General features: G+C 69.7%; 200 protein-coding genes, 5 tRNA genes, 1 other RNA gene and 5 pseudogenes (2 of these 211 only partly in view). 91 read left to right on the top strand and 120 right to left on the bottom strand.

Annotated features, from left to right (window positions below):
* The 3 genes from GDI_RS15965 to GDI_RS15955 all read right to left on the bottom strand — a co-directional run.
* Positions 1–2,436, bottom strand: the 5' portion of a protein-coding gene (locus GDI_RS15965; RefSeq protein WP_012227895.1) for an efflux RND transporter permease subunit. Its footprint begins 870 nt before the window's first position; only the first 2,436 of its 3,306 coding nucleotides appear in the window; it begins with the start codon at positions 2,434–2,436; its stop codon lies beyond the left edge, outside the window.
* Positions 2,433–5,597, bottom strand: a complete 3,165-nt coding sequence (locus GDI_RS15960) for an efflux RND transporter permease subunit (protein ID WP_012227893.1) — start codon at positions 5,595–5,597, stop codon at positions 2,433–2,435. Before GDI_RS15960 ends, GDI_RS15965 begins: the two co-directional genes overlap by 4 nt.
* Before the next feature lie 61 nt (positions 5,598–5,658).
* Positions 5,659–6,966 (bottom strand): MdtA/MuxA family multidrug efflux RND transporter periplasmic adaptor subunit, encoded by a 1,308-nt coding sequence (locus tag GDI_RS15955; protein WP_012227891.1) that lies wholly within the window; start codon positions 6,964–6,966, stop codon positions 5,659–5,661.
* Positions 6,967–7,329: 363 nt separating this feature from the next.
* Here GDI_RS15955 and GDI_RS15950 point away from each other — a divergent pair, with 363 nt between their 5' ends.
* From GDI_RS15950 to GDI_RS15940, 3 genes are all read left to right on the top strand, one after another.
* The gene (locus GDI_RS15950; RefSeq protein WP_012227889.1) at positions 7,330–7,638 is read left to right on the top strand and encodes a CsbD family protein; all 309 of its coding nucleotides are present in this window, start codon (positions 7,330–7,332) and stop codon (positions 7,636–7,638) included.
* A 172-nt stretch (positions 7,639–7,810) separates the two neighbouring features.
* The gene (locus tag GDI_RS15945; RefSeq protein ID WP_012227887.1) at positions 7,811–8,485 is read left to right on the top strand and encodes a ribonuclease HII; all 675 of its coding nucleotides are present in this window, start codon (positions 7,811–7,813) and stop codon (positions 8,483–8,485) included.
* Positions 8,482–9,594 (top strand): site-specific DNA-methyltransferase, encoded by a 1,113-nt coding sequence (locus tag GDI_RS15940; protein ID WP_012227884.1) that lies wholly within the window; start codon positions 8,482–8,484, stop codon positions 9,592–9,594. The genes GDI_RS15945 and GDI_RS15940 overlap by 4 nt, the downstream gene beginning before the upstream one ends.
* A gap of 222 nt (positions 9,595–9,816) precedes the next feature.
* Here the strand turns inward: GDI_RS15940 and GDI_RS15935 are convergent, their stop codons facing one another.
* From GDI_RS15935 to GDI_RS15915, 5 genes are all read right to left on the bottom strand, one after another.
* On the bottom strand, positions 9,817–10,404 hold the full coding sequence (locus tag GDI_RS15935) for an ankyrin repeat domain-containing protein (RefSeq protein ID WP_012554701.1): 588 nt from the start codon (positions 10,402–10,404) through the stop codon (positions 9,817–9,819).
* 146 nt (positions 10,405–10,550) lie between these two features.
* On the bottom strand, positions 10,551–12,698 hold the full coding sequence (locus GDI_RS15930; protein WP_012227880.1) for a hypothetical protein: 2,148 nt from the start codon (positions 12,696–12,698) through the stop codon (positions 10,551–10,553).
* 3 nt (positions 12,699–12,701) lie between these two features.
* Positions 12,702–15,524 carry a DUF4159 domain-containing protein gene (locus tag GDI_RS15925; RefSeq protein WP_012227878.1) on the bottom strand — a complete coding sequence of 941 codons (2,823 nt, stop codon included), beginning with the start codon at positions 15,522–15,524 and terminating at the stop codon, positions 12,702–12,704.
* Positions 15,521–16,591, bottom strand: coding sequence for a DUF58 domain-containing protein (locus tag GDI_RS15920; protein ID WP_041249532.1), 1,071 nt, complete (start codon positions 16,589–16,591; stop codon positions 15,521–15,523). The genes GDI_RS15925 and GDI_RS15920 overlap by 4 nt, the downstream gene beginning before the upstream one ends.
* A gap of 9 nt (positions 16,592–16,600) precedes the next feature.
* Positions 16,601–17,653, bottom strand: coding sequence for an AAA family ATPase (locus GDI_RS15915; protein WP_012227874.1), 1,053 nt, complete (start codon positions 17,651–17,653; stop codon positions 16,601–16,603).
* 126 nt (positions 17,654–17,779) lie between these two features.
* Between GDI_RS15915 and GDI_RS15910 the strand changes: the two are divergent.
* From GDI_RS15910 to GDI_RS15885, 6 genes and pseudogenes are all read left to right on the top strand, one after another.
* Positions 17,780–18,444, top strand: a pseudogene (locus tag GDI_RS15910) (DUF1285 domain-containing protein).
* A gap of 40 nt (positions 18,445–18,484) precedes the next feature.
* On the top strand, positions 18,485–19,747 hold the full coding sequence (locus tag GDI_RS15905; RefSeq protein WP_012554706.1) for a CCA tRNA nucleotidyltransferase: 1,263 nt from the start codon (positions 18,485–18,487) through the stop codon (positions 19,745–19,747).
* A 67-nt stretch (positions 19,748–19,814) separates the two neighbouring features.
* Positions 19,815–21,629, top strand: a pseudogene (locus tag GDI_RS15900) (ABC transporter ATP-binding protein).
* Positions 21,630–21,838: 209 nt separating this feature from the next.
* Positions 21,839–22,930, top strand: a complete 1,092-nt coding sequence (locus GDI_RS15895) for an HlyD family secretion protein (protein WP_012227859.1) — start codon at positions 21,839–21,841, stop codon at positions 22,928–22,930.
* Positions 22,927–24,525: a DHA2 family efflux MFS transporter permease subunit gene (locus GDI_RS15890; protein ID WP_012227857.1), complete on the top strand. Its 1,599-nt coding sequence runs from the start codon at positions 22,927–22,929 to the stop codon at positions 24,523–24,525. Before GDI_RS15895 ends, GDI_RS15890 begins: the two co-directional genes overlap by 4 nt.
* A complete protein-coding gene (locus GDI_RS15885) occupies positions 24,522–24,941 on the top strand; it encodes an NUDIX hydrolase (RefSeq protein ID WP_012227856.1) in 420 nt (139 codons plus the stop codon). Before GDI_RS15890 ends, GDI_RS15885 begins: the two co-directional genes overlap by 4 nt.
* Here GDI_RS15885 and GDI_RS15880 read toward each other — a convergent pair.
* The 5 genes from GDI_RS15880 to gpmI form a co-directional block, all read right to left on the bottom strand.
* A complete protein-coding gene (locus tag GDI_RS15880; protein WP_012227855.1) occupies positions 24,925–25,428 on the bottom strand; it encodes an RNA pyrophosphohydrolase in 504 nt (167 codons plus the stop codon). The genes GDI_RS15885 and GDI_RS15880 overlap by 17 nt on opposite strands.
* Positions 25,421–26,839, bottom strand: a complete 1,419-nt coding sequence (locus GDI_RS15875) for a S41 family peptidase (protein ID WP_012227854.1) — start codon at positions 26,837–26,839, stop codon at positions 25,421–25,423. Before GDI_RS15875 ends, GDI_RS15880 begins: the two co-directional genes overlap by 8 nt.
* 134 nt (positions 26,840–26,973) lie before the next feature.
* Positions 26,974–27,438: a murein hydrolase activator EnvC family protein gene (locus GDI_RS20355; RefSeq protein ID WP_231854362.1), complete on the bottom strand. Its 465-nt coding sequence runs from the start codon at positions 27,436–27,438 to the stop codon at positions 26,974–26,976.
* A 179-nt stretch (positions 27,439–27,617) separates the two neighbouring features.
* Positions 27,618–28,322, bottom strand: coding sequence for a hypothetical protein (locus GDI_RS20350; protein WP_231854140.1), 705 nt, complete (start codon positions 28,320–28,322; stop codon positions 27,618–27,620).
* 1 nt (position 28,323) lies between these two features.
* Positions 28,324–29,874, bottom strand: coding sequence for a 2,3-bisphosphoglycerate-independent phosphoglycerate mutase (gene gpmI, locus GDI_RS15865; protein WP_012227846.1), 1,551 nt, complete (start codon positions 29,872–29,874; stop codon positions 28,324–28,326).
* 102 nt (positions 29,875–29,976) lie between these two features.
* Between gpmI and msrB the strand changes: the two genes are divergently transcribed.
* From msrB to GDI_RS15850, 3 genes are read left to right on the top strand one after another with little or no spacing between them, the layout of a single operon-like run.
* The gene (gene msrB, locus GDI_RS15860; protein ID WP_012554711.1) at positions 29,977–30,360 is read left to right on the top strand and encodes a peptide-methionine (R)-S-oxide reductase MsrB; all 384 of its coding nucleotides are present in this window, start codon (positions 29,977–29,979) and stop codon (positions 30,358–30,360) included.
* Positions 30,357–31,007, top strand: coding sequence for a uracil phosphoribosyltransferase (upp, locus tag GDI_RS15855; protein WP_012227842.1), 651 nt, complete (start codon positions 30,357–30,359; stop codon positions 31,005–31,007). The genes msrB and upp overlap by 4 nt, the downstream gene beginning before the upstream one ends.
* 52 nt (positions 31,008–31,059) lie before the next feature.
* Positions 31,060–31,272, top strand: a complete 213-nt coding sequence (locus GDI_RS15850; RefSeq protein WP_012227840.1) for a dodecin — start codon at positions 31,060–31,062, stop codon at positions 31,270–31,272.
* A 55-nt stretch (positions 31,273–31,327) separates the two neighbouring features.
* On the opposite strand, the gene GDI_RS15845 is transcribed toward GDI_RS15850, so the two are convergent.
* From GDI_RS15845 to carA, 6 genes are all read right to left on the bottom strand, one after another.
* Complete coding sequence (locus GDI_RS15845; protein WP_012227838.1) at positions 31,328–31,750, bottom strand: type II toxin-antitoxin system VapC family toxin; 423 nt, start codon at positions 31,748–31,750, stop codon at positions 31,328–31,330.
* Positions 31,747–32,001, bottom strand: a complete 255-nt coding sequence (locus tag GDI_RS15840; protein ID WP_012227836.1) for a FitA-like ribbon-helix-helix domain-containing protein — start codon at positions 31,999–32,001, stop codon at positions 31,747–31,749. Before GDI_RS15840 ends, GDI_RS15845 begins: the two co-directional genes overlap by 4 nt.
* 91 nt (positions 32,002–32,092) lie before the next feature.
* Positions 32,093–33,289 (bottom strand): threonine ammonia-lyase, encoded by a 1,197-nt coding sequence (locus tag GDI_RS15835; protein WP_012227835.1) that lies wholly within the window; start codon positions 33,287–33,289, stop codon positions 32,093–32,095.
* A 10-nt stretch (positions 33,290–33,299) separates the two neighbouring features.
* On the bottom strand, positions 33,300–33,773 hold the full coding sequence (gene greA / locus GDI_RS15830) for a transcription elongation factor GreA (RefSeq protein WP_012227833.1): 474 nt from the start codon (positions 33,771–33,773) through the stop codon (positions 33,300–33,302).
* A gap of 132 nt (positions 33,774–33,905) precedes the next feature.
* Positions 33,906–37,160, bottom strand: a complete 3,255-nt coding sequence (gene carB, locus GDI_RS15825) for a carbamoyl-phosphate synthase large subunit (RefSeq protein WP_012227832.1) — start codon at positions 37,158–37,160, stop codon at positions 33,906–33,908.
* A gap of 12 nt (positions 37,161–37,172) precedes the next feature.
* On the bottom strand, positions 37,173–38,576 hold the full coding sequence (gene carA / locus GDI_RS15820; RefSeq protein WP_012227830.1) for a glutamine-hydrolyzing carbamoyl-phosphate synthase small subunit: 1,404 nt from the start codon (positions 38,574–38,576) through the stop codon (positions 37,173–37,175).
* A 144-nt stretch (positions 38,577–38,720) separates the two neighbouring features.
* On the opposite strand from carA, the gene GDI_RS15815 reads away from it, so the two are divergent.
* From GDI_RS15815 to GDI_RS15780, 8 genes are all read left to right on the top strand, one after another.
* Complete coding sequence (locus tag GDI_RS15815; RefSeq protein WP_012227823.1) at positions 38,721–39,176, top strand: GatB/YqeY domain-containing protein; 456 nt, start codon at positions 38,721–38,723, stop codon at positions 39,174–39,176.
* Between the two features lie 4 nt (positions 39,177–39,180).
* The gene (gene dnaG, locus GDI_RS15810) at positions 39,181–41,040 is read left to right on the top strand and encodes a DNA primase (protein WP_012227820.1); all 1,860 of its coding nucleotides are present in this window, start codon (positions 39,181–39,183) and stop codon (positions 41,038–41,040) included.
* Between the two features lie 216 nt (positions 41,041–41,256).
* On the top strand, positions 41,257–43,209 hold the full coding sequence (rpoD, locus tag GDI_RS15805; RefSeq protein WP_012554715.1) for an RNA polymerase sigma factor RpoD: 1,953 nt from the start codon (positions 41,257–41,259) through the stop codon (positions 43,207–43,209).
* 11 nt (positions 43,210–43,220) lie between these two features.
* A complete protein-coding gene (locus tag GDI_RS15800) occupies positions 43,221–43,811 on the top strand; it encodes a GNAT family N-acetyltransferase (protein WP_012227817.1) in 591 nt (196 codons plus the stop codon).
* Positions 43,812–43,997: 186 nt separating this feature from the next.
* Positions 43,998–44,483 (top strand): 30S ribosomal protein S6, encoded by a 486-nt coding sequence (gene rpsF / locus GDI_RS15795; RefSeq protein ID WP_012227816.1) that lies wholly within the window; start codon positions 43,998–44,000, stop codon positions 44,481–44,483.
* A 6-nt stretch (positions 44,484–44,489) separates the two neighbouring features.
* Positions 44,490–44,765 (top strand): 30S ribosomal protein S18, encoded by a 276-nt coding sequence (rpsR, locus tag GDI_RS15790; RefSeq protein ID WP_012227815.1) that lies wholly within the window; start codon positions 44,490–44,492, stop codon positions 44,763–44,765.
* A 12-nt stretch (positions 44,766–44,777) separates the two neighbouring features.
* Positions 44,778–45,344: a 50S ribosomal protein L9 gene (gene rplI, locus GDI_RS15785; protein WP_012227813.1), complete on the top strand. Its 567-nt coding sequence runs from the start codon at positions 44,778–44,780 to the stop codon at positions 45,342–45,344.
* A gap of 156 nt (positions 45,345–45,500) precedes the next feature.
* Positions 45,501–46,754: an SAM-dependent methyltransferase gene (locus tag GDI_RS15780; protein WP_012227812.1), complete on the top strand. Its 1,254-nt coding sequence runs from the start codon at positions 45,501–45,503 to the stop codon at positions 46,752–46,754.
* A 45-nt stretch (positions 46,755–46,799) separates the two neighbouring features.
* Here GDI_RS15780 and rsmA read toward each other — a convergent pair whose 3' ends face one another.
* The 9 genes from rsmA to cysQ form a co-directional block, all read right to left on the bottom strand.
* Entirely contained in the window at positions 46,800–47,627 is an 828-nt protein-coding gene (rsmA, locus tag GDI_RS15775; protein ID WP_012227811.1) for a 16S rRNA (adenine(1518)-N(6)/adenine(1519)-N(6))-dimethyltransferase RsmA, read from the bottom strand.
* Positions 47,628–47,670: 43 nt separating this feature from the next.
* On the bottom strand, positions 47,671–49,029 hold the full coding sequence (locus tag GDI_RS15770) for a peptidylprolyl isomerase (protein ID WP_012554716.1): 1,359 nt from the start codon (positions 49,027–49,029) through the stop codon (positions 47,671–47,673).
* A 25-nt stretch (positions 49,030–49,054) separates the two neighbouring features.
* A complete protein-coding gene (locus GDI_RS15765; RefSeq protein WP_012227809.1) occupies positions 49,055–51,409 on the bottom strand; it encodes an LPS-assembly protein LptD in 2,355 nt (784 codons plus the stop codon).
* Positions 51,406–52,515, bottom strand: a complete 1,110-nt coding sequence (gene lptG, locus GDI_RS15760) for an LPS export ABC transporter permease LptG (RefSeq protein WP_012227808.1) — start codon at positions 52,513–52,515, stop codon at positions 51,406–51,408. The genes GDI_RS15765 and lptG overlap by 4 nt, the downstream gene beginning before the upstream one ends.
* Complete coding sequence (gene lptF, locus GDI_RS15755) at positions 52,512–53,708, bottom strand: LPS export ABC transporter permease LptF (protein WP_012227807.1); 1,197 nt, start codon at positions 53,706–53,708, stop codon at positions 52,512–52,514. The genes lptG and lptF overlap by 4 nt, the downstream gene beginning before the upstream one ends.
* A gap of 79 nt (positions 53,709–53,787) precedes the next feature.
* Positions 53,788–55,257, bottom strand: coding sequence for an FAD-binding oxidoreductase (locus tag GDI_RS15750; protein ID WP_012227806.1), 1,470 nt, complete (start codon positions 55,255–55,257; stop codon positions 53,788–53,790).
* A gap of 28 nt (positions 55,258–55,285) precedes the next feature.
* A complete protein-coding gene (locus GDI_RS15745; RefSeq protein WP_012554717.1) occupies positions 55,286–55,840 on the bottom strand; it encodes a hypothetical protein in 555 nt (184 codons plus the stop codon).
* Between the two features lie 47 nt (positions 55,841–55,887).
* Entirely contained in the window at positions 55,888–56,859 is a 972-nt protein-coding gene (locus tag GDI_RS15740) for an L-threonylcarbamoyladenylate synthase (protein WP_012554718.1), read from the bottom strand.
* A 57-nt stretch (positions 56,860–56,916) separates the two neighbouring features.
* Entirely contained in the window at positions 56,917–57,714 is a 798-nt protein-coding gene (gene cysQ / locus GDI_RS15735; RefSeq protein ID WP_012227803.1) for a 3'(2'),5'-bisphosphate nucleotidase CysQ, read from the bottom strand.
* A 157-nt stretch (positions 57,715–57,871) separates the two neighbouring features.
* Between cysQ and GDI_RS15730 the strand changes: the two genes are divergently transcribed.
* From GDI_RS15730 to GDI_RS15685, 11 genes are all read left to right on the top strand, one after another.
* Positions 57,872–59,335: a leucyl aminopeptidase gene (locus GDI_RS15730; RefSeq protein ID WP_012554719.1), complete on the top strand. Its 1,464-nt coding sequence runs from the start codon at positions 57,872–57,874 to the stop codon at positions 59,333–59,335.
* Positions 59,336–59,518: 183 nt separating this feature from the next.
* A complete protein-coding gene (locus GDI_RS15725; RefSeq protein ID WP_012223140.1) occupies positions 59,519–60,862 on the top strand; it encodes an IS1182-like element ISGdi13 family transposase in 1,344 nt (447 codons plus the stop codon).
* Between the two features lie 90 nt (positions 60,863–60,952).
* Entirely contained in the window at positions 60,953–61,399 is a 447-nt protein-coding gene (locus tag GDI_RS15720) for a DNA polymerase III subunit chi (protein WP_012227801.1), read from the top strand.
* 34 nt (positions 61,400–61,433) lie between these two features.
* The gene (locus GDI_RS15715; protein ID WP_012227800.1) at positions 61,434–62,288 is read left to right on the top strand and encodes an aldo/keto reductase; all 855 of its coding nucleotides are present in this window, start codon (positions 61,434–61,436) and stop codon (positions 62,286–62,288) included.
* Positions 62,289–62,314: 26 nt separating this feature from the next.
* Complete coding sequence (locus tag GDI_RS15710) at positions 62,315–64,633, top strand: hypothetical protein (protein ID WP_012227799.1); 2,319 nt, start codon at positions 62,315–62,317, stop codon at positions 64,631–64,633.
* A gap of 31 nt (positions 64,634–64,664) precedes the next feature.
* A complete protein-coding gene (locus tag GDI_RS15705) occupies positions 64,665–65,048 on the top strand; it encodes a hypothetical protein (RefSeq protein ID WP_012227798.1) in 384 nt (127 codons plus the stop codon).
* Positions 65,045–65,602 (top strand): hypothetical protein, encoded by a 558-nt coding sequence (locus GDI_RS15700; protein WP_012227797.1) that lies wholly within the window; start codon positions 65,045–65,047, stop codon positions 65,600–65,602. The genes GDI_RS15705 and GDI_RS15700 overlap by 4 nt, the downstream gene beginning before the upstream one ends.
* Positions 65,599–66,756, top strand: a complete 1,158-nt coding sequence (locus tag GDI_RS15695) for a hypothetical protein (RefSeq protein ID WP_012227796.1) — start codon at positions 65,599–65,601, stop codon at positions 66,754–66,756. Before GDI_RS15700 ends, GDI_RS15695 begins: the two co-directional genes overlap by 4 nt.
* Positions 66,753–68,132 carry a hypothetical protein gene (locus GDI_RS15690; RefSeq protein ID WP_012227795.1) on the top strand — a complete coding sequence of 460 codons (1,380 nt, stop codon included), beginning with the start codon at positions 66,753–66,755 and terminating at the stop codon, positions 68,130–68,132. The genes GDI_RS15695 and GDI_RS15690 overlap by 4 nt, the downstream gene beginning before the upstream one ends.
* Complete coding sequence (locus GDI_RS20000) at positions 68,129–68,287, top strand: hypothetical protein (protein WP_162098036.1); 159 nt, start codon at positions 68,129–68,131, stop codon at positions 68,285–68,287. The genes GDI_RS15690 and GDI_RS20000 overlap by 4 nt, the downstream gene beginning before the upstream one ends.
* A 10-nt stretch (positions 68,288–68,297) precedes the next feature.
* Entirely contained in the window at positions 68,298–68,798 is a 501-nt protein-coding gene (locus tag GDI_RS15685) for an NADH-quinone oxidoreductase subunit B family protein (RefSeq protein ID WP_012227793.1), read from the top strand.
* Here GDI_RS15685 and GDI_RS15680 read toward each other — a convergent pair.
* The 3 genes from GDI_RS15680 to GDI_RS15670 all read right to left on the bottom strand — a co-directional run bounded on the left by GDI_RS15680 (position 68,756) and on the right by GDI_RS15670 (position 71,249).
* Positions 68,756–69,670, bottom strand: coding sequence for a CDP-alcohol phosphatidyltransferase family protein (locus GDI_RS15680; protein WP_012227792.1), 915 nt, complete (start codon positions 69,668–69,670; stop codon positions 68,756–68,758). The two genes, GDI_RS15685 and GDI_RS15680, sit on opposite strands and share 43 nt — an antisense overlap.
* Before the next feature lie 5 nt (positions 69,671–69,675).
* Positions 69,676–70,353, bottom strand: a complete 678-nt coding sequence (locus GDI_RS15675) for a phosphatidylserine decarboxylase (protein ID WP_012227791.1) — start codon at positions 70,351–70,353, stop codon at positions 69,676–69,678.
* 110 nt (positions 70,354–70,463) lie between these two features.
* Positions 70,464–71,249, bottom strand: a complete 786-nt coding sequence (locus tag GDI_RS15670) for a methyltransferase domain-containing protein (protein ID WP_012227790.1) — start codon at positions 71,247–71,249, stop codon at positions 70,464–70,466.
* 89 nt (positions 71,250–71,338) lie between these two features.
* On the opposite strand from GDI_RS15670, the gene gloB reads away from it, so the two are divergent.
* The gene (gene gloB / locus GDI_RS15665) at positions 71,339–72,067 is read left to right on the top strand and encodes a hydroxyacylglutathione hydrolase (protein WP_012554729.1); all 729 of its coding nucleotides are present in this window, start codon (positions 71,339–71,341) and stop codon (positions 72,065–72,067) included.
* A 27-nt stretch (positions 72,068–72,094) separates the two neighbouring features.
* On the opposite strand, the gene GDI_RS15660 is transcribed toward gloB, so the two are convergent.
* Complete coding sequence (locus GDI_RS15660) at positions 72,095–72,838, bottom strand: 3-oxoacyl-ACP reductase (protein ID WP_012554730.1); 744 nt, start codon at positions 72,836–72,838, stop codon at positions 72,095–72,097.
* A 63-nt stretch (positions 72,839–72,901) separates the two neighbouring features.
* Positions 72,902–74,071: an alpha/beta fold hydrolase gene (locus GDI_RS15655; protein ID WP_050935072.1), complete on the bottom strand. Its 1,170-nt coding sequence runs from the start codon at positions 74,069–74,071 to the stop codon at positions 72,902–72,904.
* A 556-nt stretch (positions 74,072–74,627) separates the two neighbouring features.
* Here GDI_RS15655 and phaR point away from each other — a divergent pair.
* A complete protein-coding gene (gene phaR, locus GDI_RS15650; RefSeq protein WP_012554732.1) occupies positions 74,628–75,284 on the top strand; it encodes a polyhydroxyalkanoate synthesis repressor PhaR in 657 nt (218 codons plus the stop codon).
* Between the two features lie 23 nt (positions 75,285–75,307).
* Here the strand turns inward: phaR and GDI_RS15645 are convergent, their stop codons facing one another.
* The 6 genes from GDI_RS15645 to GDI_RS15620 form a co-directional block, all read right to left on the bottom strand.
* Positions 75,308–76,429, bottom strand: coding sequence for a DUF2125 domain-containing protein (locus GDI_RS15645; RefSeq protein WP_012554733.1), 1,122 nt, complete (start codon positions 76,427–76,429; stop codon positions 75,308–75,310).
* Positions 76,430–76,726: 297 nt separating this feature from the next.
* On the bottom strand, positions 76,727–77,512 hold the full coding sequence (locus GDI_RS15640; protein ID WP_012227781.1) for a lysophospholipid acyltransferase family protein: 786 nt from the start codon (positions 77,510–77,512) through the stop codon (positions 76,727–76,729).
* 53 nt (positions 77,513–77,565) lie between these two features.
* Entirely contained in the window at positions 77,566–78,207 is a 642-nt protein-coding gene (locus tag GDI_RS15635) for a YdcF family protein (RefSeq protein ID WP_012554734.1), read from the bottom strand.
* Positions 78,186–79,223, bottom strand: a complete 1,038-nt coding sequence (locus GDI_RS15630; RefSeq protein ID WP_231854139.1) for a cell division protein FtsX — start codon at positions 79,221–79,223, stop codon at positions 78,186–78,188. Before GDI_RS15630 ends, GDI_RS15635 begins: the two co-directional genes overlap by 22 nt.
* Positions 79,216–79,905 carry a cell division ATP-binding protein FtsE gene (locus GDI_RS15625; protein WP_012227777.1) on the bottom strand — a complete coding sequence of 230 codons (690 nt, stop codon included), beginning with the start codon at positions 79,903–79,905 and terminating at the stop codon, positions 79,216–79,218. Before GDI_RS15625 ends, GDI_RS15630 begins: the two co-directional genes overlap by 8 nt.
* Before the next feature lie 35 nt (positions 79,906–79,940).
* Complete coding sequence (locus GDI_RS15620) at positions 79,941–80,396, bottom strand: hypothetical protein (RefSeq protein ID WP_012554736.1); 456 nt, start codon at positions 80,394–80,396, stop codon at positions 79,941–79,943.
* A gap of 176 nt (positions 80,397–80,572) precedes the next feature.
* Here GDI_RS15620 and GDI_RS15615 point away from each other — a divergent pair, with 176 nt between their 5' ends.
* The 11 genes from GDI_RS15615 (at position 80,573) to GDI_RS15565 (ending at position 94,371) form a co-directional block, all read left to right on the top strand.
* A complete protein-coding gene (locus GDI_RS15615; protein WP_012227775.1) occupies positions 80,573–81,112 on the top strand; it encodes a chemotaxis protein CheW in 540 nt (179 codons plus the stop codon).
* A complete protein-coding gene (locus tag GDI_RS15610) occupies positions 81,105–82,532 on the top strand; it encodes a CheR family methyltransferase (RefSeq protein ID WP_012554737.1) in 1,428 nt (475 codons plus the stop codon). Before GDI_RS15615 ends, GDI_RS15610 begins: the two co-directional genes overlap by 8 nt.
* 14 nt (positions 82,533–82,546) lie before the next feature.
* Entirely contained in the window at positions 82,547–83,113 is a 567-nt protein-coding gene (locus GDI_RS15605; RefSeq protein ID WP_012227773.1) for a chemotaxis protein CheW, read from the top strand.
* Positions 83,114–83,119: 6 nt separating this feature from the next.
* Entirely contained in the window at positions 83,120–84,802 is a 1,683-nt protein-coding gene (locus tag GDI_RS15600; RefSeq protein ID WP_012227772.1) for a methyl-accepting chemotaxis protein, read from the top strand.
* 9 nt (positions 84,803–84,811) lie between these two features.
* Positions 84,812–86,971: a hybrid sensor histidine kinase/response regulator gene (locus tag GDI_RS15595; protein ID WP_012227771.1), complete on the top strand. Its 2,160-nt coding sequence runs from the start codon at positions 84,812–84,814 to the stop codon at positions 86,969–86,971.
* Complete coding sequence (locus GDI_RS15590) at positions 86,968–88,071, top strand: chemotaxis protein CheB (RefSeq protein WP_012227770.1); 1,104 nt, start codon at positions 86,968–86,970, stop codon at positions 88,069–88,071. The genes GDI_RS15595 and GDI_RS15590 overlap by 4 nt, the downstream gene beginning before the upstream one ends.
* Entirely contained in the window at positions 88,068–89,978 is a 1,911-nt protein-coding gene (locus tag GDI_RS15585; protein ID WP_012227769.1) for a response regulator, read from the top strand. The genes GDI_RS15590 and GDI_RS15585 overlap by 4 nt, the downstream gene beginning before the upstream one ends.
* Complete coding sequence (locus GDI_RS15580) at positions 89,975–91,891, top strand: response regulator (protein ID WP_041249530.1); 1,917 nt, start codon at positions 89,975–89,977, stop codon at positions 91,889–91,891. Before GDI_RS15585 ends, GDI_RS15580 begins: the two co-directional genes overlap by 4 nt.
* A gap of 89 nt (positions 91,892–91,980) precedes the next feature.
* Positions 91,981–92,580: an ATP-dependent protease subunit HslV gene (gene hslV, locus GDI_RS15575; RefSeq protein WP_012554741.1), complete on the top strand. Its 600-nt coding sequence runs from the start codon at positions 91,981–91,983 to the stop codon at positions 92,578–92,580.
* On the top strand, positions 92,580–93,896 hold the full coding sequence (hslU, locus tag GDI_RS15570) for an ATP-dependent protease ATPase subunit HslU (RefSeq protein WP_012227766.1): 1,317 nt from the start codon (positions 92,580–92,582) through the stop codon (positions 93,894–93,896). Before hslV ends, hslU begins: the two co-directional genes overlap by 1 nt.
* 22 nt (positions 93,897–93,918) lie before the next feature.
* The gene (locus tag GDI_RS15565; protein ID WP_012227765.1) at positions 93,919–94,371 is read left to right on the top strand and encodes a SufE family protein; all 453 of its coding nucleotides are present in this window, start codon (positions 93,919–93,921) and stop codon (positions 94,369–94,371) included.
* On the opposite strand, the gene GDI_RS15560 is transcribed toward GDI_RS15565, so the two are convergent.
* The 6 genes from GDI_RS15560 to GDI_RS15535 all read right to left on the bottom strand — a co-directional run bounded on the left by GDI_RS15560 (position 94,354) and on the right by GDI_RS15535 (position 104,274).
* Positions 94,354–95,736, bottom strand: a complete 1,383-nt coding sequence (locus GDI_RS15560) for an MFS transporter (RefSeq protein ID WP_012227764.1) — start codon at positions 95,734–95,736, stop codon at positions 94,354–94,356. The two genes, GDI_RS15565 and GDI_RS15560, sit on opposite strands and share 18 nt — an antisense overlap.
* Positions 95,737–95,749: 13 nt before the next feature.
* Positions 95,750–98,074, bottom strand: a complete 2,325-nt coding sequence (locus GDI_RS15555) for a xanthine dehydrogenase family protein molybdopterin-binding subunit (protein ID WP_041249529.1) — start codon at positions 98,072–98,074, stop codon at positions 95,750–95,752.
* Entirely contained in the window at positions 98,067–98,540 is a 474-nt protein-coding gene (locus tag GDI_RS15550) for a (2Fe-2S)-binding protein (protein ID WP_012227762.1), read from the bottom strand. The genes GDI_RS15555 and GDI_RS15550 overlap by 8 nt, the downstream gene beginning before the upstream one ends.
* Positions 98,541–98,561: 21 nt before the next feature.
* Entirely contained in the window at positions 98,562–99,890 is a 1,329-nt protein-coding gene (locus tag GDI_RS15545; protein WP_012227761.1) for a cytochrome c, read from the bottom strand.
* Between the two features lie 182 nt (positions 99,891–100,072).
* Positions 100,073–102,490 carry a glucose/quinate/shikimate family membrane-bound PQQ-dependent dehydrogenase gene (locus tag GDI_RS15540; protein WP_012227759.1) on the bottom strand — a complete coding sequence of 806 codons (2,418 nt, stop codon included), beginning with the start codon at positions 102,488–102,490 and terminating at the stop codon, positions 100,073–100,075.
* Between the two features lie 263 nt (positions 102,491–102,753).
* Complete coding sequence (locus GDI_RS15535; protein WP_050935070.1) at positions 102,754–104,274, bottom strand: mannitol dehydrogenase family protein; 1,521 nt, start codon at positions 104,272–104,274, stop codon at positions 102,754–102,756.
* A gap of 263 nt (positions 104,275–104,537) precedes the next feature.
* On the opposite strand from GDI_RS15535, the gene rpmI reads away from it, so the two are divergent.
* From rpmI to lpxB, 5 genes are all read left to right on the top strand, one after another.
* On the top strand, positions 104,538–104,741 hold the full coding sequence (gene rpmI, locus GDI_RS15530) for a 50S ribosomal protein L35 (protein WP_012554749.1): 204 nt from the start codon (positions 104,538–104,540) through the stop codon (positions 104,739–104,741).
* Positions 104,742–104,755: 14 nt separating this feature from the next.
* Positions 104,756–105,115, top strand: coding sequence for a 50S ribosomal protein L20 (rplT, locus tag GDI_RS15525; RefSeq protein WP_012227752.1), 360 nt, complete (start codon positions 104,756–104,758; stop codon positions 105,113–105,115).
* 129 nt (positions 105,116–105,244) lie between these two features.
* Complete coding sequence (gene pheS, locus GDI_RS15520) at positions 105,245–106,315, top strand: phenylalanine--tRNA ligase subunit alpha (RefSeq protein WP_012227750.1); 1,071 nt, start codon at positions 105,245–105,247, stop codon at positions 106,313–106,315.
* A gap of 3 nt (positions 106,316–106,318) precedes the next feature.
* Positions 106,319–108,781 carry a phenylalanine--tRNA ligase subunit beta gene (gene pheT, locus GDI_RS15515; RefSeq protein ID WP_012227748.1) on the top strand — a complete coding sequence of 821 codons (2,463 nt, stop codon included), beginning with the start codon at positions 106,319–106,321 and terminating at the stop codon, positions 108,779–108,781.
* Positions 108,778–109,944 (top strand): lipid-A-disaccharide synthase, encoded by a 1,167-nt coding sequence (gene lpxB / locus GDI_RS15510; RefSeq protein ID WP_012227746.1) that lies wholly within the window; start codon positions 108,778–108,780, stop codon positions 109,942–109,944. Before pheT ends, lpxB begins: the two co-directional genes overlap by 4 nt.
* Here lpxB and GDI_RS15505 read toward each other — a convergent pair.
* The 4 genes from GDI_RS15505 to ygfZ all read right to left on the bottom strand — a co-directional run bounded on the left by GDI_RS15505 (position 109,941) and on the right by ygfZ (position 112,318).
* Positions 109,941–110,741 (bottom strand): SDR family NAD(P)-dependent oxidoreductase, encoded by an 801-nt coding sequence (locus GDI_RS15505; RefSeq protein ID WP_012227744.1) that lies wholly within the window; start codon positions 110,739–110,741, stop codon positions 109,941–109,943. The genes lpxB and GDI_RS15505 overlap by 4 nt on opposite strands.
* A gap of 108 nt (positions 110,742–110,849) precedes the next feature.
* Positions 110,850–111,017 (bottom strand): hypothetical protein, encoded by a 168-nt coding sequence (locus GDI_RS20080; protein WP_012227743.1) that lies wholly within the window; start codon positions 111,015–111,017, stop codon positions 110,850–110,852.
* A 14-nt stretch (positions 111,018–111,031) separates the two neighbouring features.
* On the bottom strand, positions 111,032–111,448 hold the full coding sequence (gene hisI / locus GDI_RS15500; RefSeq protein ID WP_012554752.1) for a phosphoribosyl-AMP cyclohydrolase: 417 nt from the start codon (positions 111,446–111,448) through the stop codon (positions 111,032–111,034).
* A 45-nt stretch (positions 111,449–111,493) separates the two neighbouring features.
* Entirely contained in the window at positions 111,494–112,318 is an 825-nt protein-coding gene (ygfZ, locus tag GDI_RS15495) for a CAF17-like 4Fe-4S cluster assembly/insertion protein YgfZ (protein ID WP_049763043.1), read from the bottom strand.
* 142 nt (positions 112,319–112,460) lie between these two features.
* On the opposite strand from ygfZ, the gene GDI_RS15490 reads away from it, so the two are divergent.
* From GDI_RS15490 to der, 7 genes are all read left to right on the top strand, one after another.
* Complete coding sequence (locus GDI_RS15490) at positions 112,461–113,435, top strand: glycosyltransferase family 9 protein (protein WP_041249528.1); 975 nt, start codon at positions 112,461–112,463, stop codon at positions 113,433–113,435.
* Positions 113,432–114,541: a glycosyltransferase gene (locus tag GDI_RS15485; RefSeq protein ID WP_012227735.1), complete on the top strand. Its 1,110-nt coding sequence runs from the start codon at positions 113,432–113,434 to the stop codon at positions 114,539–114,541. The genes GDI_RS15490 and GDI_RS15485 overlap by 4 nt, the downstream gene beginning before the upstream one ends.
* Before the next feature lie 85 nt (positions 114,542–114,626).
* Positions 114,627–115,946, top strand: coding sequence for a dihydroorotase (locus tag GDI_RS15480; RefSeq protein WP_012554755.1), 1,320 nt, complete (start codon positions 114,627–114,629; stop codon positions 115,944–115,946).
* A 67-nt stretch (positions 115,947–116,013) separates the two neighbouring features.
* Positions 116,014–116,433, top strand: a complete 420-nt coding sequence (locus GDI_RS15475) for a hypothetical protein (protein ID WP_012227731.1) — start codon at positions 116,014–116,016, stop codon at positions 116,431–116,433.
* 110 nt (positions 116,434–116,543) lie between these two features.
* A complete protein-coding gene (locus GDI_RS15470) occupies positions 116,544–117,233 on the top strand; it encodes a tetratricopeptide repeat protein (RefSeq protein ID WP_012227729.1) in 690 nt (229 codons plus the stop codon).
* 61 nt (positions 117,234–117,294) lie between these two features.
* Positions 117,295–118,656 carry a PQQ-binding-like beta-propeller repeat protein gene (locus tag GDI_RS15465; protein ID WP_012227724.1) on the top strand — a complete coding sequence of 454 codons (1,362 nt, stop codon included), beginning with the start codon at positions 117,295–117,297 and terminating at the stop codon, positions 118,654–118,656.
* 15 nt (positions 118,657–118,671) lie between these two features.
* On the top strand, positions 118,672–120,111 hold the full coding sequence (gene der / locus GDI_RS15460) for a ribosome biogenesis GTPase Der (RefSeq protein ID WP_012227716.1): 1,440 nt from the start codon (positions 118,672–118,674) through the stop codon (positions 120,109–120,111).
* Between the two features lie 31 nt (positions 120,112–120,142).
* Here der and GDI_RS15455 read toward each other — a convergent pair whose 3' ends face one another.
* Positions 120,143–121,486, bottom strand: a complete 1,344-nt coding sequence (locus GDI_RS15455; RefSeq protein ID WP_012227714.1) for a GntT/GntP/DsdX family permease — start codon at positions 121,484–121,486, stop codon at positions 120,143–120,145.
* A 313-nt stretch (positions 121,487–121,799) separates the two neighbouring features.
* Between GDI_RS15455 and GDI_RS15450 the strand changes: the two genes are divergently transcribed.
* From GDI_RS15450 to GDI_RS15440, 3 genes are read left to right on the top strand one after another with little or no spacing between them, the layout of a single operon-like run.
* Positions 121,800–123,242, top strand: a complete 1,443-nt coding sequence (locus GDI_RS15450) for a sugar porter family MFS transporter (protein WP_012227710.1) — start codon at positions 121,800–121,802, stop codon at positions 123,240–123,242.
* The gene (locus GDI_RS15445) at positions 123,239–123,985 is read left to right on the top strand and encodes a dienelactone hydrolase family protein (RefSeq protein WP_012227708.1); all 747 of its coding nucleotides are present in this window, start codon (positions 123,239–123,241) and stop codon (positions 123,983–123,985) included. Before GDI_RS15450 ends, GDI_RS15445 begins: the two co-directional genes overlap by 4 nt.
* A gap of 6 nt (positions 123,986–123,991) precedes the next feature.
* Complete coding sequence (locus GDI_RS15440) at positions 123,992–125,401, top strand: MFS transporter (RefSeq protein ID WP_012227706.1); 1,410 nt, start codon at positions 123,992–123,994, stop codon at positions 125,399–125,401.
* Between the two features lie 43 nt (positions 125,402–125,444).
* Here the strand turns inward: GDI_RS15440 and GDI_RS15435 are convergent, their stop codons facing one another.
* A complete protein-coding gene (locus GDI_RS15435; RefSeq protein ID WP_012227704.1) occupies positions 125,445–126,092 on the bottom strand; it encodes a class I SAM-dependent methyltransferase in 648 nt (215 codons plus the stop codon).
* Positions 126,089–127,006, bottom strand: a complete 918-nt coding sequence (gene ubiA, locus GDI_RS15430; protein WP_041249527.1) for a 4-hydroxybenzoate octaprenyltransferase — start codon at positions 127,004–127,006, stop codon at positions 126,089–126,091. Before ubiA ends, GDI_RS15435 begins: the two co-directional genes overlap by 4 nt.
* 147 nt (positions 127,007–127,153) lie before the next feature.
* Between ubiA and GDI_RS15425 the strand changes: the two genes are divergently transcribed.
* The 4 genes from GDI_RS15425 (at position 127,154) to GDI_RS15410 (ending at position 131,210) form a co-directional block, all read left to right on the top strand.
* The gene (locus tag GDI_RS15425; RefSeq protein ID WP_012227700.1) at positions 127,154–127,906 is read left to right on the top strand and encodes a 16S rRNA (uracil(1498)-N(3))-methyltransferase; all 753 of its coding nucleotides are present in this window, start codon (positions 127,154–127,156) and stop codon (positions 127,904–127,906) included.
* 85 nt (positions 127,907–127,991) lie between these two features.
* Positions 127,992–129,404 (top strand): glutamate--cysteine ligase, encoded by a 1,413-nt coding sequence (locus GDI_RS15420; RefSeq protein WP_012227698.1) that lies wholly within the window; start codon positions 127,992–127,994, stop codon positions 129,402–129,404.
* Between the two features lie 99 nt (positions 129,405–129,503).
* On the top strand, positions 129,504–130,463 hold the full coding sequence (gene mbfA, locus GDI_RS15415; RefSeq protein WP_012227695.1) for an iron exporter MbfA: 960 nt from the start codon (positions 129,504–129,506) through the stop codon (positions 130,461–130,463).
* A gap of 75 nt (positions 130,464–130,538) precedes the next feature.
* Positions 130,539–131,210, top strand: coding sequence for a LolA family protein (locus tag GDI_RS15410; protein ID WP_012227693.1), 672 nt, complete (start codon positions 130,539–130,541; stop codon positions 131,208–131,210).
* A gap of 7 nt (positions 131,211–131,217) precedes the next feature.
* On the opposite strand, the gene rsmI is transcribed toward GDI_RS15410, so the two are convergent.
* Positions 131,218–132,120: a 16S rRNA (cytidine(1402)-2'-O)-methyltransferase gene (rsmI, locus tag GDI_RS15405; protein ID WP_012227691.1), complete on the bottom strand. Its 903-nt coding sequence runs from the start codon at positions 132,118–132,120 to the stop codon at positions 131,218–131,220.
* A gap of 173 nt (positions 132,121–132,293) precedes the next feature.
* Between rsmI and GDI_RS15400 the strand changes: the two genes are divergently transcribed.
* On the top strand, positions 132,294–133,778 hold the full coding sequence (locus GDI_RS15400) for a type 1 periplasmic-binding domain-containing protein (protein ID WP_012227689.1): 1,485 nt from the start codon (positions 132,294–132,296) through the stop codon (positions 133,776–133,778).
* Between the two features lie 19 nt (positions 133,779–133,797).
* On the opposite strand, the gene GDI_RS15395 is transcribed toward GDI_RS15400, so the two are convergent.
* The 13 genes from GDI_RS15395 to pdxH all read right to left on the bottom strand — a co-directional run bounded on the left by GDI_RS15395 (position 133,798) and on the right by pdxH (position 146,342).
* Positions 133,798–134,166, bottom strand: coding sequence for a hypothetical protein (locus GDI_RS15395; RefSeq protein WP_012554764.1), 369 nt, complete (start codon positions 134,164–134,166; stop codon positions 133,798–133,800).
* Between the two features lie 302 nt (positions 134,167–134,468).
* On the bottom strand, positions 134,469–135,389 hold the full coding sequence (locus GDI_RS15390) for a lysophospholipid acyltransferase family protein (protein WP_012227685.1): 921 nt from the start codon (positions 135,387–135,389) through the stop codon (positions 134,469–134,471).
* Complete coding sequence (gene lpxK, locus GDI_RS15385) at positions 135,386–136,369, bottom strand: tetraacyldisaccharide 4'-kinase (RefSeq protein ID WP_012227683.1); 984 nt, start codon at positions 136,367–136,369, stop codon at positions 135,386–135,388. Before lpxK ends, GDI_RS15390 begins: the two co-directional genes overlap by 4 nt.
* On the bottom strand, positions 136,369–137,727 hold the full coding sequence (locus GDI_RS18645; RefSeq protein ID WP_231854138.1) for a 3-deoxy-D-manno-octulosonic acid transferase: 1,359 nt from the start codon (positions 137,725–137,727) through the stop codon (positions 136,369–136,371). The genes lpxK and GDI_RS18645 overlap by 1 nt, the downstream gene beginning before the upstream one ends.
* Complete coding sequence (locus GDI_RS20345; RefSeq protein ID WP_012227679.1) at positions 137,717–138,337, bottom strand: lysophospholipid acyltransferase family protein; 621 nt, start codon at positions 138,335–138,337, stop codon at positions 137,717–137,719. Before GDI_RS20345 ends, GDI_RS18645 begins: the two co-directional genes overlap by 11 nt.
* A gap of 98 nt (positions 138,338–138,435) precedes the next feature.
* Positions 138,436–138,930 (bottom strand): DUF934 domain-containing protein, encoded by a 495-nt coding sequence (locus tag GDI_RS15370; RefSeq protein WP_012227677.1) that lies wholly within the window; start codon positions 138,928–138,930, stop codon positions 138,436–138,438.
* Entirely contained in the window at positions 138,917–140,611 is a 1,695-nt protein-coding gene (locus tag GDI_RS15365) for a nitrite/sulfite reductase (protein ID WP_012227675.1), read from the bottom strand. Before GDI_RS15365 ends, GDI_RS15370 begins: the two co-directional genes overlap by 14 nt.
* Positions 140,601–140,939 carry a DUF2849 domain-containing protein gene (locus GDI_RS15360; protein ID WP_012227673.1) on the bottom strand — a complete coding sequence of 113 codons (339 nt, stop codon included), beginning with the start codon at positions 140,937–140,939 and terminating at the stop codon, positions 140,601–140,603. Before GDI_RS15360 ends, GDI_RS15365 begins: the two co-directional genes overlap by 11 nt.
* 194 nt (positions 140,940–141,133) lie before the next feature.
* The gene (cysC, locus tag GDI_RS15355; RefSeq protein WP_012554769.1) at positions 141,134–143,014 is read right to left on the bottom strand and encodes an adenylyl-sulfate kinase; all 1,881 of its coding nucleotides are present in this window, start codon (positions 143,012–143,014) and stop codon (positions 141,134–141,136) included.
* Between the two features lie 23 nt (positions 143,015–143,037).
* Positions 143,038–143,832: a sulfate adenylyltransferase subunit CysD gene (gene cysD / locus GDI_RS15350; RefSeq protein ID WP_012227671.1), complete on the bottom strand. Its 795-nt coding sequence runs from the start codon at positions 143,830–143,832 to the stop codon at positions 143,038–143,040.
* A 45-nt stretch (positions 143,833–143,877) separates the two neighbouring features.
* A complete protein-coding gene (locus GDI_RS15345) occupies positions 143,878–144,561 on the bottom strand; it encodes a phosphoadenylyl-sulfate reductase (RefSeq protein ID WP_041249525.1) in 684 nt (227 codons plus the stop codon).
* A gap of 150 nt (positions 144,562–144,711) precedes the next feature.
* Positions 144,712–145,596 carry a universal stress protein gene (locus GDI_RS15340; RefSeq protein ID WP_012227668.1) on the bottom strand — a complete coding sequence of 295 codons (885 nt, stop codon included), beginning with the start codon at positions 145,594–145,596 and terminating at the stop codon, positions 144,712–144,714.
* 89 nt (positions 145,597–145,685) lie between these two features.
* On the bottom strand, positions 145,686–146,342 hold the full coding sequence (pdxH, locus tag GDI_RS15335) for a pyridoxamine 5'-phosphate oxidase (RefSeq protein ID WP_012554771.1): 657 nt from the start codon (positions 146,340–146,342) through the stop codon (positions 145,686–145,688).
* A 147-nt stretch (positions 146,343–146,489) separates the two neighbouring features.
* Here pdxH and fabI point away from each other — a divergent pair, with 147 nt between their 5' ends.
* Positions 146,490–147,329 (top strand): enoyl-ACP reductase FabI, encoded by an 840-nt coding sequence (fabI, locus tag GDI_RS15330; protein WP_012554772.1) that lies wholly within the window; start codon positions 146,490–146,492, stop codon positions 147,327–147,329.
* A gap of 43 nt (positions 147,330–147,372) precedes the next feature.
* The gene (gene aroC / locus GDI_RS15325) at positions 147,373–148,446 is read left to right on the top strand and encodes a chorismate synthase (RefSeq protein WP_012227664.1); all 1,074 of its coding nucleotides are present in this window, start codon (positions 147,373–147,375) and stop codon (positions 148,444–148,446) included.
* 34 nt (positions 148,447–148,480) lie between these two features.
* Here aroC and GDI_RS15320 read toward each other — a convergent pair whose 3' ends face one another.
* Complete coding sequence (locus GDI_RS15320) at positions 148,481–148,912, bottom strand: OsmC family peroxiredoxin (protein WP_012227662.1); 432 nt, start codon at positions 148,910–148,912, stop codon at positions 148,481–148,483.
* A gap of 237 nt (positions 148,913–149,149) precedes the next feature.
* Between GDI_RS15320 and metX the strand changes: the two genes are divergently transcribed.
* The 4 genes from metX to GDI_RS15300 all read left to right on the top strand — a co-directional run bounded on the left by metX (position 149,150) and on the right by GDI_RS15300 (position 153,383).
* Positions 149,150–150,313 carry a homoserine O-acetyltransferase MetX gene (gene metX, locus GDI_RS15315; RefSeq protein WP_012554774.1) on the top strand — a complete coding sequence of 388 codons (1,164 nt, stop codon included), beginning with the start codon at positions 149,150–149,152 and terminating at the stop codon, positions 150,311–150,313.
* A gap of 3 nt (positions 150,314–150,316) precedes the next feature.
* Positions 150,317–150,922, top strand: coding sequence for a methionine biosynthesis protein MetW (gene metW, locus GDI_RS15310; protein ID WP_012227659.1), 606 nt, complete (start codon positions 150,317–150,319; stop codon positions 150,920–150,922).
* A gap of 4 nt (positions 150,923–150,926) precedes the next feature.
* The gene (locus GDI_RS15305) at positions 150,927–151,853 is read left to right on the top strand and encodes a BadF/BadG/BcrA/BcrD ATPase family protein (protein WP_012227657.1); all 927 of its coding nucleotides are present in this window, start codon (positions 150,927–150,929) and stop codon (positions 151,851–151,853) included.
* Between the two features lie 258 nt (positions 151,854–152,111).
* Positions 152,112–153,383 carry a DEAD/DEAH box helicase gene (locus GDI_RS15300; RefSeq protein WP_012227652.1) on the top strand — a complete coding sequence of 424 codons (1,272 nt, stop codon included), beginning with the start codon at positions 152,112–152,114 and terminating at the stop codon, positions 153,381–153,383.
* A gap of 42 nt (positions 153,384–153,425) precedes the next feature.
* On the opposite strand, the gene GDI_RS15295 is transcribed toward GDI_RS15300, so the two are convergent.
* The 10 genes from GDI_RS15295 to GDI_RS15250 all read right to left on the bottom strand — a co-directional run bounded on the left by GDI_RS15295 (position 153,426) and on the right by GDI_RS15250 (position 159,747).
* Positions 153,426–154,172: an ABC transporter ATP-binding protein gene (locus GDI_RS15295; RefSeq protein WP_012227650.1), complete on the bottom strand. Its 747-nt coding sequence runs from the start codon at positions 154,170–154,172 to the stop codon at positions 153,426–153,428.
* Positions 154,173–154,181: 9 nt separating this feature from the next.
* Positions 154,182–154,982: an ABC transporter permease gene (locus GDI_RS15290; RefSeq protein WP_012227649.1), complete on the bottom strand. Its 801-nt coding sequence runs from the start codon at positions 154,980–154,982 to the stop codon at positions 154,182–154,184.
* Between the two features lie 60 nt (positions 154,983–155,042).
* Positions 155,043–155,132, bottom strand: a tRNA-Ser gene (locus tag GDI_RS15285).
* 121 nt (positions 155,133–155,253) lie between these two features.
* Positions 155,254–156,609, bottom strand: a complete 1,356-nt coding sequence (locus GDI_RS15280; RefSeq protein ID WP_050935067.1) for an MFS transporter — start codon at positions 156,607–156,609, stop codon at positions 155,254–155,256.
* 733 nt (positions 156,610–157,342) lie between these two features.
* Positions 157,343–157,419 (bottom strand) — tRNA-Arg (locus GDI_RS15275).
* Positions 157,420–157,480: 61 nt separating this feature from the next.
* A complete protein-coding gene (locus GDI_RS15270) occupies positions 157,481–157,786 on the bottom strand; it encodes an ETC complex I subunit (RefSeq protein WP_012227644.1) in 306 nt (101 codons plus the stop codon).
* A gap of 26 nt (positions 157,787–157,812) precedes the next feature.
* A tRNA-Pro gene (locus tag GDI_RS15265) sits at positions 157,813–157,889 on the bottom strand.
* Between the two features lie 14 nt (positions 157,890–157,903).
* Entirely contained in the window at positions 157,904–158,854 is a 951-nt protein-coding gene (locus GDI_RS15260) for an N-acetylmuramic acid 6-phosphate etherase (protein WP_012227642.1), read from the bottom strand.
* A gap of 8 nt (positions 158,855–158,862) precedes the next feature.
* Positions 158,863–159,369: a xanthine phosphoribosyltransferase gene (gene gpt, locus GDI_RS15255; RefSeq protein WP_012227640.1), complete on the bottom strand. Its 507-nt coding sequence runs from the start codon at positions 159,367–159,369 to the stop codon at positions 158,863–158,865.
* Positions 159,370–159,381: 12 nt separating this feature from the next.
* Positions 159,382–159,747 carry a tRNA-binding protein gene (locus tag GDI_RS15250; RefSeq protein ID WP_012227639.1) on the bottom strand — a complete coding sequence of 122 codons (366 nt, stop codon included), beginning with the start codon at positions 159,745–159,747 and terminating at the stop codon, positions 159,382–159,384.
* Between the two features lie 117 nt (positions 159,748–159,864).
* Between GDI_RS15250 and GDI_RS15245 the strand changes: the two genes are divergently transcribed.
* Both GDI_RS15245 and GDI_RS15240 read left to right on the top strand, forming a co-directional pair.
* The gene (locus tag GDI_RS15245) at positions 159,865–161,145 is read left to right on the top strand and encodes an MFS transporter (protein ID WP_012227638.1); all 1,281 of its coding nucleotides are present in this window, start codon (positions 159,865–159,867) and stop codon (positions 161,143–161,145) included.
* 129 nt (positions 161,146–161,274) lie between these two features.
* The gene (locus GDI_RS15240; RefSeq protein WP_012227637.1) at positions 161,275–162,681 is read left to right on the top strand and encodes a glycosyltransferase family 87 protein; all 1,407 of its coding nucleotides are present in this window, start codon (positions 161,275–161,277) and stop codon (positions 162,679–162,681) included.
* 205 nt (positions 162,682–162,886) lie between these two features.
* Here the strand turns inward: GDI_RS15240 and GDI_RS15235 are convergent.
* Positions 162,887–162,962: transfer RNA gene (locus GDI_RS15235), tRNA-Asn, on the bottom strand.
* A gap of 142 nt (positions 162,963–163,104) precedes the next feature.
* On the opposite strand from GDI_RS15235, the gene GDI_RS15230 reads away from it, so the two are divergent.
* Entirely contained in the window at positions 163,105–164,199 is a 1,095-nt protein-coding gene (locus GDI_RS15230) for an ABC transporter substrate-binding protein (RefSeq protein WP_041249867.1), read from the top strand.
* Between the two features lie 9 nt (positions 164,200–164,208).
* Here the strand turns inward: GDI_RS15230 and GDI_RS15225 are convergent, their stop codons facing one another.
* The 6 genes and pseudogenes from GDI_RS15225 to pncA all read right to left on the bottom strand — a co-directional run bounded on the left by GDI_RS15225 (position 164,209) and on the right by pncA (position 170,533).
* The gene (locus GDI_RS15225; RefSeq protein ID WP_050935065.1) at positions 164,209–165,075 is read right to left on the bottom strand and encodes an aromatic ring-hydroxylating oxygenase subunit alpha; all 867 of its coding nucleotides are present in this window, start codon (positions 165,073–165,075) and stop codon (positions 164,209–164,211) included.
* Positions 165,076–165,086: 11 nt separating this feature from the next.
* On the bottom strand, positions 165,087–166,025 hold the full coding sequence (locus GDI_RS15220) for an ABC transporter permease (protein WP_012227634.1): 939 nt from the start codon (positions 166,023–166,025) through the stop codon (positions 165,087–165,089).
* Entirely contained in the window at positions 166,022–167,107 is a 1,086-nt protein-coding gene (locus GDI_RS15215; protein WP_012227633.1) for an ABC transporter permease, read from the bottom strand. Before GDI_RS15215 ends, GDI_RS15220 begins: the two co-directional genes overlap by 4 nt.
* Positions 167,107–168,708 (bottom strand): annotated as a pseudogene (locus GDI_RS15210) (ABC transporter ATP-binding protein). The gene GDI_RS15215 and the pseudogene GDI_RS15210 overlap by 1 nt, the downstream one beginning before the upstream one ends.
* A complete protein-coding gene (locus tag GDI_RS15205) occupies positions 168,701–169,843 on the bottom strand; it encodes a BMP family ABC transporter substrate-binding protein (RefSeq protein ID WP_012227631.1) in 1,143 nt (380 codons plus the stop codon). The pseudogene GDI_RS15210 and the gene GDI_RS15205 overlap by 8 nt, the downstream one beginning before the upstream one ends.
* Positions 169,844–169,942: 99 nt before the next feature.
* Positions 169,943–170,533, bottom strand: coding sequence for a bifunctional nicotinamidase/pyrazinamidase (gene pncA, locus GDI_RS15200; protein WP_041249524.1), 591 nt, complete (start codon positions 170,531–170,533; stop codon positions 169,943–169,945).
* Positions 170,534–170,629: 96 nt separating this feature from the next.
* Here pncA and GDI_RS15195 point away from each other — a divergent pair, with 96 nt between their 5' ends.
* From GDI_RS15195 to GDI_RS15175, 5 genes are all read left to right on the top strand, one after another.
* Positions 170,630–171,295, top strand: coding sequence for a Rieske (2Fe-2S) protein (locus tag GDI_RS15195; protein ID WP_012554785.1), 666 nt, complete (start codon positions 170,630–170,632; stop codon positions 171,293–171,295).
* Positions 171,292–171,915, top strand: coding sequence for a glutathione S-transferase family protein (locus tag GDI_RS15190; RefSeq protein WP_012227621.1), 624 nt, complete (start codon positions 171,292–171,294; stop codon positions 171,913–171,915). The genes GDI_RS15195 and GDI_RS15190 overlap by 4 nt, the downstream gene beginning before the upstream one ends.
* Before the next feature lie 154 nt (positions 171,916–172,069).
* Positions 172,070–172,612 (top strand): RrF2 family transcriptional regulator, encoded by a 543-nt coding sequence (locus tag GDI_RS15185; RefSeq protein ID WP_012227620.1) that lies wholly within the window; start codon positions 172,070–172,072, stop codon positions 172,610–172,612.
* A 35-nt stretch (positions 172,613–172,647) separates the two neighbouring features.
* Positions 172,648–173,037: a cupin domain-containing protein gene (locus tag GDI_RS15180; RefSeq protein WP_012227619.1), complete on the top strand. Its 390-nt coding sequence runs from the start codon at positions 172,648–172,650 to the stop codon at positions 173,035–173,037.
* A gap of 18 nt (positions 173,038–173,055) precedes the next feature.
* Positions 173,056–173,964 carry an NAD-dependent epimerase/dehydratase family protein gene (locus GDI_RS15175; RefSeq protein ID WP_041249523.1) on the top strand — a complete coding sequence of 303 codons (909 nt, stop codon included), beginning with the start codon at positions 173,056–173,058 and terminating at the stop codon, positions 173,962–173,964.
* Positions 173,965–174,072: 108 nt separating this feature from the next.
* Here the strand turns inward: GDI_RS15175 and GDI_RS15170 are convergent, their stop codons facing one another.
* From GDI_RS15170 to rnpB, 22 genes and pseudogenes are all read right to left on the bottom strand, one after another.
* A complete protein-coding gene (locus GDI_RS15170) occupies positions 174,073–175,410 on the bottom strand; it encodes a hemolysin family protein (RefSeq protein ID WP_012227616.1) in 1,338 nt (445 codons plus the stop codon).
* 331 nt (positions 175,411–175,741) lie between these two features.
* Positions 175,742–177,868, bottom strand: coding sequence for an NAD-dependent DNA ligase LigA (gene ligA / locus GDI_RS15165; protein WP_050935063.1), 2,127 nt, complete (start codon positions 177,866–177,868; stop codon positions 175,742–175,744).
* Positions 177,869–177,875: 7 nt separating this feature from the next.
* Entirely contained in the window at positions 177,876–179,591 is a 1,716-nt protein-coding gene (gene recN, locus GDI_RS15160; protein WP_012227612.1) for a DNA repair protein RecN, read from the bottom strand.
* A gap of 257 nt (positions 179,592–179,848) precedes the next feature.
* Entirely contained in the window at positions 179,849–180,808 is a 960-nt protein-coding gene (locus tag GDI_RS15155) for an outer membrane protein assembly factor BamD (RefSeq protein ID WP_012227611.1), read from the bottom strand.
* Between the two features lie 255 nt (positions 180,809–181,063).
* Positions 181,064–182,089, bottom strand: a complete 1,026-nt coding sequence (gene lpxC, locus GDI_RS15150) for a UDP-3-O-acyl-N-acetylglucosamine deacetylase (protein ID WP_012227610.1) — start codon at positions 182,087–182,089, stop codon at positions 181,064–181,066.
* A gap of 197 nt (positions 182,090–182,286) precedes the next feature.
* Positions 182,287–183,726: a cell division protein FtsZ gene (gene ftsZ / locus GDI_RS15145; protein ID WP_012227608.1), complete on the bottom strand. Its 1,440-nt coding sequence runs from the start codon at positions 183,724–183,726 to the stop codon at positions 182,287–182,289.
* Between the two features lie 80 nt (positions 183,727–183,806).
* Positions 183,807–185,201: a cell division protein FtsA gene (gene ftsA / locus GDI_RS15140; RefSeq protein WP_012554794.1), complete on the bottom strand. Its 1,395-nt coding sequence runs from the start codon at positions 185,199–185,201 to the stop codon at positions 183,807–183,809.
* Entirely contained in the window at positions 185,198–186,343 is a 1,146-nt protein-coding gene (locus GDI_RS15135; RefSeq protein WP_012227606.1) for a cell division protein FtsQ/DivIB, read from the bottom strand. The genes ftsA and GDI_RS15135 overlap by 4 nt, the downstream gene beginning before the upstream one ends.
* The gene (locus GDI_RS15130) at positions 186,344–187,291 is read right to left on the bottom strand and encodes a D-alanine--D-alanine ligase (protein WP_012554796.1); all 948 of its coding nucleotides are present in this window, start codon (positions 187,289–187,291) and stop codon (positions 186,344–186,346) included.
* A pseudogene (gene murB / locus GDI_RS19315) lies at positions 187,288–188,281 on the bottom strand (UDP-N-acetylmuramate dehydrogenase). The gene GDI_RS15130 and the pseudogene murB overlap by 4 nt, the downstream one beginning before the upstream one ends.
* Entirely contained in the window at positions 188,278–189,720 is a 1,443-nt protein-coding gene (gene murC, locus GDI_RS15125; RefSeq protein ID WP_012227602.1) for a UDP-N-acetylmuramate--L-alanine ligase, read from the bottom strand. Before murC ends, murB begins: the two are co-directional and overlap by 4 nt.
* Positions 189,717–190,898: an undecaprenyldiphospho-muramoylpentapeptide beta-N-acetylglucosaminyltransferase gene (murG, locus tag GDI_RS15120; RefSeq protein ID WP_012227601.1), complete on the bottom strand. Its 1,182-nt coding sequence runs from the start codon at positions 190,896–190,898 to the stop codon at positions 189,717–189,719. The genes murC and murG overlap by 4 nt, the downstream gene beginning before the upstream one ends.
* Positions 190,895–192,058 (bottom strand): FtsW/RodA/SpoVE family cell cycle protein, encoded by a 1,164-nt coding sequence (locus GDI_RS15115; RefSeq protein WP_012227600.1) that lies wholly within the window; start codon positions 192,056–192,058, stop codon positions 190,895–190,897. Before GDI_RS15115 ends, murG begins: the two co-directional genes overlap by 4 nt.
* Positions 192,058–193,455, bottom strand: coding sequence for a UDP-N-acetylmuramoyl-L-alanine--D-glutamate ligase (murD, locus tag GDI_RS15110; protein WP_012227599.1), 1,398 nt, complete (start codon positions 193,453–193,455; stop codon positions 192,058–192,060). The genes GDI_RS15115 and murD overlap by 1 nt, the downstream gene beginning before the upstream one ends.
* On the bottom strand, positions 193,452–194,543 hold the full coding sequence (mraY, locus tag GDI_RS15105) for a phospho-N-acetylmuramoyl-pentapeptide-transferase (protein WP_012227597.1): 1,092 nt from the start codon (positions 194,541–194,543) through the stop codon (positions 193,452–193,454). Before mraY ends, murD begins: the two co-directional genes overlap by 4 nt.
* The gene (locus GDI_RS15100) at positions 194,543–195,952 is read right to left on the bottom strand and encodes a UDP-N-acetylmuramoyl-tripeptide--D-alanyl-D-alanine ligase (RefSeq protein WP_012227596.1); all 1,410 of its coding nucleotides are present in this window, start codon (positions 195,950–195,952) and stop codon (positions 194,543–194,545) included. The genes mraY and GDI_RS15100 overlap by 1 nt, the downstream gene beginning before the upstream one ends.
* Entirely contained in the window at positions 195,949–197,412 is a 1,464-nt protein-coding gene (locus GDI_RS15095; protein WP_012227595.1) for a UDP-N-acetylmuramoyl-L-alanyl-D-glutamate--2,6-diaminopimelate ligase, read from the bottom strand. Before GDI_RS15095 ends, GDI_RS15100 begins: the two co-directional genes overlap by 4 nt.
* Positions 197,409–199,457 carry a peptidoglycan D,D-transpeptidase FtsI family protein gene (locus GDI_RS15090; protein WP_012227591.1) on the bottom strand — a complete coding sequence of 683 codons (2,049 nt, stop codon included), beginning with the start codon at positions 199,455–199,457 and terminating at the stop codon, positions 197,409–197,411. The genes GDI_RS15095 and GDI_RS15090 overlap by 4 nt, the downstream gene beginning before the upstream one ends.
* A gap of 33 nt (positions 199,458–199,490) precedes the next feature.
* Positions 199,491–200,378 carry a cell division protein FtsL gene (gene ftsL, locus GDI_RS15085; protein WP_041249522.1) on the bottom strand — a complete coding sequence of 296 codons (888 nt, stop codon included), beginning with the start codon at positions 200,376–200,378 and terminating at the stop codon, positions 199,491–199,493.
* The gene (rsmH, locus tag GDI_RS15080) at positions 200,375–201,391 is read right to left on the bottom strand and encodes a 16S rRNA (cytosine(1402)-N(4))-methyltransferase RsmH (RefSeq protein ID WP_012227587.1); all 1,017 of its coding nucleotides are present in this window, start codon (positions 201,389–201,391) and stop codon (positions 200,375–200,377) included. The genes ftsL and rsmH overlap by 4 nt, the downstream gene beginning before the upstream one ends.
* Positions 201,388–201,864, bottom strand: coding sequence for a division/cell wall cluster transcriptional repressor MraZ (gene mraZ, locus GDI_RS15075; protein WP_012227584.1), 477 nt, complete (start codon positions 201,862–201,864; stop codon positions 201,388–201,390). Before mraZ ends, rsmH begins: the two co-directional genes overlap by 4 nt.
* Before the next feature lie 304 nt (positions 201,865–202,168).
* Positions 202,169–202,584, bottom strand: an RNA gene (gene rnpB, locus GDI_RS18690) — RNase P RNA component class A.
* Between the two features lie 81 nt (positions 202,585–202,665).
* On the opposite strand from rnpB, the gene GDI_RS15070 reads away from it, so the two are divergent.
* On the top strand, positions 202,666–203,640 hold the full coding sequence (locus tag GDI_RS15070) for an alpha/beta hydrolase (protein ID WP_012554802.1): 975 nt from the start codon (positions 202,666–202,668) through the stop codon (positions 203,638–203,640).
* Here GDI_RS15070 and petA read toward each other — a convergent pair.
* The 3 genes from petA to zwf are packed head-to-tail and all read right to left on the bottom strand — an operon-like array spanning position 203,624 to position 206,280.
* Positions 203,624–204,289 carry a ubiquinol-cytochrome c reductase iron-sulfur subunit gene (gene petA, locus GDI_RS15065; RefSeq protein WP_012554803.1) on the bottom strand — a complete coding sequence of 222 codons (666 nt, stop codon included), beginning with the start codon at positions 204,287–204,289 and terminating at the stop codon, positions 203,624–203,626. The genes GDI_RS15070 and petA overlap by 17 nt on opposite strands.
* Positions 204,290–204,333: 44 nt before the next feature.
* Positions 204,334–204,786, bottom strand: a complete 453-nt coding sequence (locus GDI_RS15060) for a hypothetical protein (protein ID WP_012227579.1) — start codon at positions 204,784–204,786, stop codon at positions 204,334–204,336.
* A gap of 15 nt (positions 204,787–204,801) precedes the next feature.
* Entirely contained in the window at positions 204,802–206,280 is a 1,479-nt protein-coding gene (gene zwf, locus GDI_RS15055; RefSeq protein ID WP_012227577.1) for a glucose-6-phosphate dehydrogenase, read from the bottom strand.
* A gap of 276 nt (positions 206,281–206,556) precedes the next feature.
* On the opposite strand from zwf, the gene GDI_RS15050 reads away from it, so the two are divergent.
* Both GDI_RS15050 and GDI_RS20340 read left to right on the top strand, forming a co-directional pair.
* Positions 206,557–206,829, top strand: a complete 273-nt coding sequence (locus GDI_RS15050; RefSeq protein ID WP_012227575.1) for a DUF2312 domain-containing protein — start codon at positions 206,557–206,559, stop codon at positions 206,827–206,829.
* Between the two features lie 81 nt (positions 206,830–206,910).
* Entirely contained in the window at positions 206,911–207,507 is a 597-nt protein-coding gene (locus GDI_RS20340; RefSeq protein WP_012227569.1) for a hypothetical protein, read from the top strand.
* Positions 207,508–207,614: 107 nt separating this feature from the next.
* Here GDI_RS20340 and proB read toward each other — a convergent pair whose 3' ends face one another.
* The 4 genes from proB to rplU form a co-directional block, all read right to left on the bottom strand.
* Complete coding sequence (gene proB / locus GDI_RS15040) at positions 207,615–208,763, bottom strand: glutamate 5-kinase (RefSeq protein ID WP_012227568.1); 1,149 nt, start codon at positions 208,761–208,763, stop codon at positions 207,615–207,617.
* A complete protein-coding gene (obgE, locus tag GDI_RS15035; protein ID WP_012554807.1) occupies positions 208,760–209,812 on the bottom strand; it encodes a GTPase ObgE in 1,053 nt (350 codons plus the stop codon). Before obgE ends, proB begins: the two co-directional genes overlap by 4 nt.
* A gap of 172 nt (positions 209,813–209,984) precedes the next feature.
* Positions 209,985–210,254: a 50S ribosomal protein L27 gene (rpmA, locus tag GDI_RS15030; protein WP_012227566.1), complete on the bottom strand. Its 270-nt coding sequence runs from the start codon at positions 210,252–210,254 to the stop codon at positions 209,985–209,987.
* A 68-nt stretch (positions 210,255–210,322) separates the two neighbouring features.
* Positions 210,323–210,637 carry a 50S ribosomal protein L21 gene (gene rplU / locus GDI_RS15025; RefSeq protein WP_012227565.1) on the bottom strand — a complete coding sequence of 105 codons (315 nt, stop codon included), beginning with the start codon at positions 210,635–210,637 and terminating at the stop codon, positions 210,323–210,325.
* Between the two features lie 307 nt (positions 210,638–210,944).
* On the opposite strand from rplU, the gene GDI_RS15020 reads away from it, so the two are divergent.
* The 3 genes from GDI_RS15020 (at position 210,945) to GDI_RS15010 (ending at position 213,459) form a co-directional block, all read left to right on the top strand.
* A tRNA-Ser gene (locus GDI_RS15020) sits at positions 210,945–211,034 on the top strand.
* Between the two features lie 98 nt (positions 211,035–211,132).
* Positions 211,133–211,834: an aldo/keto reductase gene (locus tag GDI_RS15015; RefSeq protein WP_157871099.1), complete on the top strand. Its 702-nt coding sequence runs from the start codon at positions 211,133–211,135 to the stop codon at positions 211,832–211,834.
* Between the two features lie 125 nt (positions 211,835–211,959).
* Positions 211,960–213,459 (top strand): diguanylate cyclase, encoded by a 1,500-nt coding sequence (locus GDI_RS15010; protein ID WP_041249521.1) that lies wholly within the window; start codon positions 211,960–211,962, stop codon positions 213,457–213,459.
* A gap of 22 nt (positions 213,460–213,481) precedes the next feature.
* On the opposite strand, the gene guaD is transcribed toward GDI_RS15010, so the two are convergent.
* From guaD to rbsK, 5 genes are all read right to left on the bottom strand, one after another.
* Positions 213,482–214,831 (bottom strand): guanine deaminase, encoded by a 1,350-nt coding sequence (guaD, locus tag GDI_RS15005; protein ID WP_012227556.1) that lies wholly within the window; start codon positions 214,829–214,831, stop codon positions 213,482–213,484.
* 67 nt (positions 214,832–214,898) lie between these two features.
* Positions 214,899–217,058, bottom strand: coding sequence for an FUSC family protein (locus GDI_RS15000; RefSeq protein ID WP_041249520.1), 2,160 nt, complete (start codon positions 217,056–217,058; stop codon positions 214,899–214,901).
* A gap of 138 nt (positions 217,059–217,196) precedes the next feature.
* Positions 217,197–218,483 (bottom strand): UdgX family uracil-DNA binding protein, encoded by a 1,287-nt coding sequence (locus GDI_RS14995; RefSeq protein ID WP_041249863.1) that lies wholly within the window; start codon positions 218,481–218,483, stop codon positions 217,197–217,199.
* An 11-nt stretch (positions 218,484–218,494) separates the two neighbouring features.
* Positions 218,495–219,196: a glutathione S-transferase N-terminal domain-containing protein gene (locus tag GDI_RS14990; protein WP_012554813.1), complete on the bottom strand. Its 702-nt coding sequence runs from the start codon at positions 219,194–219,196 to the stop codon at positions 218,495–218,497.
* A gap of 86 nt (positions 219,197–219,282) precedes the next feature.
* Positions 219,283–220,233 carry a ribokinase gene (rbsK, locus tag GDI_RS14985; RefSeq protein ID WP_012227548.1) on the bottom strand — a complete coding sequence of 317 codons (951 nt, stop codon included), beginning with the start codon at positions 220,231–220,233 and terminating at the stop codon, positions 219,283–219,285.
* Positions 220,234–220,368: 135 nt separating this feature from the next.
* Between rbsK and GDI_RS14980 the strand changes: the two genes are divergently transcribed.
* The 4 genes from GDI_RS14980 to GDI_RS19310 are packed head-to-tail and all read left to right on the top strand — an operon-like array spanning position 220,369 to position 222,545.
* The gene (locus GDI_RS14980; RefSeq protein WP_012227543.1) at positions 220,369–220,845 is read left to right on the top strand and encodes a MucR family transcriptional regulator; all 477 of its coding nucleotides are present in this window, start codon (positions 220,369–220,371) and stop codon (positions 220,843–220,845) included.
* Positions 220,846–220,887: 42 nt separating this feature from the next.
* Positions 220,888–221,829: a signal peptide peptidase SppA gene (gene sppA, locus GDI_RS14975; RefSeq protein WP_012227542.1), complete on the top strand. Its 942-nt coding sequence runs from the start codon at positions 220,888–220,890 to the stop codon at positions 221,827–221,829.
* 22 nt (positions 221,830–221,851) lie between these two features.
* The gene (gene ihfB / locus GDI_RS14970; RefSeq protein WP_012227540.1) at positions 221,852–222,148 is read left to right on the top strand and encodes an integration host factor subunit beta; all 297 of its coding nucleotides are present in this window, start codon (positions 221,852–221,854) and stop codon (positions 222,146–222,148) included.
* 25 nt (positions 222,149–222,173) lie between these two features.
* Positions 222,174–222,545, top strand: coding sequence for a hypothetical protein (locus tag GDI_RS19310; protein ID WP_012227538.1), 372 nt, complete (start codon positions 222,174–222,176; stop codon positions 222,543–222,545).
* Between the two features lie 340 nt (positions 222,546–222,885).
* Here GDI_RS19310 and GDI_RS14960 read toward each other — a convergent pair whose 3' ends face one another.
* Both GDI_RS14960 and trxB read right to left on the bottom strand, forming a co-directional pair.
* Positions 222,886–223,770 (bottom strand): LysR family transcriptional regulator, encoded by an 885-nt coding sequence (locus tag GDI_RS14960; RefSeq protein ID WP_012227534.1) that lies wholly within the window; start codon positions 223,768–223,770, stop codon positions 222,886–222,888.
* An 89-nt stretch (positions 223,771–223,859) separates the two neighbouring features.
* Entirely contained in the window at positions 223,860–224,822 is a 963-nt protein-coding gene (gene trxB, locus GDI_RS14955; protein ID WP_041249518.1) for a thioredoxin-disulfide reductase, read from the bottom strand.
* 139 nt (positions 224,823–224,961) lie between these two features.
* Here trxB and GDI_RS14950 point away from each other — a divergent pair, with 139 nt between their 5' ends.
* The 3 genes and pseudogenes from GDI_RS14950 to GDI_RS14940 form a co-directional block, all read left to right on the top strand.
* Entirely contained in the window at positions 224,962–225,474 is a 513-nt protein-coding gene (locus tag GDI_RS14950) for an Lrp/AsnC family transcriptional regulator (protein ID WP_012227530.1), read from the top strand.
* A pseudogene (locus GDI_RS14945) lies at positions 225,471–226,621 on the top strand (glycosyltransferase). The gene GDI_RS14950 and the pseudogene GDI_RS14945 overlap by 4 nt, the downstream one beginning before the upstream one ends.
* Positions 226,618–226,949 carry the 5' end (the start) of a glycosyltransferase family 39 protein gene (locus tag GDI_RS14940; protein WP_012227516.1) on the top strand. It continues 1,135 nt past the right edge of the window, so the window shows 332 of its 1,467 coding nt (coding positions 1–332); its start codon is at positions 226,618–226,620; the stop codon falls past the right edge of the window. Before GDI_RS14945 ends, GDI_RS14940 begins: the two are co-directional and overlap by 4 nt.

The following is a 226,949-nucleotide window of genomic DNA, read 5'->3' as shown; positions in this document are numbered from 1 at the left end:
GAAGGACTGGCTGCTGAGGCCGGCGGCGGTGCTGGCGCTGGCCGCGCTGGAGACGCGGATGGTATTCGACTGCGTGCCGCCGCTCGCGGTTCCGCCGGCGGTGCTGACCCAGACCTGCTTCAGGCTGTCGGGATTTTCCCAGAAGCGGGGTTCGACCTCCATCACCACGCGATACTGGTTCAGCGCGTTGAAGATGACCGATGCCGCGCGCTGGCCGTACGCGTCATAGAGCGTGTTGGACACGAGCTGCGGCGTGATCAGGGTCCGCGCCGAGGTTTCGCGGTCCAGCGCGACGTTCAGGGCCGAGCCGCCCTGCTGGATGTCCGACGAGATGTCGGCCAGTTGCGGATGCTTCTGCAGCGCCGCCACCAGCTTCGGCGTCCATTCGTACAGCTCGCCCGGCGAATCGGATTCCAGCGTGTACTGATAGGCCGCGTTGCTCTGGCGCGCGCCCATGCGCAGCGTGCCCGGCGCCATGGCGTAGAAATGCGCGCCGACCATGTTGCGCAGGCGCCGGCCGATGCGCGCGATCGTGGTGCTGGGCGGGTCGCTGCGCTGGGACTTGTCCTTCAGCACCACGAACAGGTTGGCCTGGTTGGCCGAACCGCGCCCGCCCATGAAGCCGGTCACGCTGACGACGTCGCGGTCCTTCATGATCGCGCGCTGGGTCTCGTCGATCTTCTGGGTCATGGCCTGGAAGGAAATCGACTGGTCCCCCATCAGGCGCCCCATCAGCAGGCCGGTGTCGCTGTCGGGAAAGAAGCCCTTGGGCATGTGGATGAACAGCGCGACCATCAGCGCGATGGTGCAGGGCAGGGACAGCAGCACCAGGCGCGGATAGGCCAGCGCGCCGTCCAGCGTGCGGGCATATCCGTTCTGCAGCGCGTGGAGCATGCGTTCCAGCACCATGGCGACGCGGGCCCATAGTCCGGTCGCCGGTTCCGCGGGCGCGGTCGTGTCGCCGCCCAGCACCTGCGCCGCCATCATCGGGGTCAGGGTCAGCGACAGCACCATGGAGACGAGGATCGTGATCGACACCGTCATCGCGAATTCATGGAACAGCCGCCCCGCCACGCCGCCCATCAGCAGGATGGGCAGGAAGACCGCGACCAGCGACATCGAGATCGAGAAGACGGTGAACGCCACTTCCTGCGCGCCCTGCAGGGTGGCCTGCCGCCGGTCCATGCCGGATTCCAGGTGGCGGCTGATGTTCTCGATCACCACGATGGCGTCGTCGACCACGAAGCCGGTGGAGACCGTGAGCGCCATCAGCGACAGGTTGTCCAGCGAATAGCCCAGCAGCTTCATCGCCCCGAAGGTGGCGATGATCGATGTCGGCACCACGATGGCGGGGATCAGCGTGGTGCGGCCCGACCGCAGGAACACCAGCACCACCAGCACCACCAGCACGACCGAGATCACGAGCGTGTACTGCGTGTCGGCCAGGGCGGCGCGGATGGTGATGGAGCGGTCCAGGATGCTGTGAAGCTGGACGCTGGGCGGCAGGGCGGCGCGCAGGGCCGGGATTTCCGCGTTGATCTGGTCGATCGTGTGGATCACGTTCGCGCCGGACTGGGCGAAGATGATCGCCAGCACCGCCTGCTGGCGGTTGTAATAGCCGGCATTGCGCACGTCCTCGACCCCGTCATTGACCTGGGCGATGTCGGCCAGGCGGACCGGCCGGCTGTTGTGATAGGCGATGATCAGGTCGCGATAGGCCTGGGCGCTGCGGGCCTGGTCGTTGGTATCCAGCGTGTAGCGCACGCCGTTCTGGTCGATGAAGCCCTTGGGCGTATGGGCGTTGGCCGACGCCAGGGCGGCGCGCACGTCCTCGAACCCGATGCCGAACTTATAGAGCGGCAGGGGATTCATCTCGACCCGCACCGCGGGCAGGGAACTGCCCCCGACCTCGACCTCGCCCACGCCGCGGATCTGCGACAGGTGCTGCTGCAGGACGTTGGTCGTCATGTCGTACAATTGCGGCATCGTGGCCGTGCGGGACGTCAGCGCCAGGATCATGATCGGCGCGCCGTTGGGGTTCGCCTTGAAATAGCTGGGATTCTGGCGCAGCGACGATGGCAGGTCGGCGCGCGCGGCCTGCAATGCGGCCTCGACATCGCGGGCGGCGCCGTTGATGTCGCGGTCCAGCGAGAATTGCAGCGTGATCCGCACCTGGTTCTGCGTGGACTGGGACGTCATCTCGGTCAGGTCGGCGATCGCGCCCAGCCGGCGTTCCAGCGGGGCCGCCACCGAACTGGCGATTTCCTCGGGCGATCCGCCGGCCTGTCGGGCCTGGACCTGGATCACCGGGAAATCGACGTTCGGCAGGTCCGCGACCGGCAGCGCCTGGTAGCCGATGACGCCCGCCAGCAGCAGCGCCACGGTCAGGAGCGTGGTCGCCACCGGTCGCAGGACGAAGAGGCGGACTGGGTTCATGTCGCCGTCCGGGGCGGGGCGACATCGGCGTCAGTGCGGCCGAAGCGGCGGCGCAGGCGCAGGCTGATCCGGTCCATCAGCAGGTAGATGACCGGCGTGGTGAACAGGGTCAGCAACTGGCTGACCATCAGCCCGCCGACGATGGCGATGCCCAGCGGACGGCGCAGTTCCGAACCGGTGCCGGTGCCGATCATCATCGGCAGCGCGCCCAGCATGGCGGCCAGCGTCGTCATCAGGATCGGGCGGAAGCGCAGCAGGGCGGCGTGATGGATGGCGTGCATGGGCTCCATCCCCTCGACCCGTTCGGCTTCCAGCGCGAAGTCGATCATCATGATCGCGTTCTTCTTCACGATGCCGATCAGCAGCACCAGGCCGATGATGCCCATCACGTCCAGTCCCGCGCCGCTGAGCTGCAGGGCCAGCAGCGCGCCGATGCCCGCCGACGGCAGGGTCGAGAGGATGGTGATCGGGTGGATGAAGCTCTCGTACAGGATGCCCAGCACGATATAGACCGCGACCAGCGCCGCCAGGACCAGCCACAATTCGTTGCCCAGGCTGTTGCGGAAGGCCGCCGCCGTGCCCTGGAACGAGGTCTGGAAGCTGGCGGGCAGGTGCAGCGACTGTTCCACCCGTTCGATTGCGTTCGTCGCCTCGCCCAGCGAATAGCCGGGCGACACGTTGAACGAGATGGTGGTGGCCGGGAACTGGCCGACATGCGTGATCAGCAGCGGCGCCGTGCCCCGCGTCACCGTCGTGACCGAGCGCAGCGGCACCAGGCCCGAGGTGGGTGCGCGGGTCGGGCCCGAGGTGCTGCTGCCCGAATTGCCGCTGATGCCGGGCAGGTACAGCTTGTCCAGCGAGGTCAGGCTTTTCTGGAAGGCGGGATCGGCCTCCATGATCACGCGATACTGGTTGGATTGCGTGTAGATGGTCGAGATCTGGCGCTGGCCGAACGAATCATACAGCACGTTGTCGATCGTCTGCGGCGTGATCGAGTACCGGGCGCCGGTCGTGCGGTCCAGGGTCACGTGGGCGATCAGCCCTTCGGCCTGCAGGTCGGACGTGACGTCGGCCAGGGCGGGTTCCTTCTGCAGGGCGGCGACGACGGTGGGCACCCAGGTGCGGAACTGGTCGTAGTCCGGGTTTTCCAGCAGGAACTGGTACTGGGTCGCGGCCACGGTGGTGTCCAGCGACAGGTCCTGCACCGGCTGCAGGTACAGGCTGGCGCCGGGGATGTCCGCGACCTCCTGCTGGATGCGGGCGGAGATCTGGCTGGCGGTTTCCGACCGGTCGTCGTGCGGGCGCAGGTTGATCAGGAACCGGCCCTGGTTCAGCGTCATGTTCTGGCCGTCGACGCCGATGAAGGACGACATGCTGACGACGTCGGGGTCCTGGAGGATGCGGTCGCCCAATGCCTGCTGGTGGGTCGACATGGCATCGAAGGACGTCGACTGCGCCATGACCGAGATGCCCTGGACCACGCCCGTGTCCTGCACCGGAAAGAAGCCCTTGGGGATGAACCAGGCCAGCACGCCGGTCAGCACCAGGGTGCAGACGAAGACCAGCAGGGTCAGCGGCTGGTGGCGCAGCACCACGGTCAGCGCGCGGCCATAGGCCGCGATCACCGATTCGGTCCAGCGTTCGACCGTGGCCGACCACCCCTTGGCGTCCGGCCCGTGCGGCCGTTCACTGAGCAGCCGCGCGCACATCATCGGCACCAGCGTCAGCGACACGACGGCGGACAGGATGATCGTCACCGACAGGGTGATGGCGAATTCATGGAACAGCCGCCCCACGACGTCGCCCATGAACAGGAGCGGGATCAGCACCGCGATCAGCGACACGGTCAGTGAGATGATGGTGAAGCCGATTTCGCCGGAACCCTTGAGGGATGCGGTCATGCGGTCGTCGCCGGCCTCGATGTAGCGGGAGATGTTCTCGATCATGACGATGGCGTCGTCCACGACGAAGCCGGTCGCGATCGTCAGCGACATCAGCGACAAATTGTCCAGCGAGAACCCCAGCAGGTACATCGCGGCCAGCGTGCCGACCAGCGACAGCGGAACCGACAGGCTGGGGATGATCGTCGCGGGGACGTTGCGCAGGAAGACGAAGATAACCGCGACCACCAGCGCCATCGCCAGCACCAGTTCGAATTCCACGTCGGCGACCGAAGCGCGGATGGTCGTCGTCCGGTCGGTCAGGGGGGTGATCGAGATTCCGGGCGGCAGCGCCTGCTGCAGTTGCGGCAGGGCGTACTTGATGTTGTCCACCACGGCGATGACGTTGGCGCCGGGCTGGCGCTGGACGTTCAGCACCAGGGCCGGGGTGCGGTTGGACCACGCGGCAAGCTGGGTGTTTTCCGGCCCCTGGACGACGGTGGCGACGTCGCGGATGCGCACCGGCCCGCTGTCCTGGTAGGCGATGACCTGATTCAGGAGCTGGTCCACGCCGGAAATCTGGCCGTCCACCCGCAGGGTGGAGGCGCGCTGCGCGCCGTCGAACGTGCCGGTGGGCGAGTTGACGTTGACGTTGCCGATCGTGGTGCGCAGCGTATCCATGTCCACGCCGAACGAGGTCAGCTTCGGCACGTTGACCCGTACGCGGATCGCCTTGCGGTTGCCGCCCGACAGCGTCACCAGCCCGACGCCGGAAATCTGGCTGATCTTCTGTGCCAGGCGGGTATAGACGTAATCCTCGACCTCGGTCAGCGGCAGGGTCTTCGAGGTGATGCCCAGCGTGAGCACGGGCGTGTCGGCCGGATTGACCTTGGCGTAGATCGGGGGCGCCGGCAGGTCGGTCGGCAGCAGCATCTGCGCCTCGTTGATCGCGGCCTGCACCTCCTGCTCCGCCACGTCCATCGACATCGACAGCCCGAAGCGCAGGGTGACGACCGAGGCGCCCCCCGACGATTGCGACGTCATCTGGTCCAGGCCCGGCATCTGCCCGAACTGGGTTTCCAGCGGCGCGGTCACCGACGTGGCCATGACGTCGGGCCCGGCCCCCGGATAGAAGGTCTGGACCGTGATGGTCGGATATTCGACCTGCGGCAGGGCCGAGACCGGCAGGAAGTGATAGCCCAGCAGCCCCGCCAGCATGATGGCCAGCATCAGCAGCGTGGTCGCGACCGGGCGTTCGATGAACAGGCGGGAGGGATTCACGCACGGCTCTCCGGCAGGGGAAGACGGATCGGGGGATTGGCCGGGTTCATGGCCGAGGGGGTCATTGCCGACCCTGGGCGCCCGAACGGGACCCGTTGTCCGTGCCCGCCTTGGTATCGGCGCCCGTCTTGGTGTCGGTACCCGTCCTGGCGTCGGCCGCCGCCGGGATGGTGACCTTCGACCCCGCATGCAGGCGGTCGGTGCCGTCGGTCACGACCACGTCGCCATCCTTCAGGCCCGAGGCCGCGACCACCACGTCGCCGTGGGTGGCGCCGGTCTTGATGTCGCGGACCTCGACCGTTTTGTCGGGCTTGACGACATAGGTGAACGGTCCGTTGGGCCCGGTCTGGACCGCGTTGGTCGGCACCAGCAGCACGTTATGCTGGGTGTTGACCAGCAGGTGGGCGTTGACGAACTGGTTCGGGAACAGGGTTTCGTCCTGGTTTGTGAAGATCGAGCGCAGGCGCACCGTGCCGGTCGAGGTGTCGATCTGGCTGTCCAGCACGCTGACCGTGCCGTCGGCGATCTTGCGCGTGTTGGTGCTGTCCCAGGCCGCGACCGGCAGGGCGATGCCGGTGCGCAGCCGCTCGGCCACCGCGCCCAGTTCGGTTTCGGGCAGGGTGAAGATGACCGAAATCGGCTGCATCTGCGTCAGGATGACCAGCCCGTTGGTCTGCCCGGCGGTCACGTAGTTGCCCATGTCCACCTGGCGGATGCCGACGCGCCCGTCCACGGGGGCGATGACGTGGCAGTACACGAGCTGCAGTTTTTCGTTGTCGACCATGGCCTGGTCGACCTTCACGGTGCCTTCGAGCTGCGCGACCTTGTATTGCTGGTCCTGGGCGGTCTGGGTCGCGATACTGTTCTGGCGGACCAGGCGCTGGTAGCGGTCGTTGTCCACCCGCGCCTGCTGGAGCTGCGCGATGTCCGAGGCCAGCTGGCCCTGGTACTGCGCCAGCGCCACCTCGTACGGCCGGGTGTCGATCAGCGCCAGCAGGTCGCCCTTCTTCACGTGCTGGCCCTCGGTGAACAGGACCTGCATCAGGTAGCCGTCGACGCGGGGCTGTACCGTGACGTTCGTGATCGGCACCACGGTGCCCAGTTCGGTCAGTTCGATCGGCATGTCGCCGGGATGGACCGTCGCCACGGCGACGGGCTGCGCGTCCCCGACCGCCTGGTGGCCGTGGCGGCCGCTGCCGCCGGTGGTGTGGGTATGCGGCCGCAGGAACGCCGCCGCGATCACCGCCGCGCCGACCAGCGCCGTTCCCCAGAGAAGCAGACGGCGACGTGATCCGCCCCGGGGCCCGCCCTGCCGTCCGGCTGCCTCATGCGCGGGCGCTTCGGAAGGGTCGCGTGTCGGTTTGTCCATGGTCGTCGGGTCTTCCTCAATCCAGTTGGCGTCGGGCGCGTCGTGCCGCGTGAGCGGCTTCGGGGGCAGTGTTAGCATCTGCGTCGGGAATTGACGTTAAATCCTGCTTATAATCGGTGTAAAAATGTAACAGTCCTGCCGCCCGCCGCCAGCGGGGGACCGGGCTGGGATGCGGCCCGGGGCCATCCTTTTTCCCGTTCCGCGTGGTATCGTCCTGCCTCGGGGGACGTGCGGCGGCGCCTGGCTCCGGAACCCGGGGCGCGTCCCGTTCGTTCTGCCCCCGAAGGCGTGGGATGGCCCTAAGGCTGCCATCATTACAGTGGCATCCTGCCTGGCAGCGCTATCCCGATTAAGGAGGAAGATATGACCGAATCCACCAGCGATACCTTCGTCGAAAAGGCCAAGGGCGTGGTCGAGGAAGGCACGGGGCGGGTGAAGGACGCGGCCGGCGGCCTGACCGGCGACGTGGGAATGCAGGCCGAAGGCAAGGCCGACCAGCTGGCCGGCATGGCCCGGCAGGAATTCGCCGAACTGTATGAGGAAGGCGAGGGCAAGCTGGAACAGGCGGTGCTGTTCGTCCAGGACCGGCCGCTGGTGTCGATCGGCATCGCGGCGGCGGTGGGCCTGCTGATGGGACTGATCTTCGCCCCGCGCCGCAAGGCGAAGGGCTGATTTCGGCCGGTCGAGTCGCATGACGGGCAAGATTTTTCCGTTTGAAAGGACTCGGCGTGGAATCAGCATCTTGCGCAACATGGCGTAAAGGTGGTTTCCATCCTTACTGGACGTGATTCGGCGTGCGAATCGGGCGGTGGCGCCCGATCCGCCCCGGTTCAGGATGGGGTGGATGCCGGATTACACGCGCGAGATGCAGCATGGCGGCCGGGTCGCCGGGGTGGACGAAGTCGGTCGCGGGCCGCTGGCGGGGCCGGTGGTGGCCGCCGCGGTGATGTTCGATTCGGGCGTGCCCCGGCGCCTTGTCACCCAGCTTGACGATTCGAAGAAGCTGACCGAAGCGGCACGGCTGCGGGCCTATGCCGCGCTGCATGCGGCGCGGGGGGTGCATATCGCGGTCGCCGCGGCCTCGGTTTCCGAAATCGCGCGGCTGAATATCCTGCGTGCCGCCTTCCTGGCGATGCGCCGCGCCGTGGCGCGGCTGCCGCACCAGCCCGACATGGTGCTGGTGGACGGCAATGCCGCGCCCGATTTCGGCTGTCCCGCGCAGTGCGTCGTCGGCGGCGACGGCGAAAGCCTGTCCATCGCCGCGGCCTCGATCGTGGCCAAGGTGGTGCGCGACCGGCTGATGGCGCGGCTGTCCTGCCGCTGGCCGGGCTACGGGTGGGAGCGCAATGCCGGATACGGCACCGCCGAGCATCGTGCGGCGCTGTGCCGCGCGGGCACGACCCCCCATCATCGCGAAGCGTTCGGGCTGGTTCGGCAACTGACGCTGGGGCTGGTGCCCGCGGCGGCGCCCGGGATGGCGCCGGGACTGGTCCCCGCCGTCCTGGAAGACGTGTCATGAGCGGCGCGGTGATGATGGAATTGCCCCTGGACCAGATCCTGCGCGGCGACTGCGTCGAACTGATGCAGACCCTGCCGACGGGGTCGATCGACTGCATCTTTGCCGACCCGCCCTATAATCTGCAGTTGCGCGGCGAATTGCGGCGGCCCGACGACAGTGTCGTCGATGGGGTCGATGACGATTGGGACAAGTTCAGCGACCTGGCGGAATATGACCGCTTCACCCGGGCATGGCTGGGCGAGGCACGTCGCCTGCTGCGCAAGGACGGGACGATCTGGGTGATCGGGTCCTATCACAATATCTTCCGGATCGGCGCGATCCTGCAGGATCTGGGATTCTGGATCCTGAACGACGTGATCTGGCGCAAATCCAACCCGATGCCGAATTTCCGCGGGCGGCGGTTCACCAATGCCCATGAAACCCTGATCTGGGCGGCACGGGGGGCGGACAGCCGCTATCGCTTCAATTACCAGGCGATGAAGGCGCTGAATGACGACGTGCAGATGCGGTCGGACTGGTACCTGCCGCTGTGCACGGGGGGCGAGCGGCTGCGCAATTCCCACGGGCTGAAGCTGCATCCGACGCAGAAGCCGGAAAGCCTGCTGCACCGGGTGCTGGTGGCCTCGACCAACGTCGATGACATCGTGCTGGACCCGTTCGCTGGGACGGGCACGACGACGGCGATGGCCCGGCGCCTGCGCCGCCGCTTCATCGGCATCGAACGTCACCCCGATTATGCCGAGGCCGCGATCGGCCGCGCCCGGCGCGAGCGCCCGGTGCCGCTGGACAGCGTGCTGACGACCCCCGCGAAGCGCGAGACCCCGCGTGTGCCCTTCGGCAGCCTGGTCGAACGTGGATTGCTGCCGGTCGGCACGGTGATGTACGATCGCCATCAGCGCGTGTCCGCCACCGTGGCGCCGGACGGCACGCTGGTCAGCGGCACGCAGCGCGGGTCGATCCACAAGCTGGGGGCGCTGCTGACGAACGCGCCGTCCTGCAATGGCTGGACGTTCTGGCACCTTCAGCGCGACGGGCAGATGATCCCGCTGGATACGCTGCGCAACGAGGCGCTGTCCCTGGATGCCACCACCGAATCGCCGAAGGGCTAGGCCCTTTGGCGGTCCCGGGCCAGGGTCAGGGCCCTGGCCGTCCGATCGGGTGACGCCTTAGAGGCTATGTCAAAAGCCCTGCTGCTGGCGATCCGACGTGCGTTTCCTGCGCTCCGATGCTCTCGGCCCATAAGGCCGCTCCGCTTCGGTGCTCGGAAACACACGCCGGGCGCGGCCCTTCTGGCCGCTCTCGCTCAGCAGCAGGGCTTTTGACACAGCCTCTTAGCTTCCCCCGAAGCCCAGGAACCCGATCGAAGGCTGCGGCGTGCCGCCGCTTCCCGCCACCACGACGCGCTTGCCATGGCTGCTGCCGTTGATGCTGAGATGCCCGGCACCGTTCTGGATCGAGACGCCCGAATGGGTGGTCGAGGCCGCGATGACGTGGTCGTCGTTCAGCGTGCGCAGCGACAGCAGCAGGAAGGTGATGTCGTTGCGGTTCAGGTCGATGGCCATGTCCAGCGGCGTCTGGCCCAGCACATTGTGCCCTTCGGTGTCCGCGCCGCGATTCAGGGCTTCCTTCGCCGCGCCGAGGCTGCCGCGATTGATCGCGTCGAACAGGGCGGCGGTGGGATTGAGGTCGCCGTTGGCGTGGCCGCCGATGTCCTCGGACGAGACCGCGCCCGGCAGCGCGGCCGGCGGCGCGGCGGCGCGGGCGGCGCGGCGGGCCTCGGCCTGCTTCGCGGCGTCGGCGGCCTCGGCGTCCGATTCCTCGTCATCCTGGGCGTAGGCGAAATGCATCGGAGCGATCAGCACCGCACTGCCGGCCAGCAGCGCGATGAAGAGGATGCGGATACCGGATCTGACAATCATCGTTGGTCTCAGTGACACTCGTCTCGATAACAGGCGCGACCTGTTCGGGGCGGATGCGGGCCGGCGGGTGACGGGGCGGGCCGGCCTGCCGGACGCGGAACCGGCAGCCATTTCATAATCCAGATCAGGGTCCAATGCGACGGAAATCATCTTCCTTCCCGCCACCAGCCGGCCAGCAGCAGCCCGCCCGCCAGCAGCAGGACGATCCAGCCCGCCAGCAGGGGGCGGGCGGTGCGGCCGGTGACCAGCCTGGCGTCGCGCTGCGGAAAGCCGATCCAGTCCGGGCCTGACGCGGCGCCCGAGCCGGGTGCGTGCAGGGCCGGCAGGCGCGGCTGCGCCGCGTCGTCGCCCAGCCAGTAGACCCCGCCGCCGGTCCGGTCCGCCATGGGGGACAGGATCGTGGCGGTGGCGCGCAGGTCGGAAAATTCCACCGGATCGCCGGGCGCGGGGGCGGCGAAGGCACGATGGGTGCCGTCGTCGGCCATCCAGATTCCGGGCTGGGTGGCGGGCACGGCGGCCTCCGACAGGCCGATGCCGATGGGGCGCAGGGGGACCTGCCGGGTGATGCCGTCCGGCGCGGTGATGGTCACGGCCGTGGGACCGGTCTCGGCGGCGGTGCGGTGCGTCACCACCATCCGCCCGTCCGCGATGGCGGCGGTCAGTTGTTCCTCCTCCAGCTCCGGCTCCTTCATCAGCCAGTGCGAGATCCGGCGCAGCAGTTCCGATTGCGGGCCGCCGCCGCCCTCGCCATGCGACCACAGCCAGATCTGGTCCGACAGCAGGAAGGCGACGCGGCCGCGATCCACCCGGTCCAGGATCAGCAGCGGCGTGTGGTCCGGCCCGTCCATCAGCGCCTGGCCGTGGGAAGTGTCCGCCCGCAGCGCGCGGTACCAGGGCCCCCAGTCGGCGTCATGGCCGGTATCATGGCCGTCCGGGGCAGTGCCGGCACCCGGCAGGTCGGCAGTGACGGGGTGGCGCTGGCCGGCGGCGGTCAGCGCGGGCTTGAAGCGCTGTTCCACCATTCCGCCGTCCACCGGCACGTGGGCCGGCAGGATGTCGCCCAGCGGCGTGTCCTGCAGCGATCCGGGGCCGAGGAATTCCGGGCCGCCGATCAGCAGCAGGCCGCCCCCGTTGCGCACGTAGTCGGCGATGTTTTCCAGATAGGCCCGCGGCAGGATGGCGCGGTTCTCGAACCCGTCCAGGATGATCAGGTCGAACTGGCCGATCTTCTGCTGGAACAGTTCGCGCACCGGGAAGGCGATCAGCGCCAGGTCCGACAGCGGCGTGCCGTCATCCTTGTCCGGCGGGCGCAGGATGGTGAAATGCACCAGGTCGACCGACGGATCGGCCTTCAGCAGCCGGCGCCAGACCCGTTCGCCCTGGTTGGGGGTGCCCGAGACCAGCAGCACCCGCAACCGGTCGCGCACGCCGTTGATGCGCACCACGTCCTGGTTGTTGGCGGTCGAGACCTCGCCCGCCAGGGGCGAGACCGACAGGCCGACCAGCATCGGGCCCGGATGGGTGACGGGCAGGGTGATGTCCTGCGGCGTGCCGACGTGCACCATCTGGTGCAGGGGGGGCTCGCCGCCCCGGCTGAGGGTCAGTTCGGCCCGGCCGTCGGCGGCCGGATGGGGACCCAGATCGTCGATTTGCACCCGCAGGGTCGCGGTCTGGCCGACGATGGCGTAGGGCGGCGCCTGCAGGATGCGCAGGCGCCGGTCGGTTTCCTCGCCCCGCGCCGTCAGCAGCACGTGCAGCGGCAGGTTCGTACGGTGGCCGGCGGCGTCCGTGGGGCGCAGATGGTCGGGCACGGATGCGGGGACGTCGTGGTCCTGGCCGTCGGTCAGCATGATGGCGCCGGCCAGCCGGCCGGGGGGAATGTCCGCCGCCGCCTGGTCCAGCGCGGCGAAGAGCTGCGTGCCCTGGTCGTGGCCGCCGCGCACGGTGACGGTGCGCAGGGTCAGTCCGGGCAGGCGCGCGGCCTGGGCCTGGATCTGTTCCGCCGCGCGGCGCGCGATCGCGGCGCGCTGGCCGATGCCCATCGACGGCGACTGGTCCACGATCAGCAGGCCGGTTTCGGGCAGCACCTGCCCGACCTCGCGAATCCGCTCTGGCCCCGCCAGCCACAGCAGCAGCACGCCGGCCGCCGCCGCGCGCCACAGCGTGCCGCGCGCGCGGCGCAGCAGCCCGGCCAGGGCGGCCGCGACGGCCAGGCCGGCCAGGACGAACAGCACCCAGGACGGAACCAGGGGCGCGAACCCCGTCATGTGGCGCAAGGTGTGCAGGTCGGGCATCGGTTATTCCCCCAGCCGCCGCAGCAGGGCCGGGACGTGGACCTGGTCCGCCTTGTAATTGCCGGTCAGGGCGTAGAGCACGGCATTGACCCCGAACCGGTAGGCCGCCACGCGCTGGGTATTGCCGTCCGGCATGGTGGCGTAGGGCGTATCGCCCTGGGCATCCACGGCCCAGGCATGGGCCCAGTCGCTGGCGCCCACGATCACCGGGCTGACGCCGTCATTGGCGCTGTCGCCCTCGCGCGCCACCCAGACCGGCAATCCGTCATAGCGGCCGGGGAAGCCGTGCAGCAGGTAGAAGGTGTGGGCCAGCACGTGATGGTCGGTCAGCCGGGTCAGCGGCGGGATGTCCAGCCCCTGCGTCATGCGCCGCAGTGCCGCCGCCGTGCCGGGCGCCGGGGCGGCGAAGCTGTCATGCCCGCCGCCGGGGGCGGCCGGATCGACGCCCTGGCTGTCGATCATCAGGATTCCGCCGTGGCGCATATAGGCATTCAGCGCCGCCGCGCGGGCCGGATCGGCGGTCGCGTCCGCCGTGACCGGCCAGTACAGCATCGGGTAATAGGACAGGTCGTCGCGGCCCGGCACCACGCCGTCCGGATGGCCCAGCACGGCGGAGGTGCGGGCGTTGGCGTAATCCGACAGGCCCTGCAGCCCCTGGCGCGACACGGTGTCGATATCGTCGTGCCCGGTCAGGATATAGCCCAGCCGGGTTTCCAGCGCGGCGCCCGGCACGCCGGCCGGCGGCGGATCGGCCAGGGCGGGGCGCGCGGGCGCGTGGGCGGCCAGCAGCCCGGCCACGACCAGGGCGGCGGCCCTGCGCCCGCCCGCCAGCCGCCCGGCGCGCAGCATCTGCGTCAGCAGCGCGTCCAGCACCAGCAGCAGCACCGCCGCCGCGACCAGCCACGGGCCGGGCACCAGGTCGCGGCGCTGGCCGTCCAGGCTGGCGGCCTGTCCGATCGGCTGCTGGGGGGAAAGGGGAGGCATCGCGTCGCCCAGGTTCAGGGCCCGGCGGGCGGTGCGCGGGCCGTACAGGCCCGGCGGGTGGGCGGACGAGGCCGCCTGCGTGCCGAACGCGTCCGCCGGCAGGGCGCGGGCGCCCGGCGGGGGCGGGCCAAGGATGGCGTCGGAATCCAGCGTCATGTACGGCGCGAGCAGGCTGTGGTCGGCGGGCGCTTCCACGCCGGCCGGGCGTTCGGCCAGCCGGCGCAACATCGCGACGAACAGGCCGGACAGCGGCAGGTTGGACCAGTCCGCCGTGCTGGTGACGTGGAACAGCACGACCTCGCCCGCGCCCAGCGCGGCATGGGTGACCAGCGGCGTGCCGTCGGACAGGCGCGCCCAGCTATGATCCGCCAGGTCGGCGGCCGGGCGGGCGAGGACCTGGCGCGACACCGTCACCTCGGGCGGGATCGGCAGTCCGTGAAACGGCGAGGCGTCGGGGAAGGGGGCCAGTTGTTCCGGCTTGCCCCACGACATGGCGCCGCCCAGTTGCCGCTCGCCCTGCATCAGCGGCACCGGGAGCAGCGTGTCGGCGGGGGGGAGATGCGCGGCGTCGTCCTGGGGGGCTTCCATAGGGGCGGCGGGCATGTCGGGCGAGGCCATGTCGCGGTCCGGGCTGCCGTTCAGCAGCGGTCCGGCGAAGCGGACCAGCATGCCGCCCTTGCGCACCCAGGCGGCGACGGCGCGGCGGGTCTGCGGGCTGTCCAGCGCGCCGTCCGGGGCGACCAGCACGGAGAGCGGGCGGGCCAGCAGGGTCGCGGCCGAGCCCTCGCGCAGTTCGGCGGTGGGGGCCAGCGCGCGCCGCAGGTAGAACAGCGGCCCGACCAGCGGGGTATCGGTGCCGGCGACGCCGATCAGCCCGACCGGCCGCCGCCGGTCGCCTTCGTCCAGCAGGCGCATGCCGGCCGGGCCGGGCATGTCGTCCAGTACCAGCCGGTCGATGCGGTTGCGCAGTTCGGCGGGCAGCGCTACGCCGGCCGTGGCGCGGTCCGCCCCGGCGGCCAGCGAGAGCGGGACCAGCGCCAGCACCCCGCCGTCGGCGGCCTCGGCCCGCACGGTCAGGTGGCGTGGGTGGGGCTGGGGCAGGGCGGCCAGCGCGACCCGCAGCGTGTCGCCGGCCGCGCCGGGATCGTCCTTCGCAGGGGGAACCAGGGACGCGACCGTCAGGTCCGGCGCCGTCAGAGTGCGTACCGGGCCGATAGCGGCCAGCGCCGCAGCAAATGCCGGATCGTCCGGGCCGGCCAACCCGTCGGAGACATAGACCACCGGCCCCCGCCATCCGCCGGCGGCCAGCGCGCGCAGGGCCCGCGCGGCGGCGGCGCGATCGGTCGGCCAGGGCATGGCGCGGGTGGAATCCAGCGCGCCGCGCAGCAGGGACGGCGTCATCGCCGCGCCGATGGCCGGGGTCTCGCCCGCCGGGCCGGGCGCGGTCGTCAGCAGCCGGGCGTGGCGTCCGGCGCGGCCGGCGCGGTCCAGCACGGTGTCCAGCGCGGCCAGCCGGTGGGTCCAGCCCGGCACGGCGGCCCAGCCGTTATCCAGCACCAGCAGCGGATCGCCGGAGCCCTCGGCCCGCGGACCCGTCGCCTGGTCGCGTGGCACCACCGGCCCCGCCAGCCCCACGATCAGGCCGGCCAGCGCCAGGCAGCGCAGCAGCAGCAGCCAGGGCGGCGCGGTCGCCGCGTCCGTGACCCGGGCGTGCAGTCCGCGCAGCAGCATGATGGCGGGAAAGGACTGCCGCCGGGGTGCCGGCGGCAGGGCGCGCAGCAGCAGCCAGATGACGGGCAGGACCGCCAGGGCCGCCAGCAGCCAGGGAAACTGGAAGATCATCGGCCGCGCCCCCCCCGAGCTGCCCGTCCGGCCGCGCCGCCCCGATCCATCAGGGCGGCGTGCAGGGCCAGCAGCGCCGTTTCCGGCCGCTGGTCGGTGACATGGCGGATCAGGTCCAGGCCGGTGGCGCGGCACACGGATGCCAGATCGTCCTGATGGCGGGCATAGGCATCGCGATAGGCGGCGCGCAGGCCTTCGACGCCCGACAGGGTCATCGCGGCCTCGTCCTCCAGCCCCGCGAAGCGGACGCGCCCGGCATAGGGCAGGCTGGCCTCCGCCGGGTCGTTGACCAGCAGCAGGTGCGCCCGCGCCGGGCGCGCGGCCAGGCCGCGCAGCAGGGCGTCGAGCGGCGCGATCTCGCCCAGCCCGTCGCCCAGCAGCACGACCCTTGCACCAGGGGAACCATGGTGCGGATTGGGCAGGCCGGGATTGTCCGGTCCGCCCTCCATGATCCGCAGCAGCGCCACGGCCAGCCGGTCCAGGGCCGCCCGTCCGCCGGGGGGGATGTCGATGGGGCCGTCCGGGGCCAGCACCCGCACCCGTTCCCCCTGGCGCAGCGCCAGCGTGCCCACCGCCAGGGCCAGCAGCACCGCGCGGTCCGATTTCAGCGGCAGCGCCGCGCCCGAGCGCCAGCGCATCGACGCGCTGGGGTCGCACCACAGGCACAGCGTCTGGGCGGCCTCGGCCTCGGTCTCGCGCACATAGGCGCGGAGGCTGCGCGCGGATTGCCGCCAGTCGATCCGGGTCACCGGCTCGCCGGGCTGGGCGGGGCGGAACTGCCAGAAATCCTCGCCCGGGCCGGATTGCCGCCTGCCATGGTGGCCCACCGCCACGGTCGCGGCGATGCGCTGGGCCGCGAGGATCAGGGCCGGCATGCGGGCGGCCAGCGTTTCCGCCGCCAGGGGCAGGGGAACGGCCGCGCCGGGCGTATCGAGGGCCGCGTCCCCGCCCGCCGTGGCGCGGCCGTTCGGGGGCGGCCGGCGCAGCAGGCGGCGCAGCAGCCGGGCCGCGCGGCCCGGCCGGTCGTCAGGCCCGTGGTCAGGGAGGGAGGGAGAGGATCGCGTCACCGCCGGCGGTCAGTCCAGGGTCTGGAGCAGGCCGTCGATCAGTTGCGGCAGGCTCCTGTTCTCGGCCCGGGCGGTGAAGGTCAGGGACATGCGGTGGGCCAGCACCGGCTCCGCCAGGGCCGCGATGTCGTCGATGCTGGGCGACAGGCGCCCGTCCATCAGCGCCCGCGCGCGGGTGGCCAGCATCAGGGCCTGCGCGGCGCGGGGGCCGGGCCCCCAGGCGACGGAGTCGCGGATGGTCGCGTCCTGCGTGGTTTCCGGCCGGGCGGCGCGGACCAGGCGCACGATGGCATCGACCACCTTGTCGCCGACCGGCAGGGCGCGGACCAGGCGCTGGGCGTCGATCAGTTCGCGGTCGGTCAGGACGGGGCGCGGGGTGGCGTCCTGGGTTCCGGTCGTGGCCAGCAGCATGGCGCGTTCGGCCGCGGCGTCGGGGAAGCCCAGCGGGACCTGCAGCATGAACCGGTCGAGCTGCGCCTCGGGCAGCGGGTAGGTGCCTTCCTGCTCGATCGGGTTCTGGGTGGCCAGGACGTGGAACGGATGGGGCAGCGCGTGCTCGGTCCCGGCGATGGCCACCCGGTGTTCCTGCATAGCCTGCAGCAGGGCCGACTGGGTGCGGGGGCTGGCGCGGTTGATCTCGTCGGCCATCAGCAACTGGCAGAAGACCGGGCCGCGCACGAAGCGGAAGCTGCGGCGGCCATGCTCGTCTTCGTCCAGGATCTCGCTGCCCGTGATGTCGGAGGGCATCAGGTCGGGCGTGAACTGCACGCGCCGCGCCTCCAGCCCCAGCACGGTGCCCAGCGTCGTGACCAGCAGCGTCTTGCCCAGCCCCGGCGCGCCCACCAGCAGCGTATGGCCGCCGGCCAGGATGCTGACGAGGGTTTGATCGATGACGTCGCGCTGGCCGTGGATGATGCGCCCGATCTCGGCGCGCGCGGCCTGCAGCTTGCCGCCCAGGCGGTCCGCCAGGCCCAGGTCGGCGGCGGCTGCGTCGGGCATGGAGGTGCGCGCGGTGTCCGGTACGGTTCCGGTGGCGGAGGGCAGGGCGTCCGATATCGTCATACCCTTAATCTGACAGGTCCTGGGGTTTCATCAAGGTCCGGGTTCATCAAGTCCCGGGTTTGGTTGGGGGGTTTATCGGGGGTTGGGGGTTTCATCACGTCGGGTCTGATCCCTATATCGGGGAGCATGGTTCAACAGGCGCGGGTAACGCAGTTGGCTGACGATCAGAATACGCACGCCGCCTTCGATCTGGCCGGCGCGGAATGCTCCTCCCTGGCTGCCGCCGGCCCCCACGCGTCCCCTCCGGAGCGGCCGCGGGGGGCGGGGCGGTCCTGCGGGGCGTTGCCGTTCCTGGTGCAGCGCGACGGGACGTGGCTCTATCGCGGCACGCCGATCCGCCGCAAGCCGATGGTCTGCCTGTTCGCCTCGGTCCTGACGCGGGATGCCGAGGGGGCGTACTGGATGCAGACCCCGACCGAGCGTGGGACGATCACCGTCGAGGATGCGCCCTTCGTTGCCGTGGAACTGCATTGGGCCGGGTGCGGGCGCAGCCAGGTACTGTCCTTCCGCACCAATGTGGATCTGGTGGTCTGTGCCGGGCCGGAGCATCCGATCCAGGCCGACTGGAACGTGCCCTGCGCGGAATGCGGCAGCGGCCCCGTTCCCTACCTGCATGTGCGCGACGGCGACGGGGCCTTTCCCATCCAGGCCCGGATTGCCCGTGCCGTCTATTACGAACTGGCGGCCTGGCGGTCCCCGGGGTCTGTTGCGGCGTGCCCTGCCTGGGGGTGTGGAGCCGCAACGTCTTCTTCCCGCTGTCGCGCCTGCCGACGCCCGACGCATCCGAATGAATGGCATGCCCGGTAAAGGGTGCCGCGTGATCGGCCCGGCATGACGTACGGGTGCGCCGTGGCGGCGGACGACCTGCCGTGCCGTCTGGCGACAGTGCTGCCGGACGGGCGGGCGGGGCTGGACCGCCTGTGGGCCGTGCTGCCGCGGGCGCGGTTGGTGGGCGGCGTGGTGCGCGACCTGCTGGCGGGCCGTCCGGTCTCGGACCTCGATCTCGCCACGCCGGAGCCGCCGGACCAGGTGCTGGCGGCGCTGGAGGCGGCGGGGATCAAGGTCGTGGCCACCGGGCTGGCCCATGGAACGGTGACGGCGGTGATCGCGGGCCGCCCCTACGAGATCACGACCCTGCGCCGGGACGAACGTACCGACGGGCGCCACGCCGTCGTCGCCTGGACCGACGACTGGGCCGAGGACGCGGCCCGGCGCGATTTCACCATCAACGCGATGTCCTGCGGCCGGGACGGGGTGGTGCATGATGCGTTCGGCGGCCGGGCGGACCTGGAAGCCGGGCATGTGCGCTTCGTCGGCGATCCGGCGACCCGCATCCGCGAGGACGCGCTGCGCGTGCTGCGCTTCTTCCGCTTCCACGCCCGCTATGGCCAAGGGACACCGGATGCGGCGGCGATGGCGGCGATCGCGGATGCGGCGGCGGCCGGGGCCCTGTCGCGCCTGTCGGCCGAACGCGTCTGGTCCGAATTGCGGCGCATCCTCTCCGGCCCCGCCGTGATGGAGAGCCTGGGGCTGATGGAGCGGACGGGCGTGCTGGCGCGGCTGCTGCCTGAGGGGTACGACCTGCCGGCGCTGGCCCGGCTGGTCGCCGCCGGGGCGCCGCCCGACGCCATCCTGTTCCTCGGCGTCCTGGCCCGGGCGACGCCCGGCCTTCTGGCGGCGCGGTTGCGCCTGTCGCGGGCCGAAGCCGCGTCCCTGGCCTCCCTGGGCGTGACGGCCGATTCGGCGGCGCCCGACCCGGAGGTGCCCGAACCGGGGGCGGACGACGACGCGCGGCGCCGGATGCTGGCGAACGAGGCGGCCGAGATCCTGGTCCGGCGAAGCTGGCGGGTGCAGGCGGAGCGGGTAGGCGCGCCCTCGGCGGCATGGGACGGGCTGCGGGCCGACCTGCTGGCCCGGGCGCGGCCGGTCTTCCCCCTGGCCGGGCGCGACGTGGTGGCGGCCGGCGTGGCGGCCGGGCCGCGTGTGGGCGCAGTGCTGGAGCGGGTTCGCGACTGGTGGATGGCAGGGGGATGCCGCGCCGGGCGGCGGGCCTGCATGGCCCAGCTTGAGCGCATGGTCGCCGATACCGCCTGACCGGGTGGGCAACCGGCGGGCGGCCCGTCGCTTTCCTTTGTTGCGAACTCCTTGTTTAAAGAGCCCCATGAACGTCGTCCCGCCTCGAACCCCGTCCCCTGCCGCCGCGTCGCTGGTGCCCCCCGGGGGCGGCCCGCAGAATTCCGAGCGCAGTACCGTCCTGCTGCGCCGGCTGTGGCGGTCGGAAGTGCGCCTGCATCGCGGGCGCATCGCATCGGTGATCGGGCTGACCGTCGTGATGGCGTCGCTGACCGGCCTGTACCCGCTGGTGATCCAGCGGGCGCTGGACATGTTCGCCGCCCATGATCCGCGCATCCTCTACCAGGTGCCGGCGCTGGTGATCCTGATCACCGCCGCCAAGGCGCTGTCCCAGTACGGCCAGACCGTGGCGGTGCAGAACCTGGTCCTGATCGTGATACGCGGGCTGCAGGCGCGCATGTTCCGGCATCTGCTGCACACCGATATCTCGCGCATCGAGCGCGAGGCCCCGGCGCAGCTTTCGGCGCGCTTCACCACCGATGCCGTGTCGATCCGCGAGGCGATGATCCGCGCGGTCAATTCGATCGGCGACGTGGTCACGGTCGCGGGCCTGGTCGTGTCCATGTTCTACATGGATTGGGAACTCAGCCTGATCGCCGCCGTGCTGTATCCGGTCGCGGCGGTGCCGATCCAGCGCCTGGGCAAGAAGGTCCGCCGTGCCTCGGGCGGCATGCAGGAACGCATGGGCGAGACCTCGGCCCTGCTGACCGAAAGCTTCGCGCAGGCCCGCACGGTGCGCGTCTACCGGCTGGAACAGAACGAGGAGGCCCGCGTCAGCCACACGTTCGACCAGTTGCACATGGCCCTGCAGCGCATCGCCCGGGGGCGGGCCCGCGTCGATCCGGTGCTGGAGGTGCTGGGTGGCTCGGCGGTCGCCGCCGTGCTGGGGTTCGCCGGCTGGCGCGCCGCGCGGGGCGGCGCGACGCTGGGCGATTTTTCCGGCTTCGTGGCGGCCCTGCTGCTGGCCGCGCGCCCGCTGCGGGCGCTGGGATCGCTGAACGCGGCGTTGCAGGAAGGGGCGGCCGGGCTGGAACGCATCTTCGCCGTGATCGACGAGCCCGCCGACATCGTCGAATCCCCCGATGCCCGTCCGCTGCCCGCCGGCAACGGCCATCTGCGCTTCGAGACGTGTCCTTCTTCTATCCGGACGGACGGCGGGCTGGACGGGCTGAGCTTCGAGGCCCGGCCCGGGCTGACCGTGGCGCTGGTCGGCCCGTCCGGGGCCGGGAAATCCACCGCCCTGTCGCTGATCCCCCGCCTGCATGACGTCGGCGCCGGGCGCATCGTGCTGGACGGGGTCGACCTGCGGGCGCTCCGGCTGGGCGACCTGCGCGACGCCATCGCCTATGTCAGCCAGGACACGCTGCTGTTCGACCTGTCGGTGGCCGACAACATCCGCATCGGCCGCCCGGGCGCCACGGATGCCGAAATCCGCACGGCGGCGCGCGCCGCCGCGGCGGAGTCCTTCATCGACGCGCTGCCCGAGGGCTTCGCCACCCGGGTGGGGCCGGGCGGGCAGCGCCTGTCGGGCGGCCAGCGCCAGCGCGTGGCCCTGGCCCGCGCGCTGCTGCGCGACCCGCGCGTGCTGCTGCTGGACGAGGCCACCAGCGCCCTGGACAGCGAGAGCGAGGCCCTGGTCCAGCAGGCGCTGGGCCAGTTGCGCCAGGGGCGGACCACCATCGTCGTGGCCCATCGGCTGTCGACCGTACGCTCGGCCGACCTGGTGGTCGCGATGGCGGGCGGGCAGGGGGTCGAATGCGGTACCCACGCGGCCCTGATGGAAGCCGACGGGTTGTACGCCCGGATGGTCCGGACACAGGCATTCGGCGAAGTCGGCCCGTAAACGCGGGCTGGTGGCGCGTCCTTTACGATTGCTTTAAAAAACGATTTCAAAACAACCTGATGGCCGTGAAGCGCCGCGCGGTATCGTGGCGCGTGGGTTTTTCACCTGCGGGGGCGGTTGATGGATCGGGCGCTTCGTGCCATGGATTGACCGACCGGTTCGGTCAATATGTCCGCGCTGGCGGCAGGGCTGGAAACAAGAGGAACCGTATGGCCGAGCAAGACGGCGCTACGCCGGGCAAGACGCCGGACGACACGCGCAGGAAAAAATCCAATCCGATGGTGCGGATCGGCCTGATCGCCTTCGTCGCGGTCGTCGCCGTGGGGGCGGGGGTGTACTGGTTCCTGACCCGCAACGATATCGAGACCGACGATGCCTTCACCGCCGGGCGCGCGGTGACGATCGCCCCGCATGTGCGCGGCTACGTCACCGCCCTGCTGGTGAACGACAACCAGTTCGTGCATGCCGGCGACCTGCTGGCGAAGATCGATGACCGCGATTATCGCGCCGCGCGCGACAACGCGGCCGCGACGCTGGACATCGCCCGTGCCCAGGCGGCCGGCGCGCAGTTCGGCCTGCTGGTCGCGCAGAAGGATTTCCCCGGCCGCCTGATCGCGGCGCAGGGACAGTTGCTGTCCGCCCAGGCGCAGGAATTCAGGGCCGAGACCGATTATCGCCGCCAGCACGCGGTGGCCCGCGCGGCCACCACGCAGCAGGATATCGACTACGCCACCGCCGCGCTGCAGGCCGCCAAGGCCCAGGTGCTGCAGGCCCAGGGCAACCTGCAGGTGGCCGAGCCGGTGAAGGCCAATATCTCGAACACGCAGACGCGGGTCGGCCAGTTCGACGCGCAGGTGACGCAGGCGCAGGCGCAACTGACCCAGGCGGAACTGAACCTGGGCTGGACCGAAATCCGGGCGCCGCATGACGGCTGGATTTCCCAGCGCAATATCGAACGCGGCAGCTTCGTCAGCGAAGGCCAGTCGATCTTCTCGATCGTCGAGCCCGAGGTCTGGGTGATCGCGAACTACAAGGAAACGCAGGTCACCCACATGCGGCCGGGGCAGAAGGTCGATATCGCGGTCGATGCCTATCCGTTCCTGAACCTGCGGGGCCATGTGGATTCGATCCAGCTCGGCACGGGTGCCACCTTCAGCGCCTTCCCGCCGGAAAACGCCACCGGCAATTACGTGAAGATCGTCCAGCGCGTGCCGGTGAAGATCCTGATCGACGAGGGGCTGCGCGCCGACGTGCCGCTGTCGCTGGGCCTGTCGGTCGAGCCGACGGTCTACACGAAGTGAGCGGCGCGCCGCCGGGGGATGCGGGGGCGGCGGCGGATGCGCCGCAGCCCTGGAAGCCGCGGGCCAACCCGTGGCTGATCGCGGTCATCGTGACCGTGGCGGCGTTCATGGAAATCCTGGACACGACCATCGTCAACGTCTCGCTGCCGCATATCGCCGGCAGCCTGTCCTCGACCTATGACGATGCGACCTGGACCCTGACATCGTACCTGGTGGCGAACGGCATCGTCCTGACCATTTCCGGGTGGCTGGGAAAGCTGCTGGGGCGCAAGCGCTATTTCATCATCTGCATCTTCATGTTCTCGGTCTCGTCCTTCCTGTGCGGGATCTCGCACAGCCTGCCGCAACTGATCATGTTCCGCCTGATGCAGGGCTTCTTCGGCGGCGGGCTGCAGCCGAACCAGCAATCGATCATTCTGGACACGTTCCCGCCCGAACGGCGGGCGGCGGCGTTCGGCCTGACGGCGATCGCGACCATCGTGGCGCCGGTGATCGGGCCGTCGCTGGGCGGGTGGATCACCGACAATTATTCCTGGCGCTGGATCTTCTTCATCAACGTGCCGGTGGGCCTGCTGGCGACCTTCGCGGTGTCGATGGTCGTGGACGACCCGCCCTGGGCGCAGAAGCAGAAGGCGCCGCTCGATATCGTCGGCATCGGCCTGATCGCCATCGGCTTCGGCTGCCTGGAGGTCGCGGTCGACCGGGGCGAGGACGAGGACTGGTTCGGGTCGGGGATGATCCGCACCATGGCGGTACTGGCCGTCCTGGGCATCGGCGGGGCGGTCGCCTGGCTGCTGACCACCAAGCGGCCGGCGGTGGACCTGCGCGTGTTCAAGGACCGCAATTTCGCGACCGGCACGGCGCTGATCGGGGCGGTGGGCGCGCTGCTCTATGCCTCGGCGATCATCGTGCCGCAGTTCGCGCAGCAGGTGATGGGCTATACCGCGACGCTGTCCGGCCTGATCCTCTCGCCCGGCGGCATCGCGGTCATCATCCTGATCCCGCTGGTCGGGCGGGCGATGAAATATGTCAGCCTGCGGGTGCTGATCGCGTTCGGCTTCTTCTTCATGGGCGTGTCGCTGTTCTGGTCCGCGCATCTGGTGCCGGCGCTGGATTTCCGCCACCTGGTGTGGTTCCGCATGGGCCAGACCGCCAGCCTGGCGTTCCTGTTCGTGCCGATTTCCACCATCACCTATGCGACCCTGCCGCGCGAGTTGAACGCCGATGCGTCCGCCCTGTTCAGCATGGCGCGCAACGTGCTGGGCTCGATCGCGATCTCCGGGTCCACCGCCCTGCTGACGGAAATCCGGCAGGCGCACCAGACGCAGATGGTCCATTGGATGACGCCGTTCAGCCAGCCCTATGTCGATTACCTGGCGCATGCGCGCCAGGCGGCGGCGGGGCGCGGGGTGGCCTCGGCGGCGGTCAACGCCGTGGCGCAGCATCGGCTGTTCCTGGAATTCACCCGCCAGATCGCGATCCTGGCCTATAACGAGGTCTTCATGATCCTGGGCATAGGGGCGTTCATGGTGGTGCCGTTCTGCTTCCTGCTGTCGCCCATCCGTGGCGGCGGCAAGCCGGGAGCGGCGCATTGAGCCTGTCGCAGGACCTGGGGCCCGTCATTCGCGTCGTCTCGGCGGCGATCGTGCGCGAAGGGGCGTTGCTGCTGGTGCGCAAGCGCGGCACCGATGCCTTCATGCTGCCCGGCGGCAAGGCCGAGCCGGGCGAGGACGAGGCCGCCACCCTGCGGCGCGAACTGGACGAGGAACTGGGCTGCGGCCTGCATCCGGAATCGGTCGCGCTGCTGGGCCGCTTCGCGGCGCCCGCGGCGAACGAGCCGGGATTCACCGTGCAGTCGGCGGTGTATCGCGGCCGGCTGGAGGGCCGGCCAGCCATCCGCGCGGAAATCGCGCAGATGCTGTGGTTCGACCTGCGCGCATCCCATGGGGAGGCCGTGCTGGCGCCGCTGCTGCGCCTGCACGTGCTGCCCGCCCTCAGGCAGGCTGGCTGAAGCGGGCGAAGTCGCGGACCAGGGTCCGGTAGATGTCGCGCTTGAAGCCGACATTGCGCTCCGGCAGGCTGGGCAGGTCGATCCACTGCCAGGCATCGAATTCCGGCGGCTGCTGGTCGTCCAGGCGGATATCCGAATCCTGCCCGGTGAAGCGCAGGGCGAACCATTTCTGCGTCTGGCCGCGATAGCGCCCGCCCAGCGCCCGGCCGATCAGCGCGGCGGGCAGGTCGTAGGTCAGCCAGTCCGGCCGCGCGCCCATGATGACGGCCCGGTCGGTGCCGATTTCCTCGCGCAGTTCGCGCAGCACCGCCTCTTCCGGGTCCTCGTCGGCGTCGATGCCGCCCTGCGGGCACTGCCAGACGCCGCCATCCAGCGGGCCGCCGGCGCCCGGCTGGTCGGTGCGGCGGCCGATCAGGATCCTGCCCTGGGCGTTGAACAGCATGGCACCGACATTGCGGCGATAGGGCAGGTCCGCCGCGTCAGTCATGACGCGGCGCCGCGGGGACGGCGGCGGCGGCCGAACGCGGCCCCGTTCCCATCGCGCGGACGATCTTCAGCCCTTCCTGCAACTGGAAGTCGGTGGCCGGCTTGGTCGGGTCGAAGGACGGCCAGTTCGCCGGCGGCTCGTCGGGGATGGACGACACGATGGCGGGCAGGTCGGTGCGGGCCGGCGGCTTGGCGGTATTGCCGCCCTGGTTCTTGATGATGTGGCTGAGGTCGGCCTCGCGGATGCTGTAGGCCGGGTCCTCGCGCGTTTCGCGCACTGTCACGTCGGGCACGATGCCCAGCCCCTGGATGGACCGGCCCGAGGGCGTGTAGTAGCGCGCCGTCGTCAGCCGCAGCGCGCCGTCGCCCGGGATGGGCAGGATGGTCTGCACCGAGCCCTTGCCGAAGGATTTTTCGCCCACCACCACCGCGCGCTGGTGGTCCTGCAGCGCGCCGGCGACGATTTCGCTGGCCGAGGCCGAACCGCCATTGATCAGCACCACCATCGGCAGGTCGTCGGTGATGTCGGTGCCGTGCGCGTCCCACCGCTGGCTTTCCTGCGGATGGCGGGCGCGGGTCGAAACGATCTCGCCATTGCGGATGAAATCGGACCCGACCTGGATCGCCTGGTTCAGCAGCCCGCCCGGGTCGGACCGCAGGTCCAGCACCAGCCCGGTCAGGTGGCCGTGGGCTTCGTCCTTCAGCTTGCGGAACGCGGCTTCCAATCCCGGGCCGGTCTCCTCGTTGAACTGCGAGACGCGGATGTAGCCCACCGTGTCGTACAGCGCCGATCGGATGACCTGGATATGGATGATCGCGCGGGTCATGGTCACGACGATCGGCTTGGGCGTCTTTTCCCGGATCAGGGTCAGGGTGATCTTGGTATCCGGCTTGCCGCGCATGCGCCCCACGGCCTCGTCCAGCGGCAGGCCGTCGATGTTCTTGCCGTCGATCGCGACGATGTAGTCGCCCGGCTTGATCCCGGCGCGCGCCGCCGGCGTGTCGTCGACCGGCGAGACGACGCGGATATGGCTGTCCTCGCCCTGCACCTCCAGCCCCAGCCCGCCGAATTCGCCCTTGGTCTGGACCTGCAGGTCGCCGTACTGCTTTTCGGTCATGTACGAGCTGTGCGGGTCCAGGCCGCTCAGCATGCCGTTCAGCGCGTTGATGATCAGGTCGCGATTCGAGACCGGATCGACATAGTTCGCCTTCACCTGTTCCAGCACGTGGCCGAACAGCGACAGCAGGCGGAAATTCTCGGCCGGTGAATCGCTGTCCTTCGACAGGCTGGCGGCCAGGGCGTTGGACGTCAGGTTGCCACCCCCCAGGCCGGGAAGGTGGGTGATCTGCGGACCCGCGGCGATACCTGCCAGAAAGGCGCAACCAAGCAGCAGGCCGGTGCGGAACGTCATGCCGTACGTCTCCTGAATGAAGCCGCCCGCCGCCCCTGGCGTGGGGCCGTGGACGGCGGTACGTGCCAAAGGGCACGTGGGGAGTCATTTTCGGCAATCTTATACCGAACTCCCACGCGGCGGAAACTGCCTACTCACAGGAACGGGGCGGGATCGATCGCGGTGCCGCCCCGGCGTAGCTGCACGAACAGGGTGGGCCGGCCGCCCTGGCCCGACCAGCCGGGCATGCTGCCGACGGGCGCGCCCCGGGCCAGCGCCTGGCCGGTGGAAACCGCCAGCGACCCCAGTCCCGCCAGCACGAAGCGGTAATGCCGCCCGCAATCCAGGATGGTCATCTGGCCGTACGACCGGAACGCGCCGGCGAAATCCACCTGCCCCGCGCAGGGCGCGCGGACCGTGGCGCCGGGCGGGGGGGCGTAGGTGATGCCGGTGGCGGGACCGGCCTCGGTCCCCGCGCCCCAGCCAGTGACGATGGTGCCCGGTACCGGCGCGCCGCGCCCGGCCGCCGGCCCGGGGCCCGGACCGGGCCCGGGACCCTGGGCTATGGCCTGGGCGCGGGCGTGGGCGGCGGCGGCCTCGTCGGCGTGGTGCGCGCGCATCGCCGCCTGCGCCGCGCGTTCCAGCCGGTCCTCGGCGGCCTGTTCCAGCGCCTCGATTCGCGCGACGGCGTCCTGCAGGCTGGTGGCCTGCCGCGTCGCGTCCTCGACCTGGCGCGCGGCCAGCGCCGCCGCGCCGGTCGACCGGCGCTGGGCCAGGCGCGCGGCCTGCGCGGCGCGGGCTACCTCGTCGCGTTGCGTCGCCTGCCGGCGTTGCAGATCGTCCAGCCGCGCGCCCTCGCGCGCCAGGTCGTCGTCCAGCCGGGCCAGTTCGGCGCGGCGGGTGCGGATGGCGTCGGCCCGCTGTTCCAGTTGCGCGGACAGGCCCCTGATGACCAGCAGGCCGGTGACGGCGTCGTCGGGCGGCACGGGGGCGGCCAGCAGCGTGTCGGCCGGATAGCGCGCCAGCCGTGCCGCCAGGGGCAGCATGGGCGCCATGGCGGCCGAATCCCGGTCCAGTTCGGCGCGCAGGCGTGCCTGTTCCGCTCGCAGGGCGTCACGCGGCCGGCCAGGTCGGCGGTCTGCTGTTCGGTCTGCTGAAGCTGGGCGGTGGCGTCGACCGTCGCGGCCGACAGGGCGGCGGCGCGGGCGGTGTCCTGGCGGGCCTGCGCCTGCGCCGCGTTGCGTGCCTGGGTGCGGGCGGCCAGGTCGCTGGCCTGGCGCTGCTGCCGGGCGATCAGGGCCTGCCGCGCCAGGCGGGCCTGTTCCACCGCGCGGCGGGCCGCCGCCGCCGCGTCATCGGTCCCCCGGCCGGAATGAAGCGCATGGTGGCGGGGGGCACGGGGCGGGGCGGCATCGGCCGATCCCCCAATGGCCGGGACCCCCCAGGGGGCCGGGACCCAGGTGGCCAGCCCGGCGAGCAGGCCGGCCACCAGCGCGCGTTTCAAGTTAAAAACGGTGTTTTTCGACCAGCAGCGACGTCCCGGTCATGGCGGCGGGCTGCGGCAGGCCCATCAGGGCCAGCAGGGTGGGCGCCAGGTCGGACAGGCGGCCGTCATGCAGCGTCATCTCGCGCACGCCGGTCAGCACCACCGGCACGACGTTCAGCGTGTGGGCGGTGTGCGGGCCGCCGGTCTTGGCGTCGAACATGGTTTCGGCATTGCCGTGATCGGCCGTGACCAGCAGTGCGCCGCGCTGGCGGTGCACCGCTTCCACCAGGCGTTTCAGGCCGCGATCCACCGCCTCGATCGCCTTGACGGCGGCACCGAACACGCCGGTATGGCCCACCATGTCGGCGTTGGCGTAATTCAGGACGATCAGGTCGTACTTGCCGCTTTCGATCGCCGCCACCGCCTTGTCGGTCAGTTCGGGGGCGGACATTTCCGGCTGCAGGTCATAGGTCGCGACCTTGGGCGAGGGCACCATGATCCGGTCCTCGCCCGGAAGCTGGGCTTCCTTGCCGCCGTTGAGGAAGTAGGTGACGTGGGGGTATTTCTCGGTCTCGGCCATGCGCAACTGGTGCAGGCCGGCCTTCGACACCACCTCGCCCAGCAGGTCGTCCAGCGTCTCGGGCGGGAACAGCACCCCGATCAGCTCCGCCAGCCGGTCGCTGTAGCGCGTCATGCCGACGGCGGCGGAGAACCGGATGACGCGCGAGCGGGCGAAGCCCTCGAAATTCTTCTCCAGCAGCGCGTCGAAAAGCTGGCGGATGCGATCGGCGCGGAAATTGAAGGACAGGATGGCGTCGCCGTCCTTCATCCCCCCATAGGTGCCCAGCACGGTCGGGGGCAGGAATTCGTCCGTGGTTCCGGCCTTGTAGGCCGCATCCAGCACCGCGAGCGGGTCCTCGCCATGCGGCCCCTGGGCCGAAACGATGGCGTCATAGGCCTTTTCCACCCGGTCCCAGCGGCGGTCGCGGTCCATGGCGTAGTAACGGCCGGACATCGTGGCGATGGACACGGCGTCCGGCAGGGCGGCGCGCAGGCTGGCCACGTACTCGCGGCCGGAATGCGGCGGCGTGTCGCGCCCGTCGGTGAAGGCATGGAAGGCGACCGGAACCCCCTGGTCGGCCAGGATCTTCGCCAGCGCCACGGCATGGTCCTGGTGGGAATGCACGCCGCCCGGCGAGACCAGGCCCATCAGGTGGCAGGTGCCGCCGCTCTGCTTCAGGGTTGCGACCAGGCCCATCAGGACCGGATTGGCGGCCAGGCTGCCGTCACGGATGGCGGCGAAGATGCGCGGCAGTTCCTGCATGACCACGCGGCCGGCGCCGATATTCAGGTGCCCGACCTCGGAATTTCCCATCTGCCCTTCCGGCAGGCCGACATCCTCGCCACATGTCTTCAGGAAGGCGTGCGGGCCTTCCTGCCACAGGCGGTCGAAGGCAGGGGTATGGGCCGCGCGGACGGCGTTGTCCGTCGGGTCGTCGCGCCAGCCGAACCCGTCGAGGATGACGAGCATGACCGGGCGTCGGGGATGCAGGTGCGTCTGGGTGGTCATGGGTATTCTCTCCCGTAATTTTGTCGTTCATGATGGCATCAAATTTCGGGATTGCGAATGTCCCGGCGACGGAAAGACGCCCGCCCGAATGGAGAATGCGGCATGACCCAGGTAAAAACCCCCACCGTCTGCGGCGTGCTGACGCCCGAGCAGGTCCGCGTGATGCGCGAGCATGGGACCGAGCGGCCGGGGTCCAGCCCGCTGAACCATGAAAAACGCACCGGCCTGTATCGCTGCGCGGCCTGCGGCACGCCGCTGTTCCGGTCCGATACCAAATATGACAGCGGCAGCGGCTGGCCGTCCTATTATGACGCGCTGCCCGGCGCGGTGGAAGAACAGGTCGATACCAGCCACGGCATGGTGCGGGTGGAAATCCATTGCGCGTCCTGCAAGGGGCATCTGGGCCATCTGTTTCCCGACGGGCCGCCGCCCACCGGCCAGCGCTACTGCATCAACGGCGTGGCGCTGGAGTTCGTGCCCGCATGAGCGGCGAGCAGACTCCGCCCGCCCCGGTGGTGGTGCTGGACCATCCGCTGGTCCAGCACAAGCTGACGCGCCTGCGCCAGGCGACGACCTCCACCGCCGGGTTCCGCCGCCTGACGCGCGAAATCAGCCTGCTGATGGCCTACGAGGCCACGCGCGACCTGAAGCTGGAAGCGGTGGAGATCGAAACGCCGCTGGAGCGCATGGAAGGGCACCTGCTGTCGGGCAAGAAACTGTGCCTGGTGTCGATCCTGCGGGCCGGCAACGGCATCCTGGACGGGATGCTGGACCTGCTGCCGGCGGCGCGGGTGGGGCATATCGGCCTGTTCCGCGACCATGCGACGCTGGAGCCGGTCGAATATTACATGAAGCTGCCCGACGATATCGGCGAGCGTGTCTGCATCGTCGTCGATCCGATGCTGGCCACCGGCCACAGCGCGGCGGCGGCCATCGACCGGCTGAAGGGGGCGGGGGCGCGGCACGTCGTGTTCGTCTGCCTGCTGGCGGCGCCCGAGGGCGTGGCCTTCCTGTCCCGGGCGCATCCCGACGTGAAGATCATCACCTGCGCGATCGATCGCGGGCTGGACGATCACGGCTATATCCGTCCCGGTCTGGGCGACGCCGGCGACCGGCTGTTCGGGACCAAATAGCAACCAAGGCGTCCGGGCATCGTTTTCCCCCTACAGGACAGGGAGGAAGACGATGTCCGGACATGTCTACAAGATCGTCGAACTGGTCGGTTCATCCCCCGATTCGATCGAGGGTGCCATCGCGGGCGCGCTGGCCCGCGCGTCCGACAGCCTGCATTCCATCCGCTGGTTCGAGGTCGTGGGCACGCGCGGCCACGTCGTGGACGGCAAGGTCAGCCACTATCAGGTGATGCTGAAGGTCGGCTTCACCATCGACGACACATAGGCCGGCGTCGAAGGCCATGCCGTGGACGCCACGGACTGCCGGATCTGTCCGGCCATCAGGCGCCCTGCCACGGATTCAGGATCTTCACACCGGCCGCCTCGAACGGCGACACATCCCGACTGGCCACCGCGTAACCGCGGGATGCGGCAATTGCGGCAATATAGCCGTCCGCCTGGCCGATCGCCCGTCCATCGGACCTGGCCCGCATCATCAGATCTGCATAAGCCTGGGACGCCGCCAGATCGAAGGGCAGGACACGCCCGTCGAACAGGGGCAGAACGTCCTGTTCCAGACTCTGATGCAGGATCGAACGCCGCCGGCCTGCCGGCATGGCGGCAATTCCGAATCGCAATTCCGCCACCGTGACGGCCGACAGCCACAGCGTCTCGATCGCCTGGGCGTCGATCCATTCCAGGACACGCGGTTCAGGAACAGGCTTCCATGGCTCCGAGACCACATTGGTATCAAGAAGGATCATTCGAATGTCATCGGCTCGGCTGGGGTCTGATCCCGAACCTGCTGCAAGGCCGCGACATCCTGCTCGGTCACGTCGGCTTCACGACCTATGGACGCCAGAAGCGACCCCAGCCTGACGCGCTTCGGCGGCCGGACGACGGCTTCCAGAATGGCGCGGATTTCCGCTTCCGTGCTGTGTCCATGCAGGGCGGCCCGCGCTTTCAGCGCCCGATGCGTCTCTTCGGGAAGATTGCGGATGACGACAGAGGACATGATGAAAGCCCCTTCTTCATAAGGACCGATATCATATTTTATTTTTGATATCGATCCAGCAAAATCCTGCCGGCGGGCAGGATATGAGGGGCTACACCCGGCGGACGATGTAGGTCTTGGCCAGTTGCCCCATGATCTCCATCGCGTGGGTGGGGTCGCGGGCTTCGATCATCACTTCCAGTTCGGCCGCCTGCACGCTGGCGGCGGTGAACAGGCGCTGGTGCGAGACCTCGATGATGTTTCCGCCGGCCTCGCCGATCATGCGCGAGATGTCGGCCAGCACGCCCGGCCGGTCCGGGATTTCCATCTTCAGGCACAGCAGCCGCCCGTCGCGCAGCAGCGAGCGCAGCAGCGTGTTGGCCAGGATGCGGCTGTCGATATTGCCGCCCGTCACCGGCAGCGCCACCCGCTTGCCCCGGAACAGTTCGGGATAGGTCAGGACCGCCGCCAGGGCGCTGGCGCCCGCGCCCTCGCTGACCTGCTTGGCGCCCTCGGCCATCAGGGTGATCGCATCCTCGACCGCGCGTTCCGGCACCACCAGCACGCGTGAGACATGGTCGCGAATGACCGACAGCGGCTGCCGCCCGATCTGCAGCACCGCGATGCCCTCGGCGATCGTGGCGCCGCCGGGGGGCATGATCTCGTCCCCCGGGACAGCGGACACCGAGGAATAGCTTTCGACCTGCACGCCCATGATGTCCATGCCGGGACGCAGCGCGCGGCCCACCACGGCGCAGCCCGACAGCAGGCCGCCGCCGCCGATCGGACCGACGAAGATGTCGAGCGGGCCCGCATCCTCGAACAGTTCCAGGCCGAAGGTGCCCTGGCCGGCCATGACCTCGGGGTCGTCGTAAGGATGGACGAAGACCCGGCCTTCCCGCGCGCACAGGGCGTTGGCATGGGCCGTGGCCTCGGCGAAATTGTCGCCTTCCAGCACCACGCGCGCGCCCCAGGCGGCGGTGCGGGTGACCTTGGCGGCCGGGGTGAAGCGCGGCATGACGATGACCGCGTCGATTTCCAGCAGCGCGGCATGGCGGGCCACGCCCTGGGCGTGGTTGCCGGCCGATACGGTGATCACTCCGCGCGCGCGTTCCTCGGGCGTCAGCAGCGCCAGCTTGTTGGCGGCCCCGCGTTCCTTGAACGAGCCCACGGCCTGGAGATTGTCCAGCTTCAGGACGATGTCCGCCCCCGTCGCCCTGGAAAGCGCGTGCGAGGGAACGGTGGGCGTGCGCAGGACACGCCCCTCGATCCGCGCGGCGGCGGCGCGAACGTCGTTGAGGGTGATCATCGCATCCCGCCTAGCCGTAGGTGACGGCCAGGATCTCGTACGTCCGGTCGCCGCCCGGGGCGGGGACCGAGACGGAATCGCCGATCCGCTTGCCGATCAGGGACTTGGCCAGCGGCGAGGACACCGACAGCAGCCCCTGCTTGATGTCGGCCTCGTGCACGCCGACGATCTGGTAGGTGGCTTCCTTGTCGGTTTCCTCGTCCACCAGGCTGACCTGGGCGCCGAATTTCACCTGGTCGCCCGACAGGCTCGCCGGATCGATCACCTCGGCCGACGAGATGATGTCCTCAAGTTCAAGAATCCGGCCCTCGATGAAGGACTGGCGGTCCCGCGCCGCGTGGTATTCGGCGTTTTCCGAAAGGTCGCCGTGGCTGCGGGCCTCGGCGATGGCACGTATGACGGCCGGGCGTTCTTCACTCTTGAGCTTGCGAAGTTCTTCTTCCAGCCGCTGCAGGCCCTTGCCTGTCATCGGAAATTTCTGCAAGGCGCGTCCCCGGAATGAAGGTCAGTCGCGCGACTGACATCAAAGGTTGAAGAAGAGCATCCCACAAGACCGAATGCGCCGGGTGCGGGGCCGGCAGGAACCGGTCCCGCACCCGGCGTCGGTGCGGTATGCTCAGAACGATCCGCTAAAGTAGGATTGAAGGGGCGCGACTTCAAGCGGTCCTTCCCGCATTGCCGCGATTGCGTGGGTCGCGGCCCGCGCGCCCGCGATGGTGGTGAAGTGCGGAATGCCGGTTGTCAGCGCCGAACGGCGGATGTCGAAGCTGTCCGTCACCGACTGGGCGCCCTGCGCGGTGTTGATGATCATCTGCACGTCGCCCGATCGGATGGCATCGACGCAGTTGGGCCGTCCCTCCAGCACCTTGTTCACCACTTCGACCGCGATCCCGGCGTCGCGCAGGTGCTGCGCGGTGCCCCGGGTGGCCAGGATGGTGAAGCCCATGTCCACCAGCCGGCGGGCCAGCGCCGGGATGGCGGCCTTGTCGCTGCGGCGCACCGACAGGAACACCACACCCGACAGCGGCAGCCGCACCCCGGCGGCAAGCTGCGACTTGGCGAAGGCCCGCTCGAACGACGCGTCCAGGCCCATCACCTCGCCGGTGGAGCGCATTTCCGGGCCCAGGATCGTGTCCACGTTGGGGAAGCGGTTGAAGGGGAACACCGCTTCCTTCACCGCGACGTGCGGCGCCACGGCGCGGTCGTCCAGCCGGAATTCCGACAGCCGTGCCCCGGCCATGACCCGCGCGCCGATCTTGGCCACCGGCACGCCGGTCGCCTTGGCGACGAAGGGCACGGTGCGCGAGGCGCGGGGATTGACCTCCAGGACGAAGATGTCCTGGTCCTTGATGGCGTACTGGACGTTCATCAGCCCGACGATGCCCAGTTCGCGGGCCATCGCCTCGGTCTGTTCCTTCAGTTCGGTGACGATGGCGGGCGAGAGGGTGTAGGGCGGCAGCGAGCAGGCGCTGTCGCCGGAATGGATGCCCGCTTCCTCGATATGTTCCATGACGCCGGCGACATAGACGGTGTGGCCGTCGGAAATGCAGTCCACATCGGCCTCGATCGCGTCGTTCAGGTAGCGGTCGATCAGCACCGGGCCCGAGGCGATGTCGTGCCCGGCCAGTTGCAGCGCCACGCGCATGTAGCGCTGCAGGCTGGCGCGGTCATGGACGATTTCCATCGCCCGGCCGCCCAGCACGTAGGACGGGCGGATCACGACGGGGTAGCCGATGCGCTCGGCCACGTCCTCGGCCTCGGCCGCCGTGCGGGCGATGCCGTTGTCCGGCTGGCGCAGGCCCAGCTTGTGCAGCATGGCCTGGAACCGCTCGCGGTCCTCGGCGCGGTCGATGGCGTCGGCCGGCGTGCCCAGCAGCGGAATGCCGGCGGCCTCCAGCGCGCGGGACAGCTTCAGCGGCGTCTGGCCGCCATACTGCACGATGCAGCCCAGCACGGTGCCGCTGGCCTGCTCGCGCCGGATCAGCGCGATCACGTCCTCTTCGGTCAGCGGCTCGAAATACAGGCGGTCCGAGGTGTCGTAGTCGGTCGAGACGGTCTCGGGGTTGCAGTTGACCATGATGGTCTCGAACCCGGCCTCGCGCAGCGCATAGGCGGCGTGGACGCAGCAATAGTCGAATTCGATCCCCTGGCCGATGCGGTTGGGACCGCCGCCCAGGATCACGATCTTGCGCCGGTCGGTCGGGTGGCTTTCGCAATCCGGCACGCCGAACCCGCCCTCGTAGGTCGAATACATATAGGGCGTGGCCGAGGCGAATTCGCCGGCGCAGGTGTCGATCCGCTTGTAGACGGGCGCGACCGCCAGCCGCGCGCGCAGGGACGCGACCTCGTGCGCGCCGGTGCCCGACAGGCGGCCGAGCTGCACGTCCGAGAAGCCCAGCGCCTTCAGCCGGCGCAGCGCCAGCGCGTCCTGGGGCAGGCCGTCGCGGACCACGGCATGTTCCGCCGCCACGATCTTCTGCAACTCGCGCAGGAACCAGGGCTCGAACCGGCAGGCGGCGTGGATTTCATCCACGCCCAGGCCGGCGCGCAACGCCTGGGCGGCCATCAGGATCCGTTCCGGCCGGGGCTGGGACAGGGCGGCGCGGAACGCGTCCTCGCCGCCGTCGCCCGGGGCCTCGACCGGGTCCAGCCCGGCCAGCCCGGTTTCCATCGAGCGCAGGCCCTTCTGCAGCGCCTCGGGGAACGAGCGGCCGATGGCCATCGCCTCGCCGACCGATTTCATGCTGGTGGACAGCAGGGCGGGGGTGCCGGGGAATTTCTCGAAGGTGAAGCGCGGGATCTTGACCACCACATAGTCGATGGTCGGCTCGAACGACGCCGGGGTCGAGCCCGTGATGTCGTTGGCCAGTTCGTCCAGCGTGTAGCCCACGGCCAGCTTGGCCGCGACCTTGGCGATGGGAAAGCCCGTGGCCTTGGACGCCAGCGCGGAGGAGCGCGAGACGCGGGGATTCATCTCGATGACCACCATGCGGCCGTCGGCGGGGTTGACGCCGAACTGCACGTTCGACCCGCCGGTATCGACGCCGATGGCGCGCAGGCACGCCAGCGAGGCGTCGCGCATGCGCTGGTATTCCTTGTCGGTCAGGGTCAGCGCCGGCGCGACGGTGATGGAATCGCCGGTATGCACGCCCATCGGATCGATGTTCTCGATCGAGCACACGATGATGCAGTTGTCCGCGCTGTCGCGGACGACCTCCATCTCGAACTCCTTCCAGCCCAGCACCGATTCCTCGATCAGCACCTCGGTGGTCGGGGACGCGTCGAGGCCCGAGGCCACGATCTGGTCGAATTCCTCGCGGTTATAGGCGATGCCGCCGCCCGAGCCGCCCATGGTGAACGAGGGACGGATGACCGCGGGCAGGCCGACCTGCTCCAGCGCCGCGCGGGCCTCGTCCAGCGTATGGGCGATCACGCTGCGCGGGCTTTCGATGCCGATCGCGTCCATCGCCTCGCGGAATTTCTGCCGGTCCTCGGCACGGTCGATGACTTCGGCGTCAGCGCCGATCAACTCCACCCCGTGTTCCTTCAGGAAGCCGGACTTGTCCAGCGCCATGGCGGTGTTCAGCGCCGTCTGGCCGCCCATGGTCGGCAGGATGGCGTCCGGCTTTTCGCGCAGGATGATCCGCTCGACGAATTCCGGGGTGATCGGCTCGACATAGGTCGCGTCCGCCAGTCCGGGATCGGTCATGATCGTGGCCGGGTTGGAATTGACCAGGATGACCCGGTACCCTTCCTCGCGCAGGGCCTTGCAGGCCTGGGCGCCGGAATAGTCGAATTCGCACGCCTGGCCGATGACGATCGGACCAGCGCCGATGATCAGGATGGAGCGGATATCTGTCCGTTTGGGCATGGTGTGCTGCTTTCAGACGGGTGCGTTGACGCGGTCGATCAGGGCGACGAAGCGGTCGAACAGATAATGGCTGTCCGACGGGCCGGGGCTGGCCTCGGGATGGTACTGGACCGAGAAGGCCGGATAGCGGTCGGAGGCGATGCCCTCGTTCGAGCCGTCGAACAGGCTGGTATGGGTCACGCGCACGTCGGCGGGCAGGCTGGATTCGTCCACCGCGAAGCCGTGATTCTGGCTCGTGATCTCGACCCGCCCGGTTCCCAGGTCCTTGACCGGCTGGTTGGCGCCGCGATGGCCGCGCGCCAGCTTGTAGGTGCGCGCGCCCAGCGCCTGCGCCAGCAACTGGTGGCCCAGGCAGATGCCGAAGACCGGCTTGCCGGCCTCCAGCACGCCGCGGATCGCCGGCACGGCATATTCGGCGGTCGCGGCCGGGTCGCCCGGGCCGTTGGACAGGAACACGCCGTCCGGCGCGTGGGCCAGGATCTGGTCCGCCGTGGCCGTGGCCGGCACGACCGTCACGTCGCAGCCCGCGCTGGCCAGGCAGCGCAGGATGTTGCGCTTGGCGCCGTAATCGACCGCGACCACGCGGCGGCGGCGCTCGGGCAGCGGGCAGGTGCCCGCGGGCCAGGTCCAGACGCCCTTGTCCCAGGAATAGGGGGCGGCGCAGGTCACGTCGCGGGCCAGGTCCATGCCTTCCAGCCCCGGCCATGCGGCGGCCTGGGCACGCAGGGCGTCCAGGTCGAACACGCCGTCGGCGGGGTAGGCCAGGATGGCGGTCTGCGGGCCGCCGTCGCGCACCCGCAGCGTGATGGCGCGGGTATCGACGCCGCAGATGCCCGGCACGCCCTGGCCGGCCAGCCAGGCGTCCAGCCCCTGCGTCGCGCGCCAGTTGGCGGGCTCGGTCAGGTCCTGCTTGACCGCCAGCCCGCGCGCGGCCACGCGGGGGGCTTCGTCGTCATCCGCGTTGGTGCCGACATTGCCGATATGGGGAAAGGTGAAGGTGATGATCTGCCCGGCGAAGGAGGGATCGGTCAGGGTTTCCTGATAGCCGGTCATGCCGGTGGAAAAGCACAGTTCGCCGATGGCGCTGCCGGCGGCCGGCGTATGCGCGCCGAAGCCGCGCCCCCACGCGACCGTGCCGTCGGCCAGGACCAGCGCGGCGGTGGCGCCTTCGGGGGGCTGGGTGGCGGGGGGTAACGGGGTCTCCGGCATCTGGGTCTCCGCTCGGTCGGACGCGCTGTCGGGTTGCAGGTCGGAAAGGCTGAGGCCGGTGTGGCGCAGGATGACCGTCCAATGCTTGGGCGGGATCGCGCGGGCCTGCCGCCATTTGCGGATGGCCTCGGTCCCGACGCCGGTCAGCCGGGCGGCATGATCCGCGCCGCCCAGACGCTCGATGATGGTCTCGATCGATATCGGCATGGCGAATTCTTCCTTCCGGGATTATCTCCTACCAGCGTCCCGATCGGCTGGGAAGAAAATTCCCACCCGGATCGACGGCAAATCGGTGGGAAAAATGTTCCGGCCCCTCGCCGGCGCCCGCCACTGGATCAGGAGAACGGGATCATGTCCCTGCGCGCGCGTTTCATGGAAGACCTCAAGGCGGCGATGAAGGCCGGGCAGTCCGGGCGCGTCGGCACCCTGCGCATGGTGAACGCCAGGCTGAAGGACGTCGACATCGGCGCCCGGGCCAAGGGTGGCGAGGTGGCGGAGGACGAGATCGTGTCCATGCTGCGCGGCATGATCAAGTCGCGCACCGAATCGGCGGCGATGTACCGCCAGGGCGGCCGCCCCGAACTGGCCGAGAAGGAAGAAGCCGAGATCGAGACGATTCGCGGCTACCTGCCCGCCGAGCTGGACGCCGCCACGCTGGAGGCGGCGACGCGCGAGGCGATCGCGGAACTGGGGGCGGCGTCGATGAAGGACATGGGCCGCGTCATGGCCGCGCTGAAGGCGCGCTTCGGCGCGGCACTGGATGCCGGCCGCGCCAGCGCCACCGTCAAGACGCTGCTGTCCGCCTGACGCGGTGGCGCTCGATCCCGCCTTTCTGGAGGAATTGCGTGCCCGCACGCCGATCGCCTCGGTGATCGGCCGCCGGACCAAGCTGGTCCGGTCGGGGAGGAACTGGAAGGCCTGCTGCCCCTTCCATGGCGAGAAGACGCCGTCATTCTACGTCTATGACGATCATTTCCACTGCTTCGGCTGTGGCGCGCATGGAGACGTCATTTCCTTCGTGATGCAGAGCGAGGGACGCTCCTTTCCCGAAGCGGTCGCCGAACTGGCGGGCGAGGCGGGGCTGGAGGTGCCGCGCGCCAGCCCGCGGGAGCGCGAGGCCGAGCAGCGCGCCCGGGGCCTGTCCGACGTGCTGGACCTGGTGCAGGCCGCCTGGGTGCGCCGGCTGCATGCGCCCGAGGGCCGGGCGGGCCTGGCCTACCTGCGCGGGCGGGGCCTGTCGGACGAGACGATCGCCGGCTTCGGGCTGGGCTGGTCCGGCGACGGGCGGGGCGGATTGCTGAACGAGTTGGCGCCGCACGGGGTCACGCCCGAGATGCTGGCGCAGGCCGGGCTGATGCGCGTGGACGAGGACGGGCGCCCGAAGGGGGAACTGTTCTTCAACCGCGTGACCTTCCCGATCCGCGACCGGCGGGGCAGCCTGGTCTCGTTCGGCGGGCGCATCCTGGGGGATGGGCAGCCGAAATACCTCAACGGGCCCGAGACCGCGCTGTTTTCCAAGCGGCGGACCCTGTTCGGCATGGATCGCGCCCGGGCCGCGCTGCGCACCGCGCGGCCGCGCGGGGCGCCGCCGGTCGAACTGGTGGTGGTCGAAGGCTACATGGACGTCATCGCCCTGCACCAGGCGGGGTTCCCCGGCGCGGTCGCGCCATTGGGCACCGCCCTGACGTCGGAACAGATGGAGGCGCTGTGGCAGATGGCGGCGGCCCCGATCCTGTGCTTCGACGGCGACGGGGCAGGGCAGCGCGCGGCGGTCAAGGCGGCGGAAACGGCGCTGCCGCTGCTGGATATCAACCGCACCCTGCGCTTCTGCGCCCTGCCGGAGGGCGAGGACCCCGACAGCCTGCTGCGCGGGCAGGGAAGCGGCGCGGTGGCGGCACTGCTGGAGGGCGCGCGGCCGATCGGCCACGTGCTGTTCGACCTGCTGACCCAGGGGGTACGCGACCCCGGGCCCGAGCAGCGCGCCGCGGTGCGCCGGCGCCTGGTCGAGGCGGCGGCGCTGATCGCGGACAAGGGGCTGGCGGCGGAATATCGCAGCACGCTGCTGGACCGCTTCTTCGAGACCTATCGCCGCCGTCCGGGCCAGGGGAAGCGTGCGGGCCAGGGCGGCCAGCGCGGGGACGGCAGGCAGGCGGGCGTGTCGTGGCCGGCCGGGTCCGCCCCGGCGCCGTTCGACGAAGCGGCCGCGGCGCAGGAGCGCATGCGCATCCTGACCGCGATCCTGCTGCGCCACCCCCATATCCTGCCCGAGGTCGAGGACGCCTATTGCCGCCTGGACCTGCCGCCCGCCCTGGCGCGGGTGCGGGCCGCGGTGATGGACCTGGCCGCGTCGGGCGACCTGACGGATGCGAAGGCGCTGGACCGGCGCCTGGACGAGGGCGGCCTGGCGGAGGAACGGATGGCGGTGGTGGCCGCCCGGCCGCTGCCGATGTCGCTGAGCGCGCCCGACGACCTGATGGCGGTCGACGTGGTGCAGGAATGGTGGCATTTTTTTGCCTTGCTGAATGTCCGGCAGTTCGGCGAAGATATCCGCCTGGACACCGAAAGCCTGTGCGCCGGCACGCTGGACGCGCGGTCGTGGGCCAGTTTGCGGACCCGGCTTCTGGCCTGGGAGGCGTTGCGGCGCGGGGATCTCACGCCCGGCGAAGGGTAAGGTTGCGCGTCGGCGCGCCATGCCGGGCCTTGACTTCCGCGAGTGAATCGACCACCTGCACCACACTGTAATTTGTCAGATGCGACAAAGTGGTCATTTCGTATCCGGTGGTTTACGCGCCCTGCGCGGCAACGCGACCGGACCGCGAAACAGGGCCGGCGACGCCGTTGCATGACACAGGCGAGGGCGCTTTAGCGGTTGAGGATAGGGCAGGCGATGGCGACAAAGACAGCCGCGGGTTCGGAAGCGACTGCTGGCGATCAGGACAACGACACCACTCTGCTGGATACCCAATCCGGAGCCGTCAAGAGACTGATCGCACGGGGCAAGGAACGGGGGTACATCACCTTCGACGAGCTGAACGCCGTCCTGCCCCAGGATCAGATGTCGTCGGAGCAGATCGAGGATGTGATGGCGGTCCTGTCCGAAATGGGCATCCAGGTCGTCGAGAACGAGGATAACGACGACAGCGAGGCCAATCGCGAGGAGAAGGCCGAGGAGGCCGACACCGAGGGCGAGGAAGCCGGGGGTGCCGCGGGCAACGTCGATACCGAGAGCCTGGGCCGTACCGACGACCCGGTGCGCATGTACCTGCGCGAGATGGGGTCCGTCGAACTGCTGTCGCGCGAGGGCGAAATCGCCATCGCCAAGCGGATCGAGGCCGGCCGCGACGAGATGATCGGCGGCCTGTGCGAAAGCCCGCTGACCTTCCGCGCCATCATTTCGTGGCACGAGCGCCTGAAGGCGGGCGAGATGCTGCTGCGCGACATCGTGGACCTGGAGGCCATGCAGTCCGGCGGCGCCGAAGCCGAGGCCGGCGCCGAGGGCGGCGAGCAGGAAGACGGCAGCTTCGACGCGGCCCCCGAGAGCGAGGACGGCGAGGAAGGCGACAGCGCCGGCCTGTCGCTGTCCGCGCTGGAAGAAAAGCTGAAGCCCGAGATCCTGGCGCAGTTCGAGGAAATCGAGGAACTGTATTCCCGGCTGCAGAAGCTGCAGTCGAAGCGGCTGGAGACCCTGACCTCGGGCGCCGAGATGTCGGACAAGTCCGAGAAATCGTACGAGAAGCTGCGCGAGGAACTGGTGGGCAAGGTGCAGCAGGTCCACCTGCACAACACCCGCATCGAGGTGCTGGTGCAGCACCTGAAGGAAATCTTCCAGCGGCTGAACGGGCTGGAAGGGCGCATGCTGCGCCTGGCCGAGAGCACCAAGGTCTCGCGCGAGGACTTCCTGATCAAGTATCGCGGCAGCGAGCTGGACCCGGGCTGGATGGACATGGTGTCCGCCCTGCCGGGCAAGGCGTGGAAGAATTTCGTCGCCAAGCATTCGGCGTCGGTGCTGGACCTGCGCGGCCAGGTCGCATCCCTGTCGCAGGAAACCGGCCTGCCGGTCGGCGAATTCCGCCGCGTCTACGCCACCGTGTCGCGCGGCGAGCGCGATTCGGCCCGCGCGAAGAAGGAGATGATCGAGGCGAACCTGCGCCTGGTGATCTCGATCGCCAAGAAATATACCAATCGCGGGTTGCAGTTCCTGGACCTGATCCAGGAGGGCAATATCGGCCTGATGAAGGCGGTGGATAAGTTCGAATATCGCCGGGGCTACAAGTTCTCGACCTATGCCACGTGGTGGATCCGCCAGGCGATCACCCGGTCGATCGCCGACCAGGCCCGCACGATCCGCATCCCGGTCCATATGATCGAGACCATCAACAAGCTGGTCCGCACGTCGCGCCAGATGCTGCATGAGATCGGACGCGAGCCCGCGCCCGAGGAACTGGCCGAAAAGCTGGGCATGCCGCTGGAGAAGGTGCGCAAGGTCCTGAAGATCGCCAAGGAACCGATCTCGCTGGAAACGCCGATCGGTGACGAGGAAGACAGCCACCTGGGCGATTTCATCGAGGACAAGACGGCGGTCATCCCGCTGGACGCCGCGATCCAGACCAACCTGCGCGAAGCCACGACGCGGGTCCTGTCCTCGCTGACCCCGCGTGAGGAACGCGTGCTGCGCATGCGCTTCGGCATCGGCATGAACACCGACCACACCCTGGAAGAGGTGGGCCAGCAGTTCAACGTGACGCGCGAGCGCATCCGCCAGATCGAGGCGAAGGCGTTGCGCAAGCTGAAGCACCCGAGCCGCAGCCGCAAGCTGCGCTCGTTCCTGGACGACAACTGATTCGCCGGGCCATGGTCGCGTCCGTCGGAGACGCGCGGGCGGACTCCGGGCCGGCGACCCGGGCCGTTGTCGACGTGACCTTCCTGTGCATGGACGCCCCGCCATCCGGTCCGGCGCCTGCCCTGCCGGAAGGCTACCGCATCGTGCATCAGCCGGCGCCGGGCGTTGCGTTCTATCGCCGCCTGTATGACGGGGTGGGCAAGGATTATTGCTGGTGGCTGCGCCGCGTCGTGCCCGACCGGGAACTGGCGGCGCTGCTGCGCGACCCGGGCGTGCTGGTCCACGTCCTGTGGCGCGGCGAGCAGGTCTGCGGCTTCTTCGAACTGGACCGGACCCAGCCGGATGAGGTCAACCTGGCCTATTTCGGCCTGATGCCCGGCCAGATCGGGCATGGGATCGGCCATGCCTTCCTGCGGGCCGCCCTGGACGCGGCCTGGGCCTTCCACCCCGACAGCGTGCGGGTGAATACCTGCACCGCCGACCATCCCAGGGCGATGGAGACCTATCTGCGGGCCGGATTCCGGCCCGTGCGCACGGTGCGCGAGGTCTGGGACATTCCCGACCGGCTGGGGCTGACGGTTCCCCGGGCCCTGCGCCCCTGATCCACCGGCCGCCCGAATTCGGCTTTTCGGCAGTTTCCCCTTGTGGTCGGCCGGGGTTTGTGCTTCACACCGCACCTTCCCTGCCGGGACGCGGCATCGCCCCGGCTATACCCATGCCCCGCGGGAGGGGCGCCGTCCGGACCGGGTCCGGAACGGTCGGGTTGACCTTATCCGAAGGGAGTTCCCATGCCGTTATATGAGACCGTGTTCATCGCACGTAACGATGTATCGCAGCAGCAGGTCGAGGCCGTCGCCGACGGGATCGCCGCGCTGCTGGAAACCGATGGCGGCGCTGTGAAGAAGCGCGAATATTGGGGCCTGCGCAGCCTGGCCTACCGCATCAAGAAGAACCGCAAGGGGCACTACATGCTCCTGGGTCTGGATGCGAAGCCGGAGACGATCAAGGAAATCGAGCGCCAGCTCGGCCTGAACGAGGACGTGATGCGCGTCCTGACCCTGCGCGTCGACGAGATCGACGAGGCGCCGTCCGTGATCCTGTCCCGCAAGGGCGACGAGCGCGAGCGCGGCTTCCGTGGTCCGAAGCCGGCCGGCCGCTTTGAAAGCGGACGTGGCGGTGCCGGCGGTGCCCGTCGCGGCTACGACGATCGCGAGGAGTTCCGGGCACGCAACGAGCGTGAAGACGGGCGCGACACCGACGGCGAAGCGGAGTAAGAATCCATGTCCGAGACCACTGAAATCAACCCCGCCGCCCGTCGCACGGCCGTGGGTGCGCGCCGGCCGTTCTATCGTCGCCGCAAGTCCTGCCCGTTCTCCGGCCCCAACGCGCCGAAGATCGACTACAAGGACGTTCGCCTGCTCAGCCGCTTCCTGTCCGAGCGCGGCAAGATCGTCCCCAGCCGCATCACCGCGGTGTCCGCGAAGAAGCAGCGCGAGCTGGCCCAGGCGATCAAGCGGGCCCGTTTCATGGCGCTTCTGCCCTACATTGTCGGCTGAGGGAGGCAGATCATGTCCGCAGTAGAACTGATCCTGCTCCAGCGCGTCGAAAACCTGGGGCAGATGGGCGACGTCGTGAAGGTGAAGCCGGGCTATGCCCGTAACTTCCTGCTGCCGCAGGGCAAGGCGATCCGTGCCAACGCCCTGAACCGCGAGCGCTTCGAGCGCGAGCGCGTGCAGCTCGAGGCGCTGAACCTGAAGCGCCGCGAGGAGGCCGAGCGCCTGTCCGAGCGCATGCACGGCCTGTCCGTCGTGCTGATCCGCCAGGCCGGCGACAGCGGCAGCCTGTACGGCTCGGTCACGACCCGCGACATCGCCGAGGCGGCGACGGCGGCCGGCCTGACGGTCGCCCGCACGCAGGTGATCCTGGAAAACCCGATCAAGCAACTGGGCCTGTACGACGTCCGCGTCGCGCTGCATCCGGAAGTTTCGATCCCCGTCACGGTGAACGTGGCCCGTTCGGAAGAAGAAGCCGAGCGCCAGGCCCGTGGCGAAGAGATCGGCGTCGAGAAGGAGGAGCCCTCGGGCTTCGTCGAGGAAGCGCTCGAGGAAACGGTGGAAGCTCCGGCGGAAGCCTGATCCTTTCCGTTTCCGTTCTGTCGCAAAGGCCCGGAAGAGCATGCTCTTCCGGGCCTTTGTCTTTGAAAAGGCACGCAAAGCGTCATCACCGGTTCTTTACGGATCGATCCGGACCCTTCATGCTTCGGGCCCGGCCGAAAGAAGAGAGGTGAGTCCATGACGCCCTTGATAGACAGGATCTTTCGCAGTTTCATCTCGCTGGGGCGGCTGGACGTCGTCTATTCCGACGGCACGCGGCGGACCTATGTCGGCACGCCTGGGCCAGTCGCGGCGATGCGCATTCTCTCCCCGTCGGTCGAGCGGCGCCTGATCGTCAATCCCGGCCTGGCGTTCGGCGAAGCCTATATGGACGGTCTGGTCGTGCCCACGGGCTGCACGCTGTACGACCTGCTGGACGTCCTGATGGCCAACAGCATGCAGGCCGGCCATATCGGCGAATCGGTGGCGGCGGTGATCCGCTACGGCAAGCGGACCTGGACGCAGTTCAATCCGGCGTCCCGCGCACGGCGCAATGTCGCGCACCATTACGACCTGAACGGTGCGCTGTACGACCTGTTCCTGGACAGCGACCGCCAATATTCCTGTGCCTATTTTCCGCGTGGGGACGAGACGCTGGAAGAGGCGCAGGTGGCGAAGAAGCGCCATATCGCCGCCAAGCTGCGGCTGGACCGCCCGGGCCTGGAAGTGCTGGATATCGGATGCGGCTGGGGTGGCATGGCGCTGACGCTGGCGCGGGAGTACGGCGCACGGGTCACCGGCATCACCCTGTCCGAGGAACAGCTTGGCGTGGCGCGGCAGCGGGCACGGGACGAGGGGTTGGCGGACCGGGTGCGGTTCGAACTGGTGGATTACCGGGCCGTGACGCGGCGTTTCGACCGCATCGTATCGGTCGGCATGTTCGAGCATGTGGGGATCGGCCATTATCGCCAGTTCTTCGACCTCGTGGCGAATATCCTGGCTCCGGACGGGGTCATGCTGCTGCATTCCATCGGGCGGCATGACGGGCCGGGTTCGACCAATCCCTGGATCGATCGCTACATCTTTCCCGGCGGCTATTCGCCCGCGCTGAGCGAAACCTTCGCGGCGATCGAAAAATCCGGCCTGTGGGTGACGGATTGCGAGATCCTGCGCCTGCATTACGCCAAGACCATCGCGCTGTGGCGCGACCGCTTCGCCGCCAATCGCGAGCGGGTCGCCGCGATGTACGATGAACGGTTCTGCCGGATGTTCGAATTCTATCTGGCTGCGGCGGAACTGTCCTTCCGCGTGCAGGGGCACATGAATTTCCAGCTCCAGATCACACGGTCGATCGACGCCGTGCCGCTGACGCGCGACTATATGGTCGATGTGGAACGCGACGCGGCGGCGACGCGCCGCCCGCGCGTGCGTAGCCGGGCCAGGGCAGGGTAGGAAGAAAAACGACCGGGTTTCCAAAGGGCCGAGCCCTTTGGCGGGTCAGGGGGGGAGCCCCTGCCTTTCCGCGTGGCACCGCGCCAGAAGGTCGAACTCCGCGATATCCAGCGTTTCCGCCCGGCGGGCGCCGTCGATGCCGGCGGCGGCCAGCAGGGCTTCGCCGCCGATCGGGCGCAGGGAGCCGCGCAGCATCTTGCGCCGCTGGCCGAACGCCGCCGCCGTGACCTGTTCCATGGCGCGGAACAGGGCGGGGTCGGGCTGGGTCGCGTGGGGGATCAGGCTGACGACGGCGGAATAGACCTTGGGCGGCGGCGAAAACGCGCCGGGGGGGATGCGCATGACCAGGGCGCACCGGCAGGTCCATTGCGCCAGCACGGCCAGGCGGCCGTACTGGGCGCTGTCGGGGGCGGCGCAGATCCGCTCGGCGACTTCCATCTGGAACATCAGGGTCAGCCGTTCCCAGGCCGATGCCTGGCGCAGCCAGCCGACCAGCAGCGGCGTGCCGACATTATAGGGCAGGTTGGCGACGACCTGGCGCGGGGCGGGGCAGAGCCGCGTCAGGTCCTGGCGCGTCGCGTCGGCCTCGACCAGGTGCAGGCGGCCCGGGAACAGGGTGGCCAGTTCGGCGATGATCGCGACCGCGCGCGCATCGACTTCCACCGCCGTGACCGTCTCGGCCGGGCTGTCCAGCAGGGCACGGGTCAGGCCGCCGGGGCCGGGGCCGACCTCGACGACATGCCGGCCCGTCAGGTCCCCGGCCAGGGCGGCGATGCGTGCGGTGATGCCGGGGTCCAGCAGGAAGTGCTGGCCCAGGGCCTTGCGCGCATCCAGCCCGTGGCGGGCGATCACGTCGCGCAGCGGTTCCAGCAACGGCTGGCTACCGGGCAGGGGTGGAGTGGTCAGAGCGGCTGCCTCATACCTTCGAGCGCATTTCGATGATGGCGCGGCGATGCAGGTCGCGATCCAGCTGGCGCGACGTCTGTTCCGCCCGTTCGTTCATCAGCTGGTCGGCGATGTCGCTGGGGGTCTGCTGGGCGAAGTTCTTCTGCTGGCGGGAGCAGACCATCAGCACCGCGATACCGTCGGGGGCCACCAGCGGATGGCTGGCCTGGCCCGGGGTCAGGCCGGTCAGGACCTTCTGCATCTGCTCGTTGACGCGTTCGAGCTGCACGTCGCCCGGATTGGACGGGTGCTTGTCGCCGAATTTGTGGTTGATCGCCTCAAGCTCCGGGCACGAATGCACGGTCGTGGAAATCTGCTGCGCCTGCTTCAGCGCATCGCGCTGCTGCTCGCTCGGCGCCTGCGGGTCCAGGGGCGTGGTGAAGGGAATGAACGCCTCGCGCAGCGACACCAGCGTGCCCATCTGGTGACCGATCACGCGGCGGCCGTTCAGCGTCGCGATGACATAGCCGCCCGCGACGCGGATCGGGTTGGAAATGGCGCCGGGCGGCATGGCCTTGGCGATTTCGACGACCTGCGGGTCCAGGCTGTCCTCCTGCACCCAGCCCATCAATCCGCCTTCGAGCGCCGCCTGGTTCTGCGAGAACTGGGCCGCCACGATGGGGAACGGCGCGCCGTTGCGCAGTTCCTGGATGATGGTCTGGGTGAATTTCAGCTCGTCCTCGGAATGGCGGGGATCGTCGACCGGGATGAAGATTTCGCTGATCAGGTATTGCGGCTTGCCGTCCTCGTGCCGCAGGGCCTCCTCGCGCTGGGAGATCTCGGCCGCGGTGATGCGGCCGCGGGTTCCCATTTCCTCGCGCAGCACCTGCGACCAGCCCAGTTGCACGCGGATCTGGTCGATCATGGTGGTCAGCGAAATTCCGTCCTGGGCCAGCCGGTCGCGCAGGGCGTTCTTCGGCATGCCGTTCCGGCGTTCGATGTCGGCGATCGAGGCGGCGATCTGGTCGGGCGACACGTTGATGTGGCGCGAGAGCATCTCGTTCTGCCGCAGGCGCTCGTCGATCAGCTGCCGGAGGATCTGCGGCCGCAGCCGGGCCATGACGTCGTCGCTGAGCGTCAGGCCCGCCGACAGCGCGAACAGCCGTCCGCGATTGTCCACGTCCCGGCGGGTCAGCAGCGTGCCGTCGATGATGGCGATGATCGCATCCTGGCTCGTCGCGTCCGACTGGTCGGATGAATGGGCGGAAGCGGGGGGGGGCGCATGGCGGGCGGCCAGCGCCGGGCCGCCGGCGACGGCCGCCAGCCCGGCCGCCAGCAGGCATGCCATGACATTCGAGGAAAAACCGGTCTTGGTGGGGCGGCGTCGCATTCTGCTCGGTCTCTCACGCATCGGATCAGCCACGAATACCAAAGGCACCGATGGTCTTGAAGGTCAGGGTGAACATGATGGTCGAATTGCGCTGTTGGCCGCCGATCGACGTATATTGCTTGATATACATCAGGTTGAAGCCGAAACAGTCATTGTTGTAGCCGGCGTTGCCGCCCATGCTGACGAATTGCTGGCGCGACAGGCTGCGGCGGACGAAGGCCGACAGGCTGTAGTTCTGCCAGTTGGTGTTGGCACCGACCGTCACCTCGTTCGTGCGCACATAATAGGCCGCGTTGGGGCTCGCCGTCTGGATGTTGGTGGCATAATAATAATACGGCGTCACCGGTTCGTAGACATAGCCGCTGGTCAGGTGGAAATGCTTTACCCCGGTGCTGACCAGCGCGTCGCCGAAATCGATCCGGCCGGCATACGGGTCGATCCGGGTGCGGCCGGTGAAGTCGATATACTGGTTCGGCGCGAAGCGCGCGCGCGCCACCACGTCGGAAAAATGGTGGTTCAGCCCGGAATAGGGAATGCGGTTGTGGTCGATATGCTCCTGGAGGCTTTCGCCGACCAGCGTATCGATTTCATGCCCGTTCCACGTCCAGTTGCCATGCACGCCGAAATTGCCGCGCAGGCCGCCGTCCAGCCGGTCGGTCCCCGGGTAGCGGTTGATCGCGAACAGCGTCGAATCGGTGAATTCGTAGGACAGGCTGTCTTCGTTCGGCAGGTTGCTGTTGCGGCTGTTGCCGGTGTTGGGCGCCGCGATGACCTGGGCGATGGGTTCTAGGATCTGGGTGCCCTTGCCGTTCATGAAGCCCCGCAGGAACGGCCAGTTCATCTTCAGCGCGACCGTCGGCAGGACCTGGCCCGTGATCTGCTGGCGGGTCGTGGTCGGGGCGTAGATCGGCTGCTGGTTCAGGCTGGTCGCCCGGTGGATGGCCGATTCCAGGTGCAGGGTCAGCTTCCAGAGCTGGCCCAGATGGTTGCGGAACGGCCGGTCCCAGTTCAGCGAGAGCTGCCCGCGCTGGTCCGAGACGCCGGATGCGCGATAGACGTAGAAATCGGTGGTATCCACCGCCAGCCGGCCGCCCCACGCGTCGGGCTGGCCGAAATAGCTGTAGGTGTAGCGCGGCAGCACCCACGGCAGTTCGTTGTCGCGGATGACGCCCTGGTTCAGGCCCTGGTAGGCCTGGGCGTCGACGCGCGAATAGGACCCGGTTCCGAACCCTTCGAGATAGACGTTCGAGGTCAGCATTTCCTGGCCGTAGCCGGACACGCGATAGTCGCGCATGTAGTCGGCCGACGTGGCCAGGTTGATGTTCGCCCCCGCGCGCCAGGCGCGCGTGATCGACGCCTGCGCCTGGGCGAAGATGTAGCCCTGTATGCCGTGCTCGTCGGACGTGCCCGTGGTGTTGCCGAAGGTGTTCACGTACGACCCCTGGCGGTTGGTGTCGTAGGCCAGGCCGGCCAGGATGTTCAGCGTGCCGAAATTCAGCGCGTTGCGGTACTGGGTGCTGACCTGGGGGCCCGTCCGGGTGGACAGCAGACCCTGGATCGTCATGTCGGACTGTTTGTCGATCACCCAGTAATAGGGGATGGTGACATAGGCGCCCAGATAGCGGTCATGCGGCGTGATCCCCGGCGTCAGGAAGCCGCTCTGCCGCTTGACCGACGGGTCGGACATCGAAAAGGCGGGCATGTACATGACCGGAATGCCGAACATGTCCAGATAGGCGTCACGGAAGTCGATGCGCTTGTGTTCGGTATCGTCGATCGCGTCATAGGCCCGCAACTGCCAGAAGGGCGGCCGTTCGGGATGCTGGGCGCAGATGTTGCAGGCCGTGTAGACGGCGCGCGCCATGTCGTTGACCTTGGCCCCGGTGCGCCGCATGCCGTTGGCCGCCAGCTTGGCGTTTTCGGTCATCAGCATATGCAGGCGGGTCATGATGCCGTCGCGCATGCCGTTGCTGAGTTCGGCGTAGTCGCTGAAGATGACCGTGCCGTCGGGTTCCACCATCGCGACGTGGCCGTGGGCGGCGGCGATGCCGGTATTGCGGTCGTACGTCACCGTATCGGCGCGCAGGACGTGGTCTTCCTGCCAGATCTGGACGTTGCCGGTCCAGGTCACGATGCCCCGCGCGTTGTCGTAGGTGACGGTGTCCGCCTGGAACGTGACGGGGGCCGACTGCGACATGGGGCTGCCGGTCGTGATCTTGATCGGCTTGGCCTGGACCTGCGCATGGGCGCGGTGAACCTGGATGACCGCGCCCAGGAACGTGCTGCCCAGCAGGCCGGCAGCCAGCAATGTGCCACGCGCCTGCGAACGCTGGCCCCGGGCAGGGCGAAACAGGCGACGGGACATCAGGATCGGCATCATCCGTCTTCTAGATGAAGCAGCAGAGAAACTGCAAGGCAGAGTCCTGCTCCGGTCGGGGCCCAGGCGGCCAGCAGCGGCGGCATCGCCCCGGATTCGCCGAATTGCGCGGCCACCTTCGAGATCGTGAACAGGGCGAACCCCGCGGCGACGCCGCTGCCGATCATGCGCGCGACGCCGCCGCGCCGCGTCGGCCGCATCGAAAAGCCCGCCGCCACCAGCGCCATGGTGCCGGCCAGGATGGGCAATGTCAGCAGGGTCTGGAAATGCAGCCGGTGGCGGATGGACGAAAAGCCCGAACGTTCCAGCAGGGCGATGAAGCCGGGCAGCGCCCAGACCGACAGCGTGTCGGGCGAGGCGAAGCTTTCCTGCACGCGGGGAACGGTCAGGTCGGTCGGCATGACGAACCGGCCCGCCGGGACGGGCAGGCGGTCGGGGCGGATCGTCCTGGCATCCTGGAAAATCCAGACCTTCCGGCCGAGATAGCCCTCGGGGGCTTCGATCCGGACGATCAGATGGTCGGTATCGTCCAGCCGGAACAGGCTGATGCCGCCGATCCGCAGGACCCCGCCCTGCAGGTGGACGCTGCGGGCATGCAGGATCGCGACCCCGTGGGGAACCAGGCCGGAATCGGCCTGGCGCAGCCACAGCGCGCCGTCCGACAGGTTCAGCGGGCCGCCGCTGCGCAGATAGACGTGGTCCAGCGTTTCCGCCTGGCGATACATGATGGACGACAGCGGCGACAGGGCCCCGGTGGCCAGGATGCCGATCAGCAGCGCGCAGGACAGCGGGCCGGTCAGGAACTGCCAGGCCGAAATCCCGGCCGCGCGCGCCACGATCAGCTCGGACGACCGGGTCAGCCGCCAGAAGCACACGATCCCGCCCAGCAGCACGCCGAAGGGCAGGATCTCGATCATGAAATAGGGGACGTGCAGCAGCGCGATCTCGCTGGCCAGGCTGGTCGGCACGTCGGGCCGGGTGGCCACGCGGCGCAGCAGGTCGATGAAATCGAACAGCGAGACCAGCCCCGTCAGCGACAGGATCATCGCCATGACCGCCAGCGTGAACTGCCGGGCGATATAGAAGGACAGGGTGACGGAAACCGTCATGACCGGCCCGTTTCCGTCATGGCCGGCGCGTCGAGGCCGGGCTGGGCGCCGGCATCGCGCCATTTCAGTTCCGGCAGGAACAGCATCAGCGCGCAGGCGATCCCGGGCAGGATCGCCTCGACCCACATCAGGGGGATCAGGCTGGTATTGCGGCTGGCCAGGTTCTGCACCATCAGGCTGAGCGCCAGCAGGCTGACGACGCTGAGGATCGCGACCGCCGGGCGGATGATGTTGCCATGGCGGGAGAAGGCGCCCCGCAGCACGGCGACCAGCCCGACCATGGCGAAGGAGAACGCGGTGAACGGCGCGGTCAGCCGGCGCCAGGCCTCGACCGCGAACTTGCCGCGGTCGCGGGGGGCGACCTCCTGCGGGTCGGGGTGCAGCAGTTCATGCAGCGACATTTCCGTCGCGTCGCGAAAGCGCGCCTGGTCCCCGCGGGAGGATGTCAGGTCGATCGTGTTGCGGCTGAAGGTCAGGACGTTCAGCCGTCCGCTCTTGCGGTCGATCTCCTGCCGCGAGCCGTCATACAGGACCACGCGCGGCTGGTTGTCGACGACCAGCATCGTGCCGCGCTGGGCCAGGACGGTCGACGGATTGTCGGGCTGGCGGTCGTCCTCGACCACGATGCCGTGCAGCGTACCGTCGCGATCGCGGGAGCGGACATAGACGGTCATGGTGGGCGATACGGGGGTGAACACGCCCTCCTGCAGCATGAAGGCCGCCATTCGGTTGCGGATCTGGAATTCGTACTGCTTGAAGGCATGGAAGGACAGCGGCACGATCCAGATGTTCAGGATCATGCACGACACCACCGAGATGGTGGCGCAGAGCAGCCCCGCCCGCGCGATGAAGAAGGGCGACAGGCCGGCGGCGCGCATGACCGTCAGTTCCCTGTCCCCGGCCAGCCGCTGATAGACGAACTGCACGACGATGAAGGTCGTGATCGGCAGGATGACGGCGACGAAGGAGGGGACCAGCAGGCTGGTCAGCCCGATGAAGACCCGCAGCGACAGCCCGCGCTCGACCACCAGCGAGACGAAATGCAGCGACTGGGTCAGCCAGATCAGCGCCGACAGGCCGCCCGTCGTGGCCAGCAGGGCCACGAGCAATTGCCGCAGGACATAGCGGTCGAGCATCGGCAGGCGCGATCTCGGCTGCAGTCGGGTGACGGATCGGGCGAACGACATACGCATGTGTAGCCCCGCCGGGGGCCCGGCGAAAGCCCCGCGGCATAGGTGCTATACGACTGTTATGCAGCCGGATCGTCCGGGGTCATGCGTCCGGGGTCACGCGGGCCGGATTCCCCGTATCGGGGGGAAATATGGCGCCGGGGTTCAGCAGGCCGCGCGGGTCGATCGCGTCCTTGATCCGGCGCATCGTGGCCAGTTCGGCGCCGCCGCGCCAGTCCGGCATCATGTAGGGCTTCAGCCGCCCCACCCCGTGTTCGGCGGAGAAGGAGCCGTCCAGGTCGCGCACGATGGCCCCCACCGTATCCATGATCCGGTGGTCCAGTGCCAGGAAGGCGGCCGGGTCCATGCCTTCGGGCTGGACCAGGTTGAAATGGATGTTCCCGTCGCCGATATGGCCGAACGGCGCCGGGCGGATGCCCGGGATCAGGGCCGCGCAGGCGGCGGTGGCCCGGTCGATCAGTTCCGGCACGTGCGAGACCGGGACCGAGACGTCGTTCTTCACGCTGGCGCCGGCGCGGCGCTGGGCCTCGGCATGTTCCTCGCGCAGCTTCCACAGGGCCATGCGCTGGCCCTCGCTCTCGGCGATCACCGCATCGGTGACCGTGCCGTCCTCCAGCGCCGCGCCCAGCACGTCCTCCAGCGCCCCGCGCAGGTCGGCATTGGCGCGCGGGGTGGCCAGTTCGACCAGCACGTAGGCCGGTGCCGGTTCGGCCAGCGGCAGGCTGGCGCCCGGGACCAGTCGCGTGACCAGGTCCATGCCGGCGCCGGACATGTATTCGAACGCCTGGATCAGCGCCGGGTCCTGCGCGCGGAAGGCCGCGAACAGCGCCAGCGCGCCCTTGGCGTCGGCGACCGCGCACAGGGCGGCCTCGGTCGCGCGCGGCTGCGGCTGAAGCTGCAGGATGGCGGCGGTGATGAAGCCCAGCGTGCCCTCGGACCCCACGAACAGCTGGCGCAGGGCGTATCCGGTGTTGTCCTTGCGCAGGCGGCGCAGCCCGTGGAACACGCTGCCGTCCGGCAGCACGACCTCCAGCCCCAGGACCAGTTCCCGCGCGTTGCCGTAGCGCACGGTGTTGTTGCCGCCGGCATTGGTGGCCAGCACGCCGCCGATCTGGGCCGAGCCTTCCGATGAAATCGACAGCGGCAGCATCAGCCCGGCCTCGCGCGCGGCGTCCTGCGCGGCCTTCAGCGTCACCCCGGCCTCGACTTCCATCGTGTGGTCCAGCGGATCGATCCGGCGCACGCGGTTCATGCGCGACAGGCAGATCACGACCTCGCGCCCGCTGTCGTCCGGGGTGGCGCCCCCCACCATGCTTGTGTTGCCCCCCTGCGGCACCATCGCCACCCCCGCCTGGGCGCACAGCGTGACCGCCTGGGCCAGTTCGGCGGTGTCGGCGGGGCGCAGCACGGCGGCGGTGCGGCCGTGATAGAGCGCCCGCCAGTCCGTGCAGTACGGATCGGTGTCCGACGGGGCGGTCAGGATGCCCGAGGGACCCAGCAGATGTGCCAGACGGTCCAGCAGGTCGGCGGTCGGGGCGGGGCAGGCGGTCATGCAATGATTCCGGGAAAAGTAATGAGGCCTATTTCAGCGCGGTGGCGCTGTAGGGCGCGGTCGGGGTATCCAGGGCGTGCAGGAATTCCATGCCGGCCATGCCGGCGATCCCGGCCAGGGCGCCCACGGCGAAGGCCAGGACGACGATCGACCGGCGTCGGGGCATGGGCCGTGCCTGCATGACCGACAGGGCGGCCTGGGTTTCCGCCCGCGCCTGCTGGGTCAGGTAGAGCTGCGAGCGCAGTTCCTCGGCCCGGGCGCGGGCATGGCGCAGGTCGATGTCGAGCCGGTTGAGGCTTTCGGTCAGTTGGGAAATCCGGACCCGGGCGGCCTGCATTTCCGTCGCGCTTGCGGCGGCCCCCGCGCCGCGCGGCGCGCGGGGACGGGGCTGCGCGCGGGGCGGCGGGCTGGGCGCGATGGCCGTGAACAGGTTCTTCAGCGCGCCGCCCGTGGTGCCGTTCCGCCGCGCGCGGTTGCGCAGCGCGTCGAGCGCGTTCGCGGACTGTCCCGGATGTTCCTCCAGCACCAGGGCCAGGATATCCGACAGGATCTTCAGTTCCTTGGGGTCGAACTTGTCGCTCATGGCCACGGATCAGCGGGAAGGGGAACGGTCGTCATGCGGGTGTCCCGTCATGCCGGCCGGGGAGAGGCCGCGCGGCGCAGCCGGTCGCGGATGGCCATGCCCAGCCCGACGCGCGGGATCGGCATCGCGGCGATGCGGACCAGGCCGCGCCGCGCGCCCTCGCTGTCCAGGAAGCGCAGGCCGGCGAACAGGCGGGCGGCGGCCTCGTCCAGCCGTCCGGCGGGGCTGAGGTTCCACACCAGGCCGGCGCCGGGCAGTTCCGGCCCGAAGGCCAGCAGGGCCTCGTCCGCCGCCACGTCATGGGCGTCCAGCCGCACCGGCAGGCCCGGGGCGTAGTGCGAGGCCAGGCGGCCGGGCGACAGCGGCAGCGTGTCGGCATAATCGTCGGGGTGCGAGATCGGGCCGCAGACCTCGCTCAACGCCTCGACCGTCACGCCGCCGGGACGCAGCAGCATCGGCGCGGTGCCCGTCAGGTCCAGCACCGTGCTTTCGACCCCGACCGGACAGGGGCCGGAATCCAGGACCGCATCGATGCGGCCGGACAGGCCCCGCAGCACGTGATAGGCGTCCGAGGGGCTGACCCGGCCCGACAGGTTGGCCGAAGGCGCCGCCACCGGCCGGCCCACGGCGCGCAGCAGGGCGGTGGTGATGGCGCCGCGCGGCACGCGCACCGCCACCGACGGCAGGCCGGCGGCGGCGAGGTCCGAAATGGTGCTGCCTGGCTGGCGCGGCAGCACCATCGTCAGCGGCCCGGGCCAGAACCGTTCGGCCAGGCGCCGCGCCACGTCGTTGGGCGCGGCCTGGGCGAAGGCCGCCTCGGCATCGGGGAAATGGCTGATCAGCGGGTTGAAGCGCGGGCGTTCCTTGGCGGCGAAGATGCGTGCCACGGCGGTGTCGTTGGTGGCGTCCGCGCCCAGGCCGTAGACGGTCTCGGTCCCGAATGCCACCAATCCCCCCGCCCGCAGCAGATCGGCCGCCCGGGCGATGCCGGCGTCGTTTGCCTCCAGACGCTCTGTCATGACTCCTCTGCCCGTCCGCTCAAGCCGTTGGTTCGGTTGGATCATAACGCGGTGCGCTCATGAATGCTCCCGCTTTCCCGCACATATAAAATGCGGGTTGCGCCAGTCGGGCTTCCCGTAGCGCAGGGGCGTGCCGTCCAGCAGGGCGACGCTGCCGCCCGCGGCCTCGACCACGGCCTGCGGGGCGGCGGTGTCCCATTCCATGGTCGTGCCCAGCCGGGGGTAGAGATCGGCCGCGCCTTCCGCCACGCGGATGAACTTCGCGGCGGACCCGATATTGCCCAGATGCGCGATCCGGTGCCCCCCCAGGAACGATGCCAGGCGCGGATCGTCGGCGTAATGGCGCGACGCCAGCACCGTCAGCCCTTCCCCGGGTGCCGGGCGGGCATGGATCGCGTGGGTGCCGTCCGCGTCGATGCGCATGGCGCCGGTGGCGACATGGGCGGCATAGAGCTGGTGATAGGCCGGAAGGGCGACCGCGCCCAGCACGGCGCGGCCGTTGCGGACCAGCCCGATATTGACGGTGAAATCGTCGCGGCCCGCGGCGAATTCCCTCGTGCCGTCCAGCGGATCGACCAGCCAGAACGTCTTGCCGCCCGCGACGCGGATACCGGCGGCGGCCTCTTCCTCGGCAATGACCGGGATGTGCGGGAACGCGGCGCGCAGCCCGGCCAGGATGTGAGCCTCGGCGGCGTGGTCGGCTTCGGTCACCGGGGACGAATCCGACTTCGTGACGGTTTCGAACCCGCGCGCGCGGATGGCGCGGATCAGGGCGGCGGCCTCGTCGGCCAGTCGGGTCGCCAGGTCCAGCAGCGCCTGGTCGCCAGCCTGCAGGAGAGAGGATGAATGCGTCATGCCTTGGCATTAGCTTACTCCCCGCCGCGCGTCATGCGCCTTTCGCGCGCGCGGGCAGTGTCGGCGCATGTTTTGGACAGACGGCCGCGCATGGGGCATTCTGCCCGGCAAAATCGAGGGACCCGCCGTCCCCCGCAACCCCACCCGGAGCGCCCTCATGCTGCAGACAGGTTTTTCATCCGCCGCCCTTCCGGCCGACGGCACCCTGGCCCTTCTGGTGTCCGAGGACGGCCCGCGTCCGGCCTCCTTCACCGCCGCCGATTCGGCGACCGGCGGCGCGCTGACCCGCGCGGTCGAGGCCTCGTCGTTCCGCTTCACCAGGGGGCGGACCTGCATGCTGCTGGCGCCCGGGGGCGGGTTCGACCGGATCGTGCTGGTCGGGCTGGGCAAGGCGGCGGAGATCGGCGTGCGGGTCGTCGAGACCGCATCGGCCGCCGCGGTGAAGGCACTGGGCACCCTGGCCGAGGCGGCGTGGGTCGCGGCCGATGCCGTCCCGTCCGAACTGCTGGCCCATGTGGCCCATGGCGCGGCGCTGGAGGCCTATCGCTTCGACCGCTACCAGACCCGCCCGGCCGAGGAGTCGCGCTGGCGGCTGGAGGAGATCACGATCCTGGCACCGGACGCCGGGCAGGCGGCGGCGTGGACCGACCTCTCGGCGGTGACGCGGGGCATCTGCCTGGCCCGCGACCTGGTCAGCGAACCGGCGAACGTGCTGCGTCCCCCCGAATTCGCGGCCCGGATCGAGGATCTGCGCGACCTGGGCGTGGAGGTCGAGATCCTGGACCGCGACGCGATGGCGGATCTGGGCTTCGGCGCGCTGCTGGGCGTCGCCCAGGCCAGCGACGCGCCGCCGCGCACCGTCATCATGCGCTGGAACGGCGGCGAGGCGGACGCCGCGCCTCTGGCCTTCATCGGCAAGGGTGTGACCTTCGATTCCGGCGGCATCTCGATCAAGCCCGCCGCCGGGATGGAGGAGATGAAGACCGACATGGCCGGCGCGGCCGCCGTGGTGGGGCTGATGGCGGCCCTGGCGGGACGGGGCGCGCGCGTCAATGTCGTGGGCGCGGTCGGGCTGGTCGAGAACATGCTGGCCGGCAACGCCCAGCGGCCCGGCGATGTGGTGCGGACCCTGTCCGGCCAGACGGTCGAGGTCATCAACACCGATGCCGAGGGGCGCCTGGTCCTGGCGGATGTGCTCTGGTACGTGCAGGGCCGCTTCAAGCCGCGCCTGATGGTCGACCTGGCGACCCTGACCGGGGCGATCGTCGTCAGCCTGGGGCATGGGCACGCGGGGCTGTTCTCGAACGACGACGCGCTGGCGGGGCATCTGCTGGCGGCGGGCGAGGAAACCGGCGAGCTTCTGTGGCGCATGCCGCTGTCCGATTCCTATCGCGAGCAGATCAAGTCCGATATCGCGGACCTGAAGAATGTCGGCGGCCGGCCGGCGGGGGCAATCACCGCCGCCAAGTTCCTGGAATACTTCGTCAACGACGTGCCCTGGGCCCATCTGGACATCGCCGGGACCGCCTGGGCGAAGAAGGGCGTGCCCTGCACCCCGAAGGGCGCATCGGGCTTCGGCGTGCGGCTGCTGGACCAGTTCGTCCGCGAGTACCATGAGTAGCGTGTCCGGAAACGCGCGCTGGTGGCGATCCGGCGCGCGTCTGTTGCGCTCCGGTGCTCGCAGACACACGCCGGGCGCGGCCTTGCGGGCCGTTCTCGCTCACCAGCCTACGTTCCCGGACACGCTTTAGCAGGCTGTCGGGTTGGGGTACCTGGCTCTGGCGATCTGCGGTAAGCTTTCAGGATGAGCAGCTTCATTCCGTTTGATCGATCGCAGCCGTATCTTCTGCCGCCGGATCTGAAGTCATGGCTGCCGTCGGACGATGTGGCGCATTTCATCGTGGCGGCGGTAGAGCGGGTGCCGTTGAGGGCATTTTCCGTTCCTGTGCGGACTGGCGGCAAGGCGCAGTATCATCCGCGCCTGATGCTGGCGCTGCTGATTTACGCCTATGCGAACGGCGTGTTCTCATCGCGTCGGATCGAACGGGCGACATATCGTGATATCGGTATGCGCTTTGTGGCGGCGAACCTGCATCCTGACCATGACACGATCGCGACGTTCCGGCGCGGCAACCGCACGGCGATCGAGGCAGCGTTCATGCATGTACTCCTGCTGGCACGCGAGACGGGACTGGTGCGGCTTGGCACGGTGTCGATCGACGGCACGAAGATCGATGCCAATGCCTCGAAATACCGTTCCATTCGTTATGATCGCGCGAAAGAGCTGCGCGAGAAACTGGCCACCGATATCTCCACCCTGATGGAACGGGCAGAGGCGGCGGATACAACCGATGTGGATCATCAGGCGTTGCCGGAGGAACTGGCCCGGCGGGAGGCTCTGAAGGCAAAGCTGGATGAAGCCTGTGCGCGACTGGAGGCGGAAGCCCGCGAGCAGGCCAAGACCGCCCGACCAGAATATGAGCGCAAGAAGGCAGCTTTTGATGCGAAGCGGGGACGGCGCGGTCGGCCGCCGAAAGAACCGGACGATGAACCGCCACCAGACCGGCAGATCAACCTGACCGATCCGGACAGCAAGCTGATGCGCCGCTCCGACGCGCATGAATACCGGCAAGCCTACAATGCCCAGGCCGTGGTTTGTGCCGAGGGCAGCCAGTTGATCTTGGAAAATGGCGTCGTTGCGACGACGGCGGACGCGCCCAGCTTCGCCGCCACCATCCTGGGTATGGAGGAGAGGATCGGCCTGCCACGAACCGTCCTCGCCGACACGGGTTTCGCCAGCGGCAAAGCCGTCGAAACGTTGCAGGCCAGCGGCGTGGACCCGCTGGTCGCCATCGGACGCCCTGTGAATCGGCGCCCTTATGACTTCCGGCCAGAACCGCCACCCAGGGAGCCGCGCCGGATCACCGAGCCCTGGCGCCTGGAAATGAAGGCCAGGCTGCAACAGAACCCGGCAAAAGCCCTTTACGCCTTACGCAAGCAGACCGTCGAACCGGTCTTCGGTATCATCAAGAGCGCCATGGGCTTCACCCGTTTCCATCTCCGTGGCCTCCCCAACGTCGCAACAGAATGGACGCTCGTCGCCCTCGCATATAATTGCCGTAGGATCACGCGACTGACGGCCGCATAAACGCCGTCGTCGCCATCACTCATCACTACGGCAGCGCCCAATCCGACAGCCTGTTAGGGAATGCGGACACACTCCAGGGGAAAGGGAAGCATGGCGGAAATCGGCTTCTATCATCTGACGCGGACCCCGGTGGAACAGGCGCTGCCGGCCCTGCTGGGGCGCACGCTGGATGCCGGGCGGCGTGCCGTCCTGCGGTGCGGCGACGCGGCGCGGGTGAAGGCGATGGACGAGGCGCTGTGGCAGTCCGCCGATCCGGTCTGGCTGCCGCATGGCAGCGCCGCCATGGGCCATGGTGCGCTGCAGCCGATCTGGCTGACCGACGGCCCGGACGTGCCCAATGGCGCGACCTATCTTTTTGCGATCGACGGCGTTGTCTGTCCGGATGCCGGGACGTTCGAACGGGTGTTCGACCTGTTCGACGGCAGCGACGCGGATGCGGTGGCAGCCGCGCGCCGGCGATGGGTGACATGCCGCGAGGCCGGGCATACGCTCGTCTACTGGCAGCAGCAGGCAAAAGGCTGGGCCCGCAAGGCTTGATGGGCGGGCCGGCACAGGCAGGAGGAGATCCGGCATGATGGGTTCCGTCACATTGGCCGACGGCACGCGGCTTCCCGCCCTGGGCATGGGCACCTGGGCGCTCGGCGACCGTGCCGACCGGCGCGCGCAGGAGATCGAGAGCCTGCGAGGCGGGCTGGATCAGGGGCTGCGGCTGATCGATACCGCGGAGATGTATGGCAGCGGGCGATCCGAAAGCCTGGTCGGCGAGGCGATCGCCGGACGCCGGGACGAGGTCTACCTGGTCACGAAGATCGTGCCCTCCAACGCCTCGCGCCGGCAGGTGCCGGAACATTGCCGGGCCTCGCTGCGGCGGCTGGGGACGGACCGGATCGACCTGTACCTGCTGCACTGGCAGGGCGCCGTGCCGCTGGAGGAGACGGTCGAGGCGTTCGAGCGGCTGAAGGACGAGGGGCTGATCGGGGCCTGGGGCGTATCGAACTTCGATGCCGGCGACATGGACACGCTGGCCCACGTCACGGGGGGCGTGCACTGCGCCGCCAACCAGGTTCTCTACAGCCTGGATTATCGCGGGGTGGAATTCGACCTGCTGGAGGCCGACCGGCGCCGGCATGTCCTGACCATGGCCTATTCCCCGCTGGGGCAGGGGGGCGACCTGCTGCGCGCGCCGGTGCTGGCGCGGATCGCGGCGCGGCACGAAACCACGCTGGGTCCGGCGACCCCGGCGCAGGTGGCGCTGGCCTGGGTGCTGCGCCAGCCCAATCTGGTGGCGATTCCCAAGGCCGGCAGCCCGGCGCATCAGCGTGAAAACATCGCGGCGGCCGAACTGGCGCTGAATGCCGAGGACCTGGCCGCGATCGACCGCTCGATCCCGCCGCCGGCACGCAAGGTTCCCCTCGCCATGATCTGAGCGGCGTGGTTTGATCGTGCCGTGATTTGGCCCGTGATTCGGGGATTGGGCGCATCCTTCCGCTTTTTCTGACTCTTGTCCTGTCGGGGTTGCTGCTCGCCAGCCTGACGACGCTGCCCGTGGGCCGTCATGCGCTGCGGGCCGGATGGGGGCTGGCCCTGCTGGCGGGGCTGGCGCTGGCGTGCTTTCCGGCCAGCGGGGACGCGCGGTTCGGCGCGGCCATCCTGCATGTCGATGCCATGTCCCTGCCGTTCCTGCTGGTCCTGACGCTGTTCGGCCTGATGTCCGGCGCGCGGGATGCCGGGCTGGCCTGCGCCGCCCTGACGGTCGCGACCGGCAATCCGGTCCTGTTCTGCGTCGGTGCCGCCGCGCTGGTGGTTCTGCCGCGCGACCCCGGGGGCGGCCCCAGAGGGGCCCCCGCAAGCGGATCATGGGGCGTGGCGGCGGTGGCGCTGGGGACGGCCCTGCTGTCGGGCGGGGACGCGTGGCGCCTGTCGGTTCTGCCCGGGCCCGTGCTGGTCGCGGCCGCGGCGCTGATGGGCCTGTCGCCGCGTCCGCTGTCGGGCGCGCGGCATGTCGCGCCCGCGTCGGTCCGGGACCTGGCGGGGCTGGTCGCGGGGTGCTGCCTGGCGGTGCGGATGCTGGTGGACTGGCCCGCCGCCCCGGTCGGGGCGGCGTGGGGCGGGGGTGTCGCGGCCGTGGGGCTGCTGGCGGCGCTGGCGGGGGGATCACGGGCCCTGACGGCGCCCGATGCCGCGCGGGTGCTGTCCGGGCTGCTGGCCGCATGGGGCGGGCTGGGGCTGCTGCTGGTCGGGCTGGTGGTGGTGGGGCGCGCGGATGACCTGCCGCTGCTGGCGCTGGGGGCGTTTCGCGCGTTGGTGCTGCTGCTGGGCGGGGTCGGCATGGCGATGCTGGCGGTGCTGCTGGTCCTGCGGGACATCGCGGCGGCGGCGGGGCCGCTGGCCCTGGCCCGGGCGGGCGGGCTGGCCGCGCTGATGCCGCGCGCGTCCGGGGTGCTGGTCCTGGCGCTGGCGGTGGGGTGCGGCCTGCCGCCGCTGGCCGGCTTCGCCGTCCTCTGGCTGGTGGTGCACTCCCTGCTGGCCCTGCCGCGGGCGGAGGGACTGGCGGGGGAAATCGCGCCCCTGCTGGTGCTGAGCGGGGTGGGGCTGGTGTCCGGGCTGATGATGCTGGCCACGCTGCGGCTGGTGGCCTGCGTGGTGCTGGGCCGGCCGCGCACGCCGCGTGCCGCCGGCGCGGTGGATTGCACCGCCGCCGCGCTACGCGCGCCCCTGGCCTGCCTGGGGGTTGCGGGGGCACTGTCCCTGCTGCCGGGGCTGTGGCTGTGGCTGACGCGCGCGGCGGGGTGGCAGGCGGCCGGACTGGTGCGCATGGTTCCGTCGGGTGCGCAACCGCCCTGGCTGGGCCTGGCCGCGCCGGGCGGGGATGGCGTGTTCTATCCGGCCGGGATCGTGCTGCTTCTGCTGCTGGCGGGGGGGCTGGTCCTGGCGGCGGCGCGTCTGGCCGGCATCCCGGCATCCCGTCCGGTCGCGGCCTGGACTGAGGGTGCGCCCCCTTCGCCGCCCTGGATGCCGTTCGGCGATGCCGCGACGCAGGCGGGGCCGGCGCTGTTCGTCAGCCAGATCGACGCGATCCTGGACGCCACGCGGCCGGCGCGGGGCGTGGTGCGGCGGGGCATGCAGGCCGGGCGCTGGTGCCGCCGATTGGGGCCGGGTGCTGACGGAATGGGCGGCGGCGCAGGCGGCGCGCCATGCGATGATCCTGGTCCTGCTGTGGATCGCGGTCGCGGCGCTGGCGCGGCTGTGGGGCCGGCCATGATCGGGCTGCTGCTGGGGTGCGTGCTGCTGGCCGTGCATGTGACGATGATGGTGGCGCTGGCGCCGGTCGTGCGCGGTGTGGTGGCGGCGGGCGTGGCGCAGCTGGGCGGCGATCGGCCCATGCCGGTGCGGATGCGCTGGCGCCGGCTTCTGGCGCTGGCGCGGCAGCGGGGACTGCGCGCGGCCGGCATGGCGGACGTCATGCCGGCCCTGGCACTGGCGGCTTCCGTGGCGGCGTGCGTGCTGGTGCCGTCCTTCGCGCTGGGGCTGCCGGGTTCCGGCCTGTCGGACCTGCTGCTGGTCGCGGGCCTGCTGGTGCTGGTCCGGCTGGCGTTGCTGGGGCCGGCCCTGGCGGCGGGCCAGGCGCGGTCCGGCCGTGCGGCGGCGGGCACCGGCGCCGCGCTGGCGGTGATGCAGGCGGTCTTTCCCCTGGTGGTGGCGGGGGCGGTGCTGGCGACGGGCCATGGCGGAATCGATGCCATCCTGACCCGCATGCATACCCGGACATGACGGGGCACGGACGCCGCTGATCCTGGCCGCCGTGGCGCTGCTGCTGGCGGGCCCGGATATCGGGCCGGGCGACGATGCCCGGGCGGCGGACCTGCTGGCCGATCTGGGCGGCCGGGACCGGGCGGCACTGGAACTGGCGCGGGACATGGCGCTGCTGGCCTGGATCACGCTGGCGGGGGACCTTGCCTGGCCCGGCGGCCTGGTGCCCGTGGACGGCGGGGCGGCCACCCCGCTGTCCCTGCTGGGGGCGGTGGCGGCGTGGCTGGCGCGGGTCGGGGTGGCGTGTGCCGGCATCGTGGCCGTGCGGGTGGTGGTGCTGGCTCCGGTCCGGGCACAGCGGGCCCGGCTGGTCCTGTCGGTGCTGTTCGCGCTGCTGGCGGTGGTGGTCCTGTTCGCGGGGCGGGAGTTCGGATGATGCTGTCGCTGCTGCTGGGGGTGCTGATCGTGGCGTCGGTCGTCCTGTCCGGGGGGCGCGGGGCGGCGTTGCTGTGGCAGGGGGGGCTGGTGGCCATGGCGCTGCTGGCCGCGGCATCGGGCACGGCGGCACCGCTGCTTCCCTGCCTGGCGGCCGTGTGCGTGCTGGCGGTGGTGCTGCCCCTGGCCTGGGGCCTGGCGCGGCTGGAGGACGATCCGCCCACCGCGCGGGAGCGCGCGGTGGGTGTCGGCGCGGGGCTGATGCTGACGGTCCTGGCGGTTGTCGCGGTGCCGCGCGGGCTGGTCGACATGGCGACGCGACCGGGTTTGATCGCCGCGCTGACGGTCATTCTGTGCGGCGTGCTGGCGGCCGCCGTGCGCCGGTCGGTGGTGGGACAATGCGCGGGTCTGGCGGCGGCGGTGAACGGGCTGATGCTGCTGGCGGGCCTGTCCGGGCGGGGGGGCATGCTGGCCGGTGTGGTGGTGCTGCAGGCGGCGCTGATGCTGGTGGCGTTCGTCTGCCTGCGCCGGATCGCGTGGAGGAACGTGGGATGAATGCCGCGCCGCTGCTGATGCCGCTGGCGCTGTGCTGGCCCTTCCTGTCGATGGCGATGCTGGCGGCCTGTCCGCGACCCTCGGTCCGCGCCGCTTCGATCGGCCTGGCGGCGGCCGGGCTGGTGCTGGCCGTCCTGGCCGCCTGTTTGGGCGGGGCATGGCCGGCGACGCCCTTCGCCGTGCCGTCCGGGCTGCTGCGCGTGCTGCTGCCCCTGCCGCTGCTGGCGCTGGTCCTGGTCATGCTGTCGCCGTCGCCAGGGGCGTTCATGGGGGTGTCCCCAGGGACGGTCACGGGGGCGTCGCGGGGGACGATGGCGCTGATGCACGGGCTGGCCGGCGGGTCGGCCGTGGCGACGGCGTGCGCGGACCCGCTATCCGGCGCGGTGGCGGTCGGCGGGGTGGCGATGCTGGCGGCGCTGGCCACCGCCACCACACGCGGCGCGGCGCGGTTGGGCTGGGACGCGTTCCGCCTCAACCTGTCCGGGATTCTGCTGGCGGTGCCGGGGGCGGTGCTGCTGGTCGCGACGCCGGACGCGGCGGGGCGGCTGGACGGCCTGGGCGGTGTGCTGCTGACCGTGGGGCTGGGCACGGTGGCGGGGCTGGGGCCCGCGGCACCGGTCGTCATGGTGGCCGGGGACGCCCCGGCCGCCATGGCGCTGGCACCGGTCATGACCGCCATTCCCGTGCTGCGGCACCTGGTGGCGGGGCCGGACGGGACAGGGACGATGCTGCTGGGCATCGTGACCCTCTGGCTGATGGTCCTGCCGATGCGGGACGCGTCCCCCGCGCGGGCGGCCCGGCTGGCGCTGGGGGGCATGATCGGCCTGGCGGCGGTGGCAGCGGGGGCCGGCGGCCGGGCCGGGATGGCGGGAATGGTGGCGTTGCTGGCATCGGCCGCCCTGTCGGCGCCGCTGGGCGAGCGCGGTGCGGCGTGGTCGCTGCGTCCGCCCTTCCTGCCCTTCGGGGGCCTGGTGCTGACCCTGGTCGCGGTGTGTGACGCGGCCCCCCTGCTTCTGGTGCCGCTGGTTGCGGCCGTGGTGGCGGGGCGCGGGTCCATCCGTGCCGCGCCCCCGGGCGAGGAGCCGGTGGCATGGCTGGTGACCGGGTTGCTGCTGGCCGGCATGGCGGTGCTGGTCGGGCTGGTGGTGCGATGACGCCGAACGGACCCTTCGCGTCCGGTGGCGGCGCGGCCGCGCTGATCCGGCGGGGCGAGGCCGAGGCCGGGGCATGGCGGTTCCGGCTGGAGGAAGAGGGCTGGCGCGACCTGGTCGCGACGCTGGCCCGCGATCCGCTGCCCTTCGTGGGGCTGTGGGCCGACGGGCAGAACGTGCATGCCCTGTTCCTGGAGGGCGGCGAGCGGGTGCTGGTCGCCAGCGTGGCCCCCTATGGCGGCCGTTACCTGGGCCTGTCCGGCGTGCGCCCGGCGGCGTCGCTGCCGGAACGGTGCGTACACGACCTGTGGGGGTTCGAGGCGATGGAGGCGCGCGATACGCGCCCCTGGCTGGATCATGGGGTCTGGACGGCGACCTGGCCGCTGGGTCCCCGGCCCGGCCCGGTATCCTGGCCGCCCGATCCGCCGGAATTCCGGCCCCAGCCCGGCGGAGGGACCATCCTGGGTATCGGGCCGGCCGACGGCGGGCACCACACGCCGGGCTATCTGCGTCTGGCGCTGGGGGGGCGCGATACGGTCGGGGGGGCGGAATGGCGGCTGGGCTATGCCCATCGCGGCGTGATGGCGCGGCTGTGCGGGCTGGACGCCCCGGCGGCGGTGCGCCTGGCCGGGCGGGCGGCGGCCGGGGCGTCGGTCGCCCATCAATCCGCCCTGTGCCGGGCGATCGAGGCCGCGTCCGACAGCATGGTCGGCACCGGAACCGAGCGCTGCCGCGTGCTGCTGGCGGAAATCGAGCGGGTGGCGACCCATCTGCATGACGTCGCCCGCACCGCCCGGGCAGCCGGGGCGACGGCGCTGGCGGCGGAATGCGAATACCTGCGCGAGAGCGTCATGGATCTGTGCGGCCGGATGTTCGGGCATCGGCTGCTGATGGATCTGGTGCGGCCGGAGGGCCCGGACGGGCATGCCGGGACCGGCGATGCCGAGGAAGGGGCCGCGATCGCGGCCGTGGCCCGGCAGGTGGCGGACTTGGTGCGGGGCCGCATGCGTGCTGTCGGACGGTGCCGGGACTGGCCCGGCCTGGAGGCCCGGGTGGCGGGGCGCGGCGTGCTGGGCGAGCACACGGCCCGGATGCTGGGCGTCGGCGGGGGTGGCCGGCCGGGCCTCGGGCGCGGGAGGACGATCTGCGCCGGCTGGTGCCGGGCTATCGCCTGGGCTGGCTGGATACCGGGGTGCGCCGCGCCGGCGACGTGGCGGCGCGGATCGACCTGCGCCTGGCCGAGATCGGCGGCAGCGCCCGCATCCTGGAAGCCGCCGGCGCGGACGGTCCGGTCCCCGGAACCGGGACGTCGCCCCGCCGCGACGGCGAGGGCGTGGGCTGTGCCGAAGGGCCGCGCGGCGCGGTGTGGTACTGGGTGAGGATGGAAGGCGGCGCGGTGCGGGCGGCCCATGCGCGTGATCCGGCGCTGGCACATGTCGCGGCGCTGGAGCATGTGCTGGCGGGCGCGGATGCCGATGACGTGGCGATGATCGTCCGGTCGTTCGGCCTGTCCGCCGCCGCGGCGGATTTGTAGGGAGGGGACCATGGCCCTGTTGCGCGCGATCCTGGCGGGCCGGCGCCCGGCCGTTCGCCTGCCCGTCACGGGCGCGCGGCCGCTGGCGGTCTTTCATGTCGAGACCGGCGGGTGCGAGGGATGCGCGATGGAGGTCGCGGCGCTGGACGGGGCGGCCTACGGCCTGCCGGCCACCGGGATCGCGTTCGTGGCGACGCCGCGCCTGGCGGAGGTGCTGCTGGTGACGGGTCCGCTGACGCGGGCCATGGCGCCGGTGCTGGAAGCCGCCTGGCATGCCATGCCCGAGCCTCGGGCGCTGGTCGCGGTCGGGGCCTGCGCGATCGATGGCGGCCCGTTTCCCGAAAATTACGCCGTGCTGGGCGGGCTGGAAGGCCGCGCCACGCTGGATGTGACGGTGCCGGGCTGCCCGCCCTCGCCGGCGGCGATCCTGGCCGGGCTGGCGCGGGTGCTGGAGCGCGACGTCGCCGGTCAGGCCGGGGTGGCGGAATCCGGGCTGTCGTCCTCGGTCTGAAGATCCTGCGCCTCGCGCTTCAGGCGGTGGAAGCTGCGGCGGCTGAGCGGCAGCAGCGCGATGTAGATGACCCCGGCCGCGGCCAGCGCGCCCCACGGATCGGCCACCAGGACCGCGGCATAGGCGCCGGTGCCCAGCATCAGCGGCAGCACGTAGGCCGACGGCACCTTGAAATTCTTGAACGACCAGACCGGCAGGGTGGACACCAGCAGGAACGCCGTGCCGCTGAGCGTCAGGGCCGGCAGCAGGGGCAGGCGCGTGATGGCGTAGATGCCGTCCCACCCCAGCTTGCGGGCTTCCAGCCCCAGGAAGACGGGAAACAGCGCCAGCCCGGCCCCGGCCGGGGCCGGAACGCCGGTGAAGAAACTGCTGGCGTATTTGGGCTTGTCCGTATCGTCCAGGCTGGCGTTGAAGCGCGCCAGGCGCAGCGCCATGCACACGGTGAACATGATGCAGGGCAGGTAGCCGTAGCGCCCGGCGTCACGCAGGGCCCACAGATACAGCACGAATCCCGGGGCCACGCCGAAGCACAGGAAGTCCGACAGGCTGTCGAATTCCGCGCCGAACCGGCTGGTGCCGCGCAGCAGCCGGGCGATGCGCCCGTCCAGCCCGTCGATGCACGCGGCGATCAGCAGCGCGACGGCGGCGTCGCCGAACCGCTCGTCCAGCGCGAAGCGCATGCCCGTCAGCCCGGCGCACAACCCCAGCATCGTCATGATGTTGGGGATCAGCCGGTTGAAGGACGGACCGCGAACCCGGGGCCGCCGCCTGCGGCCCGGCCGCCGGGGCCGGCGCAGGGCCGCCGGCGCTTCGGGCACCGGGACCGCCGGCATGTCCTGCGGGCCGCCAGGGGATACGTTGGGGGAATCCATCGGCGTCAGAGACGCGCCATGACCGTTTCGCCGCCGACCATCGTCTGTCCCACCGTGACCAGGGGTTCGACCCCCGGCGGCAGATACAGGTCGGTGCGCGATCCGAAGCGGATCAGGCCGAACCGCTCGCCGGCTTCATAGGTCATGCCTTCCTCGGCGTCGCACAGGATGCGCCGGGCGATCAGCCCCGCGATCTGCACCACCGCCATGTTCCGCCCGTCCGGCAGGGTCAGGCGCAGCGCGTTGCGCTCGTTCAGCTCGGACGCCTTGTCCAGGCTGGCGTTCAGGAACTGGCCGGGGTGGTAGGCTACCCGCGTGACCGTGCCGGCGGCGGGCATGCGGTTCACATGCACGTCCAGCACCGACAGGAAGGTGGCGACGCGCCAAACCGGGACGTCGCCCATGTCCAGGGAGTCGGGCGGAACGACCTTCTCGACCGATACGACATGGCCGTCAGCCGGCGCCAGGGCCAGGTGGGTATCGACCGGCGGCACGCGTTCCGGGTCACGGAAGAAATAGAGGCAGAACCCGAAGAACAGGCCGCTGGCGGTGCCCAGCCATCGGGCCGGACGCCAGGGCAGGGCCCGGCCCGCCAGGGCGGCGGCGCCCGACGCCAGAAGAAAGGGACGCGCGGCCGGGTGCGGCCGGGCGAGGACGAGTTTCAGGGACTGGATCAGGGACATGGGCCGAGGTTCATGAAGCGTTCGGGTGTAACGGTCAAGCATCGGTCCCGGCTGGTCCAGCCGGTCCGGGCCCCGTCTGGCGCGAAGTGTGGCACGGATCGCGCCGCCGGTCAGCCTGCTTTGGCGGACGGGTCCCCCTGGCGGGCGGCGTGGCGGGCGGCACAGGATCGAGCGGTCAGGCCGGGTTCGTAGATCCGGCGGGGGGCACGGATCAGCGCGGGGGCGGCCGGAACGCCGGAATAGACGTCCTTGACCGCCTCGATCACGAATACCCCGCCCAGTCCGGGCAGCAGCATGTGGCCGACGGCCTCGGTGACGGCGCCCAGGCGCCGCAGCGCGGCCGCGACCGGCGGCAGGAACAGCGCGCCGTCGTGCCGTTCGGCGCGCAGGAAGGCATGGGCGAGGCGGCGGGTGATCTGGCGGGGCGAAAAGGGGGTGCCCTGGCCGAACGGGGTATCGTCCGAATGGGCCCACCAGCCGGCGCGGTTCGGCACCACCAGCAGCAGCCTGCCGTCATCCTTCATCACCTTCCAGACCGACCGGATCAGGTCGTCGGGCCGGTGGGTGACTTCCAGGGCGTGGACCAGCACCACGCGGTCGAAATGCAGCTCGGGGAAGGGCAGGCGGCCCTCGTCCACCAGGCAGTCATGGATGCCGGCCGCGCGCTCGGACGGGGCTTCGCGCGTGACGGCCGTATCCAGGCGGGCGGAAACGCACAGCCCGCGATCCGGCCGGGACCACAGCGGCAGGAAGGGCAGCGTATAGCCCAGCCCCAGTACTCGATCCCCCCCGGTATGCGGCCAGAAGGCCTGCAGCCGCTGGCGCAGCAGCCGGGCCGTGTTTTCCCCCGGCCGGCTGGCATAGAATCGTGCGGCGGCGCGAATATCGACTTGCATCACGCCCTGTCAGGACAAACGTTGAAGGGAAGTGCCCCCGGCCGTCGCGCGGCATGGAACGGGCGTGCCCTGCGAGATGGAGACAGATCATGGGACTTTCGATCCGCCCGGTGCCGATCCTGACCGACAATTATGCCTGGTTCCTGCGTGACGAGGACAGCGGCGCGACCGCGCTGGTCGATCCGGCCGAGGAAGCGCCCCTGGTCACGGCGGTGGAGGAGGCGGGTGGACGGCTGGACCAGATTTTCCTGACGCATCATCATGCCGATCATGTGGCGGCGACCGATGCGCTGCGCAAGCGCTTCGGTGCGATCGTGACCGGCGCCGCCGCCGATGCCTACCGTCTGCCGATGCTGGACCAGGCGGTGGCGGAGGGCGACGACATCGCGCTGGGCGGGGCCATCGGCACCGTGATGGAAACGCCTGGGCATACGCGCGGCCATATCGCGTTCCATTTTCCCCTGGTCCCGGCGCTGTTCTGCGGTGACACGCTGTTCAGCCTGGGCTGCGGGCGGCTGTTCGAAGGATCGGCCGAGGAAATGTTCCACTCGCTGCGCCGGATCGCCGCGCTGCCGGATGCGACGCTGATCTGCTGCGGGCATGAATACACCCTGTCCAACGCCCGTTTCGCGCAGGAAGTCGAACCGGAGAACGCGGCGCTGCATGCACGGGTGGCGGAAATCGACATCCTGCGCGCCGAGGCCCGGCCGACCGTGCCGGTGCGGCTGGGGCTGGAAAAACAGACCAACCCGTTCCTGCGCGCCCCCGACGTGGCGACGTTCGCCCGCCTGAGGCGGGAGAAGGATGCATTCCGGTAAAAAGGAATACAGGCTCTTGAAGCAGCCTCAGGGCATGTGCTGGCCGCCGTTGACCGACAGGGTGGAGCCGGTGATGAACCCGGCTTCGTCCGCCGTCAGGAACGTCACCGCACGGGCCACGTCCTCGGGCGTGCCCAGCCGCCCGACCGGGATGCGGTCGATGATGCCGGTCAGGATATGCGGCGGCACCGTTTCCAGCATGGCGGTGTCGATATAGCCGGGCGCCACGGTGTTGACCGTGATGTTGTGGCGCGCGCCTTCCAGCGCCAGGGCGCGGGTCAGGCCCTGCAGCCCGGCCTTGGACGCGGCGTAGTTCGCCTGGCCGAACTGGCCGGTCTGGCCGTTGATGCTGGCCATGTTGACGATGCGGCCGAATCCCTGGGCCCGCATGGCGGGCATGGCCAGGTGGCACAGATTGAAGGCCCCGCCCAGGTTGGTGTCGATGACGTCGTCCCAGGCGGCGCGGGTCATGCGGCCGATGGTGGAATCGCGGGTGATGCCGGCATTGTTGACCAGGATGGTGACCGGGCCGTCCCGTTCCGCGATCCGCGCCAGGGCGTCGGCGCAGGCTTCCAGATCCGCGACGTCGAAGGCAACGGCGCGGATGCCGGTCTCGGCTTCGAAATGGCGGGCCTGTTCGACATTCGTGCCGTAGGTCGCCACGACCCGGCGGCCGGCGTCGCGAAGGGCGCGGCTGACGGCCGCGCCGATGCCGCGCGTGCCGCCTGTCACCAAGGCCACGCGCGGTGTCGGGTCCGGGGCAGGGATCATGGATACCATCCTTGTTTCAGAATGGAATCCTACAGGATCGTGCGGCGCCTTCCATGCGTTTTGTCAGCCATGGCGCAGCAGCCACGCGGCCAGCGGGGCCCCCAGCAGGTCGCGGGCGCGGGGGCCGGCCACCATGCCGACATGGCCGCCCGCGACCGGCAGTTCGGTGGCGTGCGGGATTTGGGCGGCCAGGGGGCGCGCGCTTTCGGGCGGGACGATCCTGTCGCGTTCCGGAATCGCGACCAGCGTCGGCAGGGCCAGCGTGGAGGGCCGGATGGTCGTGCCGCCGACCTGCCAGCACTCGCGCATCGGCTGGTTGGCGCCGTACCAGTCGCGCAGGCACGCGATGGCGGCCGGGGCGGCCAGCGGGACTCCGTCGCCCAGCCAGTCCTCCATCGCGGCGAACAGCGCGGTGCGCGGGTCGTCCGGCGCCATGTCGGCAAAACGGCGGAACTTGCGGATGATTCCCGGCGGATCGATGGCGGCGAAGGCGGTCTGCAGCGCATCGACCGGCACCGTCCCGGTCAGCGCCATCAGGCCCGCATAGGGGGCGATGATGTGTGCCAGCGCGCCGGCCGTGCCGGGGGGCAGGGTGGAAAAGTCCCACGGCGTGGCCAGCAGGGCCAGTGCGCGCACCAGGCCGGGCCGGCGCTGGGCCGCCGCCACGGCCAGCAGCCCGCCCATGCAATAGCCCGCCAGCGTGACCGGGCCGCCGCATTGCGCCGCGATCGCGGCCAGGGCGGGTTCCAGCCGCTCCGTCACGTAGCCGGCGCAATCCAGGCGCCGTTCCGCCTCGCCCGGCCAGCCCCAGTCCACCAGCAGCGGCCGCAGTCCGCGCGCGGCCAGGTCGCGCAGGATCGACACGCCGCCTGCCGCCGGCCCCGGCATCAGGTCCAGGACATAGGCGCGATTGATCAGGCTGGGAACGAACAGGACCGGCCGGCCGCCCGTGGGGGCGTAGTCCAGCACCCGCATATCGCCCTGCGCCCACAGCACGGGCGGCGGCGCGGGGTCCACCCGTTGGTAGGGGTGGCGGCGATAGGCGGCCACTCCGGCCAGGAAAACCGGGTCGAGGGCGGCGGGATCACCCCCCGGCAGGCCGGGCGGAAGCGGAAAGCCGGTCTTCGAGCTGGTCGAGCCGTCGTTCGATCCGGTCGAGCTGCGCGCGAATGGCATCGAGGTCAGCGCGCCCGACAGGTGCAGGGCCAGCGGCCGGGGACCCCGGCGCAGCATCGGGCCCGGGGCCACCGTGTGCGGGGGCTGTTCCCCAGGGGATTGGTCCGGGGAAGGGCCCACGGAAGGGCCCAGGGAAGGGCCCAGGGAAGGGCCATGCGGGGGGGCGGGCGTGGGCGTCGCCATGGGGCGTTCCGGGGTCCGTTTCGGGCGAGGCGGGCGGCGGGGCATGGCCGGTCCAGAAGGGGGCGAATTGCTGAGCGATGTGCTGTGTCAGGCGCTGCATGGTCTCGGCGGCCTCGCGGTCCAGGCGCAGGGCCGCGGCCTCGCTGTGCCAGATCGCCAGCCAGTCGCGCATCAGGGCCGCCGGGTCGGGCGGGTCCTCGGGCGGGTCGGACCGGGTCATTTCGGCGGGGCGGGTGCGCGGGGGTGCGTCAAGGCATCGTGCGCCGGAAAGCCGGTCATGCTATCCTCCGTGACCCGCATGTCGTAGCCGTGGCGATTGCATCGCGGTCGCGAACTTCGATATGTCATTCCCGTTGCATTGCCGTTCGTCGTCCGACGGGCCGCTTTCACTTTGGCCGCATGTGGCCCAGCCCCGTTGATGGAGGGTATATTGCCGGATGCCAACAGCCCGGTCGCCCCGATCGTCATCAAGAAATACGCGAACCGACGCCTGTACGATACCGAAAGCTCAATCTACATCACGCTCGATACGCTGGCCGATATGGTCCGTTGTGGCAAGGAGTTCGTGATCTATGACGCGCGGACCGGCGACGACATCACCCGTTCGGTCCTGACCCAGATCATCATGGAGGAAGAGACCAAGGGCCGCGCCATGCTGCCCGCGACCTTCCTGCGGCAGTTGATCCGCTTCTACGGCGACAGCATGCAGGGGCTGGTGCCCGACTATCTGGACCAGATGATGGAGCAGTTCGCCGCCAGCCAGAAGCAGATCCGCAGCACCATGGAGCGGACGATGGAAACCTTCCTGCCGCCTGAAATGGAAAAGATCGGGCGGCAGAACATGGCGATGATGGACCGGGCGCTGTCCATGTTCGTGTCGATGTACCAGCCCGCGCCCGACGCGCCGGCACCCGGTCCCGCCGCGCGGCCGGACGCGCCGTCTTTCGCCGATGGGAACGCTCACGCGGCCGGGGATGCATCGCCGGGGGCGGTGAAACCCGAGACGATGGAAGAGGAACTGGAACGGCTGCGCCGCGAAGTCGCGGCCCTGCGCGACGCGCTGGGCCCGCAGGGCGGTCGGCGCTAGGCGGGCGCCCACCCCCTCTCAGGTCAGGGCAGATCGTCGGCGATGCTGCCGATCGGCAGCGTGCCCAGGAACACGCCGCCCGCGCGCAGGCGCAGCGGCAGGTCCAGGCGCCGGTCGCTCAGCACCGGGGTGGCGGGCGAGGGACCGGCGGGTCCGTCCGCGCCGGTTTCGGCGGCCCAGCGGTCCAGTGCGGTGACCGCGCGTGCCAGGTCGCGGGGGACCGTTCCGCTCTGTTCCAGCGCGTGGATCGTGGTTCCGATGCCGGTAAGGGACAGGGTGAACGTGCCGTCCGGGCCGCCCGTAGGCGGCAGGGTCGCGTGTCCCACCAGATGCAGCGACAGGGTGGACCAGGTGGCGTGGGCGTCCTGAAGCAGCATATGCGCCGATGGGTCGCCGGGGGTGGGACCGGGGAACGCCACCTCCACGCCGGCGTCATGCAGGCGGCGCGGGTCCGGCAGCGTGGGGGGCATGGACCCGATCAGCGGCCAGTTCAGCGGCAGGTCCACCCGGTCGGCCGTCACGGCCAGCGCCAGCCGGCTGGCGTCGGGGCCGGCCTGGTCGTTCCACAATCCGTGGCCCTGCACGCCATCCAGGCGGAAGCCGGTCTCGTGCCCCGCCGGGTCCAGCACCCGCACATCCAGCCGCCGGGCCGACCATGCGGCCTGTCCCCCCGGCGCGTCCGGCCGCAGGGCCAGCGGCAGCGTGATGTCCGCATCCTGGCCCCGGCCGCGCAGGGCCAGCAGGCCGGCGCGGTCCGGGCCGGACAGGCGCAGGGCCTGCGTCCCGATCAGTCCGACCCGCAAGGTGCCGGGATGCAGCCATGAAACCGATATCGCCAGCCCGTCCGCGCCCCAGGCCGCGCTGCGCCGGCCGATCGGTCCGTGCAGGCGGGGGGACCGCAGCGTGATGCGCGCCGTCAGCGGCGATCCGCCCCGTGCCCTGGGGCCTGCCTGCACGCTCCAGCCCTGCCGGGCGAGGCGCGTGGTCCAGCCATCCAGCGCCCTGTCCATCACCCGCTGCGCGGCCAGCCAGCACAGCCCGTCCAGCGCGGCCACGCACCCCAGGACCAGTCCGGCGCGGCGCACCCGGCGGCCGGCCGACGGGCTTCGGCGCAGGCGATGCAAAAAGGGGACTGAACCGGGCATCGCGCCTTGATAAAGCACTTTGCGGATGGCGGCGAAGAGCTTGATTCACAAATCTTTCATATTGTCCGGGCACAGGAGAGGAAGGGGCGGGGGACAAAATTTATCCACAGGACCGGCAGCCCATGTCGCGCGGCAGCCGCAGGGTGCGGAAGGCCGCGCCGGGGGACCGGCCCGATTCTGGCGCGGGATTCCGGAAAGGCGTTGAAAAATACGGGATTTGTCCGAATTTCGGCACGTTGCCTGTCGGGACCGCGTGGCGCCGTGCCGGTCGATCGGCGGACCCGAGTACCGTGATCGTCAAATCGGGGGTTGCAGGCCGTCCTGATCGATGACGGGAACGCCCACAGAGTTATCCACAGGGTTGTCCTCGGATGGAGCTTTTCCGAAGCGGCCGGACAGTTCGTCCCATGCCGCTGAGATGGCCGGAAGAATCCCGGCCCGTCCCAGTCCGGGGGGCAGGGCCGGGCCGATGGCGATATGGATCGGGCCGGGACGTTTGAAGAAGGCGTTGCGCGACCAGCGCAGACCGGAATCGGTGGCCACGGGAATGACCGGCAGGCCGGTATGGTTGGCCATGGCGACGATACCGGGATGCAGCCGTGCCTTCTCGCCCGGGCGGGTGCGGGTGCCTTCGGGGAAGATCACGATCTGCCGCGCGTCCGCCGCCGCCTGTCCGGTCGCGGCCAGCAGCGCGCGCAGGGCCTTCGGTCCGTCGGTGCGGCGCACCGGAATCATGCCGGCCAGCAGCAGCATCGGCCCGACCAGCGGAATGCGGGTCAGTTCTTCCTTCATCACATAGGCGGGCCGGTCCACCAAGTTCATCCAGACCAGCGTGTCGAAGGCCGATTGATGCTGGGACGCCAGCAGGCAGGGCTGACCGGCGGGCAGGTTCTCGCGCCCGGTGACGATGACCCTGATCCCGCAGATCCGGCACAGGGCCGCCACCGACAGGCGGGTCCACAGCTTGGCGTAGCGCAGGGCGAAGCCGTGGGCGAACAGGCGGATCGGCAGGGCGGCAATGCCCATCACGACCGTCAGCGTGACGAAACAGAGATTGAACAGGCAGGCGCGGACGAAAGTCATGGCAGCCGCCGTACACCGGAAAACGCGAATATGACAAGGCCGCGGGCCGGCATTCAGCGGCCGTAGCCGTCCATGTCGCGGGTCAGGCCCAGGCTGGCCATGATCCATTTGTCGTATTCCGTGGCCATCAGGCGGACCGAGGCCACGCGCAGCGGCGCCTGCAGGGCGGGAGGCTGGATCGGATAGGGGTAGAGCACGATACCGGGCACCGTCCGGCGGATTTCCATCGTCGCGCGACGGATGTGGTAGCCGGCGGTGACGACGATCAGTGAATGGATGGCGTTGGCGTGGGCCCATTCGGCGGTTTCATCCGCGTTGCCGATGGTCGAGGTCGCATGGCGGCCCAGCGTCACATGCCGCCACAGGGCGGCGGGGATGCCGTCCCCCCCGCCCTGGGGCTGCAGGCGGCTGGCCACGCTGCCCGTGGTGGCGTGCGGGGCGACGCCCGAAATCAGCAATTGCCGCCCGCGTCCCTGGGCCAGCAGGCGCAGGGATGCCTCGATCCGTCCCTGGCCGCCCGTCAGCGCCACGATGCCGTCGGCGATGGGCGGCATCGCGGGCGGGCGCAGCGCGTCGCGGAAGAACCAGGCGAAGCCGGCGCCCCACAGCAGGCCGAAGGCCAGCAGCCCGGCCAGCGCGCCATACAGGAAACGCCGCGCGTCCGGACTGGCTTTTATGGCAGGCGGCGGAGCCATGTGCGTACGGTGATGTGTGTTGTCAGCCAGCCGATCAGCGCCGCCGCCGGCGCGAGGGCGAGCAGGGTGACGACCAGCGGCGTGGGCAGGGCGGACAGCCAGGCCGACCAGTCCGTCAGCGCGGGCAGGGCCTGGGGCGATGCGGTGCCCGAGGCCGCGAAGGGGGCGGCGACGCGCGACAGCAGGACCAGCACCGGCAGGGCCAGCAGGCTGCCGATCAGGCCGCCGGTGAAGGCCAGCAGGGCGGTGCGGCGGGCGAACCGGCCGGCGATATAGCCGTCGGTGGCGCCCATGGCGTGGATCAGTTCGATGGGCTGGCGCCGCGCGCCCAGGCCGGCGCGGGTGGTGGCGGTGATCAGCACGGCGGCGATCCCGGCGACGATCAGCACCGCCAGGATGGCGCAGGTGCGCAGGCTGCGGGCCAGCGTGCCCAGCCGGTCGCTCCACACGTCGTTGCGTTCGACCAGCGTGCCCGGGGCGCGGGCGTCCAGCAGGCGGGCCAGGGCGGCGGCGTCATCCGCGCCGCCGGAGGAGCCGCCGGGGGGCAGGTGCAGTTCGATCACCGCCGGCAGCGCCAGGGCGAAGGTGCCGGCGAAATTGCCGTCATGGCCCAGCCAGGGCGCCAGCAGGGCCGTCAGTTCATCCTTGGCCAGGCGATGGACCTGCGACGCGCCGTGCATGTCGGCCAGGGCGGCCAGGACCGCGTCGGCCCGCGTCTGTGCCGGGGCGGAAGTCACGGCGGCGGAGGCCGCGGCATCGGGTTGCGGGACCTGGATGGTGACGATGGACGCCGCGCCGGCCGACCAGCGGTCCGACAGGACCTGCGCCCCCGTGGCGCCGGCCAGGGCCAGGGCGGCCAGCACCGCCATGGCGGCGACCAGCACGGGCAGCAGCCGGTCCGGCAGCGCGTGGCGCAGGGCCAGCCCGTCGGCGCGGCGGCCCCGGCTCCATCGCGCCAGGGGGCCCGGCTCGCCGTATGGCCGGTCGCGGTAGGGGCGTCCGGGGCGGTCAGCCATCGCGCGCCAGCCTGCCCTGCGCCAGTTCCAGCTCGTGCGCCGGATAGCGGCGGATCAGGGCGTCGTTGTGGGTGGCGACCACGATCGTGGTGCCCAGGCCCGACAGGTCCTGGAACAGCTCCATCAGCCGGCTGGCCTGGGCATCGTCCAGCGCGTTGGTGGGTTCGTCGGCCAGGATCAGCGCCGGCCGGTGAATGACGGCGCGGGCGATGGCCACACGCTGCTGCTCGCCGCCCGAAAGCTGCGGGGGGCGCGAGGCCGCCCGCGCGCCCAGGCCGACCCAGGACAGGATCGCCTCGACCTCGTCGCGGATCTCATCTTCCGGCCGATGCTGCAGGCGCAGCGGCAGGGCGACATTGTCGAAGACCGGAAGGTCGGGCAGCAGGCGGAAATCCTGATGGACGATGCCGATGCGCTGGCGCAGGCGGGCCAGGGTGGCGCGCCGTGCGTGTTCGATCGCGCTGCCCAGGATGTCCATTCCGCCCGATGTCGGGCGCGCGCCCAGGGACAGCAGGCGCAGCAGGCTGGATTTTCCGGCCCCCGAAGGGCCCAGCAGCCACCGGAAACCGCCCTGCGGCACGTCGAACGAGATGCGGCGCAGCGCGGCCCCACCCGAAGCGCCGCCTCCGCCGTCGGCGGCGCCGTCACCGTAGCGAAAACTGACGTCGCGCAGGCGGATCATGGGCGCCGTCCGCCGGGCCGCCGGGGCATGGGTCCCTACATCTCGCGCGCGGCGACGGCGGCCAGGGTGGCGCACAGCGCCGCGGCCGCCATCATCAGCAATCCGTCCGTCACCAGCGACATGGCCGTGACGACATGGGAACCGACGACGATCTGGTGCGGAATGGTGCCGGCGACATGGGTGACGATATCGCGCGCCTGCGGGTCGGCCGAGGCCGCGCTGGTGCCGATGGCGCCGATCACGTGCGGCAGCACGCTCCAGCCCACGCCGACGATCAGCAGCAGCGGCGCCAGCAGTTCGGTGACCTGCTGCACGAAATAGAACAGGCCGTAGAACACGGCGCATACCAGCACGCGCACCAGGCGGCCCAGGGAAAAGCGGGAGGGCACGTGGCTTCGGGATGCTCCGTCATGGGACGGCGTGCCCGCGGATGGCCCCTCTTCTGGCTGAAGGAACCGGTCGGCGGCACGGCCCGGGTTGAAGCTGTCCATGACGATGGTCTCCGGCAACGGATACACGGCGCGCCCGGTGTGTCGGGTACGCATCCCTGCCGGAGGTAGCCGTCGCTTGTATTAAATGCAATCTTCGGTGAATAGAGAACCGGGAGGGCGGCGCCGCAACGGCGGCCGCCGGGACCGGTGCGCCGAGTGGGGGCAGCAGAGCCGCGGTGCCAAGGGAAACGATATCACGCGATACGATATCAGGGGCCGTCGTCGTCTTCCGTCTGGCGGGCGGCAGCTATGCCCTGCCGGTGCCCGCGGTGCGGGAATGCGTGCCGATGCCGGCCCTGTCGCGCCCGCCGGGAACCCCGGCGCCGGTGCTGGGCTATTTTCGCCTGGGCGGCGAACGCGTGGTGGCCATCGACCTGGCGGTGCTGCTGGGGCTGCGCCCCTGGGCGGCGCCGGATGAGGCCGTGATGCTGTATCGCCCGCTGCTGCTGTGCGGCCAGGCCGGCGGCACGCGCGTGGCCTTCATGGTCGACAGCGTGCTGGACGTCCGCCCGCAGGCCGGGCCGGCATCGGCCCTGCCCGCCGACGGGGCGCCCGCCGGGGACTGGCTGGTGGGGGAAATTGAACTGGATGGGGGCATGACCGCGTTGCTGATGGACCCGGACCGGCTGCTGATCGAGCGGGAACGGCAGCGGATCGGCCATCTGGCGTCCGCCCGGGACCAGCGGGCCGCGCTGTGGGGGGACGGCGATGTCTGAATGCGGGATGGCGGAACGGCGGCATATCCTGGAACGGCTGGCCGGGTGGATCGTCGCGCGCACCGGGCTGCATTACTACGCCGACAAGATGGATCTGCTGGACATGATCCTGACCCGCCGGATGGAAGCCTGCCACTGCGCCCGCCCGATGGAATACCTGGCCCTGCTGTCCGGCCCCGGAACGGGCGATGTCGAATGGCGGGCGCTGGAATCGGCGGTGACGATCGGCGAGACGTTCTTCTTCCGCTATGCCGAACAGTTCCACGCGCTGGAACGGACCATCCTGCCCGACCTGATCACCCGCCTGCGCCCGCTGCGGACCATGCGGATCTGGAGCGTCGGCTGTTCCAACGGGGCCGAGCCCTATTCGCTGGCCATCCTGCTGCGCCGCCTGCTGCGGGCGCGGGGCGAGCCCGACTGGACCATCGACATCCTGGGCACGGACATCAGCGTCCAGGCGCTGGACCGGGCGCGGGCGGCGGAATACGGGGCCTGGTCGCTGCGCGATGTCGGGCGGGCCGAACGGTCGCAATGGTTCCGTCCGACCGAATGCGGCCGGCACTGGGTGCTGCGCGACGCCTATCGCCGCATGGTGCGCTTCGAATACGGGAACATCATGGACCTGCCGGCGGGCGGCGGCCCGGCGGGGCCGTTCGACCTGATCCTGTGCCGGAACGTGCTGATCTATTTCCAGGCCGCGCAGGCGGTGGACCTGGTCCGGGCGCTGGCCGGGCGCCTGTCGCCGCCGGGCTGGCTGCTGCTGGGCCATTCCGACCCGGTTTCGGAATGCGGCGCGTTCCTGGAAACCGTGACGTTTCCCGGGACGGTCGCCTTTCGTCCCCGGGACTGCCGGGCCGGGCCGGCCCGGCCGCCCCGGCGGACGGCCGCCGCCTCGTCCCTTTTTTCGCCTGCCGTGCCGCTGCCCGGCCGCCCTGTCCGCCAGCCGCCCCCTGCGGGCCCCGGCAAGGGCCGGGACGTGCCGGCCGAGGCCGGCGTCGCGGCGGCCGGGGTGCGCGACCTGGCGGACAGCGGCGCGGTGGAGCAGGCGTTGGGCCTGTGCCGGGCGGCGCTGGCCCGACACCCGCTGGATATCGGGCTGAATTTCCTGTCCGGCGTGCTGGCCGATGATGCCGGCGCGGCCGAGCGGGGATTCCGCCGCACCATCTACCTGGATCGCGAGCATGTCATGGCGCATGTCCATCTGGCGCGGTTGCTGCGCGACGGCGGGCAGGCCGGCGAGGGGCGTCGCCTGCTGCGCCAGGCCCGGACGCTGCTGCAGCGCCAGCCGCCCGACAGCCCTCTGCCCGAGGGCGGCGGCCTGACGGCGGGCGGCCTGCTGCGGCTGATCCGGCCGGACGGGACGGAACGCGCCGATGACATGGTGGCCGACGGGCCGTGGCTGATGCGGGGTGTGTTCTGACCCGGCGCGACGGCATGCGGCAGGATGCGGACGATCCGTCCGGCCGCGCCGGGCGCTATGCGCGGCGGGTTATGGAGGAACGGGCCCGCCTGCTGGCCGCGCGCGGCCGGCAGGACGAGGGCCATGCCGGCGTGGTGCGCCGGCCGGCGGTCATCCTGGAGGTCGGGGACCAGGGATACGCGATCGACCTGCGGCATGTGCTGCGCATGACCGAGCCGGCATGGAGCGCCATGCCCATGCGCCCCGACTGCCCGGCCGGGGTGCGGGGCGTCTATGGCTATGTCGGCAATCTGTATACAGTCTTCGATCTTTCGGTCCTGCTGGGCGGGGCCATGATGCAGGCGCCGGACCATGCGCCGGGGGCCATGGTGCTGCTGCGGCCCGTGGCCGGCCTGTCGGTCACGCGCGTGGCGGTGCTGGCGGAACGTACGACGGGGGTGATGGACGTGACGGATATCTCGTCTGCCGGGGGCGCCGCCGGGCCGCCGGCCGCGCACCCCATGGCCGCCCTGCCGGACGGGCGGGTGGTGGCCGCGCTCGATCCCGCCCGCCTGCTCGCCACGCGTCATTTCGGAGTCTGACCTGCCGTGACTATCGCCAATCGTCTTCTGTTCGGGTTCATGGTCGGCGTCATGCTGATGGTGTCCATCGGCGTCTATGCGCTGGGGCAGATCCGCAATGTGCGCGACGAAATGACGGTGATCGTGACCCGCGACCTGTCCGTCTATCGCCAGTTGAACCATCTGCGCGCGCTGGAAAACGACCTGGTGGCGCGGCGCCTGTCGATCCTGTCGCATTACTATGCCCGCGACTACGACAAGGACCGCACCGCGCTGGACGGCGCGATCGCGGACTGGGGCGGGGTGGAGCGCCAGGCCGAGGACACGCTGGTCCAGGCCCTGACCGCCGCCAGCCAGGCGGATGACGAGGCCCGGGTGGACGCGCGGCGCGCCATGTTCGCCACCATCTCGTCGCGCCTGCGCCAGGCGCTGGACCAGGTGCGGCAGAACGGGCAGTCGGCGTCCGACCTGTTCGGGGCGATCCGGCGCGGGGACGACGCGGCGGTGCGGCAGCAAGCGGCGCGGTCGGACAGCCGCGACCAGGCCGTCGACCAGTTGGTGGCCGAGGCCGCGACGACGCTGGACGGCGGCGTGCAGGCCGGCGAGAGCCAGAGCGGCGCGCTGTACGAATTCAGCCGGCGGTCACTGACGCTGGGGCTGGCGGTGGCGGTCATCGTGGCGCTGATCGTCACGTTCTGGACCCGGCGGTCGATCCTGGCCCCGCTGGCATCATTGATGCGGGTGATGGAACTGGTCGGCCAGGGGGACCTGTCGACCCGTGTCAACGTCAACGGGTCGGGCGTCGGGCGGGACGAGTTCGAACGCCTGGCCACCGGGCTGAACCGGATGATCGACGGCCTGCGCGAGATCGCGCAGCAGAGCCGCGAGGCCACGCGCAACCTGGACGCGGCGGTGGCGGACATCCGCGCATCCGCCCAGCAGCAGGCGGCCAGCGTCGAGGAGCAGTTCGCCGCCGTGCAGGAAACGGCGGCGACCGTGGACCAGATCACCCATTCCGGGGCGCAGATCAGCAAGCGCGCGCGCGAGGTGATCTCGTCGGCCGAAGTCATCGTCCATTCTTCCGCCAGCGGGCTGGAAGCGGTCGAGGAAACCGCGCGGGCGATGGACCGCACGCAGGAAGGCGCCGAGGCCGTGGCCTCGAACATCGTCGCCCTGTCGGAACGCACCGACGCGATCAGCGAGATTATCACCGCGGTCAACGACCTGTCGGAACGGTCGCACCTGCTGGCGCTGAACGCCGCGATCGAGGCCGCCGCGGCGGGCGAGCACGGACGCTCCTTCGCGGTGGTGGCGGCGGAAATGAAGATCCTGGCCGACCAGTCGCGCGACGCCACGCAGCATGTGCGGTCGATCCTGGGGGACATCCAGCGCGGCATCAACACGTCGGTCATGCTGACCGAGGAATCGGTCAAGCGCGTGTCGGCGGGCAAGGAACGCACCGACATCGCCTATCGCACGATCGAGCGCATGACCGGCGGGATCGAGGAAGGAGTGCATGCCTTCCAGCAGATCGTCGCCTCGACCAACCAGCAGCAGATCGGGATCGAACAGGTCATGACCGCGTTGCAGAGCATCCGCCAGGCCAGCCAGCAGACGGCGGCGGGCACGCGCAACCTGGAGGCCTCGGCCAGCAACCTGGGCAGCCTGTCGCACCAGCTTCTGGCCATTTCCGCGCGCTACCGGACCTGACGGCCGGCCGTGGAGGCGCTGCGACAGGAACTGCTGGCGGTCTTCGACGCCGAATACCGCGACCATCTGCGCGTGGTGCGCGACATCCTGGCCGCCGGCCCGATGGATTCGCGCGCGATCGGCGAGGTGTTCCGCCGTGTCCATTCGCTGAAGGGCGCGGCGCGGGTCGTCGAGCGGACCGATATCGAGACGATCGCCCATACGCTGGAAAGCCGGCTGTTCCGGCTGCTGGACGCGGCGGAAACCGTGACGCCCGAGGACCTGGCCGCGATCGGCGAGGCGATGGACCGGATCGATTCCTGCATGCAGGACGCGTCCGACGGGTCGGATGACGCGGACCCTTTCCCCACCCCCCAGCCCGTTCCGCCGGCACCCCTGTCGCGCGACGACGGGGCGGAGAGCTATGTCCAGGTTCCGGTCTCGCGCCTCGATGCCCTGGTCAGCGTGATGCATGACGTGCTGGGGGCGTCGGCGCGCCAGGAACGGCTGTGGGCCGAACTGGAGGATCTGACGGCGGCGGCGACCCGCCGGGCGGGCCCCGCCGGCGCCGTCGCGGTCGATCCGGCGGCGGAACTGGCGCGGCTGACGCGCGCCCTGTCGGCGCTGGCGCGCGAGCGGGGGCGGATCGCCGGCCAGGTCGATCGCGCCATGCTGCGCCTGGACGAGGAGGTCCGGGCGGTGACGCTGGTCCCGGCCGGGACGGTGTTCGGGTCGCTGGCCGGCATGGTGCGGCAGATCGCGCGCGAACACGGCACGGGTGAGGTGATGGTGCGGCTGGCCGGCATGGACGTACGCGCCGACCGCCGCGTCATGCAGGCCCTGCGCGACCCGGTGATCCATCTGCTGCGCAACGCCATCGTCCATGGCCAGGAAGACCCCGCCCGGCGGCAGGAGGCCGGCAAGCCCGCGGTGCCGGTCCTGACCCTGTCGGTGCGGATGGTGGGCGTGCGCCTGCTGGTGTCGGTGGCCGATGACGGGCGCGGCCCGGACCTGGAGGCCATCGCCGCGCGCGCCGTGCGGCAGGGGCTGATGGCGCCGGACGATCCGCCGGTGCCCGAGACCCTGCTGGCGCTGGTGTTCGCCCCCGGCTTTTCCACCCGGGGCGAGGCCGACCGCCTGTCCGGCCGGGGCATGGGGCTGTCGGTGGTGGCCGAGGCCGCGCGGACCCTGCACGGGTCGGTGCGGATGGAAATCGGCAGTCCGTGGGGCACGGTGGTGACGATGGCCGTCCCGGTGTCGCAGCGCCAGCGCACCATCCTGATGGTCGAGGTCGGGGACATGACCATCGGCGTGCCCGGCCGGGTGATCGAACGGCTGGTGCGCGTCCGGCAGGGCGACATTCGCGTGGTCGACGGCCGGACCTATTTTCCGCTGAATGCCCGGCGCGATCCCCAAACCGACGCGGCCCTGGTGCCCCTGGTGCCGCTGGCGGCCTTCCTGGGCCGGCCGGACGCGGGGCTGCCGGTGCATGACGGCGCCCGGGAAGGGCAGGAGGGCGCGCTGTCGGTGGTGCTGGTGGCCATGGACGGCGTGCGCTGCGGCTTCGCCGTGGACCAGATGTGCGAGGTCCGGATCCTGCAGATCTCGGATGCCGAGGCCGTGGGGCTGGACAGCGCGCTGGTGCCGGGGGTGAGCTGGCCGCGCGGCGACCGGCCGGTCTTCGTCCTCAGCCCCGACACGCTGCTGGATCGATGGCGCAAGGCGGGCGCGACCGGCGGGCATCTGGGCGGGGCCCCGGGGGACGGCCCCGGGGATAGCCCGGGCGGCGGCACGGCCGGCGGCAACGCCGCGTCGCGGCGGACGCCGACGGTGCTGGTCGTTGACGATTCGATTACCACACGGACTCTCCAGAAGACGATCCTGCAGACCCATGGCTATGATGTCGTGCTGGCGACCGACGGGGTCGAGGCGTTGTCGATGCTGCACCGGTCGTCGCACCGCATCGATGTGATCGTGACGGACGTGGAGATGCCCCGGATGGACGGATTCGCCCTGCTGGACGCGGTCAGGTCCGATCCGCGCCTGTCTTCCATTCCCGTGGTCCTGATGACCTCGCGGAACGAGGAAGCCGACATCCGCCGGGGGCTGGAGGGCGGGGCGCGCGCCTATATCACCAAGCAGGGGTTCGAGCAGGGGGACCTGCTGGACACCATCCGGGGGGTGCTGTGACCGGAAGTGCCGTGACCGGGGGGCGCGCGTCGCGCCCGGCCCGCGTGCTGGTGGTCGAGGATTCCGCCGTGGTCCGCCATGTGCTGGTCCGGCTGATCCGCGACGACCCGCGCCTGGAACTGGCCGATTCGGTCGAAACCGCGGAGGAAGCCCTGCGCCTGGTGCCGCGCCTGCGCCCCGACGTGATTTCGATGGATGTGCGCCTGCCCGGCATGGACGGGCTGGAGGCCACGCGGCGGATCATGGCGGAATGCCCGACGCCGATCGTGATCGTCAGCGACGCCTCGGCCGATCCGGCGTTGCAGGTTTCGATGAACGCCCTGCGCGCCGGGGCGCTTTCGGTGGTCGAGAAGCCGGCCGGCTGGCCGGTCGGTGCCGCCGGCGGCACCGCGATCGCGACGCAGCTTTATATCATGAGCCAGGTCCCGGTGATCCGGCAGCGGCTGTCGCACGGCCCGGCGGCAGCCGCTGCCGCCACCCTGCCGCTGCCCCGCCTGCGCCCGCGCATGGTCGGCATGGCGGCATCGACCGGCGGGCCGCAGGCATTGTCGCACATCATGGGGGCGCTGCCGGCGACGTTCCCGTGGCCGATCCTGCTGGTCCAGCATATGGGGGCGGGCTTCATGGAAGGATTCGCGGCCTGGCTGGGCACGCAGACGAAACTGTCGGTCAGCGTCGCGCGGCCGGGCGAGGCGCTGCGGCCCGGCCACGTGCATGTCGCCCCCGCCGACACCCACCTGATGCTGGGATGCGGCGATGAGATCCGCCTGTCGAACGTGCCCCCGCTGGGCGGGCAGCGGCCGTCGGCAAACGCGCTGTTCGCGTCCCTGGCGCGGGAAGGCGCCGGGGCGATCGGCATCCTGCTGACCGGCATGGGCGAGGACGGGGCGACGGGGCTGAAGGAGGTGCGGCGGGCCGGCGGCTATACGATCGCCGAGGATCGCAGCACGTCCATCGTTCACGGCATGCCCGGCGCGGCCGAGCGGATCGGCGCGGCCTCGATCAGCCTGCCGCTGGGCCAGATCGCGCCGCACCTGGCCGCGATCGCCACGGCCACGTCCACGCTTGCGATCGCCGGGGCCGAGGCGCGGCTGCCATGACCGGCGGCGCGTCCCAGGCCGCCGCATCGCGGGCGGTCCCGCCGCAGGAGGGGCCGGCACGGCCGGCGCTGCTGCTGGTCGAGGATTCCGATACCCAGGCGCTGCGCATCCGGCGGATGCTGGAAAGCCACGGCTTCGCCGTGACCCGGGTGGCCAGCGGCGAGGCCGCGCTGGATTCCCTGGACGGGCGGATTCCCGACCTGGTGGTGGCCGATTATCACCTGCCGGGCATGAATGGCGGGCAGATGGCCCGGCAACTGCGCATGAGCGCGGTCACGCGCATGATTCCCGTCCTGATGCTGACCGAGGGCGGCGAGCCGGGGCTGGAGCGCGAGGGGCTGGAAAGCGGCGCCGATGCCTATGTGCCCAAATCGGCCGACCCGGACCTGATCGTCTTTCGCATCCGCGCGCTGCTGCGCGAGGGCGCGGGCGCGCTGCTGCGTGACGGCGCGGGGGCGCGCGACGGCATGTTCCGCCGGGCGCGTATCCTGATCGTGGGCGGCGACGGGACGCGTGACCGTGACGTGACGTCGCTGGCGGCCCTGATGCGCAGCGACGGGCACGAGGTCACGGTGGCCCACCAGCCGATGTCGATGGACCGGCAGGACTGGTTCGAAGCGGCGCGCGAACCCGACTGCGTGGTCGTGGACCTGGTGTCCGACGCCTTCGACGGCATCGCCTTCTGCCGCGAACTGGACGATGTGCGGCAGGAGGTCGTGGTGGCGGGCGGCGTGCCGCCCCGCATCCTGGGGCTGAGCGGCGGGCAGGCGCTGCGGGGCGTGTTCTCGGCCCGGGCGTTCGAGGCCGGGGTGGACGACCTGGTGGCCGACGATGTCGAGCCCGACGTGCTGGCGCTGCGCATCCGCGCGCTGGTGCGGCGCAAGCTGCTGCAGGACGAGGCGCGGCGCGTGGACCAGGAACGGCAGGCGCGCGAGATCGCGGTGGAGACCGCGCGGGCCGAGGCGGCGTCCATCGCGTCCAAGGCCTCGCTGGCCGAGGCGCTGGAACAGGCCAACGCCGAACTGGCCGATGCCAACCGCAAGCTGATCGAAACCCAGGGCAAGCTGATCCAGACCGCCAAGATGGCCTCGCTGGGCGAACTGGTGGCCGGCATCGCGCACGAGATCAACAATCCGCTGGCCTTCATCCTGGCGCACAAGGACACGGTCGCCCGCCTGCTGGCGCGGGTGATCGCGGATGAGGAACGCGATGCGGCGCCGGCGGATGCCGGGCATCATGCCGCGCTGATGAAATGCCGCGATCGCGTCGAATCGATGAACCTGGGGTTGCGGCGAATCCAGAACCTGGTGCTGAACCTGCGCAAGTTCTCGCGCCTGGAAGAAGGCCAGTTCCAGGTCATCGACGTGCCGGAGGCGCTGGAGACGGTGCTGGCGCTGCTGGGGCAGAAATTCGGCAGCGAGATCGTGGTGGAACGGGATTATCGCGCGCCCGACCGGCTGTATTGCCAGTCGGCGCTGCTCAACCAGGTGCTTATGAACATCATCAGCAACGCCGCCGACGCGATACAGTCCATGAGCGACGCGGGACCCGCGCGGGGCATGATCCGGATCGGCACCGAACTGCGCGACGGCGAGGCGGGGCGGACCTATGTCTTCACCGTGATGGATAACGGGCCGGGGATTCCGCCGGACCTGAAGGAGCGGATCTTCGAGCCGTTCTTCACCACCAAGCCGGTCGGCGCGGGCACCGGGCTGGGGCTGGCCATCGCCTATGGCGTCGTGCAGGCCCATCGCGGCACGATCTCGATCACCGATGCGCCGCGTTCGGCCGACGGGACGACCGATGGGGCCGCCGGCGGGACGGTCTTCACCGTGTCCGTGCCGTGGCAGCCGCATCTGGCGGCCATGGCCGATTCCACCGCCCTGCCGGCGGGAGAACACGCATGACCGATCGTCCCGTCGTCCTGCTGGTCGATGACGAACCGGAAATCCTGGTGGCGCTGGCCGACCTGCTGGAAGATTCGTTCACCATCCTGTCCACCACCTCGCCGGTCGAGGCGCTGGAAATCCTGGCCGGGCGCAGCGACGTCGACGTCATCGTGTCCGACCAGCGCATGCCGGAAATGGGCGGTGACGTCATGCTGGCGCGGGCGCGCACCGTCTGCGACGCGCAGGCGATCCTGCTGACCGGCTATGCCGATATCGGCGCGGTGGCGGCGGCGCTGAACCAGGGGCGCATCTCGTTCTATTCCCACAAGCCGTGGGACGGCGACGCGCTGCGCGCCATGATCGTCCAGGCGGCGCATCGCCATCGGCTGGAAGGCGAACTGCAGACCGAGCGGATGCTGCTGCGGGGGTTGCAGCAGAATCTGCGCGCGGGCCTGGCGTTCAAGGACCCGCAGGGGCGCTTCATCCGCATCAACCGCAAGGCGGCCGCCTTCTACGGGCGCGACGAGGCCGCCTGCCTGGGACAGCGGGAGGAGGATGTGTGCGACCCCGCCCAGCGTCCCGCCGTCCGTGAGGCCGAGGCCCGCCTGGCGGCCGAGGGCAAGGACGAGGAGGTGATCGCCATTCCCGCGCCGGGAGGCGGGCTGTCCTGGCGGGAATTCACCCGGGTGCAACTGGACCGCAATGCGCGCGGCGAGGCGTATTCCGTGCTGATCAACCGCGACATCACCCGCCAGAGGGAGATGGAGGCCCGGCTGCGCCAGGCGGAGAAGATGCAGGCGCTGGGCACCATGGCCGGCGGGATCGCGCATGATTTCAACAATCTGCTGACGGCGGTGATGGGCTCGCTGGAACTGGCCACGGACATGGCCGACGGGCTGGACGAACGGACGGCGCACCTGCTGGACAACGCGATGGCGGCGGCGCGGCGCGGGGCGGAACTGACGCGGCGCCTGCTGAATTTCAGCCGGCCGCGCGACCTGAGCCTGCAGCCGGTGGACGTGAACGCGCTGCTGCGCGGCATGCGCGATCTGCTGATGCAGGGCGTGACCTCGCGCCGGCGCGACGGCAGCCATGCGTCGTTCGACATCCGCATGGACAAACTGGCGCCGGACGGCGACCTGCCGCCGGCGCGCACCGATGCCGGGCAACTGGAACTGGCGCTTCTGAACCTGTGCATCAATGCCAGCGACGCCATGCCCGACGGCGGGACCATCACCCTGTCCACGCGGGTGGCGCACCTGGACGAACCGGCGGCCGAGGGCGAGCCCGCTTCGGGCGATTACGTCGTGGTGTCGGTGGCCGACCAGGGCACCGGCATGCCGCCCGAAACGGTGGCGCGGGTGTTCGAACCGTTCTTCACCACCAAGGACGTGGGACGCGGGACGGGGCTGGGGCTGTCGATGATCTACGGCTTCGTGCGGCATGTCGGCGGCGATGTCCGCGTGACCAGCGCGCCGGGGCAGGGCACGCGGGTGGATCTGTATTTCCCGGTCCATCATCGCCAGGGCGGCGCATCCGACCCCCGCGAGGCGGCGGAGCACGCGGCGGCCCCGCACGGGCTGCGGGTCCTGGTGGTCGATGACGAGGACGCGGTGCGGGCCGTGACCGCCGGCTTCCTGCGCGGAATGGGCCACCAGGCGATCGAGGCCCGGGGCGGCGAGGACGCCCTGGCGCGGATCGCCGGCATGGCGCCCGATGTCCCCGACCTGGTGGTCATGGACGTGATGATGCCCCGGATGGACGGCGAGGAAGCGGCGCGCCGGATTCGCGCGCATTATCCGGGCAGCCGCATCCTGTTCCTGACCGGCTATGCCGACGACACCATCCTGCCCGACGACGCCCTGGTGCTGCGCAAGCCCTTCACCCAGGCGGACCTGTCCCGCCATGTCAGCCGCGCGATGGCGGGCTGAAGGGGCGAATCGAGGGGGCGAACCGGCGGGGGGCGGCCTTCCGTCTTTGGCTCTTGTCCTGCGGCGGGAACGGCCTATCTCTGTCAGTCATGCAGAACATACACGCGAGCCAACATGATCCCATCGGCTGGCACGGGACGACGATCCTGTGCGTGCGCCGGGGCGCGCAGGTGGCGATGGCCGGCGACGGCCAGGTCACGCTGGGCGCCACAGTCATAAAGGGCAATGCCCGCAAGGTCCGGCGCATCGGCCCGTCCAATTCCATCCTGGCGGGCTTCGCCGGGGCGACGGCCGATGCCTTCACCCTGCTGGAACGGCTGGAAGCCAAGCTGGAACGCTACCCGAACCAGTTGGAACGCGCCTGCGTCGAACTGGCCAAGGACTGGCGGACCGACCGCTACCTGCGCCGGCTGGAGGCGATGATGGCCGTGGCCGACCAGGAACGCTCGTTCACCCTGACCGGCAACGGCGACGTGCTGGAACCCGAGGACGGGATCATCGCCATCGGCTCGGGCGGCAATTATGCCCTGTCCGCCGCGCGGGCGCTGGCCGATATCGACGGCCTGTCGGCGGCCGAGATCGCGCGCCGGGCGATGCGCATCGCCGGCGAGATCTGCGTCTATACCAATCATTCCGTGATTCTGGAGACCCTGGGCCCGGATGAGGCTCCGGGAGAGGCTGCCGCGTAATGGACATTCCCAACCATTCCCCCCGTGAGATCGTCTCGGAACTCGATCGCTTCATCATCGGCCAGACCGATGCCAAGCGCGCGGTGGCTATCGCGCTGCGCAACCGCTGGCGCCGGGCGCAACTGGCCGACGGGCTGCGCGACGAGGTGGTGCCGAAGAACATCCTGATGATCGGCCCGACCGGCTGCGGCAAGACCGAGATCGCCCGCCGCCTGGCCCGTCTGGCGCAGGCGCCGTTCCTGAAGGTCGAGGCCACCAAGTTCACCGAGGTCGGCTATGTCGGCCGCGATGTCGAAAGCATCGTGCGCGACCTGGTCGAGGTGTCGCTGAACATGCTGCGCGACCTGCGCCGCCGCGACGTGCAGGCGCGCGCCGAACTGGCCGCCGAAAACCGGCTGGTGGACGCGCTGGTGGGCGAGGGTGCCTCGGCCGACACCAAGGGCAAGTTCCGCCGCATGCTGCGCAATGGCGAGCTGGAGGAGAAGGAGGTCGAAATCTCGATCGCCGACACCCAGGCACCGGGCAGCATGGGCGACATGGGGAACATGACGTCCGGTACGGTCATCAATTTCTCCGACATGATGAAGGGATTGATGAACCGCGTGCCGCAGCGCCGCCGCATGACCGTCGCCGCCGCGCGCGAGGCCCTGACGCGCGAGGAAGCGGACAAGATGCTGGACAACGACGCCCTGACCGGCGAGGCGGTGGCCCATGCCCAGGATCACGGCATCGTCTTCCTGGACGAGATCGACAAGGTCTGCGCCCGGTCGTCGGAAAGCGGGTTCCGGGGCGGCGACGTCTCGCGCGAGGGCGTGCAGCGCGACCTGCTGCCGCTGATCGAGGGCACGACGGTATCCACCAAATACGGGCCGGTGAAGACGGACCATATCCTGTTCATCGCCTCGGGCGCGTTCCACATCGCCAAGCCGTCGGACCTGCTGCCGGAATTGCAGGGGCGCCTGCCGATCCGTGTCGAGCTGGCGCCGCTGACGCGCGAGGACCTGCGGCGCATCCTGACCGAGCCGGAACATTCGCTGCTGAAGCAATATACCGCGCTGCTGGGGACCGAGGGCGTGACCCTGGAGTTCTCGGACGACGCGGTGGACGCGCTGGCGGAACTGGCCGCCGACATCAACGAGCGGATCGAGAATATCGGCGCGCGGCGCCTGGCGACGGTGCTGGAGCGGCTGCTGGAAGAGGTCTCGTTCACGGCGTCCGACCGTTCGGGCCAGGCGGTGCGCATCACCGCCGCCGACGTGCAGGACAAGGTGGCGCCGCTGGCGCGCAAGGGCGACCTCAGCCGCTTCATTCTTTAAATTACGTGGATCAGATAGCCTTATGACCGAGCCGTTCGTCAGGCCCGAGGACGACACCGCCGCCGAGGCGGTTGCCGCCATCGGCGAGGAACTCGACCTGTTCGATGACTGGATGCAGCGCTACCAGTACATCATCGAACTGGGCCGCAAGCTGCCGCCTTTCCCCCCCGAATGGATGGATGACGCCCATCGCGTACCCGGCTGCCAGAGCCAGGTGTGGCTGGAGGCCAGCAGCCGCGACGGGAAGCTGTTCTTCGCCGGCGCGTCGGACGCCGCCATCGTCTCCGGCCTGGTGGCGCTGCTGCTGCGGGTCTATTCGGGCCGGTCGGCGGAGGAGATCCTGTCGACCGAGCCGGGCTTCCTGCGCGATCTCGGACTGGTGCAGGCGCTGTCCACCAACCGGGGAAACGGGGTGGAGGCGATGGCGCGCGCCATCCGGCAGGCGGCGTCCCAGATATCAGGAAGCGGTGCGTAGCGCCGCCCCGGCCGTGCGGTCCATGCGCAGGTAGCGCGGGATCGACAGGGCCAGCGGGATGGCGACGATCAGGAACGCCCAGTGGAAATCGGCCGGGACGAAGGCGTCGGTGGCCGGGTGTTCGCCCCGCAGGGTGGCGACGGCGCGCAGCGTCAGCGCCGCGAAGGCCACGCCCAGCCCGATGCAGATCTGCCGGGTGACGCTGAGCAGCGTGCTGGCCGCGCCTTTTTCACGATTGCCGATATCGGCGTAGCCCAGCGTGGCCAGCAGTGTGTACTGCATGGACCGTGTGACCCCGCAGCCCAGCAGCACCAGCAGCAGGATCGCGACCGGCGTCGCCGGGACCATCGCCCCCGCCAGCAGGACGAACAGCACGCCCAGCCCCGCGTTCACCGCCGCCGTGGTGCGGAAGCCGAAGCGGTCCAGGATGCGCGTCGTGAACATCTTCATGCCCAGGTTGCCGAAGGCGAAGGCCAGCATCAGCGACCCGGCGTGAAAGGCCGTCAGCCCGAACCCTACCTGCAACAGCAGCGGCACCAGATAGGGGATGGCGTCGATGGTGAAGCGGCTGAGCGTGCCGGCCAGCACGGTGACGGCGAAGGTCGGATGCCGCATCAGCCGGAAATCCAGCAGCGGATGGTCCTGCCCCGCCGCGTGGCGCAGCGTGGCCGCGCCCAGCAGCAGGCCGGCCACGAACAGCGCCCCCGCCAGGACCAGGCTGGCCTGGGTGTTGCTGGCCAGTTCCGTGCCCAGCAGGATCGCGGTCAGCGACAGGCCGCCCAGCACGAAGCCGCCCCAGTCCATCGGCCGGCGCTCGCCGAACTGCTGGGGCACCACGGCGAAGATGACGCCCAGCACCATCAGCCCCAGCGGCACGTTGATGAAGAAGATCCAGTGCCAGGTGGCGAACGTCACGATCATGCCGCCGACCGTCGGCCCCACCACCGGGGCCACCACCGCCGGCCAGGTGATGGTGGAAATCGCCTGGATCATCCGGCTGGTTTCGGTGTTGCGCACCACGATGAACCGGCCGACCGGCACCATCATCGCCCCGCCCAGGCCCTGCAGCACGCGGGCGGCGACGAACTGGTCCACGCTGCCCGCGAACCCGCACAGGACCGAGGCGGCGGTGAAGACCACGACCGCGCTGGCGAAGACCGTGCGCGACCCGAACCGGTCGGCCGCCCAGCCGCTGATCGGGATGAAGACCGCCAGCGTCAGCATATAGGCGGTCATGCCCAAGCTGATTTCGTTCGGCCCCACATGGAAGGACCGCGCCATGGACGGTAGCGCCGTCGCGATGATCGTGGAGTCCAGATACTCCATGAAGAACGTGGCGGCGACGATATAGGGCAGCAGGGTCATGGCGCGGCCGGTTTCAGGTTGATGCGGTGCCGTTCCTGCTCCGCAGGGCATGCAGCACATCCGCCGGACGGATGGGCAGGTGGCGCATCCGCACCCCGACGGCGTTGAAGATCGCGTTCCCGATGGCCGGGGCCACGACCGTGGTGCCGGGCTCGCCCAGGCCCGTCGGCTTTTCGGTGCTGGGCAGGAATTCGATATCCATCTCCGGCACGTCGGCGATGCGCAGGGGGGTATAGGTGTCCAGGTTGCGGTCGCGGGGCAGGCCGTTGACGATTTCCGATCCCTCGAACAGCGCCATGCTCAGCCCCCACAGGGCCGCGCCCTCGGTCTGCGCCCGCGCGCCGTCGGGATCGACGATGGTGCCGGCATCGACGACGATGGTCAGCTTCTGGCAGCGCACGATCCCCGTCGCGCGGTCCACATGGACCTGCGCGCAGCAGGCGATCCAGGTCGGCATGCCGCGTTCCTGGCCGAATGTCGTGGCGATGCCCAGGCCGGTATCGGCGGGCAGGGCACGCCCCCAGCCGGCCTTTTCGGCCACGCGGCGGACCACGGCGGCCTGGCGTAGCGCGCCGCCGGTGGAATCCGGCGCCTGGCCCTTGTTGCGGCCGGCACCCGTCAGATGGTCCAGCCGGAACTGGACGGCGTCACGGCCCTGGGCGTGCGCGATTTCGTCCCAGCCGGACTCCAGTCCCCAGCTGGTCCAGCCCGGGCTGACCGATCGCAGCCAGCCGGGGCGGAAGGTCCGGTTGGCCAGGTCGTTGGACAGGGCGCGGACGCGGAAGGCGCCGACCTCGTACCAATGGTCGCCGCCGGCGATGGCGAACGGGTCGTACTTCTTGCCGTCCACGCCCTTGGACATGAAGGCGGCGGCCATGACCTGCGTCGGCCAGCCGGCCGAGGCGTGGTACTCCATCGCCGTGATGGCGTGCTTGCCGTCGAAGGCCACCCGCACGCGCTGGATGGAGGGCGAGCGGAAGGAATCGAACTGCATGTCGTCCGACCGGGTCAGGATCAGCTTGACCGGCTTGCCGCCCAGCGCCTTCGACGCCAGGGCGGCCGGGATCATGTAGTCGCCGTTCAGGCGGCGGCCGAACCCGCCGCCCAGCAGGTAGCTGCGCAGGACGATCTTGTCCTCCGGTCGCTCCAGGGCCTTGGCCAGGGTCGGCAGGATCAGCGACTGCCACTGGTTGCCGGCATGGATCTCGAAGATGCCGTCCTTTTCGAACGCCAGGGCGTTGGTGGGTTCCAGCTGGTAATGCAGCACCGAGGCGCAGGTGTAGTCCTGCGCGAAGGTCGTGGCGGCGGCGGCGAAGGCGGCATCGACGCCGGGATCGTCGAACACCATCACGCCGCCATCCTTGCGGTCGATCTGCGCGCGCCCGTGATCGATGACGTCCTGTTCCGAGACATGGACGGCATCGCCCGGTGCCCAGTCGACCTTCAGCAGGTCGGCGGCACGGATCGCGGCGGTATAGGTGCTGGCGACGGCGACGACCCAGCCCTGCACGACGCCGGACGGGTCGTCGAGTTCGATGTAGCGCTGATAGCCCTTGACCGTCCGCGCGGCGCTGTCATCGACCGAACGGACGCGGGAACCGTAACGGGTGGGCGGCATTTTCGGCCGGGCATAGACCATCCCCTCGACCCGCGCGTCGATGCCGTAGATCGCCGTGCCGTTGGTCTTGGGCGGAATGTCCAGCGCCTTCAGCGTGTCGTTGCCGACCAGGCGCCGTTCGGACGCCGGCTTCAGCGGCAGCTTGGCCATTTCGTCGGGCGTGAAGCTGTGCGACGGATGGGCGCGCGCCACGATGTCGCCGTAGCTGATGCTGCGGCTGCCGGCCACGACCATGCCGTCGCGGGTGATGCACTGGCCGGGCGCCACGCCCAGCAGGCCGGCCCCGGCCTCGGTCAGCGCGATGCGGGCCGCGGCGCCCGCCTGGCGGAAGACGTCCCATGTCATCCAGACCGACCAGCTTCCGCCCGTGACCATCAGGCCCCATTTCGGGTCGCTGTCGACATAGTTGATGCGCACGCGGTTCCAGTCCGCGTCCATCTCGTCCGCGATGATCCGCGCCAGGGCGGAACCGATATGCTGGCCCATCTCGGCCCGGATGATGTTGACGGTCACGGTGCCGTCCGGGGCGATGGCGCACCAGATCGTGGGTTCGAACGCGCCGTTGCCGGGAAGGCCGGCAGCGGGGAACTGTTCCGCCGCGCGCGCCGCCGGGAAGCCGAACAGGGCGCCCGCGCCGCCCGCCGCGATCATCAGGAAGCCCCGGCGCGACATCTGCCCCGTCGCGCCGCCGCGCTTGTCCATCTGGCTCAGCCTACCCATTGGACGGTTCCTCCCGCATGGCCAGGGCGGCCTTCTTGATGGCGTCGCGAATGCGGATATAGGTCATGCAGCGGCAGAGCGAGCCGCCCATGACCGCGTCGATGTCCTCGTCCGTCGGGTTCGGGTAGTCGCGCAGCAGGCTCGCGGCCTGCATGATCTGTCCCGACTGGCAGTAGCCGCATTGCGGGACCTGCAGGTCCTTCCATGCCTCCTGCAGCGGATGGGCGCCCGCCGGGTCCAGCCCTTCGATGGTCGTGATGTCCGCCCCCTGCACGGCGACGATCGGCGTGATGCAGGACCGGGTGGCGCGGCCGCCTACATGGACGGTGCAGGCACCGCACATGCCGATGCCGCAGCCGAACTTGGTGCCGGTCAGTCCGATTTCATCGCGGATGACCCACAGCAGCGGGGTGTCATCCGGCACGTCGACGGACACGTCATGGCCGTTGAGGCGAAAAGTCGTCATGTCGGGGCTCCGTCTGTCATCTCAATGAGAGGCCGCGACCGGTGGCGCGGGCAATGTCGAGCGTACGGCGGCAGCCTTCTTCTCCAGGTCGGTCCAGGGGGGCAGCGTGGTGCGCGTGCGCCGCAGATAGGCGGCCAGCCGCGCCAGGTCGGCGTCGGTCAGGGAATGGTAGAAGCTGGGCATGGTGATCCCGGCCTGTCCTTCCGCGGTGCCGATGCCGCGCAGGACGACCTGGTACAGGTTGGTCGGTTCCGACAGCCACAGCGCGTTGTTCAGCGCCAGGTCCGGGCGTCCCGGCACCGGCTGCGCGCCGGTATTGGCATGGCAGGCGGCGCAGGCGCCGGCATACAGCCTGGCGTCCGGATCGGTCTGCGGCCCGGTCAGGTCGCGGGTCGAACTGGCCATCGCGGCGGTCAGGCGCGCGCTATCGCCGCCCTGCCGGCTGGCAGCGTGGTCCAGGTCGGCCAGATAGACCGCGATGGCCCGCACGTCGGATTCCGGCATCTCGCTCAGCCCGCCATGCACGACGGGGGACATCGGTCCGGCCGCGCTGCCGTGCAGCGGGGCGACGCCGTAGCGCAGGTAGCTGAAGAACTCGTTCTCGGTCCACGTGACCGGGGTGGGGTTGGTCGCGTTCAGCGGCGGGGCGATCCAGTTATCGACCGGCGCGCCGTCATAGGCGGCGTCCGACTTCTCGGCCCCCAGCATGTTGCGCGGCGTGTGGCACGCGCCGCAGTGGCTCAGCCCCTCGGCCAGGTAGGCGCCGCGATTCCATTGCGCGTCATGTGCCGGATCAGGCCGGTAGACGCCCGGATGCAGGAACAGCAGTTTCCACCCGCCCTGGAACAGGCGGATGTTGGCGGGGAAGGGAACCGTGTTCTCGCGCTTTTGCGCATGGACCGGCGGCCGCGTCATCAGGAACGCGTACACGTCGGCGATGTCGCCGTCGGTCATGTGCGTGAAATGGTCGAACGGGAAGGCGGGGAACAGGTTCGCGCCGTCGCGCGATACGCCGTGGCGCATGGCGCGGGTGAAGGCCGCCAGCGACCAGCGTCCGATACCGGTTTCGGGGTCGGGGGTGATGTTGCTGGAATGGATGGTGCCGAACGGCGTGGCCATGGCGTAGTCGCCGGCCAGGGGCGCGCCCTGCTGGCCGTCGCGGCGGGTATGGCATTCCGCGCAGTAACCCCCGGCCGCCAGCACGCGGCCCCGTTCGATGCTGGCGGTGTCGAAACTGCCGGCCGTGGGGGGAGCGACTGGGGCGATGGCGGGATGCCAGGCAATGGCCAGGAAACCCGCGCCCGCGACGACCCCGATACCGGTAAGTGCCGCGACGATGCGTCCGATCACGATTGTCCTGCGGACGGGAAAAGCATGCCGTCACCCCTCTGTCGTTGTGCTGTCAGGCAGGTCCGCCCTGTTTCATGTACCGGACCGAAGGGGGGAAAGCATCACCCGTCCGGGATGAATGTCTTCACATATCCGATAGATAGGCCCGCCCGCAATCCGGGGGATCGCGGGCGGGGTATGCGTCAGTGGGCTTCGGGCAGGGCGTAGGCCACCACGTAATCGCCCAGCTTGGTGCCGAACGACCCGTGACCGCCATCGGCCGTCACGATGAACTGGCGGCCACCCACGGCGTAGGTCATCGGCGTGGACTGGCCACCCGCCGGCAGGCGGTCCTGCCAGAGCTGGCGGCCCGTGGTGACGTCATACGCGCGGATATAGAAATCCGCCGTCGAGGTCAGGAAGGCCACGCCACCCGCCGTCGTCAGCGGTCCGCCCAGGCTGGGCACGCCCAGCTTGAAGGGGATCGGCAGCGGCGCGCTGTCGCGGATCGTGCCGTTGCGGTGCATCCACACGATGGTGTTGGTCTTCAGGTCGATCCCGGCCATGAAGCCCCAGGCCGGCTTCTTGCACGGCAGGCCCAGCGGCGACAGGAACGGGCTGAGCGTCACGCCGTACGGCACGCCGAACATCGGCTGCACCCCCGTTTCCGAGCCCGAGGGCTGCGAGGCGTCGGGCGACGCCGGGTTGTTCGGGCCGCGCGGGATCAGGCGCGAGACGAACGGGATCGCGATCGGGTTGGCGATGGCGATCTGGCGCACCGGATCGACGGCCAGCCCGCCCCATTCGAACATGCCCAGGTTGCCCGGGAACACCAGCGTGCCCTGCAGCGACGGCGGGGTGAACGGCCCGTCATAGCGAAGCTGGTGGAACATGATCCGGCACATCAGCTGGTCGAACATGGTGCCGCCCCACATGTCCGCGCCCGTCAGGTTGTTCTTGGGGCGGAAGGTCAGCTCCGAGAAGGGCTGCGTGGGCGAAAGGTGGTCGCCCGGGGCCGGGCCCTGGGGCACCCGCGTTTCGGGCGCCGGCACGATCGGGGTGCCGGTGCGGCGGTCCAGGACGAAGATGTTGCCGGTCTTGGCCGGGGCGTACAGCGCGGGGACGATGTCGCCGCCGGCGGTGCGGACGTCCACCAGGCTGGGCTGGGCCGGGATGTCCATGTCCCAAAGGTCATGGTGCACGGTCTGGTACGACCAGGCCAGCTTGCCGGTATCGGCGTTCAGCGCCAGGATCGAGCTGGCATAGCGTTCGGCGTCCGCCCCGCGATTGCCGCCCCAGATGTCCGGCGTCTGCACGCCCATCGGGATGAAGATCAGGTTCAGCTTGGGGTCGTAGGACGACACGATCCACGAATTGGGCGAATTGCCGACGAAATGGTGGGTGTCGGACGGCATTTCGTTCGGGTCCGGATTGCCCGCGTCGAACACCCAGACCAGCCGGCCGGTATAGACGTCGAAGCCGCGCGTGACGCCCGAGGGTTCGTGCGTCGAGTAATTGTCCATCACCGCGCCGGAGACGATCACCATCTTGTCGGTGACGACCGGCGGCGAGGTCGCTTCGAAGAAGCCGGCCGTCTTGACGACTTCGCCGGCCTTCAGGTCCACCATGCCGTCATCGCCGAAATTGTGGCAGCGTTCGCCGGTTTCGGCGTCCAGGGCGAACAGGCGCCCGTCATTGGTGGGCAGGAAGATGCGGTGTCCGCAATCGACCGGCGCCTGCGCCCCGTCGATCGTCTCGGCCCCCTGCGCGGTCTCGTGGTACGACACGCCGCGGCAGGTCATGTGCTGGAAGGTGGAATTATAGGTCAGCTTGGGGTCGAACTTCCACTTCAGCTTGCCCGTGGCGGCGTCCAGCGCGAACAGGATCTGGTGCGGCGAGCACAGATACACGGTGTCGCGGATCTTGATCGGCGTCGTTTCGTCCGTGAACTCGCCCGGATCGTGCGGGCCCTTCACATCGCCGGTGCGGAAGGTCCAGGCCACCTTCAGGTTATGCACGTTGTCCGGCGTGATCTGCTTCAGCGGGCTGAACCGGTCGCCGAAGCCGGTGCGGCCGTAGGCCTGCCAGTCCTCGTCCGGGATTTCGCCGGCATCGCCCGGGGTGGGGGCGTTCTGCGCGACCTGGGGCAGGCTGCCCGCGATATCCTGCGGGTCCTGCGTCAGGGCGGCGACGACCACGACCACGGCCGCGCCCACGGCCAGGCCCAGCGGCACCTGGGCGGCCCGGCTGGGCGGCGCCAGGTCGCGCGTGCCCAGGTTGCGGGTGCCCAGGTTGCGGGTAATGGGCGGCAGCATCAGCCAGATGCCCAGCGGAACCAGGATGTCGCCGCGCGGTGCCAGCGCCCAGAAATCGAGCCCGACCTCACCCACGGCCCAGACCATGGTGCCGATCAGCAGGGCCGCGTAGACCCATAGGGCCTCCTGCCGGCGGCGCAGCAGCAGTACTGCCGTCACCAGCAGTAGAGCGCCGGCAATGAGGTAGTAGAGCGATCCGCCCAGAGCGGTCAGCCAGATGCCCCCCGCCAGCAAATACAGCCCGACCAAGGCATAGACTACAGCGGTGATCGCGAGCACGGGCCGCAACCCTTGTTTAATATTCATAGACGTCCTGAATAAATGTTGGGGGCAAATGCAAACTCGTTGACAAGACCATTCCGCCTTGGCGGGTCAAGCTGATGAGCCAAGGCGGCGACGCACCCGGCCCGCCGGCCGGACCGGCGGCCGGCAAGGACGCGTTTTGCATCCTTGCCGGTCATGGCTGCCGGAACGCGGAACGGACCCTTTGGCGGGCAGAACGATTTTCTCGACCTGAACTCGTATTCACATTTTGGTGATATTGGGATCGGCCCCCGCTCGATCCCCGGTCAGGCGGCCTTGTCCGCCTCCGTCACAAGTGTGTGTAGGGTCGCGCGGGTGCCCCCGGCGCGGATCGCGGCGCGCGTGCGGACGAACAGGGCGACGAAATCGGGGTGGTCGCGCAACCCCCATCCGGCAAAGACCGACATGTCCAGCGCCCGTGCCGAATCGGCGTCGCCGGCCAGGGGCAGGTCGTCGGGGCCCAGATGCGGTTCGGTGACGGAATAGGCGGCGCCGTTGTCGTCGCGGCCGCGCAGGTATTCGGCAAAGCAGGCCAGCAGGAAGGCGATGCGCGCGGCGTCACCGCCCCGGGCCAGCGTGCCCTCGGCGGTGTCGCGGACGAAGACCGGCAGTTTCGACGCACTGTCCGACGCGATGCGCAGCAACTGGTCGCTGATCGCCTGGTTGCGGAACCGGCGCAGCAGCAGCGCGCCGTACTCGTGCAGTTCCATCCCCGGCGGGGCCTGCAGCAGCGGTTCGGCGTCGAGGCCCAGATAGCGTTCCAGCAGTTCGATGACATCGGGGTTGTGCATGATGTCGCTGACGATGCGGTATCCCATCAGCACGCCCGGCAGCCCCAGCATGGAATGCGAGGCATTGAGCATGCGCAGCTTGACCCGCTCGTAGGGGGCGACGTCGCCGGTGAACAGCACGCCCACCTGTTCCAGCGGCGGGCGGCCGGCGCAGAACGTGTCCTCGACCACCCACTGGATGAAATCCTCGCAGAAGACCGGGGCGCGGTCCGCGATGCCGCTGGCGGCGTCCAGGCGCGCGATGTCGGGGTCGCGCACCGCGGGGGTGATACGGTCCACCATCGTGCAGGGAAAGGTGACGTGGGCCTCGACCCAGGCGGCCAGGTCCGCGTCGCGGGCGCGGGCCCAGGACAGGAAGGCGGTGCGCGCCACATGGCCGTTATGTGGCAGGTTGTCGCAGGACAGGATGGTGAACGGGCCGGCGCCGGAATCGCGGCGCAGGCGCAGCGCCTCGGTCGCCAGGCCGAAGACGGTGTGCGGCACGTCGCGGGCCAGGTCCTCGGCGATCGTGGGGTGGTCGATCTGGAACTGCCCGGATTCGTCCACGTAATATCCGCCTTCGGTCACGGTCAGGCTGACGATGCGGATGGCCGGGTCGGCCAGGCGGCGGATGGCGGCCGCCCGGTCGTCGGGGGCGTGCAGGTATTCGACGATCGAGCCGATGACGCGGACGGTATCCGGCGCGTCCGCCGGGCATTCGGTCAGGGTGTAAAGGCCGTCCTGCGCCCGCAGGGACTCGGCCTTGGCACGTTCGCGCGCGTCGTCCATCACGCCGACGCCCAGGATGCCCCATCCCGCATTGTCCTGCTGCCCCAGGACGCGGTCGATATAGACGGCCTGGTGCGCGCGGTGGAAATTGCCGACGCTGAGATGGGCGATACCCGGGCGCACCGCGCCCCGGTCGTAGGACGGGACGATGATGGCGGGCGGCAGGTGGCCGAGGGTGGAAGAGTCGAGGGGTTTGGTATCGGGGGCCATGGTGTCGGGGGCCGGCATGGGCGTGATCCTGGATGGGGGGAATATGATTCCTCTATCGCGTTCCGGGCCGGGGGTTCAGGGGTCTTTTCGTCACATATGCGTCGTACGGCCCGGGCGAGGCGGGGAAATCGCGCATCGGGCCGGTGGGGCTTGATTGGCGCGCGCGGCTTGTTTATAGGCAGCCCCCTGTTCGCGCGTCCGGGCCTGGAATGGGCATGCCCGGCCGTGACTGCTGCCTGAGTGCCGTTCGCGGCCGCAGCCTGACAACGAAGGAGATGAAAATGCCCAAGATGAAGACCAAGTCGTCGGTCAAGAAGCGGTTCAAGATCACCGCGACCGGCAAGGTGCTGGCCGGGCCGGGCAACAAGCGCCACGGCCTGATCAACCGCTCGCAGAAGATGAAGCGCACGAACCGCGGTTCGCAGACCCTGACCGAAATGGACGGTCGGACTGTGAAGCAGTGGGCCCCCTACGGGCTGGCATAAGGAGCACCTGAGACATGGCACGTGTTAAGCGGGGTGTGACCACCCACGCCCGTCACAAGAAGGTTCTCGAGCAGTCCAAGGGCTTCCGCGGCCGCTCCTCGACCAATTATCGCATTGCGCTGGAGCGCCTGGAAAAGGCCCTGCGCTATGCCTATCGCGACCGTCGCAACAAGAAGCGCGATTTCCGCGCGCTGTGGATCCAGCGTATCAACGCCGCGGTCCGCGAGCACGGGCTGACCTACAGCAAGTTCATCTTCGGCCTGGACAAGGCCGGGATCGAAATCGACCGCAAGGTGCTGGCCGCCATCGCGTTCGACGATGCCGCGACCTTCGCCGAGATCGTGAAGAAGGCCCAGGCCGCCCTGGCCGCCTGATCCTTTCCTTCGATCGCATGCCGGAACGGGCCGCCCCCAGGGGCGGCCCGTTTTGCATTTCTGGGGTTTATTCCGAAAGGCGGAGCCTGTATCCGCCAAGTCCATAATGTCCGTTCCCAGCGAGGTGCCATGAGCGACGATCTCGAAACCCTGCGGCAGGAGACGCTGGCCGCGCTGGCCGCCGCCACCGACCGGCGGGAATGGGACGCGGTGCGTGTCGGCACGCTGGGCAAGTCCGGGCGGCTGACCGCGCTGCTGAAGGAACTGGGCCGGATGACGCCCGAGGCGCGCAAGCTGCGCGGCGCCGCGGTCAACCGGCTGCGCGACGACCTGACGCGCGAGATCGAGGCCCGCGGGGCGGAGATCGAAAGCGCGATCCTGAATGCGCGCCTGGCGGCCGAACGGGTGGACGTCACCCTGCCGGTCCGCCCCGAATCTTCGGGCGCGATCCATCCGATCAGCCGGACGATGGAGGAAATGGCCGCCATTTTCGGCGCCATGGGCTTCAAGGTGGCCGAAGGGCCGGATATCGAGACCGACTGGCACAATTTCTCGGCCCTGAATACGCCCGACCACCATCCGGCCCGCACCGACCAGGACACGTTCTACCTGCCCGCCCGGGAAGGGACGTCGCAGGAGCGCGTGCTGCGTACCCAGACCTCGGGCGTGCAGATCCGCACCATGCTGGGCGAGGAGCCGCCGATCCGCATCATCGCGCCCGGCCGGACCTATCGCGCCGACCATGACGCCACCCATTCGCCGATGTTCCACCAGTGCGAGGGGCTGGTCATCGACCGGGGCATCACGCTGGCGCACCTGAAAGGGTGCCTGACCGACTTCCTGCGCGCCTATTTCGGCAATCCCGACCTGCCGGTGCGCTTCCGGGCGTCGTATTTCCCCTTCACCGAGCCGTCGATGGAGGTCGATATCGGCTGGTCGCGCAAGAGCGGCGAGATCGGCGGCGGCGACGACTGGCTGGAGGTCCTGGGCTCGGGCATGGTGCATCCGCGCGTGCTGGCCAATTGCGGCCTGGACCCGCGCGAATGGCAGGGCTTCGCCTTCGGGATGGGGATCGAGCGCCTGACGATGCTGCGCCACGGGATACCCGACCTGCGTTCGTTCTACGAAAGCGATGTGCGCTGGCTGCGCCATTACGGCGCCAGCCCGCTGTCGCCGGCCCTGCTGCATGAAGGTCTGTGATCGATGAAGTTCACCCTGTCCTGGCTGCGCGACCATCTGGACACCACCGCCACGACCGACGAGATCTGCGCCAAGCTGAACACGATCGGGCTGGAGGTCGAGGGCGTCGAGGACCCGGGGGCGGCGCTGGCGCCCTTCCGCACCGCCCGCATCGTCGAGGCGGTGCAGCACCCCAATGCCGACCGCCTGCGCGTCTGCCGCGTCGATGCGGGGCCGGGGTTCGACCCGGTGCAGGTGGTCTGCGGCGCGCCCAATGCCCGCACCGGCCTGTCGGTCATCTTCGCCCCGCCGGGCACGTACATCCCCGGCCTGGACATCACCATCAAGGCCGGCGCGATCCGGGGCGAGACCAGCGGCGGCATGCTGTGTTCGCTGCGCGAACTGGGGCTGGGCGAGGCGCATGACGGCATCGCCGAACTGCCCGACGGCACCGCGCCCGGCCAGTCCTATGCCGATTTCGCCGGACTGGACGACCCGGTGATCGAAATCGCCGTGACCCCGAACCGGGGCGACGCGCTGGCGGTGCGCGGGATCGCCCGCGACCTGGCGGCGGCCGGCATCGGGCATCTGCGTCCCTGGCTGGCCGAGACGGTCGAGGGCACGTTCGACTCCCCCCTGGCGTGGGCCAACGACTTTCCCGAGGCCTGTCCCTGGGTTCTGGGGCGCGCCATTCGCGGCGTGCGCAACGGCCCCAGCCCCGAATGGCTGCAGAACCGGCTGCGGGCGATCGGCCTGCGTCCGATCTCGGCCCTGGTGGACATCACCAATTTCTTCGCCTTCGACCTGGGCCGTCCGCTGCATGTGTTCGACGTGGATCGCGTGACCGGCGACCGGCTGACGATCTGCCGTGGCGCGGGCGAGACCTTCCGCGCGCTGGACGGACGCGACGTCGTGGTGTCGCCCGAGGATTGCGTGATCGCCGATGCCGCCGGGGTGCAGTCCCTGGCCGGCATCATGGGCGGCGAGGGGACCGGCGTGACCGAGGCGACGACCACTGTCTTCGTCGAATGCGCGCTGTTCGACCCGGTGCGCATCGCGCTCAGCGGCCGCCGGCTGGGCCTGCATTCCGACGCGCGCCACCGGTTCGAGCGCGGGGTGGACCAGGCGCTGCCGGTCGCGGCGCTGGAAGCCGCCACGCGCATGATCGTCGATCTGTGCGGCGGCGAGGCGAGCGAGGTCGTCTCGGCCGGTGCGCCGCCGGCCTGGCAGCGCGAGGCCCGGCTGCGCTTCGCCCGCATCGCCGGGCTGGGGGGCGTGGACGTGTCTCCCGATGCGGTGGTGGCGTCGCTGGAGGCCCTGGGCTTCGCGGTGCGGATGCGGGATGAAGACGGCGTGGTGGTGGATGTGCCGTCCTGGCGCAACGACGTCGCCATGCCCATGGTCCTGGACCAGGGACCGGACCTGTCGCCCGAACGGGCGCGGATCGCGGCCGAGGGCGCCATCGCCGTCGATTCCGAATGCGACCTGATCGAGGAGATCCTGCGTCTGCGCGGGCTGGATTCGATCCCGCCCGTGTCGCTGCCGGCGCTTTCCGCGGTGCCGCTGCCGGCGCTGGTCCCGCGCCAGGTGCGCGCGGCCACCGCGCGGCGGGTGCTGGCCGCGCGCGGCATGCTGGAAACCGTGGGCTATTCCTTCGCCGCCCACGGGGCCAGCGCGCAGTTCGGCGCGGTGCCGGAAAGCCTGCGCCTGCTGAACCCGATCGCCGCAGACCTGGACCAGATGCGCCCCACGCCGATGGTCAACCTGCTGTCCGCCGTCGAGCGGAACAGCGCGCGCGGCTATCCCGACCTGGGCCTGTTCGAGGTGGGGCCAGGCTTTTCCGCCGACGGGCAGACGCTGATCGCCGCCGGCCTGCGCAGCGGCCATGCCCCGCGCGTGCCGGGCGGCGGCGCCGATCCGGTCAGCCTGTGGGACGTCAAGGCCGATGCCATGGCGGTGCTGGCGGCCCTGGGGGCGCCGGTCGAGGGCGTGAGTGTGACGGCCGACGCGCCGGGCCATTATCACCCGGGCCGGTCGGGCGTCATCCGGCAGGGGCCGCGCATCGTCCTGGGCTGGTTCGGCCAGTTGCATCCCGCACTGCTGGCCGGGCGCGGCCTGGACCAGCCGGTGGTCGGGTTCGAACTGTTCCTGGATGCGATCGCCGAGCCCAAGCGCCGGCGCCGGTCGCCGCCCGAGCTGTCGCCGTTCCAGCCGGTGCATCGCGACTTCGCCTTCCTCGTCGCGCGGGACGTGGCGGCCGAATCCGTGCTGCGCGCGGCGCGCGGGGCGGAGCGGACGCTGATTTCCGCCGTGCGCCTGTTCGACGTGTACGAGGGCGACAAGGTGCCCGAGGGCCATAAATCCCTGGGCGTCGAGGTGACGCTGCAACCCGTCGCGCGCAGCCTGACCGATGCCGAGATCGATGCGGTGTCGGACAAGGTCGTGGCCGCCGTGACGCGGGCCTGCGGCGCCACGCTGCGGGGATGAACGCTGCGGCCGGGCGGACGGTCTGGCTTCTGGCGGGCGAGGCCAGCGGCGATGTGCTGGGCGCGCGCCTGATGGCGGCGCTGCGCCGCCGCGATCCGACCCTGCGCTTCGCCGGTGTCGGCGGCGCGCGGATGGAGGAAGCCGGCCTGCGCAGCCTGTTCCCGCTGCGCGACCTGGCGGTGATGGGCCTGGTCGAGGTGCTGCCGCGCATCCGGCATCTGTCCCGCCGGCTGGACCAGGCGGTGGAGCATATTCGCCAGACCCGGCCCGACCTGGTGGTGACGATCGACAGTCCCGGCTTCACGCTGCGGCTGCTGCGCCGGATCGAGGGCGAGGGGATTCCCCGGGTTCATTATGTCGCGCCGCAGGTCTGGGCGTGGCGCGAGCATCGGGTGCGCGAATTTCCCGGCCTGTGGGACCGCCTGCTGTGCCTGCTGCCGTTCGAACCCGCCTTCTTCGGCCGTCACGGGCTGGAGGCCCGGTTCGTCGGCCATCCGGTCCTGCAATCCGGGGCGGGGCGGGGCGACGGCGCGGCGTTTCGCGCCCGGCATGGCATTGCGCCCGGCACGCCGATCCTGATCCTGATGCCCGGCAGCCGCCGGTCCGAGGCCCCGCGCCTGCTGCCGGTGCTGGGGCGGACGCTGCGCATCCTGGCCGCGACCTGCCCCGGAATCGTGCCGGTGGTGCCGGTCTCGGCCGTGGTGGCCGAGACCGTGCGGCGCGGCGTGGCCGACTGGCCCATGAAGCCGATCATCGTGACCGACCTGGACGAGAAGCATGATGCCTTCGCCGCCGCCGGCGCGGCGCTGACCAAGTCGGGCACCTCAACCCTGGAACTGGCGCTGGCCGGCGTGCCGATGGCCGTGACCTATCGCGTCAATCCGCTGACGGCGGCGATGGCGCGGCGGCTGATCCGCGTGCCTTATGTCGCCATGGTTAACCTGCTGGCCGGGCACCGGCTGGTGCCGGAACTGCTGCAGGATCGCTGCCGCCCCGACCTGCTGGCCGCCACCGTGCTGCGCCTGCTGACCGACGAACGCAGCGCCGCCCTGCAACGGGCCGGCTTCCGCGCCGTGGCGGCCGCCCTGGCCGCCCCGCAGGGCGACCCGGACGACGCGGCGGCGGCCGAACTGATGGCGGTGCTGGACGGCGGGAAACGTTAAAGAATGCCGCCTGCGATCGGCAGGTTCACGCCCGTCATGTAGCTGGAATCATCGCCCAGCAGGAATTCCACGACCCCGGGAATTTCCGTGATGTCGCCGTACCGGCGCATCGGGACCGAATTGATCATCTGTTCCGCCACCACCTTCGGGTCGCTGGAAAAATACTGGCTTCCGGCCTTCGCCTGAAGCTCGACCTGCCGGTCCCACATGAAGCCGGGGCCCATGAAGGCCGGGCTGATCGCGTTCACGCGGATATTGTAGGGCGCCAGGTCCTTGGACGCCGTCTGGGTCAGTCCGACGATCGCGAATTTCGACGCGGCATAGCCCGCCATGTTCGGTGGCCCCCCGACGCCGGCCATGCTCGCCGTGTTCACGATCCGCCCGAAATTCCGGCCGACCATGTGCCGGGCCACTGCCTGCAGGACGTGAAACGCCCCGCACACATTGATGGTCATGACCCGGGAGAAATCCTCCGTCGGATACGCGTGGACCGGTGCGAAAGCCCCCTGGTAGCCCGCGTTGTTGAACAGGAAGTCGATCCGGCCGAAATCCGCGACCACCCTGTCCACGATCTCCTGAACCTGTGCGGCGTCCGTCACGTCGCAGGCATAGCCGCGCGCCGTGACGCCGGCGCGCGCAACCTTGGCGACCGCATCGTCCAGTTTGGCGCCGCCAAGGTCCAGCAGCGCAATGGCCGAACCGGACGCGGCCAGGCGTTCCGCCGTCGCCAGACCGATATTCCCCGCCGCGCCGGTCACCAGGGTGACCTTTCCGTCAAACCGCTTCGTATCCGTCATCGTCGCTATTCTTTCTCTTCCCGTATCCGGGCCGCCGCAGCGGGCCGATGACCTGAAAGACGCCTGCGCTTCCGAAGCGTTCCCCTTCGAAGGCGCGCGGAACAGCCCCTAGCCGTGCGGCTGCGCCGATTGCGGGGCCGGAACCGGAGGACCGCCGGCGGAGCGGATGGAGGTGAATTCGGAGTGCAGGAGGGAGATGCCCATCCCGATCGTCATCAGGATAAGCAGGGTGAGGAAGACCAGTTTGCCGACGGGCGGCTTTTCGGAAGCAGGCATGACGGGTGTTGGTCCTAGTTCTTGCCGTAGAGGGCGTCGGCCGACACCAGGGGCGCGCTGATCTCGATCAGGCCCAGGGGGCGCATGGCGTTGTAGAAGCAGCTCCGCCGCCCGGTGTGACAGGCCACCCCGCTCTGTTCGACCAGCAGCAGGACGGCATCGCGGTCGCAATCCAGGCGGGCATCGACCAGGGTCTGCACCTGGCCCGAGGTCTCGCCCTTGCGCCACAGCGCGCCGCGGCTGCGCGAATAATAGCAGACCCGGCCGGTGCGCAGCGTCTCGTCCAGCGCCGCGCGGTTCATCCAGGCCAGCATCAGCACCTCGCCCGTGTCGTGCTGCTGCGCCACGGCGGCGATCAGCCCGGCATCGTCGAAATGGACCTGGTCGAGCAGGCGGGCCCGTGTGGCGTCGTCGGGGGGAAGGTAGGTCATGGTCATCCTTGGGCGGTCGTTCGGCGTGTCGCCGGCCACGCCGGGTCAGCCTTCGGCTTCGGTCTTGAGCGTCAGCCAGGAAGGAATGTGGACCTGGACCGAATGGCCCTCGGCCGTCAGCTCGGCGCTGCGATGGTCCAGTCGCAGCATCGCCAGCCCCCGCCCGTCGCGGGACGAGGCCATGATTCCGGCCTCCTTCTCGCCATGCATCAGCGGGGTGCCGGGCGGCGGCAGGGCCGCGCCGGACACGGGCAGCAGCTTGCGCCTGACCAGGCCGCGATACCGGGTGCGGGCCGTCAGTTCCTGGCCCATATAGCAGCCCTTGGTCCAGGAGATGCCGTTCAGGGCCTCGAAATTCGCTTCCAGAAGCAGGGTCTTGCCTTCCTCGCAGTCGCGCGATCCGTCCGGCAGGCCCAGCGCCAGCCGATGGGCGTCATAGGCCGCGTGGTCGGCCGCGTCGGGGGTGGGGCGGGGCAGGATCAGGCGCCAGCCGGCCTCGGCCAGGCGCGGATCGGGGGCGCCGATGGCCGAATCCAGCATGGGCGGCACCGCGCCCCACGCGGCATGGACGGCAAAGCCGGTCGGGTCGATCGACACGTCGGAGCGCAGGCGGTAGCGCGCCAGGCGCTGGCGCAGCATGTCGGCCTGCGCGGCCTCGCAATCCAGCAGCAGGCGTTCGCCGTCCGCTTCGGCGAACAGGAAGAAATCGGCCTGCCATTTCCCCTGCGGCGTCAGGAACGCGGTCCAGACCGCCTGGCCGGGTGCGACGGCGGCAACGTCGTTCGATACCAGGCCCTGGAGGAAGGACACCCGGTCGGCGCCGGAGATGGCCAGCACGGCACGGTCCGGTAGAAAGGCGAAATGTGTCATGGCGGTATGGATGTTGGTCGCATGCGCCCCCGGCGACAAGGGGAAAGCCACGGGAGAATCCCTCCGGGGACCATATATCGGGCATGCGCCGGCCCCATGGACCGATTTCACCCGCCCGGGCAATGGGCTAGTGTCGCGGGGTATGCGGATTCTGTTCATCACCTCCACCCGGCTGGGGGACGCGGTCCTGTCCACCGGGTTGCTGGATGTCCTGCTGGCGCGTCATCCGGGCGCGCGCGTCACCATTGCCTGTGGGCCGGTGGCGGCCTCGCTGTTCGATGCCATGCCCGGGCGCGAGCGGACGATCGTCGTGACCAAGCGGCGCCATGACCTGCACTGGCTGTCGCTGTGGCGCGACTGCGTCGGGACCCGATGGGATCTGTGCGTGGATTTGCGCGGTTCGGCGATCACACTGTTCCTGTCCGCCCGGCGGCGGCTGATCATGCGGGGCGGGCGGCGGCAGGGCGCGCGGGTGGCCCATCTGGGCGCGCTGCTGGGCCTGTCGCCGCCGCCCCTGCCGGTGGTGTGGACCGCGCCGGCGGACCGCGAGCGGGCGCGGGCGATCCTGCCCGACGGCACGCGCTGGCTGGCCCTGGCGCCGACCGCCAACTGGGTGGGGAAGATCTGGCCGGCGGACCGCTTCGTCGCGCTGGCCCAGGCCTTGCAGGCCCATGCGGTGCAGGCCGGGCATGGCCCGCTGCGCCCGGTCGTCCTGTACGGCCCCGGCGAGGCCGAGCGCCGGATGGCGGCCCCGGTGCTGGCCGCCCTGCCGGATGCCGTCGATGCCGGGGGGGATCATGCGCTGCCCCAGGTGGCGGCGCTGCTGGCGCGCTGCCAGGGGTTCGTCGGCAACGATTCGGGCCTGATGCATCTGTCGGCGGCGGCCGGCACGCCGACGCTGGGGCTGTTCGGGCCCAGCCGGATGACCGAATACGGGCCCGCCGGCCGCTGTGCCCGGGGCGTCGCGGCGCCGGGGCCGGAGGGCCACGCGCCCATCGCGGGGCTGGAGGTCGCAACGGTGCTGCGGGCCGCGATCGACCTGCTGGACGCGGCTGGGCCAGCGGCGGGCGATATCCCGGGCGACGCCCCGGGCGACGCAATGTCCGTGGTCGCGTGAAGACCGTCCTCGTCTATCGCGATCGGCTGCTGCCGCCCTCGGAACAGGCCTTCATGCGGCGGCAATATATGGGGTTTCGCACTCTCCGGCCCTGCTGGGTCGGGTGCCGGCGCGATGCCCCCGCGCCCGACTTGCCGGGTGATGTGCGTTTCCTCGGCGGCAGCGGGCCCCTGCGGCCGCTGCGCCAGATGGCGTTCCGGCAGTTCGGCTGGGGCGCGGCGCGCGAGGTCGCGGACCTGGCGCCCGTGCTGGTGCATGCCCAGTTCGGGCGCGGGGGCGCGCTGGCCCTGCCGATCGCCCGGGCACTGGGCGTGCCGCTGGTGGTGACGTTCCATGGCGGCGACGCGTTCAAGGACCGGCATTACGCGGGCGGCTTTCCGCCATCGGTGTTCCAGCGGCGCTGGCAGGCGCTGCAATCCCATGCCGCGCTGTTCGTCTGCGTGTCCGAGGGCGTGCGCGACCGGTTGCTGGAACGCGGGGTGCCGGCCCGACTGCTGGAGGTGATTCCCATCGGGGCGGAGCCCGCCCCCCTGGCCGCCGGCCCCGCCGACCGCTTCGTCTTCGCCGGGCGCTTCGTGGACAAGAAGGGGGTGCCGGTGCTGATCGACGCGGTGCGGATTCTGGCCGGGCGCGGGGTGACGCCCCCGGTCGTTCTGGCGGGGGACGGGCCGCTGCTGCCGGCGATGCGCGACCGTGCGGCGGGCCTGGCCAACCTGCGCTTCGCCGGCTGGCTGGGGGCGGCGGACCTGGCGGCGGAGATGGACCGGGCGATCGCGCTGCTGGTGCCCAGCGTGGTGCCGCCCGGCGGCGACCGCGAGGGCCTGCCCAGCGTCGCGGTGGAGGCCATGGCGCGCGGCGTGCCGGTCGTCGCCTCCAGCCAGTCGGGGCTGGAGGGCGCGGTGGGGCATGCGGGGGCCGGGATCGTGGTGCCGGCCGGCGATCCGATGGCGCTGGCGGATGCGATGCAGGCGATGCTGGTCCCCCGGACCCGCGATGCGATGGCGGGCGCGGCGGCGGCGACGGCGCGGGAGTCGTTCTGCGCGCCCGTCCAGTCCGCCCGGCTGGAGGCACGGCTGCTGTCGCTGCTGCCAGGGGCGACGGGATGAGGGGCGACGGGATGAGGGGACGCGAACCTTGCCGTGTGCCCGTTGTGGGGATACGTCGGAGGCACCGACAGGCTGCGAGGAACCGATGCATTACGACCTGATCATCCGCAATGGCGTCTGCCTTCTGCCCTGGGGCGAGGCCCGTACCGACATCGGCGTGCGCTCGGGCCGGATCGCCAGCCTGACGGCGGGTGTGGCGGACGAGGCCGATACGGTCATCGACGCGTCCGGCCTGCATGTGCTGCCCGGGCTGATCGACCCGCACGTGCATCTGCGCGACCCGGGCGACGCCGCGGTCGAGAGCATTCCCACCGGCACGCGCGCGGCGGCCCTGGGCGGGGTGACGACGGTGTTCGACATGCCCAACACCGCGCCATCGGTGACCGACGCCGAGATGCTGCGCTGGAAGCAGGAATACGCGTCGCGCGAAAGCTGGGTGGATTTCGCGCTGTATGTCGGCGCCACGCGCGGCAATACGCCGCGCCTGGGCGAGTACGAGTGTTTCGACGGGGTCTGCGCCATCAAGGTCTTCGCCGGATCGTCGACCGGCGACCTGATGATCGAGGATGACGAGGGCATCCGGCAGGTGCTGGAGAACGGCCACCGCCGCGTCGCCTTCCATTCCGAGGACGAATACCGCCTGCAGGACCGCAAGAAGCTGCTGACCGAGGGCATGTCCTACGACAGCCATCCCTTCTGGCGGGACGAGGAATGCGCCTTCCTGGGCACGCGGCGTATCGTGGATCTGGCGCGGCGGGCGGGGCGGCCGGTCCATATCCTGCATACCTCGACCGCCGAGGAACTGGACTGGCTGCCGGCGCATCGCGACGTCGCGACCGTCGAGGTGCTGGTGAACCATCTGACCCAGGTCGCCCCCGAATGCTATGAGACGCTGGGCCCGCTTGCGATCATGAACCCGCCGATCCGCGACCGCCGGCATTACGAGGCCAGTTGGGAGGCCGTGCGCAACGGCACCGTGGACACGATCGGGTCGGACCACGCGCCCCATTCCCTGGCGGCGAAGGCGCGGCCCTGGCCCGCCACCCCGGCGGGGCTGACGGGGGTGCAGACGCTGGTTCCCGTCATGCTGGACCACGTCAATGCCGGGCGTCTGTCGCTGGGCCGGATGGTGGACCTGATGGCGGCAGGGCCGGCGCGGGTCTATGGCCTGCAGGCCAAGGGGCGGATCGCCATGGGCTATGACGCCGATTTCACCCTGGTGGACATGAAGGCGCGGCGCCGTATCACCAATGACTGGATCGCCACCCCGGCGGGCTGGACGCCGTTCGACGGGATGGAGGTGACGGGCTGGCCGATGGCGACGATCGTGCGGGGCCACGCCGTCATGCGCGAGGATACGATCCTGGGCGCGCCGGCCGGCAGGCTTGCGCATTTCGCACCCTGATTTCGCCATGGTCTTCGAATATATCTGAAGATCGCTGAAGAAGCGGATCGAAGAAGGAAGACATCCCTTGCGTGCTCCAGTATCGGGCCTGTTCCTGGCCTGTGCCGTGTCCCTGTGTGTGATGACGTCCCTGGGCATGACGTCCGTGGGCATGGTGGCGGCCGCCCGCGCCGCCGATGCCCCGTGGTCCGCCCCCGCCGCCTGCGGGCAGGAACCCAGGCCCCCGGTGGTCGATTACACGACCGCCGCGCACTATAACGCCAGCGTGGATGCCGTGACGGCGTACGAGAAGGCGGCCCGGCTCTATAATGGCTGCGTCGCCAGCGCCGCCGGCCGGGAAGAGGGCGCGATCAGCGCCGAGGCGCGGGCCCGGATGGACAGGGTCCATCAGGGCAGCCTGGTGGTGCAGCAGCGGATCGCCGGCAATTTCACCCGCCTGAGCACCGAATTGCGGGACGGGGCCGCGCATTTCGCGCACAAGCATTGACGGCGGATCACGGGGGTTTGTTGCCCCTGTGCGCCGACCCCGCTATGGTCCGGCCTTTGGCTGGGCGGGGCGTGACCCGTCTGCCTGCGTATGCGGAGAGCGGTTGAGACGTGGCTGACGACATCTTCAGGGAAGTCGACGACGATTTGCGGGCGGAACGCCTGCGCGCGCTGGCCCGGCGCTATGTCGCGGCAGCGGTGGCCGTGGTGGCGGTGGCCGGCGCGGGCGTCGGCGGATGGCAGTACCACGCATGGCGTGGCCGGCAGGCCGACCGTGCCTGGGCGGCGACCTATTTCACGGCGCTGCATGCGGCCGACAGCAGCCAGATCGTCCCGGGCGAGACGGCGCGACTGACCCCGCAGCAGCAGGACGCGCTGAAGCGCTTCGCCACGCTGGACACGGCACCACCGGGCCTGCGGACCCTGGCGCGGCTGGAGCGCGCGGCGCTGCTGGCGTCGAGCGGCGATACGCGCGGCGCGCTGTCGCTGTGGACCCAGGTGGCCGATGACGGGGCGGCGGACCCGCAATTGCGGTCCCTGGCCAGCCTGCTGTGGGTCCAGCGCCAGATCGACGACGGTGATCCGGCGACCTTGCGGTCCCGCCTGACGACGCTGGACGGCGTGGGCAAGCCCTGGCGGGCGCTGGCCATCGAGTGCGAGGCGATGCTGGACCTGCGGCAGGGACGCACCGCCGACGCACGCCGGCGCTTCGCGCAGCTCAGCGCCGAGGCCGATGTCCCGGACGGGTTGCGCAGCCGGGCCGGCGGCCTGCTGCAGACCCTGAATGCCAGCCCGTCGTAATCGTCGCCGTTGGGGCCGCGCCGGTCCGGGGCCTTTCTTCCTTTTGCAGCGCAGGATTGACATGAACAAAGTTCTGACCCGCCGGCATGCGCTTCTTGGTGGAGCGATGTTGCCGGTTCTGGCCGGATGCGATGATGACGAAAAGCCGCTGCTGGCCGGCAAGCGCGTCGACGTGCTGGGCACCGGCGCGGGTCTGATGGTCGATCCCGACGATCACATGCCGATTGTCCTGCCGCCCCAGACGACGGTCGCGGAATGGCCGCAGCCGGGTCGCGTGCCCAGCCATGCGGGCATCAACATGGCCTGGGGCGGTGCGATGCGCCGCGAATGGACGAAGAGCATCGGCGCCGGCGTGTCCGAACCCGAGCTTCTGTCGTACGCCGCGCTGGGCAATACCGGGCGTGGCGTGTTGCAGGCGACGCCGATCGTGGCCGGCGGCCGGATCTTCGTCAGCGACGCGCAGGGGGTGATCCGGGCGTTCGAATGGCCGCGCATGCGCGAAGCGTGGCACTTCGTCCCCAAGCCGAAGAAGATGAAGTCCAGCAACCTGGGCGGCGGGTTCAGCGTCGCGGGCGACACGCTGTACATCGTCGACGGCGTGGCGCAGACCGTGGCGGTCGATGTCGCGACCGGCCGGGTGAAATGGCGGATCGACACCGGAACGCCGGGCCGCTCGGCGCCCACGATCGCGGACGGGCGCCTGTTCTTCGGGACGATCGACGAAAGGCTGTTCGCCGTCGATGCCGCGACGGGCAACGTGCTGTGGACCTATGCCTCGACGGCGGTGGACACCGTCATCTTCGGCCAGCCCGCGCCCGCCGTGGTGGGGGATGTGGTGGTGGCCGGGTTCGGGTCGGGCGACCTGGTCGCGCTGCGGGCGGAAAGCGGCGAGGTGGTCTGGAGCGACACGCTGGGCAGCACCAACGGCCAGGAAACGACGGTCGATTTTTCCTGCGTGCGGGGCATGCCGGTGGTGGTGGACGGCACGGTCTATGCCATCAGTGCCGCTTCGGTCCTTGTCGCGCTGGATGTGCGCTCGGGGCGGCGCCTGTGGGAACGCGCCGTCGCAGGGCAGGACAGCCTGCTGGTCGTCGACAACTGGCTGTACGTGCTGTCGCTGGACCAGCAACTGGCCTGCATCGACCGGTTGAGCGGCCACGTGCGCTGGATCACCCAGCTCCGCCGCTATCGCAGGGTCGACGTGCAGAAGGATGGCGTGACCTGGACCGGCCCGATCCTGGCGGGGGGCAAGCTGGTCTGCGTCAGCACCCTGCCCGAGACCGGATATGCGACGATCGATCCGGTGACCGGCGCGTTACTGTCCATCGGCAAGCTGCCGGGGGTGGCCAGCGTGGCGCCGATCGTGGTCGATGGACGGCTGCTGATCGTGACCGACGACGGTCACCTGATTGCCTATAGCTAAGGATATCGTTGAAAATTGGCCAAGCTTCCTTCCGTTCCGACCGGGGACGACCTGCCGGTGGTGGTCATCGCCGGTCGTCCGAATGTCGGTAAATCGACCCTGTTCAACCGCCTTGTGGGGCGGCGGCAGGCGCTGGTTGCCGATACCCCCGGCGTGACCCGCGACCGCAAGGAAGCCGAGACCGTGATGCGCGGCCGCCGGGTGCGCCTGGTCGATACGGCGGGGCTGGAGGAAGCGGCGGCCGATACGCTGTACGGCCGCATGCGGGCATCGTCGGAATCGGCGGTGGCGCAGGCGGACCTGGTCCTGTTCTGCATCGACACCCGCGCGGGCATCACCCCGGCCGACGAGCATTTCGCGGCATGGCTGCGCCGCCAGGGGCGCCCCGTGCTGCTGATCGCCAACAAGGCCGAGGGACGGCAGGGGGCGGCGGCGGCGATGGAGGCCTTCGCCCTGGGGCTGGGCACGCCGCTGGCCATTTCCGCCGAACATGGCGAAGGCCTGTCGGACCTGATGGGCGAGATCGCGGACCGCCTGCCGCCGCAGGCTCCGGCTCTCGTCGCCGGGGGCATGGCGGACGCGGCGTTCGAAGACGATGACGCGGAAGCGGGCGAGGCTGACGAAGACGACCGTCCCGTCGGTCCGCTGCGCCTGGCCATCGTCGGGCGGCCGAATGCCGGAAAATCGACCCTGCTGAACCGCCTGCTGGGCGAGGAGCGGATGATCACCGGGCCCGAGCCGGGCCTGACCCGCGATTCGGTGACGGTGCTGCTGCATGACGAGCATGGGCCGATTCAACTGGTCGATACGGCGGGGCTGCGCCGCCGGGGCCGGATCGAGGAATCGCTGGAGAAGATGTCGGTTTCCGCCACCATCGAGGCACTGAAGATGGCCGAGGTGGTGGTCCTGACGCTGGACGCGACCCTGGGCGTGCATGAACAGGACCTGCAGATCGCCCGCCTGATCGAGCGCGAGGGCCGGTGCTGCGTCCTGGCGCTGAACAAGTGGGACGCGGTCGAGGACCGGATCGCGACACGGCAGGCGATCTCCGACCGGATCGAGACGTCGCTGGCGCAGATGCGCGGCATTCCGGTCGTTTCGTTCTCGGCGCTGACCGGGGCCGGGGTAAACAAGCTGCTGCCGGTGGTGCGCCGGGCCCATGCGACCTGGAACAAGCGGGTTCCGACCGGGGCGCTGAACCGCTGGTTCGAGGCGATGCTGGAGCGGCACAGCCCGCCGCTGGTCAGCGGGCGGCGGCTGAAGCTGCGCTACATGACGCAGGCCAAGGCCCGGCCGCCGACCTTCATCCTGTTCGGCACCCGGGCCGAGCAACTGCCCGAGGATTACCAGCGCTACCTGGTCAACGGCCTGCGCGAGACGTTCGACCTGCCCGGCACGCCGATCCGGCTGCTGCTGCGCGGGACCAAGAACCCCTACGCCGAAGGGCAGGGGTAACAGGCAGGGGTACGAGGGGGCAGGCGCCCCCTCAGTGGATCACCAGCGACAGCAGCAGGCAGAACACCAGCCCCAGGACGGCGATCAGGGTTTCGATGACCGACCAGGTCTTGATCGTCTGCCCTACGCTCAGGCCCAGATATTCCTTGATCTGCCAGAACCCGGCGTCGTTCATCGGCCCCAGCGCCACCGATCCGGCCCCGGTGACCAGCACCATCAGTTCCGGCGACGTGCCGTGGCTGTGCAGCAGGATCGGCCCGACGATGCCGGACGCCGTGCTCATGGCCACGGTGGCGGACCCGGCGGCCACGCGCACCACCACCGCCAGCAGCCAGGCCAGCACCAGCAGCGGCACATGCGCCCCCAGCGCCAGGTCTGTGATGGCCTTCGACACCCCGCTATCGACCAGTTCGCGGCCGAAGCCGCCGCCCGCGCCCACCAGCAGCATGATCAGCGCGGTGGGCCCCAGGCATTCGTTGGTGAAGCGCAGGATCGTCTCGCGCGAGAAGCCGCGGGCCAGGCCCAGCACGTAGAAGGACAGGATCGTCGCCAGCAGCAGGGCGATGTCGGTATTGCCGATGAAATGCAGGATGGTGTTCGCCGTGCTGCCGGGTTGCGAGACCAGGTCGGCGACCGAACCCAGCAGCATCAGCAGGACCGGCGAGAGGATCGTCAGCACCGTGATACTGAACGGCGGCAGGTTCTCGTGGACGTCCTTGCTCGCGAACTGGTCTTCCAGCCCGGCATGGCCGGCGATCTGGATGCGCGGCGTGATGAATTTCGCATAGATCGGGCCGGCCAGGGCCGCGATCGGCGTACCGATGATGACCCCCCAGAAGATCGTCCGCCCGGTATCGGCGTGATAGGCCGACAGCGCCAGCAGGGTGGCCGGATGGGGCGGGATCATCGCGTGGGTGACCGACAGGGCGGCGCCCATCGGCAGCGCCAGCAGCAGCATGGGGGTCGATGTCCGCCGCGCCAGGGTGAAGACCAGCGGAATCAGCAGCACGAAGCCGACCTCGAAGAACACCGGCAGGCCGATCAGCAGGCCGATGACCATCATGGCCCAACTGATCCGGCCCTTGCCCGCGACGCGGGTGATCGTCAGCGCGATCTGGTCCGCGCCGCCGGATTCGGCCAGCATCTTGCCCAGCATCGTCCCCAGCGCGATCACGGTGGCGATATGGCCCAGCACGTGGCCGGCGCCGGCCTCGAACGACGTGACGGCCTTCTGCGGCGGCATGCCGGCGCACAGGGCCAGCAGCAGCGACACGCACAGCAGCACGATGAAGGGGTTGAGTTTATAGCGCCCGATCAGGAGCACGACGGCCACGATGGCGGCGGTCGCCAGGGAAACGGCAAGAAGTGAGGACATGGAACCACGTCTGCTGGAAAAAGAGCGCGTATCACGGCGTCACGGGCCGCAGGATGTCAATGCCCGCGGCCTCATATCCCGGAGAGGACGAAGAGTTCACGACCCGTGTGTTTTTTCCTGCCACCGCGGGGGTACCGCGGGATGCGTCTGGCCACGGGGATGTATTTCGTATCATAAGGACTGTCCGGCGGCCCCGGTTTGACGCAGATTGACCGGGATTCCGGCCGAACTGTGGCCTGACAGGATCAAGAATGGCGGCGCGGTCCAGGCGTTTCGCCCACGACACAAGAACAGAACCGGGAAGGATTCCATGATGTCACCAGACCAGGGACCGGCAGGAACGATGCCCGTTAACGGCTCGGTGCCGTCCTCCGGGGCCCGGGCGATCGTCGTCGGCATTCTCGCGGCCATGGCGGGGCTGATGTTCGGCCTGGATACCGGCGTCATCGCCGGGGCGCTGGGGTTCATCGGCGACGAATTCCATGCGGCCGCCCGCATGCAGGAATGGATCGTGTCCTCGATGATGGTGGCCGCCACCGTCGGATCGGTCGTCGCCGGCCGGATTTCCTTCCGGTTCGGCCGGCGGCGGGCGCTGCTGGGCGCGTCGCTGCTGTTCCTGGCCGGGTCGATGATCTGCGCCCTGGCGCCGTCCATCACGGTGCTGATCGTGGGGCGCGTCCTGCTGGGCCTGGCGGTGGGAATCGCCGCCTTCGCCGCCCCGCTCTATATTTCCGAAGTCACGGCCGAGGCCGTGCGCGGCGCCATGATCTCGTTCTACCAGCTGATGGTGACGCTGGGCATCTTCCTGGCCTATGTCACCGACAGCGTGCTGGCCTATGGCGGGCACTGGCGCTGGATGCTGGGGTTGATGGCGGTGCCTGCGGCGCTGTTCTGCGCCGCCTGCCTGTTCCTGCCCGACAGCCCGCGCTGGCTGATGATGCGGGGCGAGCGCAGCCGGGCCAGCCAGGTCATGCGCTACCTGCGGCCCGACCCGGCCGAGGCCGACGCCGAAATTCGCGATATCGCGCAGGAACTGCGCAAGGAAAGCGGCAGCGGCTTCGCGCTGTTCCGCAGCAACGCGAATTTCCGCCGGTCGGTCCTGCTGGGGGTCATGCTGCAGGTCATGCAGCAGCTCACCGGGATCAACGTCCTGATGTACTACGCGCCGAAGGTATTCCAGGCCGCGCATTTCGGCGTGTCGGCCGCGACCTGGGCCACGGCGCTGATCGGCCTGATCAACGTGCTGTCGACCGGCTTCGCCATCGCCTTCATCGACCGTTGGGGGCGGCGGCCGCTGCTGATCCTCAGCTGCGCGATCATGACCTTCGCCATGCTGGGCGCGGGCGGACTGATCGCGTTCGGCGGCGACTCCCTGCCGCAGGAAATCGGCATGGTCGGGGCACTGCTGCTGTTCGTCGCGGGCTTCGCGATCGGCGCCGGGCCGCTGGTCTGGACCCTGTGTTCCGAAATCCAGCCGCTGCGCGGGCGCGATTTCGGCATCGCGTGCTCGACCTTCACCAACTGGGCGGCGAACTCGCTGGTCAGCAACGTGTTCCTGACCGTGATGGCCGCCCTGGGCGAAGCGCGTACCTTCTGGCTGTTCGCGCTGATGAACGGCCTGTTCATCATCATCACCCTGGCCTACGTGCCCGAGACGCGCGGCGTCTCGCTGGAAGAGATCGAGGCGCGTCTGATGGCCGGCCGCCGGCTGCGTGACCTGGGGCAGGACACGACAGGACGGGGAGCGGAAGCATGATCCTCCACGGGGACGAAACCGCCGATATCGCGACCGCCAGCGGCCCGATGCGGCTGCATGTGCTGCGTCCGGCGGCGGACGGGGCCTTTCCCGGCGTGGTGCTGTTCTCCGAGATCTACCAGGTGACGGCCCCGATCCGCCGGCTGGCCGCCATGGTCGCGGGGCTGGGCCACGTGGTGGCGGTGCCGGAGGTCTATCACGAATACGAACCCGCGGGCACCGTGCTGGCCTACGACAAGCCGGGCACCGACCGGGGCAACGAACTGAAATACGCCAAGCCCCTGGCGTCGTACGACGACGATGCCCGGGCGGCGGTGGCGTGGCTGGCGGCGCATCCGGCCTGCACCGGGCGGATCGGCACCATGGGGGTCTGCCTGGGCGGGCACCTGGCCTTTCGGGCGGCGATGAACCCGGCGGTGTCGGCGGCGGCGTGCTTCTATGCCACCGACATCCATTCGGCGTCCCTGGGGCAGGGACGGCACGACGACACGCTGCAGCGGCTGGGCGAGATTCCGGGCGAGGTGATGATGACCTGGGGCCGGCAGGACCCGCATGTCCCCTTCGCCGGGCGGCAGATGATCCGCGAGGCGCTGGAGGCTGCGGGCGTCCGCTACGAATGGCACGAACTCAACGCCCAGCATGCGTTCCTGCGGGACGAGGGGCCGCGCTACGACCCGGCGCTGTTCCTTCAGGCCATGGGATGGGTCCAGGCGCTGTTCGGCCGCGCGCTGCGCGCGGGCTGAGCGGCCATGGCGCTGCGGTCCGTGCCCGATACGTCCGCGCCCGATGCCCCGGCGCGCCGAACGCTGGCGGAGGGTGAAGGCCTGCACGGCACGGCGCGGGCGATGGCGATGTTCGCCGTGGCGCTGTCGGTGCTGCTGTCGGTGCTGGACTATGCCATCGCCAATGTGGCGCTGCCCACCATCGCGCACGACATCCATGCCAGCGCGTCATCGTCCATCTGGGTGATCAACGCCTACCAGCTTGCCAGCGTGTCCACACTGCTGCCGCTGGCGTCGCTGGGCGCGCGGGTGGGATTCGCGCGGCTGTGCCGGATCGGGCTGGGCACCTTCGTGGTCGCGTCCCTGCTGTGCGCGATGTCGCACACGCTGCTGGAACTGGCCCTGGCCCGCGCGCTGCAGGGCGTGGGCGGGGCGTGCATCATGAGCGTCAATATCGCGCTGGTCCGCTTCATCTATCCGCATTCCCAGATCGGCAAGGGGATCTCGCTGAACGGCATGGTGGTGGCGACCGGCGTGGCGCTGGGGCCCACCATCGCCTCGGCGGTGCTGTCGGTGGCCGACTGGCCGTGGATCTTCCTGATCAACCTGCCGCTGGGCGGGGCGGCGATGGTGGCGGCCGCGTTCTACCTGCCGCGCACGCCGCGCAGCCCGTCCTCGTTCGACCTGGCCAGCGCGGTGCTGAACGTCGTGGCGTTCGGGGGCGTGATCGTCGGGCTGGACAGCCTGGTGCATCGCAGCGGGCCCGCGCTGGCGGTGTGGCTGCTGGCGGGCGGGGCGGGGGCATTCGTCCAGCTGGCCCGGCGCCAAGCCGGGCGGTCCGACCCGATGCTGCCGATCGACCTGCTGGCGGTGCCGGATTTCCTGGTCGCGTTCGGCGTGGGGTTCGGGGCGTTCGTCGCGTCGAACTTCTTCATCATTTCCATGCCGTTCGCGCTGCAATCGGTGCTGCATCGCTCGGCGGTGGCCACCGGCCTGCTGATCACACCCTGGCCGGTCGGGATCGTCGCCATCTCGCTGTTCGTCGGGCGGGTGGCGGACCGGGTGCCGGCGGCCATCCTGTCCTCGATCGGCCTGTGCGTGACGGGCACGGGCTTCGTCCTGCTGTGCCTGCTGCCGCCCGATGCCGGGAACCTGGACATTGCCTGGCGTATCGGCCTGGCCGGGGTCGGGTTCGGGATTTTCCAGCCGCCGAACAATCGCGCGATGATGGTGTCCGCCCCGCGCGGCCGGTCGGGCAGCGCCAGCGGCATGGTGTCGGTCGCGCGCCTGTCGGGCCAGACCATGGGGGCGATCTTCGTGGCGCTGACCTTCGGTTTCGTCACCCATGACCCCACCCTGCGCTGCATGGAACTGGCGGCGGCGTGTGCCTTCCTGTCGGCGCTGCTCAGCGCCAGCCGGCTGCGGGCCCTGCGGTGACGGAACAGCCGGCGGTTCCTGCATACGGCCGGATCCGCCTGCGTTACGTCACCCGGTAAAGCGTCGTACGGCGGGCCGTACGGTCCTCAAGCTCCATCGTGGTGGCGATGTCGCGCGTCATGATGACCTCCAGCCCCGCGCGGGGCAGGTAGGCCCGGCCGGGGTCGGCGATCCAGACCTCCGCCGTGCGCGCGGCGGTGCGCAGCCAGGGCAGGATGTGCTCGGTCATCGGGTTTTCGTAGCAGATGTCGCCGCACAGGATCAGGTCCCAGCGCGGCGGGGCGCCGACCAGGTCGGCTTCGGTGACGGTCAGGGTGACGCCGTTCGCGTCCGCGTTCAGGGCGATGGCGGCGGTGGCCAGGGGGTCGATCTCGGCCGCTTCGACCGACAGGGCGCCGGCGCGGGCGCAGGCGATGGCGGCGATGCCGCATCCGGCCGCGAAATCCAGCACCCGGCGGCCGGCCACCAGCGACGGATTGTCCAGGACATGGCGTGCCAGCAACTGGCCGCCCGGCCAGGCGAAGGCCCAGAAGGGCGGTTCGATATCATGCTGCGCCAGCCAGCTTTCCGACGCCTGCCAGATCGGCGTGATCTCGGTGGCCAGGTGCAGGGCGATCTCCGGCACCAGGGGGGCGTGGGACAGGGCGGTGTGGGCCGCGACGAAGGCGCGGGCATCGGCGGGCGCCGTCATTGTCCGGCCAGTCCGGCCAGGATGGCCAGCGCGATCGCCAGGCCGGTTTCGCGGTTGAAGCGGAACAGGCTCAGGCAGCGGGCGGGGTCGGTACTGTCCAGTTGCGCGACCTGCCAGGCCAGGGCGATGGTGGGCAGCGCCATCGCGATCCAGAAGCCCGCGCCGCATCCGGCCAGCCATCCCGCCAGCAGCAGCGCGGCCACGGCCAGGGCATAGCAGGCGCCGACGAAGAGGCGCGGCTGCCCCGCCCACAGGCGCGACGTGGATTTGACCCCGATGCGGGCGTCGTCCTCCATGTCCTGGAAGCCGTAGATCGTATCGAACCCCAGTTGCCACAGGATGGTGGCGGCGTAGAGCGCGCCCCAGGCGGCATCGACGCGGCCGGTCGCGGCGGCATAGCCCAGCGGCGCGCCGAAGCCGAACGTGAAGCCCATCACCAGTTGCGGCCACCAGGTGAAGCGCTTGGCCAGGGGATACAGCCCCACCAGGATCAGTGACGAGGCCCCCAGGACCCGGGCCAGCGGATTGAGCTGCAGCAGGATCACCAGCCCGATCACCAGCAGCCCCGCCAGGAACAGGGCCGCCTGGCGCATGCGCAGGGCGCCCGAGGCCAGCGGGCGCCCGGCGGTCCGCGCCACCAGCCGGTCGATGTCGCGATCCCACATGTCGTTGACCACGCAGCCCGCCGAACGCATCACCACGCTGCCGATGCCGAACAGCACGATCAGCCGCAGGCGCGTGCGGGCATCGACGCCGGATGCCAGCAGGATGCCCCACATGCCGGGCAGGAACAGCAGCCACGTGCCGATGGGACGATCCAGCCGCGCCAGCAGCGCGTAGGGGCGCAGCGGCACGGGCAGCCGGGCGATCCATCCTCCGGTCCGGATATCGGTATGGGGCAGGGATCGATTCACGCTCGTCTCTCCAGCTTGGGCCGTCCGGCCATGACGCCGGCGCGCGGGGCTGCTATGCCCGCGTGTGATGGGGCGCCGGGGGGACGCGGTCAAGAGCCGAGGTCCCGCTGCGGCCCCGGGTTGTGTGTCGCGTGGAGTGGTGCCGTCATGAAGGATTGTCCCCGTCTGTTCGCCGATCCGGCGACGCAGCCGCCGATGGAGGCGGACGCGGTGCGGGACCTGACGCCGGGACAGGCGCATTATCTGGGAACGGTGCTGCGTCTGGGGGTGGGGGACGAGGTCGCCCTGTTCAACCCGCGCGACGGGGAATGGCTGGCGCGCATCGAGGCGATGCGCCGCGACCGGGGGCAGGTGCGCCTGCTGCGGCAGCGGCGCGCGGCGGAGCCCGTTGCGGGGCCGGTCCTGCTGTTCGCGCCGCTGAAGCGCGATGCGACGGACATGGTGGTGCGCATGGGTACCGAACTGGGGGTCACACGATTCCTGCCCGTCCTGACCGAACGGACCAACACCCACCGGGTCAACGAAGCACGCCTGGAAACCATTGCCGGCGAGGCGGCGGAGCAGTGCGAGCGCCTGGACGTGCCCGCGATCGACGCCCCCCGGCGCCTGGCCGACCGGCTGGGGGAGTGGCCGCCCGAACGGCGTCTGTTCGTGGCGGCCGAACGCGCCGACCGGCGCGGCGGCGCGGGGGGGATCGAGGATGTCGCCGATGGCGACGGACTGCTGATCGGACCGGAGGGCGGGTTTTCCGATGTCGAGGTCAACATGTTGCGCGCACGGCCATTTGTCAGGATGATCTCGCTGGGCGGGCTGATCCTGCGGGCCGATACGGCCGTGGCCTGTGGCCTGTCCCTGATGGGGGCTGGCCTGCGGCGCGTGTCTGGTGCAGGGTCGCGCTGAGAGCGCAGCCTCAAAAGCCTTGATGCTTACGACCCGCACGGCCTCTGACCGATCCGTTGCGTTTTTTAGGATTTTTGCAGAAACGATGTCGAACCCCGGCGAGCAAGATACGACCCCCATTGAATCGGTCAGCCAACTGGCCCGCCTGCTGGCGGACGGGGGCAAGCCGCGCGGCCTGTGGCGGATCGGCACCGAGCACGAGAAATTCGGCTTCGTCCTGCCCGCCGCCGCCGGCCCGGCGCGCCCGGCCTGGATGCCGCCGCCCTACGCCCCCGACGGCATCGCCGAAATCCTGACCGACCTGAACCGCCAGGATGGCGGCACGCGGTGGGAGGCGATCCATGATGCGGGCAACCTGATCGGGCTGAAGGGCATCGGGCCCGAGCGCGGCGGGTCGGTGTCGCTGGAGCCGGCGGGGCAGTTCGAACTGTCGGGCGCGCCGCTGGCCAGCCTGCACGATACGGGGCACGAGATGGCCCGGCATTTCGAGGCGATCCGTCCGATTTCCCGGTCGCTGGGGGTCGGCTTCGCCCCGCTGGGCTTCCACCCGCTGGCGCGGCGCGCCGACATGCCGTGGATGCCCAAGAGCCGCTACGCCATCATGCGGAACTACATGCCCAAGGTCGGCACGCTGGGCCTGGACATGATGCAGCGGACCTGCACCGTGCAGGTCAACCTGGATTTCGCATCCGAAGCCGACATGCTGCGCAAGCTGCGCGTGTCGCTGGCGCTGCAGCCGGTGACGACGGCGCTGTTCGCCAATTCCCCGTTCCACGAGGGGCGGCCGAACGGGTTCATGTCCAACCGTGCCCGGATCTGGACCGATACCGACACTGCGCGGTCGGGCATGCCGGACCTGTTCTTCTCGCCCTCCTTCGGGTTCGAGCCCTATGTCGAATGGCTGCTGGACGTGCCGATGTATTTCGTCGTGCGCGACGGGCGCATCCTGGACGTGGCGGGGCGGTCGTTCCGGGCGTGGATGAAGGGCGAGCGCCAGGACGGGCTGGAGGGCCTGACCCCCACCGTGGGCGATTTCGAGGACCACATGACGACGGCCTTCACCGACGTGCGGCTGAAGCGGTTCCTGGAAATGCGCGGGGCGGATGCCGGGTCGCCCGAGATGATGCTGGCCATGTCCGCCCTGTGGGTGGGGCTGCTGTATGACGACGCGGCGCTGGCCGCCGCCGACGCGCTGGTGCGCGAGCAGGATTGGGCGCACTACGTCGCCCTGCGCGCCGCCGTGCCACGGGCGGGGCTGGACGCGCCGTGGGTGGGCGGCACGCTGCGCGAACTGACGGCGCGGATGGTCGAGATCGCGGTGCAGGGGCTGCGCGCGCGCGCGGTGACGGACGGGACCGGACGTGACGAGAGCCATCTGCTGGCCCCGCTGCAGGAGATCGCGGCCGGCGGCCCGACGCAGGCCGAACGGTGGCTGGAACGCTATCACGGGGCCTGGAAAGGCGACGTCACGCATATCTTCAGCGAAGCGGCGGTTTAAGAGTATCGGGCCTTCGTTTCGTTGAATTCGATAACGCGAATAATTCGCACGATATCGAAATGACTTGTGCGCATCAGCGATGTTCGACATACAGGCTGGATGCGCAAGTTCGCGACGCTGAGTGATCAGGAAATCCTTGCTCTCGCCATTTCGAACGAGGAGGAGGACGCGCGGATCTATGCCGACTTCGCGTACGCGCTGCGCGAGAACTATCCCGACACCGCGCGCATCTTCACCGACATGGTGCACGAGGAGAACGAGCACAGGCGCGGCCTGATCGACTTGTACGTCCGTCGCTTCGGGTCGCATATTCCGCTGATCCGCCGGCAGGATATCGCGGGGTTCCCGGCGCGGCGTCCGGCCTGGCAGGTGCAGGGGATGGGGATCGAGGCCGTGCGCGGCCATGCCCGGCAGATGGAGCTGGAGGCGGCCCGGTTCTACCGGCAGGCCGCGCTAGGCACGAACGAAGCCGCGACGCGCAAGCTTCTGGGCGACCTGGCGGTGGCCGAGGACCAGCACGAGCAGGCGGCCGGAGCCATCGAACGCGTTCGCCTGCCTGCCACCAAGCGCGAGGGCGAGGACGAGAACGCCCGCCGCCGCTTCGTGCTGCAGGTGATCCAGCCCGGGCTGGTGGGGTTGATGGACGGGTCGGTGTCCACGCTGGCCCCGGTCTTCGCGGCGGCCTTCGCCACCCATCGCCCGTGGGAGGCATTTCTGGTCGGCATTGCGGCCTCGGTCGGGGCCGGGATTTCCATGGGGTTCGCGGAAGCCCTGTCGGATGACGGCAAGCTGTCCGGGCGCGGCGCGCCGGTGCTGCGCGGGGCGATCTGCGGGCTGATGACGACGGCGGGGGGCATCGGCCATACCGTGCCGTTCCTGATCGACCGGTTTTCGGCCGCCATGACGGTGGCCGTCGCGGTCGTGGTGGTGGAACTGGTCCTGATCTCGTGGGTGCGCTGGCGCTACCAGGATACGCCGTTCGGCTCGGCGGTGGTGCAGATCGTCCTTGGCGGGGCGCTGGTCTTCGCGACCGGCATCCTGATCGGTTCGGCGGGGTAGGGGCTGCGCCTTGATCTTGCCCGGATGATCGGGCAACGAGATCGGGAACGATTCCGCTGCGACCGATCGGACCCCATGACCCGCCCCAACTGCCTGTTTCCCCTGCCGACCGGTGTCGCATGCGCCCTGCTGGCGGGGCTTGCCTGTCTGCCGGCTTCCCTCCATGCCCAGACGGTGACGACTCCCGCGCCCACGGCCATGACGCTGGCCCTGGCCCCGGCCGACCGGGCCTGGGTCCAGCGCGTCCAGGACTACCTGAACGGCGTGACGACGCTGGAGGCGCAGTTCCAGCAACTGGCCCCCGACGGCAAGCGCACGACCGGAACGGCGTGGCTGAGCCGTCCGGGGCGGATGCGCTTCGAATATGACAAGCCCAGCCCGCTGCTTCTGGTGGCCAATCACGGCCAGGTCGTCTTCAACGACAGCCAGTTGGGCCAGACCACGACGCTGCCGCTGGACAAGACGCCGCTGGGGCTGCTGCTGCGGCCCGGGCTGCAACTCTCGGGGGATGTGACCGTTACGGGGTTCACACATTCCAACGGGTTGGTGCAGGTCACGCTGGTGCGGACGGCCTCGCCGGCGGACGGGAGCCTGACGCTGGTGTTTCATGACAGCCCGATGTCCCTTCGGTCCTGGAGCGTCGTCGATGCCCAGGGGCAGGAAACCAGGGTCGATCTGTACAATATCCGCCTGGGCGGCGGCCCCTTGCCGGACGGGCTGTTCGATACGGAAATTGGCGAGCAATAATAATATCCTAGGGCTGGTCCCTTTCCCGGGCGAGTTCCAGCGCGCGGGCATAGACCGTGCGGCGGGGCAGGTTGACGGCGCCGGCGACCAGCGCGGCCGCGTCCTTGACCGACAGGCTGGCCAGCGCCGCGCGCAGCCGGCTGTCCAGGTCGTCCGCCCCGCTGTCGTCCTCGGCCGGCGGGCCCAGCAGGACCGTGATTTCCCCCCGTGCCGCATTCTGCGCGTACCAGGCGGCCAGCGTGCCGGCGGGGCCGCGCCGGACTTCCTCGAACCGCTTGGTCAGTTCGCGCGCCACGGCGGCGGGCCGGTCCGCGCCGAAGATGTCGGCCAGGTCCGCCAGCATGGCGTCCAGCCGGTGCGGGGCCTCGTGCCAGATCAGGGTGGCGGACAGGCCGGCCTGTTCGGCCGCGCGCAGGCGCCCCAGCGCCTCGCGCCGCGCCGCCGTGCGCGGGGGCAGGAAGCCCGAGAACAGGAACGGATGCGGCGGCAGGCCCGACAGGGTCAGAGCGGTGATCGCGGCGTTGGGGCCGGGGACGGCCGTGACCGGAATATCGGCGGCGATCGCCGCCCGCACCAGGCGAAAGCCCGGATCGGACAGCAGGGGCGTGCCGGCATCCGACACGATGGCGATGCGCCGCCCGCGTTCCAACTGGGCGATCAGGGCGGGAATCCGCTGCTGCTCGTTATGGTCGTGCAGGGGTTCGGTGCGGACGGTGATGGCGCGCGAGGCCAGCAGGCGCGCGGTGACGCGCGTGTCCTCGCACAGCACGAGGTCCGCCCCGGACAGGGTCGCGACGGCCCGGTCGCTGAAATCGCCCAGGTTGCCGATGGGGGTGGAGACCAGCGCCAGCCCCCCCTGGCCTGGGCGGGCGGGCGTTTCGTCATCGGATGTCACGTCATCGGGCGCCATGTCGCCGGGTGTCGTATCGTCCGGGGCATGACGGGCGGGTTCCGCTCCGCTATGGGGAGAGGGCGCTTGGAAAGGCAGGGACGAGGAAGATGAGTCGGTCATTCGCAATCCGGACACAGAAACGGCGTGCAGAGTCAGCCCGTCCCGGCCCGTCTGGCAAGGCCGGACTGCTGATGGCGGCCTCGCTGGCCGGGCTTGCGGCCTGTGCCGGTCCCGCGGCGGGTCCCGCCGGCCCCGTGACCGCAGGCCCGCCGGCACCCGCCCCCACGGTTCCCGCCGGGCGGACGGTCGGCGTGCTGCTGCCGCTGAGCGGGGGCAATGCGCGGCTGGGGCAGGAAATGCTGGCCTCGACACGGCTGGCACTGGGCGCGCCCACCGCGCCGCCGCTGGATATCCGCGATACCGAAGCCGCCGGGGGCGCGGGGGCCGCGGCCCAGGCGGCGGTGGCCGCCGGCGACGGCGTGATCCTGGGGCCGCTGACGGCGGCCGAGACCACGCAGGCGGCCGCGGTCACGGCTTCGACGTCCATCCCGATGCTGGCCTATACCAGCGACCTGTCGCTGGGGCGCCCCGGCGTGTGGGCGCTGGGCATCGCGCCGGAACAGCAGGTCGAACGGCTGGGGGACGGCCGCGCGGGCCGAGGGACGGCAGCATTTTGCCGCCTTCCTGCCCGACACGGCGCTTGGCCGGGCGATGGGCAAGGCCCTACGGAGGTCTGTGCCGCGCAGGGGCTGGCGACGCCGGACGTCGTCTATCATACCACCAGCCCGGCCAGCATCACCCAGTGGCTGAAGACGCTGTCCGCCTACGACACGCGCCTTGCCGCCGCCAGCCCGGTGCCCAGGCGCCGGTGCCGCCCGACATGTCGGCGGTCGACCCGCTGGGGGCCGGGGCGCCCGCTGTTCCGGCGCCCGCGACAGGGCATGGGGACGGCCCCCGCCGCCCCGGCCGTGCCCAAACTGGGGGCGCCGCCGTTCGATGCGCTGCTGCTGGCCGATACCGGGCTGCAACTGGCCAGCGTGATCGATGCGTTGCAGGCGGTGCAGGCGATCGGCCCGGCCGCGACCGGCACCGCGGCAGCGGCGCAGGCCCCGGCCATCACCGTGGACACGCCCCCGGCGGCGGCCCCGGTGGCGGGCGCGGCGGTGACCGGGGTCCCGGCCCATACGCCGGTCGGCGCCCTGACCGTGCCCCCGACCGTCAGCACCCAGCCGGCCGTCGCCCCCCCGTCGCCGCCGCAGCAGGCGTCGGTGCCGGTGCGCATCCTGGGTACCGGGTTGTGGGGGGCGTTCGCCGGCAAGCTGGGGCGCCTGGAAGGGGCGTGGTATGCGGCGCCGGACCCGGGCGCACGCCAGCGGTTCATCCAGATCTTCATGGCCCGGTATCATCACATGCCCACGCCGCTGAGCGACCTGTCCTATGATTCGGCGGCGCTGGTCGGTGCGCTGGACCGCGCCCGGCCGCCGGGACAGCCGAACGGATACGCGATCGCGGCGTTGACGCGACCGGATGGATTTTCAGGGGTGGACGGAGTGTTCGGATTGACGCCCGATGGCCAGACACTGCGTGACCTGGCGATTTTCCAGATCCAGCCCGGCGGGGGCGGCCGGATCGTCAGTCCGGCGGCGGGGCGTCTGGTGCGGGACCAGCGAAGCTGAGGAAAGGGGGGGCGGCCGATCAGGCCGCCGCCGTCGCACCGCAGGCCAGGACAGGACGAATGGCGTACAACGCGGCTTCGAACCGGTGAAAGGTGCCCAGCCGATGATCGCGCAGATTGTCGATCAGGACCCAGTTCATGCCTTCGGGCCGCAGCAGGTAAGCCGGATCGGCGTTTTCGCGGACCCAGACCAGGACGTGTTCGATCGGTCCGTCTTCGGACCGGGAGGAGACATCGGCATCACACAGGCCCATGCAGGCCCCTGCATCCAGCCAGCGCATCAGATATTCCCGATGGCGCGGCAGGAAGCTGGCGCGCAACGGAATGACGTTGGCAGGGGCCGGGCCCGGGGTCGGGACGTTCGCCTTCAGGGTCATGTTTCTGGCCATCTGAATGTCCTTGGATGAGGGGGCGAAGCAGACGCTAAAGGTCCACGCCGGGCATTGCCAAATTGAATCTGAGCGCCGCCGCCGCACAAACAGGCAGATCTTTACAGATGTGGCAAAAAAGCAATGATCCGTTGCGCAAAGGCCTTAATTGTGGGCACAGAATGGTGCAATTGCTTCAGAATTAGCGCTGGAATTGTAACGGCAGGGTATCGTGGCCCGTCGCCGCGCCCGTGAATGCCTGTTTTTGATGCGTCGCCGACATGAACCCCGTGCCGCGCGGCCCCGTGCCCGCCGGGTGGGCGTCAGGGCCGCAGGTGTTTCGGCCAGCGCCGGTGCAGCCACAGCCAACTGCCCGGGCGGGCGCGGATCCAGCTTTCCAGCCGGTCGTTGACGGCCTGGGTCAGGGCCAGGATGTCGGCCTGGCGGTCGCCGCTGTCCGGCAGGTCCATCGGCGGCTCGACATGGATGCGCAGCCGCGCCGGGCCCAGCCGTTCGACATAGCCCGGGATGACCGGGCAGCGATAGCGCAGGGCCATGGCGGCCAGCGCGGGGGCGGTCATGGCGGGGTGGCCGAACAGCCGGGCCTCGATCCCGTCATTCATCTTCTGGTCCACCAGCATGCCCAGCCGCCCGCCGCGCGCGATATGGGCCAGCGCGCCGCGCGCGCCGCGCGCGCCCTTGGCGAACATGGGCACCGACTGCCCCATCGCGGCGTCGCGCAGGCCGCGGATCATCGCATCGACCAGCGGGTTGCCCGCCGCGCGGTAGAACGAGGCGAACGGCAGGCCGTGATGCGCTACCCCGGGGGGCAGCATCTCCCAGTTTCCGATATGGCCGGACATGAAGACCACCGGGCCGCCGCGCGCCGCCTGGGCGGCCAGGTGTTCGGCCCCCACGACATCCCACCCCGGCCCCGAGGCGGGATCGCGGGGCAGGGCCGCCAGGTGGGGGAATTCCCCCACCGTGCGACCCAGATTGTCCCAGACATCCCGGATCACCGCACGCCGTGCCGCCTGGTCCAGTTCCGGCATCGCCAGGCGCAGGTTGGCATCGGCGACGCGCGAGACCGGCAGGCGCGGGCCAATAATGCGGCAGACCGCCCCCCCGACATTCGATGCCCGCACCGGTCCCAGCCGGCGCAGCAGGGCCAGCGCGCCACGCGCGGCCAGGGCCTCGGCGCGCATCAGCAGGGTGACGCGTGGCGTCTTGTCCGTGTCCGTCATGATGATGCTTTATCCAGCCACATATCCAGCAGCCGCTCCGGCGCCATGGGATCGGCCCATGCCAGCGTGACGTCCACGCTGCGGACCTGCGCCCGGATGGCGGGGGGCAGGCGTACCGCGTCCTTGGGCGTCGTCAGCAGCACGGCGCCCTGTACCGCGGCCATGGCTGACAGGCGGCGCACGTCCCGGGGGCGATAGGCATGATGGTCGGGAAAGGGCAGGCAGGCCGCAAGCCGGATGCCCTGCGCGCGCAGCCCGTCGAAGAACTTGTCGGGCCGCCCGATCCCCGCGAAGGCGATGGCGGGCCGCCCGGCCAGCATCGGGGCAGCCTCCTGCATCGCCAGGTCGGCACGCAGGACCGGCAGGGCGGGGGGCAGGTGCGCCAGCGCCCCGGTCCGGTCCCCGCCGATCAGGATGGCGGCGCGTGCGCGCCGGCAGCCCTGCGCCACCGGTTCGCGCAGCGGCCCGGCGGGCAGGACATGCCCGTTGCCGAAGCCGCTGCCGCCGTCGATGACCAGCAGGCCCATATCCTGGCGCAGGCCGGGATTCTGGAACCCGTCATCCATCACCAGGCAATCCGCCCCGGCGGCCACCGCCGCGCGCGCGCCGGCCGCGCGGTCGGCCGATACATGGCAGGGGGCGACCCGGGCCAGCAGCAGGGCCTCGTCCCCGACCTCGGCGGCGCTATGGCGGGCGGGGTCCACCAGCAGGGGGCCGCGCGCGCGACCGCCATAGCCGCGGGTCAGGATATGCACATGGCGCCCGCGCGCGACCAGGCGCGCCGCCAGGTCCAGCGCCACGGTCGTCTTGCCCGCGCCGCCCGCCGTCAGATTGCCGCAGCACAGGACGGGAACCGGCGCGCGCCAGCCTGTCCCGCGCATGCGCCGCGCCGTGGCCAGCGTGTAGAGTGCTGCGGCCGGCGCCAGCAGGCGCGCGGGCCAGCCGCCATCGCCCCCGGACCAGAAGCGGGGCGCGTGCATCACGTCTCCATCAGCGCCAGCAGACGCGCGGCGATGCGGCCTGGCAGGCCCTGGTCCTGGCTGGCGACCTGGGCCGCGCGGCATCCGGCATCGCGGGCGCGCGCCGGGTCGGCCAGCATGCCGTCCACCCAGTCCGCCAGCGCGGCCGCGTCCGGCACGATGGCGACGGCGTCCCGCAGCCGGGCGAAGGCGCCGGTAAAATTCGCGATCAGCGGCCCGGAGGCAAGGGCGGCGCCGAACCGCGCCGGCTCCAGCGGGTTGTGTCCGCCCCGTTCGTCCCGTCCCCCCGGGGCCGACAGGCTGTTGCCCAGGAAGACGATCGGCACCACCCGGTAGAACAGGCCCAGTTCGCCCAGCGTGTCGCAGATCCAGAACCGGTCGGCGGGGCCGGGCTCGGCCCCCGCCGCACGGCGGGGGGCACCATCCAGCAGCTCGGCGACCTCCACCCCGCGTTCGGGGTGGCGGGGTACGATGATCGTCAGCAGGTCCGGGTGGCGGTCGCGCAGCAGCCGATCGGCCTGGGCGATCAGGTCTTCCTCCCCCTCATGGGTCGAGGCAGCCAGCCAGACCGGGCGCCCGGCGATGACGGCGCGCAGGCGGTCGATCTCCGCGGGATCGGCCGGCAGGGGCGGGGCGGCGTCCTTCAGGTCGCCGGGGACGTCCACCCGCGTGGCGCCGAGGGCGTGCAGCCGCGCCGCGTCCTCGTCCGATCGTGCGGCGATCCAGGCGAAGCGGCCGAGCATGCGTTCCGCCAGGCCCCGCAGACGGCTCCATCCCGCGCGCGAGCGGTCCGACAGCCGCGCGTTCAGCAGCACGATGGGGACGCCGGCCCGATGGCAGGATTCCAGCAGGTTGGGCCATAGCTCGCTTTCGGTCAGCGCCGCCGCATCGGGGCGCCAGTGGCGCAGGAAGCGGTCCATCCAGCCCGGCACGTCCAGCGGCACGAACTGATGGATCACCCGCGCGCCCCACGCGGCCTGGGCCCGGCGGCGGTCCAGCAGTTCGCCGGCGGTGACGGTCGCCGTGGTGAACAGCACATGCAGCGTGGCGTCCCGCCGCGTCAGTTCGGCGACGACGGGCAGGACCGACAGGGTCTCGCCCACGCTGGCGGCGTGCAGCCACAGGACGCGCCCGGGCGGGCGGGGGCGTGCGGACCGGCCCTTGCGTTCGTCCAGCCGTCCCCGGACTTCCTTGCCCCGCCGCAGGCGCCGGCGCAGCAGCAGGGTCAGCGCCGGAGCCAGCGCGGTGGCAAGGCCGGCCCACAGGCCCGACAGGAACCGGGCCGGGGCGGGGCAGGCGGCGCGCATCGCCTGGTCGATGGCATCGCCCAGCCGCGTCGCGGCGTCTTCAATGATCATGCGGGGTGACGATGATGGGCGCCCCGCAGACGAAGCGCCCGCGCCCGAAGGGCAGCGGCACCATCATCCGGTCCCAGGTGCCCAGCCGCCAGGCGGAACAGCACGCCCCGACCGGGACGATCGGCGCGGCGGACAGGCGGGCCAGGCCGACCACCCCCTGCTGGACCTGGCGGCGGGGGCCGCGCGGGCCGTCCGGGGTGATGACGATCAGGCTGTCATTGCGCACCTGGTCCAGCATGCGGCGCAGCGCCCGGGCGCCGCCCTTGCTCTTGCCCTTGCGATCGGTCGATCCGGCGATGGCCTTGATCTTCCAGGGGGCGACGATGTCGGTGACCAGGCGGCCATCGCGGTTGCGGCTGATCAGGACATGCAGGCGCAGGGCGGGATTCTGCGGCGTTGCCCACCACCACAGGGCGGGGGTCAGGACCAGCGCCTCGTGCCAGAAGGCCACCAGGGCCGAATGCTCGCCCCGCCCGGTCAGCAGGGGATGGGCGTCGGGATGGATGTCGAACGTCCAGCGCGTGGTGCGCAGCGCCAGGCGCAGATAGGCGCGCAACAGGACGATGGCCAGCGCGCGCGCGCCACCCGTTCCCGGCAGGCGCCTCAGCATGGGCCGTGAAGGACGGGGCGGCGTGTCATGTATCCGGCGGTAGCATGCACGACCGCCCGGCGAAAGGGCCCGCGAAAGCGGGACGTCCGGGTGGAGCGTCAGACCCTTAGCAGGCGGCGCAGGCCAAATCCCTCGGCCGGCTCGCCGCGCACGGCGGGCTGGTAGGCGGTGTGGAAGCGGGCATGGGCGCGGGCCCAGACGGCGGGATCGGCGTCGTCGGGCAGTTCGACCGTGGTGGCGCCGCACCGCAGCAGGAATTCATACTGGTCGGGCAGGGGGCGGCCGGTCACGCGGATGTCGCCGGCAAAGCCCAGATGTTCGCGCAGGGCCCGGGCCTGGCTGAAGGCGCGGCCGTCGCGAAAGCTGGGGAAGGTCACGGCGACCAGCGACAGGCGCGGCAGGGCGGTGCGCAGCACGGCGATTTCGGTGTCCGGCGGGATCGCGACGCCCAGCTTTTCGTCGCTGTTGCGTGCCAGCCCGTCCTCGATCCGCGCCAGGGGCACGATCACGGGGCCGGTCGCGGGCAGGGCGTCGTCGGGGCCGATGGCGGTCCAGCGATCCGCGACGAGTCGTCCGTCTTCAAGCAGTGGCATAAACGGCGTCCTTGAACAGCGCGGCACCCAGCCGCCGATAGGTATCGAGGAAGCGTTCCTCACCAGTGCGATGGACCAGATAGGCGTCCACCAGCCGGGCGATGGCGTCCACCGTCGCGTCCTCGGGCAGGGCCGGGCCCAGGATCTCGCCGATCGCGGCGTCGCTGCCTGCCGAGCCGCCCAGGGTGAGCTGGAAGAACTCCTCGCCCTTCTTGTCCACGCCCAGGATGCCGATATGGCCGGCATGGTGGTGGCCGCAGGCATTGATGCAGCCCGAAATCTTGATCTGCAGGTCGCCGATGCTTTCCTGCAGTTCCGGGTTGGCGAAGCGGGCGCTGAGCTTCTGCGCGATCGGGATCGACCGCGCATTGGCCAGCGAGCAGTAATCCAGCCCGGGGCAGGCGATGATGTCGCCGATCAGCCCGATATTGGCGGTGGCCAGCCCGGCGGCGCGCAGGGCCTGCCACAGCGCGTGAAGCGCGTCCTGGCGGACATGGCCCAGTACCAGGTTCTGCATGTGGGTGATGCGGATTTCGCCGAAGGCGTAGCGGTCGGCCAGGTCCGCGATGACGTCCATCTGGGCCGAGGTCGCGTCGCCCGGAATGCCGCCATCGGGCTTCAGCGAGATGACGGCCGAGATATATCCCGCCGTGCGGTGGGGGTGGGTGTTGGTGCGGACCCAGCGGTCGAAGGCCGGATCGGCGCGCCGGGCGCGGTCCAGATGCCCCGCTGCATCGGCGGGCGCATCCAGGTCGGGCGTGCCGAAGCGCGCGCGGATGGCGGCCACCGTTTCGGGCGGCAGGCGATAGAGCGCGCGGTCCATGGCGGCGAATTCGGCGTCCACCCGGGCGCGATAGCCCTCGACCCCCAGCGCCTGGACCAGGATCTTGATGCGTGCCTTGTAGATGTTGTCGCGGCGGCCGTACTCGTTATAGACGCGGATGATCGCTTCCAGATAGGCCAGCAGGTCTTCCTCGGGCAGGTCGTCGCGCAGATGCACGCCGATGATCGGCGTCCGGCCCATCCCGCCGCCGACGAAGACGTCGAACACCGTCCGCCCGTCCGGCCCCGGCTTGGCCACCAGCCCGATATCGTGGAAGCGGGCGGCCACGCGGTCGTTCGGGCTGCCGCTGATCGCGATCTTGAACTTGCGCGGCAGGAACGAGAATTCGGGATGCAGCGTCGACCACTGGCGCAGGATTTCGGCATGCACGCGCGGGTCGACCAGTTCGTCCACGGCGGCACCGGCGAACTGGTCGCAGGTCACGTTGCGGATGCAGTTGCCGCTGGTCTGGATGGCATGCATGTCCACCCCGGCCAGCCGGCCCAGGATATCGGGCGTGTCTTCCAGCCTGATCCAGTTGAACTGCAGGTTCTGCCGCGTGGTGAAATGGCCGTAATCGCGGTCATAGGTCCGCGCGATATGGGCCAGTTCGCGCATCTGGCGGGAATCCAGCATCCCGTATGGGATCGCGATCCGCAGCATGTAGGCGTGCAGTTGCAGATACAGGCCGTTCATCAGGCGTAGCGGCTTGAATTCATCCTCGGACAGGGCGCCGGACAGGCGGCGGGCCACCTGGTCGCGGAACTGCTCCACCCGGTCGGCGAGGAAGGCGCGGTCCACCTGGTCGTAGGCGTAATGCCCGACCGGCAGCGTGGGGGCTGTGGTGTCAGCTTGCATGGGCGGCACTCCCGGCGGGGGTGGCGAAATCGGGATGGACGGTCGGGCCGAAGGCGCGGATCCGTTCGCGGACCGTGACCGGGACGGGGGTCGCGGCCTCGGGATTGATCTGCACGCCGTAGACGCCGACCACGCCGTCCTGCTGCTGACGGCCGGCGGTCTCGGCGATCGCGGCTTCGACGGCGTCGTTGGAGATAACCCGCGCGGCGTCGATCCGTTCGGACCACAGGCCGTCCGCCGCCAGCCAGACGATGCGCCCGTCCAGCAGCCGGTTGGCGGTCACCACGCTCGAACCGCCCGCTTCGCGGCGGTTGCTCCTGACATCCATGCTCTGATCAGTCCTTTTTCAGCCGGCCCGGTCCAAGCGGCATCGTCCAGGCGGCATCCCCTGTTTCACAGGGTCATTAGGGGGAGTCATCGGGCGTATACAAGGGTAATGCACGATTCATTATCGTGCAATAAGCGTCGTGCACAGGCCCGGGGCACCTGCCCGGGTGCGGGATACGCACCCGGGCGGCGGGATCAGGACCGGCGGCGCGCGGTATCGCCCAGCGCGACGCTGTCGGTCACGTAGGCGGCCAGCCGTCCCGCGACGTCCGCGACGCTGTCCAGGCCGGTCGCCAGGCGCAGGTCGGGCGTGGCCGGGACATCGTACGGGGCGTCGATGCCGGTGAAGCCGCTGATCCGCCCGGCGCGGGCTGCCGCGTACAGGCCCTTGGGGTCCCGGGCCTCGCAGGTTTCCTGGTCGGCGTCGATGAAGATTTCCCGGAACCCGTCGCCCACGATCTGGCGGGCCAGGTCGCGGTCGGCGGTGCGCGGCGAGATCAGCGCGACCAGCACCACCTGGCCGGTTTCGGCCAGGATGCGCGCCACGGCGGCGGCACGGCGCACGTTCTCGGTCCGATCGGCCTCCGAGAATCCCAGATCGGCGCACAGGCCGGCCCGCAGCGTGTCGCCGTCCAGGACCGAGATGTCGATTCCCTGGGCGAACAGGCGGCTTTCGGCGGCGCGGGCGATCGTGCTCTTGCCCGCGCCGGGCAGGCCGGTCATCCAGAAGACGCCGCCGCGATGGCCGCGCGCCTGCGCCCGGTCCCACAGCGACACCGTGCTGCCGGTCGGGTGAATCGCCTTCGTGCCGCTGGCAATCGCGGCGGGGCCGATCAGCGGCGCGCCGGCCACGATGCGCTGGTGCAGATCGACCAGCACGCCCCGCCCGTCCGTGGTGCCGGGGGCGAACGGATCGAACAGGATGCTTTCGGACGCCGCCAGGGTGATTTCGGCAAAGCCCTCGGGCGGGACGTGGTCGGCCGCATGTTCGGTCAGGTCATCCAGCCGCACGACGGAATCGATCGAGGCCACGGTGACCTGATGTTCGGCGGTGCCCAGGCGCAGGCGGAAGCTTTCGCCCACCCGCAGCGGTTCCTGCCGCAGCCAGAACAGGCGCGAACGGATGCGCGCGGCGCGCACCGGGGCCTCGTCCGCGCGATGCAGCAGGTCGCCCCGGTCCGGGATCACGTCGGGTTCCAGCGTGATCGCCACCGACTGGCCGGCGACGGCGGAAATCTGCGGCGCGGTATGCCAGCTTTCGATCGACGCGACGCGGGCCGTGGTGCCGTGGGTGCCGATCACCAGATGGTCGCCCACGCTGACGCGGCCGCGTTCGATCCGCCCGGCGACGACGCGCTTGGAATCGAAGCGGTAGACATCCTGCACCGGCAGGCGCAGCGGCAGGTCGGCGCGGCCCGCCGGGGCCGGCACCAGCATCAGCGCGTCGGTCAGGGTCGGGCCCTTGTACCAGGGCATGTTGGGCGAACGACTGGCGATATTGTCGCCTTCGCGGGCCGAGGCGGGGACGAACAGGCTGGGTTCGATCTCAAGCTGCTTCAGCAGGGCGGCGACCGCGCGCTCGGATTCCGCGATCCGCGCCTGGTCGTATCCCAGCAGGTCCACCTTGTTCATCAGGACGATGACATGGCGGATGCCGATCAGGCGCAGCAGCATGGCGTGGCGGCGCGTCTGCTCCTGCGCGCCTTCGGCGGCGTCCACGACCAGCACGGCGGCCTCGGCGTCGGCGGCGCCGGTGATCATGTTGCGCAGGAACTGCCGGTGGCCCGGCGCATCCACGATCACGAACTGGCGGTTGCCCAGCAGGAACGGGATGCGCGTCGAATCGACTGTCACGCCCTGATCGCGCTCGATCTGCAGGCTGTCGAGCAGGAAGCTCCATTCGACGGCCAGCCCGCGCTTCCGGCTGGATTCGATGATCTGCGCGACGCGGCCCTCGGGCAGGTTGTCGGTGTCATGCAGCAGACGGCCGATCAGCGTGGATTTGCCGTGGTCGACATGGCCGACGATGACGATGGGGGTGGCCGCGTCCTGACGGGCGGCGGAATCATAAGTCATGGCGGGTCTCGATCCGTCCGGGGTCACAGATAGCCGGCGACGCGCAGCCGCTCGAACGCGTCTTCGGATTCATGGTCCATGGCGCGGCCGGCGCGCTCGGACGTGCGGGTGGTCTGCAGTTCCGCGATCACCTCGGCCACCGTGGCGGCCTCGCTTTCGATCGGGCTGGTGATGTCCTGGTCGCCCAGCGAGCGATAGCGCTTGCCGTTCTTCGAGAAATACAAATCCACCAGCGGAATGCCCTCGCGCTCGATATAGCGCCAGATATCGATCTCGCGCCATGACAGCAGGGGATGGACGCGGATATGCACGCCTTCCTCATGCGGGGTGGCGTACTGGTCCCAGAATTCCGGCGGCTGGTTGCGGACATCCCACTTGTGGCTGGACCCGCGGGGGCTGAAGACGCGCTCCTTGGCGCGGGTCGCCTGTTCGTCGCGGCGGATGCCGGCGATCACGCCTTCCAGCTTGTATTTCTCGATCATCGTGGCCAGGCCGGCGGTCTTGCGCGCGGCGGAGCGGGCGGCCGGCGGCAGGGTCGGGTCGATCTCCTCGACCGGCGGGCAGTCGCCCAGCAGCAGTTCCAGGTTCCATTTGCGGACATATTCGTCGCGGAACCGGTACATCTCGGGGAATTTCTTGCCGGTATCGACATGCATCACCGGGAACGGCACGCGGCCCAGGAACGCCTTGCGCGCCAGCCACAGCATGACGTTGGAATCCTTGCCCAGCGACCACAGCATCGCCAGCGGCTTCAGCTTCCGGTACGCTTCGCGCAGGATATACACGCTCTGGGCTTCGAGTTGGTCGAGATCGTCCATGACGGGGGCGCTACCTTACAGGGTTTCGGGCTCTACGGGGTGGGTTCAGACGTGGATGCCGCATTCGGTCTTCGACAGGCCGGCCCAGCGTCCGGCGCGCGGGTCCTCGCCTTCCGCCACCGGACGGGTGCAGGGGGCGCAGCCGATCGACTTGTAGCCCCGCAGGGCCAGCGGATGGCGCGGCAGGTTGCGGCGCGTCATTTCCGCGTCCAGTTCGGCCGGCGTCCAGCGCGCCAGGGGATTGATCTTGATGCGGCCGTCGGCGGCGTCCTCGACGACCGGCAACTGGGCGCGCGTCGCGGCCTGCGAACGCTTGCGGCCCGTCATCCAGGCGTCGAAGGGAATGATCGCCTCGTCCAGCGGCTCGACCTTGCGCAGCGCGCAGCAGGCATCGGGATCGAAGGCCCAGAGTTGCCCGTCGGGGTCGCGCTCGCGGATCTGCCGGGGCTGCGGCTGGATGCTGCGCACGTCGGTCAGGCCCAGGCGGGCGGCCAGCCGGTCACGATAGGCCAGGGTTTCAGGGAAATGCTGCCCGGTCTCCAGGAACAGGACCGGAATGGCGGGATCGACCTCGGCCGCCAGCGCCAGCAGCACCGCCGATTCCGAGCCGAAAGACGACACGATGCCGACCCGGCCATGCAGCCCGCCGGTCATCACGGCGCGCAGGATGGCCGGCGCGGACTCACCGGCGGTCTCGATGGATTGCCTGATCGCTGGGTCTATGCGCACGGTTCAGATCCACATCCCTCAATGCACGATCGATGATCGTGCTTTGAAGAGGGACTTAATCATTTCCGGCGCGAGGTTCAAGCGAAATATACGCAAAGGTAATGTAGTATATTCGCATGCCACCCATGACGGGCTGGATTATGGGCGGTATTAACGGCTCATCAACACCGGCAGTTCGGCATTTTCCAGCACGTGGCGCGTCACGCCGCCCAGGATCAGCTGGCGCAGCCGGGAATGGGAATAGGCGCCCATGGCCAGCATGTCGGCGTTGAACTCGCGGCAGGCGGACAGCAGGGAGGCACCCACGGTTTCCCCGGTATTGCCGAATTCCAGCAGGTCGGCATGAATGCCGTGGATGGCCAGGTAGTCGGCGGCGTGGCGGGCCTCGGGGCCCCGGCGCTGGTAGTCGCCGGAATACAGGATGCGCACGGCCTCGGCCTCGGCCGCCCAGGGCAGGATATGGTGCAGCGCCGCCGTGGCCTCGGCCGTGCCGTTCCAGGCGATGCAGATCCGCCGTCCGGCGGTGGCGGGCGCCCGGCGCGGGGCGATGACCACGGGCCGGCCGCTGTCAAACAGGATGGCGTGCAGGGTTTCGGACGACGACACTTCATCGCCGGAATCGGGGTGCGGGACCACCGTGACGTCGCACAGCCGGGCGCGGAAGGTAATGACCTCGTGCTCGCGGCCCGTCATGGTGACGAAGCTGGCGGTGGCGCTGCCTACCGGGTTGGTGTGGAAGGGCGGAATGGGGCCGGTGACGGTGACCTCGTTCCCGGCGGTGAAATGGTCGAACAGTTCGCGGACGGCCAGCGACCGGCGCGCGCCCTCGCGCTCGGCCGCCGACATCATTTCCTCGACCATCGCGCCGGACAGGCCCTCGCCCGCCAGGGGGGCCACGTCGCGGCTGTCGGCGCGGACATGCAGCGCCGCGACATGGCCGCCGAACTGACGGGCGAACAGCAGGCCGGTGGCCAGCGCGGCCTCGGCATTGGACGTTCCACTCAGCGGCAGGAGGACTTTCTGTATGTTTTTCAAATTCTTTTCTCCAGACTCCGAAGAACGTCGCCGTTCGATGGTGCAATTCGCGAGGATCGGGCCGTCTCTCCCGCCCAACCAGGGCCCAACTAGGGATAGAGACGCGTCGTCTCCCATCCCGTTTCGGCGCGGCGCCAGACGGCCCGATCATGCAACCGATGCGGGCGGTTCTGCCAGAACTCGATTCGGTCCGGAACCAGCCGGAAACCCGACCAGTTCGCCGGGCGCGGAATGGCGCCGTCCCCGTCGGGGTAGCGCTCTTCCAGGTCCGCCAGGCGATGTTCGAAGATCGCGCGGTCGGGCAGGGGGCGCGACTGGTCGGATGCGATGGCGCCCAGTCGGGACATGCGCGAACGGCTGGCGAAATAGGCATCGGCCTCGGCGTCGCTGACGCGTTCGACCGATCCCTCGATGCGGATCTGGCGCGCCACGCTCTTCCAGTGGAACAGCAACGCGGCGTGCGGGTTTTCCGTCAGTTCCCCGGCCTTGCGGCTTTCGAGGTTGGTATAGAAGACGAAGCCCCGCCGGTCCGCGCCCTTCAGCAGGATCATCCGCACCGAGGGGCGGCCGTCCGGCGTGGCGGTGGCCAGGGCCATCGCGTTGGGATCGACCGGTTCCGCGGCCTCGGCGTCGCGCATCCATGCCGCGAACAGGGCGAAGGGGTCCGCGCCCAGATCGATCAGCGGCCCCAGATGGGCCTGCGGGCCGAGGTCGCTTTGCCCAGGGTCGCCGTGCGGGGTCGTCATGCCATCCGTTCCATTCCTGCCTGGCCCGCTTGCCACGATGCCCGCGAAACAGGGTACCTAGTCATGCTCGGATCTTGTCCCACGCGCCTGCTTGTGCAACCACGGCGCCAATCCGATCATGCCATATTCCATTCTGAGGATCCTATCATGTCAGACGGCACGCCCAAAGCCCCGCTCACCGGCACCCTCATGAAGGGCAAGCGCGGGCTTGTGATGGGTGTCGCCAATGACCATTCGATCGCCTGGGGGATCGCCAGCGCGGTTGCGGCACAGGGCGGGGAACTGGCCTTCACCTATCAGGGCGAGGCGCTGGGCAAGCGGGTCCGCCCGCTGGCCGAACGCGTGGGATCGTCGCTGGTGCTGCCCTGCGACGTGGGCGACGACACCGCGATCGATGCGACCTTCGCCCGGATCGAGGAAGAGTGGGGGGGGCTGGACTTCCTGGTCCACGCCATCGGCTGGGCGGACAAGCAGTATCTGCGCGGGCGCTATGTCGATACCCCGCGCGATGCCTTCCTGACGGCGCTGGACATCTCCTGCTATTCCTTCACCGCCGTGGCGCAGCGGGCGGCGCGGCTGATGAAGGCGGGCGGATCGATGCTGACCCTGTCCTATCTGGGGGCGGAACGGGTCATGCCGCACTACAACGTCATGGGCGTGGCCAAGGCGGCGCTGGAGGCCTCGGTGCGCTACATGGCCGCCGACCTGGGCCGCGACGGGATTCGCGTGAACGGCATTTCGGCCGGACCGATGAAGACGCTGGCCGCCAACGGGATCGGCGATTTCCGCTACATCCTGAGGTGGAACCAGTACAACTCGCCGCTGGAACGTAACGTGGCGCTGGACGAGGTCGGGGGCGCGGGGCTGTATATGCTGTCCGACCTGTCGGGCGGCGTGACCGGCGAAATCCACCACGTCGATTCCGGCTACCATATCGTGGGCATGAAGAACCCCACGGCGCCCGACATCAGCGTTTCGGGCGACTGAGAAGGCACCCGGGGCGCCGGGGAAAAGCGGGGAGCGTCGGGTCATGTCGCACAATAGTTTCGGCCATCTGTTTCGCGTCACGACCTGGGGCGAGAGCCACGGCCCCGCGATCGGCTGCGTCGTCGACGGCTGTCCGCCGCGCTTGCCCCTGTCCGAGGCCGACATCCAGCCCTGGCTGGACCGCCGCCGCCCCGGCCAGTCGAAATTCACCACCCAGCGCCAGGAACCCGACGCGGTGGAAATCCTGTCGGGGGTGTTCGAGGGGCAGACCACCGGCACCCCGATTTCCCTGCTGATCCGCAATACCGACCAGCGCTCGCGCGATTACGGCGACATTGCCGAACGCTACCGGCCGGGCCATGCCGACGTGGCCTATGACCTGAAATACGGCATTCGCGACTATCGCGGGGGCGGCCGGTCCTCGGCGCGGGAAACCGCGATGCGGGTGGCGGCGGGCGCCGTCGCGCGCCGTGTCCTGGGCGAGGGCGTACGGATTCGCGGCGCGCTGACGCAGATCGGGGCCCATCGGGTCGATCGTGCGCGCTGGGACTGGGACGCGGTGGACACCAACCCGTTCTTCTGTCCCGATCCGGCGATGGTGCCGGTGTGGGAAGAATATCTGGGCGCCGTGCGCAAGGCCGGGTCGTCGATCGGCGCGGTGATCGAAATCGTGGCCGAGGGCGTGCCGGCCGGGTGGGGGGCGCCGGTCTACGGCAAGCTCGATTCCGACCTGGCCATGGCGCTGATGAGCATCAATGCCGTCAAGGGCATCGAGATCGGCGACGGGTTCGCCGCCGCCGAACTGACGGGCGAGGAGAATGCCGACCCGATGCGCATGGTGGACGGTCGCCTGACCTTCGGCGCGAACCACGCGGGCGGCGTGCTGGGTGGCATTTCCACCGGCCAGCCGCTGGTGGCGCGGTTCGCGGTCAAGCCGACCAGTTCGATCCTGGCCCCGGTCGACTCGGTGACGCGTGGCGGGGAGAATGTCGAGGTCTCGACCCGGGGCCGGCACGATCCCTGCGTGGGCATCCGCGCGGTACCGGTGGGCGAGGCGATGATGGCGTGCGTGCTCGCCGACCATTTCCTCCGCCATCGCGCGCAGGTCGGTCCGTAAACGCGCGCCGGAGGCGACGCGCGGAAGGCCGGATTCAGGATTTCAGCGTCGCTTCCAGCGTGATTTCGGCCTTCAGCAGCTTGGAAATCGGGCAGCCGGCCTTGGCCTTGGCGGCCAGTTCCTGGAACTGGGCGTCGGTCGTGCCGGGGATCGTCGCCGTCAGCGTCAGGTGCGCCGCCGTGACCGCGAAGCCGTCGGGCTGCTTGTCCAGGGAAACGACCGATTTGGCGTCCAGCGCGCTGGCGGTCAGCCCGGCCTCGCCCAGGATGTTGGACAGCGCCATGGCGAAGCAGGCGGCATGGGCGGCGCCGACCAGTTCCTCGGGGTTCGTGCCCTTGACGTCCCCGAAGCGGGTGTTGAAGCCGTACGGGTGGGCCGACAGCGCGCCGCTTTCGGTCGAAACGGTGCCCTTGCCGTCCTTCAGTCCGCCCTGCCACTGGGCGGTGCCGTATTTCTTGATGGTCATGGTCTGGAATCCTTTATGGTTGCCGCTTGCGCGTCAGACCATAACGCCCCGCCGTGCGGGGTGATGCGGGCGGGCCGCACACGATCCGGTGAAGCGCCGCGGCCGGGATGCCGATCCAACTGTTGCGTGCGGCGGGCGCTGGTGCCATAGGACGAGCCAATCGTGACAGGGACATTGCCTGCGCCGCCGGCCTGTCCGTGCCCTGCAATCGTTCGCGACGGAATGCCGGCCCACGCAATGGATCAGACCCTTCCCACCCCGCTGGAACACGACCATCTGCTGTTTCCCGAAGGTTTGGCGCTGGAATGCGGATTCCGCCTGGCGCCGGTGCGGGTCGCCTACCGGACCTACGGCACCCTGTCGGCGGCGCGCGATAACGCGATCGTCGTCTGCCATGCCCTGACGGGCGACCAGTACCTGGCCGATACCCAGCCCCTGACCGGCAAGCCCGGCTGGTGGAGCCGCATGGTGGGGCCCGGGTTGCCGATCGACACCGACCGGTTCTTCGTCATCTGCATGAACGTGCTGGGCGGGTGCATGGGCTCGACCGGGCCGCGGTCCTCGCGCACCGGAATGGAAGGCGAGGGGGCGGAGCCGTGGGGCACCGATTTTCCGCCGATTACCATCCGCGACATGGTCCGCGCGCAGAAGCTGGTCGTCGACCATCTGGGCATCCGGCGGCTGTTCGCCGTCGTCGGCGGGTCGATGGGCGGGATGCAGGTGCTGGAATGGGCCGCGACCTTCCCCGACATGGTGTTCGCGGCGATGCCGATCGCGACCTCGCCGTTCCATTCGGCCCAGAACATCGCGTTCAACGAGGTCAGCCGCCAGGCCATCTTCGCCGATCCCGACTGGCATGGTGGCCGCTACTGGGAACGCGAGGCCGTCCCGGCGCGGGGGCTGGCGGTCGCGCGGATGATGGCGCACATCACCTATCTGTCCGAAGAGGCGCTGACGCGGAAATTCGGCCGGCGGGTGCGGCGCGACCCGTACGGTCCGGCCAACCCGCTGTCCCTGTTCGGCGAGATGTTCGAGGTCGAGAGCTATCTGCGGCACCAGGGCTCGTCCTTCGTGCGGCGCTTCGACGCCAATTCCTACCTGACCATCACGCGGGCCATGGATTATTTCGACCTGGGAGCCGATCATGACGGCGACCTGTCGCGGCCGTTCCAGGGAACGCGCACGCGTTTCTGCATCGTCTCGTTCTCGTCCGACTGGCTGTTCCCGACCTCGCAGGCGCGGCTGCTGGCGCGCGCGCTGAACCGCGCCGCCGCCAACGTGTCGTTCGTCGAGATCGAGAGCGACAAGGGCCATGACGCCTTCCTGCTGGACGAGCCGGATTTCGATCGCACGGTGCGCGGCTTCCTGTCCGGCGCCGCCGAACATGCGCGGATCGGCTGAACCATGCGTCTCGACCAGCGGCTGATCGCCGACATGATCCAGCCCGGCACCCGGGTTCTCGATATCGGCAGCGGTGACGGCGCGCTGCTGGATTACCTGTTCCGCACCCGCCGCTGCGACGCGCAGGGCATCGAGATCGACATGCAGGAGGTCACGCGGTCGGTCGCGCACGGCCTGCCGGTGATGCACGGCGACGCCGACCACGACCTGGCGCACTATCCCGACCATGCCTTCGACTACGTCGTCCTGCAGCGCACGCTGCAGGCCGTCGAACGCCCGCGCGAGGTGCTGCGCCAGATGCTGCGCATCGGACGGCACGCCATCGTGTCCTTTCCCAATTTCGGTCACTGGCAGTTGCGGCTGAAATTGCTGACCACCGGGCGGATGCCGATGACCACGGTCTGGAGCACGCCGTGGTACAAGACGCCCAACATCCATCCCTGCACCATCCTCGATTTCCTGATGCTGTGCCGTGAGGAAGGATACGTGGTCGAGGAATGGATGGCGGTGGACGAGGACGGCGAGCGCGCCCCCTGGCGCCGGTCGATCCGCCTGGCCAACATCTTCGGCGAACAGGCGCTGTTCCTGCTGCGGCGCCAGGGAGGCTGACGCGGTGGAGCGTGCCGGCGGGGCGGTGCCCCGCGTCGTCCTGGCCGGGATCGACGGCGGGGGCACGCGGACGCGCCTGCGCCTGACCACGCCCCACGGGGTCGTCCTGGGGGAAGGGGACGGCGGCCCGGCCAATATCGCGACCGATGCCGAACAGGGCTGGCGGTCGGTGCGCGACGCGCTGGACCAGGCGATGGTCCGGGCCGGACTGCCGCCGTCATCCTGCCATCTGGTGGCGGGGGCGGGCCTTGCGGGGGCCGAGGTCGCGGGGGCGGTCGCGCGCTTCCTGGCCCTGCCGGCGCTGTTCGCACGGATCGACATCGTGACCGATGCCTATACCTCGTGCCTGGGGGCCCATGGCGGCGATGACGGCGCCATCATTGCCGCCGGCACCGGGACGGTGGGATTCGCCGTCGCCGGCGGGCGGACGCGCCGGGTCGGCGGCTGGGGGTTCCCGCAGGGCGACGAGGGTGGCGGCGCCTGGATCGGGCTGGAGGCGGTGCGCCTGATGCTGCGCGCCGGGGACGGACGCGCGCCGCGCACGGCCCTGACCGACGCCATTCATGCGCGGCTGGTGCAGGAGGGCACGGCCGAACGGGGCACGGACCCGATGGTCTGGGCGGTCGGTGCCCGTCCCGCCGACTTCGCCCGCCTGACGCCGCTGGTCGTGGCCATGGCGGCCGAAGGCGACGCGCAGGCGCGCACCCTGCTGGCCCGGGCCGGGGCGGAACTGGGCGACCTGCTGGCCGCGCTGCGGGATGCCGAGGGCTTCCGGACCCTGTCGTGCTGCCTGCTGGGCGGGCTGGCGCCGGTCCTGCTGCCTTATCTGCCGCCGCCCGGCCGGGCCTGCCTGGCGGCGGCGCGGGGGGATGCCGTCGCGGGTGCGCTGGCGCTGGCCCGTCGCCTGCATGGGGAAAAGGCTTGCGGATGAGGCGACAAGCGGGTAGAAGGCCGCCGGTGGACGGACCCCGCCTGTCCCGCATGCTGACTTGTACGCACGTGCCTTTTGATGCGGGGGGCACGGATTGGACGGACAAGACATCCCTTCTGACCCGCTTTCCACGGTGAATGACAGCGCGACCTGCGATGCGGGATTGCGAGCCGTGATTCGTATTTTCTTTCAAGTCTGTTCCGGATGCTCATCCTGTCGTGGGGAATCCGGCCATTTTCAGGTGCCCGGAGGCGCTTCATGACCACATTTGCCGACCTTCAGCTTGCCGAACCGTTGCTGCGTGCGCTGAATGAGGAAGGGTACACCACCCCCACCCCCATTCAGGCCGGTGCCATCCCGCACCTGCTGGCCGGTCGTGACCTGCTGGGCCTGGCGCAGACCGGAACCGGCAAGACGGCGGCCTTCGCCCTGCCGATCCTGCAGCGGCTGCTGACCCATCATCGCCGCGCCAACCCCAAGGGCGCGCGCGTCCTGGTCCTGGCGCCGACGCGCGAACTGGCGTCGCAGATCGACGAGAGCTTCAAATCCTACGCCCGCCATATGCGCCTGAGCCATACGGTGATCTTCGGCGGCGTCGGCCAGGGGCGGCAGGTCGAGGCCATGCGCCGCGGCGTCGACGTGCTGGTCGCGGCCCCGGGCCGCCTGCTGGACCTGATGGGCCAGGGGCATATCGACCTGTCGGGCCTGGAAGTGCTGGTGCTGGACGAGGCCGACCGGATGCTGGACATGGGTTTCGTCCGCGACATCCGCCGCATCGTCGCGGAACTGCCGCGCGACCGGCAGACGCTGCTGTTCTCCGCCACCATGCCCAAGAGCATCGCCGACCTGGCCCACGGCCTGCTGCGCGATCCGGCGACCGTCCAGGTCACGCCGCCGTCCAGCACGGTCGATCGTATCCGCCAGGCGGTGATGTTCGTCGATACCGACAACAAGCGCGCGGCGCTGCAACTGCTGGTGGACTCGCCCAAGGTCGAGCGCGCCGTGGTGTTCACCCTGATGAAGCATGAGGCGAACAAGGTCGCTGCATTCCTGAACGACCACGGCATCATCGCCGAGGCGATTCACGGCAACAAGTCGCAGGGCGCGCGCGAACGCGCGATGGCGGGCTTCCGCTCCGGCGCGGTCAAGGTGCTGGTGGCGACCGACATCGCGGCGCGCGGCATCGACGTCGACGACGTGACGCATGTCTTCAACTACGACCTGCCGAACGTCCCGGAAAGCTATGTGCACCGCATCGGCCGCACGGCGCGCGCCGGGCGCGACGGCTGGGCGGTGTCGCTGTGCGATGCCGAGCAGCGGGCGTGGCTGCGCGACATCGAAAAGGCGATCGGCAAGAAGATTCCGGTGGTGCAGGAACATCCCTACCACTCCGAAGCCGCCGAGAATTCCACCCTGCGCCCGCCGGTGCTGGGCGGCGGTGGCGGCCGTGGCCGGGGCGGCGGCGGTGGCGGACGCCACCAGCAGCGCCAGGGTGGCGGTCATCGCGGCGGGGCACGCCGCGTCGCCTGACGGACCGGCGTGACCGGGCCCTCGGGCCCGGTCACGCCCCCTTCAGTCCGGCGCGTGGGCGCGCGCCAGGATGTCTTCCAGCGGGCCGTCCGCGACGATGCGGCCCTCCTGGAGCCATACCGCCCGGTCGCAATATTCCCGCAGCGTCTCGGAAATGGTGCGAGGCGATGACCAGATCCGCGCCTGTTCCATCAGCTTCTGCAGCCGGGCCTTCGCCTTGGCGGCGAAGCGGACGTCGCCGACCGATATCATTTCATCCATCAGCAGGATGTCGGGCTGGATCGCCGTCGACACCCCGAACCCCAGCCGCATGGCCATGCCGCTGGAATAGGTCCGCATCGGCAGGTCCAGATAGGGACCCAATTCCGAAAATTCAGCGATTTCAGGGACCAGCGCCTTGGCCTGGGTGAAGGTCATGCCCAGGAAGACCGCGCGCAGGATGATGTTGTCGCGCCCGGTCTGCTCGACGTCCATGCCCATCGACAGGTCCAGCAGCGACGACACCTTCCCCGTGATGACGGCCCGCCCGGCCGAGGGCTCGTACACGCCGCTGAGCAGGCGCAGCATGGTCGATTTGCCCGCGCCGTTATGCCCGACAAGGGCCAGGCGCGTTCCGGCCTGCAGATGCAGGTTGATGTCGCGCAGGGCGTGGACCACGACCCGGTCATCCTTGGGGGACCCGCCGAGATGGCCGCCCACCCGCTTCATCAGGTCGTTGCGCAGGGAGCGGCTGCGTGCGTTGTAGATCGAAAATTCGACACACGCGTGGTCCAGTATGATTTCAGCCATCGATCACCGTTACAGCCAGTAGACGATCCGCGCCCGGAAGCGGGCGAAAATGCAAAGACCCCCGACCATCAGAAGAAGGAAGGCCAGGGTGGCGACCATGTACTCCTGCAGGCTCGGCACGGTTCCCAGCAGGGGCTCGGTCGCCATGTGCATGATCGCCGTGAACGGATTGTAGGCCATCATGGCCCGCACCTGCGGCGCGAGCGAGCTTTCCGGCCACATCACCGGGGTCACGAACATCAGCAACTGCATCAGGCTCTGGACGATCTGGGGCAGATCGCGGAAGCGCGTGCAGATCACGCCGATGGAAAGACAGGTGAAAAATCCGCACCCCATGATGAACATCACACCGGGGATCGCCAGCAGGACAGTCCAGGAAACAGGATGCATCATGACAATAAAAACGACGGGAATGATCAGGAAATTATGCAGGAAGAATATGCAATTCCTGACCAATACCCGTAACGCGAAAACGGAGCGGGGGATCTTCGTCTGCCGGATATAATCCTGCGCCTGCACGAAGGCGGTCGAACTGTCCATCACCCCGCCCGAAATCAGGTTCCAGACGACGTAATTGCAGGCCACGTAAGGCAGGAAGTCGTGGATCGACTGATGGAACAGGAAGCTGTAGACGACGCCGATCGCAACAATAAAGACCACCATGCTCATGGTGATCCAGAACTGCCCCAGCTTGGAGCGCGAATAACGCTGCTTGATGTCGCCGATGCCGAGAAGCCAGGATATCTGCCATTGGGAAAGGCTGTGAACAATATCTGTCAGCGCAGGACGTAAATAGACATTATTGGGCATAGACTGTCCTGGGGCGGATTGAAAACCGGATGTTCTCAGGAAGCGGCTGGAGCCATTTCATGGCGGAGAGGGTGGGATTCGAACCCACGGTACGCTTGCACGCACGGCGGTTTTCAAGACCGCTGCCTTAAACCGCTCGGCCACCTCTCCTTCGGATCGGGATTATCGTGGTTTCCCGCGGGTGTCCAGAGGTGGCGGGGGGCGGGGGCGCACGTGAAAAGGGCCCGGCCCCTGTGGGGGACCGGGCCCTGTTTCCGGCCGGGGGTGGCGGTCAGTGCAGCGCCGGGCGGCCTTCGTAGATGTCCTGGCCATGCGCGCGCTGGGCCTTGGCCTTGGCGGCGGCCTTGCGGGCGTAGTCGCGGGCGTGTTCCGGGATCGACAGGTACAGGGTCAGCAGGCCGGCGAAGGCGTACAGGCCCGAGAAGATCCAGATGATGCCTTCCAGCCCGTGCCAGGATTCGAACCAGGTCACGATGGCCGGACCGACCCAGGTGCTGGCGCCGGCACCAAGTCCCAGCGCCGACAGGGCCGCCGCCTTTTCCGGCGGGCAGATCTGCGGCACCAGGCCCCGACAGCGGCACGAAAGGCCGCAAGGTTCGCCGCCGTAGAAGATGCCGGCCAAGGGCGGCCCAGCAAAGAAAGTCGCCGTGATGGGCCAAAGGGGCAACCGGTAGTAGAACACCGGCACCGAAACCGCGGCCCCCAAAGGAAGCCCGCGATGGAAACCACGGTGGGGTGGCCCCAGCCGGTCCGCCAGCATGCCGGACGCCAGGTTGAACAGGATGTTGCTGAGGAACACGATGGACAGCAATTGCAGCCATTGCGACAGCGTGAAGCCCACGACCTTGGTGAAGAAGCTGGGCATGATCACCAGGAAGGCATATTCCGACGCCGTGTCGATGGTGCGCACGACCATGGCCACGAACGTCTTGGGCTCGCGCCACAGGATGCTGATCGACCCGAAGAAGATGCCGCGCACCGAAACGTCGCGCGGCGCCAGGCGCGCCGAACCCCGCTTTTCATGCGTCAGCAGCAGCGCCACCAGTCCGCCGGCGACGACCAGCCCCAGCGAGGACCAGAAGGTGGCCATTTCGCCGATCACCGGGATGGTGAAGCTGGCGAACAGCGAACCCAGGGTCGGAAGGCCGCCCGAAAATGCGAACCAGAACCAGCCCGCCGCCGATCCCAGTTGCCGGGGCGGGGTGGCGGCGGCGATCCAGACCAGGAAGCCGTAGGCGAACAGCGGATAGCCCAGGCCGCGCAGCGTATAGGCGATCAGCATCATCCGGTAGGAATTGACCTGCACGCCCAGCAGCAGGAACACCACCTCGAAGACGCTCCAGATCGCCAGGCCGATCCACATGACCCGCTTGGGGCCCCACAGGTCGGACAGCGGGCCGGACAGCCACGAGGAGAGCGAGACCGCGACGCCATAGACGGTAAAGAGGAACGCGACGTCGCGCGACGACATGCCGTGGTTTTCAAGATAGGGGGCCAGATAGCCGGCCTCGACCCCATCGCCGACCATGAACAGCAGCAATCCCACGAACCCCCACAGGAGCGGTCGCGGAATGCCGAGCTTCTCGGCAAAGGAGGGGCGGGCGGACAGAACGTCTGTCTGCGTCAAGGGGAGATACTCCTCTTTAACAGGCAGCCAACATAACGGTGAGGGGCTTCGCCTCATTACGAAGCATCGATGCAAGCTGCGTTCGATGATGCGGTCTGGCGAGACGTGACATCTCGAAATCATCATGTAGGGATGCGCGCCGATGGCGCTGAAGCGGGTCCCGTGCCCTGACGACCCCGTCAGAACAGGTATAGGCACAGGAACGGCCATCCATGTATCGAACACGAATGGAAATCCGGAATCAGGGACCCCGATCCGGAAGAGAACGCGTCGAGCCACGCGGAATATCGCGTGAATAGACGGAGGTATGGAGCGAAACTCCTTTCATTCCTGTGCGGTTGTTGATCACAATATATGAAAATATCGTGATTGGGTAGAAAAAATGCCACGATTTCCGACGAAACTCAGAACGGCTGCGTGCAATTTTATTTGATGTGCACAAATAAATATCAATTAAAAATCGGAAGCGCTTTCTTGTATTGATATATTATTTACTGTAAAAATATATTTTCTATCTTAATCGTGAATTTTGTCGCCATTTCTTTCTTTATTTCGCGAAGTATTCACGAAATAAAGAAAGGCGCCCCGGCGCCCCGGCGCCCCGGTGACGCGTGCGCGTGGGTCCGCCGGCATGGCCGTGGCGGAACAAGGCGGGGTGACATTGGGGGGAAACCACCGGGGCAGGGGCATTTGCCGCCCGTCGAAGTCTGCCGTTGCCGCTGGTCGCCGGCTCTGGCGCGCCCTGCTGGATTCGAACCAGCGACCCACAGCTTAGAAGGCTGTTGCTCTATCCAACTGAGCTAAGGGCGCGCGAGACGGAAGGCAGGTGCCAAAGGGGCCGGTGCCAGGGGGGTCTTGTGCCAGAGCGGACTCAGTGCGTCCAGTTCTGGACCCGGTCGTACCGAAAATTGTCGGCATAGAGTTTGGGCTTGCGGACGCGTGCAACCGGCAGTTCCAGGTCGTAGGGCACGGCGTGGCGTTCGGCGTAGGCGACCGCGGTTTCGCGATTCGGAAAACGCAGGCGGACCTGCGAGCGCGTGTCGCGGCTGCCGGTCCAGCCCATCAGCGGGTCCTGCTGGCGCGGCTGCGTCTGGCCGTATTCCAGGACCCATTCGTGGGTGTTCGCCTGACCGGACTGGGTCGCGGTTTTCGGTTCCTTGTAGATTCGGGCCCGCATGGAATGAAGCTCCCCTTTCTTCCGGCTGGTCGGGGCGCCCGGACTCGAACCGGGGGCCTCGTGTACCCAAAACACGCGCGCTACCAGGCTGCGCCACGCCCCGAACCTGCGGGGAAGCTATGAGTCCTTGCGCGCGCTGGCAAGCACCGGGCGGAATTTTTCCGTCACGGAGCCGAGAGCCCCGCGCAGGCGGCCGTCATGGCGGGCCAGAGCGCCCGCGGCCTCGTCCGGCGTCAGGCCCAGCGCCACCAGGATCGCGGGCTTGACCCGTCCATCGGTGCGGGCCAGCGCGTCGGCGGCCTCCGGTGCCGTGCAGCCGGTCACGTCCTGTACCATGCGCACCGCGCGGTGGCGCAGTTTCTCGTTGCGCGCGCGCATGTCCACCATCCGGCCGGCATGCACGCGGCCCAGCCCGATCATCATCGCGGTGGACAGCAGGTTCAGCACGATCTTCTGCGCCGTGCCGGCCTTCATGCGCGTCGAACCCGCGATGGCCTCGGCCCCGGTCTCGACCAGGACCGGGCAGGTGCTGCGTGCCAGCAGCGGGGCCTCCGCGCTGTTGGCGATGCCGATCGCAAGCGCGCCGGCCGCCCGCGCCGCATCGACGCAGGCCAGCGTGTAGGGGGTGCGCCCGCTGGCCGCCAGCGCGATCAGCACGTCATCCGGGCCCAGCCGTGCCGCGTCGACGTCCCGTCGCGCGGCGTCGGTATCGTCCTCGGCGTTTTCCACGGCTTCGGTCAGGGCGCGGGGGCCGCCGGCAACCAGCAGGATCGTGCGCGCGGCGGGCCAGTCGAAGGTCGGTTCCAGTTCCGCGCCGTCCTGCGCCGCCAGCCGGCCCGAACTGCCGGCGCCGGCATAGGCCAGCCGCCCGCCCGCGCGCAGGCGGGGCAGGGCGGCCTCGACCGCCGCCGCGATGGCGGCCAGTGCCGGACGGATGGCCGCCACCGCGTTCATCTGTCCCTCCCACAACGTCGCGACCTGGACCGGGACCGGCCACGTATCCAGGGCCTCGGTCGCCGGGTTGAAGGCTTCGGTCCCGGGAACGAACGGCGGCGGGGCGGGGGGCATCGGGCGGATCAGCCCGGCGTGCCGGACTTGCGGGCCAGGGGCGGGATGAACAGGGGCGCGGTGTCCCAGGGGAACAGCACCCAGGTGTCCTGCGGGACCTCGACCACGAACAGGTCGGTCAGCGGCCGGCCCGACGGCTTGGCGTACAGGCAGGCTAACAGCGCCTTGGGCAGGAGCTGGCGCACGATCTGTGCCGTCACGCCGGAATCGACCAGGTCGTCGATGATCAGGAAGCCCTCGCCGTCACCCGCGGCCGCCGGGGCCTTCAGGACGGTGGGCTTGCCCTGTTCTTCCTCGTCGTACGTCACGACCGAGATCGTTTCGATCAGGCGGCAGTCGATTTCGCGGGCGATGATGGCGGCCGGGATCAGGCCCCCGCGCGTGACCGCCACGATGCCCTTGAACGGCCCGCGCGGGATCAGGGTTTCGGCCAGCAGGCGGGCGTCGCGGTGAAGCTGGTCCCAGGTGACGGTTGCGTAGTTGGCGGTGAACCTGGTCCCAGGTGACGGTTGCATAGTTGGTGGCCATCAGAACAGCTTTCCTCCGTCAGGCACGGTCAGGTCGGGTTTGATCAGGACGACGTCGCCCCTTGCGTCGGGCATGCCCAGGGTCAGGACTTCGCTGCGGAAGGGGCCGATCTGGCGCGGCGGAAAATTGACCACGGCGCAGACCTGGCGCCCGACCAGCGTATCGGGCGTGTAATGGACCGTGATCTGGGCCGACGACTGCTTGATGCCGATCCGGGGGCCGAAATCGATCCAGAGCTGCCAGGCCGGCTTGCGCGCCGCGGGAAAGGGCCTGGCCTCCACGATGGTGCCGACGCGGATATCGAGGCGCGAGAACGTCTCGATATCCGTCATGGGCAGCGGCGTGGATGGGGCGATGTCTGTCATGGGACGGTTTTGCCCGCGCGGCGGCGGTTTTGCAAACCGTGCGTGCGGCCGCGCGCGGGGCGGATTCGCGCTCCGATGGCTGGAAAAGGCACAGTACCCCGCTATGGTCTCGGCACCATGTCCGATCATTCCGACACACGGGCCCCGCTCGACGAGCCGGCCGAAAGTCTTCCACAGGGTCCGGCCCGGCTGCTCGACCATCCCGGCTTCATGGCCTTCCTGTCGGCGCGGACCCTGTCCGCGTTCTCGTCGCAGGTGCAGGCCGTGGCGGTGGGGTGGCAGATCTACATGCTGACGCATAGCGCGCGGGCCCTGGCCTGGGTGGGGCTGGCGCAGTTCCTGCCGATGTTCTGCCTGACGCTGGTGGCGGGGCACGTGGCCGATCATTTCGACCGGCGGCTGGTCGTCACGACCTGCCAAGCGCTGGAGGCCTGCGGCGCCCTGGTCATGGCGGTGGGATCGTTCAATCATTGGCTGACCCCGCCGATGATCTACGGCATGGTCGCGCTGTTCGGCACGGCCCGCACGTTCGAAATGCCCAGCCAGCAGACATTCCTGCCCGCGCTGGTGCCGGCCACGCTGTTTCCGCGTGCCAGCGCCCTGTCGGCGTCCCTGTTCCAGGTCGCGTCGATCATGGGCCCGTCCCTGGGCGGGTTGCTTTACGGGGTCGGGGCCGGATTTTCCTACAGCGTATGCGCCGTGGGCTTCGGCATGGCGACCGTGGCCACCTTCAACATGCGTCTGGAGGCGCCCACGCGGGTCCGGCGCCCCATGACGATCGCGACCGTGCTGGGCGGCCTGCATTTCATCCGCGCGCAGCCCGAGATGCTGGGCGCGATTTCGCTGGACCTGTTCGCGGTGCTGCTGGGCGGCGCGACGGCGATGCTGCCGCTCTATGCCAACGACATCCTGCATGCCGGGCCGCTCGGTCTGGGCGATGCTGCGGTCACTCTCCAGGATCCCTGGGGGCGCTGCGTGCGCCACGGCGTTCGCGCGCTGGCCGCACGCCGGGCGGGGCATGCGATGTTCGCCGCCGTGGCGGTCTTCGGCCTGGCGACCATCGTGTTCGGCCTGTCGCGGTCGCTGCCGGTGTCGATCCTGGCGCTGGCGGTCCTGGGGGGTGCGGACGTGATCAGCGTGGTGGTGCGCGGCGCGCTGGTGCAGTTGCGCACGCCCGACGAAATGCGCGGCCGGGTATCGGCGGTGAACATGCTGTTCATCGGGTCGTCGAACCAGCTTGGCGAGTTCGAAAGCGGCATGCTGGCCAGCCTGATCGGCCCGGTCGAGGCCGTGGTGCTGGGCGGGATCGGGACGATCGTCGTCACGCTGCTGTGGATGCGGATGTTCCCCGCCCTGCGCCGGCTGGACCGGCTGGACGATATTCGACCGGCAAAATGAATCCGCGCGCCGTCCGGGTGCCATGTCCCCGTGACCGGTTTGTATCTTTTTGTATCTTTGTGATGAAACCGGGGATCGAGCCTGCGGGTTCAGCGCGTCGGAACACCCTGCTTGTCCCGAGGTCCAGACATGTCAGTGTCCGGCGATTCCCTCCTCGACTCCGTGGCCGATCCCGCATTGGCGTACACCGAAGCCATTTCCGTGGGGGGGCGGTCCGAGCAGTTACTGCGCCGGGCCTGCCTGGCCATCCCGCTCCTGATGGCGGTGATCAGTGCCGTGATCATGCTCGTCCATCGGCACCTGGTCCACACCGGCGTCCCCTTGCCCCATGACGATGTGTGCTTCGCCAATAATATCAATTTCCTGTGGCACCTCCATGAACTGACCAGGTCCGATTCCTGGGGGCCGATGCTGGTCGTGCGCGACTGGCTGGCGGCCCATCCCGGCGGCGATGCCTATGATCACTTCTTCTTCGCGCTGGGGATCAAGTTCCAGTACCCCCTGTCGTCGCTGCTGGCGATCCGCTGGCTACCGTTCGACGGCGACACGGCGATCCAGGTCCTCGACAGTCTCGACATCGCGGCCTGGATCACGGTGGCGGTCGGGATGGTCCTGCTGAACCGGGAACTCGCCAGGCTGGTCCGGTTGCCGGCCGCCCCGGACGGCGGGTCCAGCCGGTTCTGGCTGGCCGCCGCAACCGTGATCGCCACCTTCTGCTTCTTTCCCCTGATCCGGGCCGTCTATCTCGGCCAGATCCAGATCTTTCTCGACGCCATCTTCGTCTTCGCCTGCTATGCTTTGGTCAGGGGCCGCTCGGCGCCGGCCGGCCTGCTGATCGGCCTTTCCGCCCTGGTGAAGCCGCAGATGGCGCTGTTCCTGATTTGGGGCGCCCTGCGCCGAGACAGGCCGTTCGTCGGGGCGATGGCGGCCTGCCTGGCCGTGGGCTATGCGCTCTCGGCATCGCTGTATGGATGGGCGTGGCCGCTCGCCTATCTGCGGGTCCTGGCGTTTATCGACCGGCGTGGCGAAAGCCTCTACGCCAACCAGTCGGTCAACGGGCTGCTCAACCATATGCTCGGCAATGGGCCGGACCTCGTCTGGGACCGCTGGCGTTTCGCCCCCTACGACCCGCCCGTCCATTACCTGACGCTGCTGTCGATGGTGATGCTGGTCGTGGCCGGCCTGTGGGGGGCGCGGACCGCGACCACCCGACTGTCCGCGGTGGCTTCGCTGATGGTGGCGGCCCTATGCTTTACGGCGTCCTCGCCGGTGGCGTGGGAACATCATTACGGCATCCTGCTGCCGCTGTTCTCGCTGCTGTTCCTGTCGCTGCCGGCCGATCCGCGCCCTGCCTTCGGGCGATGGAGCCTGCTGTGCGTCACCTTTGCGCTGTCCGCCAATACGTTGTCGCCGGTGAACGTGCTGGCGGCGACACCGTTCGCGTTCCTGCAATCCTACATCTTCTTCGCAGCGCTCGGCGCCCTTGCCCTTGTCTTCCTCTGCCGTCGCGACCTGGGCTGGGCCGCGCGCGTCTGATTGCGCCGCCGTCTCCCCCGCGCGTTGCGGGCCGATCGCGCTGTCGGCCTGGACGTCCGCCTATCGATGTATGGGGAAGATCGCAGCCTGACGATTGTCCGCAGGCATCCATGCCCAGCCTGCGCGTCTGCGCGGTCTGATCATTGGTCAGGATTGGCGCGCCCATTTCCAACTGATTGATATGACTATCAGGCAGTGAGGAAGATGGCTCCCGAAGTAGGACTCGAACCTACGACCCAGCGATTAACAGTCGCTTGCTCTACCGACTGAGCTATTCGGGATCAGCGCCGGGGCACCGTATAGCGGACCTCCGGTTTGCAGGTAAACCCCCTATCCGATGTTTTTTTTGACGGGTAGGAGAGCAGGTGCCCACCATGGGGCGGCATCAGGAAACACGGGGGTCGAAGCGCACGCATGGATCAGATGGGCAGTCGATCCGCGTGGGGATTGTCGCGCCGCCGGGTGCTGATCGCAGGGGCGGGCGCGGGGGGCGCGGCCGCGCTGGCGGGCGGGCTGGCGGTGCGCCACCGGCTGCATCATCAGGCGGTCACTCATCACAAGGTGCTGCCCGACGGGCGTTTCCGCCGGCTGGCGCTGTCCTGGCCGTCCTCGAACATGCTGGTCTTCGCGGTGGCGCGGCAGCATTTCTTTGCCGCCTACAATCTGGACGTGGCGCTGGTCGGCGGTGCGCGCAGCGGGCGGGCCGCCATTGCCGACATGGTTGCCGGCCGGGCGGTGGGCGCGGCATCCCCGATCCTGACCTGGCTGGACGTGATGCGGCTGGGGGGAGTCCAGGCTCGTCTGGTCAGCGGCCTGCAATCCGGCACCTTCCGTTTGCTGGTCCGGCGCAAGCTCAAGGTCGTGCGGCTGGACGGCATCGCGGGGCTGCGAATCGCGGTAGAGGACCAGGACATGGCCGACCGGCTGTTCTTCTCGGTCATGATGCGGCGCAAGGGAATCGACCCCGAGGCATCGGTGCGCTGGGTCACCCTGCCACCCGAACAGGTGATGGATGCCGCCCGGGCGGGCGAGATCGACGCCGTGGCCGCGCACGACCCGCTGGCGTGGCAGTTGCTGCACGGGACGGATTCGCCGTTCTTCGAACTGGCCAACAGCACGACGGGTCATTACGGCGAGCGTGCCAACCTGGCGCTGGGCCTGTCGGATTCGCTGCTGCAGTCCGATCCGGCGGCGGCGGCGGCATTGGTCATGGCCCTGCGCGCGGCGTCGGACTGGATCAAGGCCCATCCCGACCAGGCGGCCAGCCTGATGACGGGGCAGATTCCGGGCATGGAGACCGGCGACATCCTGTCCATGCTGCGGCACGAGACATTGGGCATCAGCCCCGTGGGGAACGACCTGCGGGTGCAGGTGGCGCAATATGTGGATGAAATGAAGCTGCTGGGCCGCGTGCCCGATACGGTCGGATCATCGGCCTATGCCAAGCGGGTCTGCGCCAATGCCCTGGTCACCGATACGCCCGCCGCGCTGTGGCCGCAGGCGGTCGGGCCCACATAGGGCGGGATATTACAGACTATCCGTGGTGCCGTAGCGGACGCGTTTTTCCTTCAGCCATCGGCGATAGGCGACCGAGAGCGAATCCGCCCGGGTCGGGATTTCCGCGCGGGGGTCCAGCGGCAGCAGGCGGGGGCGCTGGTTTTCCAGGATGATCCGGTCCTGCAGGAAGATCCGCTGCTGGAACTGGATCAGGTCCGCCTGAGGCGAGGTCTCGTCGATCAGGAACATGACCGGGTGCGCGCGGCAGCGATCGGGCGCCGTGGGCTGGACGAACAGGGCGATGACGTCGGGGCGCACCGGATCGTTGGGGCACGTCTTGTACAGCAGCGTCACGAAGGGCGAGGCGACGCGGTAGATATAGCGCGTCTCCAGCCCCGTCAGGGCCGACAGGGCGGCCCGGGGCTGGTGGAACGCGCAGTCGGTGGCCCAGACCTCGTCCACGTCGCGGCGCCATTCGGTGTGGTAGCGCGCGACCTCGGTCTGCGGTTCGGCCCCCAGGATGTTGGTGTGGACGAAGGGAAAATGCGCCAGGTCGAGGAAGTTCTCGACCACGCGCAGGCCCGAGGCCCCGACATCGACCGAGCCGCAGCAGACCAGCCGGCGGTCGGGTTCCCCGGTCTCGGGGATGGCGACCGGGGCGTCGGGCGGCGTGCCCAGGCTGGTCCACAGGCAGCCATGGCGTTCGGCGACCGGCAGGGGCGCGTCCCGGCCCTCGGCCCGTACCTGGATCGCGCCGTCGGCCCCGCGATGGATCGCAAGGGCCGTGCCCAGCAGGGTGGTGCGCGGGGGCGGTGCGTCCAGGAAGCCGATGGCGTACCAGGCGTCCAGCACCGCGCGGTCGTCGGCGTCCACGTCAGGGAACGAGCGTGACGTCATCAGGTCCTCCGTTATCGCACGTCGCGGTGGTAGGGGACGCCCAGCGCCGCCGGGGCCGCCATGATGCGGCGCATGCGATGCCAGGCCAGGACCGGGACGATGATGAACGCGATCGTGCCCAGATAGGGCAGCATGTTCAGGAAGGCCGGCGCGACCGGCCAGTTCCGCGCCTGCCCCACATAGGACAGCGCGGTGATCAGCCCGAACAGCAGGCCGGACAGCGTGGCGCTGAACGGCCGGTAGCCGGCGAAGATGACCAGCGCCAGGGCGATCCAGCCCCGGCCCGCGACCAGGCCCTCGGACCAGACGGGAATATAGGTCAGGGTCAGGTAGCCGCCCGCCGCCCCGGCCAGGGCGGCGCCCAGCGTGACGTACCAGAAGCGCATGGCGGTGACGGGAATGCCCGCCGCGTCCGCCGCCGCCGGGTTTTCGCCCACCGCCCGCATGTTCAGCCCGTGCCGGGTATGGAACATCACCCAGTGCGCCAGCGCCGGCAGGACCAGATAGATCAGGTAGACCGGCAGGTTCTGCCCGAAGAAGGCCGGCCCGATCACCGGCAGTGACGACAGGCCCGGCACCGGCGCGCGGCCGAACGTGGCGGGGGACGGAATGCCGGCGTAATCGTGCCCGATGGTCGCGGACAGGCCCAGCCCCAGGAAGGTGACCGCCAGCCCGCACAGCACCTGGTTGGCGCGGATGATGACGGCGCCGAAGGCGAAGACCATGCCCCCCGCCGCCCCGGCCAGGGTGGCGGCCAGCAGGCCCAGCCAGGGATGCGGCGTGGCCACCACCGTGATGATGGCGACGACGGCGCCCAGGGACATCAGCCCCTCGACCCCCAGGTTGGTGACGCCCACCCGTTCGGCCAGGACCTCGCCCAGCGCCGCCAGGGCCAGGACGCCCCCGGCCAGGACCGCGGTGGTCAGCATGCCGGTCAGCAGCGCGATCATGGCGTGGACTCCGCACGGGTGGGGCCGGCAGGAGCGGCGGCCGGGCGGCTGGAGACGGGGCGGTAATGGGCCAGTTCGTCGCCGATGGCGATGGCGAACAGCACCAGCCCGGTGATGGCCAGCACCGCCGATGCCGTCAGTTGCTGCGTCTGCAGCACGATGCCGGAATCCAGGATGAAGGCCATCAGCAGCGCCGCCGGCAGCACGTTCAGGCACGATCCCCGTGCCAGCACCGCGACCACGATGCCGAAATAGCCGAAATTGTTGGCCAGTCCCCCCTGAAGCCGATGGACGGTGCCCGCGACCTCGAACACCCCCGCCAGGGCGGCCAACCCGCCCGAGAGCAGCATGACCGCCACGATGCGCGCCCGGACCGGGATGCCGGCATAACGCGCGGCCTGTTCGTTCGCGCCGCTGATCGTGACCTGATAGCCCCAGCGTGTGCGCGCCATGACCGCCGCCAGCACCAGGACGATGGCCAGCGCCACCGGAAAGCCCCAATGCACGACGCCCCACAATTCGGGGACCTGCACCGGCAGCCGTCCCGTGGAGGCCAGCGCGCCGGTCACCCGGTCATGCCACGGCCCGACCGCCAGATAGGTGGTCAGCAATCCGGCAACGAAATTCAGCAGCAGGGTGGTGATGATCTCGTTCACGCCGGCATAGGCCCGGGCCAGGGTCGGGACCAGGATCCACGCCATGCCGCACAGGATGCCGCATACCGTCATCAGCGGCAGGATGATGATCGCGGGCCCGGGCACGAAAAGGCCGATTCCCGCCGCCCCGATGGCGCCGGCATAGAACTGGCCCTCGGCCCCGATATTCCAGATGCCGATGCGCCCGGTGACGGTGACGGCGGCGCCGGTCAGCACCAGCGGGGTCATGAACAGGGCCAAGTCCTCCAGCCCGAAGCGCGACCCCACGGTGGAGCGCACCACCAGGTCGGCCAGCAGACGCGGGTCGCGCCCCGACAGGGCCAGGAACAGGGTGGTGACCAGCAGCGCGGCGACGACCGCGCCCGCGCGCCAGGCCAGCAGGCGCCCGGGCGCCACGGTGGGCAGGCGTTGCAGCTTGCCGGCCATCAGGCGGTTCCTCCCTGAGGTGCGGAATCCGGCCGGCCCGCGCGGCCGCCCATCAGCAGCCCCAGCGTTTCCATGTCCGCCGTCGCGGCGTCGATGGTCGCCATCAGGCGGCCGTGGAACAGCACGCCGATGCGGTCGGCCACGTTCAGCAGTTCCTCCCAGATCCTCGGACACCAGCACGATGGCCACCCCTGGTCGCGCAGGTCGGTCAGGTAGCGCAGCACGGTCGCGATCGCCCCGATATCCAGGCCCCGGCTGGGATAGGCCGCCACCAGCACCCGGCGGGCGATGCGGATTTCCCGCCGGGCCACCAGGCGCTGCTGGTTGCCGCCGGACAGGTTGCGGATCGGCATGGCATAATCGGGAATGCGCACCTCCGCCGCCCCGGCCAGGTCCCGCGCCAGGGCTTCGGCGGCGCGCGGGTCGTACAGCCCGCGTCGCCCGATCGGCGGGCGGTCATATTCGCGCAGCGCCATGTTGTCGGTGATGCCCAGCGACGGTGCCAGGCCGCTGCGCAGCCGGTCCTCGGGGATATGGCCGATGCCCGCGTGGGCGAAGGCGGCGGCGTCGGCCGCGCGGACCGGTGCGCCGTCCAGCAGGATCTCGCCCGCCGTGGGCGGCAGCATGCCGGTCAGCATCTGGGTCAGTTCGCGCTGGCCGTTGCCGGCGACGCCGGCAATGCCCAGGATCTCGCCGCCATGCAGGTCCAGCGTCACGTCGCGCAGGGTCTCGACGCCACGCGCGTCGCGGCAGGTGACGCCGCGCAGGCGCAGCACCGGGGCAGGGGCGATCGCGGCGGCACCGGGTGGGCGGGCCCGCATGTCGCGGCGTACGATGTCGCGCCCGACCATGGTGGCGGCCAGTCCCGCCGGGGTGCACTCCGCTGTCGGGTACGTGCCGATCCTGCGCCCGGCGCGCAGGATGCTGATCCGGTCCGAGATGTCCATGACCTCGTCCAGCTTGTGGCTGATCAGGATGACGGCGTTGCCCTGAGCGCGGAAGGCGCGCAGCGCGCGGAACAGGTCCCGCGCCTCGGCCGGCGTCAGTACGGCGGTCGGTTCGTCCAGGATCAGCAGCCGGGCCTGGCGGGCCAGCACGCGCAGGATTTCCACCCGCTGCTGCTCGCCCGCCGACAGGTCGCCCACCCGCGCGTCGGGCCGCACGGGAACGCCGAACCGGTCCGACAGCGCGCGGGTGCGCGATTCCAGGATGGCGGCCGAGGCGCGGGCCGGCGTGTCCCGCCAGCCCAGATGGATGTTTTCCGCGACCGTGAAGGCCGGGACCAGCTTGAAATGCTGGTGAACCATGCCGATTCCCGCCCGGATCGCATCCTGCGGCGAGGCGAAATGCTGACCGTAGCCATCCAGCACGATTTCGCCCGCATCGGGTTGGTAGATGCCGGTGACGACGTTCATCAGCGTGGACTTGCCCGCGCCGTTTTCGCCCAGCAGGGCATGGATTTCGCCGGGCCGGACATCCAGGCTGACATCCTGGTTCGCGATCACGCCGGGAAAATACTTGGAAATGCCCTGCAATTGCAGGATCGGCGGTGTGCCGGGCGCGACCGGCGGCGGTCCGTCGGCAAGCAGGGAGTCAGTCAAGGCCGCTGACTCCTTCCACCGACCAGTCCCACTGATAGATCAGCGCATCGTCCATCACCGTGCCGGCCGGCACGCGCAGCCGTCCGGCGGCATCGCGGATCGGGCCGCGGAACGGGTTGTACCCCGCCATGATCCGCGCGCGCATCGCATCGGCCTGGGCGGCGACGGCGGGCGGGACGGTCCGCCCCCAGGCGTCGCGGTCCACGCCCTGGCCCAGCGTCAGGAAATGCCCCTGCGGCTGCCAGGTGCCGGCCAGGCGCGCGCGGACCTGTTCCACATAATAGGCGCGGAAATCCAGCATCACCGAGCTGATATAGGCATCGGGCCCGTACTGGCGCATGTCGGTGTTCCACATCGCCGCCTTGATGCCGCGCTGCTGCGCCACGCGCAGATATCCGGGGTCGTCCATGATGCCGCACAGGAAGTCGCAGCCATTTTCGACCAGCGCGGTGCCGGCCTGGGTGGCGGCCTGCGGGTCGAACCAGGCGTTGATCGAAATCGCCTGCAATGTCGCGGCAGGGTTGACCGAGCGCGCGCCCAGCAGCACGGCGTTGGCCCCGGCATAGACCGAGGGAATGGGAAACGACCCCACGAAGCCCAGCCGGTTCGTCCTGGTCATCAGCCCGGCGGCGATGCCGATGACGTAGCTGGCATACCAGTGGGTCAGGTAATACCAGCCCAGGTTGCCGGTGACGTTGTGCCCGTCGCATTCCATGAAGGCGACGCCGGGCGCGCGGTCCGAGACATCACGGATGAAATCACCGTAGTCCGAGGTCGCGATGACCATCTGCGCGCCCTCGGCCACGAACTGGCGGAAGATGCGCGTGGCGTCGGCGGAATAGGGAATGCTCTCGACATACACGGTCCGCAGGCGCGGGAAGGCGGCGCGCACGGCCTGCACCCCCTGGTCGTGCGCCGCCGTCCAGCCCCCGTCCGTAACCGGACCGGTATGGCCGAACGCGACCAGCGCATCGACCTCGGCGATGGGCGGCAGAAGGGGCGGGCGGGATTGCGCCAGCAGGGCCGGCGGCCGCAGCAGCCCTGTGCCCGCCGCGCCGGCCGCCAGCCCCAGGAAATGTCGTCGCAGATGGTGTCGCGTCGCCGGATGCCGCCCCCGCGGCCCGTGCGTGGTCATACCTGACCTGGAACGGTCATGTCTTCGTCTTCCCCCACTCGATGCCCGGGCCGGTCCCACCCGGCGCCGGGCGTTCCCCCGGTATGGTCGATCCCCCCCTTACTGTCCCGCCAGTTCGGCGGACCGGACATGCAGGATATCGTGCCGCGCCAGGGCCTGCCATGTGGCGTCGGGGTCGGGATCGATCCCACGGCAGGCATCTTCGACCACGATCGTTTCAAAACCAAGGGCTTTCGCGTCGATGGCGGTGAAGGCCACGCAATAATCCAGCGCCAGGCCGGCGATGAAGATTCGCGTGATCCCCAGCCCCCTCAGCCAGTCCTCCAGCCCCGTACGGGTGGTCCGGTCGTTGTCGAGGAAGGCGGAATAGCTGTCGACGTCCTGCGCGCGGCCCTTGCGGATCACCAGGCCGATCCGCGTCTGGTCCAGCGACGCCGCCAGCTCCGCGCCCGGAGTGCCGGCGACGCAATGCTGTCGCCAGGGGCCGGGCGGCTGGGCGGTGGCGAAGGATGCATGACCGTGCGGGTGCCAGTCCTGGCTGGCCGCCTGCTGGCCGAAGGGCAGGCGCGTCAGGTGGTTGATGACGGGAATGACGGCGTCCCCCTCGGGCACCGGCAGCGCGCCGCCGGGCAGGAAATCGTTCTGCAGGTCGATGACCAGAAGGGCATCATGCGCGGTCACGTGGATCACGGTCGGGCCTCCTTGCGCGGGGCGGTTTCGAGACAGGGATGGCACGATCCCGCCCGCCGGGCTATCGGAAGATAAAGGGGATGGAGAGGCATGCGCATGGCGGGGGATCGGGGCGGCGGATGGTATCCGCTGATGCTGTCGGCGGATCTGGAGCCCGGCACCGTGGCCGGCTGCATCCTGCGGGGCCGTGAACTGGCGGTCTGGCGGGACGGGGCGGGGCAGGCGCATGTCTGGGACGATCGCTGCCCGCATCGCGGCATGCGGCTGAGCCTGGGATTCGTGCGCGAGGGCACGCTGGCCTGCCTGTATCACGGCTGGCGCTTCGGGGCCGGGGGGCGCTGCGTGCATATCCCCGCCCATCCCGACCTGACGCCCGCCGCCACGATCCGTGCCGCGCCGTTGCGGGCGGTGGAACGTCACGGCCTGGTCTGGACGGCGCCGGAGGACGGCGAAAGCAGCGCCCCGCAGGACGATCCGGCGATGGACGCCGTGGAGTGGACGCCCGTGCGTTCGCTGCGCATCGACGCCCCCTGGGGGAACGTGGCGACGGCGATCGGGATGCCGGACGGATGCCGGGTGGCGGTGCTGGACCGTGACGTCGCCGGGCCCGTGCTGGCCGCGATCCTGCCGGTGGATGGCACGCGCTGCATGCTGCACCTGCTGGCGGGTGGTCCGGCCGACCGGGGCGGCGACCGGGGCCGGCTGCACGATCTGGCCGACTGGGCGCAGGATGTGTGCCGGCGGATGGAGGAAACGGCATGAGTGCGCTGGTGCTGCATGACGATGAACTGGACGAGGAGTGCTATCGGGCCCGGCTGTTCCTCTCGCTGCTGGGGCTGAAGGCACGCATTGTGGCGGTGGATGTGGTGCCGGGCGGCCTGCAGGATTCCCCGTCCTTTCGTGCCGTCAGTCCGGCGGGGCTGCTGCCTGTGCTGCGGATCGAGGGGCAGGAAATCTGCGGTGCCGGCGCGGTGCTGCTGGCGCTGGCGCACAAGCGCGGAAACTGGTTGCCGGACGAGCCAGGTGCGTTCGCGCAGGTCGCGCACTGGCTGCATTTCGCGTCGGGCCCGCTGCGCCCCGCGATCGCGGCCCGGCGGGCCAGCCTGTTCGGCGGCGGCGAACCCGATGCCGCGCTACAGCGGCAAGGCGAGGCCGCGCTGCGGATCATGGAGGACCATATGGCCCATCGACGGCTGGATGGCGGGTCCTGGTTCGTGGGCGACGCGCCCAGCGTGGCCGATATCGCCCTGTTCCCATCCTTCGCCCTCAGCCGCGACTGGGGCGTGGACCACGCCTTCTACCCCGCGCTGCGGCGCTGGATGCGCGCGGTGCGGACGGTGCCGGGATTCGTCGGTATGTCCGGCATCCCCGAATATGCCTAAAAGGCTGTTTCAAAAGCCCCGCTGCCAGCGATCCGCCGTGTGTTTCCTGCGTTCCACTTCGCGCCTGTGCCCCTCGTAAAAGCAATCTCATCAGGACGACAGATTCGTCCCTCCAGGTCTTGCGAATCATAACGCGGACTCATAACGTCCGCGTATGTCACTTTATGGCGCAAGCACCGAATATGTCCTGCACAGCCTTCTCTGGCTCGTCGGCAATCCCGAACCTGTCAGCAGCCTCGATCTGGCGGACCTGCAGAACATTCCCGCGGCGTTTGTCGCCAAGCTTCTTCCCAGGCTCGAAAAGGCCGGCCTTCTTGAAGCTTCCGAAGGGTTGAGGGGTGGATACAGGCTGGCCAGACCCGCCGAGGACATCAGCGTGCTGGCCGTCGTCGACGCCGTTGAAGGCAGAAAGAGCCTTTTCAACTGTCAGGAAATCCGCAGACGCTGCGCCCTGTTCGACGAGCGGCCGCCACGATGGGCGACGCAGGGCGTTTGCGGCATTCACGCCGTCATGCTGCGGGCCGAGCAGGCCATGCGGCAGGAACTGGCTCGGACCTCGCTCGCCGATCTGGCCAGATCCGTTCGGGACAAGGCGCCGCTTCCGTTTCTGGGAGACGCGCAATCGTGGTTCGACGAACGCGTGCAGACCCGCCGCACCAGCAAGGTCAGACAACGAAGACGGCCGGACACGCCCTGACCCGCGACCATTCTCCTGCAACAGGACAATCGAATATGCGCAAGTTCATCGCTCTTGCCGCTATGGCAGCAAGCCTCTGGGCCTCTCCCCTCCTTGCGGCGACGACGGTCACGCCCCTGCTCGTCCATGATCTGCCAGGCATCCCCGGCAAGGAAGGCGCCATGCTGACGGTCGACTATGCGCCCGGAGGTTCGGACCCGATCCACAGGCATAATGCTTCGGTATTCGTCTACGTGCTGAAGGGAAGCATCACCATGCAGGTCGAAGGTGGCGCTCCCGTCACCCTGAAGGAAGGGCAGACCTTCTTTGAAGGACCGAACGACGTTCATCTCGTAGGGCGCAATGCCAGCCAGACGGAGCCTGCCCGTTTCCTTGCGTTTTTTGTCAAGGACAAGACGGCGCCCTTCGTTTTTCCCGTACACTGACCCATGGGGAATCAGGCCATGAAAGTTCTTGTCGCCGGTGCCAGCGGAGCGCTGGGCCGTCCGCTGATGACGCGTCTGCGAGACGCAGGGCACGAGGTCTGGGGGCTGGCTCACCGCCCCGAGAGCCTCAAGGCCGTCGAGAAGCTCGGTGCCCGTCCCGTGAAGGGCGATGCGCTCGACCGGTCCGGCATGTTCACACTTCTCGAGCAGATCCGTCCGGAAGCGGTGATTGACCAGCTCACCTCTCTTCCCGCCAGTCCCTTCGATTTGCCCAGGCGCCTTCCCGCCGACCGTAAGCTGCGTCTTGAAGGTGGCGGCAACCTGTTTGATGCCGCTCATGCATGCCAGGTACGGCGCTACATCCAGCAATCCTGCGGTTTCTATCTGGACGGTGACGGCGGCCTGGCGACGGAAGCATCGCCCCTGAGAATCGGTGCGCCCGGCAATATCGGAGAGAGCGCCCGTATGTATGCGGACTTGGAAAATCGGGTCCTGGGTGCGCATTCAATGGAAGGTGTAGGGCTGCGATATGGATTTTTCTACGGACCCGGAACCTGGTACTGGCCGGATGGTGCATTCAGCACGCACCTTTCCCGGGGCGAAATCTCCCTTGTCGGCGCAGGAAGCAGCACATTTTCGTTCATTCATGTGGATGATGCCGCACAGGCTACCGTGGCGGCTTTAACGGCGGCAGCCGGGCTCTATAACGTCGTCGATAGCCAGCCAACAAAAATGGCCGAATGGTTGCCGGCCTACGCAAACTGGATCGGAGCAGAGGCGCCCTCCGATCTGGGCGAGCAAGAGGCCCTGCGCCTGATGGGCGAGGAAAGCGTCTATTACCAGAACAGCCTGACGGGTGCATGCAATCGGAAAGCCCTGGAGGTATTGGGCTTCATGCCGCGGAGACTCCCCTGGCTCGACAGGTAGATCGAAGGATATTCCCTGTCACGTCAGCAACGTATTCGACGCGATGGCATTCGACTTGCCGGGATCAATCATATTTTTAGATAGGATAAGCGTCTTTCCGGACAGGATTCAGTCGGCCTCGGCGCGCCTCGGGCGCCGCGTGACCAGGAGCTGATTGATGCGGAAGCCTTCGACGTCGACCACTTCGAACAGGAAGTTCGCGGCCTCGACGCGGTCGGCCTTGCGGGCCATGCGGCGCAGGCGGTGCATGATGAAGCCGCCGATCGTATCGAAATTGTGGCTGTCGGGCAGCGTCGCGATCCCGAGTTCGCGGATCACGTCGCCGATCGGGGCCGCGCCGTCGATCAGCCACGAATTTTCGTCGCGGCGCACGATGGCCTGTTCCTCGAACGGGTTGGCCAAGCCGTCCATCAGCGCGCCCATGATGTCCTTGAACGTGATCAGCCCGACCACCAGCCCGTATTCGTTCACGATCAGCGCGAAGCCCGCGCCGTGCGTGTCGAACTGGGCCAGCGTGTCCCACAGATTCAGCGTATCGGGCAGCGACAGCACGTCGCGCCGCATGCGCGAGATCTGGCGCGCGGCCGGCAGGACCGTGCCGGGGGTGGCGGTCGGCGCGTCCTCGACCACGGCGGCCAGCACGTCCTCGGCGCGGATCGAGCCGATGACGTTGTCCAGCCCGCCATTGCACAGCGGATAGCGCGAATAGGGCTTGGCGCGGACCTTGTCGCGCTGGCTCTCGGTGCTTTCCTGCACGTCGAGGAAGACGATTTCGTCGCGCGGGGTCATGGCCGAGGTCACGGACCGGTCCTGCAACCCCAGGACGTTCTGGATCATCTGGTGTTCCTGCTCCAGCAGGATTCCCGATGCGGTGCCGGCGGCCAGGATCGCGCGCAGGTCCTCGGGCGTGACCGGTTCCACGGCCGAGGCCGCCGGGATCCTCAGCGCGCGCAGGATGACGTCGGAGATTTTCGAGAAGATCCAGACGGCGGGAAACAGCACCCGCAGGGCGATGGCGGGGAACCAGCCGATGGCCAGCGCCACGCGGTCCGGCGCGTTCATCGCGATCCGCTTGGGCAGCAGGTCGGCGAACAGCACGAACAGGCCCGTCACCAGCAGGAAGGACGCGGTGGAGGCCACGTCCGCCGCCAGCCCCGCCGCCAGGCCGGCCGAATGCAGGATCAGCGCCAGGGGCGGGGTGATCAGTTCGCTGCTGATGACGCCGCCCAGCACGCCGACGGCGTTCAGGCAGATCTGCAGCACCGTGATGACCTGCCCGCTGTTGCGGCGCAGGCGCAGGAAATTCACCGCCCTGGTGTCCCCGGCCTCGGCCCGGGTGCGCAGCCTGACATCACGCGCGGCGGCGAACGAGATTTCCGACAGCGAGATCAGGATGCTGACGGCGATCAGCGCGATGATGGCGATCAGGCCGGCCAGAAGAATCACGACCGGCCCCCTACGCGCGCGTCACGATGCATCCCGCACGGCGCGGCAGGCCCGGACGGGGGAAGGGGACGGCTGGCCCCGGCGACAGAATATTTCATGCACCGCGCAGTCTAGCGCAAATCCAGCACCTTAGGCCAGCCGAGGCATGGCGGGAAATCGGGGATGAGAGGAACGCAGATCCCGCTGTCGGTCCGTAAACGTGGTCTGGTGGGTGAGAGTGCCGCGAAGCGGCACGTCCGGCGTGTGTCTGCGAGCACCGGAGCGGAGCGGCCTTGATGGCCGTGAGCACCGGAGCGCAGCGGACGCGCGTCGGATCGCCACCAGAGCGCGTTTACGGACCGACAGGGCCGATACCGGCCAGTTCGCGCCAGCCTTCCTCATCCAGCGTGTCGATTCCCAGTTCGGCGGCCTTGCGGGCCTTGGAGCCCGCATCGGCGCCCAGCACCACCAGATCGGTCTTCTTCGAGACGCTGTCGGTGACGCGGGCGCCCAGCCGTTCGGCGATGGCCTTGGCCTCGGGCCGGGTCATGGTCGTCAGTGTGCCGGTGAAGACGACGGTCTTGCCCGACAGATGGCCCTGGGCCGGCAGGTCCTCGTCCTCGATCGCCGTCAGCATCGCCGTCAGGTCGTCCAGGGTTTCCAGATTGTGCGCCTCCATGAAGAAGGCGGCCAGTTCGTCCGCGATGGCGCCGCCGATCCCGGTGATCGAGCCCAGCGCCAGCCGTTCGTCGGACCCGATGGTGGTGGCGCGCAGCATCTGTTCGCGCCAATGCGTGTACGATCCGTAATGCCGGGCCAGCAGGCGTGCATTGCTGGTGCCGATGCGGCGGATGCCCAGCGCGTAGATGAAGCGCGCCAGCGGGATGGTCTGGCGAGCGCGGACCGACGCGGTCAGGTTGCGGGCCGAGACCGTGCCCCAGCCCTCGCGCGTCGCGATGTCGGCCTCGTGGTCCGGCAGGCGGAAGATGTCGGCCGGGGTCTTCAGCAGCCCGTCGGCATGGAATTCGGTGATCGTGCGTTCGCCCAGCCCGTCGATGTCGAACGCGTCGCGCGAGACGAAATGGATCAGCCGTTCGACGACCTGCGCCGGGCAGGTCAGGCCGCCGGTACAGCGCCACACCACCTCGCCCGGCGGCCGCTCGGCGCGGGCGCCGCAGATCGGGCAGGTGTGGGGGAAGATGAATGCCTCGCCGCGCGGCGGGGCATCCGCGCCGGGCGGCACCACGCCCAGGATCTGCGGAATGACGTCGCCCGCGCGCTGGATCTGGACCAGGTCGCCGACGCGGACGTCCTTGCGGGCGATCTCGTCCTCGTTGTGCAACGTCGCACGGGTGACGATGACGCCGCCGACATTGACCGGTTCCAGGATCGCCACCGGGGTCAGCGCGCCCGTGCGGCCGACCTGGATGTCGATCCGGGTCAGGCGGGTGATGGCCTGTTCGGCGGGGAACTTCCACGCGATCGCCCAGCGCGGCGCCCGGCCGACGAAGCCCAGCCGGTCCTGCAGGGCCAGGTCGTCGACCTTATAGACCACGCCGTCGATATCGTATTCCAGCCCCGAGCGTTCGCGGGCGATGCGATCCATGAACGCTTCCGCCGCCTCGGCGCTTTCGACGACGCAGGACAGTGGATTGACCGTGAATCCCCACTGCCGCAGCCGCTCCAGATAATCCCAGTGGGTGTCGGCCACCCGGTCCGACGAAAACCCCTGGGCATAGGCGAACAGCGACAGCGGCCGGCGGGCGGTGATGTTGGGATCGAGCTGGCGCAGCGACCCCGCCGCCGCATTGCGCGGATTGGCGAAGGGTTTCTGTCCGGCTTCGGCCTGGGCGGCGTTGATCGACAGGAAGGCGGGCTTGGACAGGAAGACCTCGCCCCTGATTTCGATCAGCGCGGGGGCCGGGCCCTTCAGCCGCAGCGGCACGTCGCGCAGCGTGCGCAGGTTGGCGGTGACGTCCTCGCCCTCCGTCCCGTCGCCGCGCGTGGTGCCGCGCACGAAGCGGCCGTGCTCGTAGGTCAGGCTGATCGACAGGCCGTCGATCTTGGGTTCCGCGACGAAGCGCAGGGCGCGGGCCTGATCGTCGTTCAGGCCGAGGAAGCGGGCGGCGCGGGTCACGAAGGATTCGAAATCCTCGCGGCCGAACACGTTGTCCAGCGAGAGCATCGGCACCAGGTGGCGATGCCGGCCGAACGCGGCGGAGGGCGCGCCGCTGACGTGCAGCGAAGGGCTGTCCGCGCGGCGCAGGTCGGGGAAGCGGGCCTCGATCGCCAGGTTGCGCTGGCGTAGCGCGTCATATTCGGCGTCGGTGACGGTGGGGGCGTCGTCCTCGTAATAGGCGCGGTCCAGGGCGCGGATCTGCTGGGCCAGACGCTCCAGTTCCACCATGGCCTGGGGTTCGGTCAGTTCGGACGGGTCCAGCCTGGCGAGATCGGGGGCGGGATCGTGTGCGCGGGACATGGCGATATTAACCTTGCAGAAGACTGTCCGCCGCCGCCCGCGCGGCCTCGGTGATCGTGTCGCCGGCCAGCATCCGGGCAATTTCCTCGCGCCGCTGTGCCGCCGACAACGGCTCGGCCCGGGTTTCGGTTCGGCCCTTGGTCACCGATTTGCTGATGCGCAGGTGCGCGTCGCCCCGGGCCGCGACCTGCGGGCTGTGGGTGACGACCAGCACCTGCACGTCATGCCCGACGCGGGCCAGCCGGTCCCCGATGGCCGAGGCGGTGGCGCCCCCCACGCCCGAATCGACCTCGTCGAACACCAGGGTCGGTACGGCGGACCGGCCGGCCAGCACGACCTTCAGCGCCAGCATCAGGCGCGACAGCTCGCCGCCCGATGCGACCTTGGCCAGCGGGCCGGGGGGCTGGCCGGGATTGGCGGCGATCTGGAACGCCGCCTGTTCGCGCCCGCGCGCGGTCCACGCTTCGGGCGGCAACGGGGGCAGCGAGACGAAGAAGCGGGCGCGTTCCAGCCGCAGCGGGCGCAGTTCGGCGGTCACTGCCTGTTCCAGGCGCCGCGCCGTCGTCTCACGCGCGGCGGACAGCCGGCCCGCCGTGTCCTCGAAGCGTGCGCGCCGGGTGCGGACCGCCTCCTGCAGGGCGCCGATCCGGGCGTTGCCGGAATCCAGCGCCGCCAGCCGGTCGGCGAAGGCCGCCAGCAGGCCCGGCAGTTCGGGCACCGACACGCCATGCTTGCGCGCGGCGGCGCGCAGGGCGAACAGCCGTTCCTCGGTCTGTTCCAGCAGGTGGGGGTCGGATTCCGCGTCGGCGGCCAGGCGCGAGAGCAGGGTTTCGGCCTCGCCCAGGGCTTCCTCGGCGCGTTCCAGGGCCGCCAGCGCGTCATGGGCCAGCCGGTCGGCGCCGCCGGCCGCCGCATCGTCCTCGCCGGCGGCGGGCAGCAGGCGCTGCAGGGTCCGGCTGGCGCCGCGCAGGGCGGCGGCGGGGCCAGGTGGCGCGGCGGTCGCGCAGGCGACAGTTCGGCCAGCGCCAGCCGCAATGGCCTCGCCACGCCGTTCGCCCTGTTGCAGCGACTGGCGCAGGCCGGCCAGATGCGTTTCCTCGTCCTCCTGCGGGGCCAGGCTGGACAGATCCTCGACCGACTGGCGCAGCCAGTCTTCCTCGCGCGCCGCGTTTTCCATCGCGGCCTGGGCGGCGGCCAGTTCGGCCGTGGCCTCCATCCATGCGCGATAGGCGGCGGCGGTATCGGCCCGCAGGTCGGCCGGCACGCCGAAGGCATCCAGCAGGTCCAGATGCGTGGACTGGTCCGCCAGCCCCATCTGTTCGTGCTGCCCCTGGATTTCGACCAGCAGCGACGCCGCGCGGCGCAGCAGGGTCACGCCGGCCGGCTGGTCGTTGATATAGGCGCGGGACCGTCCATCCACCGTCACGATCCGGCGCAGCACCAGCGGGTCGCGCGGGTCGTCGATCAGGATACCCTGTTCGGCCAGCAGGCCGGGCAGCGGATGGCCGGGGGCGAGTTCGAAGCAGGCGGTGACGCTGGCCTGCTCGGCCCCGGCGCGGACCAGCCCCGCGCTGGCGCGCTCGCCCAATGTCAGGCCCAAACTGTCCAGCAGGATGGATTTGCCCGCCCCGGTTTCCCCCGTCAGCACCGTCAGGCCGGGCGAAAACGGCAGGTCCAGCCGTTCGATCAGGACCACGTCGCGGATCGAGAGATGAGTCAGCACAACGTCGTCCGCCCGTAAACGCGCGCTGGCGGCGATCCGAGGCGCCTTTCCTGTGCTCCGGTGCTCACGGCCCACAAGGCCGCTCCGCTCCGGTGCTCGGAAACGCACGCCGGGCGCTCCACTGCGTTCCGCTCTCGCTCGTCAGCCCACGTTTCCGGGCGGACGCCTGGAACACCGTAAACGCGCGCCGGCGGCAATCCGAGGCGCGTTTCCTGAGTTCCGTTCTTGTTCACCGGCCTATGCTTCCGGACAGGCGCTTAGAAGACCGAGTGCCACATGCGCGAGAAGAAGCCGCGTCTGGCCGGCGTGGCGCCGGGCGGCGGCGGGGCATTTTTCGCGTGCGTGTCGTCAACGGGCGTGGCCGGCGTGGTGTCGGGGACCGAGCCGGGCAGCGGGGCGTGGGGGTCCAGCAGGTTCTTGCTGCGCAGCATGTTGTAGCTGAAGCGGTACCATTTGCTGCCCGGATAGTTATAGGACAGCACCGAGGCCGTGCGGCGCGCCTGGTCCGTCAGGCCCAGATCCAGATACACCTCGACCAGACGCTCCAGCGCCTCGGGCACGTGGTTGGTGGTCTGGAAATCCTGCACCACGCGCTGGTAGCGGTTGACCGCGCCTTCGTAATTCCGCTGTTCCTCGTAGAACCGGCCGACCAGCATTTCCTTGCCGGCCAGATGGTCGCGGCACAGATCGACCTTCAATTGCGCATCGCGGGCATAGGGCGATTGCGGGAAGCGGGTGATCACCTCTTCCAGCGCGTTCATGGCCTCGACCGTGCCCTGCTGGTCGCGCTGCACCTCGGCCACCTGCTCGTAATAGCACAGGGCCCGCAGGTAGAAGGCATAGGCCGCGTCGGCGCTGGTCGGGTGCAGTTCCAGGAAGCGGTCCAACTGCTGCACCGCGTCGGCGTATTTGTCCTGCAGGTAGTTCGCGTAGCCTTCCATGAGCTGTGCGTTCGCGACATAGCCGGAATAGGGATAATTCTGCTGCAGGACCTCGAATTCCGCGGCGGCCAGGGCATAGCGCTGGTCGCGCAGGGCGTCGATGCCGTTATTGTAGAGCGTTTCGACAGGCGGGACATGGGATTCCATGTCGTTGATCGCCTTCTTGTCGCCGCCGCAGGCCGCCACCGCCAGGATCAGGGCCAGTGATGCGAATCGGGCGGCACGGAGGCCGTTCGAACGGTCAGCGAAATGATATCGAATTCTGCGCAGGGACATGCCGGCTCTTCCAGTTCGGTCTGCCTTATATCATGCGGCGGGCCGTGGTGAAGGCCATGGCGTCGTTTTCAATGCAATCCGGGGTGATACGGCCCGGTAGAGCCGGCCTGGAAACGTGGTCTGGTGAGCGAGAGTGCCGCGCAGCGGCACGCCCGGCGTGTGTCTGCGAGCAGCGAAGCGGCCGTGTCGGCCGTGAGCATCGAAGCACAGCGGATGCGCGTCGGGTCGCCACCAGCGCGCGTTTACAGGCCGACTCTAGGCCGCCGCACGCAGTGCGGCCTGGGCACGCTGCGCGCGGGTGTGCATGCGCCAGGCCGCACGGTCGGCGAACAGCGCGCGCAGCAGCCGGTTGTTCAGCGCGTGGCCGGATTTGTGGCCGGTGAACAGGCCGTTGATCGCGCCGCCGGCCAGGTACAGGTCACCCACCGCGTCGATCATCTTGTGACGGACGAATTCGTCGGGCCGGCGCAGGCCGGACGGGTTCAGAACGCTGGCGCCGTCCACCACGATCGCATTGTCCAGCGAGCCGCCGCGCGCCAGGCCCGCCCGGTGCAGGGCTTCGATTTCCTGGCGCAGGGTGAAGGTCCGACAATTGGCGATTTCGGCACGGTAGCCCTGACGGTCCAGACGGGTCGCAAACGTCTGCTCGCCGATCGCGGCGGCGGGGAAGTCGATGGACAGGGTCAGCGACAACCCGCCCTCGCGGCCCGGGCGCAGTTCGGCGAAGGCGTCACCCTCGGTCACGCGAACGGGGCGCAGGACGTCGATCGCGGTGCGCGGGGCGGCCTGTTCCGCCAGGCCCGCGCAATCCAGCAGGAAGATGAAATCGGCCGCCGAGCCGTCGAAGACCGGGATTTCCGGCCCGTCGACATCGATCAGCACATTGTCGACGCCGCTTCCCGACAGGGCGGACATCAGATGTTCGATGGTGGCGATGCGCAGCGCGGGGTCCGTGGCATCGCCGATGACGGTGCTCAGCCGCGTATCGACGACATGGTCGAACCGGGCCGGAATGGTGCGGTCGTCCAGGTCGGTGCGCCGGAAGACGATGCCGGTATTTTCCGCCGCCGGATGCAGCGTCAGGCGAATGCGCCGCCCGGTATGCAGCCCGACGCCGATGGAGGAAATGGAATTGCCCAGCGTATGCTGCCGCGCCGTGCGTACCGCCGCGCGCGCGGGGGCGGGGCTGCCGGACGAGGTGGCACCCGAGGGGGCGCTGCCAGAAGATACACCGACAGAGGACACAGTATCATGCCCCGGAATTGCCAGCATACCGTCCATCGCGTGTCCCTCGCGTTGTTCTTTATTCAGTCGCTAAAAGAACGACAGCCTAATTTGTAGCGTCGGGGTGGTGGACAGGCGAGTCAATGTTTGTTGCCGACTGTTACGGGTTAAGAACCTGAAACAAAATGAAAAAAAGCCACGATGCCTGGGGCATCGTGGCGGATCGCCATCAGGACCGGCGCCGGCTGCTGCTGTCAGGACTGGCGGCGCAGGAAGGCCGGGATGTCCAGACCGACCTCGTCGGCCGTGGCCTGGCGGACGGTGGCGGTGGGCTCCTGTTCCGGCAGCACGGGCTCGGCACGCTGGGGGGCCGGCGCGGGGGCGGCCCCGCGGCGCAGCACGCCGGTGACGATGTTGAACAGGCTGTTGCCCCGCTGGCCGGCCGGCGATGCGTCCTGCGGGCGCGGCGGTTCCGAGAACAGCGGCGAGCGGGGCGAGGGCCGGGCGCCCGGCGCCACGTGCTGCGGCGTGGAATGGGGCGACGGCGCGGGCACGGGCCCGGTGTTCATGAAGTTCGGGGTGGGGTGGCGCGGGGCGGGCTGCCCCCCGGCATGGGCCGCTGCCGGATCGGGCGCCACGGCTTCCTGCACCGAGGCGCGGTCCGTTGCCGCGTCCGGTTGGGGGGCGGCTTCGGCCTGCACCGGTTCGGCAACGCGGACCGGCGGGGTGTCGATGCCGGTGGCGACGACCGACACCCGGATGCGCCCGTTCAGCGATTCGTCGATCGCCGAGCCGAAGATGATGTTCGCGTCGTCGGCCACTTCCTCGCGGATGCGGTTGGCGGCCTGATCGACTTCGTACAGCGTCATGTCCTCGCCGCCGGTGATGTTGATCAGCAGGCCGCGCGCGCCGGCCATCGACGTGTCTTCCAGCAGCGGGTTGGAAATCGCGTCCTCGGCCGCGGAAATGGCGCGGTTGTCGCCATCGGCCTCGCCGGTGCCCATCATCGCCTTGCCCATTTCGGCCATGACGGTGCGGATGTCGGCGAAATCCAGGTTGACCAGGCCCGGCGCCATCATCAGGTCGGTCACGCCGCGTACGCCCATGTACAGGACGTTGTCGGCCATCTTGAACGCGTCCTTCCAGCTCGTCCGCTCGGTGGCCAGGCGGAACAGGTTCTGGTTGGGGATGACGATCAGCGTATCGACGTACTGCTGCAGTTCCGCGATGCCGGCATCGGCGGATTTCGACCGGCGCGCGCCCTCGAAGGTAAACGGCTTGGTGACGACGCCCACGGTCAGGATGCCGCGTTCGCGCGCCATGCGCGCGATCACCGGCGCCGCCCCCGTGCCCGTGCCGCCGCCCATGCCGGCGGTGATGAACACCATGTGCGCGCCGTCCATGTGGCGGGCCAGCTCATCGGCCGCTTCCTCGGCCGCCGCGCGCCCGATCTCGGGCTTGGCGCCCGCGCCCAGGCCCTGCGTCAGGTGCGGGCCAAGCTGGACGCGGCGGTCGGCCTTGCTGTGCGACAATTGTTGCGCGTCGGTATTCGCGACGACGAATTCCACGCCCTGCAACTGGGACTGGATCATGTTGTCGACCGCGTTCGTGCCGCCCCCGCCCACGCCGATCACGGTGATCCGCGGCGTGAAGTCGGAATGAAGCTGCTGCGGAATGCTGAGGTTGAGGGTCATGGGCGTCTCCCGGGACGAGTCGTAATGATATGCGTACCGATTCGCGTATGGGTTTTCAGGGGTTATTCTGAATCATTTCATTACACCCTGTCGCGTATGAATTCCACGAGGCGACGGAGGAATCCGGCCGGTCTGGGCTCGGAAAGATCCAGATCGCCCAGCGCGCCGCTGCCCCCGGCCGCCCACGCCAGCAATCCGGCGGACGTGGCGAAGGACGGCCAGGCCGCCGCGTCGTCCGGCAGGCCGCGAATGCCCGTGGGGCGGCCCAGCCGGACCTGGCGGTTGAGGATGCGCGCGGCCATGTTGCCCACGCCATCCAGCAGCGATGCCCCGCCCGTCAGCACGACCCGCCCGTCGGCGGCGCGGCCCACCCCGGCCGATTCCAGCCTGTCACGCACCATTTCCAGCGTTTCCTCGATTCGTGGCCGGATGATCGAGACCACCTTGGAGCGGGAAATATTGACGAATTGATGGTGATCGTCGCCGATCAGCTGCACGGGCAGCAGGTCCATGTCGTCGTCGGCCGACAGTTCCGCCGAGCCGTACATGGTCTTCAGCCATTCGGCGCTGTCGATCGGCGTGGACAGCACGTGGGCGATGTCGCGCGTGACATGCATGCCGCCCACCGGCAGGCAGGCGGTGTGCAGAAGCTGGCCCTCGCCGAACACGGCGATCGAGGTCGTGCCGCCGCCCATGTCCACCACGGTGACGCCCAGTTCGCGCTCGTTTTCGTCCAGCACCGACAGGCCCGACGCCAGCGGGGCCGAGACCAGTTCGCTGATCTTCAGTTCCGCGCGCGTCAGCACGGTTTCCAGGTTGCGCAGCGCGGTGGTCGAGGCATCGATGACATGCAGGCGCGACGTCAGCTGGTCGCACAGATGCCCGCGCGGATCGGCCACGCCCGCCGTTTCGTCCACCGCGAAATCCAGCGGCAGCGTGTGGATGGTCGACCGGCCCTCGGACATCGCGCGCATCCGGCCCTCGGTCACCACGCGGCGGACGTCGGAATCCGTGATCTCGCGCCCGCCCACGGGCCAGCGGACGTTGAACAGGCGGCTTTCGGGGTGGCCGCAGGACAGGTTGACATAGACCGTGTCCAGCCGGCGTTCGGCCGCGTCCTCGGCCTGGCCCACGGCGGCGCGGATCGCGGCCTCGGCCTCGTGCAGGTTCACGATGCCGCCGGATTTCACGCCATGCGACCGGCGCCAGCCATGGCCCAGCACCCGCAGCGTGCCGTCGGGTTCGCCCCGCCCGATCAGGCACATGATCTTGGTCGAGCCGATATCCAGCACGCCGAACGTTCCGGGCCGCCAGGCGCGCGGCGGCGCGGGCGCGTCGGGCGGCGGCAGCGCGATGACGCGTCCGCCGGTCACGGACGGGGCGGCGGGCGTGGCGCGCCGCCGGGCGCGGCGGCGGCGGGCCGGCCGGTCGGGGGGCGCGTCTTCGTCCTGTGGGGTCACGACCAGGTCGTTCATGCGCGGTTCCGTTGGGCGGGCTCGCCGCCCATCGGCGGCAGGTTGGGGACGGGGGGCGGAAGCGGTGCGGACGCCGGAAGCGACGTGCGGGGCCGGACCGGTGCAGGTGCCGGCGCCGGCACGGGGGCGGCCAGGGGCGCGGACATGGCGGACGCCGCCGGCCGGGACTCGCCATGGCTGGTCGCCGGGCCGGCCGGGTTCGGCCGGTGCGCGGCCGGGTGCGGGGCGGGTGGCGTGCCGGCGTCGGCGCCCGGCGGGCCTGCGTTCGGCGCCTTGCCATCCTGTGCCGCCCCGTTCGGCGCGACGGGGTCGGCGGCCGGCGGCGGTTGCTGGACCACCAGCCGGTCGGGCAGGCGCAGGTCGATGCTGATCACGGGGCGGTCCAGCAGCTTCATGCTGTCCTGCAGTTCGGCCAGCCGCTTCAGTGCCGGAATTTCCTCGCCCTCGGGCAGCAGGACGGTTGTGCCGTCATGCAGCAGCAGGTTCCACCGCCGCTGGCCCACGCGCACGGCGGCGGCCATGTGGGCCAGCACCACCGGCTGGCCGGCCAGCATGTCCATCAGCGGGGCGGCGGCAAGGTTGGCGTCCGGCCCAACCACCAGGGGCAGTTGCAGGAAGGCCTGGGCGTCCTTGCCGCTCAGGCCCGCCTGTCCGGGGCCCTGGTCCTGGACCGGGTTGCCGGCGCGGTCGATCAGCATGAAGCGGCCCTGGTTCTGCCAGACCGCGAAGGGACGGCGTTCGGTCAGGCGCACCACGATGGTGCCCGGCAGGTGGCGTTCGACCACCGAATGGTCCACGAAGGGCAGCGCGTCGATCCGCTGGCGGGCGGCTTCGACCGAAAAGCCCAGCACCGGGTCGCCGATGCGCACGCCCAGGGCATCGCGCAGCGCGGCCTCGTCGGTCAGCGTGCGGCCGCTGACCTGGATGTCGGTCACGCGCAGCGGCAGCAGGCTGACCAGGCGGGCGCGGATCGGCGCGAACCGTTCCTCGGACCGCATGTCGCGCAGCACGGCCGCGCCCCCGGCGATTACAATCAGGAAGACGAGGGCAAGCGCGACCGGCCGCGCCATGCGGCGTTGCCGCCGCATGAAGATCGACAGCCGTGACGGCCGGTCGCTTCGATTGTCCCGCGTCCGTCGCATCTAGGTCCGGCACGCCGCGTGTTCGACCATCCACCGGCACAGCGCGCCATAGGGGATGCCGCAGGCCCCCGCCTGTTCGGGCAGCAGCGAGGTCGGGGTCATGCCGGGCTGGGTATTGACCTCCAGGATCACCAGTCGCCCCGGCCCGTCGCCGCACTGCGTGTCGTCGTAACGGAAATCGGTGCGCGACGCGCCGGCGCAGCCCAGCGCGCGGTGGGCGGCCACCGCCAGGTCCAGCGCCTGGGCGAACGCGTCCGGGTGGATACGCGCGGGCAGGATGTGCCGCGATCCGCCATTCTGGTACTTGGCGGCGTAGTCGTAGAATTCATGCCCGGCATCGGGATTGGGGGTGATGTCGGTCACGGTCAGGGCGCGGTCGCCCATTACCCCCACCGTCAGTTCGCGCCCGGGGATGAATTCCTCGACCAGCGCCAGGGGGCCGTAGGTCCATGCGTCGGCGATCGCGGCGCGGCGGTTGGTGCCCGGCCGTACGATCTCGACACCCACCGACGATCCTTCGTTCAGCGGCTTGATGACATAGGGGGCGGGCAGCGGGTCGGCGGCGGGAAAGTCGGCGATGGCGATGACCCCGCCCTGCGCCACCGGCAGGCCCGCGGCGCGGAAGGCCGAGCGGGCCGCCGCCTTGTCCATCGCCATGGCCGACGCGCGGACGCCGGAATGGGTGTAGGGGATGTTCATCCAGTCCAGCACGCCCTGGATTGACCCGTCCTCGCCGAAGCGGCCGTGCAGGGCGTTGAACACCACGTCGGGCCGGTGCGCCGTCAGGTCCGCGACGATGGCGCCGAGGTCCGGCCCGGCATCCAGCACGCGGACGTCGAATCCTTCCTCGCGCAGGGCGGCGCTGATGCCGGCGCCGCTGGACAGGCTGACGGTGCGCTCGGCGGACAGGCCGCCGGTCAGCACCGTGATGGTGCGCGGACGGGTCATGACGGTTCTCCTGCCCCAATGGCTGTCTCGGTCGGGGATGGGGTGGCGGGACGGCCGATCCGCTTGATTTCCCACTCCAGCGTGACGCCGGTATGGACGCGCACCCGCTTGCGCACGCTCTCGCCCAGGCGTTCCAGGGGCGGCGGCGGTGGCGTCGCCGGTGTTCAGGATGAAATTGCAGTGCTTCGTGCTGACCTGTGCGCCGTCCATGGTCAGGCCCCGGCAGCCGGCGCTGTCGATCAGTTCCCACGCCTTGCGGTCCGTCACCGACGGGTCGGGGTTGCGGAAGGTCGATCCGCCGGTGCGGGCCCGCGTGGGCTGCGACTCCTCGCGCGACTGGCGGATGGCCGCGATGGCCTGGCGGATGTCGGCGGGGGCCGCGGGCGCGGCGCGCAGGCGCGCGCGCACCACCACCGCGCCAGCCGGCAGCGCCGACCGGCGATAGCCGAACCCCAGCGCCGGCCCGGACAGGCGCACGCTGTTGCCGTCGCGGGTGATGATGTCGGCCCAGTCCAGCACCGTCGCGACGTCGGACCCGTGGGCGCCCGCGTTCATGGCGACCGCGCCGCCGATCGAACCGGGAATGCCGGCCAGGAATTCCAGCCCCTTCAGCCCCGCCTCGGCCGCGCGTTCGGCCACGACCATGTCCAGGCAGGCCGCGCCGACCACCAGCCCGTCCGGTTCCGCCACGATGTCGGCAAAGCCGCCGCCCAGCCGGATCACCACCCCGTCGATCCCGCCGTCGCGGATGATCACGTTCGAGCACGCGCCCAGCACCGTGACCGGCACGTCCGGCGGCAGGCGGTGCAGCGCGTCCGCCAGGTCCTGCGTATCGGCCGGCTGCAGCAGGATTTCCGCCGGGCCGCCGACGCGGAACCAGGTGCGCGGGCCCAGCGGCGCACCCTGGGTCAGCCGTCCGCGCAGGCCGGCCAGCATTGCGCGTACCTCGGCGGTCCAGGATGCATCCGAAGGGGCGGGGGGCGTGGTCATGCCGCGCATTCGCCCTTTCGCGCCGCGGCCGGGTTCTGCAACGCCGCCAGTTGGCCGGGCAGGGCCTGCGCCCAGTTGGTGATGCTGCCGGCCCCCAGGCAGACGACGAAGTCGCCGGGGCGGGCGATGGCGTGGACCATTTCCGCCAGGTGTTCCGGGTCGGGCAGCGGCACCACCGAACGGTGGCCGCGCTCGCGCAGGCCCTCGACCAGCGCGTCGCGGTCCACACCCGGGATCGGGGCCTCGCCCGCGGCATAGACGTCGGCCACGATGACGGTGCCGGCATCGTTCATGCAGGTGCAGAATTCGCCGAACAGCGTCTGCAGCCGGGAATAGCGGTGCGGCTGGACCACGGCGATGACGTCGCGCGCGCCGGCCTGGCGCGCGGCCTTCAGCACGGCGGCGATTTCCACCGGGTGGTGGCCGTAATCGTCGATCACGGTGATGCCGCCGGTCTCGCCGGTGCGGGTGAAGCGGCGCTTGACCCCACGGAATCCCGCGAAGGCCGAGCGCAGGGTGGCGTCGTCGATATCCATCTCGACCCCGACGGCGATCGCGGCCAGCGCGTTCTGCACGTTGTGGTGGCCCAGCATCGGCAGGCGGAACGGACCGGCGCGGCGCGTGCGGTTGCGGTTGCGGTTGGTCACCACGACCTCGAACGTCGCGCCCAGCTTGTCGGTGATGACCTTCTCGGCCCGGATGTCGGCCTGGGGCGAAAAGCCATAGGTCACGATCCGGTGGTCCGACAGGCGCGGGATCATCTGCTGCACCGCCGGATGGTCGATGCACAGCACCGCGAAGCCGTAGAACGGAATGTTGGAGACGAACTGGTCGTACGCCGCCTGCATCGCCTCGGCGGTGCCCCAATGGTCCAGATGCTCGGGGTCCATGTTGGTCACGACGGTGATGACCGAGGGCAGGCGCAGGAACGATCCGTCGGATTCGTCGGCCTCGACCACCATCCAGTCGCCCGATCCCATGCGGGTGTTGGTGCCGTAGGCCTCGATGATGCCGCCATTGATGACCGTAGGGTCCAGGCGCGCCGCTTCCAGCACCGCCGCGATCAGGCTGGTGGTCGTGGTCTTGCCGTGCGTGCCGCCGACCGCGACGGCCCAGCGCAGGCGCATCAGCTCGGCCAGCATCTCGGCCCGCCGGACGACGGGGATCAGCCGCGCGCGGGCGGCCACCACTTCCGGATTGTCGCGGCGGACGGCGGTCGATGTCACCACGACCTGCGCCGCGCCCAGGTTGGCGGCGTCATGGCCGATCGCCACCGTGATGCCGGCGGCGCGCAGGCGCTGCACGTTCGCGTTCTCGGCGATGTCCGAACCCTGCACGGCATAGCCCAGCATGTGCAGCACCTCGGCAATGCCGGACATGCCGATGCCGCCGATCCCGACGAAGTGGATGGTGCCGATGGATAGGGGCAGGGCTCTCATGCGTGGGTCTCCGTCTTCGCGGCTGTCGGATAGGCGGGGCGGGGGGGCGGACGCAAGCGTCCTTCGATCGTATCGGTGATCAGGTCGGCGAACAGGCTTGCGGCGTCGGGTCGGGCCAGGCCCTGGGCGGCGCGCGCAGCCCCGGTCAGGCGTGCCGGGTCGGATAGCAGGGAGTCCAGCAATCCGGCCAGGGCAGGGGGTGTGAAATCGGGCTGGCGGATCATCCAGGCGGCACCGGATTCGACCAGGGCGGCGGCGTTGGCCCCCTGTTCGTCGCTGGCCGCGATCGGCAGCGGCACTAGGATCGCGGGCCGGCCGGCATCGGTCAGTTCCGCCACCGACGACCCGCCCGCGCGGCCGATCACCAGATGGGCACCCCCCAGCAGTTCCGCGACGTTCGAGAAGAAGGGCGAGATCTCGGCGGCAATCCCAAGCGTGGCATAGGCCTGGCGGACGCGTTCGACATCTTCGGCCCGCGCCTGCTGGGTCACGTGCAGGCGCGCGCGCAGGCTTTCGGGCAGGCGGGCGATGGCGTCGGGCACCACGTCGCTGAACACGCGCGCGCCCAGCGACCCGCCCCAGACCAGCAGGCGGATGGTGTCCACGGGCGGCTGGTAGGCGGTGCCGTACAGCGCCGCGATCTCGTCGCGCACCGGCATGCCGGTCAGCACCGTCCGCGCCCCCGCCGGCAGGCGGGCGACCTGGGCGAACGAGGTGGCGATGCCGTCGGCGAAGCGCGCCAGCATCGCATTGGCCTGCCCCAGCACGGCACCTTCATGGATGAAGATCAGCGGGCGCTTGTGACCCAGCGACCGGGCCCCCAGCAGCGGCGGGACGGAGGGATAGCCGCCGAACCCCACCACCGCCACGGCATCCAGCCGGCGCAGGATGGTGCGCGCCTGCGCCGTGCCGCGCGCCAGCGCCAGGGCGGCGCGGGCGCGGTGCGACAGGCCATGCCCGGCGATGCCCGCGCCCGGCAGGACGAATTGCGCGCCATCCGCGAAGACGCCATGCAGGCGCGTACCGGCCCGGCGGTCGGTCATCAGCGCGATGGCGTGCCCCCGCGCGGCCAGCACGCGGGCCAGCGCCTCGGCGGGGATGAAATGGCCGCCGGTGCCCCCGGCGGCGATGACGATGGGGCGGTTCAGGGTCGTGGTGGTGTCCTGGTTCGTGCTCATGCCGCGGCCCTCCGCGACCGGAAGGCGGCGTGGCCGCGCGGGATGCGGCTTTCGCCCACCCGGTGGCGCGTCAGGGCCAGGACCATGCCGATGGTCAGCGCCACCGACATCGCCGACGACCCGCCATAGGAAATGAACGGCAGCGTCATGCCCTTGGTCGGGATCAAATGCAGGGTGGACCCCATGTTGACGAAGGCCTGCAGGCCGAAGCCGGTGATCAGCCCCGTGCTGGCGACGACGATGAACGGGTCGTCCTCGCGCAGCAGCTTCAGCAAGGTCCGCACCACGATCACGCAGAACACGCCGATGATGAACAGGCAGACCAGCATGCCGAATTCCTCGCCCGCGACGGCGAAGACGAAATCGGCGTGGGCGTCGGGCAGCAGGTCCTTGACCCGTCCCTCGCCGGGACCACGGCCCATCAGCCCGCCATTGCCGAAGGCGCGCAGGGCGGTGTCGATCTGGTAATGGTCGCCGACATTGGGGTGCAGGAAGCGTTCCACGCGCGAGCGCACGTGCGGGAACGCCACATAGGCGCCCAGGAAGGCCGCGATCATGCAGCCGACCCCGGCGCCGACGAAGAAGATGTTCAGCCCGTCGATGAACAGTTGCGTCATGAAGACGGTGGTGATCACGCTGAGCATGCCGATATCCGGCTGCGATTTCAGCAGCACGAGGATGACCGCGAACAGGCCCAGCGCGATCGGCATGCCCGGGAACAGGCGCCGCGCCCGCCGTTCGGTCAGCAGCCACGCCGTCACGACCGCGAAGCAGGGCTTGAGGAATTCCGACGGCTGGACCGACATCAGCGGCAGCGCGATCCAGCGCCGCGCGCCCTTGATTTCCACGCCATGGACCAGCGTCAGCGCGGTGGCGCCCATGGCCAGCACGAACCCCACCGCCGCCAGTCGCTTCACCCCCCGGGGCGAGAGCAGCGAGGCGCCCGTGACGATCAGCCCCGCCAGCGACAGGAAGATTACCTGCTTCAGGATGAACATGTCGCGCGATGCGCCGATGCGCGTGGCGACGGCGGGGCTGGCCGCCAGCATCAGCACATAGCCGAAGCCGATCAGTACGCCGACGCAGGACAGCGTCACCCGGTCGACATTGCGCCACCAGCGCGCAAGGTAGGATGCATCGACGCGTGAGATCCCGGCCATCAGTCCGTCCCCAATGTGGGCGCCAGCAGGCGGACCAGGTCCGCGAAGTGCCGGCCGCGATGTTCGAAGCTGGCGTACTGATCAAAGCTGGCGCAGGCGGGGGACAGCAGCACCACCGGCACGCCGTCCCGCCGCGCCAGGGCGAGGGCGGCGGGCACCGCCGCGTCCATCGTGCCCGACAGCGTGAAGGCAACGCCGTGCGCGGCCAGGGTTTCGGCCAGCGCCGGCGCGTCCTGCCCGATCAGGAAAGCATGGGCCACGCGCGGGAAGAACGGCGCCAGGTCCGCGATTCCGCCGGCCTTGGCCACACCGCCCGCGATCCACACCAGCCGGTCGTAGCAGCCCAGCGCCCGCGATGCGGCATCGGCGTTCGTCGCCTTGCTGTCGTCGATGAAGCGCACGCCGTCGACGGTGCCGACCGGCTTCTGCCGGTGGGCCAGGCCCGGGAAGGTCCGCAGCGCGCCGGCGATCGTGGCGCGCGGCACGCCCAGCGCCAGGGCCATCGCCGCCGCCGCCGCCGCGTTTTCGGCATTGTGCGCGCCGGGCAGGGATGGGGCATCGGCCAGGGTGGCGATCGGCCCGTCCGCGTCGCGCAGCACACCCCCGGCGCCGGTCAGGCCGGCGTCGGCACGGGTGCCGGATATGGTGACGACCCGGATGCCGCGCGCCGCCAGGTCGCGGGCCAGCGCCGCGTCGTCCGGGGCGTCGTACTGGCCCAGCACGGCCAGGTCGCCCGGTCCCTGGCGGTCGAAGACGTGCTGCTTGGCCCGTCGATAGCCTGCCATGTCGCCATGGCGGTCCAGGTGGTCGGGCGTCAGGTTCAGCAGGCACGCGGCGTCGAAGCGCAGGTCCCGCAGCCGTTCCAGCATGTAGGACGACATTTCCAGCACATAGACGCCCGTGTCGGGCAGCAGCGGCAGCGCCAGCGCCGCCGGGCCCAGGTTCCCGCCCGCCGCGACCGGCAGGCCGGCGGTGTGGAGCATGTGGGCCAGCAGGGTGGTGGTGGTCGATTTGCCGTTGGTTCCGGTGATGCCGGCGAAGCGCGCGCGCGACCCGGACCGGCGCACCGCCTGGAACAGCAGGTTGGCATCCGACAGGATGGGAACGCCCGCCGCGTGCGCCATCCGGGCGACAGGATGCGGGTGGGGCAGGATGTGCGGAATGCCGGGCGAGAGCACCAGCGCGTCGAACCCCGCCAGCGTGTCGAACGGCGCGATGGCGACGCCCGGCACGTCCGCGACCGCCGCACGAGCGGCGTCGCCGTCATCCCAGGCCTGCACGTCCGCCCCCATCGCGGCCAGCGCGCGGACGGCGGGGGCGCCGTTGCGCCCCAGCCCCAGCACCGCGTAGCGGCTGCCGGCCAACAGGCCGGGGGGGAACAGGCCCGGGCCGCTCATCGCAGCTTCAGCGTGGCCAGGCCACACAGTCCCAGGACGATGGACACGATCCAGAAGCGGATGACGATCTTGGGCTCCTGCCAGCCTTTCTTTTCGAAATGATGGTGCAGCGGCGCCATCAGGAACACCCGCCGCCCGGTGCGGCGGAACCAGAAGACCTGGATGATCACGGACAGGGTTTCGACCACGAACAGGCCGCCGACGATGCACAGCACCAGTTCATGCTTCACCGCGACGGCGATCGCGCCCAGCGCGCCGCCCAGCGACAGCGACCCGGTATCGCCCATGAACACCGCCGCCGGCGGGGCGTTGAACCACAGGAAGCCCAGCCCCGCGCCGACCAGGGCCGAACAGAATACGCACAGCTCGCCCGTGCCCGGCACCGCGTGCAGTTGCAGGTAGTCGGCGAAGACGTGGTTGCCGACCAGATACGAGATCAGCCCGAAGACCAGCGCCGCGATGATGACCGGCACGATCGCCAGCCCGTCCAGCCCGTCGGTGAAATTGACGGCGTTGCCGAAGCCGGTGATCGTGATCATGGCAAACAGCGGGAAGGCGAAGCCCAGCGGCAGCAGCCATTCCTTGAGGAACGGAAAGGCCAGGTGATTGGCCAGGTCCGCCGGCATCAGGCTCTGCATCCAGTAGCCGCCGACCAGCGACGCCGCGAATTCGCAGCCCAGGCGCATGCGCTTGGACACGCCGGCGGTGTTGCGCCGCGACAGCTTCAGGTAATCGTCGGCGAACCCCACCGCGCCGAAGCTCAGCGTGGTCAGCAGCACGGCCCAGACATACCCGTCGGTCAGGTCCGCCCACAGCAGCGTTGAACCGAACAGGGCCGCCAGGATCAGCACGCCGCCCATGGTGGGAGTGCCGGCCTTTTCCAGGATGTGGCGTTCCGGGCCCAGGGCGCGGATCGGCTGACCCTCGCGCTGGATGCGGCGCAGTTGCGCGATCAGCGGGTTGCCCAGCAGCAGCGAGATCGCCAGCGCCGTGAGGCACGCCGCCCCGGCGCGGAAGGTGATGTAGCGGAACAGGTTCAGGACGGTGACGTGTGCCGACCCGTGATGCTGGATCAGGTCGTAGAGCATCAGGCCGCACCCGCCTTGGAGGGTGCCGTCGCGGGCGCGGTCAGCACCGAGACGACATCGCGCATGCGGCTGCCGAAGCTGCCCTTGACCAGGATCACGTCGTCCTGGGCCACGGCATCGCGCACCAGCGGCGCCAGGCTGGCGGCGTCCGGCGCCCATGCGCCGCGTCGGGAGGGGGGAAGCAGGTCGAACAGATATTTCATATCGGGGCCGGAGCAGAAGACGAGGTCCGCATGCGCCAGCACGGCGGACAGGAGGGATTCATGTTCGGCGCGCGCGAAGGCGCCGAGTTCGCGGATATCGCCCAGCACGGCCATGCGCCGTGTCGCGGGCAGCAGCCCCAGCACCGCCAGGGACGAGCGGACGGACAGGACCGAGGCGTTGTAGCTTTCATCCAGCAGGGCGGCGCGGCCGCCCAGGATCGGCTTCAGCGCGCCGCGCCCGGCGCCGGGCCGGAAATCCGCCAGCGCCGTGGCGGCGGTCGCGATGTCGGCGCCCAGGGCGGCCACCGCCGCCAGCGCCGTGGCGGCGTTGCGGACCAGGTGGCGGCCCGGGGCGTTCAGGCGTACGGGGACGGACCGTCCGTCGATGGTGACGGTGAAGCTGCTGCCCTCGGCATCCAGCGCCACGTCCGACACGGCCACCGTGCTGTCGGTCCGTTCGCCGGCCCGCCACAATGTGGCCCGTGCCCGCGCCGCCTGTTCGGCGAAGATCGGCTGGCCCGTGGCGTCATCGGGGACAATGGCGATGCCGGCGGGCGGCAGGGTCGCGATCAGGTCGGATTTTTCCCTCGCGATGGCCTCCAGGCTGCCCATATGGCCCAGATGGGCGCCGGCGATGGTGGTGACGAGGGCGACAAGCGGCCGGACCATCACCGCCAGCGGCGCGATTTCTCCGGGGTGGTTCATGCCCACCTCGCAGACGCAGAAGGCGGCATCCATCGGCAGGCGGGCCAGCGTCAGCGGTACGCCCCAATGGTTGTTGTAGGACGCGGCGGCGCAATGGGTCGGCCCGATCGCGCCCAGCGCCAGGCGCAGCATCTCCTTGGTCGTGGTCTTGCCCACGCTGCCGGTGACGGCGACCATCCGGCCGGTGAAGCGGGTGCGGGCATAGCGCCCCAGCGCGTTCAGCGCCGCCATCGTGTCGGGCACGCGCAGCAGGCGCGGATCGTCGGAATCGGTGCCCAGGACAGTCGGGTCATGGATCATGGCGGCGGCGGCGCCCTGGTCCAGGGCCGCGCGGACGTGGGCATGGCCATCGCTGTTTTCGCCCGCCAGCGCGATGAACAGGTCGCCCGGGGCCAGCGTGCGGGTGTCGATCGACACCCCGGTGACTGCAACCGGCGCCTGCCCCGTGAACGTGCCGCCGGTCGCGTCCTGCAGTGCCGCGCGGGTCCACAGAACCGTCATGCCCGCACCCCGGCCAGGTCGCGAATGACCGATGCGTCATCGAAGGGCAGCGTCGCGGTGCCGATGGTCTGGCCCTGTTCGTGGCCCTTGCCGGCCACCACCAGCACGTCGCCGGCCCGCAGCATCGACAGGCCCTCGGCGATCGCCCGCGCGCGATCGCCGATTTCGATCGCGCCCGGCGCGCCGGCCAGGACCTCGCCCCGGATGAAGGCGGGGTCCTCGGTGCGGGGGTTGTCGTCGGTGACGATGGCGATGTCGGCGCGGCGGGTCGCTTCCTGCCCCATCAGCGGGCGCTTGCCGCGATCGCGGTCGCCGCCGGCGCCGAACACGGCGATCAGCCGGCCCGAGGCGTGCGGGCGCAGCGCGTCCAGCAGGCGGGCCAGCGCGTCCGGGGTATGGGCGTAATCGACATAGGCCGCCGCCCCGTTGGGCAGCAGCGCCGCGCGCTCCATCCGTCCGCGCACGCCGCGCAGCGCAGGCAGCAGGTCGATCGCCCGGGCCAGCCCGTCGGCGCCCGGCGCGGCCAGCGCCGCCGCCAGCAGCGCATTGTCGGCCTGGAAGCGGCCGGGCAGTGCCAGGACGATGTCGCGCGCAACCCCGCCCGACGCGATCCGCAGATGCTGGCCCTCGGGCAGCGGGGTGCTGCCCAGCAGGCGGATCGCATCTCCCGCTTCGCCGACCAGGCGCAGGTCCAGTCCCCGCCGCGCGGCAATATCGCGTAGCGCGTCCAGCGTCGCGGTGTCCATGTCCGCATTCGCCGCCATCAGCCCGTCCGGCGGCAGCAGCGTGTCGAACAGGCGCAGCTTGGCCGCGCGGTAGGCGTCCAGCGTGCCGTGATAGTCCAGATGGTCTCGGGTCAGGTTGGTAAAGCCGGCCGCCGACAGGCGCAGCCCGTCCAGCCGGTGCTGGTCCAGCCCGTGGGACGATGCCTCGATGGCCACGTCGGTGACGCCGCCGCGCGCCATGGCGGCCAGCAGGGTGGCCAGGCCCACGCTGTCCGGCGTGGTCAGGACCGGCCCGCAATCGGGAAGGTCGATGTCCGCGATCACCCCCAGCGTGCCGATGCTGGCGGCGCGGCGGTGCTGATGGCCCCATATCTGGCGCAGGAAATCGACGGTGCTGGTCTTGCCGTTGGTGCCGGTGACGGCGACGACATGGTCCGGCTGCGCCCCGGCGAGGAACGCCGCCAGCAGGGCCAGCGCCCGGCGCGGTTCGTCCACCCCGATGACCGGGACGCCGGGCGCGGGGGTCCCGCGCGGTGCGACGATCGCGGCGGCGCCGGCGGCGATCGCGGCGGGGATGAAGGCGCTGCCGTCGGCGCGCGTGCCGGGAATGGCGACGAACAGCATGCCCGGCGTCACCCGCCGGCTGTCGGCGGTCACGCCGGTAATCGCCGGGTCGGCGCCGGGCGGGGCGGACAGGCCGGCCGCCGCCAGCACCTGGGACAGGGGGTGGGTCATCCGCGGGATTCCATCGGGTCGGAGGACCGCGCGGCCCGTTCTGCCCGGGCGGCGTGCAGGCGCGGCTGCGTGGACAGGTCGGCCACCGGCATGTCGCCATGCCGCTCGCCCTTCTTCGGCGTCTTCGGCGGCTTCGGTGCGTTGCGGGGATCGCCGGGGTCGTTGCCCGGGCCCAGCGCGCGATAGCCGCGCGGCACCGCCGGCTCCATCGGGATGGCCAGCGCCTCGTCGATGGCCTGGGCGTTGGCGGTGTTGGGGAACAGCCCCAGCATCGGGCCGATGCGGGTCACGATCTTGGACACCGTGGGGGCGGCGTTCCACGCCGCCGTGGTCCAGCCATGGGTCTGCGGCGTCGCCTTGGGACTGTCGAGCATGACGTAGACGGCGTAGCGCGGTGCGTTCATCGGAAAGATGCTGGTGAAGGCCGCGACGTTGACATGTTTCAGATAGCCGCCATGCGGCCCGATCTTCTCGGCGGTGCCTGTCTTGCCGCCGACGAAATAGCCCGGTGATTCCGCCGATTTTCCGGTCCCCTGTGTCACGTCCAGGCGCAGGATGCGGCGCAGCAGTGCCGAGATTTCGGGCGAGATGACGCGCGTGCCGGCGGCGGCGGGCGCTCCGGGTTCGGTGGGCGACGGGTCGGACGACGGGGCGGCGGGCGCGTCGGTGCCGGCATCGTCGCGGGCCAGCAGGGTGGGGTGCAGAAGCAGCCCGCCATTCACGGTGGCGGCGGTGCCCCGGACGATGGCCAGCGGCGGTTCGGCGACGCCATGGCCGAAGCCCACCGTCATGACAGTGGAAATCCCCCAGTTGCGCGTCTGGGGCACGATGGGACGTCCGGCTTCCGGCAGTTCGATCGGCGCCGGGGAGAAGAAGCCCATCTTCCGCAGCCAGTCCTGCTGGCGCTGGGCACCGACATCCAGCGCGATATGGGCGGCGGCGGGGTTGGAGGAGAACGCCATGACCCCGGGCAGCGACAGCCAGGGGGCGAAATGGTCCGTCTTCATGTCCGAAATGGTAAAGCGGCCGATATGGATCGGAATGGTGGAAAACCGGTCCCAGATATGCGCCACACCCATTTGCAGCGCCATGGCGGCCGTCTGCAGCTTGAAGGTCGAGCCCGGTTCGTACATGCCCGTCACGGCGCGGTTGAAGCGGGCATCGGGGTCCGCGCGGCCGAAATCGTTGGCATCGTAATCGGGCAGGCTGACCATGGCGATGATCTCGCCGGTATTGACGTCCATCACGATGGCGCACGCGCCGATGGCCTGGAACATGTCCTTGGCCGCCGCCAGTTCGTCGCGCACCACCGCCTGGATGCGCACGTCCAGCGACAGGCGCAGGGGCGTGCGGTCGGAATCCAGCCGCTTGTCCAGGAAGCGTTCGACGCCGGCCACGCCGTGATCGTCGATGTCGACCGCGCCCATGATGTGGGCGGCGACGCGGCCCAGCGGGTAATGGCGCCGCTCGCCCGGTTCGAAATAGATGCCCGGAATGCCCAGGTTGTTGATCGCGACTTCCTGCATCGGCGAGATATCGCGCGCCAGATAGACGAACTGCTTCTTCGTGGACAGGCGGCGGATCGTCTCGTCCGTATCCAGCGCGGGCAGCACGCTCTTCAGCTTCTGCGCGGCGTCCTGCGGGTCGATCATTTCCTGCGGATTGGCATAGACCTGCGCGACGGGCAGCGAAATCGCCAGCACCTGCCCGTTGCGGTCGGTGATCGAGGCGCGATGGACCTGCGGCAGGGCGAAATCGCCGGCCATCATGCCCTTGGGATCGCTCTTGGGGATCGTGGGCACCTGGGGGGCGACCTGCCGGCGTTCCGGTTCCATCGGCATGATGACGGTGGCGGCGGCCAGTTTCAGCGCCACCGCGCCGAACAGGGCGCAGAACCCGACCGAGACGCCCAGCAGGCGGGACTGGGTGCGTTCGCGCGCCGTCCGGCTGCGCAGGTCGTCGCCCGTGATCCGTACATCCATCCGCTGGGGGCGGGAGGGCCCGCTCCGCATGCTGTCTGGTGTGTCGGTCGGGCCGTTGGTCATGGTACCTGCGCTAGGTCATCGGGGGCTGGGTCGTCAGTTGCTGACGGGGACGGGGGGCGGAAGAGAAGCGGAATGCGTGAAACCCAGCGAGGACCCCCTGCCATAGCCCCGGGCCTCCTGATACGGGACCGGAGCCGCCGGCCGCCAGGCGGCCACGGCCATGGGCACCGGCCGCACCGGGCGATAGGCGGCCATGCGGACGGCGGGAGCGGCGGCAGGCGGTAGCACGGGGCGCGCGGCAGGGGCAACGGGGAGTACGGCACGACGCGCGGAGTTATGCGTCAAATCGGGCGAAACCGGGGCGGCGTGGCTGGAATGCTGGACCGGGGTGACCGCGGCCGGGACGATCGGGGCGGCATGGAACGCCACCGGCGCGGCCTCGGCCACCATGACCGGTCGATCCGGGTGCGCGGCCGGGGCCGATTCGCCGGTCGCCGGCCGGTACGCGGCCAGACGGACAGGCTGTTCGACCGCCGGCGCCTGCGGACGGCGCGCCGCCGCCAGCGTCGCGGTCGCGGAAGGCTGGGCCGCCGCCAGGGTCGCGGTCGCGGAAGGCTGGGCCGCCGCCAGGGTCGCGCCGATCGTGGCGCTGATGGTGGCGCGCGGATTGGCCACCGGCAGCGGCCGTGCGCCCGGGGCCGGCAGCCGGTCGGCCAGAGCCGTCATCTGGATGAACTGGGTCGGCGCCATCGGCTTCATGTCGGGCAGGAAGCGCGCCGACAGGCTGGCCAGCCGGTCCGGCTGGTTCAGCAGCGCCCATTCCGCGCGCATCATCGCGGTCTGTTCGCGGACATGCTGCGTATCCGCAACGATCTGCGAGATCTGCTGGTCCAGAAGCGTGGTCTGGTGCTTCGTGGAATACAGGTACAGCCCGGACAGGCCGGCCATCATGGCGCAGAGGATTGTGAAGGATCGCATCATGGGCGGCGTTCCTGGGGGCTGGTATTATTATGGGTGCTGTTCTGGGTGTCCGGGACCGCAAGGCGCTCCGCCGCGCGCAGACGCGCGCTGCGGGCGCGGGGGTTGGCGCGGCATTCCGTCTCGCCGGGGCGCAGGGCGCGGCTGGTCAGCAGCCGGAAGTCCGGCGCCGCCTGCTCGGCCCGCATGGAGCGGGGATCGTGGCGCGAGGGGCCGGGCATGCGGCCGGCGGCGCGGTTCAGCGCCTGCTTGACCAGCCGGTCTTCCAATGAGTGGAACGACACCACGACCAGCCGGCCGCCGGGGGCCAGCAGCGCCAGCGCCTGTTCCAGTCCCGTTACGATCTGCCCCAGCTCGTCATTGACGTGGATGCGGATGCCTTGGAACGAACGCGTGGCCGGGTCGATGCCCGAACGGTCGCCCGGCACGACCGAGCGGATGATGTCGGCCAGTTGAAATGTGGTCGTGATCGGCGCCTGCGCGCGGGCGGCGACGATGGCGCGCGCGACCCGGCGGGACATCCGTTCCTCGCCATATTCATAGATGATGTCGGCCAGGTCGGATTCGCCCATCGTATTCACGATGTCGGCCGCCGTGGGGCCGGTATCGCCCATGCGCATGTCCAGCGGGCCGTCGGTGCGGAAGGAAAAGCCGCGTTCGACCTCGTCGAGCTGGAAGGACGACACGCCCAGATCCAGCACCACGCCGTCCAGGCTGTGCACCCCGCTTTCGGCCAGCAGGCCCTGCATGTCGCCGAACCCGCCCTGGAGCATGTGCAGGCGCATCCCGCCCTCGGCGTCGCGCAATTCGGCCTGCAGCGCCTGGCCGCGCCGGATGGCGGCAGGGTCGCGGTCGATCGCCCACAGGGTGCAGCGCGCGGCCCCCAGGATGGCGCGGGCATAGCCGCCACCGCCGAACGTGCCGTCCAGATAGGTCGCGCCGTCGCGCGGGCACAGCATCTCCAGCACTTCGGCCAGCATGACCGGGATGTGGCCCGAGGTAGGGATGGTGCTCATGCGTCCGCGCCCCCCTGGCGGCGGCCCTGGGCGGGCAGGGCGAGCTGGCGCGAGCGGGTGCGGGCCTCCGCCCTGCGGCGCTCGGCGGCGGCGGGTTCCCAGATCTGGAAGGTCCGGCCCAGCCCCATGAAGGCGACGCTGTCGGTCAGGGCCGCGTGTTCCTTCAGGGTGTCGGGCAGGATGATCCGGCCCTCGCGGTCGGCATCGACGGGGTAGGCGTCGGCGTACAGCGCGGCGGCCATGTCGTCATGCTCGTCGGAAAACATGTCCAGCCGGTCCAGCGGCTGGCTGAGTGCTGCGAAGGCGGCGGTCGGCCAGGCCTCGATGCACGGATACTGGTGCGAGGGGCGCAGGATGACCAGCGCCTCGCCCGCCGCCGCCTGGGCGCGCAATGCCGTGCGGAAGCCGGCCGGAATCGAAACGCGGCCCTTGGCATCGAGACGGTTCTGATGGGTGCCAAGGAACACACTCACGCTATGCGATGCCCCCTGGCTGGAATGACGTGCGATGCGCGCACACGGGCCCGGCAGCCCCTTCGGCCCGGGTTTTTATGGGATATCATGGGATTTTATGGGACGTCAAATTAAACGCGCTGAAATTCTGGCGGAAAACCGCTGTTTTTTGAGGATTGGCCAAGTCGCGGATCGGGCGGAGGCCAATTGTCTGCGGACCTGTGGAACAAAGCGGAATAAATATGAATGTTTATGTTATGTTCTTCTGGGTTTTGGATCAAAACGAGAACATTTTGGTGCATAATTAGGGCAAGGCATGGGGAGAACGGCCAGATGGTCTGTAAGCCGGGTTCTGTCCACCTTCGATGAAGGGGGGCGACCATTCCTCTGGGACGCGCCTTGCGGCGCGCCTCACGCGACCAACCCGAACGACGGGGGCGGAGGGACCCCCGACGACCCCGCGCGAGGCGGTCCGTCTGCCGTTCCTATTCGGTCTTGCTCCCGGTGGGGTTTGCCCTGCCGCCTGCGTTACCGCACGCGCGGTGCGCTCTTACCGCACCGTTTCACCCTTACCCGCACCATCTCCGGCGAACCGGAATGCCGTGGGGGCGGTCTGTTTTCTGTGGCACTTTCCCTGGGGTCACCCCCGCCGGCCGTTAGCCGGCACCGTTCCTCCGTGGAGCCCGGACTTTCCTCCACCGCGTGGGAAATCCACGCGACAGCGGCCGCCCGACCATCTGGCCTGCGGAAACTGAACGACCTGTCCGGGTTGCGTCAAGGGGGAATGCGCCGCATCAAAAAGAGGCAGATGGAGGCGCGGACATGGATGTCGGACCGGCGGGGCGGACCACGCCCGGATTGGCGGCGCGGCTGCTGCTGCGGCACATGACCAGCCGGGCGAGGCAGCGGGCGCAGGTGCCGCATACGCTCGAATCCCTGCGACAGGCGCTGGACCGCCCCTGCTTCCCGCAGGCGCTGTCCAGCCTGCCGCTGCGCCGGGTCCTGGCGGTAAGGGTTCCCGGGGCGACGGAACTGCGCCCCGCGCGGCTGTATGTTCCCCGTGGCCGCGTCCGGGGTGTGGTCCTGTTCCTGCATGGCGGCGGGTTCGTGCATTGCGGCCTGAACTCGCATCATGGAATCTGCTGCCGCCTGGCACGGGCATCAGGCGCCGCCGTGCTGTCCTACGACTATCGCCTGTCGCCGGAACACCGTTTTCCGGGCGCGGTCGAGGACTGCCTGGCCGCGCTGGACTGGCTGGCGGGCGAGGCCTGGCGCTGGGGCGGCCCGATCGCGGTGGCCGGGGACAGCGCGGGCGGCAACCTGGCGGCGGTCCTGGCCCTGCTGGCGCGCGATCGCGGCGGGCCGGACCTGGCGCTGCAACTGCTGTACTACCCCTCGCTCTATGGCGAGCGGGACGTGCCGTCGCGCCATCGCTATGCGGAGGGCTACATGCTGACGACGCGACTGATGGAATGGTACGCGCAGCAATATATCCGCACGCCCGACGACCTGCGTCATCCGCTGATGGCCCCGATCCATGCCGACTCGCTGGCGGGACTGCCGCCGGCGGTCATCGTGCCCGCGCAGTGCGACCCGCTGCATGACGAGGCCACGGGCTATGCCGCCGCCCTGCGCGAAGCGGGCGGCCAGGCGGAGGTGCGCTGCTATCCCGGCACGATCCACGGCTACCTGAACCTGTATTCGTTCATGCCGTGGGGGAAGGCGGCCATCCGTTTCGGCGGCAAACGCCTGCGCGCGGCGTTTGCCGGGCAGGACCCGGTCAGATCTGCTGGATAGAGGAAAAGTCGAAATCGGACCCCGCCGGGTTCTGCCCCAGGCGGATCGTCGTCGGGCCGGGCATCGAATAGGGCGGGACGGGCAGGTTGTACGGCGCCGGCGCGCCGGTGAAGACCCGGCCCGCCAGGTCGAATTTGGACCCGTGGCACGGGCAGGCATAGCCGCCGGGCCAGTTGGCGATCGGCGTTGCCGGATCGGGGGCGGGGGAATAGGTCGGTACGCAGCCCAGATGGGTGCAGATCCCGACCACCACGCCAAATTCCGGTTTGATGGAACGGTGCCAGTTGGCGGCATAGGGCGGCTGCTGCAGCGCGCCCGATGACGGGTCGCGCAGCCGGGCGGCCAGCGCGGCCTCCTGCAGCCGGGCCAGGGATTCCGGCGTGCGGTGGGTGATGAAGACCGGGCTGCCGTGCCACACCACCGTGATCTGCTGGCCGGGCGGCAGTTTCGACACGTCCACGTCGACCGGCGCACGCGCCGATTTCGTGTCGCCGGGGCGCAGGCTGTCCAGGAACGGCCATGCGAACGCGGCCGCCCCCGCGCCGCCGGCGGCCAGGGTGACCAGCGTCAGGAAATCGCGGCGCCCCGTGCCGGGAAGGGCGGTTCCGGTCGGGTGGGGGCCTGTCTCGGGCGTTCCGGTCGTCGTCATCGTGGTCCTGTCGGCCAAGCGTTCGGGGTGGGATGGAAGGGGCGTCAGCGCGGCATGGGGTGGAACGTTCCGGGTGATCCCCAGTCGGTCTGCACCGTCTTGTCCACCCGGTCGACCTTCAGCGTGAACAGCTTCGGCAGCGGGTCCTTGGCGTCCTTGGCAGGGGGGCAGGAGCCGGAATGTTTTTCCATGACGTCGAACCGCGCGGCATCCGGCGGATCGTTGCCGTTGACGATGAACAGCAGGCAGCGGCCGGGCGCGTCGGTCATGCCGTTATGCGTTACCACGGTGCGGAAATGTTCCACCAGCGCGGTGTCATCGAACCAACTGGCATGGTCGAACGTGATCCGGTCCGCTGCCTGGTCCAGCCAGCCCATGCGCGCGGCCAGGACCGCCAGCAGGGCCAGAGGCACCACCATCAACAGGCGCCTGACAATGCGCTGGCGCATCGTCAGGCGCGGGCGGCGCATCGCCGGCTTGGGGTTCAGGGAAGCCATCAGGTTCGTGCTCTTTTACGCCATGTCCTCGTGCCACTGGTGGCCGCTGCGTGCCAGCAGGGCGCGGGCCGCCTCGGGGCCCCAGCTTCCGGCCGGGTAGGGCTCCAGCTTCACCTTGTCCTCGGCCCAGCCCTGCAGGATCGGGTCGGCCCAGCGCCACGCGGCCTCGACCTCGTCGCGGCGGATGAACAGCACCGGGTCGCCGCGCACGACGTCCAGCAGCAGGCGCTCGTACGAATCCGGATAGCGGGTACCGAAGGCTTTTTCGAAGGCGATGTCGATATCCGCCTGCCGCAGGGCCAGGCTGTCGGTGGGCGTCGGGTCCTTGGTGGATACCGACAGCGTCACGCCTTCATCGGGCTGGATGCGGATGACCAGGCGGTTCGCCGGAGGCTTGGTGGCGAAGATCGACCAGGGCGCGGCCTTGAACTGGATGACGATCTCGCTGCATTTCTCGGCCATGCGCTTGCCCGAGCGCAGATAGAACGGCACGGCGCCCCAGCGCCAGGAATGCACCTCGGCCCGGATGGCGACGAAGGTCTCGGTGCTGCTGGTCGCATCTTCGCCCAGGTCCTCCAGATAGCCCGCCAGCGTCTTGTCGCCTTCCTTGCCGCACGTGTACTGGCCGCGCACGGTGTAGGTCGCGACATCGTCGGGCGTGATGGGGCGCAGCGCGTGCAGCACCTTCAGCTTCTCGTTGCGCAGGCTGTCGGCTTCCAGCGAGCCGGGCGGGTCCATTGCCACCAGGCACAGCACCTGCAGCAGATGGTTCTGGATCATGTCGCGCAGGGCACCGGACTTGTCATAATACGGGCCGCGGCCCTCGACGCCCACGGTCTCGGCCGCCGTGATCTGGACGTATTCGATCGCGTCGCTGGACCACAGCCGCTCGAACACCGGATTGGCGAAGCGCAGCGCGATCAGGTTCTGGACGGTTTCCTTGCCCAGGTAGTGGTCGATGCGGAAGATGTGGTTTTCCGGGAAGTGCCGGCCCACCCCGTCATTGATGGCATTGGCGCTCTGCAGATCCGTGCCGATCGGCTTTTCCAGCACGACGCGCGACTGCTCGGTCACCAGGCCCTGGTTGCTCAGGTTCTCGCAGATCTGGCCATACAGGCCCGGCGCCGTCGCCAGGTAGTAGACGCGGATGCGGTCGGCGGGGGCTTCGGCCAGCAGGCTCTTCAGCGCCGGCCAGGTGCTGTCGGCCTCGGCGCCGTTCAGGCTGACGTAATGGACCAGGTCCAGGAAGCGGCGCGCGGTGTCCGGGTCCAGGTCGGCGGGCTTGACGAAGTTATGCAGCGCCTTTTCGGCACGGCCCTGGAAATCCGCCCGCGACAGCGGCGAACGCGCGGTGCCGATGATCCGGGCCTCGTCGGGGATCTGCCCGTCGCGATAGCGGTAATACAGCGCCGGCAGCAGCTTGCGCATCGTCAGGTCGCCGGTGGCTCCGAAAACGATGTAGTCGAAGATATCCACGGGGGGGAGCTGAGCCATCGGGTGCGGCCTCCTGCAAGTGTTTGATTGTTGTACTTGTTGTCGCGCTTGGTATCGGGGGTATCACACGGACGTGCAGAAGCCGGCCCCGTTGCCGTGGGGACGACCTGCCTTGTCCACGGTTTGGGCCGAGGTCCCCGGGCCTGTCAAGTTGCCATTGACCGGCCGCCACCGTCACGATAAGCCCGCCGTTCCCTTCGGGTTCGGGCGGTTTTCCTCTTCCCCCTGTCCCGGACGGGCGAGGTTCCAACCACGATGCTGGAGGCATGCCGTTCCATGGATGCGGAAAATTTTGCTGCTGACGACAAGGCGGCGGTCGGCGGAATCGCGGCGGACCGGCTGCGCAGCATCATCGAGCGCGTCGAGCGCCTGGAAGAAGAGCGCAAGGCGCTGGCCGGCGACATCAAGGACATCTTCACCGAGGCGAAATCCGCCGGTTTCGACGTGAAGGTCATCCGCCAGATCATCCGCCTGCGCAAGCAGGAGCCCGCCGAGGTGGAGGAGCAGGAGACCCTGCTGGACATCTACCGGCGCGCTTTGGGAATGTAGCCTTCACCGTGATCCTTGCGCCGGGCGGGACCGATCCGGTCCCGTCGGCGCGGGGACATCCTTCATTCTGGTCGTACGCCGATGCCGTTCCCGTTTTCCGACTGGATGCCCTGGTGGCTGCAACTGACGCTGCTGATCCTGGGGACGCTGTTTGCCTTCGTCTGGCTGCTGATGCCCTTCGCCGTCTTCGGCGTCAAAGGGCGGCTGGACGCGCTGGCGTTGCAGATCGAGGATCTGCAGGCCGAACTGCGCGTCCTGGCGGTGCCGCCCGAGGAACGGCGCCCGGCAATGCCAGCCGCGCCCCGCGCCGCTGCTCCGGTGGCCGAACCCGCGCCCATGGCGGCGCGGCCGGCCGACCCGCCGCCCATGGTGGCCCGAGCGGCCGATCTTCCCGCCGCCAGTGATGCCTACCCGCCGCGTCCCGAGCGCCCGGCGGCGTCCCGCCCCACCCGCTTCGATCCGCCGCCGCCCGGACCAGCCCCCGCGCGCGCCGCGCCGCCCGTCGAGCCCCCGCCCGGCCGCCGCACCGCGCCCCAGCGTGCGCGCGCCGCTGGACGAGGGCCGGCCGATGCCGTGGCACGACCGACCGGCAGCACCCGCTGCCTCGGCGCCCCCGCTGCGCGAGCCGCCTTTCTTCCCCCCGCCCGAACAGCCTGTCCCGCCGCGGGCGGACCGTGAGAGGCCGGACGACGAATGGGGCAACCGCCGTCCCCGGTCGGAACCCACCTTGCGCTGGCCGCCCCGGAACTAGAGACGACTCTAAGGCCTGTCTTTCAGCTTGGTAATCAGCCCAGTACCAGGTCGTCGCGGTGAATCATCTCGTCCCGGCCGCGCCAGCCCAGAAGTCCTTCGATATCGTCCGAGCGGTGGCCGGCGATCTGGCGGGCGTCGGCGGCGCTGTAGGCCGACAGGCCGCGCGCGATCTCGTTCCCGTCCAGGTCGGTGACCAGCAGCAGGTCGCCGCGTTCGAAGTCGCCCTCCACCGTGCGTACCCCGGCGGGCAGCAGCGACGACCCGGTGGCCAGCGCGCGGCGGGCGCCGTCATCGATGGCCAGCCGCCCCGCGGGGGCCAGGCCGCCCGCGATCCAGCGCTTGCGCGCCGAACGCCCGTCCGGCATCGGCAGGAACCACGAGCAGCGCGCCCCCTGGCGCAGCCGGGCCAGCGGGTGGACGTCCTTGCCGATCGTGATGGCCATCGCGCAGCCGGCCTGGGTGGCGATGCGCGCCGCCATCAGCTTGGTGCGCATCCCGCCCGAGGAATAGCCCGGTGGCGGGGCGCCACCCATGGCCTCGATCTCCGCCGTCAGGGCGGGGATGACCGGCAGGTGCCGCGCCGTGGGGTCGATGCGCGGGTCGGCGGTATAGAGCCCGTCGATGTCCGACAGCAGGATCAACTGGTCGGCGCCGGTCATTTCCGCCACCCGGGCGGCCAGGCGGTCATTGTCGCCGAAGCGGATTTCGGTGGTGGCGATCGCGTCGTTCTCGTTGATCACGGGCACGCAGCCCAGGCCCAGCAGGGTGTCCAGCGTGGCGCGGGCGTTCAGGTAGCGGCGCCGGTCCTCGGTGTCGTCGGGGGTCAGCAGCAATTGCGCGGCGACCAGTCCGTGCACCGACAGCGCGTCGGTCCAGGCCTGGGCCAGGCGGATCTGCCCGACCGAGGCCGCGGCCTGCTTTTCCTCCAGCCGCAGGGTGCGGCGCGTCAGTCCCAGCCCGTGCCGCGCCAGCGCGATGGCGCCCGAGGACACGACGATGATGTCGGTGCCGGCGCGCCGAAGCTCCGCAATGTCGCGGGCGACGCTGTCCAGCCAGGCGGCGCGCGGCGCGGCCTGGCCGGGCTCGGTCCCCGAATCCACGACCAGCGCGCTGCCGATCTTCACGACGACGCGGCGGGCGGCGCCCAGGTCGGGCAGGCCGGTGGATTCGGGGGCGGTCACGCCGTTTCCTCCCGCCCGGCCGCGGCCTGCGGCGGGGCCGCGTCGCGCGCGGCCTCGCGGGTCGCGGTCACGCGGTCCTGCAGCAGGCGCAGCACGTCGTCCAGATTCTGCCGCGTGACGCCGGATAGGGTGACGACCGGCATGCCGCTGGCCTTTTCCAGCGCGCGGCGGCGGCTGGAAATCTGCTGCGGCGTCATGGCGTCGATCTTGTTCAGGGCGATGATTTCCGGCTTGGCGGCCAGCCCGCCATCATAGGCTTCCAGTTCGTGCCGGATGGTGCGCCACGCCTTCACGACGTCGCCCGCCGCCCCGTCGACCAGGTGCAGCAGCACGGCGCAGCGTTCGACATGGCCCAGGAAGCGGTCGCCCAGCCCCGCGCCCTCGTGCGCGCCCTCGATCAGGCCGGGAATGTCCGCGATCACGAATTCCTCGGCCACCGACAGGCGCACGACGCCCAGTTGCGGATGCAGGGTGGTGAACGGATAATCCGCGATCTTGGGCCGCGCGGCCGAGACGACCGACAGGAAGGTGGACTTGCCGGCATTGGGCAGGCCGACCAGTCCGACATCGGCGATCAGCTTCAGCCGCAGCCAGATCCAGCGCTCCTCGCCCGGCCAGCCCTTGTCCGCGCGGCGGGGGGCGCGGTTGGTGCTGGTCTTGAAATGGGCGTTGCCCCGGCCGCCGTCGCCGCCGTGGCACAGCACGATGCGCTTGCCGGGCTGGTCCAGGTCCGCCAGCATCGTCTCGCGGTCCTCGTCGAAGATCTGCGTGCCCACCGGGACCTGGATCAGCACCGGGGCGGCCGCCGCGCCCGTCCGGTCGGACCCGGCCCCGTTGCCGCCCTTGCGGGCGCGGAAATGCTGGGTGTAGCGGAAATCGATCAGCGTGTTCAGGTTGCCCGCGGCCTCGAACACGATGTCGCCGCCGCGCCCGCCATTGCCGCCGTCCGGACCGCCGAATTCGATGTATTTCTCGCGCCGGAAGGCGACGACGCCGTCGCCGCCGTCACCGGACTTCACGTAGATCTTGGCCTGGTCGAGAAATTTCATCGTACTGGTCCGGTCGGGGCGAAGGCGCGCCCTGTGCAGGCATGCCGGTGGGGCATGCCGTGAAATCGTGCGGCCACGGCGCGGGTGCAACGCCGCGCCATGACGCAAAAAGGGCCGGTCCCGAGGACCGGCCCTTTGCGGGGTCGAAAACGGTCCCGAGAAGCGGGAAAGCTTACTCGGCGGCGACCGGCAACGCCTCGACCGACACGTGGACGCGGCCTTCGGCGCGGCGCTCGAACTTCACATGGCCGTCGACCAGCGCGAAGATCGTGTGGTCGCGGCCCAGGCCGACATTGCTGCCCGGCTTCATCTTGGTGCCGCGCTGCCGGATGATGATGTTGCCCGCGACGACGGTTTCGCCACCGAACTTCTTGACGCCGAGGCGCCGACCGGCGCTATCGCGTCCGTTGCGGGACGAACCGCCTGCCTTTTTTTGTGCCATTGCCTGAACTCCTGAATCTGATCTGACCTGATAAGCCTGTCCGGGGCGTCATGGCCCCGGGGCAGGGTTCAGGCGGCGTTGATCGCGGCGATGCGCAGCACGGTGACGGGCTGGCGATGGCCGTTCTTGCGGCGGCTGTTCTGCCGGCGGCGCTTCTTGAAGATGATGACCGTATCCAGGCGATCCTGGGCGATGACCGTGGCGGTCACGGTGGCACCCGCGACGAGCGGGGCGCCGATGGTCGTGCCGCTCTCGCCGCCGACGGCGAGGACGTCGGTGAAGGTCACGGTGGCGCCGGCCTCGGCATCGAGCTTCTCGACCTTGAGCACGGTGTCCGGGGAAACGCGATACTGCTTTCCGCCGGTGCGAATGACTGCAAACATGTTCTAACCTGTCTTTCCGATCTCTTGGCGCGTGCGGCCCCTTGCGGAACAGGCGACGCGGCCCAGTCGCTTTTTGTCATTGGCCATGGCCTGCCGTGGGGCGGGCATGGCAATCCCCCGTCTGCGCGAGGGCGAGGTCGGGCTTTTACTGCCCCGTCCCGCCCCACGTCAACCGCCAATCTCGGCCCCGGCCATTCCAGGGCCGCGGAGGAGGGGGGACGAAACATTATGACGGAAAAACGCATGAAGGTCTCTTGCGTGGGACTCATCCCCACCCTATAAGGCCGACCCATCGCCGCTAGCGAATGGAGAGGTGCCGGAGCGGTCGATCGGGGCGGTCTCGAAAACCGTTGTGCGTGCAAGCGTACCGTGGGTTCGAATCCCACCCTCTCCGCCACGTTGAAACGCCTTTGGCGTGTGGCCAGTTTAGCAACAATCGTTCTTGCCGGCTTCGATCCCATGACGCCGGCGGCCTCAATCGCCCGCCACGTTGGCATGAATGCGCCGGAACGTTCCGGCCCGCGTTTGCCCCTCCTCGACAGCGAAACCCGCCAAAATCTCCGCGTCGTCCCGCCGCAGCCGCTCGGGATCGGGCCGCAGCCATTCCGTTCTTCGGGGAGGCAATGCACGACGCAGGGGGCGTGTCATGGCAACCCGCCGGATTACGACCTCTATTACATCCACTGGCCCAATCCGTCGCAGGATCGCTATGTCGAGGCATGGCGCGCCCTGATCGAGGCGAAGAAGCGCGGGATGATCCGCTCGATCGCGGTCTGCAACTTCCTGCCGGACTACATCCAGCGCCTGATCGACGAAACCGGCGTCGCGCCCAGCATCAACCAGGTCGAGCTGTCGCCCTATTTCCCGCAGGACGACCTGCGCGCGTGGCACGCCGCGCATGGCATCGCCACCCAGGCCTGGAGCCCGCTGGGACGCGCCAACAGGCTGATTTCCGACCCGCTGCTGGGAAAAATCGCCGCTCGCCTGGACAGGTGGATCCCGCAAGTGGTGCTGCGCTGGCATCATCAGGTCGGTGCGGTCCCGATCCCCAAGTTGGCGTCGCGCGCGCGGCAGATCGAGAACATGTCGATCTTTGATTTCGCGCTGACCGACGAAGACATGGCATCCATCGCGACCCTGGCCCGTCCCGACGGGCGGACCTTCGACCAGGACCCGGCCCGGCACGAGGAATTCTGACCCCGCAAGGGACTCGGATCTGCGGTCATTTCGGAAACGTCGACGTTGTGTTAATTGGTCGGAACCACCTGCAGTCGCATTTCAGCCCATGACATAACTCGTACGTGGTACCCGGAGGGGTTTGCATGCGTTGGCGGCCCTGTAGACGAGCCGAGCCCAATCGAAGCATCAGGCACGCAATCGTCCTGGTACTGATTTTTGGCGCCATTACCGTGGTGACGCGTTTCCTGTGCTCCGACGACGAGGGTTATACGTCGTTCTGGCCGCCCAACGCCGTGATGCTCGCGGCATTGCTTACGCTTCGCATGCGTCTCGCGGCATGCGTTCTCGTCGCGTGCTTCCTGCTTAACCTGCTGGTCAACCGACAGAGCGCCCTTTCTCCGCCCGAATCCCTGCTGGCCTGCGTCCTCAACGTTTTCCTGGTCGTGTTGGCCGCGCCCTTCACCCGGCGATTCTGCGGGGCCATGACGAACCTGACGCGCCCACGGCGTTTCGTGGCCTTCACGATCATCGCCGTGCTGGCGGCGGCCGTCGAGGCCGGGGCAGGGACGACCTTCGAACGCGTCGTGCTGGACGACCCCAGCGAGCAGCTCGGGGAATGGCTGCAATGGGTCTTCTGCGACGCTTTGGGGCTTCTGCTTGCCACCCCGGCGATGCTGTCCGTCTTGCGGTACTGGGAAGGACGGAAGCCCCACCGGAATGGTCCGGCCGGGCCCGTCATCCTGTCGGTCGTTTCGGTCGTCCTGGCGATCTTTCTGTTTTCGTTCTCGCGATCGTCCTTTTTCCTGTTTACCTACCCCGTTCTTGTGCTGCTGGCTTTCCGCGCCTCGGCCGGACAGGTGCTCACGTCGATCTTCTTCGTCTCGGTTTTCACCTCGGCACTGACCGCCCACGGGCTGGGACCGATCGCACGCCTCTCGCCCGACGGGCATCTGATGCGCGCGGCGATGCTCCAGCCCTATCTTTTCTCGCTCTTCCTGACGGCGGTCCTCGTCAGCAACGCCAGCGGGGAAAATCGCCGGCATACGAACCGCCTTTCCCTCATGAAGCAGCATCTGGAATATGCGGCCACGCATGATTCCCTGACATCCCTGATCAACCGGCGACGTTTGAGACATATTCTTGTCTCTCTGCTCGTCGAGGGCTCTCCGGGGGCCGTGTTCCTGATCGACATCGACCATTTCAAGCAGATCAACGACAGCCTGGGCCACCATATCGGGGACGAGGTCCTGAAGGCGTTCAGCAAACGCATGGTCGATCTTCTCGCGTGCCGCAACGCGCATATCGCGCGCCTGGGCGGCGATGAATTCGCAGCCATCGTGCCCGGACACTTCACGCACGAGATGCTCGATGTCCTGTGCTCGTCGTTCGCCGACGGCCTGCTTCTGCAGCCCTATATCCTGTCGTGCGGCGAACGGTCCGTGACCGCCAGCATCGGCGCGGCGTTCTTTCATGCGACGGACGCGCATCTGCAGCCGGGCGAGATCATCCGCCGCGCGGATGTCGCGCTCTATCAGGCAAAACGGGCCGGTCGAAACGGCTATTGTCTTTTTTCAGCTGCTTCCGGTCCGCCGTCGCATGGACAGGCGGACCCGGCGGACCATCACGCCACGACCGGTCCCTGACGGCGCGGGGCGCAGGTCCGGCCTATGCCGCCTGCGGGGCCGCGTCGCGGTCGTGCAGCAGTTCGCCGGCCACGTAGGTTGCGCGGACGCTGCGGTCGTCGCCCAGCATCATCAGGACGAACAGCAGGTCCTCGATCGTCTCGCACCGTTCGGCGCGCTGGGCCATCAGCGGGGTGGCGCGGGGGTCCAGGACGCACAGGTCGGCCTCCATGCCCGGGGCGATCGTGCCGATCCGGTCGTCCAGGTACAGCGATCGCGCGCCGCCGGCGGTGGCCAGCCAGAAGGCCTGCGCCGGGTGCAGCCGCCGGCCGGTCGATTGCGCGACCTTGTAAGCCTCGTTCAGCGTCTGGAGCTGCGACAGGCTGGTTCCGGCACCGATATCGGTGCCCAGCCCGACGCGGACCGGACGGCGCGGGTCCACCGCGTCGAACAGGCGGAACGCGCCGCTGCCCAGGAACAGGTTCGATGTCGGGCAGTGCGCCAGCGCGCAGCCGGCGGCGTGGCAGGTGCAGAAATTCTCCTCGTCCACATGGATGCCGTGGCCCAGCACGCTGCGCGGCCCGACCAGCCCCGCATGGGCATAGACATCCAGATAGGACCGGCGCCGGGGGAAGAGCTGGCGGATCCAGTCGACCTCCGCCTGGTTTTCCGACAGGTGGGTCTGCATGAACAGCCCGTCGCGCTGGCGCAGCAGGCTGCCGGCCAGGTCGAGCTGTTCCTCGGTGCTGGTGGCGGCGAAGCGCGGGGTCACGGCGTACAACTGGCGTCCGCGCCCGTGCCAGCGGTCGATCAGGGCCAGCGATTCGTCATATCCGCCCTGGGGGGTGTCGCGCAGGCCGTCGGGGGCGTTGCGGTCCATCAGGACCTTGCCCGCCACCATGCGGGTGTTCAGCCGGGCCGATTCGGCGAAGAACGCCTCGACCGACTGCGGATGGACGGTGCAGTACACGGCGGCGCTGGTGGTGCCGGCCCGCAGCAGTTCGCGCAGGAAGCGCCGGGCGACCTGGCCGGCATGGACGGGATCGGCGAAGCGGGCCTCGGTCGGGAAGGTGTAGCGTTCCAGCCATTCCAGCAACTGCTCGCCATAGGCCGCGATCATCGGCAGTTGCGGGTAATGGACATGCGTGTCCACGAACCCGGCCGACAGGAGGCAGTCGGGATAGGACGTGACCGGCGTGCCTTCGGGAATGGCATCGCGCAGCGCGTCGAAGGCGCCGAAACGGGTGATGTGCCCGTCCTCGACCAGGATCAGCGCGTCGGGCTCATGGACCAGGGCCCGGGACGGATCGTCCAGGAACGGGTCGGCACGGAAGGTGACGGCCGGTCCGCGCAGGGCGCGGCGGCGGGGTGGGGCGGACGGGGGCGATGTCATGATCGGGGCTCGGCACTCGGGAATTGCCGGTCAGTCTTGCCTGTTTCGTCCGGCCATTGGAAGCCGGTCAGGACTGGGCGATTCGATAGGGTTTCGACGCGTCCAGGAAGGCGGCGTTGGCATCCAGTTCGTATGAGATGACCAGCAGGTACGCGATGGCGCGGGTCATTTCGATGCGCGCGCCGATATTGGCCTCGCGGGCCTCGATCCGGCGCAGGCTGGCGGTGGCGACCCGGGCCGAGCGTGCGGTGCGGCCGTAGCGTCCGGTCAGTTGCGCCATGCGGCCCAGCACCACGGTAATCGGCCGCCGGGCGGACAGCGGCAACTGGTCCCGGGCCAGCACGGTGCGCAGGCGGATGACGTTCAGGCCGATCGTCATCACCGACAGCGTGCCTTGCAGATAGGCCTCGATGGTCGGGGTGGGGGTAGGGCCGGCGTGGCGGATCAGGCGCGAGAAGCGGTCGGTGTTGCGCCCGATCCAGTCGCGGGTCTGCGGCACCGGAAGGGCGGATGCCAGGTGGCGCAGGTCGTGCAGGTTGCGGTTGCGCATCCGCCAGCGTTCGCGGGCGCTGCTGAAGGGCAGGATCGTGCGGAAGATCAGGACCGAGAAGCCGATGCTGCACAGCAGCGAGAACGCGGAATTGAAATACGCGATCTCGTTCAGGCGTCCCTGGTTGGACGGCCCGACCAGGTGGGGCAGGAAGAGCGTATAGGCGGCGGCCGCCCCCGCCGTGGCCGGGTTGCGGGTGGCGAGCCCCCCCGCGATCATCGGCAGCGCCAGGCAGGCCGCCAGCATTTCCGGGTCGGCCGGGCGGGGCAGCAGCAGCATGACCAGTATGAAGGACGCGGCCACCGACCACATCGCCCCGCGCAGGAAGTTCATCGTGCCCAGCACCGGGTTTTCGCGCGTGGCGAACAGGCCGCAGGTCAGGGCGACCATGGTGATGAAGGGCAGGCCGTTGGACCACGCGGTGACTTCCCATATCAGGCCGGCGCAGGTGATGGCCACCGCGGCGCGGATGCCGTTATGGGCCGCTTCCTTCAGGTCGCGATGGGATTGCAGGCGGAAATGGAAATGGTCGCCGCGAATGACATGCTGGCTGGCGTCGAATTCCCGGATCGCCTGCTGCAGTTCCGCCAGCAGTTCCTCCAGCGCGCTGTGCAGGATGCGCAGGTCCAGCAGGGCCTGGATTTCCGGGCCGTCGGCAGGATACCGGCCGTTGCTTTCCTCGGTCAGGGCATTGACCACCTGCTGGCGGCACACGCCGCGCAGGGCGCGCAGATCGTCGATCGCGGCCAGGACGTCCTCGTCGCGCTTCAGGCGCTGCGGCAGCCCCTGCAGATAGGTGCGCACCAGCAGCGATGTCTCGGTGAACGTCTGGTGCGGCACGCCCAGCGCACGCATGCGCGCGGTCATGCCCAAGCCGCGCGACAGCAGCACGGACACGGCCGCCAGGGCGGCGCGGGCATGGTCGCCCTCGTGCCCGTGGGGGCCCATCTCGACCTCGCTGAACTCGATCTGGTCGTTGATGGTCAGGATGGTGCCGAACAGGGCGCGCGACCGGATGAAGGCCTGCTGGTCGCCGGCCAGCAGGTCGGCGATGGCGGACGAACTGCTGGACAGCGCCGTCTGCAGCTTTTCACGGATGTTGCGGCGCGCGGTTTCCGCCAGGTTATGGGAAAACAGCCCGGCGACCAGGCTTTCGCAGACGATGCCCAGTACGATGTAGGTCGAGCGCGACATCGCGATCATGAACACGTCGTCGGGGCTGCGGATGGCGTCCAGTGCGACGATGGCGCAGGAATAGCCCGACAGCACCAGTGCGTAGGACCGGAAGTTCCGCACCAGCGTCGCCAGCCCGCAGCACAGGCCGATCCATATGCCGATCGCGGGAAAAAACAGCCATGGCGCCTGGGGAAAGGCCGCGATCAGGACCACGGCGGAGGTGGCGCCGATGGCGGTGCCGACCAGGCGCCAGCGGGCCTTCGACAGGCTTTCGCCGCGCGACCCCTGGGCCACGATCCATACCGTCATCGGCGCCCATTGCGGGCTGTCCAGTTCCATCCACATCGCCAGCAGCAGGGACAGCAGTGCCGCGATCGTGGTGCGTACCGCGAAACCGATCGCCTCGCCCTTCGGGGCGTAGAGCCACTTGAGGCCGCTCATCCGCGCATAGCCGGGCGGCCGGATGCTCGGTGGCCGCCAGCACGCCAGACGCGTCAGCATGGGGGTCAAAGACGAGGGAAAAACAGGCACGATGCACGGCTTCCGGCAGCGACGGGGGTGTTTTGTGATAGAACAGAACCACGCCCAGGGTAACGATGGTGAGACTGCATATCAGTCATCAGCCATGGACCGGCGGGGTCAGGACGGGAGCGTGGCCGCCGGCAGAAGGTCCCGCGCCAGGCGCAGATCGGCCACGAAGCGGGCATATTCCCGGGTGCGTGCATCCTCGTCCGGCTGGCGCAGCAGGAAGGACGGATGAACGGTGACCAGCCCGGTCGACCCGTCGGCCAGCGGGATCGGGCGCGACCGCTCGCGCCCGATCGTGACGCTGCGGCCCAGGACGGCACCGGCGGCGGTGGCGCCCAGCATCACCAGCACGCGCGGCGCCACGATGCGCCGTTCCGCCGCCAGCCAGGGCGCGCAGGCCGTAACGTTTTCCACGGTCGGCTTTTCATGCAGGCGCCGGGTGCCGCGCCTCTGGAAGCGGAAATGCTTGACCGCGTTGGTGACGTAGACGGCATCGCGGGTAATCCCGGCCTCGTGCAGGGTGCGGTCCAGCAATTGCCCGGCAGGCCCGACGAAAGGCCGGCCGACGCGGTCCTCCTGGTCGCCCGGCTGTTCGCCCACCAGCATCAGCGCGGCCCCCGGGCGCCCGTCGCTGAAGACCGTCTGCGTCGTCTGGCGTGCCATCGGGCAGATCAGGCAGTCGCGCGCCGCCGCGATCAGGGCCGGCAGGCTGTCGATCCGTGCGATATCCAGTCCCTCGGTCAGGCGCAGGGCCGGACGCGGCAGATCGGCGGGGCGCAGCGTCAGGCCCGTCCCCTCCCAGGACTCCCTGTCCGTGGGCAGGGCGGACGGGTCGGTGCCCGGCGGCAGCAGATGCAGGCTGCGGCCCGTCCACAGAAGGGTTTCGTCCGGCGTCGAGACCGCCCAGGGGCGCAGCGAACGCTGAATGGTCAGGAATCGCGCATTGGGGACGAGGACGTGGGACTCCGAAGTCCACTGCCCGATGGCCATGTCCTCGGCGGGCAGCTCCAGATGCGCGCGCAGGCGGGCGGTATCGTCCCGCACCGCCTGGGTCAGGACCAGCGCGCGGGCGATGTCGGGGTCGTCGGTGCGGGTTGTCAGGTCGCGTTCGCCGGCCGCGTTGCGCTGGACCAGCCGGTAGAGCAGCGCGAAACGGTCGGGATCGCGCGCCTGGATGACGGTCTCGGCAAGGTCCAGCAGGGCGCGGGATACGTGAAAAGGGTTGCCCTCCGGTGCTTCGGCGCCCTGGTCCTCGATCGGGTCGGCCGTGCGCGCGTCGATTCGCCACGCAATCCGCCCGGCGGGCTGGCCGGCCATGACCAGGCGGCGCGTCGCGGTTCGCCAGCCCGCGAAATCGACCTCATGGGCCAGCGTCACTCTGGCGTGCGCGTGCGGCATGATGCAGACGTTCAATCGGCGGTTGTGTCGAGCGTGGCATAGAGCGCCGCGCGTTCGGCCGGTTCGCGCACCGGCGGCTGCCCGGCGCGGACGGGGTCGGTCAGGCTGTAGGCCCGTCGGGTCGCCGGTCGTGCGGCGATCCGGGCATGCCATTGCGCCAGGTTGGGGAAGGCGGCCATGTCCTGTCCCTGGTTTTCGGGGATGATCCAGGGGTGGCAGGCCATGTCGGCGATGCTGTATCCGCCGCCCGCGATGAAGTCCCGGCCCGCCAGGTGGCGGTCCAGCACGCCGTACAGGCGCTCGGTTTCCTGGGTATAGCGCGTGGTTGCATAGGGCAGGCGTTCGGGGGCGTAGAGGCGGAAATGATGGTTCTGCCCGGCCATGGGGCCCAGGCCGCCCATCTGCCAGAACAGCCATGTCATGACCTCGGTTTCCTCCCGCAGCGTGGCGGGCAGGAAACGGCCTGTCTTGCGGGCCAGGTAATAGAGGATCGCCCCGGATTCGAAGAGCGGGATCGGCGGCCCGCCCACGACCGGGTCCTGATCGACGATGGCGGGGATGCGGTTGTTCGGCGCGATCTTCAGGAAGTCGGGGGCGAATTGTTCGCCCTTGCCGATATTGATCGGGATCAGGCGATAGGGCAGCCCGGTTTCTTCCAGGAACAGCGTGATCTTGTGGCCGTTCGGCGTCGTCCAGTAATACAGGTCGATCATGGTGCCTCCCGATCGCCGGCCGATGGGACGGCCGGCAGGGTGATCATACCGCACGCAACGCGGGGTCGCGCCAAAAGGTCGGATACTTATCGCGGCTGTGCCGAAAGCAGGCCCTCCACTTCCTCGCGGGTCGGGGCGGCGTCCGCCGCGCCCTTGCGCGTGGTGGCCAGCGCGCCGCAGGCGGCGGCGAAGCGCGTGGCCCGGGCCAGGTCCAGGCCCTGCGACAACGCTACGGCCAGCCCGCCATTGAAACAATCGCCCGCCGCCACGCTGTCGATGGCGGTGACGTGGAAAGGGGGAATGAATCCGTGGCCCGACTCGTCGGAATACAGCACGCCCCGCGCGCCCAGCTTGATGATGGCCCGGCGCAGCCCCTTTTGGTGCAGCCGGCCCGCGGCCTGGCGCGCGCTGTCGGGGTCGTGGGGGCGCAGTCCGGTCAGGCGTTCGGTCTCGGTTTCGTTGGGGGTCATCAGCGTGGCCAGACGGAACAATTCGTCGGGCAGGCCGGCATCGGGGACCGGGGCGGGGTCCAGGATCAGGGTCGCGCCGGCGGCGTCGACCCGGCGGGCGGCGGCCAGGATGGTGTCCATCGGGATCTCGCACTGCATCAGCACGATCGCGCCCGGCGTCAGCAGCGGCACCAGGCGTGCCACATCGTCGCCATCCATCGCCAGGTTGGCGCCCCCGGCGACGACGATGGTGTTTTCCCCCGCGCTGTCGGTGCAGATCATGGCCAGGCCGGTCGTGTCGCCGGGCGAGCGGAACAGGCCGTCCGGCCCGACGCCGCGCCGCCGCAGGGAGGTAGCGGCGTAGTCGGCGAACATGTCGTCGCCGGTCCGGCCCATCAGCAGGACCTCCGCCCCCAGGCGCGCGACCGCCACCGCCTGGTTGGCGCCCTTGCCCCCAAGCCCCAGGTCGGTGCCCTGTGCGTGTAAAGTTTCGCCTGGCGCGGGAAAGTGATGCAACCGGGCGACCATATCGATATTGATGCTACCGAATACAACCAGAGGGTGATTTTTACTTTTGGGTCGGGGCATGGATATCCGGCTTTCGTTAAATTTAGAAAAAGTCGTTGTATTAATTATTGAAATGCACTATAATTCTGCTGTGTTTCATCGTAAATTTTTGTTACGAATCGCTCCTGATATAATAAACGGAATGGAAAAAACGGTATGTCGGAAATTGAGCAGGATGCCCCCTTCCTGGAACTCACCGCCCAGATCGTATCAGCTCATGTCTCGAATAACACCGTCGTTGCTGATAGTGTTCCGGATCTGATCCGGCAGGTCTATCAGGCTCTGGCTTCGCTGGGGCAGGTCGCGCCGGAACCCGAGAAGCTGCAGCCCGCGGTGCCGATCAAGCGGTCGGTGTTTCCTGACTACATCGTCTGTCTTGAAGATGGGAAGAAACTGAAGATGCTGAAGCGGCATCTGCAGAGCGCCTATGGAATGACGCCGGAACAGTATCGTGAGCGTTGGGGCCTGCCGTCGGATTACCCGATGGTTGCGCCGAACTACGCCGAGCGCCGGTCGACCCTGGCGCGCGAGATCGGGCTGGGCCGCAAGATCACGGCGGTGGTCGAGGACTCCTCGAACGACGATTCCGCGGCCAAGCCGGCCCGGCGCGGACGCAAGGCCGCCGTGTCGTAACGATGGTGGGTTCTGGTATTGGGCTGGTCCGGGTGATGCCGCATGGCGACTGATCCCGACCTGACGGTCGACCGGCTGCGACTGCGGCGTCGGCTGGTATTCTGGCGGATCGCCGCCGTTGCCTCGTTCGTGCTGGCCCTGGTCGGCGTGGGCGGTCATTCGCTGATGCGCAGCGGCGGTTTCGCGTCGCGCGATCATCTGGTGCGCGTGCGCGTGGCGGGCATCATCGGATCGGACAATCGCAAGCTGATCGACCTGGTCGACAAGGCGGCGAAAACCGATTCGGTACGCGGCATGATCCTGGCCGTGGACAGCCCCGGCGGATCGGTCAGCGGGGGCGAGGCACTGCATGACGCGGTGGCCCGTTTCGCGGCCCGCAAGCCGGTGGCGGTGACGATGGGGGGCCTGGCCGCTTCGGCGGGGTACATGATTTCGGTGCCGGCGCAGCGCGTGTTCGCGGTCCAGTCCACCCTGACGGGGTCGATCGGCGTGATCATGGAAGCACCGGACGTGTCGGGCCTGCTGGACCGGGTGGGGGTCAAGGTCGATCAACTGGTCTCCGGCCCGATGAAGGGCCAGCCTTCGGGAACGCAGCCCCTGTCGCCGGAAGGGCGGCAGATGCTGCAGGGGGTGGTGGCGGACCTGTTCGACCAGTTCGTCACCATGGTGGCCGACGGGCGGCATATGCCGGTCGAACGGGTGCGGACCCTGGCCGACGGCCGGCCCTATACCGGCCGGCAGGCGCTGTCGCTGGGACTGATCGACCAGATCGGGGACGAGCGCGACGCCAAGGCGTGGCTGACCAGTACCCGGCACCTGAGCGGGACGATTCCGGTCGTGGACCTGAAAGTGACGACCGGGCAGGGCTGGATGCACCGGATCACGCGCAGCATGCTGGGCGTCGTTTTCGGTGACGAGTGGGCAGGAAGCGTGCTTTCGCAAGGCGTTGCGCTTGACGGGGCTGTTGCGATCTGGAAACCTTGAACACGATCTCGGGAGGGGAAGGATGACCAAATCGGAGCTGATCGCCGAACTGGCTGCGGCGAATCCGCACCTTCTCAGCCGCGACGTGGAATTGATCGTCCAGACGATCTTCAGCGAGATCAGCGCGGCGCTGGCCCGGGGGGACCGTGTGGAACTGCGCGGCTTCGGGGCCTTCACGGTCAAGAAGCGTGACGCCCGCACCGGACGCAATCCCCGCACCGGTGAAATGGTGGCGGTGGATGAAAAGGTCGTCCCCTTCTTCAAGGCCGGCAAGGAACTGCGCGAGCGCGTGAACAACGGCGCCCCCGCCGAGGACTGAGGGAACGAAGGACGGTCATTCCTTCGTGTTCCGGTTCGTCCTGCCGAATGTTCTTGATATGTTCCAATTGCTGCTGCTACGGGTTCTTCTCTATGGAAGAAGGCGGGCCATGAAGGGGCGCAGGATGCGGGACGTGATCTCGGGTCTTCTGGTAGTGTGTATGGCACTGGGTGCCGGCGGTCCGGCATGGGCGCGGGACGGGCAGCGCCATGCCCATCGTCGTACCGGTCTGGCGGCGCATCTCTGTGCGACGCATGACGCCGTCATCACGACCCCCGGGCACAGGTTGCGGGCGGTCGGGCGGCGTCGCTATTTCGCCCCGATCGGGCAGGCGATGTATTATCGCGATACCTCGCGCCGGTGCCAGTTGCGACGCACGGCGCATCGGCATAGCTGAGCGGGACGGCACGCCGGGGCAAAGCCCCGGCTTTTCGCCCCAAGCCGCTAAAGCGGTCGGTGGGCCCGGTCCGGTCCATCAGGCGGCGCCAGGTGGAGCGTGCCAGGGCCAGCAGCGGATTGGCCGGCGGGGGATTGGATCGTGCAGGCGCGGCCTTGGCCACGGTCCGGCGTTCGTCCTTCTGGTCCATCCAGCGATCCAGGCTGACGCCGGCCTTGGCGGCGCGGCGGGCCTCGTACGCCTGCTTGGCTGTTCCGTTGCCCTGTGTGCCTGTGCCGCCGCCGGCCATTGTCCGTTTTTCCTGTTGCATTCGAATGCTGCCTGGCTGGATGCGGACCTGTCAGTGACGGCCGTTGATTTCGGCCAGCAGGAAATCGCGGAAGACCGCGACGCGCTTCGATGTGCGCAGTTCCTCGGGATAGACGAAATAGGCATCGACCGTCGGGACCGTGACGTCCGACAGGATCTTGACCAGATGCGGGTGCAGGACCGCCGCATAGGCCGGGATCGACCCGATTCCGACGCCGGAGGCGATGGCCTCGGCCATGGCCGGCAGGCTGTTGACCTCGATCCGCGCGGGGCGCTTCTCGTCCGCCGGCACGCCGGCTTCGGCCAGCCAGTTGATGTGCGGCACCGGCGGATGATAGCCGCCGAACAGCACCAGCTTGTGGCTGGACAGGTCGTCCAGCGTCGCCGGGGTGCCGAATTCCTCCAGATAGCCGGGCGAGGCGTAGATCGGCAGCGGGAAGTCCGCCAGGTGGCGCTGGACCAGGTCGGGCTGGCGCGGCGGGTGCATCCGCACCGCGACATCGGCCTCGCGCATGCCCAGATCCAGGTCGTTGTCTTCCAGGATCAGGGTGATGCTGATGTCCGGATTGGCGTCCACGAAACGATGCAGGCGCGGCGTCAGCCAGCAGGTTCCGAAACCGGTCGTCGTGGTCACGCGCAGCCGTCCGGCGGCCTTTTCCTTGCTTTCGGTCAGCAGGGACTGGGTCATCGCCAGCTTGGAAAAGACCTCGCGCACCGTCTGGTTCAGGGTTTCGCCCTGTTCCGTCAGGATCAGTCCGCGCGCGTGTCGGTGGAACAGGGGAACCTGCAGCGCTTCTTCCAGCGCCGAAATCTGGCGGGAGACCGCCGACTGGCTAAGATTGAGTACGTCACCCGCGTGTGTGAAGGACCCTGCTTCGGCCACCGCATGGAAAATACGGAGTTTATCCCAGTCCAACGCTGCATTCCGATCCTGGCTGGAGAACCTGTCGTTACAATCTGGTTCTGGTGACGGAAATACCCGATCCGGTCAAGGATTTATGGTATTCAGTGCGACATTCCCGCCAGGTAACGTTCCGCCTCCAGCGCGGCCATGCAGCCGGTTCCCGCCGCGGTAACGGCCTGGCGGTAAATGCGGTCCTGCACGTCTCCGGCGGCGAAGACGCCCGGCACCGACGTGCGCGTGCCGCCCGGGTTGGTGACGATATATCCCTCGTCGTCGGTTTCGACCTGGTCCTTGAAAACCGCCGTGTTCGGGGCATGCCCGATCGCGACGAAAACGCCGTCGACCGCCAGGTGTTCGTTCGTGCCCGATGAAATATCGCGCAGATTCAGGCCCGTGACGACGGGCGGGGTGCCGGTGGCCACGATCTCGTCCACCACGCAATTCCATTTCACCGTGATCTTGGGGTGGGCGAACAGCCGGTCCTGCAGGATCTTTTCCGCGCGCAGGCTGTCGCGCCGGTGGATCAGGATCACATGTTCGGCATGATGGGTCAGGTACAGCGCTTCCTCGACCGCCGTGTTGCCGCCGCCGATGACGGCGACGGTCCGGCCGCGATAGAAGAATCCGTCACAGGTGGCGCAGGCCGAAACCCCGGACCCCTGGTATTGGGCCTCGCCGGGAATGCCCAGCCACTTGGCCTGTGCCCCGGTGGCGATGACGACCGAGCGGGCCAGGTAGACGTCACCGGAATCGCCGACCAGGCGGAACGGTTCGCCCGCCCCGCCGTGACCCTTCAGAGTGCATTCGGTGATGATGTCGTGGATGATCTGCGTACCCACATGCGCGGCTTGGGCCGCCATCTGTTCCATCAGTTCGGGGCCCTGGATGCCGCGGGCGAAGCCCGGGTAATTATACACGTCGGTGGTGATCATCAACTGTCCGCCCGGCTGCAGGCCGGCCACCAGGATGGGCTTCAGGTTGGCGCGCGCGGCATAGATCGCGGCGGTATAGCCGGCGGGGCCGGCGCCGATGACAAGAAGGTCGGTGGTATGGGTCTGGGTCATGGACTCGGGCGTCGATGTGATCACAATGCAGGGGATATGGCCGTCCAATGCGCTGGACACAAGGCGCGCGGGATCTGCTGCGCCCTTTTCGGCAACGGGCGCATGCCATATCCTGCGCGCCATCAGATTTGGGACGGAAATGACTGAAGTGATGGACCTGGATGCGATTGACCGTCGGATCGTAGCCGAACTCCAGGCGGATGGCCGCATGACGAACGTGGAACTGGCGCGCCGGGTCGGTATTTCCGCCCCGCCCTGCCTGCGGCGCGTGCGGCGGCTGGAGGAAGAAGGGCTGATCCGCGGCTACCACGCCGATACCGACGCCGCCCTGCTGGGCTGGACGATCACGCTGTTCGCCCTGATCGGGCTGGACAGCCAGAAGGAAGCCGTCCTGACCGCGTTCGAGACCCAGGTGGCCGAATGGCCCGAGGTCCGGGAGTGCCACATGATCCGGGGCGGCGGGGACTTCCTGGTCCGGCTGGTGGCGCGCGACGCCGCGCATGAAAACCAGTTGACCCGCCGCCTGACCGAAAGCCCGCATGTCAGCCGGGTCCAGACATTGCAGACCATCCGCACGGCGCTGAGCCGCGCCGGCGTGCCCGTGCAGCCCCCCGGCGCCGGCGGCATGGGCGTGGCAGGGACGGACATGTGAGCATCGTCCTGCCCCCCGTCGATGCACCGCCGGCCACCAAGGCGCGGCCCGACACGGTCCGGCTGGCGGCCGATATCAGCATCGTGGTCCCCTGCTACAACGAGCGCGCGAACGTGCGCCCCATGGTCGCCGCCCTGTCCGCCGCCCTGGCGGGGCGGGAGTGGGAGGTCATCTTCGTCGATGACAACTCGCCCGACGGCACGATCGACGAGGTCCGGTCGCTTGCGGAATGCGATGGCCGGGTGCGGGGCATCCTGCGCGTGGGTCGCCGTGGCCTGTCCTCGGCGGTGATCGAGGGCGTCCTGTCGTCCTCGGCGCGCGTGGTCGCCGTCATGGACGGCGACATGCAGCATGATGAGAGCTGCCTGGGCCGGCTGATCGACGCGGTGGTGCGCGACGGCTACGACATCGCCGTCGGCAGCCGCCATGTCGAAGGCGGCGACAATGCCGGCCTGGCCAATGGCTGGCGGAAATTCCTGTCGGATTCCGGCATCCGCATGGTGCAGATGATCCTGCCGGTGCGGCTGGGGGACCCGATGAGCGGGTTTTTCGCCATGCGGCGCGACCTGTTCGAACGCGCGGTGCCGCATCTGTCGGGGACGGGGTTCAAGATCCTGCTGGACGTGTTCCTGTCCGCCCCCCAGCGCCCGCGGGTGCTGGAGGTCCCGTTCGTCTTCCGCCCCCGCGCGGCGGGCGAGAGCAAGCTGGACGTCCTGGTCCTGATCCAGTTCCTGGCGATGCTGGGCGACAAGGTATGCCGCGGGTTCCTGCCGACCCGCTTCATCGCGTTTGCCCTGGTCGGCCTGGTGGGCATCCTGGTCAACCTGGTGGTGCTGGACGTTGCCCGCCGGTGCGGCGCCGATTTCGCGTCCGGGCAGGGGATCGGGACCGTGGCCGCCATGGTGGCCAATTTCTGGATGAACAATTCCCTGACCTACCGCGACTGCCGCCTGCGCGGCGGCCGGATGTGGCTGGGGCTGCTGCTGTTCCTGGCGATCTGCTCGGTGGGCGCACTCGCCGATATCGGCATCGCGCGCGCGGTCTTCAGCGAGGACGGCAAATGGAACCAGGCGGGGGCCGCGGGGGCCGCGATCGCCGTGGTGTGGAATACGCCGTGTCGTCGACGCTGATCTGGCGGGTGCGTTGACCGGCAGGGCCGGGTACGCCGATCGCAGTCTGCTGGTATGGGGCGGCGTTGCGCTGGGCCTGCTGACGGTGCTGCGCGGTATCGTGGCCGCCTGCACTCCGCCTTCGCCGGACGAGGCCTATTACTGGGTGTGGTCCCGCGCGCTCGCGCCCGGCTATCTGGACCATCCACCGATGGTCGCCCTGTGGATTCGCGGCGGGACCGCGCTGCTGGGCGATACGACGCTGGGCATTCGCCTGCCGGCGGCGCTTTCCGCCGGTGTGGGGACGCTGTTCCTGGCCGCCGCCGCGCGGGACCTGGGATGGGGGCCGGCGGCCGGACGGATGGT

Origin of the sequence: Gluconacetobacter diazotrophicus PA1 5, assembly GCF_000067045.1 — a bacterium.
Classification (GTDB): Bacteria; Pseudomonadota; Alphaproteobacteria; order Acetobacterales; family Acetobacteraceae; genus Gluconacetobacter; species Gluconacetobacter diazotrophicus.
The sequence above is the reverse complement of the archived record's forward strand: the minus strand, read 5'-3'. Positions and strand labels throughout refer to the sequence as shown.

Excerpts from the sequence above, each read along its gene's own strand:
- GDI_RS15955 (WP_012227891.1), bottom strand. The coding sequence starts at position 6,966 with ATGGACAAACCGACACGCGACCCTTCCGAAGCGCCCGCGCATGAGGCA.
- GDI_RS15950 (WP_012227889.1), top strand. The coding sequence starts at position 7,330 with ATGACCGAATCCACCAGCGATACCTTCGTCGAAAAGGCCAAGGGCGTG.
- GDI_RS15945 (WP_012227887.1), top strand. The coding sequence starts at position 7,811 with ATGCCGGATTACACGCGCGAGATGCAGCATGGCGGCCGGGTCGCCGGG.
- GDI_RS15940 (WP_012227884.1), top strand. The coding sequence starts at position 8,482 with ATGAGCGGCGCGGTGATGATGGAATTGCCCCTGGACCAGATCCTGCGC.
- GDI_RS15935 (WP_012554701.1), bottom strand. The coding sequence starts at position 10,404 with ATGATTGTCAGATCCGGTATCCGCATCCTCTTCATCGCGCTGCTGGCC.
- GDI_RS15930 (WP_012227880.1), bottom strand. The coding sequence starts at position 12,698 with ATGCCCGACCTGCACACCTTGCGCCACATGACGGGGTTCGCGCCCCTG.
- GDI_RS15925 (WP_012227878.1), bottom strand. The coding sequence starts at position 15,524 with ATGATCTTCCAGTTTCCCTGGCTGCTGGCGGCCCTGGCGGTCCTGCCC.
- GDI_RS15915 (WP_012227874.1), bottom strand. The coding sequence starts at position 17,653 with ATGACGATATCGGACGCCCTGCCCTCCGCCACCGGAACCGTACCGGAC.
- GDI_RS15905 (WP_012554706.1), top strand. The coding sequence starts at position 18,485 with ATGACGTACGGGTGCGCCGTGGCGGCGGACGACCTGCCGTGCCGTCTG.
- GDI_RS15895 (WP_012227859.1), top strand. The coding sequence starts at position 21,839 with ATGGCCGAGCAAGACGGCGCTACGCCGGGCAAGACGCCGGACGACACG.
- GDI_RS15880 (WP_012227855.1), bottom strand. The coding sequence starts at position 25,428 with ATGACTGACGCGGCGGACCTGCCCTATCGCCGCAATGTCGGTGCCATG.
- GDI_RS15875 (WP_012227854.1), bottom strand. The coding sequence starts at position 26,839 with ATGACGTTCCGCACCGGCCTGCTGCTTGGTTGCGCCTTTCTGGCAGGT.
- GDI_RS20355 (WP_231854362.1), bottom strand. The coding sequence starts at position 27,438 with ATGCGCGCGCACCACGCCGACGAGGCCGCCGCCGCCCACGCCCGCGCC.
- gpmI (WP_012227846.1), bottom strand. The coding sequence starts at position 29,874 with ATGACCACCCAGACGCACCTGCATCCCCGACGCCCGGTCATGCTCGTC.
- msrB (WP_012554711.1), top strand. The coding sequence starts at position 29,977 with ATGACCCAGGTAAAAACCCCCACCGTCTGCGGCGTGCTGACGCCCGAG.
- upp (WP_012227842.1), top strand. The coding sequence starts at position 30,357 with ATGAGCGGCGAGCAGACTCCGCCCGCCCCGGTGGTGGTGCTGGACCAT.
- GDI_RS15850 (WP_012227840.1), top strand. The coding sequence starts at position 31,060 with ATGTCCGGACATGTCTACAAGATCGTCGAACTGGTCGGTTCATCCCCC.
- GDI_RS15845 (WP_012227838.1), bottom strand. The coding sequence starts at position 31,750 with ATGATCCTTCTTGATACCAATGTGGTCTCGGAGCCATGGAAGCCTGTT.
- GDI_RS15840 (WP_012227836.1), bottom strand. The coding sequence starts at position 32,001 with ATGTCCTCTGTCGTCATCCGCAATCTTCCCGAAGAGACGCATCGGGCG.
- GDI_RS15835 (WP_012227835.1), bottom strand. The coding sequence starts at position 33,289 with ATGATCACCCTCAACGACGTTCGCGCCGCCGCCGCGCGGATCGAGGGG.
- carB (WP_012227832.1), bottom strand. The coding sequence starts at position 37,160 with ATGCCCAAACGGACAGATATCCGCTCCATCCTGATCATCGGCGCTGGT.
- carA (WP_012227830.1), bottom strand. The coding sequence starts at position 38,576 with ATGCCGATATCGATCGAGACCATCATCGAGCGTCTGGGCGGCGCGGAT.
- GDI_RS15815 (WP_012227823.1), top strand. The coding sequence starts at position 38,721 with ATGTCCCTGCGCGCGCGTTTCATGGAAGACCTCAAGGCGGCGATGAAG.
- rpoD (WP_012554715.1), top strand. The coding sequence starts at position 41,257 with ATGGCGACAAAGACAGCCGCGGGTTCGGAAGCGACTGCTGGCGATCAG.
- GDI_RS15800 (WP_012227817.1), top strand. The coding sequence starts at position 43,221 with ATGGTCGCGTCCGTCGGAGACGCGCGGGCGGACTCCGGGCCGGCGACC.
- rpsF (WP_012227816.1), top strand. The coding sequence starts at position 43,998 with ATGCCGTTATATGAGACCGTGTTCATCGCACGTAACGATGTATCGCAG.
- rpsR (WP_012227815.1), top strand. The coding sequence starts at position 44,490 with ATGTCCGAGACCACTGAAATCAACCCCGCCGCCCGTCGCACGGCCGTG.
- rplI (WP_012227813.1), top strand. The coding sequence starts at position 44,778 with ATGTCCGCAGTAGAACTGATCCTGCTCCAGCGCGTCGAAAACCTGGGG.
- GDI_RS15780 (WP_012227812.1), top strand. The coding sequence starts at position 45,501 with ATGACGCCCTTGATAGACAGGATCTTTCGCAGTTTCATCTCGCTGGGG.
- GDI_RS15770 (WP_012554716.1), bottom strand. The coding sequence starts at position 49,029 with ATGCGACGCCGCCCCACCAAGACCGGTTTTTCCTCGAATGTCATGGCA.
- GDI_RS15765 (WP_012227809.1), bottom strand. The coding sequence starts at position 51,409 with ATGATGCCGATCCTGATGTCCCGTCGCCTGTTTCGCCCTGCCCGGGGC.
- lptG (WP_012227808.1), bottom strand. The coding sequence starts at position 52,515 with ATGACGGTTTCCGTCACCCTGTCCTTCTATATCGCCCGGCAGTTCACG.
- lptF (WP_012227807.1), bottom strand. The coding sequence starts at position 53,708 with ATGCGTATGTCGTTCGCCCGATCCGTCACCCGACTGCAGCCGAGATCG.
- GDI_RS15750 (WP_012227806.1), bottom strand. The coding sequence starts at position 55,257 with ATGACCGCCTGCCCCGCCCCGACCGCCGACCTGCTGGACCGTCTGGCA.
- GDI_RS15745 (WP_012554717.1), bottom strand. The coding sequence starts at position 55,840 with ATGAGCGACAAGTTCGACCCCAAGGAACTGAAGATCCTGTCGGATATC.
- GDI_RS15740 (WP_012554718.1), bottom strand. The coding sequence starts at position 56,859 with ATGACAGAGCGTCTGGAGGCAAACGACGCCGGCATCGCCCGGGCGGCC.
- cysQ (WP_012227803.1), bottom strand. The coding sequence starts at position 57,714 with ATGACGCATTCATCCTCTCTCCTGCAGGCTGGCGACCAGGCGCTGCTG.
- GDI_RS15730 (WP_012554719.1), top strand. The coding sequence starts at position 57,872 with ATGCTGCAGACAGGTTTTTCATCCGCCGCCCTTCCGGCCGACGGCACC.
- GDI_RS15725 (WP_012223140.1), top strand. The coding sequence starts at position 59,519 with ATGAGCAGCTTCATTCCGTTTGATCGATCGCAGCCGTATCTTCTGCCG.
- GDI_RS15720 (WP_012227801.1), top strand. The coding sequence starts at position 60,953 with ATGGCGGAAATCGGCTTCTATCATCTGACGCGGACCCCGGTGGAACAG.
- GDI_RS15715 (WP_012227800.1), top strand. The coding sequence starts at position 61,434 with ATGATGGGTTCCGTCACATTGGCCGACGGCACGCGGCTTCCCGCCCTG.
- GDI_RS15700 (WP_012227797.1), top strand. The coding sequence starts at position 65,045 with ATGATGCTGTCGCTGCTGCTGGGGGTGCTGATCGTGGCGTCGGTCGTC.
- GDI_RS15695 (WP_012227796.1), top strand. The coding sequence starts at position 65,599 with ATGAATGCCGCGCCGCTGCTGATGCCGCTGGCGCTGTGCTGGCCCTTC.
- GDI_RS15690 (WP_012227795.1), top strand. The coding sequence starts at position 66,753 with ATGACGCCGAACGGACCCTTCGCGTCCGGTGGCGGCGCGGCCGCGCTG.
- GDI_RS15685 (WP_012227793.1), top strand. The coding sequence starts at position 68,298 with ATGGCCCTGTTGCGCGCGATCCTGGCGGGCCGGCGCCCGGCCGTTCGC.
- GDI_RS15680 (WP_012227792.1), bottom strand. The coding sequence starts at position 69,670 with ATGGATTCCCCCAACGTATCCCCTGGCGGCCCGCAGGACATGCCGGCG.
- GDI_RS15675 (WP_012227791.1), bottom strand. The coding sequence starts at position 70,353 with ATGTCCCTGATCCAGTCCCTGAAACTCGTCCTCGCCCGGCCGCACCCG.
- GDI_RS15670 (WP_012227790.1), bottom strand. The coding sequence starts at position 71,249 with ATGCAAGTCGATATTCGCGCCGCCGCACGATTCTATGCCAGCCGGCCG.
- gloB (WP_012554729.1), top strand. The coding sequence starts at position 71,339 with ATGGGACTTTCGATCCGCCCGGTGCCGATCCTGACCGACAATTATGCC.
- GDI_RS15660 (WP_012554730.1), bottom strand. The coding sequence starts at position 72,838 with ATGATCCCTGCCCCGGACCCGACACCGCGCGTGGCCTTGGTGACAGGC.
- GDI_RS15655 (WP_050935072.1), bottom strand. The coding sequence starts at position 74,071 with ATGCTGCGCCGGGGTCCCCGGCCGCTGGCCCTGCACCTGTCGGGCGCG.
- GDI_RS15645 (WP_012554733.1), bottom strand. The coding sequence starts at position 76,429 with ATGCCCGGTTCAGTCCCCTTTTTGCATCGCCTGCGCCGAAGCCCGTCG.
- GDI_RS15640 (WP_012227781.1), bottom strand. The coding sequence starts at position 77,512 with ATGACTTTCGTCCGCGCCTGCCTGTTCAATCTCTGTTTCGTCACGCTG.
- GDI_RS15635 (WP_012554734.1), bottom strand. The coding sequence starts at position 78,207 with ATGGCTCCGCCGCCTGCCATAAAAGCCAGTCCGGACGCGCGGCGTTTC.
- GDI_RS15630 (WP_231854139.1), bottom strand. The coding sequence starts at position 79,223 with ATGGCTGACCGCCCCGGACGCCCCTACCGCGACCGGCCATACGGCGAG.
- GDI_RS15625 (WP_012227777.1), bottom strand. The coding sequence starts at position 79,905 with ATGATCCGCCTGCGCGACGTCAGTTTTCGCTACGGTGACGGCGCCGCC.
- GDI_RS15620 (WP_012554736.1), bottom strand. The coding sequence starts at position 80,396 with ATGGACAGCTTCAACCCGGGCCGTGCCGCCGACCGGTTCCTTCAGCCA.
- GDI_RS15610 (WP_012554737.1), top strand. The coding sequence starts at position 81,105 with ATGTCTGAATGCGGGATGGCGGAACGGCGGCATATCCTGGAACGGCTG.
- GDI_RS15605 (WP_012227773.1), top strand. The coding sequence starts at position 82,547 with ATGCGGCAGGATGCGGACGATCCGTCCGGCCGCGCCGGGCGCTATGCG.
- GDI_RS15585 (WP_012227769.1), top strand. The coding sequence starts at position 88,068 with ATGACCGGCGGCGCGTCCCAGGCCGCCGCATCGCGGGCGGTCCCGCCG.
- GDI_RS15580 (WP_041249530.1), top strand. The coding sequence starts at position 89,975 with ATGACCGATCGTCCCGTCGTCCTGCTGGTCGATGACGAACCGGAAATC.
- hslV (WP_012554741.1), top strand. The coding sequence starts at position 91,981 with ATGCAGAACATACACGCGAGCCAACATGATCCCATCGGCTGGCACGGG.
- hslU (WP_012227766.1), top strand. The coding sequence starts at position 92,580 with ATGGACATTCCCAACCATTCCCCCCGTGAGATCGTCTCGGAACTCGAT.
- GDI_RS15565 (WP_012227765.1), top strand. The coding sequence starts at position 93,919 with ATGACCGAGCCGTTCGTCAGGCCCGAGGACGACACCGCCGCCGAGGCG.
- GDI_RS15560 (WP_012227764.1), bottom strand. The coding sequence starts at position 95,736 with ATGACCCTGCTGCCCTATATCGTCGCCGCCACGTTCTTCATGGAGTAT.
- GDI_RS15555 (WP_041249529.1), bottom strand. The coding sequence starts at position 98,074 with ATGGGTAGGCTGAGCCAGATGGACAAGCGCGGCGGCGCGACGGGGCAG.
- GDI_RS15550 (WP_012227762.1), bottom strand. The coding sequence starts at position 98,540 with ATGACGACTTTTCGCCTCAACGGCCATGACGTGTCCGTCGACGTGCCG.
- GDI_RS15540 (WP_012227759.1), bottom strand. The coding sequence starts at position 102,490 with ATGAATATTAAACAAGGGTTGCGGCCCGTGCTCGCGATCACCGCTGTA.
- GDI_RS15535 (WP_050935070.1), bottom strand. The coding sequence starts at position 104,274 with ATGCCGGCCCCCGACACCATGGCCCCCGATACCAAACCCCTCGACTCT.
- rpmI (WP_012554749.1), top strand. The coding sequence starts at position 104,538 with ATGCCCAAGATGAAGACCAAGTCGTCGGTCAAGAAGCGGTTCAAGATC.
- rplT (WP_012227752.1), top strand. The coding sequence starts at position 104,756 with ATGGCACGTGTTAAGCGGGGTGTGACCACCCACGCCCGTCACAAGAAG.
- pheS (WP_012227750.1), top strand. The coding sequence starts at position 105,245 with ATGAGCGACGATCTCGAAACCCTGCGGCAGGAGACGCTGGCCGCGCTG.
- pheT (WP_012227748.1), top strand. The coding sequence starts at position 106,319 with ATGAAGTTCACCCTGTCCTGGCTGCGCGACCATCTGGACACCACCGCC.
- lpxB (WP_012227746.1), top strand. The coding sequence starts at position 108,778 with ATGAACGCTGCGGCCGGGCGGACGGTCTGGCTTCTGGCGGGCGAGGCC.
- GDI_RS15505 (WP_012227744.1), bottom strand. The coding sequence starts at position 110,741 with ATGACGGATACGAAGCGGTTTGACGGAAAGGTCACCCTGGTGACCGGC.
- GDI_RS20080 (WP_012227743.1), bottom strand. The coding sequence starts at position 111,017 with ATGCCTGCTTCCGAAAAGCCGCCCGTCGGCAAACTGGTCTTCCTCACC.
- hisI (WP_012554752.1), bottom strand. The coding sequence starts at position 111,448 with ATGACCTACCTTCCCCCCGACGACGCCACACGGGCCCGCCTGCTCGAC.
- ygfZ (WP_049763043.1), bottom strand. The coding sequence starts at position 112,318 with ATGACACATTTCGCCTTTCTACCGGACCGTGCCGTGCTGGCCATCTCC.
- GDI_RS15490 (WP_041249528.1), top strand. The coding sequence starts at position 112,461 with ATGCGGATTCTGTTCATCACCTCCACCCGGCTGGGGGACGCGGTCCTG.
- GDI_RS15480 (WP_012554755.1), top strand. The coding sequence starts at position 114,627 with ATGCATTACGACCTGATCATCCGCAATGGCGTCTGCCTTCTGCCCTGG.
- GDI_RS15465 (WP_012227724.1), top strand. The coding sequence starts at position 117,295 with ATGAACAAAGTTCTGACCCGCCGGCATGCGCTTCTTGGTGGAGCGATG.
- GDI_RS15455 (WP_012227714.1), bottom strand. The coding sequence starts at position 121,486 with ATGTCCTCACTTCTTGCCGTTTCCCTGGCGACCGCCGCCATCGTGGCC.
- GDI_RS15450 (WP_012227710.1), top strand. The coding sequence starts at position 121,800 with ATGTCACCAGACCAGGGACCGGCAGGAACGATGCCCGTTAACGGCTCG.
- GDI_RS15445 (WP_012227708.1), top strand. The coding sequence starts at position 123,239 with ATGATCCTCCACGGGGACGAAACCGCCGATATCGCGACCGCCAGCGGC.
- GDI_RS15440 (WP_012227706.1), top strand. The coding sequence starts at position 123,992 with ATGGCGCTGCGGTCCGTGCCCGATACGTCCGCGCCCGATGCCCCGGCG.
- GDI_RS15435 (WP_012227704.1), bottom strand. The coding sequence starts at position 126,092 with ATGACGGCGCCCGCCGATGCCCGCGCCTTCGTCGCGGCCCACACCGCC.
- GDI_RS15425 (WP_012227700.1), top strand. The coding sequence starts at position 127,154 with ATGAAGGATTGTCCCCGTCTGTTCGCCGATCCGGCGACGCAGCCGCCG.
- GDI_RS15420 (WP_012227698.1), top strand. The coding sequence starts at position 127,992 with ATGTCGAACCCCGGCGAGCAAGATACGACCCCCATTGAATCGGTCAGC.
- mbfA (WP_012227695.1), top strand. The coding sequence starts at position 129,504 with ATGCGCAAGTTCGCGACGCTGAGTGATCAGGAAATCCTTGCTCTCGCC.
- GDI_RS15410 (WP_012227693.1), top strand. The coding sequence starts at position 130,539 with ATGACCCGCCCCAACTGCCTGTTTCCCCTGCCGACCGGTGTCGCATGC.
- rsmI (WP_012227691.1), bottom strand. The coding sequence starts at position 132,120 with ATGGCGCCCGATGACGTGACATCCGATGACGAAACGCCCGCCCGCCCA.
- GDI_RS15400 (WP_012227689.1), top strand. The coding sequence starts at position 132,294 with ATGGCGGCCTCGCTGGCCGGGCTTGCGGCCTGTGCCGGTCCCGCGGCG.
- GDI_RS15395 (WP_012554764.1), bottom strand. The coding sequence starts at position 134,166 with ATGGCCAGAAACATGACCCTGAAGGCGAACGTCCCGACCCCGGGCCCG.
- GDI_RS15390 (WP_012227685.1), bottom strand. The coding sequence starts at position 135,389 with ATGACGGACACGGACAAGACGCCACGCGTCACCCTGCTGATGCGCGCC.
- lpxK (WP_012227683.1), bottom strand. The coding sequence starts at position 136,369 with ATGCACGCGCCCCGCTTCTGGTCCGGGGGCGATGGCGGCTGGCCCGCG.
- GDI_RS18645 (WP_231854138.1), bottom strand. The coding sequence starts at position 137,727 with ATGATCATTGAAGACGCCGCGACGCGGCTGGGCGATGCCATCGACCAG.
- GDI_RS20345 (WP_012227679.1), bottom strand. The coding sequence starts at position 138,337 with ATGCTGAGGCGCCTGCCGGGAACGGGTGGCGCGCGCGCGCTGGCCATC.
- GDI_RS15370 (WP_012227677.1), bottom strand. The coding sequence starts at position 138,930 with ATGCCACTGCTTGAAGACGGACGACTCGTCGCGGATCGCTGGACCGCC.
- GDI_RS15365 (WP_012227675.1), bottom strand. The coding sequence starts at position 140,611 with ATGCAAGCTGACACCACAGCCCCCACGCTGCCGGTCGGGCATTACGCC.
- GDI_RS15360 (WP_012227673.1), bottom strand. The coding sequence starts at position 140,939 with ATGGATGTCAGGAGCAACCGCCGCGAAGCGGGCGGTTCGAGCGTGGTG.
- cysC (WP_012554769.1), bottom strand. The coding sequence starts at position 143,014 with ATGACTTATGATTCCGCCGCCCGTCAGGACGCGGCCACCCCCATCGTC.
- cysD (WP_012227671.1), bottom strand. The coding sequence starts at position 143,832 with ATGGACGATCTCGACCAACTCGAAGCCCAGAGCGTGTATATCCTGCGC.
- pdxH (WP_012554771.1), bottom strand. The coding sequence starts at position 146,342 with ATGACGACCCCGCACGGCGACCCTGGGCAAAGCGACCTCGGCCCGCAG.
- fabI (WP_012554772.1), top strand. The coding sequence starts at position 146,490 with ATGTCAGACGGCACGCCCAAAGCCCCGCTCACCGGCACCCTCATGAAG.
- aroC (WP_012227664.1), top strand. The coding sequence starts at position 147,373 with ATGTCGCACAATAGTTTCGGCCATCTGTTTCGCGTCACGACCTGGGGC.
- GDI_RS15320 (WP_012227662.1), bottom strand. The coding sequence starts at position 148,912 with ATGACCATCAAGAAATACGGCACCGCCCAGTGGCAGGGCGGACTGAAG.
- metX (WP_012554774.1), top strand. The coding sequence starts at position 149,150 with ATGGATCAGACCCTTCCCACCCCGCTGGAACACGACCATCTGCTGTTT.
- metW (WP_012227659.1), top strand. The coding sequence starts at position 150,317 with ATGCGTCTCGACCAGCGGCTGATCGCCGACATGATCCAGCCCGGCACC.
- GDI_RS15300 (WP_012227652.1), top strand. The coding sequence starts at position 152,112 with ATGACCACATTTGCCGACCTTCAGCTTGCCGAACCGTTGCTGCGTGCG.
- GDI_RS15295 (WP_012227650.1), bottom strand. The coding sequence starts at position 154,172 with ATGGCTGAAATCATACTGGACCACGCGTGTGTCGAATTTTCGATCTAC.
- GDI_RS15290 (WP_012227649.1), bottom strand. The coding sequence starts at position 154,982 with ATGCCCAATAATGTCTATTTACGTCCTGCGCTGACAGATATTGTTCAC.
- GDI_RS15270 (WP_012227644.1), bottom strand. The coding sequence starts at position 157,786 with ATGCGGGCCCGAATCTACAAGGAACCGAAAACCGCGACCCAGTCCGGT.
- GDI_RS15260 (WP_012227642.1), bottom strand. The coding sequence starts at position 158,854 with ATGCCCCCCGCCCCGCCGCCGTTCGTTCCCGGGACCGAAGCCTTCAAC.
- gpt (WP_012227640.1), bottom strand. The coding sequence starts at position 159,369 with ATGCAACCGTCACCTGGGACCAGGTTCACCGCCAACTACGCAACCGTC.
- GDI_RS15250 (WP_012227639.1), bottom strand. The coding sequence starts at position 159,747 with ATGACAGACATCGCCCCATCCACGCCGCTGCCCATGACGGATATCGAG.
- GDI_RS15245 (WP_012227638.1), top strand. The coding sequence starts at position 159,865 with ATGTCCGATCATTCCGACACACGGGCCCCGCTCGACGAGCCGGCCGAA.
- GDI_RS15240 (WP_012227637.1), top strand. The coding sequence starts at position 161,275 with ATGTCAGTGTCCGGCGATTCCCTCCTCGACTCCGTGGCCGATCCCGCA.
- GDI_RS15230 (WP_041249867.1), top strand. The coding sequence starts at position 163,105 with ATGGGCAGTCGATCCGCGTGGGGATTGTCGCGCCGCCGGGTGCTGATC.
- GDI_RS15225 (WP_050935065.1), bottom strand. The coding sequence starts at position 165,075 with ATGACGTCACGCTCGTTCCCTGACGTGGACGCCGACGACCGCGCGGTG.
- GDI_RS15220 (WP_012227634.1), bottom strand. The coding sequence starts at position 166,025 with ATGATCGCGCTGCTGACCGGCATGCTGACCACCGCGGTCCTGGCCGGG.
- GDI_RS15215 (WP_012227633.1), bottom strand. The coding sequence starts at position 167,107 with ATGGCCGGCAAGCTGCAACGCCTGCCCACCGTGGCGCCCGGGCGCCTG.
- GDI_RS15205 (WP_012227631.1), bottom strand. The coding sequence starts at position 169,843 with ATGACCACGCACGGGCCGCGGGGGCGGCATCCGGCGACGCGACACCAT.
- GDI_RS15195 (WP_012554785.1), top strand. The coding sequence starts at position 170,630 with ATGGCGGGGGATCGGGGCGGCGGATGGTATCCGCTGATGCTGTCGGCG.
- GDI_RS15190 (WP_012227621.1), top strand. The coding sequence starts at position 171,292 with ATGAGTGCGCTGGTGCTGCATGACGATGAACTGGACGAGGAGTGCTAT.
- GDI_RS15185 (WP_012227620.1), top strand. The coding sequence starts at position 172,070 with ATGTCACTTTATGGCGCAAGCACCGAATATGTCCTGCACAGCCTTCTC.
- GDI_RS15180 (WP_012227619.1), top strand. The coding sequence starts at position 172,648 with ATGCGCAAGTTCATCGCTCTTGCCGCTATGGCAGCAAGCCTCTGGGCC.
- GDI_RS15175 (WP_041249523.1), top strand. The coding sequence starts at position 173,056 with ATGAAAGTTCTTGTCGCCGGTGCCAGCGGAGCGCTGGGCCGTCCGCTG.
- ligA (WP_050935063.1), bottom strand. The coding sequence starts at position 177,868 with ATGTCCCGCGCACACGATCCCGCCCCCGATCTCGCCAGGCTGGACCCG.
- GDI_RS15155 (WP_012227611.1), bottom strand. The coding sequence starts at position 180,808 with ATGTCCCTGCGCAGAATTCGATATCATTTCGCTGACCGTTCGAACGGC.
- lpxC (WP_012227610.1), bottom strand. The coding sequence starts at position 182,089 with ATGGACGGTATGCTGGCAATTCCGGGGCATGATACTGTGTCCTCTGTC.
- ftsZ (WP_012227608.1), bottom strand. The coding sequence starts at position 183,726 with ATGACCCTCAACCTCAGCATTCCGCAGCAGCTTCATTCCGACTTCACG.
- ftsA (WP_012554794.1), bottom strand. The coding sequence starts at position 185,201 with ATGAACGACCTGGTCGTGACCCCACAGGACGAAGACGCGCCCCCCGAC.
- GDI_RS15135 (WP_012227606.1), bottom strand. The coding sequence starts at position 186,343 with ATGCGACGGACGCGGGACAATCGAAGCGACCGGCCGTCACGGCTGTCG.
- GDI_RS15130 (WP_012554796.1), bottom strand. The coding sequence starts at position 187,291 with ATGACCCGTCCGCGCACCATCACGGTGCTGACCGGCGGCCTGTCCGCC.
- murC (WP_012227602.1), bottom strand. The coding sequence starts at position 189,720 with ATGAGAGCCCTGCCCCTATCCATCGGCACCATCCACTTCGTCGGGATC.
- murG (WP_012227601.1), bottom strand. The coding sequence starts at position 190,898 with ATGAGCACGAACCAGGACACCACCACGACCCTGAACCGCCCCATCGTC.
- GDI_RS15115 (WP_012227600.1), bottom strand. The coding sequence starts at position 192,058 with ATGGCCGGGATCTCACGCGTCGATGCATCCTACCTTGCGCGCTGGTGG.
- murD (WP_012227599.1), bottom strand. The coding sequence starts at position 193,455 with ATGAGCGGCCCGGGCCTGTTCCCCCCCGGCCTGTTGGCCGGCAGCCGC.
- mraY (WP_012227597.1), bottom strand. The coding sequence starts at position 194,543 with ATGCTCTACGACCTGATCCAGCATCACGGGTCGGCACACGTCACCGTC.
- GDI_RS15100 (WP_012227596.1), bottom strand. The coding sequence starts at position 195,952 with ATGACGGTTCTGTGGACCCGCGCGGCACTGCAGGACGCGACCGGCGGC.
- GDI_RS15095 (WP_012227595.1), bottom strand. The coding sequence starts at position 197,412 with ATGACCCACCCCCTGTCCCAGGTGCTGGCGGCGGCCGGCCTGTCCGCC.
- GDI_RS15090 (WP_012227591.1), bottom strand. The coding sequence starts at position 199,457 with ATGACCAACGGCCCGACCGACACACCAGACAGCATGCGGAGCGGGCCC.
- ftsL (WP_041249522.1), bottom strand. The coding sequence starts at position 200,378 with ATGATGCGATCCTTCACAATCCTCTGCGCCATGATGGCCGGCCTGTCC.
- rsmH (WP_012227587.1), bottom strand. The coding sequence starts at position 201,391 with ATGAGCACCATCCCTACCTCGGGCCACATCCCGGTCATGCTGGCCGAA.
- GDI_RS15070 (WP_012554802.1), top strand. The coding sequence starts at position 202,666 with ATGGATGTCGGACCGGCGGGGCGGACCACGCCCGGATTGGCGGCGCGG.
- petA (WP_012554803.1), bottom strand. The coding sequence starts at position 204,289 with ATGACGACGACCGGAACGCCCGAGACAGGCCCCCACCCGACCGGAACC.
- GDI_RS15060 (WP_012227579.1), bottom strand. The coding sequence starts at position 204,786 with ATGGCTTCCCTGAACCCCAAGCCGGCGATGCGCCGCCCGCGCCTGACG.
- zwf (WP_012227577.1), bottom strand. The coding sequence starts at position 206,280 with ATGGCTCAGCTCCCCCCCGTGGATATCTTCGACTACATCGTTTTCGGA.
- GDI_RS15050 (WP_012227575.1), top strand. The coding sequence starts at position 206,557 with ATGGATGCGGAAAATTTTGCTGCTGACGACAAGGCGGCGGTCGGCGGA.
- GDI_RS20340 (WP_012227569.1), top strand. The coding sequence starts at position 206,911 with ATGCCGTTCCCGTTTTCCGACTGGATGCCCTGGTGGCTGCAACTGACG.
- obgE (WP_012554807.1), bottom strand. The coding sequence starts at position 209,812 with ATGAAATTTCTCGACCAGGCCAAGATCTACGTGAAGTCCGGTGACGGC.
- rpmA (WP_012227566.1), bottom strand. The coding sequence starts at position 210,254 with ATGGCACAAAAAAAGGCAGGCGGTTCGTCCCGCAACGGACGCGATAGC.
- rplU (WP_012227565.1), bottom strand. The coding sequence starts at position 210,637 with ATGTTTGCAGTCATTCGCACCGGCGGAAAGCAGTATCGCGTTTCCCCG.
- GDI_RS15015 (WP_157871099.1), top strand. The coding sequence starts at position 211,133 with ATGAATGCGCCGGAACGTTCCGGCCCGCGTTTGCCCCTCCTCGACAGC.
- GDI_RS15010 (WP_041249521.1), top strand. The coding sequence starts at position 211,960 with ATGCGTTGGCGGCCCTGTAGACGAGCCGAGCCCAATCGAAGCATCAGG.
- guaD (WP_012227556.1), bottom strand. The coding sequence starts at position 214,831 with ATGACATCGCCCCCGTCCGCCCCACCCCGCCGCCGCGCCCTGCGCGGA.
- GDI_RS15000 (WP_041249520.1), bottom strand. The coding sequence starts at position 217,058 with ATGCTGACGCGTCTGGCGTGCTGGCGGCCACCGAGCATCCGGCCGCCC.
- GDI_RS14995 (WP_041249863.1), bottom strand. The coding sequence starts at position 218,483 with ATGCCGCACGCGCACGCCAGAGTGACGCTGGCCCATGAGGTCGATTTC.
- GDI_RS14990 (WP_012554813.1), bottom strand. The coding sequence starts at position 219,196 with ATGATCGACCTGTATTACTGGACGACGCCGAACGGCCACAAGATCACG.
- rbsK (WP_012227548.1), bottom strand. The coding sequence starts at position 220,233 with ATGCCCCGACCCAAAAGTAAAAATCACCCTCTGGTTGTATTCGGTAGC.
- GDI_RS14980 (WP_012227543.1), top strand. The coding sequence starts at position 220,369 with ATGTCGGAAATTGAGCAGGATGCCCCCTTCCTGGAACTCACCGCCCAG.
- sppA (WP_012227542.1), top strand. The coding sequence starts at position 220,888 with ATGGCGACTGATCCCGACCTGACGGTCGACCGGCTGCGACTGCGGCGT.
- ihfB (WP_012227540.1), top strand. The coding sequence starts at position 221,852 with ATGACCAAATCGGAGCTGATCGCCGAACTGGCTGCGGCGAATCCGCAC.
- trxB (WP_041249518.1), bottom strand. The coding sequence starts at position 224,822 with ATGACCCAGACCCATACCACCGACCTTCTTGTCATCGGCGCCGGCCCC.
- GDI_RS14950 (WP_012227530.1), top strand. The coding sequence starts at position 224,962 with ATGACTGAAGTGATGGACCTGGATGCGATTGACCGTCGGATCGTAGCC.